Here is a 226538-nt window from a genome sequence, read left to right on the forward strand (position 1 = left end):
CGGGATGTCCCGCGCAGTCGTCGTATCCGAACGCGTCGATGTCGGCCGAGAAGATCTCGATGACACCGCTGGGGGTGCCGAGCCGGTGTGTGCGGGGATCGGCGCGGAAGTCCCCCAGCAGGGTCAAACCGGGCTCGGTCGGCAGCTCCAGCTGACCCGCCGCCCAGAACTCCTCGAACGGCGGAACATCGAAATCCAGTCCGGCGGCCCACTTCTCGTACATGTGCACGAGCCATTCCCGCGCAGTGCGGCCTTCGGTGAACTGGTCGCCGAACCCGAGTGCGGTTGCCAGCGCCGAGAACGTCGTGTAATCGTCGCGGGAGTTCTCATACGGTTGCGCGAGCGCCCGCATGGCGACCAGTAACGGATCGTTGCGGGATCCCGAGTAGTCCTCCCGCTCGAACGACGTGGTCGACGGCACCACGATGTCGGCGTGTTTGGCCATCGCGGTCCAGTACGGATCGTGCACGACGATGGTGTCCACCCGCGCCAACGCGCGGCGCAGCCGCGGAATGTTCTGGTGATGGTGAAACGGGTTGCCCCCGGCCCAGTACACGCATTTGATGTCCGGATAGGTCAGGCTCAGCCCGTTGTACTCGAACGGTTCGCCGGGGTTGAGCAGCATGTCGGTGATCGCGGCCACCGGGATGAAGGTCTGCACGGGGTTGAGGCCCTGCGGCAGCGCGGGCAACCGGCAGCGCAGCGGCGGCAGACCCGGCTCGTTCATCGAGCCGTAGCCGTGACCGAAACCGCCTCCGGGCAGGCCGATCTGACCGAGCATCGCCGCAAGCGTCAGGCCCATCCACGGGGCCTGCTCGCCGTGGCGGATCCGTTGCAGCGACCAGCTGACGGTGACCAGGGTCCGCGATCCGGCCATTCGGCGGGCCAGCGTGACGAGGTCGTCGGCCTCCAGACCGCTGATCCGGGCGGCCCACTGTGGGGTTTTCGCGACACCGTCGTCATGGCCCAGCAGATAGCGTTCAAAGCGGTCATAACCCGTGCAGTACTTCTGCAGGAACGCCCGGTCGGCCAGGCCTTCGGTGGCCAGCACATAGGCCAGGCCCAGCATGACCGCGACGTCGGTCCCCGGGATCGGCGCGTGCCACTCGCAGTCGCCCTCGACGTCGTCGCGCAGTGGGCTGAACGACACGATCCGCCCGCCGCGGTCACGCAGGCTGCGCAACGCCGAGCGGGCCGGATGCCCGGTCGTCCCACCGTGATTGATGCCGGTGTTCTTCAGCGCGATGCCGCCGAAGCACACCAGTAGATCGGTGTGTTCGACGATGACGTTCCAGTCGGTCGAGCGCTTGAACAGGTCGTCGTGGGTACCGACGACGCGGGGCATGATCACGCCGGTCGCGCCCAGGCTGTAGGAGTGCCGCGAGAAGGTATAGCCGCCTAGCATTTTCAAGAACCGGTGAACCTGGCTCTGGGCGTGGTGGAACCGGCCGGCGCTGGCCCAGCCGTATGAGCCGCCGTAGATCGCCTCGTTGCCGTAGGTGTCGACGATGCGCCGCAGTTCACCGGCCAGCAGTTCGGTGAGTTCGTCCCACGACACCTCGATGAACTCGTCGGCGCCGCGGGCATCGCTCGGGCCGGGGCCGTCGCGCAGCCAGCCGCGACGTACCGCGGGCGCCGCGATGCGCGACCGGTGCCGGATCGCTCCCGGCAGGTTGCCCAGCAGGGGCGAGGGATCGGCGTCGCCCGCGATCGGCGTGACGGTGGAGATGTCTCCGGCGGCAACCTCGGCGGTGAACGCCCCCCAGTGCGCGAGGCTGGTCGGGGAATGAGCCATGCCCGGATTCTACGGCGCGTTGCCTCGACCAATCTGGGCCCAACCATCCGGTTGGTATAGGTTGGCCACCGAGTCCGTAACCCAGTACCGGAGGTTCCACCATGAGCGGTGTCGTGAAGTACCAGCGCACTCTGTTCGAGCCGGAGCACGAATTGTTCCGCGAGTCCTACCGGGCGTTCTTGGAACGCCACGTCGCGCCGTACCACGAGCAGTGGGAGAAGGACAAGATCGTCGACCGCGGCGTCTGGTTGGAGGCCGGCAAGCAGGGCTTTCTCGGTATGGCGGTGCCCGAGGAGTACGGCGGTGGCGGCAACCCGGACTTCCGCTACAACACCATCGTGTGCGAGGAGACCGTCGCAGGCCGCTACAGCGGCATCGGCTTCAGCCTGCACAACGACGTCGTGGCCCCCTATCTCCTGCGGCTCGCCAACGAAGAGCAGAAGCAGCGCTGGCTGCCCAAGTTCTGTACCGGCGAATTGATCACCGCGATCGCAATGACCGAGCCCGGTACCGGAAGCGACCTGCAGGGCATCAAGACCCGCGCGGTGCGCGACGGCGACCACTACGTGCTCAACGGGTCCAAGACCTTCATCACCAACGGCATCAACTCCGATCTGGTGATCGTGGTGGCCCAGACCGACCCGGACAAGGGTGCGCTGGGCTTTTCGCTGCTCGTCGTCGAACGCGGCATGGAGGGCTTCGAGCGCGGCAGGCATCTCGACAAGATCGGCCTGGACGCCCAGGACACCGCGGAGCTGTCGTTCACCGACGTCAAGATTCCGGTCGAGAACCTGCTCGGGGAGGAAGGGCAGGGCTTCGTCTACCTCATGCAGAACCTGCCGCAGGAACGCATCTCGATCGCCATCATGGCCGCCGCGGCGATGGAGACGGTGTTGGAGCAGACGGTCCAGTACACCAAGGAGCGCAAGGCGTTCGGCAAGCCGATCGGCAGCTTCCAGAACAGCCGGTTCCTGCTCGCCGAACTCGCCACCGAGGCCACCGTGGTGCGGATGATGGTCGACGAGTTCATCCGGCTGCACCTGACCGAGGAGCTCACGGTCGAGCAGGCCGCGATGGCCAAGTGGTACTCCACCGAGAAGCAGGTCAGCCTGATCGACCGGTGCCTGCAACTGCACGGCGGGTACGGCTACATGCGGGAGTACCCGGTAGCCAGGGCCTATCTGGATGCGCGCGTGCAGACCATTTACGGTGGAACGACCGAGATCATGAAAGAGATCATCGGGCGAAGCCTGGGCGTCTAGACGGGACGATTTCCCTGAAATTTCCCCAGATCACCGGGTTGAGGGCCCACGAAGCAGATTATTCGTGGGTTTTTTGGTCAGGATCGGCCACGTTCCTTGGTTATCGTCGCCTGCTGAAGCAGAGTTGTCGGGCGGGATACTTTTGCGGGAACTTTGCCGAACAGCGGGGAGGGTGCATGACTACGCCGGCAATGAGGCTGAACACGGCCGCTTGGCGGATCATTGTCGGCCTGTTTGCGGTCGCCGTGGTCGCCCTGCTGGCGCCACCGTCGGCGTCGGCGTCACCGGAATCCGACGCCGACGCCGCGATCACCGCAGCGTGGGACGCCAGCGGCGGCGACGGCGGCCCTTTGGGCCCGCGTGAAGGTGGCGTCTATGCCGCGGGTGCCGGATTCGCCCAGAATCTGGCCAACGGCAAGATCTTCTTCACCCCCGACACCGGCGCGCACTACGTCCAGGGCGCGATCCTGGAGAAGTACGAATCGCTCGGAGGGCCTGACGGCGACCTCGGTTTCCCGACCATCGACGAAGGCGCCGGACGCGCACCGGACAGCCGGAACTCGACCTTCAGCGCGTCGGACAAGCCCGTGATCTTCTGGACGCCCGCCACGGGCGCCCGCGTCGTGCGTGGCGCGATCAACGCGGCGTGGGACAAGCTCGGCGGGTCGGCCGGCGTCCTTGGCGTGCCCACCGAGGACGAGGCGTACCGCGGCGACACGCTGTCGCAGAAGTTCACCGGCGGCGAGCTGACGTGGGATCGCAAGACCAACACCTTCACCACGACCCCGCCCGAGCTGGCCGACCAGCTCGCGGGCCTGGCCGTCCCGAACGACCCGGCGTCCGCGATCGCGGCCGCGCGACGCGCCGCAGGCGGTGACATGGGGCCGCTCGGGGCCAAGGACGGTGACATCTACCCGGTGGGCAACACCGACGGCGTTGCGCAGAACTTCGCTCGCGGCAAGATCTTCTACACGCCCGAAACCGGCGCCAACGCGATCACCGACCAGGTGCTGGAGAAGTACGAGAGTGTCGGCGGGCCCGAGGGGGACATGGGCTTCCCGACCAGCAGCGAGACCGAAGGCGGCCTGGGGCCCAACAGCCGGATCGCGACGTTCGCGGCCCCGGACAAGCCGGTGATCTTCTGGACACCGGACTTCGGCGCCGTGATCGTGCGCGGCGCGATGAACGCCGCGTGGGAGAAGCTCGGCGGCGCCAAGGGGGAGCTCGGTGCGCCGAAGGGCGACCAGACCGAGAACGGCAGCGTGGTCACCCAGCAGTTCAACGGCGGGTCGATCTCGTGGGACCGCTCGGACAACACGTTCACGACCGAGCCGCCGAAACTGGCCTCCGAGCTGTCCGGCCTGGAGATCCCCGGGCTGGAACAGGCGCCACAGCAGGGGAATCCGCCCGCGGCCAACACCGACAAGGACAAGCCGTTCTCGTGGCACTGGAGCTGGTGGTGGCTGCTCGCACTGATCCCGGTGTTGGTCGTCGCCGGCCTGATCGTGGGCGCTGCGGTGTGGCATCGCCGCCGCGGCCGCGGTGACGACGATTTCGACCACGATCGGTTCGACGACGACGAATACGACGACGACGGCGGCCATTACGGCGATGCGCGGTATCACGAAACGGACGGTTACGACGACGATCCGTATGCGCAGCCCCGATACGACGCGTCCCGTTACGGCGATGACGACCGGTCCGACGACCGGCCGAACCCCTACGAGCAGGCCGATCCGTTCCACGGTGACGAACCCACCACGGCCCACTTCACGGGCCAGTACCGCGAGCCGTCGGCGCAGTCGTCGCCGTCGCCGTTCGACGGCCCGACCGACATCGCCATGCCGGTGAGTCAGTGGGCCGCGCCCGGCGGCTTCAGTACGGCCGTCGACGAGGACGACGACGAGCAGCCCGAAGAAGCCGTCGAACTGTTCGGCGGCCACGAGGACGATCACGACGACGACTTCGACGAAGACGATTTCGAAGCCGACTACGAGAGCCTCGACCATGACGCGCACGACGAGGCGGTGCCGACCGGATCCGACGAGCGCGACGACCGTGACTACGACGACGGTCGGCACGACGACGCACTCGGCGCGGAGCCGGCGCACGACGACGAAGCGCAGTTCGAGAACTCCGACGACGTCGACACCGCGCCCACGCCGATCGTGACTCCTGCCGCGGTCGCGGCGGCCACGCCGTCTCGCGGCGACATCCACGCCGAGACGCCGAGCGGCAGGCATGCGGCGATCGAACTCGACGAGCCGGTCACCGCGACCGCGCTTCACATGCCACTCGACGATCCGCAGCGGGCCCCGCAGGGATATCCCATCAAGGCCGACACGAAGACCGGGATGTACTGGTCGCCGGACAGCCGCCAGTACGACGACGCGGTGGCCGAGATCTGGTTCGCCAGTGAGGAGTTCGCGCGGACGAACGGCTTCGTCCGCGCCGACTGAGCGCGCGGTCGGCGGTCAGATCTTGCGGATGACCGTGACCACTTTGCCCAGCACCGCGGCGTCATTGCCGGGGATGGGGTCGAACGCGGGGTTGTGCGGCATGAGCCACACCTGACCGCGGGTGCGCTTGAAGGTCTTGACGGTCGCCTCGCCGTCGATCATGGCCGCCACGATGTCACCGTTGTCGGCGACGTTCTGCTGGCGGACCACGACCCAGTCGCCATCGCAGATGGCCGCGTCGACCATCGACTCGCCGACGACCTTGAGCAGGAACAGCGAGCCTTCCCCGACGAGTTCGCGTGGGAGCGGGAAGACGTCCTCGACGGCTTCCTCGGCGAGGATCGGACCGCCTGCGGCGATCCGGCCCAGCACGGGCACGAACGTGGGCTCGGGCAGTGCGTCGGAGCCGGCCACGTCGGTGGTCACGGTCGCGGCGGCCGCCGGATCGTCGGCGGCCCTGACGTCGACCGCGCGCGGCCGGTTGGGGTCACGCCGTAGATAGCCCTTGCGCTCCAGGGTGCGCAGCTGATGGGCGACCGACGACGTCGACGTCAGGCCCACCGCATCGCCGATCTCCCGGATGCTTGGCGGATAGCCGCGACTGGTGACCGAGGCCCGGATCACCTCGAGGATGGTCCGTTGGCGCTCGGTGAGACCGGTGTCCTGGCGCTGCCGGCCAGTGGTGTCCGTGTCGCTGCTGTCGTCGCTCATGGCGCCGAATCTAGTCCCTGAAAGCTCGATGATCAAACATGTGTTCGAGGTGTGTCGCGGGCGGCGCTACTTGTCGGTGGCCCGTCCTACGCTGTGCAACAGTTCGATCACACGTTCTATTCATCGAACATGTGATCGACTATATTTCGAACACAGGAGCGAATACGCCGGACCGAAAGGCAGTCAGATGGCCATCCTCGACATCCCCGCCGACAGCCGCTTCCGCGCTGTCAAGACCACCCCGCACGCCGCGCACCAGCGCGCAGCGGCCCACATGCCTGCGCCGGTGCGTCGCCGCCGCCCGGTGCCCGGGCGCCCCGCGGGTGCCGCGTTGCGGTACCGCGGCACCGGCGTGCTGATGTCGCGCGCGTCGCATCGCCGCCGGCCGATCACGCCGGTCACCACGGTGCTGTTGGCGCTGGTCGCGGCCGCCATCACGGTGTGGCTGGGGCTGGTGGCGCAGCTGGGTGGAGTCGTCGGTACTCCCGCGCCCGCCCTTGGCGAACTGGCTGTGGTGCAGGTCCAGTCGGGGGAGACGCTGCAGCACGTAGCCCGACGCGTGGCACCCGACGCCCCCGTGGCCGACGTGGTTCAGCAGATCCGCGACCTCAACCAGCTCGATTCGTCGGCCATCGACGCCGGTCAGACCCTGATCGCCCCGGTCGGCTGAGACCGGTGCCGTGAGCGTCGAATCGTCCAGGTGCGCAATGCCACTCGCGAGTGGTCTGGCCGCCTATGCGTCATGGGGACCGGACGTGAGTCCGCCGATCCCGGCGCGGGTACGCTCAAGGGCGCTCGAACTAGTTGTCCTGCGGCGTGACGAAGGAGCGGTGATGCACTGTCCGTTCTGCCGTCATCCCGATTCGCGGGTGGTCGACTCCAGGGAGACCGACGAAGGGCAAGCGATCAGGCGGCGTCGATCGTGCCCGGAGTGTGGCCGCCGGTTCACCACGGTCGAAACCGCGGTGCTCGCAGTCGTCAAACGCAGCGGCGTGACCGAGCCGTTCAGCCGTGAGAAGGTTATCCGCGGCGTGCGCAGGGCCTGTCAGGGCAGGCAGGTCGACGATGATGCCCTCAACCTCCTGGCGCAGCAGGTCGAAGACGCGGTGCGGGGATTGGGTTCGCCCGAGATTCCCAGTCACGAGGTCGGCCTGGCGATTCTGGGGCCACTGCGCGAACTGGACGAAGTCGCTTACCTCCGATTCGCGTCGGTGTACCGGTCCTTTTCGTCGGCCGAAGATTTCGAACGCGAGATCGCGACGCTGCGGGCGCACCGCAGCTAACCCTCAATCGAGTTGCACGGTGCCGTCGTGGATGGCGCGGCCAGCGACGCGCACCCATCCCTCAGGGCTCCAACGGGTGTAGATTTCTGACCCTTTCCCTTGGATGATCGTCAGATCCCGGCTGAGGTAGTCGGTCATCCGGACGGCCGCCGCACCGGTCGCCTCGTCCTCGGGAATGCCGAGATGCGCGGCGAACGCACGGGACCGCAGCACTCCGCCCTCGGCGTCCACCCATGCCCAGAGATAGTGCTCGGTGTCGTCGTCGTAGTCGTCGGGATCGGCGGCCAGCACTTCGTCCACGGTGGCGAGGTCGTGGATCGCAAAGCCAGGTGCCCATTCCGATCGCGCGTTGACGGCGGCCAGCTCCCCGTCGTACTCGACCTGCACGATTCCGGCAGGCACCTGCAGGGTCTTTATCGGGCGTCCGGAGTCGCGCAGCCACCACGAGGCTCCGACGGTCGGATGTCCGGCGAACGGCAATTCGGCGGCCGGGGTGAAGATGCGGGCCCGCGCGGAGTTGCCGCCGGGTTCCGGCAGGTCGACGAAAATCGTTTCGCTGTAACCCAATTCGGTGGCGATTCGCTGTCGGTCGCCCGGATCGACCGTGCTGTTGTCGACCACGCCCAGCGGATTGCCGAAGCGCCCGTCGGAATCGGTGAACACGCGCAACACTGTCACGTCGATGGCCATAGCCCGATGCTACTGGTTCCGCCCCACGGTCAAAGGGCCACGACGGCGGTCAGGTCGCGCTGCGCTCGTCGGCGCCCATCGCGTCGAGCACCGCGACCTGGGTGTCCACCGGACCGGTGAGGGTCGATTCGCTGATGCCGGTGCGCAGGAGTTTGCGCAGCAACTCCTGGTCGTAGACCGCGGGTTGCGTGGAGTCGATGAACCGTTCGACCACCTCGACGAACCGGTCGGGATCGTCGTGGAACGGAAAATGCCCGGACCCCTCGAAGATCTCAAGTCGGGCACCGGGCATCGCTGCGTGTGCCATCCGGGCGTGGCTGACGGGGATCACCGAATCACAGTCGCCCCAAACCAGTTGCACCGGAACGGATTCTGTCAAGTAACAGCGGTCAAGCATGGTGACCACCTGGCCGCGCCAGTCCACCACGGCCCGAAGCGTGCGGGCGAAGGCCGACGACGCGGTGGGTTCGGGCAGATCGGCGAGGATGCGCAGCATGTCGGGGATGTCGCGCCCGGTGCCCGTGGAGCCGAAGAACATTCCGGCGGCCCGCCCGACGATCTGTAGTGCGGGCAGCATGAGTGGCAAGCGGAGCAGGGCCAGCGCCTCGCTGCCCATCGGCAGCGACGCGATGCGCAGTGCGATGTTGACGTCCTTCGTGACGCCGCCGGCGCCGACGAGAATCAGCCGGTCCACCAATTGCGGGAACTGGTAGGCGAACTGCATCGCGACGCCGCCGCCCAGGGAATGCCCGATCACCGTGACATGCTCGATGTCGAGAACGCTGAGCAGGTCGCGCATGCCGTTGGCGTAGGCGGCGACGGAGTAGTCGGCCCGCGGCTTGTCCGAGCGGCCGTGGCCCAGCAGGTCGGGCGCGATCACGGTGAACCGCTGTGCCAGCGCGTTTTGCACGGTGTGCCACGTCGTGGAGTTGTCGCCGATGCCGTGGATCAACAGGATCGCGGGTCCGGAACCCGCCACCCGGTAGGCGCGGCGATAACCGTGGATGGTGCGGAACTCCAGCGTTGGTGTGGCGTCCCGCACGGTGCGCAGATTGGGCTTGCGTTCGGTCATGGTCGCCAACCTCGCTGTCGTCCCGGCGTCGGGCGCTTACGGATAGGTGTCGCCGTCGCTTCCGTTCCCGTCCTTGTACTTGTCGTCCTTGAACTTCTCGCCGGTCTGCTGGGCCAGGAACCGCTCGAACTCGGCGCCCAGCTCATCGCCGCTGGGCAGTTCGTCGTCCCGTGCCAGCAGAGACCGATTCTCTTGTGCGGCAACGAACGCATCGTACTGGCGCTCGAGCGCGGTCACCACTTGGGCCACCTCGCTACTGGCCTCGACCTGCTCGTTGATCTTGCTGTAGACCTCGGCCCCTGCTTCGGACAGCGCGGCGAGCGGCAGTTGCAGCGAACCGGTCCTGGCCACCTCGGCCAGCAGCGCCTCGGCGGCCGGGGGATAGGCCGTCTGGGCCAGGTAGTGCGGGACGTGCACGGTGAAGCCGACGACCTCGTGGCCGTGCTGGGCCATCCGGAACTCCAGAAGGTTCGACACACTGGCGGGCACCTGCACTTCGCCGACCCACGGCGTGTGATCGGAGATGAGCTCCTTGTCGTTGGCGTGCGCGGTCAACGTGACCGGCCGGGTGTGCGGCACGGCCATCGGGATGGTGCCGAGGCCGATGATGCGGCGGACGCCGAGTTGTTCTGCGAGCAGCCGGACCGCGGTGATGAATCGCTCCCAGCGCAGGTCGGGTTCAAGACCGGCGAGCAACAGAAACGGAGTTCCGACGCTGTCGTGCAGCGCATAGAGGTTGAGTTCCGGATCCTCGTATGCGGTGAAGTGGTCGGTCTTGAACGTCATGAGCGGGCGTCGCGACCGGTAGTCGAGCAGTTCGTCGATGGCGAACGACGCCACGAGCTCGGTGTCCAGGGTGTTCTTGAGGTGCTCGGCGGCGAGCCGGATCGCGTGTCCCGCGTCGGAGAAGCCCTCCAACGCATGGATCAGCACCGGGCCGCGGCCATCGGACGACGACAGCTGCGGCGCGGGAAATTCGAGCTCGTACATACCGCTCTGGTCGGGCTGGTAGTGCTGCTCGGGGTTCTCGCTGCTATCGGCCATTCACTCAGTCTCCTCGCCATGCAGGCAGTCCGGCGGATCGCTCCTGCGCCGCGTGCCTTACTTCCTAGTGTCTCGCATTCACCCGCGGTGGGCTGGTTGCGCCCCGCATGTTCGTTCGAACGTAGTGCCACCCGGCCTGCATTCCTGCCAAGAGCGCGCAGGTGGGGCAAGATCGATGGGATGCGATCCAGGTTGGCCCGGGTGGGCGTGGTGTGTGCGAGCGTGCTCGCACTCTCGGCCTGCGGTCGCGCGGCATCGCCGCAAGCCACGAGTGCCACGGTTGCTGTACCCACCACGACCGTGCAGGTAACCCCGCAGGCCAACACGGTCGCGTCCGCGGGAGCGGTCGACCCGGACCCGCGGGTCGGCGCGGTGTTCCTCGGCGGGGATTCGTGGCACACCTGCAGCGCTGCGGTGCTCGACACTCCCGGCGGGGATCTGATCCTCACCGCGGCGCACTGCCTGACCGACGGCGTCGACACCACGTTCGTCCCGGGTTTCCACGACGATGCCGACAACCCGTGGCACGTTCGCGCGGTCTATCTGGATCCGCGATGGCTCACCGATCAGGATCCTCAGGCGGATTTCGCGATCGCACGGGTGAGCCGCGACGACGGGGTCACGGTGCAGTCCGACGCGGGTGGCGGGCTGCTGCTGGGCGCCGCGCCGCCGGCGGGCACGGCCGTGACGGTCACCGGCTACCCGATGGGTGAGGGTGGCGGACCGCTCGGTTGTCGCGGCGTGACCGGCACGGAACAGGGTTTCCCGTCGTTGCCGTGCGCCGGGCTCACCAACGGGTTCAGCGGGGCACCGTGGACCGTCGGGTCGACCGTGACGGGTCTGGTCGGCGGGCTCGACGGCGGCGGATGCGACGACGACGTGTCGTTCTCGCCCCGCTTCGACACCGCGATCGCCGCCGTGTTGGCCCGCGCGGAAGCCGGCGGCGACGGCGATGCGGCGCCCGCGGCGTTCGGCGACGACTGCTAGCTAGACCCGGAACTGGTTGAGCGCACGCAGTTTGTTCATCACGTCGAGTGCGGCGACCTTGTAGGCCTCGGAGAAAGTCGGGTAGTTGAACACCGCGTCGACGAGGTATTCGACGGTGCCGCCACAACCCATCACGGCCTGGCCGATGTGCACCATCTCGGTGGCACTCGTGCCGAAGATGTGCACGCCGAGGATCTTGAGATCCTCGGTCGAGACCAGCAGCTTGAGCATTCCGTAGGAGTCGCCGGCGATCTGACCGCGGGCCAGCTCCCGATACCGCGACACCCCGACTTCGTAGGGGATCGAGTTCTTGGTCAGATCCACTTCGGTCGCGCCGACGTAGGACACCTCGGGAATCGAGTAGATGCCGATCGGCTGCAGGTCGGTGATGTCCTTGGCGGGTTCACCGAACGCGTGATACGCGGCCAGCCGGCCTTGGTCCATCGACGTGGCGGCCAGCGCCGGGAAACCGATGACGTCGCCGACGGCGTAGATGTGGTCGACCTTGGTCTGGAAGTTGTCGTCGACGAAGATCCGGCCGCGGTTGTCGACCTCCAACCCGGCGTTCTCGACGTCGAGGTGCTCCGTCTGGCCCTGTCGGCCCGCCGAGTACATCACGGTCTCGGCGGGAATCTGCTTGCCGCTGGCCAGCGTCGTGACCGTGCCGGCCGACCCGACGTCGACGGCGGTCACCTCCTCACCGAACCGGAAGGTGACGGCCAGGTCGCGCAGGTGGAACTTGAGCGCTTCGACGATCTCGGGGTCGCAGAAATCGAGCATCGAGTCGCGCTTCTCGACCACGGTGACCTTGGTGCCGAGCGCGGCGAACATCGAGGCGTACTCGATGCCGATGACGCCGGCGCCGACCACGACCATCGACGTGGGAAGCGATTTGAGGTCGAGGATGCCGTCGGAGTCCAGCACCCGGTCTTCGTCGAACTCGACACCGGTGGGCCTGGCGGGCTTGGTGCCGGTGGCGATCACGATGTATTCGCCGCTGACAGTGGTCCGTTCACCGCGCGTCGGCTCTTCGACCAGCACGGTGTGGGCGTCGACGAATCTGCCGTGTCCGCTGATCAGGTCGATGCGGTTGCGCATCAGTTGATTGCGCACCACGTCCTGTTCCCGCCCGATCACATGCTGTGTGCGGGCCAGCAGGTCGGCCGGCGTGATCTTCTCCTTGACGCGGTAGCTGGCGCCGTACAGCTCGCGCTGGCTCATCCCGGTCAGATAGACGACGGCTTCCCGCAGCGTCTTGGAGGGAATGGTGCCGGTGTTGACGCAGACGCCGCCGAGCATCCGTCCCCGCTCCACCACGGCAACGGTCTTGCCGAGCTTCGCCGCCGCGATCGCGGCCTTCTGTCCGCCCGGACCTGAACCGATGACGACGAGGTCATACTCCAGCATCGAACCCATGGGTGAGTGTTTACGCCGGTTGCTCCGATCTCGCACGCGGACCACGCCAAACAACGTGTTAACAAATCCGCGGGCGGGTTATCCCCAGGTTGGAATTCATCCACAGGCCGACGCGTACAGGGTGCCACGGCGCGCGCCGGTGACGGTGCCCGTTGCCACGGTCAACCCATGACCACAGCACCCGACACCCCCGAATCTCCGCTCGACAATCCCGGTTCGCTGATCGCCGCGCTACCCGCGGTGCTCGGGTTCGTCCCCGAGCAATCGCTGGTTGTCGTGACCACCGATCACGGACAGCTGGGATGCGTCATGCGCATGGATCTTTCCGACGACATGGACGAACCGGTCGCGCACCTGGCCGAGGTCGCCGCGGCGGCCGAACCGCACGGCGTGGTCGCCGTCATCGTGGACGAGAACGGCGCCGACTGTCTGCAATGCGGCGACGCCCACCGGCACCTGGCCGACACCCTGGCGTACGAGCTCGCCGCTCACGGTGTCGAGCTGTTGGCCGTGCACGTCGTCGACCGCGTCGAGGTGGGTGGCCGCTGGCACTGCGTCGACTGGTGCGGTCGGGGCGGTGTGATCGAGGATCCGCTGTCGACGCCGATGGCTGCGGCAGCAGTGCTTGACGGCCGCAGGCTGTACCGGCGCCGCGCGGAGCTCGTGCAGACCGTCGAAGCCGACCCGGCCCGCGGGGATCGGCTGCGTGCGGTGATCGCAGGCATGCTGCCGGGCCCGCGCAGGCGCGCCCAGATCCGCGCGGAGGTCGAATCGGCCATCGCCGCCGCCGACGAGCTGTCGCAGGGCATCGTGCTGTCCGACGCCAGGATGGCGCGGTTGGCCGTGGCGTTGGGGCATCCGCACGTGCGCGACACCCTGTATGCACTCGCGGTCGGGGACAACGCCGGTGCTGCCGAGGCGTTGTGGGCCGAGTTGGCTCGTGCGCTTCCCGAACCGTGGCGGGCCGACGCGCTGGTGCTGCTGGCGTTTTCGGCGTATGTCCGCGGCGACGGCCCATTGGCCGGGGTGTCGCTGGACGCGGCGCTGCGGTGCAGCCCCGAGCACCGCATGGCGGGCATGCTCGACACGGCCCTGCAAACGGGCATGCGGCCCGAGCAGATCCGTGAACTGGCGCTCAGCGGCTACCGTCAGGCCGACCGGCTCGGCGTGCGGCTACCGGCGCGACGGACGTTCAGCGGCGGCACCTCGCGGACCGAGGCGTAGGTATGAGTGACCCGTCAGACCTTCTCGACCTTGACGGCATGCGCCATCTGATGCGGCAGCTCGACCTGTTCGTGGCCGGGGATCAGGATCATCACGCCGCCGTGGTCGTTGGCCTCGACGGTGACCCTGGCATTGGGCACCACCCCGGCGTCCTTGAGCCTGCCGATCAGCTCGGTGTCGCCCTGGACGTGCTCGGTCAACTGACGGACCACCACCGCGACGGGCAGCCCGACGGGCAATTCGGTGAGCCGCACGAGGCTGGCCGTGTCCGAACCGAAGCTGCCTGGACCGACGCCGAGTTCGGACAGCCCAGGGATGGGGTTGCCGAACGGGGACGTGGTGGGGTTGTTGAGCACCTGCACAAGCCGGCGCTCGACGTCTTCACTCATCACGTGTTCCCAGCGGCACGCCTCGGCGTGGACGTCCTCCCATGGCAGTCCGATGACATCGACGAGCAGCCGCTCGGCCAACCGGTGCTTGCGCATCACGGCGATGGCGAGCGCGCGGCCCTTGTCGGTCAGTTCCAGGTGCCGGTCGCCTGCCACGTGCAGCAGGCCGTCGCGTTCCATGCGCGACACGGTCTGGCTCACGGTGGGGCCGCTCTGGTCGAGCCGTTCGGCTATGCGTGCACGCAGCGGCACCACGCCCTCTTCCTCGAGGTCGTAGATGGTCCGCAGGTACATCTCGGTGGTATCGACAAGATCGTTCATTCGCGCCTTCCCAGCCCCATACGTCACCGCACAGTCTACCGTTTTCGCCGGTTGAACTGCGGTGCAACATCGCGCCGATCGTCAACGAGCACGAACAGGGTAGTCGGGGCCCCAGCCAGGCCAGAAATGCCCTGTGCCCGCCGGTACAACCGGCGGGCACAGGGCAGGATCGAGCTAGCTGGCGTAGGAGCGGAGCCGGTCGGCCCGTTCGCCGTTGCGCAGCTTGGCCATGACCTCGCGCTCGATCTGGCGGACCCGTTCGCGGGACAGGCCGAACAGCTTGCCGATCTGGTCGAGGGTGCGGGGCTGGCCGTCGTCGAGGCCGAACCGGAGGCGGATCACCTGCTGCTCGCGCTCGTCGAGGGTTGCCAGCACGTGCCGGATGTCGGTGTGCAGCAGTTCCGAGATGACGGCGTTCTCGGCCGACATGGCTTCGGAGTCCTCGATGAAGTCGCCCAGCGGAGCCTCTTCGTCGGTGCCGACCGGCATGTCCAAACTCACCGGATCCCGGCTGTGCTCGAGCAGATCGTTGATCTTCTCGACGGGGATGCCCGACTCTTCGGCGAGTTCCTCGTCGGTGGCCTCGCGGCCCAGGTTCTGGTGCATCTCGCGCTTGATGCGGGCCAGCTTGTTGACCTGCTCGACGAGATGGACGGGCAGCCGGATGGTGCGGCTCTGGTCGGCCATGCCGCGCGTGATGGCCTGACGGATCCACCAGGTGGCGTACGTCGAGAACTTGAAGCCCTTGGTGTAGTCGAACTTCTCCATCGCGCGGATCAAACCCAGGTTCCCCTCCTGGATCAGGTCCAGCAGCGGCATCCCGCGGCCCGTGTACCGCTTCGCCAGCGACACCACGAGGCGCAGGTTGGCCTCCAGCAGGTGGCGGCGGGCCGCCTCGCCGTCCCGGACCACGATCGCGAGGTCGCGTTTGCGGCTCTCGCCGAGACGCTTCTTGGTGTCCAGCAGGTGCTGCGCGTAAAGACCGGCCTCGATGCGCTTGGCGAGCTCGACCTCATCGGCGGCGTTGAGCAACGCTGTTTTGCCGATGCCGTTCAGATACACGCGCACGAGGTCGGCGGCCGGGCTCTGGGCGTCCAGATCGCTGTCGACGCGGCTTGTGGTGGCATTTGCCATGACGGCCTCCTGATCGGCTCGAACTGTCATGACGTACAACGCGTCATGCCACCAAAGAGTTCCCGCCGCGCATCGGATTCATGCGTGTTGACCAGCAGTTTTTCGCCGACGACCTGAGATTATCCTGAGAATAGCTAAAGAAGCGGCTCAGCTGGGAACGCGGACGCTTCAGTCGGCCGAGTCGGGTTGCGGTGGGGCGGCCGAATCCCGGCGTTGGCCGGCGTCGCCCGCACTCGGTTGCGTGCCGGAGAGGCTGGCCCACTCGGCCGGGGAGATCACCGGATGATGGCGTTCGCCGGCTTGGTAGCGCCTGGGTTCGTCGGCGCGCCGCGGCGGGCGGTCGTTGGCGATCAACACGGCCATCCACGGCAGCGGCACCGAGACCAGGATGATGGCCAGCGAGATGAGCCCGTTCTGCCAGATGTTGTATGCGACCGCCGCCAGGATGAGCGCGGGGATGCGGAACGCCATCAGCGTCAGGTACTTGCGGACCCGTTGACGGTGCTGTTCTTCGTAAGCCGGTGCGGCGCGAGTGATGAGGATGGGACGACCCTCACCGTCGAAATCGTCGTCGAAACTCAGCTCGTGGCTTTGTTTCATACCTCCACTGTTTCACATCCGGTCGGCGCAGGGACAGTTGGATTTCCCCGGCGGGAGTGTCCGGGCACAATGGAGGTCGCGGACGTGAGGAGCACAATAGAGATATGCAAACCCAGACCATCGAGCGCACTGACGCCGACGAGCGCGTCGACGACGGGACCGACGACGACGCCCCGAAGTTCTTCCACTATGTCAAGAAAGACAAGATCGCCGAGAGCGCGGTCATGGGAACGCACGTGGTCGCGCTGTGTGGCGAGGTGTTTCCGGTGACCAAATCACCCAAGCCGGGTTCGCCGGTGTGCGCCGACTGCAAGCGCATCTACGAAACCCTCAAGAAGTAGTCGGTTCGTCTGCCGCGGCCGCCGGCTGACCCTTGCCGTTGAGCGCCTTCTCCTCCAGCCAGCCGCGCAGCCGCCGGGCGTGAGTGTCGGACGCGGGCCATTCTTCCTGGATGGCCGCGTTCAGCTCGGCGCCCAGCATGATCGCGAATCCGAGGAAGAAGGCGAACAGCAGGAACGCGATCGGCGTCGCGAGCGCCCCGTAGGTGTAGCCGGTGCTGGTGATCCAGCCCAGATAGAGCCGCAGCCCGAAGGTCGCGACCAGGAACACCACGGTGGCCAGCACCGACCCCAGCAGCAGCCGGTGTGTCGGCAGAGGTTTGGGCAGCGAGACCCGGTAGAGCAGCGTCACCCCGACGATCACGGCGATGACCAGTGCCGGGTAGTAGCCGTAGTGCAGCACGTTGTCCCAGCTGTCGGGGATGTGCTCGCCGATGGTCCGGGGGCCGAGCGCAATGAACGGCGCCGCGGCGATCGCGCTGACCAGCATGATCACATACAGCCCCAGTGCATAGAACCGTTGCCGAACCGGATGGCGCAGCGGCGTCTGGTCGTGGGCCTCCACGATCGAGTCGACGAACGCCGACACGGCCGACGATCCTGCCCACAGTGAGATCACGAAGCCCACCGAGACCACCTCGCCGCGGGCACCTTTGACGATGTCGCGGATCGTGGGCTCGATGATCTCGTTGACCACGTTCGGTGAGAAGAAGCTGTTCGCCGCTGTGATCAGCTGATCCTGGATCGCCGGCAGGGTGTCGGGGCCGAACAACGGCGCGATGTAGGCCAGGCTGCCCAGCATCCCGAGCAGGAGCGGCGGCAGTGACAGCGCACACCAGAACGCCGCCTGGGCCGATTCGGAAAAGATCGAATCGTCCCAACTCTTCGACAACGTGCGTCGACCGATATGCCGGATGTGGTGGCGTGAGGGTGGTACTGGAAGCGGCTGGCCAGTCATGACCAGACCAGCATTACTGACGAAACGCGCTCCTGCCCAGGCGGGTGGTGTTTGGCTGCTGTTATGCCTGGACCGGGCTGACTTCGATCACCGCGGCCAGCTCGACGAGCTTGGCCTCGTGCTCGTTCGCATGGTGCTGGCAGAAGAGCAGCTCGGCGCCCGAGGGCAGCTTGGCGCGCACCCGTGCGGCCGCACCGCAACGATCGCAGCGATCGGCTCTGGTTAGCTCCGGGCTTGTCAGAGTTGCGTTCATGGCTCCTCCGTCTCCTGCTCTGCGCGACCTGGCAAAGTCGCCGGGTTCGCGTATCTCTACTGTGTCAGACGTTTTCGGTTCCGGCCTTGTTCCCTAGGGGTTTACCGGTGTGTCGTGTCTCACTTCGCCGGTGAGTTGCTCACGGGGCAAGCTGGCGGTATGTCCGCGTCGTCACCCGTGTTGGTTCACCTGTGCAGTGCCGAGGACTGGGCCCGCGCCCAGGCGACGGGCGAGCTTCGGCCCGAGTCGCTGCGCGCCCAGGGCTTCGTGCACCTCTCAGCCCCCTACCAGGTGCACCTGCCGGCCAACCGGCTCTACGGCGGGCGCCATGACCTGGTGCTGTTGCACGTCGACCCGGCGAAGTTGTCGGATCCACTGCGCTGGGAACCCGGTGTCCCAACGGATCCGGACGCGATGTTGTTCCCGCACCTCTACGGGCCGCTGCCGGTGAGTGCCGTGATCGACACCACGGCCTATGTGCCGGACGACGACGGCCGATTCGCCCCGCTGGTCGCGACGTAGGCGTCGGCTTCGATCTCCACGAGCAACTCGGGTGCGATCAGCGCCGACACCTCGACCATCGACGTCACCGGACGGATGTCGCCGAACACCTCGGCGTGGACGGCGCCGACCTCGCGCCACCGGGAGATGTCGGTCACGAACATCCGGGTGCGGACGACATCGGCCAGCGTCGCCCCGGCATCCTGCAGGGCGCGTTCGATGCGCGCGAGTGCGTCACGAGTCTGGGTGGTGAGGTCGTCACCCGACCCGGTGGTTCCGGCCACCGCGATGTGGTCACCCACGCGCACGGCGCGCGAGTATCCGACGACGTCTTCGAACTCGGATTCGGATGCGATGTTCCGGCGCTGCGACACGCCGTCATCGTAGAGCGCAGCCAGGCCGGCCCGACGGCGCATGACATGCTCGTCGGGTGTCCGGGGCAGCCCAGAATCGGCAGGGCGCGGCCACGCGGCTGCGCCTGGTGAAGGCGGCCGAGCGGCTGTTCGCCACGCACGGCGTCGACGCCGTTTCGGTGCGGGCGGTCAACGCGGCGGCGGGTCTGGGCGTCGCGTCCGTGCACTACCACTTCGGGTCGAAGGACGAGCTGCTGCGCGCGGTCCTGATGGACGTCGGCGCACCGGTGCGCGACGAGATCTCGGCCAACGTGGCGGCGCTGGCGGCCCAACCCCGCGTGCCGAGTTCCGAGGCGCTGGTCCGTGCGGTCACCGAGCCGTACCTCAAACTGCTGCTGCGCCATCGGGTCCGGGGTATGCGCTGGATCAAGATCATCGCGCAGATCTCGCAGGAGGACCACCCGGTGCTGTTGGCTGCCGAACAACGTCTGCCCGACGAGTTGTTCGCGCAGGTGCAGCGAGTGTTTCCCGATTCCGATCCGGTCCGGCTGGAATTGCGATGGGCCATCTCGATCATGAACTTCATCCAGGCGCTGAGCCGGGCCGACGAATGGAGCCGCTCCGGTTCGCGCCTGGCTGAACCGGAGCTGCGGGCGTTCTACGAAGACCTCGTGAGTTTCGTCGTCGGCGGGGTCGACCGACTGCTCGGTTCCTGACAGGAGCCGTCCGCGGGGCGGTTCGCGCACTGCCAAATTTATGGATCACTTGATCCAATCATCTGCTCCAGATACGGTGCCTTCATGTGGACTCCCGCCTCGATCAAGTTCGGCGCGTTCCTGGCGCCCTACCACCCGCTCACCGCCGACCCCGCGCTCCAGCTGCGCCGTGACATCGACCTGATGGAGCACCTGGACCACCTGGGTTTCGACGAGGCCTGGATGGGGGAGCACCACTCCACCGGAGCCGAGATCGTCCCGGCGCCAGACGTGTTCATCGCTGCGGCGGCCGAACGCACCCGACGCATCCGGTTCGGCACCGGCGTGCTGTCGCTGCCCTATCACCACCCGCTCGTCACGGCCGACCGCATCACGCAACTCGACCTGCAGACCCGGGGCCGGCTGATCGTCGGCACCGGTCCGGGAAAGATCCCGCTCGACGCGCACATGATGGGCATCGACCCGATCGACCAGCGCCGGATGCAGGGCGAGGCGCTCGAGGCGGTGCTGCGACTGCTGCGCGGCGAGGTCGTCACCATGCAGACCGACTGGTTCACGCTGCGTGACGCCCGGGCACAGCTGCCCACCTACGATCCGGCGGGCATCGAGGTCGCGACCGCGTCGACGATTTCGCCCAACGGTTCGGTGCTCGCGGGCACGCACGGGCTGTCGTTGCTGTCGCTCGCGGCGAGTTCGCCGAGCGGATTCGAGGTGCTCGACCGCAACTGGGGTGTGTACGAAAAGGTTTCGGCCGAACACGGACACCGCGCCGACCGGTCGATGTGGCGCGTGGTCAATCCGATGTTCCTCGCCGAGACGCGGGCCGACGCCGAGCGGGCGGTCAGCCGCCGGATCCACGCGATCGCCGAATACGTCAACCGGCAGCAGGGCATCGAACCGGACTGGGCGCAAACACCCGGCGGCATCATCGAGCAGTGGCGCACCGACACTCTCGGTGAGTTCGGCCAGGTCGTCATCGGCACGCCCGAGGACGCGATCGCCCAGATCGAGCGGCTCATCGAAAAGACCGGCGGATTCGGCACGCTGCTGATCCTGCACGTGGACATGGCCAACTGGGAGGACACGGTGCGCAGTTACGAGCTGTTCGCATCAGAAGTCATCCCGTACTTCAAGAACCGCAACGCGGGCCGCCGGGCCAGCCTGCAGTTCGCCGAGGACCACCGCGACCATCTCATCGGCGGGCTGGTCGGCGCGATCACCAAGGCCCACAACGACTACTACGGCCAACCGGTGGGGGCGTGATGCGCGCAGCGGAATACCTCGACGGCCGGTTCACCGTCACCGACGTCGCCGAGCCGCCCGCGACCGGCGCGGGCCAGCTGCGCATCGAGGTCGCCGCGTGCGGCATCTGCGGTAGCGACCTGAGCATGTCGAAGGATCCGTGCCGGTTCGTGTCGGTTGCGGCCGGCGCGGGATTCCCGCTCGCGGTGTTCGACCACACCCGGCCGGTCGTTCTCGGTCACGAGTACGCCGGCACCGTGGTCGAATGTGGCTCCGGGGTCACTGATTTCGCGGTAGGCGACCGGGTCGCCGGAATCGGGGTAGCGACCGAGGAGGCCACCGGGATCCCGACGATCATCGGCTACTCCAACGCATACCACGGTGCGTTCGGGGAATTCATCGTCGTCGACGCGTTCTGGGTGCGCAAGGTGCCCGACGGCCTGTCGCTGGAGCACGCGACCCTCGCCGAACCGCTGCACGTCGGTGAGATGCACGTGCAGCAGTCCGGGCTCACCGCGGCCGACACCGCACTCGTCATCGGTTGCGGTTCCATCGGATTGGGTACAGTCCTGGCGGCCAAGGCGCACGGTGCGCACACCGTCATCGCGGTGGAACCGTCGCCCAAGCGGCGTGAATTGGCCGCCAAGATGGGCGCCGACATCGTCGTCGACCCGGCCGAACAGGATCCGGTCGCGCTGTGGAACACGATGGGGGCCGAGGGGCGGATCGGCGGCGGAATCCTGATCGCCTACGAATGCAGCGGCCGGGTCGGCACGCTCAATTCGCTGACCCACACGCTGCCGTTCGGATCCCGGATCCAGGTCGTGGCATCACCGTTCGGGGAGGAGACGATCATCCCGGTGGTGGCGCAGTTCCGCCAGATCGCCATCAACTTCGGCCACGGCCCATATCACGAGGCCTACGAAACCGTGCTGCGGCGCCTCGCCGACGGCGAGATCGACGCCGAGGCCATCATCACCGGCCGGGTCGGATTGGACGGTCTGACAGCCGCATTCGAGGCGCTGCGCAATCCAGAGGAGCACGTCAAGATCCTGGTGCTGCCGGGGGCGTGAGGGCGATCGCGATGCGCGGAGCTGACCGGGTTCAGTTGGCCGATACCGGCGTCACCGGGATCCGGCCCGCACTCGCGCCACCGTCGACGGTCAGATCGGCGCCCGTGATGTACGACGAGGCATCCGAGGCCAGGAAGGCCACGACGTCGGCGACCTCTTCGGGCGTGCCGACCCGCGTCAGCGGAGCGCCCGGATGCCCGCCGGGGCCGCGGTGGACGTCGAGGTGGGCGATCATCGGTGTGTCGATCATGCCGGGATAGACGGTGTTGACGCGAATGCCGAACGGTCCCAGCTCGATTGCCGCGACCTTCGACATGCCGCGCAGCCCCCACTTGGAGGCGCCGTACGCGGTGTAACCCGCGAGCCCCTGCATGCCGGCCTGCGACGAGATGTTGACGATCGAGCCGCCACCGGTGCCCTTCATGGATTCGGCGACCGCCTTGATGCCGAGGAACGCGCCCACGAGATTGACCCGGAGCATGCGCTCGAACCCGTCGACGGTCTGTTCGCCGAGTGGCACCACGCTGCAGATCGCGGCATTGTTCACCAGCACGTCGATCCGGCCGAATTCGGCGATCGCGGTGTCCACGACCGACCGCCAGTGGTTCTCGTCGCCGACGTCGTGCCGGACGAAACGGGCCGCCGGACCGATCGATTCGGCCACGCGCTGTCCCTCCTCGACGAGGAGGTCGGTCAGCACCACCCGGGCGCCCAGCGCGGCGAACAACCGTGCCTCGGCTTCACCCTGCCCCCGTGCGGCGCCCGTCACGATCGCGACCTTGCCGGACAGGTCCATAAGCTTCGCGTCAGCCATGTCTACTTCTCGTTCTGGTCGATGCCGGTGAGCAGGATCTCCGACACGCGGCGGGGGAACTCGGTCACCTTGGCCATGGCCACGATCTGGCGTGGCATCACGACGTGGCGTTTGTTGCGTTCGATCGCGTCGGCGATCGCCAGCGCGACCTCTTCGTGCTCCAGCGCGGCCGACGGCAGCATGCGCAGGCGTTCGAACCGCTCGATGGTCTTGCGGGCGGGAGGGTATGCGCGGATGTGGTCGATCATGTCGGTTTTCACCTCACCGAGCTGTACGAGCGTGGTACCCACGGGCGTACCGCGCAGCTCGGCGCGGATGCCTGCCGTGAAGTGGCTCAGCCCGGCCTTCGACGTGGCGTACAGCGTGACGCCGGGGCCCTGTGCGATCGCGCCGTACGACGACACGTTGACGATGTGGCCGCGGCCGCGGGCCACGAGCCTGGGCATGGCCTGGCGGCACAGCTCCATGGGGGCGGCGAGGTTGACCTGCAAAAGGTTTCGCACGTCGGCAGCACTCGCATCGGGGAAGCGGCCCACACGATCGATGCCTGCGTTGTTGACCACGACGTCGACCGGCCCGTCTGCCTCGACGCGATCCAGCAGGGCTTCCACAGCGGCCGGGTCGGTCAGGTCGGTGGGGTAGGCCTTGCCGTCGATCTCCTTGGCCAGCAGGTTGAGCGACTCGGCGTCACGCGCCACCAGTGCCACGTCGGCGCCGCGGCGTGCGAGCACCTCGGCGATGCTCTTGCCCAATCCACGGCTCGCGCCGGTGACCAGCGCGCGCGTGTTCCTCAGCTCCATGGGATGCCTTTCAGTTCGAATCAGGTCTGGTTGTTCAGTTCTCGGCGAGGGCGCCGCGGACGACCGCGCACACGTCCTCGTTGGCTGCGGCGGCGGCAGGCAGATGGTCGGCGAGATTGAAGAAGCCATGGAATCCGCGCTCGTAGCGCCGGACGCTCACCTGGGCACCTCCCGCCGCCAGCAACCGGGCGTACTCCTCGCCCTCCTCGCACAGCGGATCCATCCCCCCGGTCAGGACATGGGCGTCCGGAAGTCCGGTGAGGTCGCCGAGGATGGGCGAGGCCAGCACACTGGCGCGGTCGCCGCCGGCCCCGAGGTACTGCTCGGTGAACCACTGCATGTGCGCGGCGGTGAGCACACCGCTGCTGGTGTGCGGGCTCGACAGCGACGCCTTACGGCGTTGGTCGACAACGGGATAGATCAGTACCTGGAATGCGATGGCCGGGCCGCCACGGTCGCGCGCCATCATGGCGATCACCGCGGTCAGGTTGCCACCCGCGCTGTCGCCCGCCACCACGAGCCGGCCGGGATCGCCGCCGAGTTCGGCCGCGTGCGCGGCGACCCATTCGGTGGCGGCCCAGGCATCGTCGACCGCGGCCGGGAACGGGTGCTCGGGTGCCAGCCGGTAGTCGACCGAAACCACCACCGCGCCAATCCCGTTGGCAAGCCGTCGGCAACACGAGTCATGTGAGTCGAGGTCGCACAGCACGAACCCGCCGCCGTGGAAGTACACCACGACCGGCAGCGCGTCGCCCGCATCGAGCGGATGGTAGATCCGTACCGGTATCTCGCCGGCCGGGCCCGCGACGGTCCGGTCTTCGACGTTGGCGACGGGCACGGGGACCGCAGGCCGACGGCTCGCTTTGAGCCGGGCCCTGACCTCGGCCGCGGCGGCGATGGGATCCATGCCACCTTCGGCGATCGGCGCGAACGCGTCGCCCATGCGATCGGCGACCTCGCGTTTCATGGTGTCTTCGCGGGTGCTCGAGTCGCTCACTTGACACTCAACTCGCCGCGCAGCACCTTGCCGGTGGCGTTCCGGGGCAATCTGGTGAGGAACTCGACATCCCGCGGCACCTTGTACCGGGCCAGGTTCGCGCGGACGTAGTCCTTGATCTCGTCGGCGCTGACCGTCGAACCGTCGACACGCACCACGTACGCCTTGAGCCGCTGACCGAAGTCGGCGTCGCTGACCCCGATCACCGCCACCTCGTCGACGTCGGCGTGCCCGTTGATCAAGTTCTCGACCTCCAGCGGGTAGACATTCTCACCGCCGCAGATCACCATGTCGTCATCGCGGCCGTCGATGTAGAGCCGCCCGGTGGAGTCGAAATGGCCGACGTCGCCGCTGCTTTGCAGGCCGCCGATGCATTCCTTGGTGCGGCCGTCGGTGTATCCGCCGAAGCTCACGTCGCTGCCGGCGAAGATCCGGCCGATGACGCCCGGCTCGGTGATCTCGATGCCGGCCGAATCATACAGCCGCACTGCGCAGCCCACGGGGGCCCTGCCCGCGGTGCGGGGGTCGTGGCGCAGATCTTCGGGCATGGCCACGGTCATGACCGCAAGTTCGGTCGAGCCGTACAAGTTGTACAGCACGGGGCCGAACTCCTCGAGCGTTCGTTCTACCAGGTCGGGTGGTATGGCCGAGCCGGACCCGAAGATGATCTTGAGTGACGTGGTGTCGTAGCGGTCCCGAACCTCCTTGGGCAGCGCCAGGATCCGTTGCAGCATCGTGGGTACCACGACCAGCACGTCGCACTTGTTGTCCTGCACGGCACGCAGTGTGGCTTCGGGGTCGAACCGGCGGCGCAGCACCAATCGGTTGCCCAGCGCCAAGGAGAGCACGGCCTGTCCCAACCCGGTGCCGTGGAACATCGGTGCGGCCAGCATGCAGGTCTGGTCGCGGCGCCGCGGCACGCGGTCGAGCAGCTGTGCGGAGAACAACGGTGAGGTCTTGCCGCGCGGCGCGCCCTTGGGGGTGCCGGTGGTGCCGCTGGTCAGCAAGGTCATGCCGCCGGGCTTCGCCGGAGCGGCCACCGGTGCCGGCGAAGTCGCGCGGATCAGCTGCTCCAGCGAGCGTTCGATGTCACCGCCCCCAGGGGCGTCGGTCCACGCTACGAATCGACGGACGTCGGGGGCGATCCCACTCACCAGGTCGGTGAACTCCTCGTCGTGCACGAGCACACCGACCTTTTCGCGGTTCGCGACGTCGGCGAGCTGAGGCTTGGCGAATCCCGTGTTCATCAGCAGCAGCTGGGCACCGACCTTGCCTGAGGCCGCGAGCACGGTCAGCAGCCCGCGGTGGTCACGGCACAGCGCGGCGATCACCGATCCCGAGCCGATTCCGCGCGAGTTCCAGGCCCGGGCAAGCGAGTTGACCCGGCCGTTGAGTTCGGCGAACGACACGTCGCCCAGCTCGTCGGTGATCGCGATGGCGTTGGGTGTGCGGGCGGCGGCGCTTTCGATGACCGCTGCGAAGCCGCCGAATTGGCGAACGAGCTTGGCTTGCCGAATGCCGTCCGCGGCACCCGTCGACAGCCCGGATTCGCGCAGCACGGCGAGGCTGCGGGCGATGACCCGGAACCGGTGGACCTTGGCTGTGAGAGCGGCGCTCCCGGGAAAAGCTCGCGTCATGGCGCAAACCGTACGGGTGGGTGCAGCGCTTACGGATCGCCAAGTCTCGCTGGCCGGGACAGCTTGTCTACTGCGACACAGAAGTGGGGAAGAGTGATCGCAACCACAGTGGCTGCTGTCGCCGGCGGCCGGATCAGCGAGGTGAGTATGCGACGTTTGAAGGGCGAGGACAACAGCTTCCTCGCGTGGGAGAGCGCGGTGCAGCCGCAGCACACGATCAAGGCCGTGGTGCTCGACCCGGGCAAGGCCGCCGAGCCGTTGACCTTCGACCGGGTCAAGCGTGCGGCACAGGGCTGGGTCGACCGCATCGAACCCATGCAGTGGCAGCTGCTGTCACCGCGGGTGGGCGCCGGCCGGCCGTGGTGGGTGTCGCGGCCGCAGATCGACATCGACCACCACGTGCAGCGCACCACCGTGCCGGCCCCGGGCGGGGACGCGGAGTTGGCCGCCACGATCGGTGAGATCTTCGAGGTCGGGCTCGACCGCGACCGGCCGGCGTGGCAGCTGTGGTACGTCGAAGGCCTCGCCGACGGAAAGATCGCGCTGGTGCTGAAGATCCACCACGCGGTGGCAGACGGCACCGCGTCGTTGCGGCTCCTGGAAACCCTGTACAGCACGGATCCGGACGCGCCGTTGCCGCAGCCGCGCCGGCTGCCGATGCCGAACGAGCGGCGCCCCGCACCCGCGGTGTGGTGGCCGCTGGTGCTGCGGCACCAGATCGCCGCGCTGGCCCGCTTCCCGAGCATCGTCGCACGCACGGCCAAGGTCACCGGGGTCATCCGGCGCCGCCAGAAGTCCGGAAAGCCCGGCTACGCAGAGGCTTTCACCGCGCCGCCGATGCCGTTCAACGAGCCTTTCTCCGCCGGCCGCAGATTCGCCTACCGGCGCTGCGATGTCACCGAGATCAAGCGCGTGGCAAAGACCTTCGGTGTCTCGGTCAACGACGTCTTCCTGACCGTATGCGGTGGCGCGCTGCGCGACTACCTGGATGAACGTGGGCAACTCAGTGACGAGAGCCTGACGGCCGTCGTGCCCGTTTCGATGCGACCGGCCGGCACCGGCGATCTGTGGGGCAACCAGGTGGCCCGGTGGAACGTCGAACTCGCCACGCACGTCGCCGACCCGGTCGAGCGGTTGGGCGCCATCGCGACCGCGACCGGCGTCGCACGCGAGGTGCAGGCTGAACGAGACGCGTGGTTACAGCACGACTGGATGGAGTACTGGCCGCTGTTCTGGCTGTACTCGCGGGTTTTGCCGATCCTCGGCGCGAAGGTCAAGCGCCGCCCGATGTTCAGCCTGATCGCCTCCAACATGCGAGGCCCGCAGCGGCCGCTGTACTTCGGCGGGGCGCCGATCGAGCAACTCATCTCGTCGGGGCCCGTGGTGTTCCCGATGGGGCTGAACTTCACGGGATGGAGCTATCGGGACGAGATGGCCATCTGCGTGCTGACCTGCGGCGACCACGTGCCTGATCCGTACGCGATCGCCGACCGCTTTCCCGGGGTGCTGGCCCAGCTGTCCGCGCGGGCCGATTCAGTCGCCGACACCCTGCAGCAGGCGGATCGTCAACCGGTATCCGGCTAGGACGTCGAGCCAGCCGCGGCTCACGGGGTCGGCACCGTCGAGCGCGTGGCGGTTGCCGCTGCTGAGAAGCCGGTCGGCGGCGGTGCGCGTCCGGGTGACAGCCTGTTGTTGCGCACGCGCCGCGGCCACGTGCGGTTCGTGCAGCGACGCGTCGAGTTGCAGCCGGGCCGCGTCGATCGCCGACGCGGCCCGCGCCACCGTCACGGCTGACGACGTGCGTTCGGTGGCATCCTCGCTGCCGAACGAGGTGGCCAGGCGATTGCGGACCTGCTCGACGTGTGCGCGCCAGATGCCGTGCGCCGCGCCGACCACCGCGGCGGCCGCACCAGCTCCGGCGATGGCCGTGAATGTGCCGCCGCGGCAAGGGTTCTCGTCGAACACCTGCTCGGGCTCCACGATCGCATCGGAGACGGTCGCATCGCTGATGCCTGCGGCACGCAGACCGCGCAGGTCAGGGCGCCGCAGCTCGACCCCGTCACGCGGGACCAGCACGAGCCGGGCGGTGCCGTCGAATTCGGCGCTCAGCAGCAGCCAGTCCGCGACCTCGGCGCCGGTGACCGAATCCCATCGGCCGGTCAGGTGCAGCAGTCCGCGGCGCGTGGTCAGGTGTCCGCGCCCCACACCGACGGTGACCAGGGCAGCCGGATCGGCGCCCCACACCTGCTCGGCCGCAGTCGCGCCCAGGCCGTCCACCTGATGCGCCGCCGCGTTGACCATCGCGGCCAGCCAACCCGCCGAGCCGTCGGTGGCCGCGAGATCGGCCACCGCCGAGACGAACTCGCGCGTGTCGACCGCCCGGCCGCCGAACCGTACCGGTTGCAGCAGCCGCGTGGCAGCCGAATCATGCAGGACGGCAAGCGATTCAGCCGTCAGGCCGGGCTGGTCGGCCATATCACCTCCTGAGGGGGCCGAGGAATGGTATCCACGATGGTGACACACCGGACGGGCGGAAGAGGCGGACTGATGACGCAGACTGTGCTGAGCGCGGTCCGGCGGTTGCTGCCGCGGATCGCCGAGGCCGCAGCCACCGTCGACCGCGACGGAGCTGTCGACCCGGCTGTCATCGAGAGCCTGCACACCGCCGGTCTCTTCGGGATGCTGCGGCCAAAGGAATTCGGCGGGCTGGAAGCCGACCCGGTCGAATATCTGACGGTGATCCGGGAGCTCTCAGCGGCCTGCACGTCCACGGGCTGGCTGGCCGGCTGGTTGGGTGTCAACACCTGGCACCTTTCGCTGTTCGACGCCCGCGCGCAGCACGACGTCTGGAGTTCCGATCCGCAGCCCCTGGTGTGTGAGTCGTACGCGCCGACGGGCCGATTGGAGCGTGCGGGGGACGGGTTCCGGTTGTCCGGGCGTTGGAGTCGGTGCACCGGTATCCGGCACGCCTCGTGGCTCATGGCCGCGGCGGTGCTGGTCGGTGAGGACGGCGCCGCACAGGACTTCCTGGTCGCGCTCGTGCCGAGCGACGACTACCGCGTGGACGCCACCTGGAACAGCGTGGGGCTGCGCGGAATCGGCGCCGACGACGTCGTGGTCTCGGGAGCCATGGTGCCCCGATACCGCACGTTCGGCTGGGTCAGCGGTGACCAGATCAGCACCCTCGCCCCGCTCTACCGGTTGCCGCAGCCGACCATGTACATCCACACCGGAACCGTTCCGCTGCTCGGCGCTGCCGACTGCGTGCGGGCGGCGCTGGACCCGGGCCGCGGCGATGCGCTGGGCGCGGTGGGCATGGCAGGCGCGGACATCGACCTTTCGGTACGCCAGATCGAACGCAACCTCGGCGATCTCATGGCGTGTGCGCGTGCCGCAGGCAGTCCGGACACCGAGCTGGTGCTGCGGTCGCGGCGCGACCAGGTGCTCGCGGCCGAACGCGCGGTCGAAGCGATCGAAACTTTCGTGGCACACTCGGCCGGCCACGATGCGGGCAACGCGGTCGTCGAGCGGGTCTGGCGGGACGTTCAGACCGCGCGCACGCATGTTGCCAGCAACGTGGAACAGGTGCTGGAACTGGTCGGCAGGCATGCCTTCGGCATGGAGGTCGACGACATCCTGTGGTGAGCCGTCACACCCAGGCGTCGGACGTGATGGTGCGCAGCACCCGCGACAGCAGGTCGTCGGTGTCCTGCGCACGCGTCGTGGGTTCCGCGCTCGCGTCCCGGTTCGCGCCGAGCTGACCGGAGATGTGCCGTGCGGCGCGAACGACGAACGGTGCCGTCCGCTGTAGCCGGTGCAGCGGCACCGCCCCGCTCAACGACAGGCCGGCGATCTCACCGTTGTCGGACCGCAGCGGCGCGGCCACACTCGTCAGACCGATCGCGAGTTCCTCGTTGTCGTAGGCGAGGCCCTGGCGCGAACGGATCCGCGCCAATTCCCGGTGCAGCGTCGGGAGATCCCCGATGGTTGCACGCGTGCAGCGGGTCAGGCGTGGCCCGACGATCGAATCCACGTCCTCGGCCGGAAGTTGAGCAAGCATCGATTTGCCCAGTGCGCTGGCATGGGCAGGGGTGTGCCCGGCGACGCGGGTCGGGACGACGGCGCTGTTGCGTCCGGCCACTTTGTCCAGGTAGACGACGTCGCCGCCGAACAACACCCCGAGATGGACCACCAGTCCCGTGTCGGCGTGCAGCCGGGACAGGGTCTGCGACGCGACGGCGCGCAGTTGGGAGTGGTCGACCATGCGGGTAACGGGCAGGGGAGACGCGGCCAGCGCGTAGCCGTCGCGGCGGTGTTGCAACAGGCCGGCACTGTGCAACTGCTTGAGGATCCGGTGGGTCGAGGACCGCGGTAGATCGGTGCGGCTCGCGATCTGGTCGAGTCGCAGGTGCTTGCCCGGCTCGTCGAATGCGTTCAGGATCAAGGCCACCCGGTCCACCATCGACACCGCGCTGTCCCGCTGGCCGGTCTTGTCGGTCGAACGCGTCACGTACGCTCCTTGATTACTCGAATCACCACGATCCCACTCACCGAGACCCTGCCGCAACGGTTTGGCCAAGTGTCCGACGATGGTCCACAGCACGCGATGCGGGCGACGAAGGAGCTGTGGATGCGCGGTGTGGAAATGACCAGGGACGTTCTCGACGGCATCGACGAACACGCCGATCGCTTGCAGGCGCTCGGCCCCGTCAACGAGGCGCTCGGTCGCCTCGACCTGCGCACCGCCGAGGTGCTTCGGCAATCCGGCGTGATGCACATGCTGCAGCCCGAGGAGTTCGGCGGGATCGAGACCCATCCGGGGGACTTCGCCGAAGCCGTGCTGGAGATCGCGCGCCTGGACGGTTCGGCCGGTTGGATCGCGGCGACGGCCGGCGTCCCGCCGTGGGTGCTGGCGGCCGCGGACCGGCGCCTGCGCGACGAGGTCTGGGAGGCTGCGCCCGACACCTGGATCACGTCGGCCTATCGCCCCGACGGTGTGCTGCTGCCCGTCGACGGCGGTTACCGGCTGTCCGGTGAGTGGCGTTTCGTGGCGGGCATCGACCAGTGCTGGTGGGCAGTGCTCGGCGCGCGCGTGGTCGACGGCGGAAGCGGCTCGCCGCAGGCCGTCGACCGGGTGCTCGTGTTCGTGCCGCAGCCGGATGTGCAGATCGTCGACGACTCGTGGGATGCCGTCGGATTGGCGGGGACCGGCAGCAAGACCGTTGCCGTCGATGACGCGTTCGTCCCCGCGCACCGCGTGCTCGACCACGGCTGGGTCGCCGACGGGTCCGCGGCCCAGCTTGCGGGCCTGCGCAACCCCATCTACCACATCCCGTTCGGCACCGTGATGCCGTTGGGGCTCACGGCCGCAGTGGTCGGAATGGCCGACGGGGCACTGTCGCACCACATCGCGTCCGCCGGCGCCGATCCCGTCGCGGAGCACGCGGCGGCGGAGATCCGCGCCTCGCGACTGGCCCTGCTCGACACCGTGACCGCATGCTTCCATCTCGTGCTGGACGGTCCGATCGACGCCGCGGTGCGTGACCGGGCGCGCCGCGACCAGGTGGCCGCGGCCCGCCGGGCCGTGACCGCCGTCGACGAGATCGTCTGCCGGTCGGCTGTCGATGCGTTGCGTCGCGGAAATCCGCTGCAGCGGTTCTGGCGCGACGCGCACGTCGGGCTCGCGGCGGTCGTCGCCGCGGCCGACGCCGATCACTGACGGGCGCGCCACTTACGCGTGCGTGCCGCCGTCGATCCGGATCTCGGTGCCACTGATGAACGCGCCGTCGTCGGACACCAGCATGGCGACCACGCCGGCCACCGCGGACGGGTCGCCCATCGCGGCGGTCCCGGATGTCAGCGTGGTCGGCACGACGGGCGACAGCTTGGCGAACAGCGACCAGTCGGCGTCGGCGGGAATGAATCCCGGTGTGGCATCGGTGATTCCGGACTTGATACTGCCGGGGGCCACGCATACCGCGCGGAGGCCCTGCTTGCCGTACTCGAGTGCCAGCGCGTGGGTCATGGCCTGGATCCCACCCTTGCTCGCGGCATAGGCCGCCATGTACGGGTGCGCGAACGCCGCCGACGTCGAGCTGAAGTTCACGATCACGCTCTGCGGGTTGGCCAGCAGTGCCGGCAGCGTCTCGCGGATCACCAGGAACGTTCCGGTCAGGTTGACGCCGATGATCTGGTTCCACGCCTGCAGGCTCATCTCGTGCGTGTGCACGGCCCGCAGCATGCCTGCGGCGTTGACCACCGCGTCGAGGCCACCAAGCGTTTCCGCGGCGGTCCGTGATCCGGCGGCGACCGAGGCCTCGTCGCCGATGTCCATGACCAGGGTGGTCAACCGCGCGCCGGTGCCGGCGTCCTGGGCCTGCCCGCGCGTCTTCTCCAGGCCCTCGGGGGAGATGTCGGCGCCGACGACGGCGGCGCCCTCGTCGAGCAGCCGCAATGCGGTTGCCTGACCGATCCCGGAGGCCGCGCCGGTCACCAGGATGCGGCGGTTGTCGAGTCGATTCATGTCACTGCCCCATCACGTATTTGACAGTAGGCCCGGCAGTCCAGCCGCCGTCAACCGCGATCTCGGCGCCCGTGACGTACGTCGAGGCGCCGGACAGCAGATAGCCCACCGCGCCGGAGATCTCGTCGGCCTCGCCGACGCGGCCCATCGGGGTGTTCGGGTAGTTGCCTTCTCCCTGAGTGATACCGATCTGTGCGGTCATCGGCGTGTAGGTCATACCCGGATGCACCGAGTTGACCCGGATGCGGTCGGGTGCCAGTTCGACGGCGGCGATCTTGCTCAGGCCGCGAACTGCCCATTTGGAGGCGCCGTACCCGGCGGTCAGGGCCAGGCCCATGAGGCCGGCGGCCGACGAGATGTTGACGATGGAGCCGCCGCCCGCGGCGCGCATGGGCGCGATGACGGCCTGCAGGCCGTTGAACACGCCCACCAGGTTGACCTCGAGCACTGTCCGGAAATGGTCGAGCGGCTCGTGCTCGACGAACTGACCGGTCGAGATCCCCGCGTTGTTGACCAGGCCGTTGAGGGTGCCGAACTCGGTGAGGGTCAGTGCGACGGCGGCATTCCACTGCGCCGGATCGGTGACGTCGAGGTGCGCGAAACGGGCATCGGAGCCGAGTTCGGTTGCCAGCGCGGCGCCTTCGTCATCAAGCACATCGGCGATCACCACCTTGCCGCCGCCCGCGACGATGTGCTGCGCGAATGCCGCACCGAGCCCTCTGGCACCGCCGGTCACGATCGCCACCACGTCCGACAGATTCGGATTCGTCTGCATCTCAAAAACTTCCCTTCATCTCTTGTTCGTAAGCGGGGCCGCCGGTCAGCCGGCGGCGGTCAGCAAGCGGTCCAGTTCGGCCTTTGCACCGTCGAGCAGTTCCCAGGGGTCGTCGACCAGGTTCGGATCGGCCTGTACGCCGACGTCCACGCATTCGCCGTAGCTGAACACGGTCACGTTGATGCCCATCCCCACGGTCAGCGGACCGACCGGGACGATGTGTTCGATGCGGGCGCCGGCCATGAAGAGCTGCAGCGGCGGACCCGGGACATTCGACACGATCAGGTTGCTGCCCAGCGGCAGCTTGTCTTCCAGCTTGGCGGCCCGGAATCCCTTGAACAGCAGGCTGAGCAGCAGCGGCGGGGCGAAGTCGGTCAAGCCGACCGACTGCTGCGACTGCAGATCCTCGGCCAGGGCCTTGGCGCTGTTCATGCCGGTGTGGATTGCCGAGAGCCGCTCGACCGGATCTTCGACGTCGGTGCACAGCGACGCGACCATGGCGTGTACGAAGTTGCCGAGCTCGTCGTCGCCCGCGTCACGTGTCGACATCGGCACGGTGGCCAGGACCGGACGCTCCGGAAGCGCGTCGCGCTTGGCCAGATAACGGCGCAGGGCGCCGGCGACCACGCACAGGATGACATCGTTGACCTTGACGTCGCAGCTGTTCTTGACGTGCTTGATCTCGGCAAGCGGCAGCGATGCGTAGGCGAAGGTGCGGTGTGAACTCAGCGCGCCGTTGAAGCTGGTCTTCGGTGCGCTCATGGGCCGCGGGGGCGGGTCGTCGCGACGGAGATGGCAGATCGTCGTGACCGCGTGCCGAACGGTCTGACCCAGATACCGGACGACCTTCGGTGGGGATGTGGCCGCCGCCAGCGCGCCCCTGGCGAACAACTCGACGTTCGAATGCCGCGACTGCTCACCGTCTTCCGGCAGGTCGATGACAGGCTCGTCGGCGTCGGGAATCACGTCGCACAGCACCGAGGACAGTCCGGCACCGGACACGCCGTCGACCATCGAGTGGTGGGTCTTGGCGATGTAGGCGACCCGGCCGCCTTGTAAACCCTCCACATACCAGCTTTCCCACAGTGGCTGGTTGCGGTCGAGTTGACGCGCGAGAATCTCGCCGACCGCGTCGGCGAGTTCGCGGGCGCCGCCCGGAGACGGCAGGGCGGCGCGGTGGATGTGGTAGTCGAGCTTGAACGCGGGATCGTCGACCCACACGGGCCGGTCGAGCTGCAGTGGCACCTGCTGAATCCGGCGGCGGAATTGCGGAAGGTAGGGCAACCGCCGGTTCAGATGGTCCTTGAGATGCTCATAGTCGAATCCCGGAGCGTCGCTGGGGTCGAGAATCATCAATCCCAGCGTGTGCTGGGGCCATTCGGTGCCCTCCATGGACAGGAACATCGCATCCATTCCGGACAAGCGCTTCACCGACGACTCCGTTCGAGACTCAACCTCAGAGCCTGAAACGTAGCCATAACCAGGCCAAACGCGATGGTCGATTCCCGGTCAGCGGGACATCCGTCGACGCGCGGCCACGGCGGTCCAGTTGTGCCGGTGAGTGGGACAACGCCTGGTTGCAGTGCGTGGCGGTTCGTAACGTCACGATCGAATCTGACGCGAAAGGCACCCACAGTGACAGCCCAACCAGCCCCGTCCGGTATCGCCCAAACCCCCGACGAGGTGGACGTCGCGGTGGTGGGAGCGGGCTTCGCAGGCTTGTATGCGCTGTACCGCCTTCGGCGTCAAGGGCTTTCGGTGCGGGTGTTCGAGGCCGCCGACGGCGTCGGCGGGGTGTGGTACTGGAATCGGTACCCAGGAGCGCGCTGCGATGTCGAGAGTGTGGACTACTCCTACTCGTTCGACGCCGATCTCCAACAGGAGTGGAACTGGACCGAGAAGTACGCCACCCAGCCGGAGATCCTGGCCTACCTCAACCATGTCGCGGACCGGTTCGACCTGCGCCGTGGCATCTCGTTCGGTACGCGGGTGACCGACTTGGTGCTCGACGAGAAGACGTTTCGTTGGGACGTCCGCACCGACCGCGGTGATGCGGTCTCCGCGCGCTTCTGCATCCTTGCCGTCGGCCCGTTGTCGAATGCGAACATCCCGGCGATCGAGGGACTCGACTCATTCGCGGGCGAGGTTTACCACACGGCTCACTGGCCGCATGAGGGTGTCGATTTCACCGGCAAGCGGGTCGGCGTGATCGGTACCGGATCCTCGGGTATCCAGGCCATCCCGTGCATCGCAAGGGAAGCCGAACAGCTCTACGTCTTCCAACGCACCCCGAATTACAGCGTCCCGGCAGGCAACGTGCCGCTCGATGACGAGACGCGAGCGGCGCAGAAGGCCGGCTACGCCGAGCGGCGCAGGCTCTCGATGCTCAGCGGCGGCGGCTCACCGCATAGGCCCCACCCCAAGTCGGCCCTGGAGGTTTCCGCGGACGAACTGCGGGAGGCGTACGAGCGGCGCTGGGAACTCGGCGGCGTGCTGTTCTCCAAGACGTTCCCCGATCAGCTGCTCACCATCGAGGCCAACGACACCGCGCGGCTGTTCTGGGAGCAGAAGGTGCGCGCGGTGATCGACGATCCGGCGGTTGCCGACGTGCTGATCCCCAAGGACCATCCGATCGGCGCGAAGCGAATCTGCACCGACGACAACTACTTCCAGACCTTCAACCGGGACAACGTCGCGTTGGTGAACCTGCGCGCGACGCCGATCGAGCGCATCGACGCGGCAGGGGTCCACACCACCGACGCGCATTACGACCTGGATGCTCTGGTCTTGGCCACCGGTTTCGATGCGATGACGGGATCGGTCCAGAAGCTCAACGTGGTCGGCCGCGACGGCCTGACCCTCAACGAGGCATGGGCCGAAGGGCCTGTGACCTACCTGGGCCTCGGAATCCCGGGCTTTCCGAACCTTTTCAACATCGCCGGACCGGGTAGCCCGTCGGTGCTGGCCAACATGGTGCTGCACTCGGAGTTGCACATCGATTGGGTGGCCGACGCGATCGCCCACCTCGACGCACGGGACGCCGTGGCGTTGGAGGCACGCGCGGACGCCGCCGCCGACTGGGTTCAGGAGTGCGGCAATCGCGCGGCCGGAACACTGATGCCCCAGGCGAATTCGTGGTATCTCGGGGCCAATATCCCGGGCAAGCCGCGGGTGTTCATGCCGTTCGTCGGAGGCTTCGGGGTGTACCGCGAGATCATCACTGACGTCGCGGCCGCCGGGTACAAGGGCTTCGACATCCACGACGATCTGACCGTGTAGCGGATCCCCGCGAATCAACGCGCGGGACGCAACGCGGTGGCGATGTCGGTGCCGGCCTGCCACCGGGCTTCGCCAGCCAGTGCCAGCCCCGACATGGTCATGAAGCCGTGGATGGCCCCCGGGTAGCATCGGTGCACTACGGGAACGCCTGCGGCAGAGAGTGACTCGGCGTAGCGGCCTCCTTCGGAGCGGAGTGGGTCGAGCCCCGCGGTCACCACGACGGCCGGTGGCAGGCCCGACAGATCGGCGTGCAGGGGCGAGGCGTAGGGATGCGTGCGCTCGGCCGGATCCGGCACGTACTGGTCCCAGTACCACTGCATCGCGGCCGCGGTGTTGTAGAAGCCAGTGCCGAACCTGCGATAGGACTCCGTGGTGAAATCGGCGGCGATCACCGGATAAAGCAGTGCCTGACACGCGATGTCGGGGCCGCCGCGGTCGCGGGCGAGCAGCGCCGTCACCGCGGCGAGGTTGCCGCCTGCGCTGTCCCCCGCGATCACGATCCGCGACGCGTCGCCGCCGAGCTCTTCGGCCTGTCCGGCGGTCCAGGACAGCGCGACGTAGACATCCTCGGCGGCCGTCGGCCAGCGCGACTCGGGGGCCAGCCGGTAATCGACCGACACCACGACCGCCCCGACGTCGTTGGCCAGTGACCGGCACAAGTCGTCGTGGGTGTCCAGATCGCAGAACACGAACCCGCCACCGTGAGCGAACACCAGCAGCGGTGGCGGTGCCGGACAACTCGCTGCGGGCCAGTAGATCCGGACTGGAATCCCGCCGGGGACGACGTCTTGGCGCACTGCGCCGATCGGTTGCGGTTCGGCGGGCGCGCGGTACCGGGCCCGCACGGCGGCCCTGGCCTCGGAGCCCGTCATCGTCTCCACCGCGGGAAACCCCGCGTTGAGGGCGGGCAGCAGCGCCGCGATCTCCGGATCGATGCTGACATCCATCACTCTGGCCGGCCGTACACCGCGACCACCACCGTGCGGTCCAGACTGTTCTCCGACCAGACGCCCATCACGGAGTTCGCGCAGTCGCGCATGATCGCCAGGTAAGCGGGATTGCCGAACCACTGGTTCATCAACTCGATCCCGCTCATCGCCAGGGCGGGGTTGATCCCGACGGTCTCGGTCACCGGGCCGGCGAAACCAGCTGCGGCGGCCCGGGTCTGGGGCGTCGACCCGTCGGAGCCGACATCGCCGTCCAGCTGCCGGTTATTGAGTACATCGTTGGTGTGCCACTGCGCGGCGAGGCGCAACCGGGTATCGACCTTGAAGTCATCGGTACAGCCGGCCTGACGCCTGATCGTGAAAACGTTCGACACCACACTGTTGTTGAACCGCGTGTTGTCGGCATGGGCGACGGGAGCGGCCGTGCTCAGCGCCACGCAGACCACCGTCGCGGTACCGAGTCGGCGCGCCCGAGTTCGGATCATGATGATTTTCTCCGTTTATCCCACCGGCGCCCGGTAGCCGACAGCCGAGTTGCGCAAGTGCCAGATCGCTGCCGGACACAGTTCGTTGACCGCCTGGTTGATCAGGTACGAGGCCTGATGCTCGTCACCGGTGCCGAAGTCGGCCTTCACCTCACCGATCACCTGGCCGTACGGCAGGCCCGAGGTGACCTTGTCGCAGATGCCGTGTCCATAGGCCAGCGCCTGGTCGGCACCGGCGAAGTTGTAGCCAGGCCGCACAGTCACATTGACCAGATAGGCGACGGCGTCGGCATGCGCTGCCGCGGGCACCGCGAGCCCTGACCCGGCCAGCGCGGCAGTGCTCAGCGCCAAGGTCGCGAGCCGTCGGCACCCGTCGAAAGCCGTTCTCACTCTCGGCTACCGCCTCTCATGCGGTGACATCCTGCGATCTTCACCACCCAAGCACATACCCGAACACCTCGCGATCCCGCTGTCCCGCGCAGCGGGATACACCGTCGCAGCTCAGTCGCCGCGCATGGGGTGAAGCGGGTGAGGTTCAGGGAGCGGGGTGAGAGCTCGCGCCGTCAAACAGTCTTCGCGTTGTCAATGAAGTTCTGGGATCGGCGATGTCGACGACACCGCGGCGGCGGCGTTCGAACGCAAGTTACGCACGGGTAGCTCTCCGCTCGCGAAAGTCGGGTAGTCCACTACTCGATTCCCACCGACGATCGCGGCCATATGATCGGCTCGAAACGAGGCGTCGGGACCATGAGCGGGGACGGCCAGCGAACATGAATTTCTATCCGGCAGATGATGACCGTCGTTCGGGCCGATCGATGGGCGGCCATGACTGATTGCGTTGTCCTGCGGGAAAAGCTACGGATCCCCGAGGTTTCGGGGCTGGCGCGGCCGCGTCTCGAACAGCCGCTGCTGGCCGGTCCGCAAACCATCGTCGACATGGTGGTCGCGCCGGCCGGGTGCGGCAAGACCACGCTGCTGTCGCGAGTGGCCGCGGCATCGGCGGTGCCCGTGGGCTGGTACCGGGTCACGGCGGACGATTCGACGGAGCATCGGCTGGTCGCGCATCTGGCCACGGCGCTGTCAGCGGTGGCCGATACCGCCGCCGTCGGCTCGCTGGCCGAGTTGGTGGAGACGCTCGACGTGCCGGGCGGTTCGGGCGGCATGCTGATCCTCGACGACGTACACGAAATCGCCGACACACCTGCCGAGCGGGCTTTGGAGCGGTTCATCTCGCTGCGGCCGCGCCGCCTGCAGCTGATCTGCGGGTCGCGCCGGCTTCCCGACATCAACGTGCCGCGGATCCGGGTTTCGGGTTCGATCCGCGAGACCGGCAGTGACGATCTGCGCTTCCGCTCGTGGGAGGTCGAGGAACTGTTCGCCTCGGTCTACCGCGAGCCGCTGCGCCCCGAGGCCGCGGCCGCGCTCACCCGCAGGACCGGTGGCTGGGCAGCGGGACTGCAGCTGTTCCACCTCGCGACGGTGGGCCGCTCCGCGGCAGAACGCCATCAGGCCGTCGCGGCGCTCGGTGGCCGGTCCAAGCTCGTGCGGTCCTATCTCACCCGTAATGTGCTGGCCGAGCTGCCCGCGCAGCGGCGGGCATTCCTGTTGCGGACCTGCGCGCTGGGCCGGTTGTCGGGTGAGGCGTGCGATGCACTGCTGGGCATCAACGGCAGCCATCGCATTCTCGAGGAGCTCGAAACCGCGCAACTGTTCACGTTCACCGATGACGGCGGCGTGTATTTCCGTTATCACGAAGTGCTGCAGGCGCATCTGGAGTTGGCACTGGTGGAGGAGTACGGCCCGGCCGAGGCCAAGGCGTGGTACCTCAAGAGTGCGCGCGTGCTGGAGGCGCTCGGCGAACAGCAGCAGGCCGCGCGCGCGTTCGCCAAGGCCGGCGATTGGGCATCGGTGTCGCGCCTGGTGCAGGATGCGGGCGGCGTACGCATCGACGCGACCGTGGTGGACGACGCGCACCTGCTGCCGGCCAGCACATGGCAGCACGATCCGTGGCTGGCCCTGGCCCATGCCCGGCGGCTGGTACGCGAAGGTGCGCTCGTGCGTGCCGCGGAGGCGTATCGCAATGCCCAAAAGCTCTATGACGACCCGAACTATCAGCAGATCTGCCGATTCGAGGCGCGCGTGGTCTCGACCTGGCTACCGCCGGGCGGACGGCAGATGACGGCAGCCGTCGCGCACTGGAGCAATGCGCTGCGAGATGCGCTGCACCGGGTACCCGATCTCACCGCGCGAGTGCCCGCCGACGATCTCCGCGGCCGGTTGGTCCAGGGTCTCGCCGCCGTGGCCGCAGGCGAGCTCCGCCGGGCCCGCGACGTTTTGGGACTGATCGGCGAAGACGAACCGGCCGACCCGCTGGCGAGAGTGGTGGCGGGCCTGGCCCTGGCCGCGGTGGATCTGATCGACGGCCGCGCCACCGATCCGGCGGCGCGGTTCAGCACCGTCGCCATCGACGCGGACAACGAAGGCCTGCCGTGGGTTTCGCGGCTCTGCCACGGTCTGGAGCAGATCGCGCTCGTCGTCGCGGCCGATGCCGTGTGGCGTCTGGACGGCTGCGCGCACCTCGTCGATGCCGCCGAGCAGATGGGGGATCAGTGGGGCGCAGGGCTGCTGCGCTGGGTCATCGGTGTCGTCAAACAGCGGGTGGGGCAGGACGGAAAAGCCGAATTAACCGCGGCCGAAACGGTATTCGCGGACCTCGGCGCTCCGGTGCTGCAGCTGTGGTGTCGGCTCGCGGCCACCCGGCCCGGGGACAGCGCGTATCCGAAGCTGGTCGAAACGTGCCGCACCCTGCACGCGCGCGGGGCTCAGGCCTTCGCGCTGGGCAGGCTGGGTGCAGACGGCGCAGCCGAACTGGCGCGGCAGTGTGGCATTCCGCTCGCGGCGACCACCTACCGCACGCCGGACGAACCGCGCAGCGCGTTCGCGGCGGCGAGCCAGGTGGTGGAGGCCAGCCTGCCGCCGGTGGCGATCACATGCTTCGGTGGTTACCGCATCGCGATCGATGGGGAGGTCGCGGAACTTTCGACGCTGCGCCCGCAGGCCCGGTCGGTGCTGCAGATCCTGTCGATGGCACCGGGCCGCGATCACCATCGTGAAACCCTTGAGGACATCTTGTGGCCGGGCGTCGACCACTCCGTGGCGTGTCACCGTCTGCAAGTGGCGGTTTCGAGTGTGCGGACGATGTTCGGTGACACGGGAATGTCGATCCGCCGCAGCGGAGAATCGTACCGGCTGTGCCTGCCCGAGCGGGCAACCGTCGACGTGCGCGATTTCACCGACGCACTGGCGCGGGCGGCCGCCGCATCGGCACGGGGAGATCTGCGGGGCCGGGTCGCCGCGCGGCAGGAAGCCCTCAATCTGTACACCGGCGATCTGCTGCCCGAGATCACCGGACAGCCCACGATCGACAGTGAACGTGAACGGCTGCGCCTCGCGGCGGCGGGCGCGGCGGCAGGGCTCGCGTCGGACTACCGCACGCTCGGTGAGTTCGAACAGGCGCTGATCGTCGCGCAGCGGTCCGTTCAGCTTGACCCGTACCAGGACTCGGCGTGGCTCGTGCTCGCCGACCTGCACGAGACGCTCGGCGACGAGAGCTCGGCCGAGTACGTCCGCCGCGAACATGCGCGCATGCAGGCCGATCTAGAGTTCTCCACCCTCTGAGGTCTTCGGCCGGTTCAGATCCTCGAGTCGCAGCATCTGAGTCTTGGCGTCGTCAGGTGGCTCGGCCGCCGGTGTCGCGGCCGGTATCTCAGGCTCGGGCGCCGTGGTGGTCGGCGGTGTGGCCAGTGGCGGAGGCGGTTCGGTGATGGCCGCGGCGACCGTGACCAGTTCCACGCGATGGGGAATGTGCGCGGGTTTGATCGCGTCGACGAAGGCGTACAGGCTGCGTTCGTCCACTCCACTGGCGGCGTCGTCGCCGTCCCCGTCACCGCCGGGACCGCTGACGGTCACCCGCACCACGAGACTGGGCACGGGCTGGCCTGCGGGGCGCGAATCAGGAGTCAATGACCATGTCGCGGAACCCGATTCGATGACCTCGGTGGGCCGATGGTAGGCCGCGACGACGGCATCGTGGATGCTCTGCGCGGTGCCTTGCGATGCGAGCGCAGCGGTGCCCGCCATGATCAGCTCGCGCTTGTGAGCCGGGTCGCGCCCGCCGACGGTCAGACCGATCCACCCGGCCAGCCAGTCGAGCATGTCGGCGGGTGTGGTGCGTGGGTCCAGGTAGGCAGGCAGGCAGTCCAGGGTCGTGAAGACCGGTGCCAGCACCTCGTCGAACGCGTCGCAGAGCTGTTCGGCCAACGGGTCACCCCAGTACACCGACGGCATCGTCGCGACGAACGGCCGTGGCGAACACAGGCCGGGGATTCCGGTTCTCATCGGTCAGCCACCCGGACGCTGTGCCGGCCGAACGAATACGCGAGTTCGTTGCGGGCCAGGGGGATCACGTCGGCCGGCTCGTTGGAACGTCGACCGGTCGCCGGGTCGACCCCGAACAGTTGAACGGTGACCTTCCTGGCCATGTCGACGCCGGGGATGTGCGCCAGCGCGGCCGTCACCTCGTGCACCTGGACGGCGCGGCCGATGGGCCAGCCGGCGCCGTCCGGACCGCCCGTCAGTGGGTGCAGGAGGCTGTTGAGTGCCCGCTGCACATCGGTCTTCACATGCTCGCGCGAGTATTCCGGCAGTACCGACAGCGTGACGACGACGGTGACTCCCCGATAGCTCGGCCGTTCGACGATCAGCCGGGTGCCGACCAGACGCCGCTGATTGAGGTGGTTCTTGATCCGCTGGATGGTCTCGGGCTCCGGATCGAGATCCTCGCGGCGCACCAGGTTCATGGCGTCGCTGGCCACGTGCGGCACGATCAGCACGCGTACCACACCGGCTTCGCGCTCGTCGGCCGCGGTCAAGCAGTGTGCCCGCGCCACTTCCGGCGCCACCTCAAGCGTGAGCTGTTCGAAATCGCGTGCCGTGACGGCTTTGCCGCGGGTCCGCAGCAACATAGGACCGCGCGCCTTCACCTCCTCGACGGTCTCGGCTTCCGCGCCGCCCACCGCGGCCCGCCGGTTCTCCACCCGCGACACGTACGGCACACTCGTCTTGAGCACCCGGATCTGTCCGACGCCGACGTTGCCTTTCCGGCCGCCGCCCGTGCGGTAGGCGGCCATCTGCAACGTGGCGGACTTGCGGGGGATCCGTCCGTACTGGCGTACAGTGCCGTCGGATTCGCGCACCATGGGCCCGAACACCACGTCACCGAACACCGGGTCGATGTGGAACGCCTGACTCGAATGATCTTGTTCTCCGAAGTGATCCACCGGGCGCCATTCGGTGGTCTCGCCGTCGGCGGTGACGGTGAGCACGCTTCCGGTCCACGGCAGCACCGGCCGGTGTTGCAGCACGAAGCGCTGCCCCGCAGTCCCGTCGGAGGTACCGATCGGCTCGTCGCGGATCACCCTGGCATTGATGATGCGTGCGGTGCCGCCGACCGTGCACGCGGAAATGGATGTGATGAACGGTGATTCGCTGTAGGTCGACTGCCCGGGCGCGGGTTCGACGAGCCGGCAGCGCAGCCAGCCGCGGGCTTCGCCACCGACTCGCGGTGGTGAGTCGAGCACGTGACCGCGGGGGACGTGCAGGATCACGTCCCCGGGCTTGTTGAACGCCTTCGTCTCGTCGGAACCCAGCTCGCACGGCACCCAGTCGGGCCCGCCGGTCCAGGCCTCCCAGACATACGGCGGGTTGGTTGGATCGACGCCGACACCCGACACCCGGCAGTCCACCCGCAGAAGCACCGCGCAGTTCGGCACAGCCTTGTCCAGGCCGATCAGCAGCACATCGCCGGGCTCTGGCCGGTCGGAGAAACACCGGAACTCCACGCCGCCCACTTCATTGCGCTGCGACACGGCCTCGCCCTGGGTGGTCGCGGTGGCCACCCGACCGCCTTCCAGCGAACACGGGATGATCTCGAGTTTCTCGGTGGTGGAGAACACGATCGGCTCGTCGAGGTCGGTGCGGTCGGTGCTCACCTCGGTCTCCGCGCGCACCGTGATGGCCTGGGCCTGTGGCGCGGACAACCAGAACGTGGCCTCGCCCTGCGCGGCTCCGGGCGGCCGCAGTTCCAGTCCGAGCAGTTCGAGAAACTTGATGTAGTTGCGGTCGGGTACCCGGTTGAGCCGGTAGATGAGCTGGTCGACCATCATCGCGAACGTCTCGATCAGCGTGATACCCGGATCGGAGATGTTGTGATCGGACCATTCGGGGCAGCGGCGATGCACCAGGCGGCGGGCGTCATCCACCAGGCTCTGAAACGTCCTGTCGTCGAGATTGGGTGCGGGCAACATGGTTTCAGGCCCCATTCGTCAGATACATCGGGGGAAGCTCGGCCGACGGCGGGGCGTCCGCTTCTTCGGGGATCACATAGAACGGGAACACCAGGTTGCGCTCGTCGTTGTACCCCCGCACGCGGTAGCCGACATCGATGTGGGCCGTACCGAGGTCACCCCGGTCGAACACCACCTTCACGTCCTCGACGTCGATGCGGGGCTCCCACCGTTCCAGGGCCCGGCGCACATCGTTGGCGATCGCCGCCAACGTCGCATCGTTCATCGGTGAGAACAGGTGATCCTGGATGCGGCAGCCGAATTCGGGCCGCATGGGCCGCTCGCCCGGGGCGGTCCTGATGATGATCTCGATGGCCTGCTCGATGTCGCGCACCTGGGTGGCCAGGCCGATCGCGTTGGTCGGGTCGACCTGCAGCGGGAAATTCCAGCCCGCCCCGATGAAGTCGTGCGCCATTGCTCAGCCTCCGATCAGCACGGTGGGACAGCCGGGGGGAAGGATCGGGGCACCGCAGGCCGTCATGTCGCCGACCCGGGCGGCAGGCATACCGCCGATCAGCACCGTCGGGCATCCCGGCGGAATGATCGCGTTCGGCGGGTGCGGAACGACGCCGGGGAACGCGCATGCGTGCGGGGTTCCGACGGTGGCCGCCGGGCTGCCGCCGATCAGCACCGTCGGAACGCCGGGAGGGCCGATCGTGCCGGGGTGAGCCGTCAGATCTCCGACACGCGCTGCGGGTGGCATGCTGCGACCTCTCTCAGTTGATCTTGACCGGGGTGCCGGTGATGACGTTGGGACCGCCGGCCTTGAACTCGCCCGCAGCTTTCGCCGCGACCTTGACCGTGGTGCCCTTGAGCGACAACGCCACCTGGGTCTCGACGTCCACGGGGCCGGACCCGCCCGCGACCGCGACGCCGTTGGTCGCCGTCAGCGAGATCTTCTTGCCCTTGAGATCGAGATTGGCCGGGCCGGCGTCGATGACGATTCCCTTGCGTCCTTCGATGAGGACCGTCCCGTCACTGTGCACGACGACGCGTGTGCCGACGGCATCCAGCGTGAGCTTGAGCTTGCCGTCCCCGGTTTCGGCAGTGATGCCCTCGGTCCGGCCGTTCTCGTCGAGCAGGTCGATGCGGTGGCCGTTGCGCGAGATGACCGAACGCCGGTTGACCGCACCGGAGCCGGAGTCGATCAGCTTGGTGCCCTTGGTGTTTGCGGTGTCGATTCCGTTGTGTAGACCGCCGAGGACATATGGCCGCAGCGGATCCTGTTGTTCGAACGCCACCAGCACCTCGTCGCCGACCTCGGGTACCACCATGGCGCCGCGGTCTTTTCCGGCTCCCGGTTGCACGGTGCGGGCCCAGTCGCTGACGTAGTCGTCCGACAGCCACGGGAACGTCAGCTTCACCCGGCCCTGGTTCGTCGGATCGTTGGCATCGCTGACCTGGGCGACGACAACGCCTGCCGTGCCGGAGGTCCGGCCGCCGCCCGCCGTAAGACCGTACAGGCTGCGCTCCTGTCTGCCGGTGACGGAGAACGCGGTCGTGTAGCCACCGTTGGCCGGATCGTAGCGATGCCGGGCCGCGGTCAGCGTGTACTTGCCGTCGAACGGGACACCGGCGTTCTCGATCGTGACACCGACGTTGGCGCGCAGTTTCGGGTTGCCGCGGGCGACCGCGTCGATCTCGGCGAACGAGCTGCCGATCTCCTCGGCCAGGGCAGCCGAGGCGGTGTCGGCCTCGGACTGGGTCCGGTAGGCGACGTCGGACGCGACATAGCGCGGATCGCCGAACGGCTTGGCCATGTCGGCCGGCTTCATCGTCGGCAGCTCAACGCTTTTCGTTCCGGCGGGGACGGTACTGACGATCTTGCGCTTCTGCGCGACGTCCCAACCGCGCACCTCGATCTCACTGACCTGTTCGGCCGCGGTGATCACCGACCGGAACCGCAGCAGGTCGATGCCGAGCCGTAGCACCAGGGGATCGGTGCCCTTCGCGTCGTCGGACGGGGCCTTGCTGGCGACCTCACGCGGACGGAAGTTGAGCTTGTTGTCCTTCACGGTGAGCTCGTAGCCGATGCGCCGCGCCATGCCGTCGAGGAACTCCCAGTCGGTCTGGCCGAACTGACCGAGGTGATCGAAAACCGTCTTGCTGGGCGTGATCTGGTCGGTGGGGATCTTGGCGCGCTGCGAGATCTGCGTGACCGCGTCGGATGCGGTGGTCTGGGTGTAGGACTTGGTGTGCCGGCCCCGGAACAGCCGGTGCGCCGGGTCGTAACCCCGCACGATCGTGAACGAACCGGGGCCGCCGATCTCGGCTTCCAGCGAGGTCACCTCGGCCTCGATGAGCTTCTCCGGCACGTCGGTCTGTGTGCTGCCGACGGTGATCTTGACCTTGCTGCCGATCTTGACCTTCGCCTTCTCGATCACGATCCGGTTCGGGTCGCGGAAGCGCAGCATGAACGCATCGGGCAGGCGCAGGCTCGAGTCGACGTAGGCCGAGACCAGCAGCGGGCCGATGTCGTCGGGTAGCGGGCTGCCGTCGACGTCGATGACAAAGCTTGCGGAAGTGGCCATTACGTCACCCCGCCGTCGCGAGCGCGTCGATCCTGGGCAGTTTGAGCCGGGTGCCGTTCGGGACGCGCATCGGGTCGTCGATGTCGTTGTAGGCGGCCAGGGGCCGCCACAGCTGCGGATCTCCGTACTCGCGGTAGGCGATCAGGGCGAGGGAATCACCCGTCACCATCGTGTGGACGTCGTCAGCCCACAGCGCACCCGACGTCGGGTTCTGCTTGGGGTCGGGCGTGACGTCGATCTCCTCCAGATTGACGGTGCACGTTGCCCTGATCGGAATGCCGTTGGCGGCGAACCGCGTGTACTTGGCCTGCACCTGGCTGATGTAGGCGGCGAAACTCTTGACCTGGCCCCAGTTGAACACGACCAGGAACGGCATCGGCGCCTCGCCCTTCTGCACCTCCTTGCACGGCACGCAGCAACTGAACAGTTTGTCCACGGATGCCACCACGTCGACGCCGTCCTTCGCGGCGGCATCGAAGTACAGTTCCAGGCTCAGCTTGCACGGCTCGGCACCGGAATACTCCGGCGGTCCGGCCTTCTTCTCCTTGGTGGGTTTGCGTTCCCACTTGGCGGACTTGGTGATCGACACTTCCTTGGGATTGAACTGGAAGGTGATCTTGTCCTTGAGGGAACCGAGTTCGGGCTTGCCACCCTTGACGTGCTTGGGTTCCCACATCTCCAGGAATGCGTACTGCGGCTGTGCCCAGGTGTCCGGCGCGGCGTCGCCCTTCTTCTCGGGTGGCGGCGCTTTGAGGGCGATCGACTTGTCAGCCATTGGGGGTGCCTTTTTCCGGAGTGAAACCGTGGTGTGCGATCTCCAGGGTCTCGGTGAAGACCTTGGGGGAGTCCAGGTTCAGGCTCGGCCCTGTCCACCGGACCGGTACCACGCCCTGCAGCTGCCAGGTCATCACCGGGTTTCCGGCGGCATCCATGGCCTTGATCTCGCCCGTGGTCGGTTTGAGGCCGTTGAGCGCCTTGACGATCCACTTCGTGAGTTTCTCGCTGTCGGGCCCGATCGGCCTGGTCAGCTTGATGTTGCTGTACTTCATCCGGGTCGGCAGCTGCCAGACCAGGCCGTTGTTGCCGCCCTCTTCGCGCTGCTCCATGACCACCTCAAGGCCGAATCCTTCGCAGCTGCTGAACTTTCCGACGTCGGTCTTGTCGAACTTGACGGCAAAGCAGACTCCGACGAAGACCTCGTCCTTGTCTTCCGGCGGCAGCTTCGGCGGGCTCATCGTCTTCCCCTATCGGCCTAGATCCATGAGCATTCCCGCACGTTCGCGGTCGAGCCACAGCTCGGCGCGTAGCCGTGCGACCAGCGGGTCGTAGAGCTTGTTGAGCAGTTCGTCGACATTGGTTCCGCCCGGCGCCGCTGCTCCCGCGGCAGCGGCGGCAGCAGGGGCAGCGGCGACGGCCGCGGCGGATTCCGGTGGGGGTGGCGGCGCGGCTTCGGCTGCAGGCGCAGGCGCGGTGTCGTCGGTGTCGCGCTGAATGTGCGCGGTGTCGAACGTGATGGTGTTGGTGTCGGCGTCGTAGTGGTGGCTGGGCTCGTCGAACGCGTAACCGCCGGCGGGCCCGGCGAGTTCGGGCGCATGGCCGTGCGGTGAACCGGTTTCGGTGTGCCGGACCTGAGCCGCTGCCGGCGGCGGCGTGGATGGCGAACCGGCCGCGGAGAACATCCGCTGCAGCCCTACCGGCCGCGGGCTGCTGCCAACGGCCGCTGTGTGTTCGACGCCGAGCGGGTGCGCACCTGTGTCGGTCCGGACCGGTGGCAGGACCACCAGCCTGCGGTTGTGCACGGCCCGTTGGACGACCGGGTGCACGGGCACGACCGGGTGCACCGGCGTGGCAGGACTGGGTGCGGCTGGGGAATCGACCACGGGGAGCGTGAGGCGCTGCCCGATCACAGGCTCGGCGGCTGTGCGCTGGACGTGCTGCCCTTCGGCGTGAACCGCGCTGGGTTCCGCGAGGGCGCCGGTGTGTGCGATCGTGGCGGCGGGGCCCGTCACCCCCGGTTCTGCCTCACGCTGCGCCGCGAAGGTGACCGACCGGGTCAGTTGGGCTGCGGGCCCGTGCTTTTCGGAACTCGCGGCGATCGGTGCCGGTACGTGGATCGGCGTCGAGGTGTCGAGCCGTTGGACTGGCACCGGGGCGCGAGAAGGCGCGGGGGCAGACGGCGATGCCTCGGTGCGCTGCACGCCGGGGGCAGAGTTGGTGGTTGTCGTGGTGTTCGGCCGGGCAGCGGACACCGGGAAGGGCTGCGATGTCGTCGGCGGCACAAGGGGTTCGACGCGAACGGTCGGAATCGACTCCGCCTTGGTGACCCTGTGGACATCGACGTCGACAGGTAGTGGTGCCGATGGCGATACCGCCCGTTGTATCGGAACGACGGGAGCGTCGTCGACGCGCGGCGACGGCGGTGAGGTTGTGGGAGCGGGTGTCGGCGATGACGGGGGAGCCGGTGTGGCGATCGTTTCGGGTGCGGATGGCTCACCTGGCAGACTGTCGGCCGCGACGTCGGGTAGCTCCGGTTCGGCAGGGGACGGCGCGACGAATTCCGGCGCGCCGGGCTCGCTCGTGGCGGCCGGCGCCGCGGTGGCGGTGTCGGTGGTTGGTGTGCTCGGCGCCGGTGGGTTCGGAGCCGCGGTGTCGACCGTGCGCAGGATCGGTAGTGGCGACGTGGTGGTGGTGCGTTGCACCGGTGCGAGCCGGCGAAACTCGGGAACCTTGCGTGGCTCGGGTGGCGTCGATCGGGACGAAACTGCCTGTACCACAGGAAGACTTGCCGTGGGTACGGTGTCGGCGCCGGAACGCTGCAGGGTCGGTGCGCCGGCGGGGCCGGACAAGGTGACCGGGCTGAGCGGCGCGGTATCCGCGCCGGCAGTCGACGGTCGATCGGTGGGTGTGTGGGTGTCGGAGAACACGACCGTTTCGACCGGTGCGACGCCCAGCGGCCGGCGCTCGTCGACGTCGGACGCCTGCACCATTTCACGCGGGGGTTCGATCTCAGGATCCTCGACGGGAAACACCTGGGGCACCGGCGAATCCTGCTCGGTGAGGCGTTGCACCGGTGCGCTCACGCCGACGTGGGCACGTTGCACGGACGGCAGCCGCGGGGCCCAGCTGCGGGTCCGTTCCGCGGGCGCGGCCGGGGGTGCGGCGGGAACGTCGGGATGCGCCGGAACGGCATCGAGAACGGGTAGGCCGGTGTGGTCAGCAGTCAGAAGCGATACGGGCCGGGTGAATCCGGGGTTCTGCGACGTGGTGAGCGAATCGGTGAATCCCTCGAACTGTGCGGTTGGTTCGATGTCTCCGACCGTGCGTTGGACAGGTGCCAGGCGTTGCCAGGCCGGCTGCCCACCACTCACCGGCGCGGACTGCGTCGCGGGTTCGACCGGTGCGGTCTGCCGTGCGGAGCGTCCCCATGGCCACCATTTCGGCATCGCTCATCTCCATCGGTTCAGCGCTGTGCGGCGAGATCTCGGGTCAACCGGACGAACCGGCGGCGGTCGGCGTGTTCGAGGTCGAGCACGGCGTCGAGTTGCCAGTGCAGGTGATACGCGAGATAGCTGACCTCTTGGTAGAGGACGTCGGGTCCGCACGTCACGATTCCCCCAGGCGGCTCCCGGCAACGTCGACCGCGAAGTCGTTGTTGCAGTGCGGGCACGTGACGCGGGCGTGTGTGTGACCGTCCTGGTTCACCCGCCGGTAGAGATCCTGCAGGAACGCGAGGTCCGATGCGAACAGGTTCTCGATGATTCCGCCGTGGATGTCCTCGATGTCGCCGATGCGGAGCACCACTCGGCTGATCAGCACCACCGCAAGGTAATTCGGGCTCTCGCGGACCCGGTCGTCGCGTTGCGACACCAGCTCGTCGCGGGCCGTGGCCAACCGCATGACGCCGTGGCGGTGCACGGTGCCCGCCGGGTCGACGTAGCCGCGCGGCAGCACGAACGGAAACTCGGTGCGCAGCTGGACATCGTCGGAAGGCGTCTGCCCCGGCGCGTCGGCCAGGGCAGAACTCCCGTGAACGTTTCCTCTGCGCATCAGGCGGGTTCACACTTCTCGTAGGTCAGCACCAGTTTCTCGGTCATCACACTGGTGTCACCGGCCTTCATGGAGCTGAGCTCGAGGCTCTTGGGCCAGGCCGCGGTGAGGTTGTAGCGCTTGACTTCCTCGCCCTCGTAGTCGAACACGATGATGGAGCCGCCCTTGCGGGCATCTTTCATCTTGCCCAGCTGTGAGTCCTTGACCCACTTCTCGAAGCCGTTGTCCTTGGTCAACGGACGGGTCAACGTGCACTCGCCGGCCTTCCAGCGGCCCGGCAACTTCTTGACGTTGTACTTGCCGTCCTTGGCCATGTTCGACTTGTACTCGATGACGTCCTGCTCCATCTTGAGCCCTGTCACCTCGGTGATGGCCTTGATCTGAATGCCGTCGAATTCCAGACCGAAAGAGTGGCCTACCGAGCTGTCGTCGTCCTGCAGTGCCATGGTTGTCGTCTCCTAGTGTCGGGTTGCTGTCGGCTTATTCGGCGACCAGGCTGGTGCCGCCGGAATACTGGGACAGACGGAAGATCACGAACTCGGCGGGTTTGACCGGGGCGACGCCGATTTCGCACACCACTTCGCCGGCGTCGATTCCTTCGGCAGGGTTGGTCTCACTGTCGCACTTGACGTAGAAGGCCTCGTCGGGCGTCAGGCCGAACAGCGCGCCTCTGCGCCATTCGTTGACCAGGAAGGCGCCGATGGTGCGGCGCAGCTTGGCCCACAGCGAGTAGTCGTTGGGTTCGAACACCACCCAGTCGGTGCTCGTGAGGATCGACTCTTCCAGGTAGTTGAACAGGCGGCGAATGTTGATGTAGCGCCAGGCCGGGTCAGACGACAGGGTGCGGGCACCCCAGACGCGGATGCCCCGGCCGGGGAAGGCCCTGATGCAGTTGATGCCGGCCGGGTTGAGCAGATCGTGCTCGCGGCGCGTGATCGTTGTCTCCACATCGATGGCGCCGCGCACGATTTCGTTGGCCGGAGCCTTGTGCACGCCACGCGTGTCGTCGTTGCGGCCCCAGATGCCCGCCACGAAACCCGAAGGCGGCAGGTACTTTCCGCCTCCCGTGGTGATCCACGGCCAGTACAGCGCCGCGTACTTGGAGTCGTAGCGCGCCTTGTCCACGCGCCATTCCTTGATCTGCTGGGCATTGAAACCCGGTGGGGGATCGAGGATCGCCATCCGGTCGCCCATCAGCTCGCAGTGCGCGATCATCGCCGTCTGCACCGACTGCACGGTGTCCAGGTCGATCGCGCCGCGCTGGTAGGCCGTGAGCAGATCCGGCATGCACACCATGGTGATCTCGTCGATGGTCTCCAAACCCGCGACGCCACTGCGCTCGTCGACATTGCCGACATAGTCGTCGCTGCTGAGCCGCTCTGGTGCGCTGGTCACCGCGACCTCGGCGGGTGCACTGAGAGCCACCTGCATGCCGGCTTGCAGTTCTTCGGTCGCCTTGCCGGAGATCTGCTCGAGTTTGACCGTCTGAGACGCTGCGTTCACGACCGTCGCGACGTTGTTCTTACCGCGTGCGGTGGACACGTTGGGGTACTCCTCGACGGTGGTGCCGTCGCGTTGCACCACCAGCTTGACACCGCTGGGTTGTTCTTCGCCTTCGTTGTGGTGCGGGGTGATCTCGACGCGTATCCGGTCGGGCGGCGTGCTCGGGTCGAGGGCCAGCACCCGGTAGTTGGCGAGGACGCCTTGCGGGGCGGCCTGCAGCTGCGGTTGCGTTCCGGCCGAGCCGTTCTCGCCTTCACCGTCACCGATGCGCACGACGTAGGAGTTGCCTCCGCCGTTCTGGAAGTAGGCCGCGACCGATTCGGCGAGGCACGCACCGTCGATCGCGCCACCGAACGTCTTGCGGTACTCGGTCCAGTTGCTGATCAGTGTCGGCTTGTTGAACGGTCCCCTTTCCGCAAGGCCGATGAATGCCGCCACGGCGGTTCCCACACCTTCGATAGGCCTTGAGCCGGAGTCGGTTTCCTCTACATAGACACCCGGCGACAGATACGTCGGCATTGCGCCTCCTTGTGAGCTGGATGGGCTGGCCACGATCATGCTGCGGCGCCTGGGGTGGTGGGAGGCGCGCGTGGACTACCGCGTGGGCACGGGTTTGTGCACTTTGAGGCAGCCACCGGTGAGCCGCCCGATCGGGCAACCTCCGCTGCCCGCGCAGGCACGCTTCTGCACCTTCCCTGGAACCCGTATGCGTCGGATCGTTGACGGCGTAGGCGAGGGAAGCGAGGCATCGATGCGAACCCACGATAGCGACCATGGCCGTGAATCAGAATTGCGCCCCAAGGCTTCTCGGCTGGAAGAGCCGGAGTCGGCGTTGGCGATGAAAGCGGCGTTGTCCGGCCGGCTCGACGTGGCGGGTCCAGCGGGCCTGGCCGGCCTGCAGCGCACCGCGGGCAACGCCGGCACGTCGGCCCTGATGGACGAGGACCGCTCGCCGGTCCACGATGTGGTGGCCTCCGGTGGGTCGCCGTTGCCTGCCGACCTCCGCACCGACATGGAGGGGCGGTTCGGCCACGACTTCGGTGATGTCCGGGTACACAACGACGCGGCCGCGCATCGGTCCGCGACGTCGGTGAACGCGCAGGCCTACACCGTGGGGTCCAACATCGTATTCCAAAGCGGCAAGTACGATCCCGCGTCCGATGCGGGCAAGCACATGATCGCTCACGAGCTGACCCACGTCGTACAACAGCGCAGCGGGCCGGTCGACGGCACCGACGCCGGTGGCGGGGTCAAGATCAGCGACCCGTCGGACCGGTTCGAACGCGAAGCCGTCGCCAACGCCGACCACGTCATGGCGGCCCCGGCCCCGGTATCGGCACCCGCGGCGGGGGTGCAACGGATCGCCGACACCGCTGCGGTGCAACGGGAAGAGGCGCCGGAAGAGGAAGAGACGGCCCAGACGTTCGTGCAGCGCCAGGACGAAGAGGCCGAGGAAGAATCGGCCTGAGCAGAATCGGCGCAGGGAGATGACGGAGCCGGCTCGGGCCGCGCGGTCGGTCACCGATGCGCTGGCGGAGGGCCGCCGGCAGACGACGCGTGCCCGGCCGCCCGCAGGCCCTGCCGGGTTGGCGGCGCTGCAGCGGGCCGCCGGGAACGCCGCCGTCAACGCCCTGCTCATGGGCAAGCTGCGGGCACCGGGCAAGAGCGAGATCGACTCGGCTCTGGGCGAGATGCGGCGCGACGAACCGGCGATCGACATCGTCGAGAAGGGGCTGAAAGCCGCCAAGGCGGTGGGTGTCCCGGTCGAACTGGAGGGCCCCAAGCCGCCGCCGTCGGCGCTCGCCGTGACGATGACCGGCTTCGGGCCCGGTGCGGTCGCCCCGAAAAAGCCCGTACCGCCAACCAAGCCCGTGCCGCCCAAGAGTCCGCTCGGCAAAGCAGCTGCCAAGCCCGCGAAGCGGGCGGGTGCCGGCGGTGCAAAGCCGCCCGGCGGGGCAGCGGCGCGCGGTGGGGGTGGGGCGCCCGGGCCCAAGGCGCTGACCGCCGATCAGCTGCTGCAGCCGCCGGTTCCGCCGCAGACGGTCAAACCCGGCCAGGATCCGGCGTTCACCGCCGTGACTGCCGGGGTGAAGGCCGTCGCCAAGGACAAGCGGGCGCACCCGCCGGCAGCGTCGAAAGCCAAAGAGGCCCAAGACGCCGCACTGGCGCCGACCGACGACATCGCCGGGCAGGCCAAGGCCGCCAAGGTCGACACGATGGACGCCCAGCAGGCAGGCACGTTCGACAAGAAGGCGTTCATCGCCGCGGTCAAGGCGGCGATCGAGGCCAAGTCGCCCAAGACGCTCAAGGAAGCCGACACCTATGCCAAGGACGGGAAGGCCGGCGAGGTCAAGGGCGACGTCAAGGGTTTGGTGACCCAGGGCAAAGACGGGCAGACCGCCGACATCAAGACAGCCACCGGTGCCGCACCGGACACGTCCAAGGCCGTGGCCAAACCGGTCACCCCGATGGGCCCCGAACAGCAGGGCCCCGCGCCTGCGATCCCCGCCGCCGGTGCGGTGCCCAAACCCGCACCGCCCGAACAACTCAACCTCGAAGCCGGCAAGCAGCAGGCCAACCAGGAGATGGCCGACGCGCAGGTCGACGAGAAGCAACTCGCCGAGTCCAACGAGCCCGAGTTCCAGCAGGCGCTCGCCGACAAGAAAGAGGCTGCGGCGCACGCCGACACCGCGCCAGGCGAGTTCCGCAAGCAAGAAGCCGACACCATTGCGCAATCCAAGACCGAGGCGGCCGCGGAGACCAAGGCCGGGGTGGCAGGCATGCAGGGTTCCAAGGCCGCGGCGCTGGCCAAGCTCGTCGCGGCCAAAGGGGCCACCAAATCCAAGGATGAGGCCAAACGTGCCGAGGTGACAGCCAAGGTCCAGTCGATCTTCGCCGCCACCGAAGCCGACGTGAAGAAGCTGCTCGACGGCATCGACCCGAAGGTCGAGAAGGCGTTCGACGAGGGTGAGGCCGCGGCCCGCAAGACGTTCGAAACCTACGTCGCGGCCAAGATGGCCGCCTACAAGAAGGACCGGTACAGCGGCTGGCTCGGTGGATTGCGTTGGGCCAAGGACAAATTGTTCGGCATGCCCGACAAGGTCAACCAGTTCTACGAGGCCGGCCGCGAGCTCTACCTCAAGCAGATGGACACCGTCATCTCCCGGGTGGCCGACATCGTCGGCAACGACCTGACCGCTGCCAAGAAACGCATCGCGGCCGGCAAAGCCGAGATCGCCGGCTACGTCAAGAGTCTGCCGACCAACCTGCAGAAGGTCGGGGCCGAGGCGTCGAAAGACATCAACGACAAGTTCGAGCAACTTGAGGACGACGTCAACTCCAAGCAAGAGGCCGTGGTCGACACCCTCGCCTCCAAGTACGTCGAAGCGCGCAAGGGCCTCGACGAGCGCATCGAGGAGCTCCAGGCCGAGAACAAGGGTTTGGTGGACAAGGCGATCGGCGCGATCAAGGCCGTCATCAACACGATCCGCAAGCTCGCGTCGATGCTGATGGACACCCTGGCCAGGGTCGCGCATGTGGTCGGTGACATCATCAAGCACCCGGTTCGGTTCCTCGGCAACCTGATCGAGGGCGTCAAGGGCGGCATCATGCGGTTCAAGGACAACATCCTTGAGCACCTGCGCAAGGGCCTGATGACGTGGCTGTTCGGTCAGCTCGCCGAAGGCGGCATCGAGCTGCCTGACAAGTTCGACATCCAGGGCATCGTCAAGCTACTGGCGTCGTTGTTCGGCTTGACGTGGACCAACATTCGCAACCGGCTGGTCAAACAGATCGGTGAGCCGGCGATGGCCGCGATCGAAAAGGGTGTGGAGATCTTCCGGACCATCGCGACCGCGGGCGTGGCCGGGTTGTGGCAGATGCTGGTGGACAAGCTCGGTGACATCAAGGAGATGATCCTCGAACAGGTCAAGGACTTCGTGATCACCCGGATCATCACGGCGGGCATCACCTGGCTGATCGGCCTGTTGAACCCGGCCGCGGCGTTCATCAAGGCCTGCAAGCTGATCTACGACATCATCATGTTCTTCGTCGACAACGCCGAGCGGATCCTCAAGTTCGTCAACACCGTGATCGACTCCGCCGTCGACATCGTCAAGGGCAACGTCGGTGGGGTCATGGCGAAGATCGAAGATGTGCTCGGGCAGATGGTGCCGATCCTGATCGGCTTCCTGGCCAGTGTCATCGGCATCGGTGGCATCGGCGAGAAGATCCGTGCGATCATCGCCAAGCTGCAGAAGCCCGTCATCAAGGCCATCGACTTCGTCATCAAGACCGGGCTCAAGCTCGCCGGCCCGATCATCCGCGGGCTCAAGGGGATTGGCAGCAAGGTCAAAGCCAAAGTGGCCGCGGGCAAGGCGTGGGTCAAGGGAAAGATCCACGGCGGTGACGACAGCCCGGCGGGCAAGCAGAAGCGGCTCGACGCGGGAATGCGAGCCGGTGTCGCACTGATGAATCGCTATGCCGGCAGAAAGGTGGCAGGGGCGTTGCTGACTCCTGGCCTGGCGGCGATTCGCATGCGCTACGGGATGACCGAACTGGTACCCCGGCAACAGGGCAACCGGTGGGTTCTGCACGGTGCAGTCAACCCGACCGCGGATACGAGCACAGAGGCACTTCCGCCGACGGCGGCGGAGGGCGGCCTTACCGCGCCCGAGGGAAAGGTCACAGGCGCGGTAGCGCTTTACCGCGGAATCCACTACGACCTGCAGATGACCGAGGACGAGTACAAAGCGGCCCGCACAAAGAAACTTTCCGAGCATGCCGACTTCAGTGCGGCGACGCGTGAGCTGGCAGGGAGTAAGAAGCCGGACGGTTCTGACGTACCCGAAGAACGATTGATCGAGGCCGCGAAGCTCGTCCAGATCTCCCTCGCCGCGGAGCGCAAACCCGAGGATTTCAAACCGCCATGGCCCCTCTCAGCCGGAGCACGGTCGAAGTTCGCCAGTCGATTCAACGGTCTGTTGCATCTCTTCATCGAAGATATCGCGAAGTTCCGCGATGCGTTGGCAGACAAAGATCCGCAACGTGCACTGAACCTCGGGTTCACCAAGATCCCGTTCATCTCGACCTCGCGGGAACCGCGTCCAGCGGTGAAATACGCTCTGGGCCTGATAGCCGGTGAGCATCAACGAACCAAGTCTGAACATTTCGTCGGCAAGGTCTATATCTACCTGTTCAAGGTGGCGGACCTGGCCCGCCAGCATGCAGTCGACCCGGCCAAGCTTGCCAAGGAAGGGAAGATCGGGTTGAACTTCATGCGGAAGTTCGAGGGCGAGGTGACCTTCATGGGTTCGATCCCCCGCGAGAACCTCGTGGATCACCTCGGGGTTTACGCCGACGGCAATGTCGAGCAGTATGCAAAAGGGGCTAAAGAAAAGGCCCAAAAGAAGGCAGCGCCGGATGGATTGGTGGAATGAGTGGCGTAGGAGCGGCACAGTACATTGCCCGCGTCCGGCGCGAGATCGACTCCTTGACCGTCCCTGTCGGCCCGCCGCGTCGAACGGTGACCTCGGATCTGGAGTACACCCTGAGAACGACGCGACACGGCATTGCCTGGGTCGACGATTCGGTGTCGGACGGCAGCTACTCGCTCACAGAGGGGATCAGCGCCGCATGCGAACGATCATGCGAGATCACATCGTTTCTGTATGCCTGCGGCGCGCCGCACAAACAGTGGCGGCACTGGGCCGCGCTGTCGGCGTTCGGCCTATTGCTGACGGCAGGCGAAGTCGCCACGGACCGCGATGATTTGGCCCGGGCGATCCAGTATGGAGTGCTCGCAGGTGAATGGCAGCTGGTAGCTGCATTGTCGGACGTGGAACCGCCCCGTTTTGAGCGGTACGCCGAGCATGTCGTGTGGACGCTGGCGGTCGGGCGCACCAGCATCGAGTCGCCTCCCACGATCGAGGACACGGCAGATGTGTGGTGGAGTTTCGGAAACGCAGTGATCGAACGACACTCCAGGGCGGCCGTCCTTGCCCTCGACACCATCGCCGACGTTCATATGGTCACTGTCGGCGCCGGATGGACGCGGTTCTTGCCGTGGACCCATCCGCTGTTTGATCTTGAGGCCGGAGCCGGCGCTGCGATTGCCCGTATCCGAGGCCTCGTAACCGAGAAGGACTTTCCCGAATCGATTCGGCATTACCTGGAACCGGGTTTGGCCCACGGTGAGCCGACGCGGCTCTATCCGGGCGAATGGCCCCAGCCTTCGGTGATTGCGCCCAGCCCGTCGTGAGGGGAACTGGTCGATGTTGACCGTTGCACTTCGAAGTCGCGCCCAAGCCAACCGGTGGCCGGCAGGCGTCGTGATTCACGACGTCACATCCCGCGGTCCCGAGCCGTGGGTGAAGTTCAGTCCGTTTTATCCCCATGGCGGGATCCCTGTGCCGTTCACACCAGGTCGCACAGCGATGTCGGTGGAAGGTATCTGGCAGGCCCTCAAGGTCTTCGCCGACGACGATGTTGACGAATCCAAGCTTGATGTCACAACGATGCGGGGCCTGAAGCGCACAGAACGGCGGTATGGCCGAACTCGGCGGCTAAGTCCCCTGGGGTGGTGGGAATTCGGGGACGGGGCTGAGGTGGGCGGAGATGTTCAGGCCGTGTCGGTGCCGGTGTTGGGGTGGGCCATCGCGTAGTGGTCAGTGAGTTACGTACCAAAGTGACTCACCGAAGGAAACCGCGCGATGACCCTTGACCATTCTGCCCTGCTCGCTCAGCTCGATGCACTGAAGTCCGCTGACTCGGGTGCGGTGTTCGCCGAGTTGATCCGTTCCGGGTTGCAGCAGCTCATCGAGGCCGAGGCCACCGCGGCGATCGGCGCGGGCCGTTACGAACGCAGCGACGGCCGCACGGTGCACCGCAACGGGCACCGCCCAAGACCGTCTCCACGACCGCCGGGGACATCGAGGTGCAGATCCCAAGCTACGGGCGGGATCGTTCTTCCCGTCGCTGCTGGAACCCCGCCGGCGTATCGACAAGGCGCTGCACGCGGTCATCATGGAGGCCTACGTGCACGGGGTGTCCACCCGCAGCGTCGATGACCTGGTGACGGCGATGGGCGTGCAGACCGGGGTGTCCAAGTCGGAGGTGTCGCGGATCTGCGCCGGCCTGGACCGCGAGATCACAGCGTTTCGGGAACGCTCGCTGACCCACACCAGCTTCCCCTACGTGTTCTGCGATGCCACCTTCTGCAAGGTCCGCGTGGGGGCGCACGTGGTCTCCCAGGCCCTGGTGGTCGCGACCGGCGTGTCGATCGACGGCACCCGTGAGGTGCTGGGCACCGCGGTCGGTGACAGCGAGTCGTTCGAGTTCTGGCGCGAGTTCCTCGCCTCGCTTAAGGCGCGCGGCCTATCGGGGGTGCACCTGGTCATCTCCGATGCGCACGCTGGGTTGAAAGTCGCTGTGGCACAGCAGTTCACGAACTCATCGTGGCAGCGGTGCCGGGTGCATTTCATGCGGAACCTGCATACCGCGGTATCGGCCAAACACGCCCCGGCGGTTACCGCGGCGGTCAAGACCATCTTCGCTCACACCGAACCCGACGAGGTCGCCGCGCAGTGGGACCGGGTCGCCGACACCCTGGCCGCGTCGTTCCCGAAGGTGGCCGCGATGATGGGCGAGGCCAAGACCGACGTGTTGGCGTTCACTGCGTTCCCGAAGGCGCATTGGCAGAAGATCTGGTCGAATAATCCGATAGAGCGTCTGAATAAAGAGATCAAGCGTCGGGCCGATGTCGTGGAGATCTTCCCCAATCCGGCGGCGTTCCTTCGCCTGGCCACCGCGGTGGTCATCGAATCCCACGACGAGTGGCAGGTCACCCGCCGCTACCTCTCCGATGTCTCCATGGACGAACTACGCGCCGTGATCGCCGCCAAACACGCCGCGGCAGCACTTGCCAAACAACACCAAATCGCCTAGCGTTCACCATGACTCGTTGATCACAACGCGTGAACCACGCCAGATCCGAAGTCCACCACTCCCCGGGACGCTATCCCGAACTCTCGGTCATCGGTGCGGACTCAACGACAGCGGCGAGTTACTCAGTTATGTTGAGGCTAGGCGAAAGATCTACCTCCCGTCTTATCGATGGGTACTCGACCATTGCATCGGCCGGCTCGTTGACAAGCTCCGGGCAGAGGCCAAGCGACATCCGGTCGTGCTGCTTGACTACACGACCAACGGCAATGTTGAGGACACACACCGGCCGTTATCTCATGCCGCGCTTGTTGTTCGCTACCTCGAAAACGACTGGCCTGGGGAGCGGTGAGCTGCCCCTGCAACCTGCCATGGGCAAACGACCGCTAAAGGCTGCAACACCCAACTGAGCACTCTCGACGCGCGACGCTTTCTCGAAACCTGATACCACCCGCGGTGCCAGGTTTCGAGAGATAGCTACGCTTCCGCTCTCCGACACGCCGAGAGCCGACACGCCAACGCGGCGCACCCGAAATCAAGCCTCTGCTGTCGGCGTCGTCTGAAAAATGACCCTGTGTCGTCGGGTGAGTTCTAAGGCTTGCCGCAACACTCCTGCTGTTTGAAGGGGTGTGGAGATGACGCGACGAGGCCGCAAGCGACGGCTGGTGTTGGAAGATGAGTACTGGAAGCTGATCCTCGACGGGGTGCCGACGGTGGAGGCCTGCCGGCAAATCGGGATCGGCCGCAAGACGGGGTATCGTTGGCGCGCCGAAGCGGGCGGCCTGCCGCGGGCCCAGAGTGCCGATCGCTGAACGACTGTGCTTACCGACGATCAAGTCGCCTTCCCAGTCACCGACCCGTGTGCGGGTCTCTACGATCGGCGGCCGGCGATGAATCAACATCGCCGGAGCCACAAACCGCGGAGTGCGCTCCGTGGCCTTTCGGCGCCGCTTGCGCAGCGGTCGGCGGGACCAGGGTTCGGAGATGGCATGCCACGATGTCCTCGCTGAGCACTTCGAGGACGGAGTATTTCTTCGCCGATCCGGGCAGCCCGTGGCAGCGCGGTACCAACGAGAACACCAATGGTCTTCTGCGCCAGTTCTTTCGGAAGGGCAAAGATCTATCGGTCTACTTGCCCGAGGATCTGGCGTGTGCCGAGGACCTCCTCAACAGCCGTCCGCGGAAGATTCTCGGGTGGCGCACACCTAACCTGGTCTTCGCGACCGGGCTACCCTGATTCGGTCCGGGTGTTGCGAGGACCCTACGAATTCACCTTAGAACTCACGCGTCGAGAAGGGGTCAATTTTCGACCGTCGTTGACATCTGCGATCTTTGCTCATCAACTGAACCGTCCTGGGGTGCTGTGGATTCCGAACATTGGGCCGTAGTGAACGGCTCGAAGGGTGTCTCAGCGAGCAATCCGATACATTTTGCGGCGCAGGAGTTGTACCCGCGTTGTCGTGCTCTGGCCGCACGAAAGGTCTGCTATCTGCCGTCGGCGAAATGGTCAGAACGGGTTCCCAGAACCGCCATCGCATCATCTAAAATCATTCGAAAGTTTGTTCGACAAATCGCGGTTTTGGGTGTAACGTGGAGCACAAGTTCGAAGAGAGGTTCTCCTACCCGGGAAGGGTGTGTGAGGGCTTCGCCCGCGCCGCGTTACTGCTTGGCTCGATGGGTTCTGGGGATGCTCGGGACTGTCGGCGCCGTTTGTTTGTCGTGCCGCACGCTGATGTGTGCGACTGTTGTTGAAAGCCTGGGTATCTGTGATGGACGCTCGGTATCTGGACACGGTCATCAATGAGCTGATTGATGAGCTCACGCCGTCGCCTGAACCTGAGGATGATGTGGATCGTCGGTTGTGTCATTTGTTGGATGGTCCGCGTCGGGTGGTGGATGACGGGCCGTTGTTGGCGGTGTTGGCCGCTGCGGTGACTGCCCGGAATCTGTTCGATTATGTGATCGCGCAGGCGGTCGCCGCCGCCGAGCGTGCCGGGATCCCGACACGCAAGCGTCTACATTCGGGGGCGCAGTTGTTGACCGATCTCGGGGTGTCCCCCGCCGCGGCGTACCAAGCCGCCCGAGTCGGGCGGGCCGCGCACACCCTGCCCACGCTCACCGCTCAACAACGCCTCGGGGCACTCGGTATCGACTTCGTCGACGCGGTCGGTAAAGGTGTCAAGCACATCAACCGCCGGGGCGAACTATCCGATCAGGAACGGGCGCAGGTGGTGCGCACGTTGATGATCCAGACCACGCCCACAGGGGTGGGCAAGAAGGCCCGCGAGATCGCGATCGCCCACACCGCCGCCCAACCATCCCCGGATGAGCAGGGGGTGCCGGTCGCGGAAAACACCGACCTCAACGAGATGACCCTGCACCAGAACGACGAAGGACGAGTCAACGCCACCCTGGATCTGGATGCACTCACCGGGGAAGAACTGTTCGCCGCACTGGACCCGTTGTGCCGGCCGGTCCCACTGCCCGACGGATCCCCCGATCCCCGCTCGACGCAGCAGCGTCGCGCCGATGCGTTCGGGCAGCTGGTGCGCACCTATCTGTCCGGTTCCGGGCGTCCCAGCTCCGGTGGGGTTCTGCCGCACGTCACCCTGATCCGGCCCGCGACCGCCACGACGGTGGCCGCAGGCGGAGGGATGTTCGGTGAGGAACGCGGTGTGGATATGCTCGGGTTCACCGGGCCGATCAGCACCGTCACCGCCGACCTCATTGCGTGTGACAGCACCACGGGAACCGTGCTCATCGACCACAACGGTGCACCGCTGGATGTGGGGCGCAGTGAGCGGTTGTTCCCGCCGCACATCCGTAAAGCGTTGGCGATACGCGACCGTGGATGCGCGTTTCCGGGCTGCGGCAGACCCGTGTCCTGGTGCGACGCGCACCATATAAACCCTTGGGGTGCAGGGGGAGTCACCTGTGTCGACAACGGCGTGCTGTTCTGCCGGTGTCACCACACCATGATTCACCACAGTGACTGGCAGGTCTATCTCGGCGCTGATCGCCACCCGTGGTTCATCCCGCCGTATGACCGGTCCGGGCCCGAACCGCCACACCTGCGCTCGCACGCACGACGCACCCTGACCTTGATGCCCGCCGCCGCATAACCACCAAACCTGTCACGCACCTTGACAACTCCACAGTGAAGCGCCGCGCACACGTGGCGGGTACCGGCGGAACCGAACCGCCGGACCCGCCACGGCAAACCACCGCAGGGCTCTACGCAGAGACGCACTCACCGAACGGGTTTGGCCGATCCACGTAGGTGAGATGCCCCAGTCGGCCGTCCACCGCCGGCAGAGGAACCAAAACCCGCGCTACGCCTCGGCAATCTTGCTGAGGAACTGAACAGTCCTGGGGTGTCGCGGATTTCCGAAGAGCTCCTCGGGTGTGCCCTGCTCGGCGATGACTCCGTCGGCCATGAACACCACCCGGTCGGCGGTGCGGCGGGCGAATCCCATCTCGTGGGTCACCACCACCATCGTCATCCCGTCGGCGGCCAGGCTGCGCATCACATTGGTGACCTCGCCGACCAGTTCGGGGTCGAGCGCGGAGGTCGCCTCGTCGAAGAAGATGATGCGCGGGTTGACGGCCAGCGCCCGCGCGATCGCCACGCGCTGTTGCTGCCCGCCGGACAGTTGGCTCGGAAAGTGGTGTGCCCGTTCGTCCATGCCGACCCGGGCCAGCACCTCCATGCCCTTGGCGTTGGCCTGTTCCTTCGACATCTTGTACACCTTGCGTAGGGCAAGGGTGACGTTGCCGATCGCGTCGAGATGGGGAAACAGATTGAACTGCTGGAAGACCATACCGACGTGGCCGCGGATCTCCGGGGCGCGTTTGGGGTCGTGCATGGGCACACCGCCGACCACCACCTCGCCGGTGGTCGCGGTTTCCAGGCCGCTCATGATGCGCAGCAGCGTGCTCTTGCCTGAACCGGACGCGCCGATGAGCACGACGACTTCGCCGTCGCCGACGTCGAGGCTGATGTCCCGCAGCACTTCGAGATCACCGAAACTCTTCGTCACACCAGACAACTGGATGTCGCGGCCGATACCGCTCTCGGTCAAGGTTGTCATGCTAGATGGCCTTTCGTTGGGTACGGGTGACCCACACCGACAGCGGGTAGCACACGACGAAGTACAGGCCGGCGACGGTCAGGTAGATCGACACCGGGTCACTGGTGCGGTCGACGATCGACTGGCCGACCTTCATCATCTCGGCGAGACCGATGATGGACGCGATCGACGTGTCCTTGATCAGCGAGATGTACTGGCCCACCATGGGCGGCAGCACGATCTTGACCGTCTGCGGCAGCACAACCCAGCGGAACGCCTGCGCGGGCTTGAGGCCGAGGATCTGTGCGGCCTCGTGCTGGCCAACCGGCACGGCTTCGATGCCGGACCGGATGATCTCGGCGACGAACGCGCTGTGGTAGACGCTGAGCCCTGCGGCGGCGGCGATGAACAGGTTCACGCTGTAGCCGAGATATAGTGCGGCCCCGAAATATACGAAGAGCAGGGTGATCGGGATCGGCGAGCCACGGAAGATCTCGACGTAGATGCGCGCCAGCGCGGGGAGCACCGGAACGCGTGAGGTACGCACCGCGGCCACGGCGAGGCCCAGCAAGGTGGAACCCGCGATCGACACCGCGGCCAGCGCCAACGTGACCACGAAGCCGGACCACAGGAACGGCAGGCTCTGCCAGATCAGGCCGAGATTCATGAGCGGATTCCCATCAGCCGCCGGGTCGTCGCGCGTTGCTTGCGCCTGGTGCCGGCCGCCGGTGCCTTGAACGCGAACCGTTCGATCAGCGACGCGGCCGCCGACAGGCCGTAGCTCAACACCAGATACAGCGCCACCGCGATGCCGAACACCTGCACGAACAGCAGTGTGCGGGCGTTGACCACCGTTGCGACGCCGGTGATCTCGGGCACCGCGATGGTCGACAGCAGGGATGTTCCCAACAGCACCTGGATGAGGTTGTTCACCAGCGAGGGATACACGTTGCGTAGTGCCTGCGGCGCAACCACATTCAACAGCACGGTCGAAGTTTTCAAACCGAGGATCTGCGCGGCCTCCAACTGTCCCTTGCCGACCGATGACATCCCGGCTCGCAGCACTTCTGTCAGGTACGCGCCGACGTTGACGCCCAGCGCGATGGTGCCCGCAGTGACCGCCGACAGCCGGATCCCGAAGCTCGGCATCGCGAAATAGACGATGAATATCTGCAGCAGCACCGGGGTGTTTCGGATCGCCTCCACGTAGCAGGTCGCCACACCCCGCAGGATCATCGACGCGGAGTTACGGGCCAGCGCCGCCACCGAGGCGATCACGAACGCCAGCAGGAACCCGACCAGGGTGATCTGCAGGGCCAGCACCGCGGCGTGCAGATAGTCCGGCCAGTAGGCCAGCACCGTCCGCCATTGGTATTCGAGCATTGTTCTCAGACCACCGTTCTCAGAACGCCGGCTGCAGTGGGAAACGCGGATCGGCGCCGAACCACTTGCGGTACAGCTCGAGATTCTTCCCCGAGGTGTTGAGCTCGAACAGGAACAGGTTGAGGTAGTCGACCCACACCTGGTCGCCCTGCTTCACGCCGAAAGCGTTGTATTCCAACGGGACGAGCTTGCTGGTCACCACCTCCAGGCCTGGGTTGAGCTTGGCCTGGTACTGCAGGAAGTTGGAGTCCTCGACCATCGCGTCGGCCTGGCCCTGCTTGACCGCGAGCACCGCGGCCTGCGAGCTGTCGAACTCTGCCACCTTGACGTCGATGCCGCGCTCGCGCAGTACGTCGGCGTTCGTGCTGCCCTTGACGACCGCGATGGTGTGGCCCTTCATGTCTTCGAGCGTCTTGACGCCGCTTCCGGTCCGCACCAGCAGGCCCTCGGTGGCCACCACATACGGATTGGTGAACGAGATCTCCTTGGCCCGCTCCAGCGTCCGGGTGAAGTTGCAGAACACGACGTCGACCTTGTTGGTCTGCAGGTTGGGGATGCGGTTGGACGAGGTGGTGTCGACGACCTCGAGTTCGACGCCCATCTCCTTGGCGAGTTCGTTGGCGATGTCGACGTCATAGCCGTCGGGCTTGCCGTCGGCATTGGTGAATCCGAACGGCGTGAAGGACAGGCAGGACGCCACTTTCAAGGTTCCTGCGGCCAGTACATGTTTGAGCGTCGAGTCGGCGGCCACGGCGCCGCCGCCTGCGGGCATCGGGGTACAAGCCGCTGCCGCGGGGATGATCGCCGCGGCGACGCATAACGCGACGACCTTGCGAAGTGAACGCGAGAGCTTCATGGATGTCTTTCTTTATGGTGTGCGAGGGGTGGGGAAGCGAGGGTGTTCAGGGGTTCCGGTCACCTCCTCGGTGGCCGAGCTGGGCCGAAATGCGCTGTGCACCTTCGACGACGAGGTCGGTGTACTTCTGCCGGTTGGCAGCGACGGCTTCGGCGGGGCCGGACACGCTGACTGCGCAGGCCACCGCGCCGGTGTGGTTGAACACCGGGGCCGCGACGCACCGGATCCCGTCTTCGTTCTCCAGGTCGTCATAGGCGTAGCCCCGTTCGCGCACGACCGCAAGGTGATCCCGCAACCGCTGCGCATCGGTGATGGTCGCCGGAGTCTTTGCGGGCATGCCCAGCGCGACGACGTTGCGCACCTCTTCCTCGCCGAGGAACGCCAGCATCGCCTTGCCGCTGGCGGTCGAGTAGGCGGTGCCGGTGTCGCCGATGCGCGACGCCATCTGGATGGGAGAGTTGCCGGTGACCTTGTCGACGTAGGTCACCCGGCCCTCGCTGTACACGAGCAGGTGTGCGGTTTGCCCTGTGGCGTCGGCCAATTCGCGGAGTACGGGCTGTGCCGCGGTTCGGATGTCGAGGTCGGCGAGGTACGCGCCTGCCAGCCCGAGGATGCCCATCCCCATGCGGTAGGTGCCGTCTGTGTCTTGGCGCACCAACTGCGCCTCCACGAGCGGCGCCAGCAGTCGCAGCACGGTGCTCTTCGTCGATTCGATGCCTGCGGCCAGTTCGCCGAGGTTGGCGCCCTGGTCGCGGCCTGCCGTGGCCGCGATCAGGTCGAGCAGGGTCAGTGCCCGGCGCAGTGATGAAGAGTTGTTGCGCATACCATCCGTTCTGCATTGCAAAATACGATTCTGTAATGCAAAATCGTAAGTCACGGTGGCACGTGTGCGCCAGAGCACAGACGAAAGTTTTTTGGTATGCGCTCACAGCGCGCACTGGACAGCCGGTCGCGCGGGGAGTCCACTGGAGCGATGAGGCGACGTCTGCGGGCCCCGGCGGCGAGCCGGTCGATGTTCACCCGGTCGGCGGTGAGGGAGCCGGCCACCCGGACCCCGGTCGCACTGCCTTTGCCGTACGGACTGCTCGCGCGGATGCCGGCGGGAACCCGAGCGCGGCTGGTGGCCGACCTGCAACGCACCGTCGGCAACGCCGCCGCGTGTGACCTGATAACCGAGCCGCACCGACCGTCTGTCACCGTGCACGGCGGCGGCCCCAGCGTCTCGCTGCACGGTGACACCACCGCGGCCTACGACGGCGGGAAATCGCAGTGGTCACCCAAGTCGATGAAGCGCGCGAAGGGTTGCACCGAGTGCCCCGACGACGATCCGTGTCTGCATGCCGTCGGCACGTTCAACGTCACCTACCACGCGGACGTCACCATTCGCATGCCCGATATGCCGGACGGTCTGACAGAGTGCCAGCAGCGCCGGGTACGGGCGTTCCTGCGGGACGTGCTGGGTCCACATGAGCGCGAACATTCCCGGCGCTTCCATACCTACGACGGCACCACGACACACCGCATCGACTTCACCGGCTGCGGAACCAGTGCACTGCAGGAGCATCTGCAGGCCATCCACGACAACGAGGAAGAGAAGCGGCACACCGCTGCCGACGCGTTGTCGGCCGCAATCGATCCGTTCAACAAGCCGATCGATCTCGACTGCCAGGACTGAATGCGCTGCTAGCGGCGCGGGCAGATGAACAGGCCGGGGGTGAGGCAGTCGGTCAGCCGGTCAGGTGGCCGAGCCAGCACCGCGATGGCCCTGGCGGCTCGGGACATGGGTGCTCCCGCGGACGGATGACCGGTGGGTGCGAAGTGCACGACCGGGCCGGGGCCCGTGGATTCGACGCACATGTTGCCGGACGACAGGTCGTAGCCCGGCGGGCATGTGCAGACCGGCCCGAAACCACCCGGCGTGCCTGCGGTGCACGATGCGCTGACCGGCGGCTTCTTCTGCAGGATGACCGGTGGGCAGGTTTGACCGTTGGGGACGGTGGTGCCGTTCGGGCATTGCACCGGTGGGCAGGTCTGTCCGTTGGGCACCGAGCTCCCGTCGGCGCACTGCACCGGCGGGCAGGTCTGTCCGTTGGGCACCGAGCTGCCGTCCGCGCAACTGACGGGCGGGCAGGTCTGGCCGTTCGGAACCGAGCTGCCGTCAGCGCATTTCACCGGCGGGCAGGTCTGCCCGTTGGGCACGGACGTGCCGTCGGGGCACGGCACCACGGGACACGTGTCGTCGCCGTACACGGTGGTCCCGTCGGGGCATGGGGTTCCGGTCGGGCAGGTGCCGTCACTCTTGCGGGTCTGGCCGTCCGGGCACGGCTGGGCCTTGCAGGTGCCGTCGGGGTTGCGGGTCTCGCCCGTGGCGCAGGGCTTCACGCACTGCTCGCCCTCTTTGACTGTGCCAGACGGGCATTCGCAGTTGCCGTCGGGATTGCGAGTCTGGCCCTCCGGGCACGGCGTGACGCACCGGTCGCCGTCCTTCACGGTTCCCGACGGGCATTGGCAGGTACCGCTGCTGTCGGGGGACTGTCCCTCGGGACAGGTCTTGCCTGCGGTCGGCGGGGTGGTCACCGGACCGGTTGCGGGGCAGGCCGCGCCGGCGGGAACGCTTGTGCCGTCCGGGCATTGCGTGACGTTTGGCCCGGTGACCGGGGGCGGGCACACCTGGTCGGCAGGCACGGTGCTGCCATCGGGGCATTGCTTCGGCGGCGGAGGCGGATTCGGGACGCACGGGCCGTCGGGCGCAGGCTGGTGTGACTGTCCGGGCGGGCACACCTTGGTCCGGAACTCGTTCTCCGGGAAGAAGTTGATCTCTTCGACCCGCCATCCCTGCGGACCCTTCTTGGCCACGACGCGGTCGATGCGCATGGTGGTGCTGTCGAGTTCCTCACCGTCGGCGGCCTTCACGGTCTGGGTGACGACGACCGCACGCTGTACGGTGTCGGGCTTGTCCTCGGGGTGCTCACCCGCGACCAGCAGCGCTTTGGCCGTGACTTCGGCCTTTTCGGCCTTCCAGCCCTGCCACCACACGCTGTTACCGCGTTCGAGCGTGTTGTCCTTGCCGTTCTGCAACTGGGAACCGAAGTAGGGCAACGCCCGGATGTAGGCGTCGCGCGGCGACGCATCCCGTGCCGGGAACCACGTGAACATCGTTTCGAGACCCTTGACGATGGCGTCCTGCGCCTCGGCCGGTGCGGGTTCGTCAGAGTCGGAGCCACTCGGCGCCGCGGGCGGGTTTCCGCCGCAGCCGGCGACGAACGCCACGAAGGCGGCCATGAGCACGACAAAGACGTTGAGGACGCGTCGTTGTCGGCGATGCCGCCGTTTCGGGTGCCGCCCCATGCCGTCTCCTCGGACCAGGTGTCGTGCGAGCGGGTTTCCTTCATTGTTCGATTCGGGCTCAAATGATGCGACGGCCGATCGTGCGGTCGTGGTCGGCCGGTCGGGCAGTCCTGCGGGGCCGAAGGGGCATATCGGTTCGGCAGCCCGTGACGAACGATCCGCCCGCGCGTGACACTTCACCTGTGGGCGCACGACCGGCGCCCCCGAACTTGTTGACATGACGAAAGATCGACCATGACGGCCGTGCTCAGGGTTCCCAGGCGGGTATTGCTGATCGCGCTGTGCGTGAGCGTCGTGGCAGTCCTGGTCACCCCGGCGAACCCGGCGTGGGCCGCGGGCGTCTGCGCCACGAGCGGAAAACCGGTGGCCGACGGCACCTATACCAAGACATCGGGTTTCGGGCCGCGGGGCAACTCGACCCACCAGGGCATCGACCTGGCGGGCAAGGAGAACACCGACATCTTCGCGGCCATGGACGGCACGGTGGTGGCGGCCGGGCCGGCCAGCGGGTTCGGGCAGTGGATCGTCATCGACTCGCAGACCCGCACAGGTCTGGTCTCGACGGTGTACGGCCACATGTTCCCCGACGGTGTCCTGGTGCGGCAGGGTGCCGCGGTGCGCGAGGGCGATCACATCGCCGAGATGGGCAACAACGGCCAATCCACCGGGACTCACCTGCATTTCGAGTATTGGGAGGGTGGCCGGCTCAACCACGGGCAGGCCGTCGACCCGTCGTTCATCCTCGACAGGACGCCGACACCGGCCAATCCGTCCGCGGCGCAGCAGGCCTCGGCCGCGGCGGACTGCCAGACGGGCGTGCTCAAGCCCGGACTCGTGCCACCCGAGTTCCTCCCGTGGCTGCTCAAGGCCGGCGCGATGTGCCAGGGCATCACCGCGCCGGTGCTCGCCGCACAACTGGAGGCGGAGAACGGTTTCCGGCACGGACCCAGCGCTCCGGTGTCGTCGACCGGAGCGCAAGGGCCGGCCCAGTTCATGCCCGGCACCTGGAAGACCTGGGGCAAGGACTACGACGGCAGCGGCCCGCCGCCGGACGTGAACAGCATCCCCGACGCGGTGATGTCCCAGGGCGCCCTGATGTGTGAGAACTACCGGCTGTGTTCCGCAGGCATCAGCAGCGGTGCGCTCACCGGCGACCCGGTGGCGCTTGCGCTGGCGTCCTACAACGCGGGCTTCGGCGCGGTGCAGAACGCGGGCGGTATGCCGTCGGGCGGTGACTACACCACCCAGACCCAGCCGTACGTGTACAAGATCATGCAGCGCGCCAAGGCTTTCGAGGCATCACCGGGGCTGGGCGGCATGCCGCCGCAGACTGTGCCGGTCACCGGTAAGCCGACCAGTGTCGTCGACGCGGCCGAGCAGTACAAGGGCCGCAAGTGGGTGTGGGGCGGCGGCGGTGTGGACGGCCCGACCAACGACGGTTTCGACAGCTCCGGGTTGACGTACTACGCGATCATCCGCGGTACGAGCGGCAAGAAGGTGTTGCCCCGCACGGCCGACGAACAGTGGAACGTGGGCAACGAGATCCCACTCGCCCAGGTGCAGCCCGGCGATCTGATCTTCAGCGGCTGGGACCGGCACAACCGCCCGTCCCATGTCGGCATCGCGATCGGCAACGGTCAGATGATCCATGCCGACCCCATGCGCGGCGTGGTGGTGGCCGACTACTACCCGGAGTCCAAGGCGCGGCGGGTGACATGAGAACGCTTGTTGCCCTGCTGGTCTGTGTCGCGGTCGTGGTGATCGGACCGATCACCGGGTGTGCGTCGGATCCGCTGCCGGTGGCCAGCACCAGGGACGTCGATCTGGGAGATCCCGACGAGGTCATCGCCAACGCGTTGACGACGATGTTCACCTGGCGCCCGACCCAGGATGCGTCACCCGATGCCGCCTACCAGCGGGCCGCCGTGTACCTGTCCGGAGACCTGGCGAAGCAGGGCAAGCAGATGCCTGCGCCCGGGCCGGGATCGCAGTGGGATCAGTGGCGTTCCGACGGCGCCGCCATCACGGCAAAGGTGTATTTCCTCGCCGACGAGACACCGCCCAACTCCGATGACGTCGCGCATCGCGTCGTCGTGGTCGTGCAGTCGGCCGCCACTGACGATCACCGCTTGATCGACGAGATCCGGCACACCGTATGGGTGACCGCGAACAAGTCGGACAACAGCTGGCGCGTCACCGATATCAAGTTCTGAGGAAGGTGTCACATGCTGTTCGGCGGTGGACGGATCCTGGTGGCAGCTGTCGGGGCGGTCGTCCTGGTGGTCGTGGCAATCTATGTCGTGCGGTCGGTGGGTTTGCCGTCGCCCAAATCTCACCAAGTGACCTCGGTGCCCACCGCCCAGACGGGTACCAGCGCGAGCGACGCCGCCAATCCGTCAGACGGTGGGATGCCGTCCGGACAGGGCGGAGACGGTGGCGACGGGTCGTCGTCCGGCGACGGCTCGGGCGGTTCCGGCGGTTCGACCGACGGATCGAGCACCGACGAATCGACGACAGACGAGTCGAAGACCGAAGAACCGTTCACCGCGACCACCGAGAAGGTCAGCGGGTTTCTGGGAACCGTTCTCGCCGACGTCGAGTTGCCTCAGGTCACCGGTGGAAACCCCGACGTAGCAGGGGTTTTCAACGACGAGATGAAGTCTGCCCTCAACACCCAGGCGGATTCCATCACCGGCGGCAAGCTGGAAGGCCGGCCGGGCAGCGGGGTCCGGATCGGTGAGCGTGTGCTCAGCGGCGTGTTGCGGACCTCGGCGGTCGACGTCACCAAGGCCACGTCGCGGGCGTTGGTGAGCACGGTCGTGATCGACGCCGAAAGCGGCAGTGTCATCACGCTGTCCTCGTTGTTCAACGACCTCACCGAAGGCCTGCAGCAGCTGGCCAAGGAGGCGAAGACCCTGGGCCCGAGCAGCTCAGCGGCCGAGAGCTTCGATACCACCAAGGTGCAGCCGACCGAGGAGATGTTCACCCACTGGTCTGCCGAAACAGACGGGATGCGCGTCTTTTTCGAGCAGGGCACGGTGGCGCCTAACGCGGCGGGAATCGTCGAGGTGACCGTCCCATGGGACAACCTCACCGATGTCATGAAATCGGGTGTGGCGCAGATCGTGTCGAGCTGACGGTGCTCACGAGGTGCCGCGTTTGACGCAGAACCCGCCGATGATCCCGATGACGGCCCCGGCCACCACGAGCGGGACGCCGTACGCGGGCGCATTCGAATGCAGTGTGCTCATCGCGAAAACGATGTAGAGCACCATGAGCGCGCCGGCGCAGAAGCCCGCCATGATGGTGTATTTACCACTGCTGCTGAGGATCCCGAGCAGCATGATGCCCGCCAACACCAGCAGGAGCGCCCGCACCGTGGGTTGGCTGACCGTCATCCACATGTCCTCACGGGCCAGCGCCTGACTGTCGATCAGGTCGACGACTTGGGTCAGATAGCTGATGCCGTAGCTCGGGCCGCCGAGGAACCACGGGCGGATCGCCCCGAACACCACGAGCAGCCCGCCCAGCAACGTGGCGATCAGCCGGATCAGCGGCAGGAACTCCGACATCGACTGCGTGAACTTGCCTTGTTCCTCGACCGCGCCCGCACCGTCGTCGGCCCGGACCGTGATCTCGCGGTCGAGAGTCTTGCCTGCGCCGGGCAGACTGCTCCACATCCGAAGGGCCGCGACGGCGACGCCTCCGGCAGGCACGTCGAGCCGGGGCGGACTGAACGTGAAACGCACTGCGCCCTCCGGGTCCGTGCCCGACAGCCATGCGCTCAAAGGCAGTGCGCCGCGGCTGTTGTCGAGGGTCACCCGCAGCCGGCCGCGGCGGCGGTTGCGCACCACGACGTGTTCGGGTTCCAGGCGCAGCTGCGCCGTCGTCATCGGTGAGGCGCTCGCGGTCTGAACCAGCGACCCGGTTGCCTCGCTCTCGTCGTTGCCGTCGTTGCACACCACGGTGATCGGGCGTTCGACCTCTGCGCCGGAATTCGGCAGCGGGGCCTGCAGGCTGACCTGAATGCGGGCTTGTTCACCGGCCCGCACGTACAACTGCGGTTGCGAGAAGCCGAAGCGCACCACGCCTTCCGGGTCGCGCCCGGAGAACACCAGTCGACGGTCCCTGCTGCCGCGGCGATTGTCGACCAGCACCGCGACCTCGGCCGAGGTGGCATCCCGCAGCCGCGTCACGGTGCGTTCCAGACGAAGCCGCACCGGGCTGTCCGACGGCGCCTGGGAGCGTTCCTGCATGACGTTGACGAGCGTTTCGATGGGCCCCTGATCGCTGGCCGCCGTGACTTTCAGCGTGCGCGGCACCTGCTGGCCGTATTCCAGTGGGGGAGCGTCGAATCGAACGTCGACATACGTCGAGCGCCGGGGCGGCACCTCGACGGTCTGGGGTTGGAACCGAAACCGGACAGCGCCTTCGGGGTCACTGCCGGACAGATGGTACCGCTGTGGGTAGTTGCTGCCGGAGTTGTCCAACCGCACCCGGAACCGGCCGCTGGTCTGGTCCCGCAGGCGCAGCATCTGCGGTTCGGCCGTCACCGTCACGGGCCCGCCGATGCGGGGCACCGTGACCACGAGTTCGGCGTCGGCGCGTTTGGCGGGATCCTCGACCGAGCAGATCTGGACGTGCAGGCGGAAGCGTTGCACGTAGACGTCGAACCCCGGCCGGATGCTGAACGACACTGTCGTGGTGCTTTCCTCGTCGGTCAACAACCTGATCTCGGGATGCTGGATCTGCAGCCATTCGGGGCCCCGGGGAGCGGTGATCGTGTACCCGTCGACGATCGCGGACCGGTTGCGAATGCAGACGTCGACGGTCCCGCCGCTGACGGGGTCCAATTCCACCTCGGGATGCTCGATGGTCACCGTGGGCGCGGACGCCGGTCGGCCCGCGGGCCGACCAGGGCGGTTGACCGGCGGCGGGGTTGTGACCCGAGGCCGGCCGACGGTCACGGCGGGGAACTTCTGGCTGTGGGTTTCCCGCACGACGGGCACGGATGCGGTCAACGGAGCTTTGTCGAGGGATCCGTCCCCGGTGTCCCAGCCGAGGTAGAAATCGCACTTGGTGCAGAACTGCGCGTTGGCGGCATTCTCGGCACCGCACTGTTCGCAAAGATGCTCTGTCATCTTCGGATCTCCTGACACTGGCCGTCGGTATCGGGTGTGGGCAGCAGCCGGCCGAGTTTGCGGTACTCCTGTTGGATCGCCGCGGTGACATGCTCGTTGTCGATCTCGGCACCGGTGCCCGCGGCCAGGTAGGCCGCGGTGATCGCAGCCGAGCGAATGTTGCCTCCCGACAACGGGAAAGCCCGGGCAACGGCGCCCAGGTCGAGTTCTCCGCGCGTGGGCACCGGTGGGGCCAGGCAGCGCCGCCATAGTGCGAGCCGGGCGGTCTCGTCGGGCACCGGGAAGTCCACCACCATGTCGAGGCGACGGGTGAACGCGTCGTCGAGGTTGGCCCGCAGATTGGTCGCCAGCACGGCCAGGCCGTCGAACGTCTCCATCCGCTGCAGCAGGTATGCGCTCTCGATGTTGGCGTACCGGTCGTGCGCATCGCGCACTTCGCTGCGCTTGCCGAAGATCGCGTCGGCCTCGTCGAACAGCAGCACCGCGCTGACCCGGGCGGCCTCGGTGAAGATCCGCTCCAGGTTCTTCTCGGTCTCGCCGATGTACTTGTCCACCACCGTCGCGAGATTGACGGTGTAGAGGTCGAGTCCGAGATCGGCCGCAATCACCTCGGCGGCCATGGTCTTTCCCGTGCCCGAATCACCGGCGAACAGCGCGGTCACCCCCGTGCCACGCCCACCACCCGGGCGCATCCGCCAGTCCGACAGCACCAGTTCGCGTTTGCGGGCCCGGGTGGTCAAGTCGCGCAACTGATTGAGTGCCTTGTCGGGCAGGACGAGGTCCGGCCACGAGACCGCGGGCTCGATGCGCCTCGCCAACTGCTCGAGGCCCGCGGCGTTCTGGGCCCGGGCGCCGCGGCGCAGATCGGTGTCGGCGGGCGAGCCGCCCGCCGACCGGGCGAGAGATTCGGCCGCGGCGATCGCCGCGGTGATCTGGCGGGGCCCGAACACGTACTGCGCCGCGATGTCCTCGACATCGATACCGTCGGCGAGGGATCCGAGTTCACGCTGCCACACCTCGATGCGTTCACCGACACTGAGCCGTGCGGCGTCGGCGACCAGCGGCACGCGGTCCGACCACGTGGGGTTCCACGCCGAAATCCCGGTGAGCGCAACCGGGACCGGCAGGTGTGACAGCCGGTGGACGACAGCGGCGGTGTCGGCTCCGAGTGCGTCGACCGGCGAGACCACCAGGCCGGCGTTGCACAGCAGCGCTTCCCGGCCGAGCATCGCGACCGTGCTCGCAAGGTCGGAAGATGTTGCCAACCGTGTTGCGTCACAACACAGTACGTTGTAGCCGGCGGTGCTGAAAGCGTCACCGGCGATGGCGGCGCCGGCGTCGCTGACCGACTCCCGCACATAGCAGAACCGCTCGCCGGCCTTGAACGCCTGGGCGAGCTCACGGGACTGTGGGCAGTGATGGCGACGTGGCTCGACGAGCAGCTCTGCCAGGGCGGCGTCGGGGCGGTCGTCACCCAAGAGGTAGGCGGTCACCCGGTCGGGAACCCGTAATGCCCTGGTGAGGAAGGGACGTTCGGTGTCGTCGATCGTCACGAGCGCGTTGTCCACCAGGGCCGAACCCGGGGCCAGCATCGCGCGCGCGGACGCGTCCAGCGGGGACAGGTCGGCCAGCTCCAACGCGAGCCCGACCGTAGCGCGCCGTCGGGTCACATCGTCGTTGAGGTAGCCGTAGAGCCGTTCGAACCGCGCGTCCAGGTCCGGCAGCTGGCAGGCGACGAGCAGCTCGACCTCGTGGGCGCACAGGCCCGCAGCCCGGGCCAGTGCGCGCAGGCGCAGCTCGGTGCCCTCGGACTCCGCGAGGTCCGCACGATCCTCGAACTCCCACCGGGCCTGCCGGGGCGGGTCGGGCGCGGGCGGGGTGGGGGACAGCAGCGCGTCGACCACGTCGTCGCTCAGGTACAGGCCCCGGAACGGATCGTCGGGGGCCGGGTCGTGGCTGCGCCGGTGCGCGACGAGCGTGCGGATGCGCTCCTCTACGAGCATCGCCCGGCCGAGTAGGTAACGGGTGCTGTCCAGGGGCGTCTCCATCCGCGGCGTCCTACTGCTTGCGCTGGCGCTTGCGGACACGCAGCGAGCCGGAGCTCTCCTGGCCGAATGCGGGGTCGCCGACCGTGCGCCGGCGCACGGTCTCGCGGGGCACCGCGCCGTCGAGGCCCGACGTCTGCAGCACGGGCGGCTTCGCCACCGGCGGCCCGGCCGGGAACGAGCGGCCGGTGTCGGTCGGCGCCGTCACCACGACGTCGAGCGACGGCTTGAGCTCGCCGCCCAGCGCGGTCCACACGTCGGCGAACGAGCGGTCCTCAGGCGGCGGCAGGGCAACCGTGACAGGGACCGGGAGGCCCAGTGCCGCAATGGAACCTGTCAGCACATCAGCCGGAAGGGCCTCGTAGCGCAGGAAACAGCCCATCAACGCGGCCAGCAACCGGTGCTCGTCCTCTGGGCGCTGAGTCCAGGCCGCCACCAGATAGGAGAGCTTGAAATACCGCGGCGGCAGGTGCCTGGCCCGCACCCGGTTGCCCTCGTATTCGTTGAGCAGGCCGCGCTCTCGGCGGCGAAGATCCTCGCGGATGTCGTACAGGTACACGCCGACGGTCGGCGCGTTGCGTCGGCTCGCCCAATCCTTGGTGGGCGCGTCGAACTCGACGTCGACCTCGCCTGCGTCGACGGCCTCGCGCTCGATGAGGGTGCGTAGTGCGTGGTCTACTTCAGGTATCACTGGCCCATCGTTCCGTGCGGTTGTGTTGTGGGGTACGAGCGTGAGTCCCGATGTGAAGGCACGGGATTGTGCCCGAACGGGCGACGGTCGGGCTCGTCGAGGCCCGCGCTCAGATGAGCCCTTCGCGCACCGCGTAGGCCACGGCATGGGACCGGTTGCGCAGCTGCAGCCGGGTCGTCACGTCGTGCAGCACGTTCTTGACGGTGCGCTGGCTGTAGCACAGCTGCCGGGCGATCTCGTTGGTGTCGTGGCCGTCGGCGATCAACCGCAAAACCTGGATCTCGCGTTCCGACAGCCCGGTGAAGGTCAGGCCGCGCGGTGAAAGTACCTGGCGCTGAAGCCGTCCGACCTGCCCCAGCAGATGGCCGAGCAGATCGGCGGGGATGAAGCCGTCACCCGCGGCCACCTTCTGGATCGTGCGGACCAGCAGATCCGGGGTGGCTTCGCCGCGACGCAGCAGCCCGCTGACGCCGACCTCGGCGGCGTTGACGACGGTGGTCTCGTCGATCGAGCTCATCACCAGGATGGTGTGCCCGACACCGGCCTTCTTGAGCGAGCGCAGGATCCGGATGGTCTCGTCGTCGAGCGTGTCGGCCACCGCGATGCCGACGTCGACACCGGCCAACTCGCCGGCTTCGACGACGTCGATCTCCGGGCGCATCCGGAGCTGGCTGACCACACCCGCCTGCAGGATCGGGTCGTCGGCATAAACGTAGGTGGACACTCGCGTCTGCATGGCATTCCCCTTCGGGCGACCGGTTAGTTGCCGACGAGTATCCGGACGGGCATCAACGCCGGCTCAACGCCGATCGCGGGATTTCTCAACAAACGCTCAACGGAACGGTCTATCGAGCAGGCCTGATGAAGATCTCGACGACAGCCGAATCGGGGCCGGGCGGCCGGTCGCAGCGGGCCGTGACGACGGCATCCTCGGTGGTGAACCACACATCGTGGACCTGACGGTGGCCGGAGCTGGCGGGGGTCTGGTAACCACCGAGGCGAGTGACGAGCTCGGACAGCGCGACGGGTTGGCTCAACCGCAGCACGATGTCGTCGATGCGGTCGTCGCCATCGCGATCGAGAATCTGGATCAGGTAGACGCCGGGGGCCGGTTGGGTGCCCAGGAAGCTCGTGCCGTCGTCGGCCGTGCCGACGTCCGCGCCCAGCACTTGCGCCGTCCGGGCGACCTCCGAGCCGCCGATGAGCTTGACGGCTTCGGTCACCAGGTCGAGCGGATTCGAGTGCTTCACGGCGTTGACCTGCCCGCCTTCTGGAGCGCGCGCTCGGCGGCCTGGGCCTGCCGCTCCTCGGGGAGGTCGAGGTAGGCCGCGAGCTTGACCTGATAGTCCTGGTCGGCCTTGGACAGATTGGTCTTGGCGGCGTTCCAGTCCAACTGTCGTGCGTCGAGTTCCAGATACGCGTCTTTGCGCGCGGTACTCGGCGGCTGTGACTTCTGAGCCTGCCATGCCGACTCGGCGGCCCGCAATTCGTTCTCGGCAGTGGTCAGCGCGGCCTCCGCGGCCTGTTTCCTGGCCGCTGCGGCGTGGAAACGATCCAGTACGCCTTCACGGTCGACAACCTTGGAATGCGAAATGCTGGTGTATATCTCACGATACGGTGCGGCCTCGGCAGACATCACCGGCAAGGGTCTGATTTTCGCCTCTTGCACTGCGAGGCTTGCGATCTTGGGATCCATGCCGAGCTTCGAGGCGATGGTCGCCGTCGGGACGTTGTCGGTGGCCATCATGCGTGCCACATGCCACCACTGGTCCGCATGGGTTCCTTCGTGAAAGTTCGCGTACTTGAGGAATTCCGCGTGACTGGGCGTCATATCCTGAGCCAGTGTCTCCCAGGAGAATTCGATGCGCCACGTCTTCATGTTGAAGTGGCCGCCCGCGCCTGCGCCGAGTTGGCTGGAAAAGCCGACGCCCACGGCCGGGACGCCGGAGGGTCCGATGGCTCCGTTCACGGTGGAGGCCAATTGTGCACACCGTTGGTCGACGAGTTTGACGGCCTGCGGATCAGTGGGCAGCTTACCGGCAGCTCCTGTGCCCCAGGTGGTTTCGCCCGCCTTCATCTTGTTCAGGTAGTCCTTCATCGCGGCGGGTTCCAGGTGCTGCATGCCCTCCATTCCGGCGGGTAGCGCGCCGTGGTGCGCGAGTGCGCGGCGCATCTCGTCCGGTGCCAGGGCCGGAGGCGGCGATACTTCCATGTACCGCTTGAGGGCTGCCGGATCCTCGATCGTGATTCCGGTCAGCTTGGCTGCTTCGTCCGGTTTGGCACCGACCGATCGCGCCAGGGTGGCGCGGGCCAGTTCGACGTCTTTTGCGTCCAGCTCGGGTAGCGGTGGCAGTGAAGCAGGTGCGGTGGCCGCACGCGGCGCCGGTAGGGGACCGGTCGGCTTGAGGCCCGCCGCACCGACGTCGACGCCCGCCGCTTTCGCGAGTTGGTGTTCCCCCACGGCAGCGGTCATCTCCGCAACAACACCGTTCTGCCAGGTGTTGATCTTCTTCAGGGACGGCGAATTCGACGGCAGCGCAGCGTGAATGGTGGCATACCCGCCGGCCTCTCGGACCGTCATCGCCTCACCGACCTTGCCGATGCTGGCGGCGACTTGTGCTTCGCGTTCGATGCTGGTCATCGCCATCAGGTCGGAGACACCGCTCGCGGTCGCACTCGCGGTCTTCAACTCTGCCGGCACCTTGCCTTCCTCGATGGCCTTCGCGGCGCCGCCCATCGACATGCCGAGGTTGACCGACTCGATCGCCAGCGCCGCAGTGGCCTCGCTGAGCTTCTTCTGGGCCTTGTCGGGATCCAGCATCGCCTGGTCGGGCGTCGCGGCAGCCTCTGCAACGGTCTTCTGGTCCAGCGCCTCACCGAGCCGCGCCGCCGCGACACCGAATGTCATGACCGAGCCCAGGAATTCGGCAGGTGGGAAGAAGAAGCCGATCAACTGCAGTGCCGTTCCGGCGACGTCGATGACTTCTTTGACGTCGACCTGTGAACCCGTCTGGACGCGGATGGTCTCCAGCTCGTGGGCCAGCATGGTGTTGCGCGCCTTGATGCGCGCGAAGTCCGCCTTGACGTTGTCGTACAGCCGCGGCATCGACACCAGGAACTTCAGGTCACCGGCGAGGGTCCGAGCCTTGACCTCGCGGATGGCTTTCACGACGGCATCGAGCTTCTTCTGCATCTCGGCCCGAACCTGCTCGTCCGTACCGGTGCGGAGTAGTCCGGCGTTTGCGGTGTTGTCCGGGCTGATGGCCTTGTAGGCCTCCCAACCGAGCTTGACCCCGGGGATGGCCCAGGCGACGTTGCTGTCGAGTGCTCGCTTGATATCGGTGCCGAGACCGGTGTCCGGTTCGCGTTTGCTCACCAGTTGTGCGACGACGGCGTTCTTGGCGAAGATGTCGTTCTTGCGCGCGGCGATGTCCTTCTGCCGGCCCTCGAGATCCGTTCGCCACTCTCGCAAAGTCTTGGTGACGCCTTCGGCAGTCCATTTCGTCTGCGACGTCCGGCTGATCGACTGAGCCCAATCCCGGTCGGACATCAGCTTTTCCAGGGCGATTTCCTGATCTTGGACCTTGGCGAGATCGGCGGCGACCTCACGGGCGTTGTCGATCATCTTCTTCGCGTTGGCCGACACGCCGGAACTCGCGGTGTTCGCATCACCGGCGTTGGTGGGCTTGAAGTCTTCGACCAGTTTGAGCGTCGCCGTCTCGTTCGCGTTGAGCATCGCCATGCCTCTCGCGACGAGGTATTGGCGGATGAACGCTTCCTGTTGGTCAGGCGCGATCTCGACGGCACCTTGACCGGCGGCCGCGGCATCACCCTCCTTCACTCCCGGTGGTGGGACACCCGCCATGGCGGCCAGCTCTGCCGGCGACGCGGTACCGGGCATGGATTTGGCGGGATCGTTGTGCAGCCGCACCAGATCCTCGGCCTTGAGCAGACCGGTGTCTGGTTGGTATCGCGTCACCGCGGGGTCGAAGACGAAGCCGTCGTTGCCGACTGCCGTGAGAATGCCCTGCGCCGACGTGTATGCGTACACCTTCTGCCGAAGGAAGTCGGGATTCGGGACGAATGTCACGACGAAATAGAACCGGCCACGTTTCACGACACCTGCGCCACACCCGCCCGCCCGTGCCACGGCGAACGCCACGGCCTCCGGTTGGCTGTCGAACCCTTTGCGCTGGCCGTCATTCTTGTTACGGACGGCAGTGGCGGCGATCTGCAGCGGTGCGATGTTGGGCTTCTCGTCGGGGTGCCCGGCATCGTGCAACGGGTCTGAAAGTCGCACGGTGCCACCGGATCCCGACGGCACTGTGGCGAGCTCGGCGGCTTCCAGCTTGAGGGTCTCGTCGTCTGGTTCTTCGCGCTGCACCGCACGGAGACGCTGCACCGCTTGGCGCCGTCCGACGACCCAGTTGACCACCGCCTGGTTGCCGGCCTGACGCTGCATGCCCAGAAGCTTCCCCGCCGCAGCGGACACCGCACTGGGCTTCGCACGCTGCGCGGGACCGGTAGGCAGATCCGCACCGTTCGTGGATCGCCGGCGATGGGTCGGCACAGTCCGACGCTAGGTCGGCGGAGCCGGTACGACTACGTGCGCCGGGGTGCCCTGACGGGCCGGTTTTCCTGCACCTTCGGCTTGCGGCTCTAGTCCAGGTAGTCCCGCAGCACCTGCGACCGGCTGGGGTGGCGCAGCTTGCTCATGGTCTTGGACTCGATCTGGCGGATGCGCTCGCGCGTCACGCCGTAGACCTGGCCGATCTCGTCGAGCGTGCGGGGCTGGCCGTCGGTCAGGCCGAAGCGCAACCGCACCACACCCGCCTCGCGCTCCGACAGCGTCTCCAGCACCGACTGCAGCTGGTCCTGCAGCAGCGTGAAGGACACCGCGTCGACGGCCACGACCGCCTCGGAGTCCTCGATGAAGTCACCGAGCTGGCTGTCACCCTCGTCGCCGATGGTCTGGTCCAGCGAGATGGGCTCACGCGCGTACTGCTGGATCTCCAGCACCTTCTCCGGCGTGATGTCCATCTCTTTGGCGAGCTCTTCGGGCGTGGGCTCGCGGCCCAGATCCTGCAGCAGCTCGCGCTGGATGCGGCCCAGCTTGTTGATCACCTCGACCATGTGCACCGGGATGCGGATGGTGCGGGCTTGGTCGGCCATGGCGCGGGTGATGGCCTGGCGGATCCACCAGGTGGCGTACGTGGAGAACTTGTAGCCCTTGGTGTAGTCGAACTTCTCGACTGCGCGGATCAGACCCAGGTTGCCTTCCTGGATCAGGTCGAGGAACGCCATGCCGCGGCCGGTGTAGCGCTTGGCCAGCGACACCACCAGACGCAGGTTCGCCTCCAGCAGATGGTTTTTCGCGCGGTCGCCGTCCCGGCAGATCCACTGCATGTCGCGGCGCAGCTGAACCGGCAGCTTCTCGCCCTTCTCGGCGAACTCCGCCATCTTCTGGGTGGCGAACAGGCCGGCCTCGATGCGCTTGGCGAGCTCGACTTCCTCTTCTGCGTTGAGGAGCGCGACCTTGCCGATCTGCTTGAGGTAGGCACGCACCGAGTCGGCCGACGCGGTGAGCTCGGCGTCCTTGCGGGCCTGCCGCAGCGCCTCGGATTCTTCCTCGTCCCAGACGAAGTCGCCCGATGCCTTGTCCTTCTCGGAGGGCTCCGCGATGTCGTCGTCTTCTGCTGCTCCCGCAGCCTTGGCCGGCTTCGCGGCCGCGTCGGGAGTGCCTTCGCCCTCGGCGACGGTCTCCTCGTCTTCCTCTTCGCCCTCTTCGTCGTCGGCGTCGTCGACCGCGTCATCGTCGCTGTCGAGCTCCTCGAGGTCGAGGTCCGCGTCGTCGACGTCGAGGTCGTCGCCGGGCTCGGCGTCGAGTTCGTCGGTGGTCTCGAGGTCGTCGGCGCCGAGATCCTCGGGTTTGGTCCCGGGGGCCTTGGCCGCCCGCTTGGCCGGAGCTTTCTTGGCGGGGGCCTTGGCCGGCTTCGCACCCGCGGTTTTCGCGGCCGTTGCCTTGGCTGCCCGCTTGGCCGGAGCCTTCTTGGCGGGGGTCTTGGTAGCGGTGCGCTTCACCGGCTCGTCGGTTGCCGGGCTTGCCTTTGTCGCTGCCACGTCACCCTTTCGGTCTTGCGTTCATCCGGTGGGCATGGGCATACACCACCGAAAGCGTCGGCTATCGAATGTTGGCGTTGTTATCGGCTGGGGATACTTGCCGCTATTTCGGTAGGCGGCCGCCGAAGACCATTGTAACGACAGTGTGTGCTTTCTCTGTGCCGAGCGGCAAATCCGACGCGTCGACCTGCCGTGTCGGCCCGGAAAAACAGAGAAGCTACTGCGCGGTAGCTTTGACGTCGGCGGCCATCGCGGCCCCGACGATGCCCGCGGTGTTCTGCAGTGCCGCGGCCACCACGGGGGTGCGATTCTCCAGCAGGGGCAGCCACTTGTCGGCCTTGCGGCTGATGCCGCCGCCCGCGATGAAGAGGTCCGGCCAGATCGCGTTCTCGATCGTCACGAGCACCTTGGTGACCTCCTTGGTCCACCGCTCGTAGCTCCATTCCTTGCGTTCCTTGACCGACGAGGCGGCGCGGTGTTCGGCCTCCTTGCCGCCGACCTCGAGATGGCCAAACTCGGTGTTGGGCAACAGCACCCCGTTCTGGATCACCGCCGACCCGATTCCGGTGCCGAAGGTCAGCAGCACGATGACACCCGTGTTGTCCCGCCCCGCGCCGAACCGTTCCTCGGCCAGGCCCGCGGCGTCGGCGTCGTTGAGCACCGTCACCGACTGACCGTCGAGTTCGGCGCCGATGACCTCGGCCGCGTTCACCCCGATCCAGCCGTGATCGACGTTGGCCGCGGTGCGCACGATGCCGTTGGTCACCACGCCCGGATAGGTCACCCCGAGCGGGCCGGTCCAGCCGAATTCCCGGACCACCGCGGCGACGGTTTTGGCGACGGCCTCGGGTGTGGACGGCTGCGGCGTGTCGAGCTTGAAGCGCTCGCCGATGAGCTGGCCCGTGCCGAGGTCGACGATTCCGCCCTTGACCCCACTGCCGCCCACGTCGACGCCGAAGCCGCGACGCTGGCCGCCGCTGTCGCCGGCGGAATCGGTGTTCGGCGTGTCGATTGCGGTCATCGGGCGCTCCTTTGCGGGGCAGGGTATGTCGCGACCTCACCCTAGTAGTTCACGAACGCTTGTGCCGGTGGTCTCACATCCCGGCGAGCGACTTTTCGGCGCGAACGTGTTGCGATGGTCGCGTGACGGAAAACAGCACAGATCTGGTCGGCCTGCGCACAGTGGCAGAGCAGTTGGCGACCGAAGCCGCCGAATTCGTCCGGGCCCGTCGCGTCGAGGTGTTCGGCGGCGGCGGTGCCGAGGCCCGCGAGGGGAACGACGGGGGCGCGGTCCGATCCAAGAGCACGCCCACCGATCCGGTCACGGTCGTGGACACCGAGACCGAACGGTGGCTGCGCGAGCGGCTGGCCGTGCTGCGGCCGGGGGAGCATGTGCTCGGCGAGGAGGAAGGCGGCCGCCGCGACGGGCGGGACGGGTTGAGCTGGGTGATCGATCCGATCGACGGCACGGTCAACTTCGTCTACGGCATCGCGGCGTACGCGGTGTCGGTGGCCGTCCAGCAGGACGGTGAGTCGGTCGCGGGCGCGGTCGCCAATGTGCCGGCGGGCGTGGTCTACTCCGCGGCCCGAGGGCACGGCGCGCACGCGCTCCAGGACGGGGTGAGCACGCCGTTGCGGTGCAACGCCGTCGACGACCTCGGCATGGCCTTGCTCGGCACCGGTTTCTCCTATGTTCCCGAGCGGCGGCAACAACAAGCCCAGATCCTGGCCCGGATCCTGCCCGAGGTCCGCGATGTGCGCCGGATCGGTTCGTGCGCACTCGACCTGTGCATGGTCGCGGCAGGCCAGCTCGACGCGTACTACGAGGACGGCGTGCATGTGTGGGACTGGGCCGCGGGTGCGTTGATCGCGGCCGAGGCGGGTGCGCGGCTGTGGCTGCCGGCCACCGGCGGTCCCGGGCGGATCGCGGCAGCGGCGCCGGGCATCGCGACCGCGCTCACCGGCGCGCTAGCAGGCGCCGGTATGGATCTTTGACAGCAGCGCCGAGTCCGCGGGCTGGGTGGCGTCGGGACGCAGGCTGGCCAGCACGGCGTTGATGTCGTCGCTGCTGGCGAGCTCGCTGAACTCCGTGCCGAGCGCCAGATCGACTGTGGCATCCGGTCTTTCGTCCTGGAAGAGCTCGGTGCACGGCGCCACGAGCCACACCGCGGCCGCGGCCGTGCGCCCCGTTGGGCCGAACCGGATCTGGCCCTGGCACTCCAGACGGGTGGTCGAGTAGATCGGGTCGTTGCTCGCTTCCGGCTGGGCGAAGCCGAGATCGCGCAGTGCGCCGGCCACCTCGCCGGCCTGGCCGCCCTGTCCGCTCGCGTTGAGCACGCGGATCTTGGTCTCGGCCAACGGGGCAGGGGTGATGTCGGTCATCGCCGAACGGGCGACCTGCTCGCCGAGCACCGGCGTTGCCGGGTCGGTGGGTGCGGGCGGCGCGTTGCACACCGTGGCCTCGTGCACGTCGGCCGGCCGGTTGAGCGCGACGACCCACACCGTCAGCGTCACCACCGCGAGTGCGACGAAGAGCACAATGCCCGGAACAAAGTTGCGCCGACGGAACGGGCGACCGTGTCGGTCGAAGGCGGTGCCATCGGTGATTTGCGCGACCACCCCTGCACTCTAAAGGCAAGGTCGTCCATTGCCGCGCCAGAGCTCAGAGAACAGTGTGATGTAAATCACACTGAAACGTGTGGCAATCCGGGCACGAATCATTTGGGGAATGCGTTCGACGCTGGTACAAAGCTCAGCTGCAAGGACAAGGGAGGGGACACAGACGATGGCTACCGACTACGACGCTCCGCGGCGCACCGAGACTGACGACGTTTCCGAGGATTCGCTCGAGGAGCTCAAGGCCCGGCGCAACGAGGCACAGTCCGCCGTGGTTGATGTCGACGAATCTGAATCCGCCGAGTCATTCGAGCTGCCGGGCGCGGATCTGTCGGGTGAAGAACTGTCAGTGCGAGTGGTCCCGAAGCAGGCGGACGAGTTCACCTGTTCGAGCTGCTTCCTGGTTCATCACCGCAGCCGTCTCGCCAGTGAGAAGAACGGCGTGATGATCTGCACCGATTGCGCCGCCTGAGCCTCAGGCGTCAGCCGCCGAGCGCGGCCAGCACGCGGTCCGGGTGACGGGTACTGACCAACCAGTACGGGGTGGGGTCATCCGGATCGTCGAGCACCACCAGCACCATGGGGCCGATCCAGGCCCGGTGCACCACATATGCGGCAGGGTCTAGTTGCCTGCCGAGCGCGGCGGACTTCGCCGAACGCGGCACCTCCGCGGTGCGCGATATGACACTGACCGGCAGGTGGGCCGAACCCACCCAAACTTCGGTCTCGCGGTCGGGCTGATCGACCACCTGAATCTCGGTCTTGCTGAACCACAGCAGCACTGCCACGGCCACCGGTATCAGCACGGCGTGCGGCACCCAGGCGGGTATCGCCGGGACACCCATGTTGACCTGCACGGCGATCAGGATCGCCAGGCCCACCGCGGGCAGGGTCCACCACCAGGGCACCCACAACCGCTCGTGATACCGCACGGTTCGGGTGGTTGCGCGCGTGTCTGACACGCGGCTCAGAGTAATCTGTGACGTCGTGTCCAACTCCCTGGCGGTCGTCCGATTGGACCGCGAACTACCGATGCCCGCTCGGGCCCACGAAGGTGACGCCGGCGTCGACCTCTACAGCGCACAGGACGTGGAACTGGCACCCGGTCAACGGGCGCTCGTTCCCACCGGTGTGGCGGTCGCGATTCCCCACGGCATGGTGGGTCTGGTGCATCCCCGCTCGGGTTTGGCTGCGCGCGTTGGTCTTTCGATCGTCAACAGCCCGGGCACGATCGATGCCGGCTACCGCGGTGAGATCAAGGTGTCACTGATCAACCTCGATCCCCACACGCCGATAGTGGTCAACCGCGGTGACCGGATTGCCCAGCTGCTGGTGCAGCGGGTAGAACTTCCCGAATTGGTCGAGGTCACCTCGTTCGACGAGGCCGGCCTGGCCGACACTTCCCGTGGCGACGGCGGCCACGGCTCCTCCGGCGGACATGCGAGTTTGTGATGGCATTCGGAAAACGCAGCAAGAAGGACGACAGCGCGGACAAGGGCAGCAGCACGCTGCGCGCGTCCGAGGAGTCGGCACCGGCCGACGACATCGACGCGGACGAGCCGCTGGAAGGCCCGTTCGACATCGACGACTTCGACGACGCGAGCGTCGCCGCGCAGGGCCGCCTCGACCTCGGTTCGGTGCTCATCCCGATGCCCGACGGGGGTCAGGTGCAGGTCGAGCTCAACGAGGCGGGTGCGCCGAGCGCGGTGTGGGTGGTGACGCCCAACGGCCGGTTCACGATCGCCGCGTACGCCGCGCCGAAGAGCCCGGGCCTGTGGCGCGAGGTGGCGACCGAACTCGCCGACTCGTTGCGCAAGGACGCCGAGTCGGTCAGCATCCAGGACGGCCCGTGGGGGCGTGAGGTGGTCGGCACCGGCAATGGCGGCGTGGTGCGGTTCATCGGCGCCGACGGCTATCGCTGGATGGTGCGCTGTGTGGTCAACGGCTCCGCGGAGACCATCGACGCGCTCGCCGAAGAGGCCCGGGCGTCATTGGCCGACTGTGTCGTCCGGCGCGGCGACACGCCGCTGCCGGTCCGAACCCCGCTGCAGGTGCAGTTGCCCGAACCCATGGCGGCGCAACTGCGCGCGGCAGCACAGGCCGCCGCCGAACAGGCCCAGCAGCAGGCGCCTCCTCAGGAGCAGCAGCAGCAGCCCGCGCCGGTTGCGCGCCGCAGTGCGCAGGGCTCGGCGATGCAGCAGCTGCGCACCATCACGGGCGGGTGATTCGTCGGCCCGGGACGGTCTCAGGCCTCCTGGAGCGCCGCGACGCACGCCGCGCCGAGGACACCGGTGTCGACACCCATGCGCTCGAGCGTGACCGCGCGTAGCGCCGCCCGCGGGACTGCCGAGACCCACTCATAACCGACCTCGGCCGGGTGGACCGGGTCGTCGGTGGCCACCGCGACCCCCATCGGCACCGCCAGTCGCTCCAGTTCGGCGCAACTGGGCGCCCGGCAGGCCGAGGCTTCGTCCATCGCATCCGGCAGGGCGGGCCATTGCCCCACCCACGACCGGGCCAGCTCGTCGGCCAGCCATGCGGGGCTCGACGCGCGCATCTGGGCCACCGCGGCGGCCAGCCCGTCGCGGCGCAGCAGTTCGGCGGACTGGCGCGCCAGCAATGCCGCGGGCGCATGCTGTGGCGAACCCGTCCAGGGCGGCAGTGCGGCCAGTACCGCGACCGCGCGGTTGGGGTGTGCCAAAGCCCACAATGTGGCCACGACCGCGCCGATCGAGACCCCGCCGACAGCGATCGGGCCGCCGCGCGCGGCATCGTCGAGGGCCTCGCGGTAGCCGTCGAGCAACCGGCCCGGGGTGGGCGCCGGCGTCACAACCACCGCGCCGACCTGGTGTAACGCGGCGGAAAACGCCCGGTAGACATAGTCGTCGTCGGATCCGGTGCCGGCCAGCAGGACCGTGGTGACACCACGCAGATGCACGCTCATCTGATGATCGTGCCCGCCCCGTCAAATCAGCGGCACGCCGAGTGGAACCCCACGTGGCATTCGTGTCGTAAGAGGTCTACCGTGGCGTTGGTTGGGCGGATCCAAGGTGGATCCGCGAGAGGTCAGGAGAGGCCATGGCTACGGCCGAAGGGTATCTGCGCCGGCTCACACGACGCCTGACAGAAGACCCAGAGCAACTCGACGTCGAAGAGCTCAGCGAGGAAGCCGCCAACACCGGCGCGCAGAAGGCGATCGACTGCCAGCGCGGCCAGGAGGTGACGATGGTCGGAACCCTGCGCAGTGTCGAATGCAATGGCAAGGGCTGTTCCGGCGGCGTCAAGGCCGAACTGTTCGACGGCACCGACACCGTGATGTTGGTGTGGTTGGGTCAGCGTCGCATTCCGGGTATCGAGTCGGGCCGCACCCTGCGGGTGCACGGACGGATCGGCAAACTGGACAACGGCGGTAAAGCGATTTACAACCCGCACTACGAAATTCAGAAGTGAGCCAGGCCGACAACAGCCCGCCCGAGGAGTCCGAGAGCGAGCCGGCGCTGCCGGCCACCCCGTCACATGGCGGCGCCAGGGCGGTGCTGGACCAGATGGGCGGGGTCAGCGGCCTCATCTACTCATCACTGCCCGTCGTGGTCTTCGTGCCGGTGTCGACTCTGTTCGGGCTCATGCCCGCGATCGGCGCGGCACTCGGCGTGGCCACCCTCATCCTGATCTGGCGCCTGGTCCGCCGTGAATCACTGCAGCCGGCGATCTCCGGCTTCTTCGCCGTGGGCGTCAGCGCGTTGATCGCGTATCTGGTGGGGGAGTCGAAAGGCTATTTCCTGCTGGGTATCTGGAGCTCGCTGCTGTACGCCGTGTTGTTCGGCGTCTCGGTGCTGATCCGCCGGCCCGTCGTCGGCTATATCTGGGGCTGGGTCAACTCGCACGACCGGGACTGGCGCGAGGTGCGCAGGGCCGTGACGGCTTTCGACATCGCGACCATCACCTGGGTGCTGGTGTTCGGGTCGCGGTTCCTGGTCCAGCAGTACCTGTACGACGCCGACGAGACCGGTTGGCTTGGCGTGGCGCGCATCGCGATGGGCTGGCCGCTCACCGCCGTCGCCGCGCTGGTGACCTATCTGGCGATCCGGACCGCTCAGCGCGCGCTACATGAGCACGACGCTGCCGAGCCCGCCGGAGAAGCCCGGAGCTAGGGCCGCGCCCCGGTCAGCGGGCGGAGGGGCGGAGCAGCAGTTCGCGCAGCTCGTCCTCGACTTCGGTGACGGCCACGAACAGCAGCTCATCGCCACCCTCAAGGGGCTCGTCGGATTCCGGCACTATCACCCGGGCGCCGCGCAGAATCGTCACCAGGGACGCGTCACGGGGCAGTTCGAGGCGTTTGACGGGCTTGCCGCCCCATGGCGTGTCGTCAGGCAGCGTGATCTCGACCAGGTTGGCCTGACCCTTGCGGAACTCCATCAGCCGCACGAGGTCTCCCACCGCGACGGCCTCCTCGACCAGTGAGGCGAGCATGCGGGGCGTCGACACCGCGACGTCGACACCCCAGTTCTCGTCGAACAGCCACTCGTTGCGCGGATCGTTGACCCGGGCGACCACGCGCGGCACCGCGAATTCGGTCTTGGCCAGCAGGCTGACCACCACATTGACCTTGTCGTCGCCCGTGGCGGCGATGACGACGTCGAAGTCCTCCAGGTGGACGGATTCCAGCATCGTGAGCTCGCACGCGTCGCCGAGACGCCAGTGCGCGGCGGGAATGGCGTCGACGTCGATGTGGTCGGGGCTGCGCTCGAGCAGCGTCACCTCGTGGTCGCTTTCCAGCAGTTCGCGCGCGATGGAACGGCCGACCGCGCCGGCACCGGCGATGGCGACTTTCATTCCGACTCCAGATCCTCGCTGGGCGGCAGTGCCGCGATGGCCAGGGCTTCGGCGATGTGGCCGGACACTGCGGCGATGTACACCTGGTCGCCGGCCTGGATGACGGTTTTCGCGTCGGGCAGGTGACCGCCGCCGAACCTGATCATGAAAGCCACCCGGCCTCCGGTCGCGGCTTCCAGGTCGGTCACCAGGTGCCCGGCCCAGTCCTCGTGCAGGGGCAGTTCGGCGACACCGACGTTGCCTGAGGGATCCCGCCATTTGGTGGTCTCCGCTTCCCGGGTCAGCACGTTGAGCAGCCGGTCGGTGGTCCACGGCACCGTCGCGACCGTCGGGATGCCAAGCCGCTCGTAGACGGCGGCACGTTTGGCGTCGTAGATGCGTGCGACGACGCGTTCGACACCGAACGTCTCGCGGGCCACGCGGGCCGAGATGATGTTGGAGTTGTCGCCCGAGGACACGGCCGCGAACGCGCCGGCCTCCTCGATGCCCGCCCGCAGTAGCACATCGCGGTCGAAGCCCATGCCGAGCACACGTTCACCCGGGAATTCCGGGGACAACCGGTGAAATGCCGTGCTGTCCCGATCGATCACCGCGACGTCGTGGCCGATGCGGGCCAGGCTGTCTGCGAGGGAGGCGCCCACACGGCCACATCCCATGACGACTACACGCACCCGACGCGTCCTTTCCGATGGCAGAAAGATGAAGCTATCTCAACCCGTGCACTGACGAACGCTACAGCTTTCGTACGGCCACCGGGGTTCGGGCTTACCCTTGGCACTCGTGTCCAAGCTTTCGACGGCGACGCGCCGGTTGGTCCTGGGGCGACCGTTCCGCAGTGACAAGCTCTCCCACACCCTGCTGCCCAAGCGGATCGCGCTGCCGGTCTTCGCCTCCGACGCGCTGTCCTCGGTCGCGTATGCGCCCGAGGAGATCTTCTTGGTGCTCTCGGTCGCCGGGCTCACCGCCTACTCGATGACGCCGTGGATCGGCCTGGCGGTCGCCGGGGTCATGCTCATCGTGATCGCCAGCTACCGGCAGAACGTGCACGCCTACCCTTCCGGTGGCGGCGACTACGAGGTGGTGACGACGAATCTGGGGCCGACGGCCGGTCTCACGGTGGCCAGCGCGCTCATGGTCGACTACGTGCTGACCGTCGCGGTGTCTATGTCGTCGGCGATGTCCAACATCGGCTCGGCGGTCCCGTTCGTCAACGACCACAAGGTGCTCTTCGCCGTGGTGGCGATCCTCTTGCTGGCCTCCATGAACCTGCGCGGGATCCGGGAGTCCGGCACGGCCTTCGCCATCCCCACCTACGCGTTCATGATCGGCATGTACATCATGCTGGGCTGGGGCCTTTTCCAGATCTACGTGCTGGGAAATCCGCTGCGGGCCGAATCGGCGGGTTTCGAGATGCATTCCGAGCACGGCGAGGTGCTCGGCTTCGCGTTGGTGTTCCTGGTGGCGCGGGCCTTCTCGTCGGGATCGGCCGCCCTGACCGGTGTCGAGGCCATCAGCAACGGTGTGCCGGCATTCCGGAAACCGAAGTCGCGCAACGCGGCCACCACGCTGCTGCTGCTGGGTGTGATCTCGGTGACGCTGTTCATGGGAATCATCATGTTGGCCAAGGCGACCGGCGTGCAGATGGCCGAGCGGCCCCACGAACAGCTGGTCGGCGCGCCACCGGACTACCACCAGAAGACGCTCATCGCCCAGCTGGCCGATGCAGTGTTCCACGATTTCCCGGTCGGGCTCTATCTCATCGCGGGCGTGACCGCACTGATCCTGGTGCTCGCGGCCAACACCGCGTTCAACGGGTTCCCGGTACTCGGCTCGATCCTGGCGCAGGACCGGTACCTGCCGCGGCAGCTGCACACGCGTGGCGACCGGCTGGCGTTCTCCAACGGCATCCTGTTCCTGGCCTTCGCCGCGATCGCGTTCGTCGTCGCGTTCCGCGCCGAGGTGACGGCCCTGATCCAGCTCTACATCGTCGGCGTGTTCGTGTCGTTCACGCTCAGCCAGATCGGCATGGTGCGGCACTGGACGCGGTTGTTGCGCACCGAGACCGATGCGGCGGCGCGGCGGCACATGATGCGTTCGCGGATCATCAACGCGGTCGGACTGACCGCGACCGGAACCGTGCTCGTGATCGTCGTCGTGACGAAGTTCCTGGCCGGCGCGTGGATCGCGATCCTGGCCATGAGCGCGCTGTTCGGGATCATGAAACTGATCCACAAGCACTACGACACCGTGGCGCGTGAGCTGGAGGCCCAGGACGACAGCGAGAAGGGCGACATCGTGCTGCCGAGCCGCAACCACGCGGTGGTGCTGGTGTCCAAACTGCACCTGCCGACCAAGCGGGCACTGGCCTACGCGCGTGCGACGCGCCCCGATGTGCTGGAGGCCATCACGGTCAGCGTCGACGACGCCGAGACTCGCGCTCTGGTGCACCAGTGGGAAGACAGCGAGATCAGCGTGCCGCTCAAGGTGATCGCCTCGCCCTACCGTGAAATCACGCGTCCCGTCCTGGATTACGTCAAACGCGTGACCAAGGAATCGCCGCGGACGGTGGTCACGGTGTTCATCCCGGAGTACGTGGTGGGCCACTGGTGGGAACAGGTGCTGCACAACCAGAGCGCGTTGCGGCTCAAGGGCAGGCTGCTGTTCATGCCGAACGTGATGGTGACATCGGTGCCATGGCAGCTCAGTTCGTCGGAGCGGCTCAAGGCGCTGCAGCCACAGTCGGCGCCGGGTGACGCCCGCCGGGGCTTCCTCGAATGACCGAACTGATCCTGACCGCGGGCGCGGCCGCCAACGGCGGCAGTTGCGTGGCCCGCCACGAGGGCCGCGTGGTGTTCGTGCGCTATGCGCTGCCCGGCGAGACGGTGCGCGCACGCGTGCTCGACGAACGCGGATCGTATTGGCACGCAGAGGCTGTCGAAATCTTGGAGCCGTCAAGCGGTCGTATCGATTCGCTGTGCCCGATTGCGGGGGTGAACGGCGCGGGTTGCTGCGACCTGGCGTTCGCCGAGCCGGATGCCGCGCGGGAAATCAAGGGCGCGGTGGTGGGCAATCAGCTGTCCCGGCTCGGGGGATTCGACTGGGCCGGGGTGGCCGAGCCGGTGGGCTCTGCCGGGGCCACCGGCTGGCGCACCAGGGTGCGGCTGGACACCACCGGTGCCGGACAGCCTGGATTTCATCGTTATCACAGCGCCGAACTGGTCACCGATCTGAACTGCGCGCAGCTGCCTGCCGGGCTGCTCGACGAGCTGGTCGGAACCCATTGGCCCGCGGGCGTGCAACTGCATGTGGCGCTGGACTCCGAAGGCAGCAGGCACGTCGTGCAGTCCGGCCCCAAGGACGGCCGCAAGAACCCGACCCGGGTGGTGTCGGGCGACTACGAGGCCGTGCAGCGCATCGGTGAGCGGGTCTGGCGGGTTCCGGTGACGGCGTTCTGGCAGGCCCACCGGGACGCGGCCGCGCTCTACAGTGAATTGGTCGCGGGCTGGGCGCAATTGGGCGCAGGCCAGACGGCGTGGGATCTGTACGGCGGCGCCGGGGTGTTCGCGGCGGCGCTGGCCGAGTCGGTGGGGGACAGCGGGCACGTGGTCACCGTGGACACGTCGCGGGGAGCGTCTCGCGCGGCTCGCACCGCGCTGGCCGACCTGTCGAGCGTCTCTGTGGTGACGGATTCGGTGCGGCGTGCGCTGTCCCACCAGAGTGCACGGGCCGATGTCGCGGTGCTGGATCCGCCGCGCACCGGCGCGGGCCGCGAGGTGATCGACCAGCTCGCCGCGGCCGAGGTGCCGAGGATCATCCACATCGGTTGTGAGGCAGCCTCGTTCGCCCGGGACGTCGGCCTGTATGTGCGGCACGGTTACGCCGTGGAGGAGCTGCGGGTGTTCGACTCGTTCCCGCTCACCCACCACGTGGAGTGCGTTGCGGTACTGACACGCTGACACCTGAATTTTCTCGGGCGTGGTCGGGGCCACGTCGGCGCTACCGCCGACGCCTCGGCACCGGGCTGTAGGGTGCCGGGTCGATGTCGGGGCGACGGCCTTCGATCAGATCGGCGAGCAGCTGGGCGGACCCACACGCCATGGTCCATCCGACGTGACCGTGTCCGGTGTTGTAGTACAGGTTGTCGTGCCGGCCGAGGCCGATCAGGGGCGGTCCGTCGGGGGTCATCGGGCGAAGCCCCGTGCGGTATCGCGCACTGTCCCAGTCGATCGCGCCCGGAAACAGCTCGTCGCCTGCGGCAACGATGCCCGCGAAGTCCGCAGCGCTGAAACCACGGTCGTAGCCCACGAATTCGGCGGTGGCCGACATGCGGATGTCACCCCCGAAGCGCGACCACGCCACCAGGGACCGTTCGTCGATCCCGCCCGTGCGCGGGGCGGTGTCGAGATCCTTGACAGCCGCCGTCAGGGTGTACCCCTTGGCCGGGTACACGGGGATGCGCAGGCCCATCGTGCGCGTGAGCAGTGGGCTGGCGGCACCCGCGGCAAGGACGATCGCGTCGGCGTGGATGTCGGCGCCCGTGGTGCAGACATCGGTCACCGTGGCGCCGTCGGTCGCGAAGCCGGTGACCGTGGTGCCGAGGTGGAACCGCACACCGCGGCGCCGGCACGCTTCGGCGAGGGCGGTGGCGAACAGGTGAGGATCCCCGGTGGCGTCCGACGTGTCGTGGATCGCGCCGGCGAACGTGACGCGGCTGTGCCGCAGCGCGGGCTCGACGGCCGCGATTTCGTCGCGCCCCAGCACCCGCTGGTGGCGGCCGTGCTCGCGCAGCAGAGTGGAATTGCGCTCGGCCACAGCCAGTTCGGCCTCTTCGCGGTACAGGTAGAGGACACCGCGGTCGGTGTGCCAGAACTGCAGCCCTTCCCGATGCGCCAACTCGCCGAGCAGTTGCTGGCTGTAGCGGGCCAGCCGCAACTTGGCCAGTGTGTTCGCTCGGGACCGCGACGGCGTGCATTCCCGCAGGAACCGTAGGCCCCATCGGATGAGATCGGCGTCGGCGCGGGGGCGCACCCGGATCGAGGTGTCGGCGCCGGCCAACGAACGTAACAACATTCGCGGCGCGGTGGGCGAGGCCCAGGCGTACGAGTGACCCGGTGCGATCAGGCCCGCGGTGCTTGCCGAGGTGTCAGTGGCCACCTCGGACCGCCGGTCGTAGACCTCGACCTCGTGGCCCCGGTCTGCCAGCGTGTATGCGGTTGCCACGCCGACCACACCGGCTCCTATGACGGCGATCCTCACGGGGTGCTCCTCGCGTCGCTGGTGTCGGAGTCGTTGTCGCGCACCACCTCTTGGAGGTAGAACCGCCAGCCGAGGAAGCCGACCCACAGGGTGACGGCGATGACGAGTGCGGGCACGCCATAGAACAACAGGTTGACGATCACGCGGGTTCTCCTTGCGGTACGAGGGGTGCCTGGCGTTGCCGCGGATAACGGTGCGCGGTGGCTGCCGCGACGGTGGTGTAGACCACGAGGTTGGCCAGCACGCCGGGGATGAGCCCGTCGTCGAGGCCGAAGGGGCCGTGCAGGCCCCACTGCCAGACGCCGGTGACGAGTGCGCCCGCGGCGATGGCCGACAGGGCGGCGGGGGTGGAGCGGACACCGAACAACACCGCGCCGAACAGCGGGATGATGATCGTCGGTGCCCACAGTGCGTAGCTGTAGAGCAGTGCGTCGACGATCGACGGCACGCTCAGCGCGAAAACCGTTGCGGCAGCGCCTGCTACGACGCTCGTGGTGCGCTCGAGCGTGAGTCGGCGTTTCGGGGCCACCGCGGCGGCCCGGATCGGTTGGTACAGATCTTTGGTCAACACCACGGCGGTGGAGTTGAGATAGGAACTTGCGGTGGACATCACGACTGCGAGCAGGGCGGCTATCACGAGTCCGAGGATCCCGATCGGCATGAGGTTCATCACGACGGTCGGCAGAGCCTCGTCGGTCTTGATGTCGGGATAGAGCACGAGCGCCACCAAACCGATTGAGGCGGAGGTGAAATAGAAGCAGAACGAGAAGAACCCGGCCATCGTGTAGCCGATCCGGGCATGGCGTGAGTCGGGCGTCGAGAAGGTCCGCTGCGCGTACGGCGGGACCAGGGTTTCGCCGAGCAGCAGGGCCACGAACAGCGTCAGGAACTTCAGCGGGGTGTAGTCGCCGAGCAGGCTGAGGTGGTCGGCGGGCACCTGGTCGAGCAACGCACCAGGGCCGCCGACGGCGTGCAGGCCGATGAGCAGTGCGACGGGCAGGAACACGCCGAGGAACACGAACTGGAGCAGGTCGGTCTGGATCACCGCCCACGCGCCTCCGAAGGACGAGTAGAGCACCACGATGCCCATTCCGATGATCACGGCGGGTACGGTCGGCACATCCAGGGTGGCGTTGACGACCGTCCCGATCGCCAGTGCCTGGGCGCCGAGGATGCCTGAGCACAGCGCAAGCGACAGCACTCCCGTGATCACGCGAGCCGATTTGCCGTAGTGCTCGGCCATGACGTCACCGAGAGTGTGGGCGCCGCGATAGTGCTTGAGTCGCGGGGCGATGAACAGGCCGACCAGAACGGTCTGAACACCGAACGCGCAGAACGCGAACATGTAGACGTAGCCGTCGCGCATCGTGGCCCCGGCAACGCCGATGGACGCGCCGCCGCCGAGGAATGCCGCGGCGAGGCTGCCGAAGAACACGGGCCACACGATGCGGTTGCCCGCGACGGCGAAGTCGTCGGGGTTCTTGATCCGTTTCATGGTTTGTAGGCCGATGACGATCAGCAGTACGAAATACCCTGCGAGCAGGGCCCAGTCGAGAGGTGTCATGCGTGCTCCTTGTCGAGGATCGCCCAATCGTAGGAGCGGAACGTGATCGACGTCACTGGGCAGAAGATCTAGAATTCGGGCGAAAAGTCGGCAGGAATTAGGCAATTTGCCTAATCAAGGTAGGGATTCATGCTTGGGCAGGCGCTGGCGCAGCAGATCGCCGAGGAGATCACCGATGTGATCGGACACAACGTGCTGATCACCGATGAGTCCGGGATCGTGGTCGGCAGCGGCGACCAATCGCGGGTCGGACAGTTCCACGAGGCTTCGGTCGAGGTGATCCGCAGCCGGCGCACCATCGCGCACAGCAGCGACGACGCGCGTCACCTCGTCGGTACGCTGCCCGGCGTCACCGTTCCGCTCATCATCGACGACGACGTGGTCGGCACGGTCGGGCTGTCCGGATCCCCGGACCAGGTCGAGCAGTTCGGCCTCGTGGTGAAGCGGCAGACCGAGATCCTCATGCAGGAGGCGGCCCGGATCGGAACGCGGATGACGCGGGAACGCGCTGTTGCCGAGCTGCTGAGGGAGGTCTGTGAATGGCACCATTCGCGCGTCCCGAAAGCCCAACTGCTGCGCCGAGCCCGCACGATGGGCTACGACCTGACCCAGCCGCGCCGCATAGTGTTGGTCCACTGGGAGGAATCGGACACCGGCCCGGATGAGCCGGATCCGGCCCAGATGATCCGCGACGTCGAGACCGTGTTCCATGCCGAGGGCGATCTGGTGGCGGCGCTCTCGCGAACGGTGATCGCCGTGGCCACGCCAGACGACGAGAAGTCCCGGCCGGTGGGGCAGCGCTGCGCCGAGTTGATGTCCGATCAGGTTGCCACCCAAGGATTCCGGATCGCGATCGGATCTCGCGCCTCGGGGGTTGCCGAACTCAACGTGTCGGCCAGGGACGCTTTCGATGCGCTTCAACTGGGACCGGCGGTGCATCCGGATCTGCGGGTGCACCGCATCGAACAGGTGCGGTTGCACCAGGCACTCTCGGTGGTGCCGATCGACTCCCGCAGACGTCTCGCGGACGGGCTCTTGGGACCGTTGCTCGCCGATCGCGAGTGGCCGGTGCTGCGCGAGACGTTGATCGCGTGGGGCGACAGCGCGTTCAACATCACCAAGGCGGCCGCCGCGCTACACGTGCACCGCAACACGCTGATCTACCGACTCGACAAGATCGCCCGGATGCTCGGGCGCCCGCTCGACGAATCCGGGTTGGCCGTGGCGGTGTACGTCACGTGTGTGCTCGACAGGCTCGGTAGGGGGCCCGAGCACCGATGACCCGAGTGCGCCGATCATTCCGGCGGGTTCGGACCGACGCTCGGCGTCGGGTACTGCGCGTAGGTGGTCTGGTTGCCACCCGCGGCGCGGGACTGCTCCATCGCGCTGATCGCGAGGTCGACCACCGCATCGATGACCTGCTCGGTGGGCAGCGCCGTCAACGGGCGCAGCGGGCCGCACGCGGTGCCGATGCTGGCGGTCAGTCGCATGGGCGTGGTGCTGATCGCGATGCGGATCCGGTTCACCAGCGGTGACGGATCATTGGTCTTGAACACATCGGCGATCAGGAATTCGCTGTCGGACACGTGTGCGAGTGGCACCCGGTGACGTACGGTCTCCCGCAACGCCTGCCCGACCGCGACCCGGGCGTGGATCGTGCTGTGCGAGCCGTCCATGTCGCTCAGCAACGACATGTCGTCGATCCCGACCGCGATGATCACCAGGAACTGGTCGTCGTGACGGCTGTGCGACCCCAGCATGGTGGCGGCATGGATGTTGAACGCGTCGCGGTTGAGCAGGCCCGTGAGCGGGTCGATCTCGTTCGGGTGCTGGAGATTGTCGTGGTCGAGCAGGCCGATCGCCATTCGGCACAGCGCCGACGTGGTCACGATCACGAGCATGGCCACGACGGCGCCGCAGAGGCCCAGCCAGAAGTCGATGAGCGCGACGCGGACCGCGAGGTAGGTGACGACGATGCCGGAGGTCAGCCAGGTCAGCGCCAGCACGCGGCGGCTGTGCAGGAATGCGGCGTAGGTCGTGACGAGGCTGAGGGCGGCCGAACCGAGCAGTCCGACCGCAGGGTTGGTTATCAGCACGCAGATCGCCCCGATGCCGACGGTGCCGATCGAGACCACCAACCAGGACTGCTTGCGGCTGGGCCACTGGCGGCGGCGCCACCACAACGCCATGAGGAGGCCGCATGCGCTGACGGCGATACCGACGTACCGGAAGACCCCCGGCGGACCGGACGGCGTGAAGGCCAGCAGCAGCGGCACTGCGGCCAGGCACGTGATCATCGCCGTCACGAGCCGGCGCATGCGGGCCTGCTGGCCCTGTGCCGCGAGCAGGGCGGTGCGCGCGTAGTAGTGATCGTAAGGACTCAATGCGCACTCCGGAAAATTTGCTTGCGTACTACACGCTACAAAATCATGCCGCCGATGGGTTGTCGCCCACTTTCGCAAGGGTCGACCGATTTCGTAGGGCCGGGGTCTCGAGGCTGCCTGGGCTAGCCGACCGACGCCGCGATTTCGTCGGGTTTTGGCTGGTCAGCCAGCAGTCGTTGGATCGGCTTGATGGCGACATCGACACTCGCGATCCGCATCGCGAGTTCCCGCAGAACCGCGAGTGCCCGGCTGCGCCGGAAGACCAGTCTGGCGAGCCCGCGCGAGTTGTCCTGCGCGGCCTCCACGCGGGGACGTTGGGTGCGCTCGTAGGCCGAGAGGACATCGGCGAGGTTCTCGCGGTGCGCGTGCCTCAGCAGTCGGCACAGCACCCAGGCCGACTCCATCGCCATGCCCGCGCCGATTCCGGCGGTGGGCAGGAATCCGGCTGCCGCGTCGCCCAGGAGCACGGTGCGTGACGTCGTCCACGCGGCGCTGCGGCAATCGGTCAACGACCAGTAGTACGGGTCGGGATCGTCGGCGACGGCAGACAGGGCGGCTTCGATCGGCGGATCCACCACCGTGAGCGTGCGCCGGAACTGTTCGACGAAGGCCGCAGCACCGGCGGCGGTGTCGGCCCGCGGGCCGCCGAGGAACACCCCGACCGCGCCGGCCACCGGGTACAGCCCTGCGAAACGTCCCACACCCCAGAGTTCCTCACCGCGCTGCGCGGGGACGGCGTGCGCGGGTGCCCACACGACCCACCCGCCCCACTGCGTGTCGACCACTTCGACGGGGCGCGCCGACGGTATCAGTTCCCTTGTGCTGGAGTTGATTCCGTCGGCGATGAGCACGAGGTCGAAGTCCAGTTCCCGGACGTGGTCGCGTTCGGACATGCGTATCCGGACCCCCTCGGCGGTCTCTGTGACGGCCCCGACGGTGGTACCGAGCGTCACGGCGCAGCCGCCGGACGTGAGAACTTCGATGAGGGCGCCACGGGAAATTCCTCGATAGTCGCCGTAGCGCTGGAGGATTCGCGTCATCGAGTCGACGCGGAGCAGGCGGCCGGTGTGTCCGCGCATGGCGTAGTCGTGGAACGGCACGCTGGCCGCCCGGTAGGCCTCGCGTACCCCGAGCTCGTCGAGCGCGCCGTCCGCCATGGGCATCAGGGCCAGCATGTAGCCGGGGTGCTTTCCGTCCTCGGCGCGTTCGATGAGCACGGGACGGTGGCCGGCCCGCCGCAGCAACTGGGCCGCGGTGATTCCGGCGATGCCTGCGCCGACCACGAGAATTCTGAGGTTGTCAGAGGCGGCCTGCTGGTATTGATCGGCGATTGTCGTGGGAATGAACATCGGCTTTCCTTCCACCTGCTGTGACTCGACGCTACCATTGTCTGTACCAGGTGGTCCACACTGCTATGCTGAGCGAATGCACGAGGGCCGGCTCAACCGGATGCCGGCGGCGCGCCGCAGGCGTTTGATGGAGGTCGCCGCCGATGAGTTCGCCTCCAGCGGTTATGTGAACGCGTCGCTGAACAGGATCATCGCGACCTGCGGTATGAGCAAGAGTTCGTTTTACTACGTGATCGACTCAAAGGGCGAGCTCTTTGATTTCGTCATGCGCGAGCTGATTCGCGATGTCTCCGACAAATTCGATATACCCGCACCACGTGAATTCGACGGTGACGATTTCTGGCAGCGCGTGGAGGCATTCTTTGCCGAGCTCACTGCGGTGTCGGCTCGTGAGGCGTCGGCGCTGACGCTCGGCCGGATGTTCTACGCGGGCGCACCCGACGATGAAGCCGGTGCCGCAGCCGAGTTGATCAACGCGGTCCGGGGCTGGGTCGAGGAATTGCTGCGCGTCGGCCGCCGGTGCGGTGCGGTGCGAGACGATCTGCCCGAAGCGCTGCAATACGAGGTGGCGGTGCGGCTGCTGCAGGTGTTCGACGAGTGGACGGTGGCCCACTACGAGGAGTTGACGGCCGGGGATCGTGAGCAGTTGGCGGTGGCCCAGTTCGCCACCGTCAAGCGGGTACTGGCGGCTGTCTAAGGTTCTGGCAGGTAAATACTTTCACTAATCTCTGAAACTTCAGTATAGTGTGATTCCTCGCGCTGCACGGCGTCGAGCCGGTGCACGTCCGAACGGGGAGGGCGCACGATATGAGCCAGCCGGTCACTGACGAGGTGATCTGTGTCCGCGGGCTGACGTACACGTACCCGGGTGCCACGGAACCTGCGGTGCGCGGTATGGATTTCACCGTCTGCCAGGGCGAGGTCTTCGGGTTTCTGGGGCCCAGCGGTGCGGGCAAGTCAACCACCCAGAAACTGCTCATCGGACTGCTGCGCGGCCACGGCGGCCAGGCCACGGTGTGGGGCCGCGATCCGCTCGACTGGGGCCATGACTACTACGAGCGCATCGGTGTCTCGTTCGAACTGCCCAATCACTACCAGAAGCTGACCGGCCTGGAGAACCTGCAGTTCTTCGCGTCGCTGTACGGCGTGCCGACCGCCGACCCGATGCAACTGCTGGAGGCGGTCGGTCTGGCCGACGACGTCCGTACCAGGGTCGGCCGGTACTCGAAGGGCATGCAGATGCGGTTGACCTTCGCCCGCTCGATGCTGAACAACCCGGAGTTGCTGTTCCTCGACGAGCCGACGTCGGGGCTCGATCCGGTCAATGCGCGCAAGGTTCGCGACATCGTGCTCGGTCTCAAAGCCCAGGGGCGCACTGTCTTTCTCACCACGCACAACATGGCCACCGCCAACGAACTGTGCGATCGGGTGGCGTTCGTCGTCGACGGGCGCATCGTGGCGATGGACACCCCGGCCGAGCTCAAGATTGCGCGCAGCAGGCGGTCGGTCCGGGTCGAATTCCGCGGTGCCGACGGCGCATTGGAGTCCGCCGAGTTCGCTCTCGACGGCCTCGCCGACGACCCCGCGTTTCATGCGGTGTTGCGCGAGCGGCAGGTCGAGACGATCCACAGCCTGGAGGCCAGCCTCGACGACGTGTTCGTCGAGGTCACCGGAAGGCAGCTGCTGTGAGGCGCTTTCGCAGCGCAGTGCGGCTCGAGCTGCTGTTGCAGATCCGCCAGCGGTTCCTGCACGCCGCGGTGTTCTCCGGATTGATCTGGCTGGCCGTGTTGCTGCCGATGCCGGCGGCGCTGCGTCCGGTGGCCGAGCCGTACGTGCTGCTGGGGGACACCTCGATCATCGGCTTCTTCTTCGTCGCAGGCACGGTGTTCTTCGAGAAGCAGGAACGCACTCTCGGTGCCGTGATCTCGACGCCTTTGCGATTTCACGAGTATCTGTCGGCCAAACTAGCTGTGCTGCTCGGGGTTTCGCTGTTCGTCGCGGTCACGGTGACGGCGTGCGTGCACGGCGCCACCCACCTTTCGGTCGTGCTGGTGGTCGGTGTGGTGCTCGCGACACTGCTGATGCTGCTCGTCGGGTTCACCAGCTCGCTGCCGTTCGCCTCGGTCAGCGACTGGTTCCTGGCGGCCACCGTCCCGCTCGCGGTGATGTGCCTGCCCATCCTGCTCTACTCGGGAATCTGGCCGAATCCCGTGCTGTATCTGATCCCCACCCACGGGCCGCTGCTGTTGTTCGGCGCGGCGTTCGACCAGGTGGACCTCGCCCCGTGGCAGCTCGGCTATGCGATCGGCTACCCGGTGCTGTGCATCGCCGGACTGGTCTTGGCCGCGCGAGTGCTCTTCGACCGTTGCATCGTCTCGAAATCAGGTGGTGGGTGATGTCGGTTTCCGGCGGTACGACAGTCAGGGCGCTGCTTGCCTTCGGCCGCAACGACCTTCGCGGGACGTACCGCGACCCGCTGTTGGTCATGATCATCGTCGCGCCGGTGATCTGGACCACGGGTGTCGCGGTCCTGACACCGCGGGTGACCGACATGTTGGCCCGGCGCAACGGTTTCGACCTGGTTCCGTACTACCCGCTGATCCTCACGGCCTTCCTGTTGCTCACCAGCATCATCATCGCCGGCGCGCTGGCCGCGTTCCTGGTGCTCGACGAGGTCGACGCGGGAACGCTCACGGCCCTGCGGGTGACCCCGGTGCCGCTTGCGGCCTTCTTCGGCTACCGCGCCGCGACGGTGATGGTCGTGACCACCGTCTACGTCGTCGTCACGCTGTCGCTGAGCGGCATCTTGCAGCCCGGTCTCATCCCGGCGCTCATCCCGATCAGCCTGCTGGCGGGGATGTCGGCCGTGGTCACGCTGTTGTTGATCTTGGCCATGGCCGGCAACAAGATTCAGGGGCTTGCCGCGGTGCGCGGGCTGGGCATGCTGATCGCTGGCCTGCCGTGCGTGCCGTGGTTCATCGACACCGGCTGGGGTCTGCTGTTCGGCGTGCTGCCCCCGTTCTGGGCGGCCAAGGCCTTCTGGGTGGCCTGCGCACACGGTGTGTGGTGGCCGTATGTGCTCGCCGGTGTGGCATACAACGGCGCCGTCGCATGGCCACTGTTCCGGCGGTTTCTGGCGAAGAACTCCGCAGCCGGACGGTAAGTTTGGCAGTGGGTGTGCCGGGAAGCCTGGTCGGCGCCGTCGAACGCTGTCCCGGGAGCACTCATGAGCAATCGCCACGACCGAATCCGCCGTCGTCTGCTGAGCCGCGGATCCTGGTCAGAAGCCAGCCGTTTCGCCGAGATCCTGCGCAAGGAGACGGTCGGCGGTGCGCTTTTGCTCGCGGCCGCGGGCGCCGCGCTGGTGTGGGCGAACTCGCCGTGGTCGGCGGCCTATCACAGCATGTCGGCGTTCGTCGTCGGTCCCGAATCGTTGCACCTGAACCTGAGCATCGCGGCCTGGGCAGCCGACGGCCTGCTGGCGATCTTCTTCTTCGTGGTCGGGGTCGAGCTCAAGCGCGAGTTCGTCGCGGGTGACCTTCGCGATCCGGCGCGGGCCGCCCTGCCCATCGCTGCCGCGGTCGGCGGCATGATCGTCCCGGCCGCGATCTTCATCGGGATCAATCTGTACACGGGGCATCCCGAGAACCTCGACGGCTGGGCCGTGCCCATCGCGACCGACATCGCCTTCGCGCTGGCCGTGCTGGCGGTGTTGTCGAGTCACCTGCCCTCGGCGCTGCGCATCTTCCTGCTCACGTTGGCCGTCGTGGACGATCTGTTGGCGATCATCGTCATCGCGGGCTTCTTCACCGATCACCTGTCACCGGGACCGTTGGCCGCCGCGCTGATCCCCATCGCGCTGTTCGGCGTCGCCGTGCACCGCGGCATGCGGCAGTGGTGGATCCTGCTTCCGCTCGCCGTGGTGGCGTGGGCGCTGGTCCATGCCAGCGGCGTGCACGCCACCGTCGCGGGCGTGCTGCTGGGCTTCACCGTGCCCGTGCTGGGCGCCAACGCCGCTGCCGAGTCGTTCGAACACCGGCTGCGACCCGTGTCCGCAGGTTTCGCGGTACCGGTGTTCGCGTTCTTCGCGGCCGGGGTGACCGTCGGCGGCTGGACGGGGTTCGCCGATGCGCTGAGCCACCCGGTCACATTGGGCGTCATCTGCGGGCTGGTGCTCGGCAAACCCATCGGCGTGCTGGGCACCACTTATCTGCTGGCCCGATTCACGCGTGCGAGCCTCGACGAGGATCTGGCCTGGCGCGACGTGCTCGGCGTGGCGCTGCTCGCCGGGATCGGCTTCACGGTTTCGCTGCTGATCGGTGAGCTCGCCTTCGGCTACGGCACGGTGGCAGGCGCAGACGTCAAGATCGCGGTGCTCACGGGGTCGGTTGTCGCAGGTCTGCTGGCTTCGGCGGTACTGGTCAGTCGCAATGCCGCCTACCGCCGCATCCACGTGCTGGAAACCACCGACGCCGACCACGACGGTGTGCCCGACATCTATCAGCCTCGACAGGACTGAGCCCGGTGTGCGTGCGTACACTGGCGGAATGCTTGAACAGGTCCGCGGTCCCGCAGATCTGCAGCACCTGTCACAGTCTCAGCTAAGTGATTTGGCCCAGGAAATCCGTCAGTTCCTGATCCACAAGGTCGCTGCAACCGGTGGGCATCTAGGCCCGAATCTGGGTGTCGTCGAACTCACCCTGGCGCTGCACAGGGTCTTCGATTCACCGCACGATCCGATCATCTTCGACACGGGGCATCAGGCCTACGTGCACAAGATGCTGACCGGACGCTGCCCGGATTTCGACACGCTGCGGTGCAAGGACGGGTTGTCGGGATATCCGTCGCGCGCCGAGAGTGAGCACGACTGGGTCGAGTCCAGCCACGCGAGCGCGGCGCTGTCCTACGCCGACGGGCTGGCCAAGGCCTTCGAGCTCAACGGACATCGCAACCGGCACGTGGTGGCCGTCGTCGGCGACGGCGCACTGACCGGTGGCATGTGCTGGGAAGCGCTCAACAACATCGCCGCCGCGGGGCGGCCCGTGGTCATCGTCGTCAACGACAACGGCCGCAGCTACGCACCCACCATCGGCGGCTTCGCCGATCATCTCGCCGGTCTGCGGCTGCAGCCGGCGTACGAACGGCTGCTGGAGGAGGGGCGCAAGGCGGTCCGGGGCCTGCCCGTCGTCGGCGAGTTCTGCTACCAGTGCATGCACAGCATCAAGGCAGGCATCAAGGACGCCGTCGCTCCGCAGGTGATGTTCACCGACCTCGGCCTCAAATACGTCGGGCCCATCGACGGCCACGACGAGCACGCCGTCGAGAACGCCCTGCGGCACGCGCGCGGATTCAACGCGCCGGTGATCGTCCACGTGGTCACCCGCAAGGGCATGGGCTATCCGCCCGCCGAGAACGACGAAGCCGATCAGATGCACGCCTGCGGCATCATCGATCCCGAGACCGGGCTGCCCACCAAGGAGTCCGGCCTCGGCTGGACGTCGGTGTTCTCCGATGAGCTGATCAAGTCCGCGGCCAAGCGCCGCGATGTCGTCGCCATCACCGCGGCCATGCCGGGGCCGACGGGCCTTAGCGCGTTCCGCGAGCGCTACCCGGACCGGTTCTTCGACGTGGGTATCGCCGAGCAGCACGCGATGACCTCGGCGGCCGGGCTTGCGATGGGCGGCCTGCACCCCGTGGTGGCGATCTACTCGACATTCCTCAACCGGGCCTTCGACCAGCTGCTGATGGACGTCGCGCTGCACAAGCTGCCCGTCACGCTGGTGCTCGACCGCTCGGGCGTCACCGGTCCGGACGGCGCGAGCCACAACGGCATGTGGGATCTGTCGATCCTCGGGGTGGTGCCGGGTATGCGGGTGGCCGCCCCGCGCGACGAGTCGCGGCTGCGCGAGGAGCTCCGCGAGGCGCTCGCGGTCGGCGACGGGCCGACCGCCATCCGGTTCCCGAAAGGCGATGTCGGCGAAGACATTCCGGCCGTCGACCGGCGCGGAGGAGTCGACGTGCTGGCCGTCCCGGCGGCCGAGCTGACCGACGACGTGCTGCTGGTGGCCGTGGGGTCGTTCGCCAAGATGGCGCTCGCGGTGGCTGATCGGCTGCGCAATCAGGGCATCGGCGTCACGGTGGTGGACCCGCGCTGGGTGCTCCCGGTTCCCGCCGAACTCGGCGAGCTCGCCCGCGGGCACAAGCTGGTGGTCACGGTCGAGGACAACGGCGTGCAGGGCGGTGTCGGTTCGTCGGTGTCGGCCGCGTTGCGCCGCGCCGAGATCGATGTGCCATGCCGCGATGTCGGGGTGCCGCAGGAATTCCTGGCCCACGCGTCCCGCGGCGAGGTGCTCGCCGAGGTCGGCCTGACCGAGCAGCACATCGCGCGGCAGATCACCGGCTGGGTCGCCGCGATCGGGAACCACGTGAGCGAGCACCAGGTGAGCCACCAGGTCGACTAGTTCACCCATGGACGTCGAACTGGAGAGCTGGAAGGCCGCCGGTCAGTACTTCGATTACCTGGGCTTCCCGATCTTCTACCGGAAGTCCGGCAGCGGGCCGAACCTGCTGCTGATCCACGGCTATCCGTTCAATTCGTGGGACTGGTCGCTGATCTGGCCGTCGTTGACGCAACGGTTCACGGTCATCGCGCCGGACATGATCGGGATGGGATTCTCGGCCAAGCCGGTCGCCTACGGGTACGCCGTGAGCGATCACGCCGACATGCACGAGGCACTGCTGGAGCACCTCGGCGTGCAGTCCGCGCACATCCTGGCCCATGACGTCGGGGACTCCGTAGGCCAGGAGTTGCTGGCGCGCCACGAGACCGGCGACCGGTCCTACGGCGCCCTGCGGATCGACTCGATCACGTGGCTCAACGGCGGGCTGTTCAACGAGGCCTATACGCCCCGGCTGATGCAGAAGGTGATGTCGCGAACACCGTTGGGCGACATCATGAGTCCGCTGCAGGGCAGCTCGCTGTCGCGACGGCTGCTGGAACCGACGATCAACGAGATGTTCGGGGCCAACACCAAGCCGTCGCCGCAGTTGATGGCGAGGTTCCACCAGATCCTGGAGTACAACGACGGCAAACGGGTGCTGCACAAGGTGGGACGGTTCGTCAACGACCGCTACGTGCACCGCAACCGCTGGGTCCGTGCCATGCGCGAGACTGCGGTGCCCATGCGGCTGATCGACGGACCGTCGGATCCCAACTCGGGCCGGCACATGGCGCAGCGCTATCTGGAGGTCATCCCGAACCCGGATGTGGTGATGCTCGACGACGACATCGCGCACTGGCCGCAGATCGAGGCGCCCGATGCGGTGCTGACGCACTTCCTGGCGCACGTCGACCGGGTGGGCTGACAGGTCGCCGCCCCCGGGACGGCCAGTGATGTGGATCACATTCTGCTGCGTACTGTCACATTCCGCGTGCGGGCGGGGTCTCAAGGGCTGGAGCCGCGAGTGAACAGGAGACCCACATGACCGCCCAGCACCCGCACGGCGAACATGCCGAGCGGTTCACCTTGTTGCGCCCGTTGCTGTTCACGATCGCCTACGAAATCCTCGGCACCGCAACCGAAGCCGACGACGTACTGCAGGACAGTTATCTGCGCTGGGCCACCGTGGACCTTGCCACGGTGCGCGATACCAAGGCGTATCTGGCGCAGCTGGTGACCCGCCAGGCGCTCACGGCGCTGCGGGCCGGCGCGCGCCGGCGTGAGGACTACGTCGGTCCGTGGTTGCCCGAACCGCTGTTGCTCGACGATCGCGACGCCTCGGCGGACGTGGTGCTCGCCGAGTCGGTGTCGATGGCGATGCTGGTGCTGCTCGAGACGCTCACGCCCGACGAGCGGGCGGTGTTCGTGCTGCGCGAGGTGTTCGGCTTCGGTTACGACGAGATCGCGGCGGCGGTCGACAAATCCGCCGTCGCGGTGCGACAGATGGCCCATCGCGCCCGCGGGCACGTGCAGGCGCGGCGCAAACGGTTCGAACCCGCCGACGATGCGCAGACCGCCGAGATCACCGAGCAGTTCCTGGCCGCGGCGTCCACCGGCGACGTCGAAGGCCTGTTGTCGGTGCTGGCGCCGGACGTGACGTTCACGACCGACCACGGCGGTAAGGCGACCGCGGTGCTCCGCCCGGTCACCGGCGCAAAGAAGGTGGCCAACCTGCTGATGGGCTTCTTCCGGGCCCGCGAGCGGATGCCGGAGCTCCGCTTCGAGACGGCCATCTACAACAGCGCCCCGGCGTTCGTCGTCTATCTCGGCGATCATCCCGAGGCGGTGTTCCTGCTCGAGACCACCGACGGCAGGATCACCAACTTCTACGCAATGCGCAATCCGGACAAACTGACCGCCATCGCGGTGACCCGAAGCCTCAGCCGGTGACTACTCGTCGGGTGCGCCGCGCAGCGCCTCGGTGAGCACCGGCACTGCCAGCTCCCGCTGCCAGGGCCGGGCGCCCGCCTCGGCCAGGAACTCCTCGATGGCCGTGGCGACATCGCTCACCGGCTGCCAGTCCCAGCACAGCCGCCGCACCAGCTCCGGGGTGAGCAGGTTCTCCGTAGGTACCGAAACCCGTTGCGACAGTTCGACCAGAGCGCCCTTGGCGGCCTCAAGCCGAGCCGCGGCCTCGGGCTTGCGCCGCGCCCAGCGCGCCGCGGGCGGCGGCCCGTTCAGCGGCTCGGCCGACTCCGGCGGATCGGGGTTGTCCCGCGCCCGCTTCAGCGCGTCCAGCCACACCTGCGCACTGCGCCGTTGCTTGGACCCGCCGAAGATCGGCAGCGCGGTCAGTTCCTCGACCGTTTTCGGATCGACGGACGCGGCGTTGACGATTGCGGCGTCCGGCAGGATGCGGCCCGGCGCGATGTCGCGGCTACGTGCGATGTTGTCCCTCGTGGTCCACAGTTCGCGGACCGCGGCAAGGGCCCGGGGGTTGCGGACCTTGTGGATTCCGGACGTCCTGCGCCAGCGATCCCGCCGTGTCGGTTGCGCGACGTACGTGCGCAGATATTCGAATTCCTGTGCGGCCCAGTCGGTCTTACCCTGCTCTTCGAGCACCGCGGCGATCGCGTCGCGCAGTTCGAGCAGCACCTCGACATCCAGCGCGGCGTAGTTGAGCCAGTCGTGGGGGAGCGGTCGCTTGGACCAGTCGGCGGCGCCGTGGCCCTTCATCAACTGCAGGCCCAGCAGCCGCTGCACCATGGCGGCCAGGTTGACACGCTCGAATCCGGCCAGCCTGCCTGCCAATTCGGTGTCGTAGAGCTTCGTCGGCCGCAATCCGATCTCGGCCAGGCACGGCAGATCCTGGTCGGCCGCGTGCAGCACCCACTCGTCGGTGGCGAGTGCCTCGGCCACCGGGGCCATCGCGTCGATCGGCGAGCCGCCGTGGTTGACGGGGTCGATCAACGCGGTGCCCGACCCGCTGCGCCGGATCTGCACGAGATAGGCCCGGTTCGAGTAGCGGAAACCTGACGCGCGCTCGGCGTCGATCGCGAACGGCCCGGTGCCGGCGGCCAGAAGTGTTGCCGCAGAGGATATTTCCTCCGAGCTCACGCACACCTCGGGTACCCCGTCCGCCGGTGTCAGGAGCGGGGTCGCCTCCACGTCGGGAAGGTCGGTATGTTCTGGGTCTCCGTCGGTCATCTCACGCGCGACTGCGGGACGACAGGTCGGTGACGCCGGCCGGTGGCAAACCGGCCGCGTGCTCGAGGACTTCGCAGAACGCCTCGACATGGGGGCCGAGGTCGAGATTGGTGGCCGTCCACGACGCGCGCAACTCGAGTTGATGGGCCCGCGGGGGCCCGGAGATGTCGCCGTAGCGCACCGACGTGGTTGCGGTGACCGTTCCGCCCAGCGCGGTGACGTGCTCGGCGCGGGTCTCCAGGGCATCCACCAGCCAGCTCCACGCCACCTCCGGCAGCAGCGGGTCGACGGCTTCGGTGGGGTCAAGGTCGGCCTGGATGTAGGCGACCAACCGCATCGTGCCGTCCCAGGCCTCGGCGCCGTCGGGATCGTGCAGCAGGATCAGCCGACCGAATGCGTCGCCCTCGGACCGCTCGGGCACGATCGCGGTCTCGGGATGACGGACTTCGGCGCCCAGCGCGTAGCTGTAGGGCGCCAGCCGCTGCGGCGGACGGATCGGGCCCAGCTCAATTTCCGGGCGCACGGTGGTGGCGTTCATCGCCTCCACCGCCGTCCGGAACTGGGCCGGTTCGGCAGACGTCACATCACCTGACGCTAGCCCTATCCAGCCACGACCGGGAGCAGGCGCGCCGAACTGATGGCCGCGGGGCAGCGTGGCGCTCCCGCAGCGGTGTCCGTGGCACGATAGGAGCCGATGAATACCCGCCGTGAGCTGCCCGAGTCGCCGTATCTGGCCGCCGCCGGCGGCCGCACCCCGCACCGTGTCCCGGTGTGGTTCATGCGGCAGGCCGGCCGTTCCCTGCCCGAGTACCGGGCCCTGCGCGCGCAACACCGGATGTTGCCTGCGTGCTTCCAGCCGGACCTGGTCTGCGAGATCACGCTGCAGCCCGTGCGCCGCCACGGCGTGGACGCGGCCATCCTGTTCTCCGACATCGTCGTGCCGCTCAAAGCCGCGGGCATCGAATTGGACATCGTGCCTGATGTGGGCCCGGTGATCGACCATCCGATTCGCACCATCGGCGATGTCGAGGCCATGAAACCGCTTGATCCCGCGCAGGTTTCACCCATCGCCCAGGCCGTGGCGATGTTGGTGTCCGAGCTGGGTGACGTGCCGCTCATCGGCTTCGCGGGCGCCCCGTTCACGCTGGCCTCCTACCTGGTCGAAGGCGGTCCGAGCCGCCAGCACGAGCGCACCAAGGCGATGATGCTGGGCGAGCCTGCCACCTGGCACGCGCTGATGACCGCGCTCGCCGATCTCACCATCACGTTCCTGCAGGCCCAGGTCGACGCGGGGGTCGACGCGCTGCAGGTGTTCGATTCGTGGGCCGGAACCCTTTCGCTGGCCGATTACCGCAGCTATGTGCTTCCGCACAGCAGCCGCGTGTTCGCCACCATGGCCGCCGCGGGCGTGCCGATGACCCATTTCGGGGTCGGCACCGCCGAGCTGCTCGGCGCCATGTCGGAAGCCGGGGCCTCGGTGGTCGGTGTCGACTGGCGCACGGCGTTGCCCGACGCGGCGACCAGGGTGCGCCCCGGCACGGCGCTGCAGGGCAATCTCGACCCGGTCGTGCTGCTGGCCGGGTGGCCCGTGACCGAACAGGCGGTTCGCCGCGTGGTGGAGGACGGCCGGCGCGCGGTGGCCGCCGGCGCGGCGGGCCACATCTTCAACCTGGGCCATGGCGTGTTGCCCTCGACCGACCCCGGCATCATCACCGAGGCGGTGACGTTGGTGCACTCGCTGTGAGTGCGGCGTTCTGCGTCGTCGGCGGCGGCATCTCGGGCCTGGTTGCGGCGTACCGGCTGAGGATGGCGGTGGGACCGCACGCCGACATCACCTTGCTGGACCCGGCCGACCGGCTCGGCGGGATCCTGCGCACCGAGCGGGTGGGCGGACAGCCGCTCGACGTCGGTGCCGAGGCGTTCGTGGCCCGGCGGCCCGAAGTCCCGGCTCTGCTGGCCGAGCTGGGCCTGGCCGGACGGCGCATCGAGACCACGGGCGTGCGTCCGCTCATCTACAGCGGCGCGCGGCTGCACCCGATGCCGCAGGGCACGCTGCAGGGCATCCCCGCGCAGGCGTCGTCGCTGCTCGGCCTCGTCGACGACGCCACGGTCGCGCGCATCTTCGACGAGCGGGCCCGGCCGTTCAGTTGGCGCCCCGGCGCCGATCCGAGTGTCGCCGAGCTGGTCGGCGACCGGTTCGGCATCCAGGTCGTGCAGCGGTCGGTCGATCCGTTGCTCGCCGGCGTCTACGCCGGATCCGCCGCGACCATCGGGCTGCGGTCGGCTGCCCCGACACTGGCGGCCGCACTCGACCGCGGCGCCCGCAACCTCACCGATGCGGTCCGGGCAGCGCTGCCCCCACCGGCGCCGGGTTCGGTGTTCGGCGCGCTCGACGGCGGTTACGCGGTGCTGCTCGACGAACTGCACCGCCGCGCCGGCGTCAACTGGGTTCAGGTGGCCGCCGAGCGTGTCGACCGCAGCGGCCGCGGCTGGGAGGTGCTCGACGACGAGGGCACGCGCTGGCCGGCGGACGCGGTGGTGCTGGCCGTTCCCGCGCCCCGGCTGCCGAAACTCGTCGAGCACGTCGCCCCGCGCACCGCGGCCGCCGCCCGTCGCATCCCGGTCGCGTCGGCGGCCGTGGTGGCGCTCGCGCTGCCCGGCGGCACACCTCTTCCGCAACAGTCGGGCGTCCTGGTGGCTTCGGGTGAACCGCGAAACCTGTTGAACGCCAAGGCGGTAACCCTGTCATCGCGGAAATGGGGGCGACGTGGCAACGTCGAGCTGGTGCGGTTGTCGTTCGGCCGATTCGGTGACGATCTGGCTCGCCAGACCGGCGATGACGACCTGCTGGCGTGGGCGGGCCGCGATCTGCACACGCTGTTCGGCGTCACGGTCGACCCCGTCGACTGCCACGTGCAGCGGTGGATCGACGCCATGCCGCAGTACGGGCCCGGGCACGCCGAACTGGTCGCGGAACTGCGGGCCGGGCTGCCGCCGACGCTCGCCGTGGCGGGCGGCTATCTCGACGGCATCGGGGTGCCGGCATGCGTGGGTGCGGCCGGACGCGCGGCCGCGGCAGTGCTGAATCCCGGTCGCCCACACTGAGGTGGCACGATAGGCGCATGGCCAAGCTCGACTTCGACGCACTCAACTCCACCATCCGCTACCTGATGTTCTCGGTGTTCTCGGTGAGCCCCGGCGAACTGGGGGACGAGCGCGCCGACGTGATCGACGAGGCCGCGACGTTCCTCAAGCAGCAGGAGGAGCGCGGAGTCGTGGTCCGCGGTCTCTACGACGTCGCGGGCCTGCGTGCCGACGCCGACTTCATGATCTGGACGCACGCCGAGACCATCGAGGCACTGCAGGCCACGTACTCCGACTTCCGGCGCACCACCGCGCTGGGCCGGGCGAGCGACCCGGTGTGGAGCAGCGTGGCGCTGCACCGGCCCGCGGAGTTCAACAAGAGCCACATCCCGGCGTTCCTGGCCGGTGAGGAGCCCGGCAACTACATCTGTGTCTACCCGTTCGTCCGGTCGTACGAGTGGTACCTGCTGCCCGACGAGGAGCGCCGCCGCATGCTCTCCGAGCACGGCATGGCCGCGCGCGGGTACAAGGATGTGCGGGCCAACACCGTGCCGGCGTTCGCGCTCGGCGACTACGAGTGGATCCTCGCGTTCGAGGCGCCCGAGCTGCACCGCATCGTCGACCTCATGCGCGACCTGCGCGCGACCGACGCGCGCAGGCACACCCGTGAGGAGACCCCGTTCTTCACCGGTCCGCGCGTCAGCATCGAGAACCTCGTCGCCAAGCTGCCGTAGCGCTTTCCCCCCGAGCAGACGTGCAGGTACCCCGAATCGCGCGTTTTGGGGTACCTACACGTCTGCTCGGCATGGGGTTGACCAGGGAATTTAGTTAGCGGGTCTACCCTCGCGGACATGACTGCTCCGCAAGAATCCGATCGCTTCGAAGAGATGTACCGCGACGAGCGGACGGCACACGGATTGCCTGCCGCCACACCGTGGGACATCGGTGGCCCGCAACCCGTCGTGCAGCAGCTCGTCGCGCTCGGCGCCGTCAAGGGCGAAGTCCTCGACCCCGGCACCGGACCCGGCCACCATGCCATCCACTACGCGTCAAAAGGGTTGTCGGCCACCGGGATCGACGCATCGCCCGCAGCCATCGAACGTGCGACGCAGAATGCGCGGAAGGCCGGAGTGACGGTCGACTTCCAGGTGGCCGACGCGACCAGGCTGGACGGGCTGGAGGACCGGTTCGACACCGTGGTCGACACCGCGTTCTACCACGTCTTCACTGATGAGCCCGAGCTGCAGAAGTCGTACGTACGGGCCCTGCACCGCGCGACCAAACCCGGTGCGCGGCTGTACATGTACGAGTTCGGCGCGCACAACGTCAACGGGTTCAAGATGCCGCGATCGCTCAGCGCCGACGACTTCCGCCAGGTGCTTCCCGACGCCGGGTGGGAGATCACCTATCTCGGCACGACCACCTACCAGGGCAACATCAGTGTCGAGGTGTTCGAGATGATGGCCGCGCGCAACCCCGACATGGCCGAGGACATGGGTCCGCTGCTCGAGCGGCTGCGCGTGATCGAACCGTGGCTGGTCGACGGCCGGGTGCACATGCCGTTCTGGGAGGTGCACGCCACCCGTGTCGACTGACGCCCGGCATCAGGCGGTCTTGGGCACCAGCTTCAGCGATATGGAGTTGATGCAGTACCGCTGGTCGGTTGGGGTGGGGTAGCCCTCACCTTCGAACACGTGGCCCAGGTGGCTGTGGCAGTTGGCGCACAGCACCTCGACGCGGCGCATGCCCAGCGAGTTGTCGGACCGCAGGATCACCGCGTCGGAGTTGGCCGGGTCGAAGAAGGACGGCCAGCCGCAGTGTGATTCGAACTTCTCGGTGCTGCGGAACAATTCGGCGCCGCAGGCCCGGCACTCGTACACGCCTTCGGTCTTGGTGTCGGTGTACTCACCGGTGAAGGGCCGTTCGGTGCCGGCCCGCCGCAGTACCGCGAATTCCTCGGGGGTCAGCTTCTCGCGCCACTGGTCATCGGTCAGTTGCAGCTTGGGACCGTCGGTCGTCATGTCTCCAAATTACGTGCCGGCGCACGGTGGGCGCCAGGCTTGATCCCGGCAAGGTTGCATCCGCCACGGGCCCGGAACGGCTCGGCCAGTTGGTCCAGGTAGCCGGTGGGATAGTGCGGTTTGGCCGCCATTCCCAGGTCGTCGCTGCTGAACCTGCGTCGCGGGTCATACGAGTAGGTGCGATACAGGTGGTCCCAGATCAGGGTGAACAGCCCGAAGTTCACGTCGCCGATGCCGGCCCACTTGAGGTGGTGGAAACGGTGGCCTTCGTTGAGCGCAAGCACCGATCGCAGCGGGCCGACGTGATAGTCGACGTTGGCGTGCTGCAACAGCAGCTGGACCGCGACGCAGACCGACAGCGCCGCAGCCACCTCGACCGGTATGCCGAGAACGATCAGCGGCAGCACGCCGCCGGCCATCTCGATGGTCTGGTGTAGCGGATGCTTCATGAGGCCGTTGAAGCCGTAGAACCGGCGGACGCTGTGGTGAACGGCATGCAGGCGCCAGAGCCAGCCGACCTTGTGGCTGGCCAAATGGATGGTGGTGATGCCGAAATCAGCTACCAATACTGCGATCAACAGCTGGATCACGAACGGCAGGGATTCAGGCCACCAACTCGGAAACGGCGTCACCGCGGCGAGCAGCGGGATGACCGCCACACTCGAAAGCACGAGGGTTTCATTGACGAGTGCATGGGCGGTGTCGCGTCCGGCATCGTCCAGTGGGGTGTTCCAGTCGGTCCGGTAGGGCAACACCCGTTCGGCGGCGAACGAACAGCCGACGGCGATTGCGATGAGTACCACCAGCCATAGTTTCGAGGCGCCGTGGGCTGCCAGATACGCGGCCAGACCGTTGATCCCGAGCAGCATGAACGGTATGTAGCCGTAACGGACGGCGTTTCGTATTGCGATAGTCACCGCAATACCGTCGCGCACGGTGGTGCGCATGCACTTGTACGGATCGATCGTCTTTCCCGGGTACCTCGCTACGCCCACACCAGGTCTCGGCTCGCGGCACTCGGAGAAAGGCCGAACATCTCGTGGCAGACGCGGTTGGCGTGTGCGCTGTCGGTGAACCCCGCCGCGTGGGCGGCATCGGTGAGGGACGCGCCGTCCCGCACGGCTTCCACCGCACAGCGCAGTCGGGCCCACCGCACATACGTCGGGAACGACTGCCCCACTTGTTCGTTGAACAGCCGCCCGAGCCGGCTCGGGGACAGTGCCACGCGCTCGGCGATGTCGGTGAGGCGGACCGGGGCGGGCAGTACGTAGGGGATCAGTTCGACGGCCGCGAGCACGCTCGGGTGCCACGTGTCCGCAGTCGGCCGGGTGTATCCGGCCGGTGGTGCCGCCAACAGCTCGTCGAGCAGCCGGGCAGGCGGCAGCGGGGTTGTCCAGCAGGGCAGTTCGTCGCCTGCCGCCACCCAGTCGGCGACGTCGTCGCTGCCGGCCCCGGTTCTGCTGAACGCGCTCGGGTCGAGAAAGATCAGCACACCCGTGGTGGGGGCGAGGATGCGGATGGCATGGTCATGTCCCGACGGGATGATCGCGGCCGACGTGACGGCGCGGCGCCCGCGCGCGTCGGTCAGTTCGAACGAACCGGTCCATGCCCGCACCGCCTGGGTGGCCACGTGGTGATGTGGTTGTGCGTCGGACAGCGTGCCGGTGTAACACAGTGCGCCTGCGACGACCGCCAGTGCGCCCGACCACGGGGCGCTGCGATTCTCGGTCACCCGCACAACCTCTCATACGACCGATCTGTACAAGCCGGGCTCGCCGCCGACCGGCGATGTCCCAGATCGAGCGCGCGGTCCACCGGCTCGACCGATCCCCGTTCCGGCTGATCGATCCCGACGAACTCGTCGATGTGTGCAGGCAGTACGGACTGGCGGTGCAGACCCGGACCCGGCTGGCCGGCCAGGTCATGCAGTTCAGCTCACGCTGACGCGGTTTCGCGTGGGCGGCTCAGCCACACCGGATCGATGCCGTCGGCGAGCCGGTCCTCGGACTTGGCCTCGAGATAGCGGAAGTACAGCACGCAGAACACCACCACGAGCATGAGCGACCAACCGTAGGTGATCTTCATGTACTCCAGGAACCGCCCCGTGGTGGGCCAGTGCCCGAGCAGCCAGCGGTCCATGGTCATGAACCCGTAGATCGCCAACCAGGCCGGCCAGTTGCGGATCACCGAGTTGGGCAGCACCACCGTCATCAGAAACGGGAACAGCATCATCGAGTAGTAACCCTGGCCGAGCGACAGCACCAGGAACGACGCGATCAGCAGCACGCCCGACGACGTCAGCATCCAGAACAGCGGGTCGCGCACCCGGTAGTACCGGTACAGCAGCCACAGGCTGGCGACGGCCAACGCCAGGAACACGATGCGCAGCAACAGGATCAGCCACATCGGCAGGCCGTAGTAGATGCCGTTGCCCAGGATCGAGCTGTTGAAGTAGTCCCGCGTGGAGAAGATGTAGGGCACGGTGTTGCGGATGAAGCCCATCGGGTCGGCGACCAGGAACCAGCCGACCCCGTTGAACGCCAGCGGCACGCCGAAGGCGGTGATGAACGTGTAGTACTGCCGGTTGAGCAGCGGCAGCAGCAACAGCGGCGCCAGTGACGGTTTGATCACCAGCGTCAGGCCGATCGCCACGCCTGCGAGCAGTTCGTTGCGGGCACCGCCGGCCAGGGCCCACCGGAAGAACAGCACACCGCACAGCAGGATGCAGCCGTTGATGTTGGTGAACACCAGGGTGTTGGTCACCGATTCGGTGCAGAACATCGCCAGCAGCAACGCGGGCATGGCCACCGAGGCGAACGAGAACTTGAACAGCCGTACCAGGAAATAGGCCGCCAGGATGATCGCGACGGTGTTGAAGAAGATGAACCAGTACCGCGACGCGTCGACCGGCAGGTAGCCGAACGGCGCGAGCAGCAGGGTGCCGCCCGGCGAGTACAGGTAGTGCGGGTCGACGTAGTCGAAGTGCTCGTTGTAGATGTCGAGGCCGAGCTTGAAGTTGATGACCGCGCGGTACACCGGCCCGAAGTCGTCGGTGATGTAGCCGTTGGTGGCCAGTACGTAGCTGCGGTGAATGACCGACAAGATCGCGACCGGCCACAGCACCGACCGCAGCACCGTGGCGGTGCTGGGCGCAGAGGTGCGTGGACGGAATGCGTTCATGAGAGCACTACTGAGGGATCCTGCTGCCGCCACCAGCGAACCGTACACCGACGCGACTGTGGCACCGCGTCAGGCAGGACAGAACGTGTCGGTCTCCGGCGGCTTGCCGCTGTCGATGTAGGAGGTCATGGGCGGCAACGCGCACGGCGTGTAGATGCTGGCGCCGTGGCCGATGCCCTGCCACATGACCCGCCGGTTGGCCGCGCCGGCGTTGATGATGGTCGCGGCGACCGCGCCGGTGCCCTCGTTGCCCACGATCGGATCGTTCTGCACGCCGAGCAGCAGCACCGGAACCTTGAGATCCTTGGGATCCTCGGGGGCCTTGCCGCTGGGCCAGTTGAGGCATTTGACCAGGTCGAGCGCACCGACGGCGCCGAACTGGGGATAGAGCTTGCCCCACTCCACCACGAGCTGGCGGACCCGGTCGGGGGTCGGCCGGTTCAACGCGTCACTGCAGCTGTTGACGAACTGGCCGTCGGTCTGGCGCAGCGAGTCCGCCTGGGTGATCAGGGTGTTGATCGGCGTGGCATCGCCGGACCGGGCTGCGGCGAGCGCGGCCGCCAGGTCGTTGGTCGCGCCGATGCGGTCGCCGCGCGGGAAGCCCAGGGCGGTGACGATCGCATTGGTCAACGTCGCGACCGACGCGCCACCGGGGCCGCGGCCGGCCCGGGCGTCGGACAGCAGCGAATCGACGGCTCCCTTCGGGTCGGGTGCCAGCGGGCAGTTGATGGCGATGCACTGCGCGGCGAACGCGTCCAGCGAGGCCTGCTGACCCTTGATGCGCTGTTCGGCGGCGGCCTCGGCGCCGATCGCCAGGGGTAGTGGGGAATCGAGGATCAGCCGCGAGACCTTGTTCGGATGCGAACCGGCGTACGCCAGCGCCACCTGGGCGCCGTTCCCGACGCCGAGGAGTGCCAGCGCGGGGACGTCCCATGTGCTGCGCAGGCGCTCGAGATCCTCGGCGGCGTGCGCGTTGTCATAGGCCGAATCGCCGGGCGCGATGGTGTCGGTGCAGCTCGTCGTGGCGGTCATGGTGACGGCGCCGAGATTGGCGACCGGATCGTCGCCGGCCTGGAACTGCGCTTGTTCCAGCATTTCCTGGCGGTCGTAGATGTCGCGGCAGTCCAGGGCGTCCGACAGGCCGATGCCGCGGCGGTCGACCGCGACGACCGGATGTGTCTTGAGGATGTCGGTGCCGGACCGGGACAGCCATTCGGGCAGCTGTACCGACGACGGCAGGTCCGAGCCGGTGGTCATCACGAGCGGACCGGCGTCGGCGGGGGTCTGCGGGGACCGGGCCCGCACCACGCCGATGTTGAGTGTTCCGTTGGCGCCGTCGATGGGGTCGAGGTCGGCGTCGTAGGTCGCGCAGTCCAGGGTGATGCCCGGCACGGGTGTCACCGAGGCTTCGCCGAACAGCCGTGCCGTGCAGTCCGACCAGGACAGGTCGTTCTTGGGCGCTTCGATGGGCGGGGGACCGGCAGGCGCCGCGGACGTGGTCTCGGGCTGGCCCTGCGGACGTGCGCCCGAATCGGTGGCGTACTTGGGGTCTGCGGCGAAGATGGGTGCGCACGCGGTGACGAGTGCCAGTGACATCACAGGCACGACAGTCCACGCTCTGAGAGCCCTCACCGGCTGACGACGCATGCAGACCACAGTAGCGACAGCGTCACGACTGGCCGCGAACGTAACGTGTGTACAGGTAGCCCTCGTGGTCGGTGAGCAGATGCGCCGGCCGCATCTGGGCGTGCACCTGGCCGGGTCCGGTCGCGATGCGGCGCGCGACGCCGCCGATGAGCATCGGTGCGACCGTAAGGCACAACTCATCGAGCAGGTTGTCTTCGATCAGCGTGCTCAGCAGCTGCGGGCCGCCCTCGGTGAGAACCCGAAACATCTTGCGTTCAGCCAGGATTCGCAGCGCAACCGCGGGCTCGACCCGGCTCGGGTCGGAGCCTGAGGCGTCGATCACCTCTGCGACGGCGCCCAGCCGGTGCCGCGCGTCGGCGACCGTGTTGGTGCACGTCAGGATCAGCGGGGCCACCTCGGTGCGGGTGAAGAACTTGGCGTCGTGGTCGAGGTTGGCCGACGCGGTGATCACGGCGATCGGCGGCACCTCGGCCTGGCCGCGCCGTTGCCGCGCCTGCCGTTGCGCGATGGAGAACTGGGCGCCCGAATAGTTCTCGATGCGGACCGTGGCCGCGCCCATCAGGATCACATCGGCGGCCTCGCGCATGAGGTGGAACAGGGCGCGGTCGCCCGGTCCGGCCAGCCCGCCGGACTTGCCGTCGGACGTGGCGCCGCCGTCGAGGCTCGCGATCATGTTGCCGCGGACCCAGCAGCGCTGCAGGTTCTCGGGGTAGGCGTAGAGCTCGCGCATGCGGCTGTCGTCGGCGGTGTCGACCGGTCCCAACACTGTGAGCTGTGTCCCAGCGGAGTCATCGGGCATAAAGAAAATTTGAGCACGTCGCTACGCTGCCTGCATGAACGGGTCCAGCGGAGTCGCCCATCTCGCCGATCGTCATCCCACGGTCACGCCGGAGCGGTTGGTTGCCCAGTTGATCCCACCTCCGACGTTTGCCGACGTCAGCTTCGACAGTTACCGGCCCGATCCGGCCGAGCCGTCGCAGGCTGCCGCGGTGCAGTCGTGCCGGCAGTTCTGCGAGCAGGCCGCGACCCGGCGCGCGGGCAAGAAGAAGTTGTTCGGCAAGCGCGAGGTGCTGCCCGGGGTGGGGCTGTATCTCGACGGCGGGTTCGGCGTCGGCAAGACCCACCTGCTCGCGTCGACGTATTACACGCTCTCCGAAAGCGATTATCCGACCGCCTTCGCGACGTTCGGTGAGCTGACCCAGTTGGCCGGGGTGTTCGGTTACAACGAGTGCATCGACCTGCTGGCCGACTACGTCGTGGTGTGTATCGACGAGTTCGAGCTCGACGATCCGGGCAACACCACGCTGATCTCGCGCCTGCTCTCGGCGCTCGTCGAGCGCGGCGTGTCGATCGCGGCGACCTCCAACACGCTGCCCGAACAACTCGGCGAGGGCCGGTTCGCCGCGCAGGACTTCCTGCGGGAGATCAACACGCTCGCGCAGATCTTCACCACGGTGCGGATCGAGGGGCCCGATTACCGGCACCGTGATCTGCCGCCCGCTCCCGAGCCGCTGTCCGACGAGGAGGTCGCGCAGCGCGCCGAGGGCGTCAGCGGCGCGACGCTCGACGGGTTCGACGAACTGTGCGCGCACCTGGCCACCATGCATCCGTCGCGCTACCACGCCCTGATCGAGGGTGTCACCGAGGTTTTCATCACGGGCGTGCACCCGATCGACGACCAGAGCGTCGCGCTGCGGTTGGTGGCGCTGACCGACCGGCTCTACGACGCAGGCATCCCGGTGCTGGCCTCGGGTACCAAGCTGGACACGATCTTCAGTGCTGAGATGCTCGCCGGTGGGTTCCGCAAGAAGTACCTGCGCGCGACGTCGCGGCTGCTGGCCCTGACCGCGGCCGCCCAAACCTCGCTCGGCGAGCAGACCTGACCTATGGCGTGGCTTCTGCCCGGACCATCACGTAGTCGTGTTCGATTCCGGCGCCGAGCTGAAATGTCTTGGTGCCGTTGACGACGAAGCCGTGCTTGCGGTAAAAGCGTTGCGCGCGTTGGTTTTGTTGGTTGACGCCGAGCCACACCGCGCGGAAACCCAGTTCGTCGGCCTTTTGGAGTGCGGCACTCATCAGCGCGGCCGCCGCGCCCGCGCCGTGCTGATCGGGCAGCACGTAGATCTTCGACAGTTCGATCGCGGGGCGCACCGTCACGGCGCGCTGCACGTCGTCGATGTCCGGTACACCGTGAATCAGCATGGCATAACCGGCGATTCGAGTGGCGGCGTCCCGGGCCACCAGCACCAGCCGCCGAGGATCGGTCAGGTACTCACCGAAGCGTTGCTCGGAGAGGTTCTCGGCGATGAACGCCGCGACGTTGTCCGGTGCCGCCGACTGGGGACAGGCGAGGGGAAAGGTCGCGGCCGCGACGGCGGCCAGCTCGGGTAGGTCGGCGGGCCGGGCGAGCTGGACGGTTGTCGTCGGCTCCTCGCGCAAGCGCTCGTCGGTCATGCGCCTCAGGGTAGCGGTGCACCCGGCTGCCACAGGTTCCACTGCGCCAGGTGCTTGCCGGTCTGCGGGTTGAGCAACACGACGTTGGTGACCAGCGCGCGGTAGACGTCCCAGTACACGTCACCGTTGACGGTTGCCCCGGGCGGTGCGTTGCGCAGCGCGTTCTCCAGCGCATTGGGTGCGTCGGTGTGCTTGGACGCGTACGCGTCGGCGTACGGGGTCACGCCGCTGAACGTGAACGCCAACGCCATCGCGTACGGGTTGGGCGCGGAGATCGTCGTGACGGTCACGGGGGCGCGCCACGGGCTGCCCTGCGCGCGCCAGCGCGGCGAGCCGTTCCAGCCCCAGCCCGGTGGGACTTCGCTGGCCAGCACGTCGTGCACGGTGACGTCGGCGACGATGCCGTTGAAGTCGACCCGCAGCGTCTGCCCGATCTGCCCGATCGGCGTCCCCTCGGCCGAGGCCGCCGGTGGGACCACGAAGGCGGCGACCGCAACCAGGACCGAGAGCATGAGCGCAAACCGGCGAAGCATGCCAGGCATGATCGCACAGACTGAAACGTGTTACAGCAGGATCGTGGTCAGGACACCCACGGCCCGACGCCGCCGACCTTGTCGATGCGGATGCGGGTGAGCCAGCCGGGCGGCGCGTCCTGCGGCGGGAACGGCACATCCGGAGCTGCCAGGATCTGCGCCAGATCCTTGAGCAGTTCGGGCGCGCCGCCCTCGACGACGCGCGCGGTTCCGGTGATCGCCAGGTACGGGCGCATCACCTGACCGACACGGCCGGGGTCGAGGATCGTCAGCGCCACCCGGGGATCGCGACGGACGTTGCGCACCTTCTTGTGCTCGGCGAGGTGCGCCGTGACGAGCTCGTCGCCGTCCGGAGTGGACTGCAGCGCCACCCAGACCAGCGTGACCTGGGGGCTTCCGTCCGGGTTGAGCGTGACGAGGGTGGCGTCCGCACCTGCGCCGATGAGTTCGCGCGCGGCATCGTTGAGTTTCACGTCTGGTTCTACCGTGCCGCCGGGTTATTCATTCCCGGTCTTCTTCATGAACGGTTCGAGCGCTTTGGCGAGATCGGCCTCGAACCGGTCCCGGTCTGCGCCGAGCCGCTGCAGCGGGCCGTCGCTCGGTTCGGCTTCGAACAGGGCCAGCAGGATGTGTTCGGTGCCGATGTAGTTGTGGCCCAGCCGAAGTGCCTGCCGGAAGGTCAATTCGAGGGCCTTCTTGGCGCCGCTGTTGAAGGGGATGAGGGCGGGTACTTCGCCTGCGGCCGGGGGCAGCGTCACGGCCTTGCGCACGGTTTCGGCGTCGATGCCCTGGGCCGCGAGGAGCTTGGCAGCCAAACCGTCGGGTTCGGAGAACAGCGCGAGCAGCAGGTGTTCGGGTGTGATCTCGTTGTTGCCTGCGGCGTGGGCGGTGTTCTGCGCGACCACCACGACGTTGCGGGCGCGGGGCGTGAAACGGCCGAACCCGGCGTTGGGGTCGAGCGCCGACGGGTCGAAATCGGGCACCTTGGGCACGAAGCGTTTCTGCGCGGCCTGCTTGGTGACGCCCATGCACTTGCCGATGTCGGTCCACGACGCGCCCGACCGGCGGGCCTGATCGACGAAATGCCCGATGAGGTGATCGGAGATCTCGCCGAGGGCGTCGGCGGCGATCACGGCGTCGGTGAGTTGTTCGAGTGGCTCGGAGTGCACCTTCTTGATCGCGCTGATGAGGTCGTCGAGCCGGATTGGCGTGGTGATCTGTGCGGGTTCGGTCATGCCGTCAACTCTAGGTTGACGATTCTCGATCGTCAACCTTTGGTTGACGCATTGGGTGTGGCGGCATTGGGTGTGGCGGCGATCAGGCAAGATAATCGCCGATGAACTTCGAAGAGCGCGTGATCCAGCTGCTCCGGCCGGTGCTCCGGCCCGTGATGCGCGTGCTTTCGCTGCGCACGATCGTCATCGTGGCCGCGCTGTCGGTGGTGATCCTCGTGCTGACGCTGGGCACGTGGGTGTGGATCGGCGTGACCCATGACCAGTACAGCCAGCTCGACCGCAGGCTCGACTCGCTGAGCAGCCTGGGCGATGTCAGCACGCTGCTCAACAACACCAGGCAGGCCGATGCCGACAGGTCGCTGCCCGACAACGGCGGGCTCGTGCGCACGGCCCGCATCGGCGGTGTCACGGTGTCGGTACCTAGTGACGTGGTGTTGCCTGCCCTGGAAAACGGCTACGACAACACGACGATCGACGGTGTCGAGTACCGGGTGCGGACCTTCACGGCGGGCCCGGCCACCATCGCCCTCGGCGCGCCGCTGGCCGAGACCCAGCGCCACATCGACGAACTGCACCTGCGGGTCGTGCTGATCTGCGCCGGCGTGATCGGCGGCACCGTGGTGGTGGGCTGGGTGATCTCGCTGGTCATGATCAACCCGTTCCGGCTGCTGGCGCAGCAGGCGCGGGCCATCAACGCCCAGTCCAACCCCGAGGAAGTGCAGGTGCGCGGCGTGCGCGAGGCGGTCGAGATCGCCGAGGCCGTCGAAGGCATGCTCAACCGCATCGGCGACGAGCAGGAGCGCACCAAGGCGGCGCTGGAATCGGCGAGGGATTTCGCCGCGGTGGCCTCGCACGAATTGCGCACCCCGCTCACCGCGATGCGCACCAATCTCGAGGTGCTGTCCACGCTCGACATGACCGCCGAGCAGCGCCAGGAGGTGATCAGCGACGTGATGCGGACCCAGAGCCGCATCGAGGCCACGCTGACCGCGCTGGAACGCCTGGCGCAGGGCGAGCTCACCACGGTCGAGGATTTCGTGCCCGTCGACGTCACCGAGCTGCTCGACCGCGCCGCGCACGACGCACTGCACACCTATCCGGGGCTGCGGGCAACTCTCATGCCGTCACCGACGGTGCTCATGCTGGGGATGCCCGCGGGGTTGAGGCTCGTGATCGACAACGCGATCGCCAACGCCGTCAAGCACGGCGGTGCGACCGAGATCAGGCTCAGCGCGGTGAGTTCCGCCAATGACGTGGAGATCGTCGTCGACGACAACGGCAGCGGGGTGCCCGAGGCCGAGCGCGCCGAGGTGTTCGAGCGGTTCGCGCGCGGATCGACGGCCTCGCGTTCGGGGTCCGGCCTTGGCTTGGCCTTGGTCGCCCAACAAGCCGAATTGCACGGTGGCACTGCGTCATTGGAGTCCAGCCCGATGGGCGGCGCCCGGCTGCTGCTGCGGCTGCCGATCATGCGGTCCCGCCTGGACGAGACCGGCTTCTGAGTTCAGGGGTGTGCCGGCTCGCCGGTCACCTGATGATCGGCGTGGTTGAGACCCTCCTGCACGACGCGGCTGAGGTGGCCGTCGCGCAGCCGGTAGAAGACCCGCCGACCGTCCTTGCGGGTCTCGACCATGCGCGCGAAGCGCAGTTTGGCCAGGTGCTGACTGATCGATGTGCGTGACGCGCCGGTGGCCTCGGCGAGCGCCGTGACATCGGCCTCCCCCTGGGCCAGTAGCCACAGCAGGTGCAGGCGCGTGCGGTCGGCGAGCATGCGGAAGGTTTCACTGGCCACGTCGAGGCGTTCCTGGTCGGGTGCCGCGTCATGGATCAGGCTGACCGGCCGCGGCGAGGATGGCCTCCCGGGTCGTGGTGCCATGGCAATCCCTCCCGCGCCGCCGCCACACGGCGTTTGCCGCCAGTGTCGCGAGTGTAGCCAGTACTGCCAGTGACAGGGCGGCAACGACCTGGCCGAGTGCGGCGCCCACCCAGCCGGCGATCGGATACGTCAGCAGGAATGCCGCGTGCGACAGCGAGAACTGGGCCGTGAACACCATGCTGCGGTTGCCCTCCGTCGAATGCCGCCGCAGCAGGCGGGCTGACGGCGTGTTGATCATCGAGGCACCCGCACCGATGACCGTCCACAGCGTGCACAACGCGATCCAGCCGGCGGCGCCTGCCGGGGTGACGACAAGGAAAATAGTTGTGGCGCTGAGCCCGCCGGTGCAAACAGCGCCTCCGGTGAGCATCACCGCACGATCGGAGATCAGCCGGAGCAGGCGGGGCAACGCCAGTGCTGCGAGCATCGAACCGCCGCCGAAACACGCCAGGGTCAACGCCAGACCGCGGTCGTCGCCGTCGAGCAGGGTGCGGACGTAGATCACGGTGTTGACCACCACGAGGGCCGTCGCCGACGCCACGACCACGTTGAGGGCCAGCAGGGCCCGCAGTTCGGTCGATGTCCACATGATGTGGGCACCGCCGAGGGCCCGGTCGCGGAACCGCGTTCGATGCCCGTTTGGGGCTGCTGCCGCGGGCAGTCGGGTCAGCGAGATCGCGGTCGCCGAGGAGAGGAATCCCGCGACGGTCCCGACGAACAGCGCGGGATAGCTCACCACCGTCAGCAGCGCGGCGGCCAACATCGGGCTGACGAGGGATTCCAAGTCGTAGGCGAGCCGGGACAGCGACAGTGCTGCCGTGTAGGTGTCCTCGTCGGTCAAGACCGACGCGATGACGGCCTGGTATGCGGGCGTGAAGGTCGCGGACGCGGCCTGCAGCAGGAACACCAGAACGTAGATCTGCCAAACGGATTCGACGAACGGGAGGGCCAGCGCGATGGTCGCGCGTACTGCGTCGGTCGCAATCAGCAGTGTGCGGGGCCGCAACCGTGTGGTGGCGGCGGCCATCACCGGCGACACGCCGACGTAGGCCACCATCTTGATGGCCAACGCGGTCCCCAGCACCGCCCCGGCGCTGCCGCCCGCCAGGTGATAGGCCAGCAGGCCGAGGGCCACCGTGAGCAGGCCCGTGCCCAGCAGCGCCACGATCTGAGCCGTGAACAACCGGCGGAACGTCTGGTTGCGCAGGGCTCGGGTGGTCGTCACGCCACCAGTATGTCAATAAGTGCGCAATTGCGCACATATAGGATCTGGCGTCAGCCGGTCGCGGCGGCGACGTAGTCGGCACCACCGACGTACACCGTGTCGGTCGACCGCGTCGGATCGAGCGCGGCGGTGACGATGGCCCGCGCGAACTCCTCGATGGTGGGTAGCTCGCCATGAATCGTCCTGGCGGACACCGCCTCTGGATCACGCCGGGCCAGCAGGCGCACGATGATGGTGCCGTCGATCATGTCGCCCGAGACCACGACGAACGAGATGCCGAGCTCGTCGAACCGGGGTTGCATGGCCCGCAGGGCATCCTCGCCCGCACGCTTGCTCGCCGCGATGGGCAGGTAATCCTGGGGCACGGGTTGTTGTCCGTGGAAGTGCGCCTGGTGGCTCGTGACGAACACGATCCGGCCACCACGCGAGAGCAGTGGCAGCGCGAGTTCGACCAGGCGCACCTGCGCATCGCGATTGATGCGCATCGGGTAGTCGGCGTCGGCGCCGCGTTCCAGGCCGCCGGAAGCGTTGAGCACCAACACATCCAACCGGCCGAAACTGTCCCGGAGCTGGTCGATCAGGCCGGCCGTCGCGACGGGATCGCTGAGGTCGGCCCCGGCGACTGAGCCCTGGCCGCCTGCTGCCGTGATGGCATCGACGATGGCGTTGGCGCGTTTGACCTTCTCGCGGTAGTTGACGACGACGTGGACGCCGGCCGCGCCGAGCTGGGCGGCCACCTCGGCGCCGATCCCGCGTGATGCGCCGGTCACCAGTGCTACCTGCATGACTGTGCCTCCATGCTTCTGATTTAGAATCACTATGATAGTTCTAAATGAGAAGTGCAAGCGGACCCGAGTTCATCCGCCGCGGCGAAGCCCCGGCGAACGCGCCCATGTTGGCGGCCATGGAACTGCTCGGCCAGCGCTGGGTGCTGCGGGTCGTCTGGGAGCTCGAGCCGGGCTCGCTGGGCTTTCTCGAACTGCGCCGCCGCATGGGAAACTGCTCGTCGAGCATGTTGTCCGAGCGGCTGCAGCAGCTCACCGCTGCGGGTCTGGTGATCAAGAACGACGCCGGCGCATGGGAACTCACGCCTGCCGGGATCGCACTCGGCCGGGCGCTGTCCGACGTGTGGGATTGGTCGGAATCCTGGAAAAGTCAGCAGTCCTGATTCGGTAGCCGCGCCAGCAACTCGTCGAGGAATCCGCCGGCCTCCGCGCCTGCGCGTTCGACGTCACGCTCGGCGATGGCGTCGACCAGTCCGTCGTGGGGGAACATGGCGCCCTGCGGTGTCGAGCTGGAGGTCGCGACGCTGGCCATGACCACCTCGGTGAGCCCGCGGTAGAGCTCGATCAGCACGCTGTTGTGTGAGGCCAGGACCACTGCCAGGTGGAATTCGGTGTCTGCGCGGGCGAACTCGGTGGGATCGGCGAGGCCGCGCGTGTCGAGGAAGCTGCGCAGCGTGGCCACGTCCTCGTCGGTGCGAGCCGTGGCGGCCAGCCGGGCGCCCTCGACTTCGAGGCACCGCCGGACCTGGAGCACCTCACGCAGTTCCGAACCGCACAGCCTGCGCAGCGCGCCGGAGACCTCGCTGGTGGCCCGGACGTAGGTGCCGTCGCCCTGCCGGACTTCGAGGATCCCGCTGTGCGCGAGGGCGCGGACAGCTTCGCGCACGGTGTTGCGGCCGACGCCGAGGGCCTCCACCAGTTCGGGCTCGGTGGGGATGCGGGTGTTGACCGGCCATTCGCCGGCGGTGACGGAGGCGCGGAGCTGCGCGATGACCTGGTCGACCAGGCCGGTGCGCCGCGTTGTGGCGAGCGGCACTCAAAAATCCTTTCATCCAATCATGGGATGTATGGCATCATAACCGAGTGAGTCGGACCCTGCGCAGTGAATCTCTGAACAACTACGAGCACGATCTGGAACTCGAGCTCGACGGTGCGGTAGAGGTCCGACCTGGCGCGATGGCCGCAGGCGGTGCCCTGTTGATCATTGCGGTGATCTTGACCGCGTTGAACCTGCGGCCCGCCATCACGAGCATCGGCCCGGTCCTGGGGGAGATGCGCGAGTCACTCGGTGCCTCGGCGATCTGGGCAGGCGCGCTGACCACGCTGCCCGGGCTGTGCTTCGCGGCGGCGGGTCTGGCCGCGCCGTGGCTGGCCCGGCGGATCGGGCTGGGCCGGGCCATCGCACTCGCGCTCGCGGTCCTCAGCATCGGCCTTGTGGTCCGGGTGCTCGACGGTCAGTACGTCGTGATCGGCGGCACGCTCGTGGCCACCGCGGGCATAGCGCTGGTCAACGTGCTCATCCCGGTGGTGATCAAGGGCTCGTTCCCCGCTCAGATCGGCCTGATGACCGGCATCTACACCGCCGCGTTGCAGGGCGGCGGCGCGCTCGGATCCGCGGTCACCCCGCCGCTGGAGCCACTGCTGGGCGGCTGGCGCGGCGCGCTGGGTGCGTGGGCCTTGGTGGCCGTGGTCGCGCTGGTGTTCTGGGCGGTCGGCGCACGCGGCATCGGTCAGGCCCGCGCGGAGGAGTCGAGCGCGTCGGGGACGGCCGGCCGGTCCCTGCTGCGCAGCCCACTGGCGTGGACCGTGACGTTGTTCTTCGGCTGCCAGGCGTTCCTGGCCTACGTCGTCATGGGCTGGCTGCCCGAGGTGTTCATCGACAGCGGCGTGAGCAAGACCAACGCCGGGCTGCTGCTGGGTCTCGTGTCGATTCTCGCGGTGCCGATCAGCCTGTTCGTCGCGCCGATGGCGGCCCGCCAGAAGCATCAGAGTGGCTGGATCGTGGCCCTGGGGCTGGTCGGGATCGTCGGCATGATCGGCCTACTGGTCGATCCGGGTGCCGCACCGCTGTTGTGGAGCGTGTTCGTGGGCCTCGGTATGAGCGTGTTCTCGTTGGCGCTCACGGTGATCGCGCTGCGCGCCCGCAACGCCGAGGACACCGCACGGCTGTCCGGGATGGCGCAGGGCTTCGGCTATCTGCTGGCCGGTGTCGGCCCGTTCCTGTTCGGCCTGTTGCACGACGTGACCGGCGGCTGGACCGCGCCGTGGGCCATGGCGCTCGTGGTCTATGTGGTGCAGATGGTGGCGGGCGCCTTCGCGGGCCGCAGCCGTTACGTCTGACTCACAAGCCAGAGTTGTGGCGCCACAACATTGTGACGCCTACCGGTGAGTGCCCGCGACCAGCAGCATTGGTGACGTGACCACTTACGTTGCACCGCGCCCGTTCCACACGGCGTTGCTGAACGAACTCGACGGCGCCACATCGGTTTTCCGGCACATCACGCCGAACTGGTTTGCCTCGGTGATGGGCACGGGCATCGTGGCCACCGCGGCCGCCACGCTGCCGGTGCATGCGCCGGTTCTGCGGGAATTCGCCACGGCGGTCTGGGTTCTCGCCGGGCTGGTGCTCGTGGTCCTGACGGCGGCCTTTGCCACGCACTGGATCCGGCACCGGGATCAGGCGAAAGCCTATGCGGCGCACCAGGTGATGGGCCAGTTCTACGGAGCGCCCGCCATGGCACTGCTGACCGTCGGCGCCGGAGCCCTGTTGCTCGGGCCAGCCCTGATCGGCGAGTCGGCGGCGCTGGCGCTCGATGTCGTGCTCTGGACGGCCGGCACACTGCTGGGCCTGGTCGTCAGCGTGTGGCTGCCGTTCGCGATGATCACCCGCACCGACCGCGACGACATCGCCGCGGTTCCGGCGTGGATGATGCCCGTGGTCTCGCCCATGGTGTCCGCATCGACCGGCGCACTGCTGCTGTCCCACGTCGGCGCAGGCCAGGCCGGGATGACGCTGCTGGTGGCCTGTTACGCGATGTTCGGTCTGAGTCTGCTGGCCGGCCTCATCACCATCACCATGGTGTACTCGCGGCTCATGCACGGCGGATTCAGCGAGGTGCAGGCCATCCCCACGGTGTGGATCGCCCTCGGCGTCGTCGGTCAGTCGATCACCGCCGCCAATCTGCTTGCCGCGCATGCCGGCTCGGTGCTCACCGATGCCGCGACGGTATCGGCGCTGCACGCCTTCGGCGTCGTGTACGGCATGGTGATGGGCGGTTTCGGCGCGTTCGTGTTCTGCCTGGCGGCGGCGCTGACCGTGCACGGCGCCCGGCGCGGGCTGTCGTTCACGCTGACCTGGTGGAGCTTCACGTTCCCGGTCGGCACGTGCGTGACGGGCGCGTCGGCGCTCGGGGCGGCGACCGGTGTGACGGTGATCTCGTGGCTGGCCGTGGCACTGTACGTGTTGCTGCTGGGTGCGTGGGTGACCGTGGCCACCAACACGTTTCGCGGCGTGCTGTCGGGGCGGCTGCTGCGCCGTTAACGCGCAGCGGCGATGTGACCCAGCAGGTCGCGTACGGCGCCGGCCGGTGGTGTGCGTCCGCTCAGCCAGATCGCGCGAAGCTGGCGCCGCAGATCCAGGCCCGCGATCTTCACCTCGCGCAGCCTGCCCAGGGTGAGGTCGTCGGTGACCGCGAGTCGGCTCATCACCGCAGGGCCCGCGCCTGCCAGTACGGCGGCCCGCATTGCCGCGGCCGACGACAGCTCGATCGCCGGCGCGGCCTGCGCGACCCCATCACCGAGCGCGTCGCGCAGCGCCGTGCTGAGCGCATCCCTGGTGCCGGAACCGATTTCGCGTGACACCAGCGGTGTCTCGTTGAGCTCGGCCGGGCTGACCGGAGCCGACCGGCGCGCCCAGCTGTGGTCCGGCGTCACGACCGTCACGAGCTCGTCGTGCGCGATCACCCTGCTGTGCAGCCCTTTCGGCACACCGGGGGATTCGATGAAGCCCAGTTCGGCCGAGCCGTCGCGGACCGCGGCGATCACCTGGTCGCTGTTGGCGGCCGTCAGGATCACCTCCGGTGCGGGCGCACCCCGCCGCTGGGCCTCGGCCTGCAGGGATACCAGCCAGCGCGGCATGAGCTGTTCGGCGATCGTGAGGCTGGCCGTGACCGTGATGCGCTTGTGGCTTTCGGTGCGCATGGCGGTCAGCCCGGCGTCGACGCGTCGGGCGACATCGAGCAACTGGTCGGCCCACTCCGCGACCACCACACCCGCCGGGGTGAGCCGAGACCCGCGGGTACTGCGCTGCACCAGACGCACTCCGGTCTGGGATTCGAGCGAGGCCAGCCGTGACGACACGGCCTGCTGGGTCAGGCCCAGCTCGCGGCCTGCCGCGCCGAGGCTGCCAGTTCGCGCGATCGCGAGCAGCACCTCGAACGCCGCCAACTCGGGCATCCGGGGACTCAGCGGCATGGACGGGATCGTAACCCTGGTCACACGGCAGTTTGCCTCACCCGGGCGGTCGTGTAGCCTGGCCGTCGTGAACATCGGTGTGCGTGCCAGCTATTGGCGCTTTATCAAGGCTCCGGGCGGAGCCGATAACGCGCAGCGGTAACGCACGCATCCACCCGGAGCCCAGGCAGTGACCAGCAGGTCGCTGCCTTTCGTCATTCAAGGGCGCCGGATGTGCACAGGTGCCCACCACCAGGAAGGCACCTCGACGATGAATCTGGCGCAGATCGCCACTCCCGCCACCACCTCGGACCGGCGGATCCGAAGTTTCACCGCGATTCCCAGTCCGCACGACGTGCTCAGCGAGTTCCCGCTGGGTGCGCGCCGGTCGGAGCGGGTGGCACGGGACCGCGACGAGATCGCCGACATCCTGGCCGGGCGCGACGACCGGCTGCTGGTCGTGGTCGGGCCGTGCTCGGTGCATGACCCGGCTGCCGCGCTGGAATACGCCAGCCGCCTGGTGAAGGTGGCCGACGAGCTGCGCGACCGGCTCAAGATCGTGATGCGCGTGTACTTCGAGAAGCCGCGCACCACGGTCGGCTGGAAGGGCCTGATCAACGACCCCGACATGGACGGGACGTTCGATGTCGCGCGTGGTCTGCGGGTCGCCCGCCAGTTGCTGCTGGACGTCATCGACATCGGCCTGCCGGTCGGCTGCGAGTTCCTCGAACCGACCAGCCCGCAGTACATCGCCGACGCCGTGGCGTGGGGTGCGATCGGCGCCCGCACCACCGAATCCCAGGTACACCGGCAGCTGGCGTCGGGCCTTTCGATGCCAGTCGGATTCAAGAACGGGACCGACGGCAACATCCAGGTCGCCGTAGACGGTGTGAAAGCCGCTGCCGCACAGCATGTCTTCTTCGGCATGGACGACATGGGCCGTGGCGCCGTGGTCAGCACCGAGGGCAACGAGGACTGCCACGTCATTCTGCGCGGTGGCACCGACGGACCCAACTACGACGCGGACTCGGTGTCCGCCGCGGCGGCCAAGCTGACCGCGGCGGGGCTGCCCGGCAGTGTCGTGATCGATTGCAGCCACGCCAATTCCGGCAAGGACCACGTTCGGCAGGCGGCCGTGGCCGGCGAGGTCGCGCAACTGGTCCGCGACGGGCTGCCGATCAGCGGCGTCATGCTGGAGAGCTTCCTCGTCGGTGGGGCGCAGGCGCCCGAAGCGCGCCCGCTGACCTACGGCCAGTCGGTCACCGACAAGTGCATGGATTGGGGCACAACCGATCTGGTGCTGCGCGAGCTCGCGACACGGGGTTAGTCGGCCGGCCCGTCCCAACTGCCCGGCATCATCGGCAGCGTGGGCCCTTCGCCGAATGAGTCGCCGGTCAGCGTCGCCAGCCCGGCCGGGCCGGTGACTGTGGCCTTCGAGGCGGTTCCGGTGAAGCCGATGTCGCCTGCGCCGTGGTCGGATGCCATGGCCGTCATCGTGCGCTCGCCGGGCGGTGGCGGCGTGGAGTCGGTGCCGTCCATGGTCATGAACTCGTAGCGGTAGCCGCGGTCGGCGGCGCCCGCGCCGCGGCGTCTGCGCGATTTCGATTTGTTCCGGCTCGATGCCGCGGCGGCGGCCGCCGCGGCGGCGGGGGCGCTGGCCGACGAGGACGCCTGCGAGACCGCGCTCGTGCGCATCGACGGGCCGAAGCCGAACCCGGGACCGTCACCGCGCACTGCGTATGCCGCGCCTTCGGCTCCCGCAGGGGGCGGCGGCGTGGTGGCGGTGGTGGCCGGTGCGGTACCCGTCGGCGCGGGCGCTGATGTCACCGTGGTGCCCGCCGCGGTGGTCGGACTCCCGCTCATCGCGACCGCATTCGGTTGCTCGGCGGATGGGCGGACGGCCTGTGCGCCCGGATTGTCGAGCGGGACGTCGTAGTTCTGCGTGATTCCCACGAGCCCAAGCAGACCCAGTGCCCCGAAGCCTGCGCCGGCACCCATGGCTGCCGCGTACAGCGGCGTCCCCATCAAGGCGAATGTCGCCGCGTAAGCGCCGACGAAGAACAGGTTCTGGTAGGTGGTGAACAACAGCGACGGGTCGGCGATGATGTCGGCGACGATCTTGGGAATGGTCTCGGGATGCAGCAACAGATCACGCAGCGCCACGTACATGCCCTGGAAGTGTTCCGAGCGCTCGCCGAGCCATTTCTCGATCGGATCCTCGAATGTCAACGCGGTGCCCGATTCTGTGGCCAGCAGTTGCGCCTTGGCCTGCATCAGCGTCGCCGATGCCGCACCGGTCTCGCCGACGCCTGCCGCCAACACGAGTGGGGCCGGCGCCGTCGTCGGTGACGAGGCCAGCGCCACTTCGGAGCTGGCCTGGTACACCGTCATGGTGGTCGCGGCCTGAATCCACATGCGGATGTAGTCGGCCTCGGCGACCGCGATGGGAATGGTGTTGATGCCGAAGAAATTGGTTGCCACCAGCACACCCAGTGTCGTCCGGTTCGCGGTGATCTCGGCCAGTGTCGGCATCGCGGCCAGGGCCGCGGAGTAGGACGCGGCGGCCGTCTCCATCTGCGTGGCCACTCCCGCGCTGTTGGCGCTGGCCTCGGCCAGCCACGCCAGGTAGGGGGAATGTGCGGCGAGGTACCGGTCGGCGCTGGGGCCCTCCCACGCTCCGGTGCGCACCGCACCGAGCAGTGTGGTGAGTTCCGTTGCGGCCGAGGAATATTCGGTGCTCAGCGAGCTCCATGCACCCGCCGCCGCGAGCATCGGCCCGACACCGGGGCCGGTGCTGATCAGCGCCGAGTGCACTTCGGGCGGCAGTGCCATCCAGACGGGCGTGGTCATCGCCGCCGCCGGGAGTTAGCTGGGATTGCCAGGTGAGTGATTGTTCGCGTAGTCATCGACGTGTGTCCGGGAAGCAGAATGCCCAGCGGTAACCCGGCGTCTCCTCTCGATACATTCGTGACAGAAGCGTTAAATATGGTTAGCATAACCTAACTTAGGAAAATTGGCGGCGCCGTCGTTTTTGCGTTGTCCGGCATAGTGGTTCAGTGGTGCACGCTGGGTAAACGCGTTCTCCGATGGTGCCGCCCACCGCCGCGCGGCGCAGTGAGTGGCCGGGTAGAGCTCCATGCTGTTTCGAGACAGATTGTCAACACGATGCCGACAATCTGTCAGGAACCTAGCATCACAAGATCAGTTCTGGGGGGCTACGTGGGTGCTCGACGCGCATCTCGGAAACGTTGCTGCTCAGCGTGAGTTGCTGATCCGGTCCGCCAGTATGGCGGTCCACTCGGCGAGATAGCGGTCGTCGGGCGCCTCGGCGGCCTCGGCGTGGAAGAACATCGCCGTCGCGCGCTTGCCGAGCAGGGCGTTGATGCCGAGGGTCGCGATGGTGCGGCTCTCGGCCGAATCCATGGTGGGTGCCCAGCCGTGGATCCAGTCGTCGAGTTCGGTGTAGAGGCCGTCGATCAGCGCCGCGTAGGCATCGTTGAGCCGCGCCGCGCGGTCGGTCGGGGTGCGGGCAGCGATCTGCAACAGTTGGCTTTCGTCGTCGATCACGTTGAGCAGATACCGCCCGAGCAGGGTCAGTTCGGTGCGCAGGTCGCCGAGCCCGGCGAACATCGCACGGATGTCGTGCATGGCGCGGCGGCGGTCCAGCTGTCGGTCGATGCCCGCTTCCAGCAGCGATTCCTTGGATTTGAAGTGGTGGTACAGCGCGCCGGAGCCGGCCGCGAGTCCTGCGGCGGCTTCGATCTGCGCGACGCTCGTGGCCCGGTAGCCCTGCTCGCTGAAGAGTCGCATCGCCTCGGTGACCAGCCGATCCCGGGTCGTCGTCTCCGTCATTGACCGCTCCAAAGTGTTCACTTAGCATCAACAAGTAGATACTTTAGCAGCGTGGAGGGGGCGCCATGGCGGATCGACCGGTACCTCGGGGTCGGGTGCGTCGCACGATGCCGCTCGCAGGCTTCACTGCGCGGGCGGCCGGCGGACGCGTAGTCGCGGCGCTCCGCAAGCAGGCCGGCGACGCCGATGCCGTCGACCGGTTCCATGAGCGCACCGCCGAGCGCTACGCCGAACTGCTCGGGCACTCCAAAGGGGTGCTGATGAAAGCCGGTCAGATGGTGTCGATGGTCGACGCGACCGCTGTCGGGTTCGGCGAGCTTTCGCCGTACCAGCGGGCGCTCACGCGGCTGCAGGGCGACGCGCCGCCCATGGACGCCCGACTGGCGCGCGAGGTGGTCGAGGCCGAACTCGGTTGCACCATCGGCGAGGTGTTCACCGGGTTCTCCGACGAACCGATGGCCGCGGCCTCCATCGGCCAGGTGCATCGCGCCACGCTGGCCGATGGTCGCGATGTCGTCGTCAAGGTGCAGTATCCCGGTGTGGCCGAGGCGATTCGGGACGACCTCGCCAACACCGAACTGCTGACGACCTTTGTGCGGTTCATGAATTCGACGGTGCCGGGGTCGATGCCGGATCTGCGCCGGGCCAGCCAGGAGCTCACCGAACGGATCTCCGAGGAACTCGATTACCGGCACGAGGCCGCCAACATCACCGCGTTCGCCGAGCTCTACCGCGACCATCCGTTCATCCGGATTCCCGACGTGGTGCCGGAGGGATCCGCCGACCGGGTGCTGACCATGACATACCTGGACGGTTTGGGCTGGTCCGACGCGCTGACCGCCGACCAGGATCTGAAAAACTGTTGGGCCGAGGTCATTTCGCGGATGCTGACCGGTTCCTACCGGCACGCCAACCTGTTTCACGCCGACCCGCATCCCGGCAATTACCGATTCGGCCCGGACGGTACCGTCGGTTTCGTCGACTTCGGCTGTGTCAAGGTGTTTTCGGAGCTTCGGCGCTGGCAGGTCGTGCGGACCGCACGGGCCGTCGTGGAGGGGCGCAAGGACGACCTGTTCGATGTGATGGCCGAATCGGGGTTTTTCCCCGACGGTTCCACCCTGTCACCCGATGACGTCCACGAGTGGTACTCGACCCTGATGTACGAGCTGTTGAGGCCGCAACCGGTGACCTACAGCCAGGAAGCCGCCGAACGAACCGTCCGGTCGATGATCGACGTGCGGGCGACCGATCATCCCGTGCGGCGGATGTCGGTGCCGCCGGATTTCGTGTTCCTGTCGCGGCTGAACCTGTCGATGAACGCGATCTTCACCGCATTGGGAGCCACCTTCCACGCACGCGCGTCGCTCGACGACATGGACGGCGTCATCGGACCCGTCTCGGATCTGGGTAAGCAACACGTCGCGTGGGTTCGCCGCCGCGGCTTGCCGTTCGGAATGGATCGCCGATGACCCGCAGTGACGTCGAGGTGCCGCGCTTGCCGTGGGATGCGGCCGATCCCTATCCGTTCTACGAGGAACGTCGGCGCGGCGGGGATGTGGTGTGGGACGACACAGCGCAGGGCTGGCTCGTGCTCGGCTACGAGGCGGCCCGCCAGGTGCTCGGCGGCGCCGAATGGACCAGCGACCCGATGGCCAACCCCATCGCGCTGGCCGGCCTCGATCCCATCAGCCTGCAGTTCTCCGGGCGGTCCATGTTGGTCTCCGATGGTCCGACACATCAGCGTCTGCGCGGCTCGGTCCGTGACGTGTTCACCCGGACCTTCGTCACGGGTCTGGCCGAGGGCGTGGAAGCGATCGCGTCGGCGGTCATCGATGCGCCCGAGCCTGACACCGAATTCGATTTCATGTCCCACATCGCGCTGCCGATCCCGGTGTGCGTGATCGCCGAATGGCTCGGTCTCGACGCTGACACCACCGAACTGCTGGCGGAACGCTCACCCGCGATCATCCGGATGCTGGGCACCCTTGCCGACACCGAGGAGACGCGGGCCGGTACGGCCGCGGCCGCCGAACTGATGGGGGAGTTCCTGCCGCTGGCGGCCGACCGCAGGCGTAATCCCCGCGACGACCTGCTGAGCTTCATCGCGGGCGATCCCGAGCTGGAGTTGGAAGACGTCGTGATCACGGCGATTCTGATCGCCGTCGCCGGGCATGAGACCACCGCGAACCTGTTGGGCGCCGGATTGATTCGGCTTCTTCAGGCGCGACCCGACGGGAGTCGCCTGGCCGACTGCATCGATCCCGCCGACCCGGCGGTGGTGACCGAACTGCTGCGGCTGGACAGCCCCGTGCAAGCGGCGCTGCGGACTGCGACGCGTGACACCCGAGTGGGCGAGGTGGACGTCGCGGCCGGGTCGACGGCACTCGTGGTGCTCGCCGCGGCCAACCGCGACCCCGCGGTGTTCTGCGACCCCAGCGCGTTCCGGCTCGATCGGACCGGGCCCGCGCCACTGACCTTCGGTTACGGTGCGCATCACTGCCTGGGAGCCAGCCTGGCCCGCCTCGAGATCACCAGTGCACTTCCGAGGATCCTCGCGCGCAAGCCCCAACTCGCAGGCGCGCCGGTGTGGCGCGACGCCCCCGCCATCCGGGGTGCCCTCACCGTGCCCGTGGTCTTCAGGGCGCGACGATGAGCTCGAGCTGAATATTGTCGGGGTCGCGGAACACCACGGTCGAGTAGACGATGGGGTCCGTTTCGTCGACCACGCCGGTGTGGTCGATGCCGAGCGAGTCAAGCCACACCGTCCAGGCCACGAGGTCGTCGCGGCTGGCCACCGAAAACGACACGTGGTCGAGTCCGGTGCGGGCTTCGTCGAATGGCTCGCCGCGATTGCCGGTGTTGGTGTGGAGACCGAAGATCAGCCCGGAGCGGGGCTCGGGCAACAGCACGCTGTAGCCGGTCTCTTCCCGGCCGTAGTGCGGGATCTTCACGTCGAGGCGCTCGGTGCGGAACACCCGCTGATACCAGGCGACGCTGGCTTCGAGATCGGTGACGGTCAACGAGAGATGGTGAACCCCGCTGAAGCCCACGTCGGGTGTATCACTCACAGCGCCTCCCGGTGTATAAGGAAGATCGAAGTGCATAGTAGCGGTAGCGCATGCCTGCATGGTTCTCGCGAACGCCTTTTCCGTTCACGATGATTGAGGATGCCGATGAGCGAGCAATGTCAGGTTGACGAGTTGCGCACCCTGTTCCTGTTCGAGCACCTCGGGGACGCGCAACTCGAAACGCTGTGCGCCGAGGGCCGTGTCGAGACTCTTCCGCCCGGGCCGCTGTTCAGTGAGGGCGATCCGGCGACGTGCTTCTACGTATTGATCGACGGCGAACTGGTGATGTCGGGCCGCACCGCGGGCGTCGATGTGCAGACGCATCGCACCACCCAGCGCGGCGCGTACTGCGGGGCGTGGTCGGCGTACGTGCCGAACGCGGAACAGACCTACACAGTCTCGGTACGGCTCGTTCGCCCGTCCCGGTTCTTCGTGCTCGATGCCGAGAAGTTCGCGCGGTTCATGCAAAACGAGTTCCCGATGGCGGTGCATCTGCTGGCCGGCCACACGCTCGGCAGCCTGCGCCAGCAACAGATCCTCGGCCAGCGGGCCCGGCTGTTGGGCCTGGGCACCATCACCGCGGGCCTGACACATCAGCTCAACAACCCGGCCGCGGCGATCAGCCGTGCCGTCAGCGGCTTGTGGGACAGCGGCGCCAAGCTGCAGCGCAAGTTGGCCATGTTCACCGACGGCGGTTTCACCGCCGAGTCGGTGCGGGCATTGGTGACCATCCAGGATGACGCGACCAAGCACGTCCGCACATCCCCGGGACACGAGCTCAGCGCGCTCGAATCGGCTGATCGCGAGGAACAACTCAGCGACTGGTTCGACGATCATGGCATCACTCATGGTTGGGATTACGCGCCGACGTTCGTGGACGCCGGCCTCGGCGTCGACTGGCTCGATCGCGTGGCGCAGTCGGTGGGGGCCAGGCAGCTGGTCGGGGCTGTCGAATGGCTCAAACACACCATCGACACCCAACTGCACACCCGTGAGATTGCCGAGGCCAGCCGGCGCATCTCGGCGCTACTGGCCGACGCCAAGCAGTACTCGCAGATGGATCGCGGTGACTACCGGTATGTCGACCTCCACGAACTCCTGCGCAGCACGCTCATGGTGTTCAACACCAGTGTCGGTGCCGACGGGCCCATCGGCCTGGTCACCGAATGGGATCCGGAGCTCCCCGAAATATTGTGTTACGCAGGTGATCTCAATCAGGTGTGGACCAACATCATCGAGAACGCGGTCGAGGCCATGGCCGGCCACGGCACGCTGACCATCCGGACCGGCTACGAGTGCGAGAACATGATCCGCGTCGAGATCATCGACGATGGTCCTGGTATCGATGACGACATCATCGATCGCATCTTCACCCCGTTCTTCTCGACCAAGCCCGTCGGCGAGGGCACGGGGCTAGGCCTGGACCTGGCGTGGCGGATCGTGGAGAAGCACGCGGGCTCCGTGTCGGTGCAATCCAAGCCCGGCGACACGCGGTTCATCGTGTGCCTGCCGTTGGAGGCGCCCGGACCCGAGAACGCGGCCGCCGAGGTGCCCGTGGTCCGGCCGACGAGCGCATGATCGACGCGGCCCGAGCCTGGGCTTCCACCGAGGACGAGGCGGACACGTTGGAGGTGGGAGCGGCACCGCGAGTCGACAGCTTCGCGGCGTTCGCCCGGGTGTTCCGCGATGACGAAGGGGCCGCGTGGTGGGTTCCCGCGATCGCCTGGCCCTTCCTGACCGGTTGCGCGGCCGTGGCGGGATACGCGCTCGTGTCAGCCGGCCTGCCGTGGCAGCAGGGAGCTGCCGCACCGTTCATCTACGCGCTGTGGTTTGTCGTCGGACTTCCCGGGGCGATCGGCTGGATCTGGTACACGCTGAGCATCGTTCACGATCTGCGCGCCCGGCCGCGCGAACGCGACGAGAGCTACGCCGCGTGGCAACGGTCCGGCGTGCTGGCCCGCAGTTGCCCGACGGGGCGCAGTTACCGCCACGACCGTGACGAAAACCCGACGCACGTGCACCTCCTGATCCGGCCGGACACCAATCCGCAGGTCGCCCATCGGTTGCGAGCGAGTGTCCGAAAGTGGCTCGGCGACATGGCCGATGACGCGGCGTATGAGGTGTTCAAAGGCCGCCATGTCATCCCCACCGAAGACATCTTTGGGTCCGACGCCGCGGGCGGGTATCTCACCGACAAGGCGACGTGGAACAACTGGGTGTTGCTCCTGCCGCCGCGGCGCCCCGATGAGGCGTGGACCCTGTACGGGATGAGCGATGAAACGGCCCGCGAGCTCAGCCGTCGGTGACCACGGCAGCGGCCCGCAAATCTGTGGCGTCGCCGCGTCACGAGCTGTTACGTTGCGGCCGTGGACCTCTTCACGCAGTCATGGTCGGCGTTACGGGCCGCGGTGGCCGATCTCCGCGACGAGGACTTCGCCCAGCCGTCCGGCTGCACCGGCTGGCTGGTGCGAGATCTGGTGTGCCACTTCATCATCGACGCGCAGGACGTGCTGATCACCCTCGTGACTCCCACCACGGCTCAGCCCACCCACAACGCGGTCACGTACTGGGAGATCTCGGAGACTCCGCCCACGGGTGACGATCCGCTCGATGCGCTGACCGTCCGGCTGGCCGCGGCCTACCAAGACCCGGCGCTGCTCAAGTTCCACCTCGACGATGTCGGCGCGGCGGCGGGGCGAGCCGCCGCACTCGCCGACCGCGGCGTGCCGGTGGTGACGCGAGATGTGGTCCTCACCGCGGGTGATTATCTCGACGCATACGTGTGGGAGTGGACGCTGCACCACCTCGATCTGATCGCACACCTGCCACATGTGGCGGGGCCGCCCGCCGAGGGGCTGCGACGGGCCCGCGAGATGTTGGAGGCGATCGCCGGTGGCGTGTTCCCGGCGTCCTTCACGGACACTGACGCGCTATCGATCGGGACGGGACGCCGGGTACCTACCGATGTCGAAAAAGCTGAACTGGGGGAGCTGGCGGGCAGAGTGCCGTTCGTCGTCGGATGACGTGTGTCAGGCCTTGTTTCCCGTCAACGCCAGGCTGCCGCCGAGGCCCACCATCATGACCCCGCCGGCCGCGCGCACCGATTCCAACCGCTTGTCGGACGACGCGAACCATTCGCGCGCTGCACCGGCGAGTACCGCCCAGATGCTGTCGCAAACGAAGGCGATGACGGTGAAGGCCAAGCCCAGCACCATCATTTGGGTCGCGACGTTGCCGGCGTGGAAGTCGACGAACTGCGGCAGCGCGGCGACGAAGAACACGATGGTCTTCGGGTTGGTGGCCCCGACGATGAAACCCTGCCGCAGCGTGACCCATCCGGATGGCGGCCGTTGCTCGGTCGCATTCGTGCCGCCGGAATGGTCACGACGGTGCCGGATCGCCTGGATTCCCAGATAGATGAGATAACTCGCGCCGACGATCTTCACGATGGTGAAGAGCAAGATCGACTGTGCCACGATCGACCCGACCCCGAACGCGACAGCTGTCATCGGCAGCAGCGAGCCGAGTTCGTTTCCCAACACGCTGAGCAGCCCGCTGCGCCTGCCGCGCGCCAACGATCGCCCGATCACGAACAGCACGCTCGGACCCGGGATGGCGATCAGGATCAACGACGCGAATGAAAAGGTGAGTAAGGCTTCCCAGGACGGCATAACGCCGAATTCTAAGGGATCTGACCTGCAAAAACTCTGGTGCGCGATACTGGGATTGAACCAGTGACCTCTTCCGTGTCAGGGAAGCGCTCTCCCGCTGAGCTAATCGCGCCGGTTGAAACTCTTGGAGGTGGAGACGGGAATCGAACCCGTGTGCACGGCTTTGCAGGCCGTTGCCTCACCACTCGGCCACTCCACCGCTGGGGTTGATGCCACTGCACCTTCGAGCGGATGACGGGATTCGAACCCGCGACCCTCACCTTGGCAAGGTGATGCGCTACCAACTGCGCTACATCCGCGCGCCACGGGCGAGATCGTCGCCCGTCGCGAAGCAGAACATTAGTGCACTGAGGCGCGCAGACACAAATCCCCATTACGGGAGGGGAACGGGCGCCCTAAATCAGTGTTTCAGAACAGGTGGTACGCCTCGCGGGAAATCGCAAATCCGTGGCCGGTCACGGTGTCCCGGCAGGAGATTCCCGAACCGGTGCTCTCGCAGCGCAGCACACCCGCGGTGATCGAGTCGCCGTACGCGAGTTCCCCGCCTCCGCCGAGTGCGGTGTCACCCGCGCACACGAACTCGGCGGTGCCTCCGGTGGCCAGGGTGATGCCGTGCCCGTAGGCGAGCTGGCAGTCGGCGGGCCGCTTCGGTGGAGCCCAGTCGCGCTCTGAGATGTCGCACCGCGCGGTGTCTGCGTCGAGGTAGCAACCGATGTTGCCCGACGGCGAGGTGAACGGTGTGAGTTTGTTCACGCGGTGATCTGCCAGCACCGTGACTGCATCGGCGCTCGGTACGGGCGCGGCGGGCATCGGTGCGGCGGCCATCTGACCCGCGCTGTGGCAGCCTGCCGAGAGCAGTCCAGCAACGATCGCGCCGCCGGCTACGAACCAACGGATGCCCTGGTAAACCATGACGGGTGAATTTACGTCAGCGGTGATGTGCGTGTTTGGCAAATGGTTGAACACGCAAGCGACGATGGCGATTCTGGTTGCGTCGGGAACCCGTGCTAGTCTTCCTCCTCGTCCCCGGTCTCGTAGCTCAGTGGGAGAGCGTCCGCCTCACACGCGGAAGGTCGCTGGTTCGAACCCAGCCGGGACCACCACCTGTTTGCGCAGGTCAACGGCACTTTTTGCTGATTCGCATCGCCCGTTGGGCTATCCACGGGCGATTTCTCTCACGGATGCGGGTTTGCTGGCGTTGCCCGCACCGATCCGCCTTGGCGGGGAGATCCGTGCCCGACTCAATTCGGCTCACCGAATGCCATTGGTGGTATTTAGAGGTCAATACGGCTACCATAGACGCAACAACGGAGTACCGGGACGCGCTCGGCGGCGTACGGCGAATACGGACGACAAATCTGACCTTCCGAAAGGTATGTTCCGTGTCTCGCACCCAACCATCCCACGGTTCCGTTTCTCGCTATTTGTCGACTAAAGAAGCCTGCGAATACCTTGGTGTTTCCAAAAACACGCTTCGCAAGTATTACGAAGACGGCAGGATCAAAGTTCATCGGGCCGGTGAGCGACTACTGAAATTCGATCCCGCCGACTTGGACAAATTTCTGGACGGCAAGTACACGAAAAACCCGAAAATCGGCGGCAAGCGATGAGCTACGACCGGCGAATGAGCGACTACGAACGTCGCGACGTGCCGGGTTATCCTGGCTGGCAGGCAGATTCGGACGGCGAAGTGTGGTTTGACGGCCAGCACATGCCGATGAAACCGGACCTTCACCCTTCCCAATATGTGAGTTTCACCCCTTCCAATTCCGCGATTTTCACCCTGCCGACTCGGCGGCGAGTCAATCGGTCAAAATTGGTTTGTCTCGCGTTTCACGGAGAATGCCCGCCAGACAAAACGCTGGTCGCGCATTGGAATGATGTCAAACACGACGACCGACCCGAAAATCTACGTTGGGCGACGCGCAGCGAGAACGCACAAGACAGAATGCGAAACGCACGAGCCCGCGCGCAAGCGGCGCGACAACTGTTCGAAATCGGCATTCCGCTAGACGCGATTCCAGGAATCATGTGGAAACACTTCGGCGGACTGTGCTCTATAGCTGATTTCGAACGCGAAATCGGTTACGACGAAGTACGTCGGTTTTTGGATAGGAAGAAACGCGCGCATGATCGCGAATCAGCGTTGCCCATCTAGCCAGCCCGACACCGTTTCGGCGATTTCGTGCGGCATGTCAGCGTCCCCGGCGACTGTTTGTCACAGCCGGTGACGTACACGATCAACGTTCGCGGCTAGCCGGGACGAGTCGGCGTGACCGGGCGGTTTTGGCCGTTTCGGGGATTGCGCCACGGGCGCACGGCCTGCCCGCCACGGATCGGGCCGGGTTGCAGCGGATACGGCGTTTCTGGCGGGCTGTACGGATTCACCGGCGAATGCGGCGCGGTGTCGAGCGCAGAACCGCCCGCGCTTCGGAACGCGCCGCCTTGGCGTTGAACGGTCGCGCTGACATCACCGAAGTTGGGAACGCCGACGCGCGCAAACTCGACAGCTTGGCGTGATCGGCGCGAGCGCGGGCGACGTGCGTGCGTTCGATCCGGCGTCGCGGCCCACCCGTCGCCACATGAACGCGGTTGCGCGCCAGAAGCGCGTTTCGGTGCGCTGCCATCGCGCCGCGCGCCGGGTACTGCGAGCGCGACGCACCCACGACGGCGGCAACCGCTACGGCAGCCGTGGTCACCTTCGCGGCCTTGGCGGCGCGCTGACGGCGCAAAGCGGCGCGTTTGGCCGCATGTGCCGCCTTATCGGTTTGGGCGGTCTGCGGTGCGGCTGGCGCGCCGGGAACCGACGCAAAGCGACCGTGAGAGTCGCGAACGTATCGGCGTCGGCGGGCCATCAGTTGATCCTGTCGTTTGGTGGTTTCAGCGCAGAACTTCAATCGGCGCGGCACGGAACACGGTCACGGTCGGCGCGTCGGCGAATTCGAGCGTGACGCGTGAACCGGGGAGATCCGACCACGGCGTCAGCGGCGCATTCGGATGCTCCGCAGTCGGCCCCGGCGCGACGCTGGTAACGGTGCCGTGGCGGGTTTGGTCGCCGGTCACGATGCGGTCAGCGCTGACGTACTGCCAGAGCCGACCGTCTGATTCCGGTTCGGCAAATTGACCCTTGCGGTTGCGCTTGTAGGTGCGTCGTTTCGCCATCGTCAGCGCTTCTTGGTGAATCGGCCAGACTTGCCGCGCGGTCGGCGCTTGCCTTTGCCCTTTTTCGCCATGTCGTCGTTCCTCCCAGATCGTCGGTTCGTGGGGCCGATGTCAGTCGGCCAGGCGGGGCCGAGGTCGGCCAGCGTGCGGACGCGCCGAGGAGACTTCGACCGGTGGCGGGGCCGAGTTGCGCCGATGGTCGCGATTGACCAGGGGCGCTACGTCGTCCCGATTGCGCGCCGGTCCCGGCCCGTACTCGGATGCGCCGAAACGGTCACCGTGCGCCTTGGCGTCGTGCATCGCGTCGGTGAGTTCTTGCGTCATGTTGGCGCGTGCATTGTCGAAAACCATTGCGGTTACCTACTTTCGCCGATTCGCAGACCGCGACCGTTGCGCCGGATCGCCGGTTACAGGGCGATGCTCGGCGGGGTGTAAGTGGTTCCGCTGCCGATCTGGATCGCGACCGCTGCGCCGCGTTGGCGCACGCCGACGCCGAACGACCGAATGTATTGGCTGTCCTGAATCGGGTAACCGGTACTGCCGGGAGCTGCCAGCAAGCCGCGATACGACGAAACCGGATGCTCACGAACGCCGATCACGTTGTTCTGACTGTTCGGCCCACCAGTCGCCACAACGGCGATGTAGCCAGCGGGGATGAACTCGGTTTGGACCAACCACGCGGGTCCGTAGGAACCAAGGCATTCGATGCCGTGGAACTCGCCCGAAATCGCTTCACCGACGATGTTGTCGGGAGTCAGGTAAGCCGGAGCTTTCTTCGACGGGATGAACGAGTGCTTCGCAATCGGCCCACCACTGCGCGATTCCTCCCCTTGCCGGAACGTCTGGATATTCTCGCTTTCGAGCTGCGACGCCAGGATGAGGATCTGCGAACCCGCTTCCCGACCGTAGCCCTTGGCACGGATCGTCCTCACGGCGTCTTCGATATCGCCGGAATCAACCTGTGTCGCATCGGACTTCCAGTAATGCGTGGTGGTTGCTGGGTCGAACTCGTTGCCGAGGTACGGCGGCACGAACTGACCATCGGCGTTCCACAGACCCCGGCACGTATAGCCCTCGTTGTTCGTCTTCGACGACGGGTCGAACAGTCGCTTCAGGATTGTGCCCGTGACCAGACGATTGTCCGAATGCATGATTCCGTTGATGGACGCGTAGACCTGTTCGGCGGTCATCGCACGAAGTGCGCGCCACGTGAACGATGACCGCAGTCCGTAGTCCCCGAAGTCGTATCCGAGGATCAACGCTTCTGCGGGCAAACCGGCAGCGTTGGTCACGCCGTATTCCGTCAACTGTTCGAAGCTCGGAGACGAAATATTCTGTGGCACAGCCTCACCAGGAACGGTTGTGCGGAACGACAACAGATCGGAAATGCCGGTGCGGTGAGCGTTCCACGTGTCGAACGCTTCGACCAGATCGGCCCAAATCGTGTTCAGGTCAACGCCGTCAGCGGTGTGCGTCGCCAGCGCATCGCCTGCCGGGATGATGCCCATCTGGCCCGACTGTTCGCCGCCGAAAATCGGCGAAACGGGAATGCCGTCAATCATCGGGAAATCGGCGAAATCGAGAATCGCGGTCATTATCAGAACCTCACATTTTCAGGCGCGTTTATCGCGCGTGGTGCTCCGATTTTACTCGGCGGAATGGCGCGAACGGGGCCGCACATAGACGCCACGCCGACAATTAACACGCCACGCGCGCCATTCGTGACATAGCGCCCGCAATGCACTATCCTTGACACCACAACGGAGCACCTGGGCGCGTTCGGCGGCGCAAGGCAAATACAGCCATCACATCTGATCAGTAGTGAAAGGTGCCCGTTTCTCATGTCTCAGGATCGCGTGCGGCTCGATGTGGTGGGCGACATGCTCACCACAGCGCAGGCCGCGAAACTCCTTGGTGTAAGCCAGAATTCGATACGCCGCTACGCCCGTGACGGGTTGATCCCGGCGCATAAGGTCGGCAAGCGACTGCTTCGATTTCGTCGCGAGGACTTGATTCGTGTCATTTCGAAATCGGACAAATCCGCATGAGTCGTGAAATCGAAAGACGCCGAAAGTCTGTAATTGTCGAACCGATCAAACTGTCTGTTTATGACTTGCTATTTTCGTTGGTCACGCGGTCTGGCGTGGAAATCGCGCTAAGCGCCGGTGAAGTGAAAATAGGCGGAAAGGATAAATCATGACAATTGACTTTGGCAGACGAGTCATAGGTCCGCGCGTCGCAGCGTTCCGCAACGACCGATCCCGCTGGAACCTGGCGAACCTGTTCGCCGGTGAGCGTCGCCGTTTGACCGAACTCGACCGCGAGATCGACCGGCGCGCTTACGCATTCGCGCCCGCCGACCGCAACCTACAGGAACGCGCACGACGCGCGATGACACAAGCCGCAGAAATCGCACTGACGGGAAGCTACGCGAAATGAACCATGACAACAGACGACCGATCAGCGCAGCGACGCGCGCCGACCTCACCGCTCGGTTCTCCGCGTTGGACGAAAGGCGAGATCCGTTCGGGCGCGACGATCCAGCGCTAGACGCCGAAGTCGAACAGATCTTCGCTGGCCTGTTGCACGCCGATGGTTTGGCCGCACAGCACTACGAACGGAAATCGCCGGGGTTTCTAGCCGCGTATCAAGCGGTTTCGTTCCTGCCCGAGCTGGCGCGGATCGCAGAAACCGCCGCCGAAGCTGACCGGCTGTTGTGCGACGACGAGTTCAGCGGGCCGTTCGTCATTCTGACAACGCGGCCAGGAGATCGGTTCGTTCTGGACGATGCCAACGTGCTTGACGCGGCAATCTCGATGGCCGATCAGTACGGCGCGGTCTGCGATCTGCAATGCAGCTATGGCGGTAGTGGCTACTGCATCGAAGATATGCAGTTTTCCCAAAGGCATAAGTTGGACGGTTCCGCCTATATGGACAAGCACGGGCGGATGATCAATCGACCATTTACGTTTCCGTTCGCACATGGCGAATATCTCGTTTTGTCGAGAATCTGCATCGACTGTTGGATCGATTTCGTCAAGCGCTACGAAATCGCTGATGTGAGAATTCAGAATCCTTGGGAAACGCTCGGATGACCGAAGCGCATCACACCCTTCACGGGTCAGTGTCGATGCTCGAAATACGCTCTCCCACAGTGCATTCAGGCCGGATACGAACGAACCCCGACCGGGGAAACGAGGAAAGCCGGTCGGGGTTCGATCACGGTGTTCGGTCACCGCAGAACAAGCACTTTCGAGAATACCGCGTCGGTCCCTGAATTTCACAGCCCCGTAGGTAAATTGAGGCAAAGAATTGGCGGGCCGATCATTCCCACAAGATCGGCCCGCCGCAGCCACCCCGCAACCACCCCGCAACAAAGGTAACTGATGACCATTACACCACAGGTCAATGACAAACGCGGCAATCAAACGTGCGTTTTGCGATTTCCCCCGATTGGTCGAATTGATCCGCGCGACATCATCGCGACCGGCTCGATTCCACTCGACGCCGACGATCTCGCGTTCGACTTCGAGACGGCGCAACGCTGGGCGACGCGTCGCGCGGACCTGGCCGCAACGCTGGCCGCTCTGCCGATCTTCGGCGGCAGCATGCCCGCCGACGACCAGGCTGACGCCGTGACCACGATCCCCGACGTGGCCGGACAGGACACGCCAACCGCCGCACTGGCCTACGCGAACGCGGGTATGTACCTGATACCGACCAGCGCCGATGACATCAAGAACCCCGGCTCGATTCTCGGCAAAGGCTGGCAGGACAAGACAAGTCGAAACCGAGCGCAGATCCGGAGGTGGTTTTCCGACTATCCCGGCGCGGGCATCGCGTGGGACGTTGGCCGATCCGGCGCAATCGCTTTCGATCTCGATTGCGACGACAAGCCCGCTGACATGAGCGACGCCGTTTGGACGGCGCTGCAAACCGGCGCGATTCATACAACCCGCCAAGGCGGTTCGGCGCGGGCACACTACGTTTTCGCGTGCAAGCCAGACGAGTACGGCAACGGCGCGGGCGCGTTTGGGCGATGGGGCGAAGTCCGATGCAGCAACGGCGTGATCGTTCTCGCGCCGACACCGCACCCCGACGCCGACACGAAAGGCGGTTCCTACCGCTGGCGCAAGTGCGGCGAGTTGCCGCCGTTGCCCGATGTGCTGCGCGGCCTGTTGTCCAGCGCTGCGCAAAACGACGATCCCAAAACGCCGGCCGAACTGACCAAGTTTCTCGGTGCGCACGTTCGCGACGATCAGCCGCGCGGACTACAAGGCCACCTGACGAGTTTCGCCGCAGCGGTCGAACGCGGAGAGTCCCGCCACGATTCGATGACCAAAATCATGGCGTGGGCTTTCCGCGAATCGTTGATTGGGCGATTCGGTGCCCAAACCGCTTATGACGCGCTCAAACTCGCGTTCTACCGTGCCAAACCGGAGACCAGAGGAACCGGCGAGTTCGACCGGATCGCTCGGTGGGCGGCAGCGCAAGCCGAAATCGCCGATCCCAACGAAACGCGCCAGCGTGTCAGCCGCGACACCTACGCCGATCCGTTCGAATCGATCCGTTCGGATCTGGCCGCTTTCTGGTCGTCGTCGCCGCAACTGTCGGACTTGCGCCAGTTCGCGCAAGCGCGGCTGGTCGGCCCGATGTCTATGTTGGGCAACTCGCTGGCGCGTGTCGTTGCGTCGATTCCGCCGAACGTCGTCTTGCCGCCCATCGTCGGCGGCGTCGCCAGTCTCAATCTGTTCGTCGCGCTGGTCGGCAAAAGCGGTGAAAGCAAGTCGGCGTCCATGCGCGCCAGCGCCGATTGGTTGCGGATCGAACCGAACTACCAACCGTCCAAACCCGGCAGCGGCGAAGGGCTGGCGAAATGCTTCGCCTACAAGTCGAAACTCGCGGGCGGTAGCGGATGGGTACAAGTCGGCAAGCAATGGTCAGTGCTGGCGCAGATCCCCGAAGTGGACACATTGGCCGCGACCGGCAACCGCAGCGGTTCGACCATCATGAGCACCCTTCGCGAAGGCTGGTCGGGCGAACGTCTCGGTCAGGACTACGCGGGCGATGACAAGCGGATCATTCTGCAAGACAACCGATACCGGCTGTGTTTGAGTCTCGGCGTTCAGCCGTTGCGAGCCGCGCCGATCTTCGATGATGCGGACGGCGGCACGCCGCAGCGGTTCGTGTGGTTTTCGGCGGTCGATCACGACTTGCCCGATGTCGAACCCGCCGCGCCGCCAGTGCTTGATTTGGGCCGTTGGGAAGACGGCACTTCGAGCACTTCCGGCACCAACTCGGCGGCGTTGGTCGATCCCGATATCGACCGTAACGCCAATCTTGCGGTTCCCGCCGATCCGGCAGAGTTCGACATTCTGACGGTCCCCGCCATTGCCGAGCGCGAGATCAAAGACGTTCAGCGCGCGATCCGGCGCGGTCTGGGCGGCGTCGATCCGCTCGACGGGCATCGGTTGCTTGTTCAGTTGAAAGTGGCTGCCGCACTCATGGCGCTGGAAGGCCGACGCCACGAGATCACCGAATCCGATTGGCAGCGTGCCGCCGTCGTGATGGCAATGTCAAACATCACGCGCAAAGCGGTGCGCGATGAACTGGCGTCGAAGTCGCGAGAGCTGAACCTGGCGCGTGGTCGCGCCGAAGGCGAACGCGAGATCATCAAGTCCGACGTGATCGCCGAAGACCGGCAACGGGTGTTCCGGATGGCCGAACGTCTTCGGGACAAGCTCAAGACCGACGACGGACAAACGTTGTCGAAGTTGCGTAAGAATCTTGCGGCAGGAAATGCCAACAGAGACATTTTCGACAAAGCCGTTGTGTTCGCTGCCGACAACGGGATGGTTCGACGCGAAGATTTCACCGCGACCAACGGCCAAGAAAGCACGCGGATATGGTTGGCGTAACGGCGCACAGCAAACACCAGTGGTCGGTGCCCTCGTTGTGCGTCGGAAGGGTGGAAGGGTGGAAGGGTTCCACCCTTCGCGCGAAAAACTGGCTCCGACCGATTTCTAAAACCCCAGGTCACATAGATTCATTCATCGCCTATATAGAGCATTGGGACGGGGTTTCACACGGCAAGGGTGGAAGGTTCCACCCTTCCACCCTTCGCGGCCAGACCGGTGCAGATGTGGCGCGGAGCAAGCAAACAATGACAGGCGCAGAAAGGGACACGCAATGGAGCTGATCACGACGGAAATCGAACCAATGGTCGAAACTGAACCGGCACGGTTCCGGAGATCACCAAGCACGCTGAAAGCGCCAAAAGCGCCGAAAGGGATGAAACCGTGTTCGGCGGACGGTTGCGCATACCCACCGGAGCGCGTTGGTCTGTGTGCTCAACATCGGCGAACGCTGCGACTGACGGCGAAGATCTCCGACGCGGTGCGCGAGTTTCTGAATTCTGCCGAAATCCTTGCGGAGGGCGGAAACGGATTGATCGAAAACAGACTGATCGAAGATCAGGTGATAGAAGCGGGCGAATGCTTGGCGCAGGGATTGGGATTGCTCGCAAGCACACAGTTTGACGATCCATTGTTTTGGAATCCTTCGGCGATCCACATCGAAGATCGAAATTGGCGCGAGAAACTGCCCGAAAGATGGCGGGTTGAGTTTGTGTGGCGGATTGCCGAAACCGACGACATCGGCGAACTTGACGAAACCGGAACCGACAACATCGGCGAAATCGAAAATGATGAGATTGGAGTAATGGCGCTATGAGCAGCAAGGCGTACAAGGCGAACGCGAAAAACAAGGCGAGTTCGAAGGCGATGCGCGCGGGCACCTATGGAGCGGGCAACCCATCGGGAGCGACCAAACCGCAGGTCGGGAAACCGACGAAAGTCGCGCCGGTCAAATGCAGTGCGCGAAGCTCCCGCACCGGCATGCCGTGCCAGAAATGGCCGGTGGCGGGCGCAACCGTTTGCCGCACGCATGGCGGATCTGCCCCGCAGGTCCAAAAAGCCGCGCGTAGACGGCTAGAGCAAGCCGCTGACGTGCTCGTTCAGCGTTTGCTAGGCATCGCACTGGACGGCACCGCACCCGAAAAGGTCGCGCTGTCGGCAGTGCTGGCCGCGCTCGACCGCGCCGGTTTCAGCGTGAAATCCACTGTCGGCCTTGAGGTTTCGGCGAAACCGTGGGAACAGGTGATGGATTCGGCGTTTATGCCGCTGGAAACCACGTCGCGCGACGCGTACCGAGCGGCCCGAGACGGACACCCACCCGCCCTGGCGGAATCCCCCGCGCTCGACGGCGCTGCCGCTGCCGACGCCGATTCCGACGCCGATTCCGACGATGACAGCGTGATCGACGCCGAGATCTTGACCGAACACGAATACGCCGCGAGAGTCGCCACACGCCGTGTTAATCGAATCGACCACACGGAGACACCAGACGACGACGAACGCGGCGCAGGTGCCCGCACAGCAGGCGAATCGGGGCCATCTGGCGGGTTCGGTGCCATCGATCCGCTGACGGGCGAACCGCTGACCGACCCATCACGGATGGATCAGGCGATGACCACCGTGGAGGCGAACGAGATCGTTGCCGAGATCAACCGGCGCAACGCCGAGCGCATGCAGCGTGAGCGTGCCGACACGGGCCGTGCCGTCGTTCACCCGGTACGCCGAGCGCTGCCGCGCGGTCGTTCGTGACGTGTCGCAGAAGTAAAGAATTGCGACGCATGCGTGAGGGTTGCGAGCGTGCAGGTTTCAAATCGGTCTCTCGCAGTGATAGCCAACGGATAGCCCAACGTGACCGTTTGGACGGTGCAAAATCGCGTCTACCTGCGCAGATTGGCCGATTTCCCGGCTGGTACGTAGCCAGCGGAACGCCGAGGTATTCATTTTGCGTTATCGGCGAATTCGGATTCGAGCTCGTCTATTTTGCGTTGATACCACTTATGAGTCCGGATCGGCTCGTCGTGGAGATTCAGCAAGACGATCGCGACAAAAATGACGCCGCCGCCGATCAGCATCAGGATGCCGATCATGTACGAAAGAATGGGAGTGTCGAAAATGTATGACAACCCAAGGCAGACGTACGAACCGACCAGGCACAGGGCGGCCAGTACGTGAACTCGCTTGTCCCACTTGTATTTTGGCATAGTGGCCAGGTCGATGGCTCTAAGTTCGCGCAGCATGATTATTTCTAGTGTGTGATTTGGAACGATCGAATCAGGTATTTTTGTGTATATCTCGGTGAGATTCTTTAGACGCTCAACCCGACGATTAATCGTATTTTTGAGTGCGAAGAAACCGGCAACAATTGCGGCGAATAGCGGAACTGCTGCAATGCAGATCTGTAGCCAGGTAGGTGCGTCTTTCATGCCGTGCATTGTTGCGTAGCGCGGTGCGGTTGCGAAGTTAGAAACGCCGACAACTATGCCGATTCGTCGGTTTCGGCGGGTTCGTCGGTCTGGCCGTCGTCGGCAATCCGCGCGTCGGCAACTTCGGCCAGCTTCGGCGTTTCGACCAACGCCGAGAGTGCTTCGGCGACCTCAACCGCACGGCCCGACACTTGGCCCTGATAGCGCAGGCTGGCCGTTTGGGTGCTGTGCCCAAGGCGGGCCATCGTTTCGGGCAGGTTCGCCACGCGTGCGGTCTGGTGACCGGCGAAATGGCGCATGTCGTGAAGGCGCATGCCGGTCACACCCGCCGACGCGCACGCTTCGCGGAACGCATCGCGCACCACACGATCCGAAATGTGGCATCCGCCGCGTACCGGCGCGAACAACTGCGCATCGGGGCCGGGGCCGACGAACTCGGCCAAATGGCGTGCGATGTCATCGCGGATATGTGGCGGAACGACGACGTTGCGGCCCTTGCCCGATTTCGGCGTGCTGACGTTGCACCGTGGATTGCCGGTGGCCGCTGCCTGCTTTTCGGTCAAGTGAGTGACACCGCGCGTAAGGGCGATCAGCTCGCAGTTGACACCGATGTCTTTGCGTCGCAGTTCGATCACTTCGCCGAATCGCAGACCGCACCACGCCGAGATCAGTACCAGCGCGCGAAACTTCGCTTCGATCTTGTCAGCGATGGCAGCCATTTCGGCGATGCTTGGCACGACGGACTCATGGTTGCGTTTGGTCGAAGTCGCGCCGTTGATCATCGCCGGGTTTCGGTCCAACAGTTCATCTTTGACCGCTGTGTCACAAATCGCGTGCAACAGTTGGTAGGCGTGTGCGCGCATTGTGGGTTTGTCGGTCAGCGTGCGCGCGTGCCAGTCGCGAATCAGCGCCGGTTTCAGATTCGACACGACGACGTTCCCGAGCTTCGGCGCGATGTGCTTTTCGAGCAAGTTCGTGTAGTGCGCAATCGTCTTCGGCTTAAGGTTGCGCTGTTCGATCCATCGTTTTCCGTACTGTTCCAGCGTTTCGCGGTTTACCTCAACCGCCAGGCCGACACGTTCGGCGGGGGAGAGCCATTGCAGTTGTGGACCGTTCCCGCCAACCGGCGCAAGCGCCGAAATCGCGTTCTGGATCGCACGGCGTTCCTGTGTCAACCATTCTTCGGCGTCGATCTTGAGTTCGAACGTCGTCGGCGCGAAGTGCCGAACGTTGTCAGGGCCGATGTATGACGCTTGAAAGCGTCCCGACGAACGTTTGCGAATCCAGCCCCAACCACGATGGCCTGTTCTGCCCGACATGTGTTTCTCCTCGTTGTCCGGTTTCGACGATTCCGCATCCGTGCCGATGAATCGATTTCGTCGGTTCCAGCCGGTTAGGCTAGTGACCAGCAGGTTTGCTAGATCGGGCTATCCGTGGGCTGTGCCTGTCAAGTCTACTCCCATGTGATCCGCGCTGACCGACAATGACCCGAAATGAACGAATCATGTTGCGGTGCAATCGGTACCGTGCCAGAACAGATTAGGTCAGTACGGGTCAGCGTGGGTCATAACGCCTGGTTCGAACCCAGCCGGGACCACCACGGAAGGCCCCTCGTGCGAGGGGCTTCTCTATTTGGGCGGCAACAGCAGTCGGTCCTCCGGCGGATGTGCCGCCCGATGACGGTAGAGCCTTGTTGAAGATCTCTCTGCCGACGACGAATTCGCCATTCGCCATCGAAGTAGTCACGCAGTATTCGGACGTGTGTGCCTGCGGGAACCTCAATCACCCATCACAAGGTCGAGGTGGGTGTTGATCACGGCTTCGGTCTCGTGCAGGCAATGCCGCAGTGCGGCGGCCTGGGCCGCAGCCTCGTCGCCGTCCACGATGGCCGCGAGGATCGCGGCGTGGTCGGCTTCGGCCTGCTCGAATTCGAAGAGCTGACCGGCCGGGTCCGACGCCCACAGCAGCGGCGCCAGCTCGCCCTGCACCTGCACGGTGACGGTGGTGAGGCGGTTGGACTGGGCGGCGACTGCCAGTCCGATGTGGAAGCGGCTGTCGGCCTTACGGCGGTCCTGTGGGCTCGTCGCGGACCGGAAATCGTCGGCCAGGTTCTGGAGCCGGGTCTGATCGGCGTGATCGGAGCGGGCCGCGGCGAGCCGCGCCGCCGCGGCCCCGATGCTGCCCGACAGGTCGCCGAGGTCGCGTAGATCCTCGGTGCTGCGCTCGCGCAGCCGGCGCCGTCGCTCCTTCTCGGTGACCACGCCGGCGTCGCACACCACACTGCCGCCGCCGCGGCCGCGTTTGGTCTGGATGAAGCCGCGGTCACGCAGGGATGCCAGTGCGGCACGCAACGTGAGCACCGCCACGCCGAACTGCGCTGCGAGTTCCCGCTCTGCGGGCAGCATTTCGCCGTAGCCGATCAGGCCCACCGCGATGGCGGTCTCGAGTTGGTGGGCGATCTGGTCGGCCCGGTCGGGTCCGTTTGCTTCATTGGTGCGCAGATGCGCGACAAGCGAGAACGAACTGCCGTGCGGACTGGCGGTCTGCGTCATGACAGCCCCACAACCCGCCACGGCAGCCGCTGTGGATCCTGCGAGCGCACCGGTACGGAGTGCTCGACACGTTCCGAATCGGCAAGTCGCAGCCGCGATCCCGTGACGTGGCGAGCACTGTTGGACACCACGACGCGTTCGTTGGCGGCCAGCAGCACCACCTCATGACGACGTGTCCGTAATGTGCGGAGCAACAGTGCTTCCAGGCCCGGGATCGACAGGTCGGCGCCGATGACCGCTGTACCGCCGGAAGCCGCCTTCAGTGGAATGCCCAAAGTGATTGTGCAGACGTCGATCCCGCCCACGTCGATGTAGGGCCCGGTGGTGACCGCGTGCCCCGCGGCGATCGGCGCGGTGAACCAGTCGTGAGATTGGTAGTCGTAGAAGCCGACCGACTCGGGGTTGAGAATGTGTTTGACGAAGTACGAGTTGCCGTCGGCGTCGTGTCGCCAACATTCCAGCCAGCGCGTCGTGTCGCTCAGGGTGTCGGAACCGAACGCCATGTCGAAGCCCTCGAGCAGGGGTTCGTCGGCGGCGAGCAGTTCATGCAGCAGCGGTCTGACGGCTGCCAGCGCGGCCCGGTCGGGTGTCCGATGGCGCTCGGCGAACTCTTCGAGGATGTCGCTCACCCGGCGATGCACGATCTCGACGAGCCCGAAGAGCTCGTCCATGCGGCTACCGACCGTTTCCGCGACGCGATCCAGCAGCGCGGGCAGATCGTCTTCTGCTACATCCATGGTCGACACTCACCGTCCTCGTAGCCGCAGGCTAGCACCAGCGACCCCGCCGGAACGGCGCCCGGCGGGGTGTGGCTGAGGGGGTCGGCGTCAATCCCACGGTCCGGCGGCAGGTGTCGGGGCCGGCACGTGTGGGGCGGGTCCGTGATGGCCGTGATGATGCTCCTCGTATTCGAGTTCCAGCTCGTCGGCCGACTGCACACCGTCGGGCAGGTTGATGGTGCTGCGCGGACCTGTGTAGGTGTGCTTGACCCGGACCTGCCACGCGAGCCACAGCGCGAGCAGGGTGCCGCCGACGACCAGCGGCGTGTAATTGACGTACTTCCATTCGAAGCTCTCGCCCCACGGCACGCCGCCCGAGGACGTGGGCAGCATCGCGATGACGGTGGTGATCCCGATCTCGACGAACGCAATCACGCACAGCCACTTGTACTTCCGGCCCAGATTCCAGCTGCCTGCCTTGAATGCCGAACCTTTGCGCCAGCGCTGGTAGATCGGAATGGCGAACGCGAGGTAGAGCCCCACGACGCCGATCGAGACCACGGCGTTGAAGGCCACCGGCACGGGAGCGCCGTTGACGTCGACTTCGACCAGCGCGGGCAGGGTCAGGACGATGGCGAGCACGGCGACCAGGGCAACGCTGTACAGCGGCACGCCCTTGGAATTCAGCCTGGTCCAGAACCGGGCACCGGGCACCGCGCCATCGCGGCTGAACGCGAACAGCATGCGGGTGGTGGAGGTCATGCAGGCCATGGCGCAGAAGCATTGGCCGACAGTGGAAACCACGAGCACGATGCTGATCCAGGGGGCGCCGAGCGCCTGGTTCAGCACGGTCACCACGGACCCGCCGCCCGCGCTGACCGCGTCGGCGTCCTGGACCGCGAACAGGAAGCTCAGCAGCAGGATCCAGCCGCCGATCGCCGAGAACAGGATGGCCTGCCAGATGCCCTTGGCCGCCGATCCCGCGGCGCCGACGGTTTCCTCCGACATGTGGCACGACGCGTCGTACCCGGTCACGGTGAACTGGGGCAGGATCACCGACAGCGGCAGCACGAGAAGCAGGAAGCCGATGCCGGAAGTACTGCCGCCGAACATTCCGGTGTTGTTGATGCGCTGGGTGAACACCTCGGACACGCTGGCGTGGTGGTCCGGGACGATGATCAGGATCGCGATGATGGCCGCGACACCGACGACGTGCCACCACACCGAGATGCTGTTGAAAATGGCGAGCAGGTGGCTGGAGAAGATCGACAGCAGGGTGACGATGACGAGCACTCCGATGAAGATCAGGAACACGCGGGTCAGCGAGTAGCCCGCGGCCCACGTCTCGCTGAAGGCCGACAGCGTGATGTCGATGAAACTGGCTGCGCCGTAGGACACTGCGGCCACGATGGCCAGCAGGCCGAGAAAGTCGAGCCAGCCGGTGAAGTAACTGGAGCGCAGTGAGCCGAGTTTGGCGGCCCAGAAGTACATTCCGCCGGACGTGGGCATCGCCGAGACCAGCTCACCCATGCACAGCCCGACCACCAGGATCAGCGCGCTGACGATGGGCCAGCCCCAGCTGATGGCCATCGGGCCGCCGTTGTTCCAGCCGATGAAGAAGCTGATGAACGGGCCGCTGAGAATCGAGATGACGGAGAAGGAGATGGCGAAGTTGTGAAAGCCTGACCACGACCGTTCGAGCTCGGCTTTGTAGCCGAGCTCGGCGAGCATTTCGTCGTCGGAGTTCGGATGTGTGGTGGACACAGGTGGTATTCCTTGGTTTTCGACGAGGGGGGGAGTCGGTCAGCCGACGAGTTGGCGCAGGCTGTCGTTGAGGAAGACGCCGTTGGGATCGAATTCGCGGCGCACGGCGACGAACTTGTCGTACTCGGGATACTGCTTCTCGATGCGTTCGCGGGTCAGGAAATGGAGCTTGCCCCAATGCTGGCGGGCATCGAAGTCTTCCAGCAGCGCGTCGACGTCGCGCAGGTAGGGCCAGTAGTCGGTGCCCGGATGTCCCGACACCGACAGCACATTGGTGGCACGCTTGTAGAACGGCGACAGGTAGCCGTCTTCGGGCCCGACCCAACGAACTTCGATGGGGTACAGCTCGTTCGGGTACTTGGTCAGGATCAGTTGCTGCAGCGCCTCGATCGCTTCGAGGCTGTGTTCGGCTGGGACGTAGTACTCCAACTCGTGGAACGGCAGCGTCATGCCGCCCATGTCGTAGATCCGGTAGGACCGATCGATCCGCGCGCCCGGCGTGGTGCTGATGCCGTCGGGCTCGGTGATCTCCACCTCGCGGTAGATCTTCTGGTAGGCCCGGTTGGTCATGGGAAGGCCTTCGGGGCATGGCAATTCGTAGAGGGCCGGGGATTCCTCGGTCTGGCACCACAGGAACGAGTAGTGCCGCAGGTTGGCGACGTTGTCGGCGAGGTTTGCCTTGATCTCGTCCCAGTGCGGGTAGCTGACCTCTTCTGCGAGGTGGTAGCGCGGCGAGGCTTCCAGCTCGACTTCGGTCATGATGCCCAGCGTGCCGATGGCCACCTGCGCGGCCCGCAGCTTGTCCATGTCATCTTCGCCGACTTCGACGATCTCGCCGTGGCCGTTGACTATTCGCGCCCACCGCAGCCGGCCCGAGAAGCTGGTCTGGTGAATGCCGGAGCCGTGCGTCGCGGTCGCGAGTGCACCGGAGATCGACTGCTGGATGATGTCGCCCTGGTTGGTCAGGGACAGGCCGCGGTCCCACAGCGGATCGCCGATGTCCTTGAGCCTGGTGCCGCCGCGCAACCGGACCCGGTTGCGAGCGACGTCGACTCCGGTCAAACCGGTCAGCGCGTCGGTGTTGATCAGCATGCCGCCGGTCGTGACGATCGGGGTGAACGAATGGCCGGCCCCGACGGCCCGTACCGAGAGGTTCTGTTTGATCGCGAACCGGACGGCGTCGACAACCTCTTGCTCGTCGCGCGGTGCGACCGTGAAAGCCGGTGTGCAGGTTTGGTTTCCGCCCCAATTGGTCCACGGCTCATACGTGCTGTAGCTGATCGGCGGGACGGCGTAGTTGTGTGTGGGCATGGTGTGTGGACCTTCCGAATCAGCGGCCGTGGTTGTGCATGACGTGTTTGGTGCGGGAATAGTCGTCGAGCGCGTAGATGGACAGGTCGCGGCCGTATCCCGAGCCCTTGAATCCACCCCAGGGGGCTTCGGTGGCCAACACCAGATGCGAGTTGACCCACACGGTGCCCGCGTCGAGCCGGGCGGCGATGTCGTGACTGCGGCGCGCATTCTCGGTGAAGACGGAGGCCGACAGTCCGTAAGAGGTGGCGTTGGCCCGGGTGACGGCTTCGTCCTCGTCGGCGAAGGTCTCGACGGTCACCACCGGCCCGAAGATCTCTTCGCGGGCTGTCTCCGCGTCGCTGTCGAGGCCGACGAGCACGGTGGGTGCGATGAAGAAGCCGGGGCCTTCGAGGGCCGAACCGCCCACTGCTGCACGGACTCCGGCTTCCCTGGCCCGGTCGAGGTAACCGCGGACCCGGTCGAAGTGGGGGCGCGATACCAGCGGGCCGATCTCGACGTCGTCGCCGGCACCGGGCTCTCCGATCGTGAGCGAGCCGACTTCTTTGACCAAATGCTCGACGAACGCGTCGGCGACCGATTCGTGAACCAGCACGCGGCATCCGGCGCCGCACTCCTGGCCCGAGTTCCAGTAGCCGGCCGCGCGGATCGACGATGCCGCCGCGGGCAGGTCGGCGTCGTCGAAGATGACGACGGGCGCCTTGCCGCCGAGCTCGAGGTGAACGCGCTTGAGGGACTGCGCGGCTGCCCGGGCCACCGCCCGTCCGCTGTTGACCGATCCGGTGAGCGCGATCATGTCGATGTCGGGGTGCTCGGCCAGTGCCGCCCCGACCACCGGGCCGGTGCCGGTCACGATGTTGAGCACGCCGGCGGGCAGCAGGTCGGCGACCAGCTCGGCGAATTTCAGGGAGGTCAGCGGGGTCATCTCGGATGGCTTGAGCACCAGGGTGTTTCCGGCGGCCAGGATCGGGGCGATCTTCCACGCGGCCATCAGCAGCGGGTAGTTCCACGGCGTGACCACGCCGACGACGCCCAGCGGTTCGCGGACGATCACCGACAGGTGGTCGGCGGCGTAGTTGCCCGCGGCCTGTGACGTGGTGGCGCGGGTGGCGCCCGCGAAGAAGCGGAACGTGTCGATGGTGCTGGCCACGTCGTCGCGCGACACCGCGAACGGCTTGCCGGTGTTGGCCGATTCCAGGTTGACCAGCAGGTCGTGGTTCTCGGTGACGCGGTCGGCGATCTGCAGCAGGATCAGTGAGCGCTCCTTGGGGGTCAGCTTCGCCCACGCCGGCTGAGCCGTCCTGGCCGCCGTCACGGCGACGTCGACATCGTTGACGGTGCCTTCGGCGATCTGCGCCAGCACGGTTTCGCGGCACGGGTCGACCACGTCGATGGTGGCGTCCGCACTGCTCGGCCGGAACGCCCCGTCGATGAAGTGCCCGGCCGGGGGCAGGTCGCTCGGAGCGATCAACGCGGCCGGCTCGGCGGTGCGGCGGACGGTCACGGGCGGGGTGTCGTTGAGGACGGTCATCTGTCTGCCTTCGGTGAGCGATTGATTCATTTCTAAAGCTTTAATTGTGAATCTTTACGCTGTGGCGTGGCTCACGTCAAGAGGTGGAGGGCCCTTTAACCGGCTCGAAACACGCAGCCGCTTCGCCGGGGCTTGTCGGCGAGATTCGGTAGGGTGCTCCGACGTGACTCAGAGCCTTCCTCCGGCCGACCCTGCTCCACGCGTCGGCGCCGTGAAATCGGTTACCGCCCGCATCGCCGAAGAACTCAGCGTCGGCGAACGTCAGGTGGCCGCGGCCGTCGCACTGCTCGACGAGGGCGCGACCGTTCCGTTCATCGCGCGTTACCGCAAGGAAGTCACCGGCAGCCTCGACGACAGCCAGCTACGCACACTGGAGGAGCGCCTCACGTATCTGCGGGAGCTCGATCAGCGCCGCGACGCCGTGATCGCGTCCATCGAGGAACAGGGCAAGCTGACCGACGAGCTGCGCAATGCGCTGCTGGCCGCCGACACCAAGGCCCGCGTCGAAGACATCTACCTGCCCTACAAGCCCAAGCGGCGCACCAAGGCCCAGATCGCCAAGGAGGCCGGTCTTGAGCCGCTGGCCGACCGGCTGCTGGCCGACCCGACCCTGGTGCCCGACGAGGTGGCGAGCGAGTTTCTCAACGAAAACGTCGCCGACGCGGCCGCGGCGCTCGACGGTGCGCGGCACATCCTCATCGAGCGGGTCTCCGAGGACGCCGAACTGGTTGGAGCGACGCGCGAGAAGTTCTGGGCCGACGGTGCACTGCGCACCGCGCCGTGGTCCGAGGAAGCCGCGAAAAGCGCTGCCGCGCAGAAGTTCCGCGACTACTTCGAATTCTCCGAGCCACTCGAGAAGATGCCGTCGCACCGCGTGCTCGCGGTCCTGCGCGGCGAGAAGGAGCAGGCGCTGGCGTTGACGTTCGACGGTGGTGATGACGAGGCCTACCAGGCGATGATCGCCCAGACCCTCGGCGTCGACCTGACCGCGTCGACACCGGCGACGCCGTGGCTGGCCGGTACGGTCCGGCTGGCGTGGCGCACCAAACTCATGATCTCCGCGTCGGTGGACGCCCGGATCCGGTTGCGACAGCGCGCGGAAGAGGACGCTGTGGCGGTGTTCGCCACCAACCTCAAAGACCTGCTGCTGGCGGCTCCGGCGGGCACCCGCACGACGCTCGGCCTGGATCCGGGTTTCCGCACCGGCGTCAAGGTTGCCGTCGTCGACGCCACCGGCAAGGTCGTCGACACCTGCGCGATCTACCCGCACCAGCCGCAGAAGCAGTGGGATCAGGCCAAGGCGACGCTGGCCGCGCTCGTCGCGCGCCACGGCGTCGAGCTGATCGCGGTCGGCAATGGCACCGCGTCGCGCGAAACCGATGCGCTGGCAGCCGAACTCATTGCCGACATCCGCGCGGCCGGCGCCCCGGCACCCACCAAAGCGATGGTCAGTGAGGCCGGCGCGTCGGTGTACTCGGCGTCGGCCTATGCCGCGCAGGAGTTGCCCGAGCTCGACGTGACCCTGCGCGGGGCCGTCTCGATCGCCCGGCGCCTGCAGGATCCGCTGGCCGAGTTGGTCAAGATCGATCCGAAGTCGATCGGCGTCGGCCAGTACCAGCACGACGTGACGCCCGGCTCGCTGGCCCGCAGCCTCGACGCCGTCGTCGAGGACGCCGTGAACGCGGTCGGGGTGGATCTGAACACCGCGTCGGTGCCGCTGCTGGCCCGGGTGTCCGGGGTGACGGAATCGCTGGCCGCCGCGATCGTCGCGCACCGCGAGAAGTCCGGTGCGTTCCGCAGCCGCAGCGCGCTGCTGGAGGTTCCGCGGCTGGGCCCCAAGGCATTCGAGCAGTGCGCGGGCTTCCTGCGCATCCGCGACGGCGAGGATCCGCTGGACGCGTCGGGGGTACACCCCGAGGCCTACCCGGTGGTGCGGCGCATCCTGGACCGGTCCGGGGTCACCCTCGCGGAGCTGATCGGCAACGAGCGTTCACTGCGTGCACTCAAGCCCGCCGACTTCGCCGACGACCGCTTCGGCATCCCGACGGTCACCGACATCCTCGCCGAGCTGGAGAAGCCGGGGCGTGACCCGCGCCCGGCGTTCACGACCGCGACGTTCGCGTCGGGTGTCGAGAAGGTGGCCGACCTGAAAGTCGGCATGGTGCTCGAAGGCGTCGTCACGAACGTCGCCGCGTTCGGCGCGTTCGTCGACGTCGGTGTGCACCAGGATGGCCTCGTGCACGTTTCGGCCATGGCCGACCGGTTCGTGTCCGACCCGCACGAGGTGGTCAAGTCCGGCCAGGTGGTGCGGGTCAAGGTCGTCGACGTCGACGTCGACCGCCAGCGCATCGGGTTGAGCTTGCGGCTCAAGGACGAGCCGCAGCAGAAGGGCAAGCGTCCTGAGCGCAGCGATCGCGGCGGCAACCAGGGACGCGGCGGGGACCGGCGAAACCAGAACCGCGGCAAGGGCTCTGGCCGTCGGGAGTCGAATCAGCCGATGGGCTCGATGGCCGAGGCGTTGCGCAACGCTGGATTCGGGCGCTAACCGCTCACGTCGCGTTCGGTGTCGTGCGTGCGCCACGACCGGTAGCCGCGGTGTGCGGCGAACGCACCGATGACGGCTGTCACGCACCACACGGCGATCGCCGTGTACGCCAGCGGCGCCGACAGGTCGCCGATCGACGCGCCGAGAGCGGTGTATACGAACGCGCGCGGCACCGAACCGATGAACGCGCCGACCGCCATCTGCCACAACGGGACTCCGAATGCGCCGAAGGCGTAGGACGCCAGCGCATCGGAGATACCCGGAACGAAACGTTGCCCGACGACGGCCCACAAGCCGCCGCGCTCGATCTGGCGGTCCAGCCGGTCGGCGCGTTGCGCGCCCAGCAGCGCCCATGCGCTGTGCCGACCGGCCCGCCGACCGACCAGGCTCGCGACGGTCGCGGTACCGACCGTCGAGCCCAGGGTGACGAACGTGCCCAGCACCGGCCCGAACAGCACGCCGCTGCCCGCCGCCAGGATCGGGCCCGGCACGAACACCGCGCCCAGCACGGCCGACACCACGACGTACGCCAACGGCGCCGCCGGGCCGGTTGCGGCGACCGCGGCCCGGATTTCGTCGATCTCGACCACCCGGGACACCAGGACGAACAGCGCGAGCAGGAATCCGACGAACAGCGCGAGCCGAATGATGTGGCGGCGCCGGGAAACGGGAAGGTCCGGTTCGGTCATGTTGGCGTCGATTCTCCCGTAGCGCGTGGGAGATCGCTTCACCGCCAGTCGCGGAACGCCGTGAGCAGCCGGTCGCGGAATGCGGGATCCAGGTTGTCGTCGGGGATCCGGCCGAGGGTCTCGACGGTGACCCGCAGTTGCTGGACGTAGTTCTCGCAGCCGTCGCATTCCAGCAGATGGGTGTCGAACCGCGCCCTGGTCTCCAGATCGAGGGTGCCTTCGAGGTAGGCCGTGACCAGCTCGACGAGTTCGTTGCAGTTCATCGCCATCACGCCTTCTCCTTCAGATAGTCCTCGAGCGCCTGCCGTACAGCCGCCCGTCCCCGGTGCAGCAGCACGCGTTGATTGGCGGCGCTGATCTCGAGCAGGTCGCAGACCTCCGCGGATTCGAGGCCCAGCACATCCCGCATCATGACCACCTCGCGTTGCCGCGGGGGCAGCTTGTCGAGTTCCCGACGGGCCACAGTCATCAGTTCCTCACCGAGAACCGAGCCTTCCGGGGTGTCCGGAAACGGGACGGGCGCCTCGTGTTCCTTCCAGTGTCCGGGCCATCGGTCGCCGGCTTCCCGGAACCGTGCCGGGTCGACGGTGCCACCGCTGGCCGCGAGTACCTGCAGGTCCGCGTGCCGTCGCTCTTTCACGCCGCGCGCCTTGGCGATGTTGACCATGATCGTGAAAAGCCAGGTGCGCAAAGCGGATCGGCCCTCGAACCGGTCGATGCCGCGCAACACGGCGATCCAGGTTTCCTGGACGACCTCCTCGGCGAGCTCATGGGTCGACACATAACCCCGTGCCACGCGCAGCATGGTCGGCGTGTGGAGATCGACGAGCGCAGTGAAGGCCGACTCATCGCCCGCGCGGAGGGCGGCGATGAGACCGGTTTCGCCTTCCACCGCGCTGCTCGCCACGGTGGGATCGTAACGACTCAACGGTGTTCGGCATGCCCCGTCGACAGTGCATCCAGCAAGGTCCACACCGATATCCCGAGCAGGGCGACGTCCTTGATGAGGAACTGACCGGTCGTCGACAGCATCGGGAAGCCGCCGGCCGCGGCCTCGCTGACACCGGGCGTGGTGAACATGAAGCTGATGGTCGCGACGAACAGCCCGGTCGCCAGCACGCTGCCGAGCGCCGACACCCGCGGCAACCACGGTTTGACGGCCAGCAGTGCCGCGGTCGCGAGTTCGAGGACGCCGAGCAGCGCTGAGAACGTCGTCACCGAGAAGATGTCGTACATCCAGCTCATCAGGGGGCTGTTCGCGACGAGTGATTCGATCCCGTGGGCTTCGTACGAGGTGAACTTCATGGCCCCGATCCAGGCGATCACCACCACCAGGCCGTAGCGCGGCAGCAGCGTGCCTGCGGTGGTGAGGGCTGACGGGGTGCGCCCGGCGGTTGGGCTGAGTGGACGGTGAATGACGCTCATGGTCGGTCCCTTCGAGTTCGGATGGTTACCGAACTCAGTGCCCGCCGGACCGCCGAGCGTTACACGCGGGCCGGCACATTCAGGCCGAGGTGGTCGCGCAGCGTCGTGCCCTCGTAGTCGGCGCGGAACACCCCGCGCTCCTGCAGCAGCGGAACCACCTGCGCCACGAACGGGTCGAGCCCGCCCGGCGTGACGTGGGGGACCAGGATGAACCCGTCGCTGGCATCGGATTGCACGAGGTGGTTGATCGACTCGGCGATGGTGGTGGCCGAGCCGATGAAGCTCTGCCTGCCCGTCACCTCGACGATGAGCTCGCGGGTGGTCAGCTTCTCGGCCTCGGCCTTGGCGCGCCATTCGTTGGCGACCGCGATGGGGTCGCGGTGCATGCGCACACTGGCCCGGCCACGCGAGATGGTGTTCTCGCCGACGACGGGATCGACGGTGGGCAGCGGCCCGTCCGGGTCGTGGTCGGACAGGTCGCGGTTCCACAGTTGTTCGAGGAACTTGATCGCGGTGGCCGGCGAGACCTGCGCCAGCCGGACCTCGTGCGCGATGTCGGCGGCCTCGGCGTCGGTGTCGCCGAGGACGAATGTCGCGGCGGGCAGGATCAGCAACTGATCGTGGCGCCGCCCGTACTTCGTGAGCCGGCCCTTGACGTCGGCATAGAACGCCTGCCCCTCGGTGAGCGTTCCGTGGCGCGAGAAGATCGCGTCGGCGGCGCGCGCGGCGAACTCCCGGCCGCGGTCGGAGTCGCCGGCCTGGAAGATCACCGGTCGGCCCTGCGGGCTGCGCGGCACGTTGAAGCGCCCGCTGATGTCGAAATGGTCGTCCGCGTAGGCGAATGCGCCTGCGTCCGGATCGGAGAGGAACACCCCGCTGTCCTTGTCGGCGACGATCTCGTCGCCCGTCCAGGAATCGAACAGGGTGTGCGCGGCGGCCAGGAAGCTCTCGGCCCGCTCGTAGCGCTGGTCTTCGGCCAGGAACCCGCCGCGCCGGAAGTTCTCTCCGGTGAAGGCATCCCACGACGTTACGACGTTCCAGGCCGCGCGGCCTTCGGACAGGTGATCGAGCGACGCGAACTGCCGTGCCACCTCATAGGGTTCGTTGAACGTCGAGTTGATGGTCCCGGTCAGGCCGAGTCGTTCGGTCACGGCGGCCAGCGCCGCGAGCACCGTGAACGTGTCGGGCCGGCCGACGACATCGAGATCATAGATCTGTCCGTTCTGCTCGCGCAGGCGCAGGCCCTCCGCGAGGAACAGGAAGTCGAACTTGCCGCGCTCGGCGGTTTCGGCGAAGTGTACGAACGAGCTGAAGTCGATGTGGCTGCCCGATGCCGGATCACTCCACACCGTGGTGTTGTTGACGCCCGGGAAATGGGCGGCCAGATGAATCTGTTTGATGGGCTTGGTCATTGCGGTTCCTAGCTGGTGGCGTAGCGGTTCGCGGGACGGGGCAGGCCGAGCAGCCCGCGCAGCGTACCGCCTTCGTAGGCAGTGCGAAATGCGTTGCGGCGTTGCAGTTCGGGGACCAGACCATCGGCGATCTGGCGCAGATCGTGCGGCAAAACCGCTGGGCGCAGCCGGAATCCCGCCGCGCCTGCCGCGTGCCAGTCCTGCAGCAGGTCGGCCAGTTGCGCGGGAGTGCCCACGAATACCTCGGCATCGCTGCGGTATTCGTGTCCGAGCCGGTCGTCGAGGTGCTCCTTGCGGGCCTTGGCTGCGCTGACCGTGCCGTCGAGAAAGACCACGACGTCGGCGAACACCTGCACCGGCGCGGCGATCTCGGCGATGATCGACGACGTCTCGGTCGCGCTGTGCGGCGTGACGAAGCCGATGTCGGTGCTGTCGGCGATCAGGCGATAGGCCGGCGCGCCATGGCCGAGCGCGGTGACGATCGGCTGGCCCTGCGGCGGCCGCGGCGTGATCGACGGCCCCTTGACCGAGAACCACTTGCCGGCGAAGTCGATGTAGTGCAACTTTTCCCGGTCGATGAATCGCCCGGTGGCCACATCGCGGATCTCGGCGTCGTCCTCCCAGCTGTCCCACAGCCGGCGCAGCACCTCGACGTAGTCGGCGGCCTCGGCCATCAAGTCGTCCGCGCCCTCGGCGATCTCGCGGCGACCGAAGTGGGCGGCGGCGTCGCGTCGGCCGGTGACCTGGACGCGGATCCCCGCCCGTCCCGAACTGACGTAGTCCAGGGTGGCGATGGCCTTCGACAGATGAAACGGCTCGGTGTGGGTGGCGACCGCGGTCGGCACCAGCCCGATGTGGTGCGTTCGGGGGGCCACCCTGGCGGCGATCAACACCGCGTCGAGACGTCCGCGAACCCGGTCGGTGCGGTCATCGGGACGGAACGGGTGGTCGGACTGCAGCGTGAGCCCGTCTTCGAACGTGACGAAGTCCAAAAGGCCCCGCTCGGCCTCGAGTACCAGGTCGGTCCAGTACCGCGGCGTCAGCAGCTCGGTGGGGCGGGCCTCGGGCTCGCGCCATGCGGCCGGGTGCCAGCCCGTCCCGTCCAGCGCGACCGCCAGGTGCAGGTGGTCATTCGAGGAATCTGACACAGCGATCAGCCCTTCCGTACGTGGTTTCACCGACAACGTGTGCCACGACGTACTCATTCCAGCGCCACACCCGCGCCGCGTCCAGTGCCCGGCCCTGGGCAGGGCGTTCAAGAGATCAGCGCACGGTGATTCAGTCCGGTGACACCTGCCGAGAGGCGGCGGCGATCACGCCGTCCAGAACGTCGCGCGAGGTCGCCAGCTCGCGGATAGCCCGGTCGAGCCGCGCCCGTTCGGCGGTGAGTTCGGTGACCAGCCGCGGCGTGGCATCCGGCGCGGGCCCGCCGTCGCTGTCGCGCATACACGGCAGGAGGGAGGCGATGGTGCGGCTGTTCAGCCCGGCCGCGTAGAGCTCCTGGATGTGGACCACGCGATCGACCGCGCGTTCGGTGTAGTGCCGCTGGCCACTCGCCGTCCGGTCCGACGCCAGCAGGCCCTGCTGCTCGTAGTACCGCAGTGAGCGCTCGCTGACCCCGGTGCGACGCGCCAGTTCCCCAATCCGCATACGCCCGTTATACCGCCGCGGGTTGCCCCTGACACCGGTGTCAGCTCGTACGGTGCCGCCATGACACTCCCGTTCACCTACCAACCCATCATCGAACGCCCGCCGTTGTCCTGGCCTGGTGGCGCCCGCGTGGCGGTGTACATCGGCCTGAACGTCGAACACTTCCTGGTCGACCGGCCCTCGACCAGCATCTGGCCGGGAACTGCGGACCTGGTGCCGGATGCGCTCAACTACGGTTGGCGCGATTACGGTGCCCGCGTGGGGATCTGGCGGACCATCGAGAGCCTGGACCGGTACGGGGTGCGGCCCAGCGTGCTGCTCAACTCCCAGGTGATCGACCACCACCCCCAGATCGTGGCCGCGGGGCTGGAACGTGACTGGGTGTGGCTCGCGCACGGGCAGACCAACTCGATCCTGCACGCCGGCCTGACCGTCGAACAGGAGCGCAAGGTGCTCGCCGAGATCACCGAGCGCATCGGCGATGCCACCGGGCGGCGGCCCCGCGGCTGGATGGGCCCGGGTCTCACCGAGACCGGTAACACGCCGGAACTGTTGGCCGAGCTGGGCTTCGAGTACCTACTCGACTGGACCAACGACGATCAGCCATATCCGCTGACCGTCCCCGGCATGCTCAGCGTGCCCTACTCGGTGGAGCTCAACGATCTGTTGCTCTTCGGAAAGGGTTTCACCGGAGCGGAATTCGTGCAGATAGTGAAGGACCAGTACGAGCAACTGCACGCCGACTCGGCGACCGGCGGCCGGGTGCTGGCATTGGCGTTGCATCCGTTCGTGATCGGGCAGCCGTTCCGGCACAAGTACTTCGACGAGGCGCTGCGGTTTCTCACGAGTCAGCCCGATGTGTGGGTGACCACAAGTGACGAGATCGCCGCGCACTACCGCACGTTGCGGTAGTGGTTCGCCTGTGGGTTGTGCAACAAGATTATTCGAAAGTTTGTTCGACAAGTCGTGGTTGAGGGTGTAACGTAGGGCACAAGTTCGAAGAGAGGTTCTCCCGCCCGGGAAGGGTGTGTGAGGGCTTCGCCCGCGCCACGTTACTGCTGGCTCGATGGGTTCTGGGGATGCTCGGGACTGTCGGCGCCGTTTGTTTGTCGAACCGCACTGTGTGCGACTTTTGTTGAAAGCCTGGGTATCTGTGATGGACGCTCGGTATCTGGACACCGTCATCAATGAGCTGATTGATGAGCTCACCCCGTCGCCTGAACCTGAGGATGGCGCGGATCGTCGGTTGTGTCATTTGTTGGATGGTCCGCGTCGGGTGGTGGATGACGGGCCGTTGTTGGCGGTGCTGGCCGCCGCGGTGACGTTGGGCAACCTGTGTGACTATGTGATCGCCCAGGCGGTCGGGGCTGCTGAGCGTGCCGGGGTTCCGACGCGTAGGCGGTTGCGGTCGGGGGCGCAGGTGTTGACTGCGTTGGGGGTGGCTCCCGCGGCGGCGTATCGGGCCGCTCGGGTGGGTCGGGCTGCGTACGCTCTGCCGGCGTTGACCGGGCAGCAGCGTCTCGGGGCTCTCGGGATTGAGCTCGTGGATGCGGTCGGTAAGGGTGTCACCCACATCGACGGCCGGGGCGAACTATCCGATCAGGAGCGGGCGCAGGTGGTGCGCACGTTGATGCTTCAGACCACACCGGCGGGGGTGGGTAAGAAGGCCCGCGAGATCGCGATCGCCCACACCGCGGCCCAAGGCGAGGGGGCAGAGCCGGGGGTGGCGGTCGCGGAAAACGCTGACCTCAACGAGATGACCTTGCACCAGAACGAGGACGGACGGGTCAACGCCACCTTGGATCTGGATGCGCTGACCGGGGAAGAACTGTTCGCCGCACTGGATCCGCTGTGCCGGCCGGTGCCGCTGCCCGACGGGTCACCGGATCCCCGCTCGACGGAGCATCGTCGCGCAGATGCGTTCGGGCAACTGGTGCGCAGCTATCTGTCCGGTTCCGGGCGTCCCGCCTCTGGTGGGGTTCTGCCGCACGTCACCCTGATCCGGCCCGCGACCGCCGCGACGGTGGCCGCAGGCGGAGGGATGTTCGGTGAGGAACGCGGTGTGGATATGCTCGGGTTCACCGGGCCGATCAGCGGTGTCACCGCCGAGCTGGTCGCGTGTGACAGCACCACGGGGACCGTGTTGGTTGATCCCGACGGTGCACCGCTGGATGTGGGGCGCAGTGAGCGGTTGTTCCCGCCGCACATCCGTAAAGCGTTAGCGATCCGTGATCAGGGATGCGCGTTTCCGGGCTGCGGCAGACCCGTGTCCTGGTGCGATGCCCACCACATAAAACCTTGGGGCACAGGGGGAGTCACCTGTGTCGACAACGGCGTGCTGTTCTGCCGGTGTCACCACACGATGATTCACCACAGTGACTGGCAGGTCTATCTCGGCGCTGATCGTCACCCGTGGTTCATCCCGCCGTATGACCGGGCTGGGCCCGAGCCGCCGCACCTGCGCTCGCATGCCCGACGCACCCTGACCTCGATGCCCACCGCCGCATAACCACCAACCCACTAACGCACCTTGACAACTCCACAGCGAAAAGCCGCCGCACACGTGGCGGGTATCGGCGGACACCGAGCCGCCGGACCTGCCACGGTCGAAAAGCCCCGATGTTCTAGGGGAAAGCTGTAGCGGCATAGCGTTGATCGCGAGTGCGGCACAATACCGGTGTCGGTCGCCGATGATCACGACGCGACGCCGAGCGGTTCGGAGGGCGCCTCGGGAAGCGCCTGGTCCGCGATCGCGCGCAAGGTGCGCAGGATCAGTGCGATGTTCGGGTCGCGCTGCCGGCCGGCGCGGACGACGGCGCTGATGGTGCGCCCGCCGAGATCCAGCCCACCGACGATGAGCCCCTCGAGGGCTGCCGGAACCGAGAGCCGCGGCACGATCGCCGAGGCGACCTCGGTGGCCGCCAGATCGCAGATGTTCTGCGCACCGATCAACCGGTGCTTGACCTGAGGTGTGAATCCGGCACTTTCACCGGCTCGCATGACGGCGGCCCCGAGGCCCGAATTCTGCGGGCCGGTCACCCAGGGACCGTCGGCCAGGGCGGCCAGCCCCTGCTTGCGGATCCTCAGATGGGAATGGGTGGGTGCGAGCAGCACGAGCGGTTCGAACAGCAGAGGCACGGTGTTGAGGCCGCCCGGCGAATCTTGCCCGATGAAGTCGTAATGGCAGGTGATCGCGATGTCGATCTCGCCCTGGCGGAGCAGCCGGATGGACGCCGAACTGGTCTCCTGCTGGACCTGTACCCGCAACTCAGGTGCATCGGTGCTGAGCCGCTGCATCAAAGGCACGGCCAGAGTGGGGATTCCCATGTTGAACGTGGCGATCGCGACTTGTCCGGACACCCGGTCGGTGGTCTCGGCGACGGCGCTCATGGCCTCGTCGACCGCGACCAGTACGCGGCGCACGTGCTCGGCGAGAACCTGACCACTGCGGGTCAAGCCCAGCGTGCGGCCCTCCCGCCGGAACAGGATTGCGCCCACTTCTTCTTCGAGCACGCGAAGTTGTTGGGAAACAGCAGAACTGGTGATGCTCCGGCGTTCGGCCACGGCGGTCACCGAACCGAGGTCGGCCAGATCGGACAGCAGCATCATGCGACGCAGATCCAGCATCAGACACCTCCCGCACTGGCTGCCAACCGGGGACGGACGATGTAGTGCATGGTGGACCTCATCAGCTCGGAGTCAAGGGTCGTCGCGCTCGAAGCAGGTTCAGCGACAACAGTTCGTGATGAGGTCCATCGATGTCACAAGTCGAAATCATGGCAGAAGGACGACGGCGCGCGCAGTGACAGCGCGCGCACCGTCGCCCCTCGGATGCCCCTGAACTGGCGTTATGAGTTGATACCCGCAGGAATCACCGCGGTTGTAATTCCAGCGTCATCCAGGCGGCGTTAAGCGGTTCTGAACGGTTCCGGTAGCCAGAGATGATTGTTCGTAGCGGTCTCCGGCCTGACGCTGACCATGCCATCACGCGTCGTCAAAGGAGTCAGCCCATGACCGAACTCACCGAACGTACCGACACCGGTCTCGATGTCGTGCCGCTCGCCGGTTACATCGGCGCCGAGGTACGCGGCGTCGACCTGAGCAGTGAGTTGGACGCAGGCGTTGTCGAGGAGATCCGTAACGCGCTGCACACCCACAAGGTGATCTTCTTCCGCGATCAGGAGATCGGTCACGCCGAGCAGATCGCGTTCGCCCGCCGGTTCGGCAAGGTGACGCCGGCCCACCCGCACGAGGAGGAACCGCCGGAGGGGTTTCCCGAGATCCTGCCGATCGACAGCAGGCGCTACGAGCGGAACCTCGGCCGCAAGCGCACGTCCTACGACAACAGCTGGCACACCGACGTCACAGCGCTGGTCAACCCGCCCGCGGCATCGATCCTTCGAGCGCACCTCCTGCCGCCCTACGGCGGGGACACCGCATGGACCAATCTCGTTGCGGCCTACGAGAACCTGCCGAAGGAACTCCGTGAGTTCGCCGACAAGCTCGATATCAAGCATCAGTTCAACACCAGGGCGGTCGAAGGCAGTCAGCGCGACCGCAAGGTGCGCGAGGCGAATCTGGTGGCCTATCACCCCGCGGTCCGGGTGCACCCGGTGACCGGCGAGCGGGCGTTGTTCGTGAGCCCCGGGTTCACCCGGGGTGCCCGCGAGATCCGCGGCTACACACCGTCGCAGAGCGAGGCGATCCTGAAGTTGTTGTGGGAGGAGGCGACGCGCACCGAGTACACCGTCCGATTCCGGTGGGCCCCGGGTAGTGTCGCGTTCTGGGACAACCGGGCGACCTCACACCTGGCCATCGCCGATGCCGGTCACCTCGATTACGACCGGGTGCTCTACCGCGTCACGCTCGAAGGTGACGTGCCCAAGGGCGTCGACGGTCGCGAGTCCGAACTGGTCTCGGGCGAACCCTTCTACGGCTCCTGACAAGAAGAAACGGATCACCGATGACAGCAACACCAACCCGCCGGCTGGGGATCGACGGCCCCGAGGTTTCGGCAATCGGACTGGGCTTCATGAGCTTTCGTACGGGAGCAGGCCTGGATGACGAGAAGCAGGCCAAGGACATCGTCGATGCCGCGATCGACCTCGGTATCACGCTGTTCGACACCGCCGACATCTACGGCCCGGAGTTCAGCGAGACTCTGCTCGGCAAGGCCATCGAGGGGCGGCGGGACGCCCTGACCATTGCGACCAAGTTCGGTAACCGGCTCGACCGCGACAGCAACCCGGACGGCCGCGCGCTCGACGGGCGCCCGGAATACGTGCGCAGCGCGATCGAGGGTTCCCTTCGGCGCCTGGGCGTCGACCACGTCGACCTGTACTACCAGCACCGGGTCGATCCGCAGGTGCCGATCGAAGATACGGTCGGGGCGTTGAAAGAGCTTGTGGAGGCCGGAAAGATCCGCCATGTCGGGCTGTCCGAGCCTGGTCCGCAAACACTGCGGCGCGCGCACGCGGTACATCCGATCGCGGCGGTCCAGAACGAATGGTCGTTGTTCACCAGGGACATCGAGAACGACACGGTCCCCGTGGCACGCGAGCTCGGCATTGGAATCGTGCCGTATTCACCGTTGGGCCGGGGCTGGCTGACCGGACGCGTGCGGACGGCCGCCGACGTGACCGGTGTGCAGGCCCGGCATCCGCGGTTCGGTGCCGATGTCTTCGACCGCAACCTGGCCCTTGCGGACAACGTGGCCGAGATCGCCACGGAGATCGGCGTCAAGCCCAGCCAGGTGGCGCTGGCCTGGGTGTTGTCCCGGGGTCAGGACGTGGTGCCTATCCCGGGCACACGGCACGTCGAGTACCTGCGGGAGAACATCGGTGCGCTCGATGTGGCGCTCACCGATGAGCACCTGCGGCGGCTCGAGACGATCGCGGAGCAGGTTGCCGGCCACCGGTCGATCCGGCCCGAACACCTTGGTGTCGAAGCTCCGGTCGGGGCGGCGTCGTGACGGTCATCGCGCGATACGGCGACGCCGAGGCAACCCTGGGGATCCACAACGAGACTCTCGCCGTGCAGCTTGCGCACCGTTCGGTGCGCAAGTTCACGCCGGAGCCCGTGACCGACGAGCAGCTTTCGGCGATCGTCGCGGCCGCCCAGTCGGCCGCGACGTCGTCGAACCTGCAGCCGTGGAGTGTGATCGCGGTCCGCGATCGGCAACACAAGGCCCGGTTGGCCGAACTGGCGAACAGGCAGCAGTTCATCGACGAGGCACCGTTGTTCCTGGTGTGGATCGCCGATCTGGGCCGGGCCCGGCGCATCGCCGCGCAGACGAGTGCTCCGCTGGACGGTGCGGACTATCTGGAAACCGCCATCATCGGGTTCGTCGACACGGCACTGGCCGCGCAGAACGCTGTGGTCGCGGCTGAATCACAAGGCCTGGGGACTGTTTTCGTAGGGGCTGTCCGCAATCATCCCGAAGAGGTGGCGGCCGAACTGGGCTTGCCGCCGCATACGGTGGCCACGTTCGGGCTGGCGGTGGGACACCCAGATCCGACCGAGAACGCCGGGATCAAGCCGAGGCTGCCGCGGGACGCGGTGCTGCACCGCGAACGCTATGACGCGCAGACCGCCGACGCGTACATTCCGGGGTACGACGAGCGGCTTGCCGCGTACAACTCCCGATATGGCCTGCCGGGCAACTGGAGTCAGCGCGTGCTCGCGAGGCTGGCAGGCCCGCAGTCGCTGTCGGGCCGGCATCGGTTGCGCGAGCAGCTCGAGCGGTTGGGCCTGCCGTCGCGCTGACGCGCCACCCGCCGAAAGTGCAGAAGATGGCGAGATTTCCGAGAAATCTCGCCATCTCCTTCACTTTGGGCGAATGACAGCTCAGTAGAAGCCGCTGTCTGGCAGTGCGGCTCCGTTGACCGCGACGTCTCCGAGCACCCTGGCCTTGTAGACAGTCGGGTTGTGCGAGAACAGGGTCCGCAGGTTGCGCCAGTGCCGGTCCAGATGCGTGGAGGCGCGGACCGACGAGGCGCCGCCGACGTCGAAGATCCGCGACGCCGCGCGCAGCGCCGGATCTTCGATGGCGACCTTGACCCGGGCGGCCGCGATCGAGGCCCGGGTCTCCAGACCGGCGTCGACACCGCTGACCCGGGCGGCGTCCAACGCGGACGCCAGTTCGGTGGCCGCCCGCAGCACCACGGCTTCCGCAGCGTAGGCGACCGCGTCGATCTCGCCGACAACCGCGAGCAGCTGGGGATCGCCGGACGGCGTCTCGGCCGTCGCGAACGTGTAGGTGCGGTGCCGGTCGCGCACCAGGGCAGCGGCTTCGCCGGCAGCGGTGCGCAGGATTCCGGCGGCGATCGCGTGCAGGTACAGCTGGACCAGGGCACCGCGGGCCCGGTCGACGCCGATTCTCGTGCCCAGCGCGAGCACCTCGTCGTCGGCCACCTCCACATCGGTGAAAATCGTGGTGCCGCTTCCGGTGTGGCGCTGGCCGACCCCGTCCCAATCGTCGGCGTGAGACACCCCGTGGCGATCCGCCGGCACCACGGCCGCGAGCGGTTCTCCGTTCTCGTTCTCCGCGGTCACCCGCAGATAGTCCGAGAACTGCGCGCCCGTGCTGTAGAACTTCCGTCCGGTCAGTCGCAGCCCGTCGGCCGCGCGCACCAATTTGGTGTCGTAGCTCTGTCCGCCCACGCGTTTGGTGCTCTGCTCCGAACTCACGCCGCCGATCAGGCGCCCTTCGGCGACCACCGCGAGCCACCGCTGCTTTGCGGGGGTCACCGGAACGCGCTGCAGTTCTTCGGCATTGGCGAAGTGCACGCGCAGGATGTGGGCCAGGTCCGGATCGGCGGCCGCGAGCGCGATCAGGAATTCGAAGAACTCGACGGCGCTGTAGCCGCCACCGCCCAGTTCAGTGGCCAACCGCACTGCGCCGAGCCGATGTTCGCGGACGAGCTGTAAGCCCAGGTTCGGCGGCTCGTGCCCGCCCTCGTCGAGCCGGCGGCGGTAATCCGTCGCGATCGCGTCGAGCACGTCCTGCAGGTCCGCTCCGCGGGGCGCGGCGATCTGCACGTCTTCAACAGTCATCGGTCGGTCGATCCTTTCTGCGGGCCAGCGGTCGCTGACTCGTCGATCCAGGTGTCGTAGAACCACGGCACCGAGTTGGCCGCGTTGGCGAAGCCCCGCACTCGGGGCGCCACCGCGAAGATCTGGGTGTCCTCCAACAACGGGATGGAGTAGGCGTTGTCGATGACGTAGTTGTTGTATTCCTCAAGCACTTTCAAACGCTGCGCCGGATCGGTCGCGCTGATCTGGGCGTGCAGCAGCCGGTCGATGTTCGGGTCGGCGCCGTCGAGCGCGTAGAGATCGCCGCCCTTGCTGTCGTAGTTCTGCCACAGCCGGACCGGGTCGGCGGTCGGCCAGCCGTTGCGGCGCAAGCCCACCGAGTCCTCGATACTGGCCGTCGGGTAGTTGGCGAAGTCGGTCTGGCGGATCACCAGTCGGATTCCGATGCGCCGGAGTTGGCGCTGGATCAGCTCGTACATGGGTTTGGCGGTGTGGTCGTAGACGTCGACGTAGATCTTCACCGCGAGTTCGTGGCCGTCCTTGATGCGGTAGCCGTCGCCGTTGAGGTGAGTCCACCCGGATGCCTCGAGCCGGCGGACCGCCTCGTCCGGGTCGTAGCGCACCGCGTCGCTGCGATCCGTGTAGCCGGGGAAGTTCTTGGTGACGATGTTCTGGGCGGGTTTCCAGTTGTCGGTGTAGAGGGTGTGCAGGATCTCGTTGCGGTCGATCCCGAATCCGATCGCCTTGCGGACGTTGATGTCTTTCATGAACGGAGCGGTCTGTCGGACGTCGAGCACGTTGGCCAGCCCGGGCGTCCGCAGCCCACGCACATCGAAACCTTCACGCGCGAGCAGACGTTCGTCGGGCGGCTGAGAGTAGCGGATCGCGTCGGCCTGCCCGGCGCGCAGAGCCCCGACCCGCACGCTGTCCTCGGTCACCGGGATGACGGTGATGCTGTCCAGATACGCCTCACCCTGATGCGGTGCGGTCGCCGGAGCCCAGTCGTAGCCGCGGCGCTTGGCGAGCACGACCTTCTTGTCCGGAATCTCGGAGACCGCGACGAACGGCCCGGAGCCGATCAGGTTGGTGACGACGGACTGCTTCTCCTTGCTCGCGTCGATCGTGGCGTCGGCGACCAGGCCCGAGGTGTTCAGCGACAGCACGGCGATGAACGGCGCGTAGGGTTCGGTCAGGGTGACGCGCACGGTGCGCCGCGGATTGTCGGCGGTGATCGAGTCGACCTTGGGGAAGTAGGTGTTGCGGGTTATGCCTTTGGCCTTGTCCCCGTTGGCTTCCCAGTCGAGGTTGCGCCGCACCGATTCGGCGTCGAGCGGTTGACCGTTGCTGTACGTGACGCCGTCGCGGATGGTGAATTCGTAGACGCGCTTCGAGCTGTCCACGGTCCAGCGCTCGGCGATCCACGGGACGAATTCGAAGGTCTTCGGATCCTGGTAGACGAGCCGGTCCAGCAGCTGGTCTTTGAGGAGGCTGTTCTGCCAGTAGCCGACCTGGATCTGCAGCGACGCGGGCGCTTCGGCGTCCAGATAGGTCAGGTCGCCGCCGCGATGACGGCTCGCGTCGTGCTGTTCCGGTGAACCGCAGCCGGCCAGGCCTGCCGTGAGCACCACCGCTGCCACGAGGGCCGCCGCCCGGCGCTGCACGCTCATGCCGCGCGGGCCGGTGCGCCGGGGATGGCGTCGAGCAGACGCCGGGTGTACGCAGCCGTCGGCGCAGTGAAAACGTCCACGGTCGGTCCGGTTTCCACCAGCCGCCCGTGTTCGAGCACGCTGACGTTGTCGGCGACCTGGCGGACCAGGCTGAGGTCGTGGGAGATGAACAGGTAGGTCAACGTCAGCTCGCGCTGCAGTTCGACCAGGAGCTCGACCACCTGCGCCTGCACGGTGACATCGAGTGCCGAGGTCGGTTCGTCGAGCACCAGGATGGGCGGATGCAGCACGAGAGCCCGCGCGAGAACGACCCGCTGCCGCTGTCCGCCCGATATCTCGCGCGGTTTGCGGTCGGCCAGACTGCCCGGAAGACCGACGCGGTCAAGCGCTTCGGCGACATCATGTCGTCTTTGCGCGCGTGACCCGATCCGGTTGATCCGCAACGGTTCGGCGATGGCGTCACCGATCGTGAACCGGGGATCCAGTGCCGCAAGCGGGTTCTGGTGGACCAACTGCAACGTCCGCGCCTGCGCGCGTTGCCGCGCCGGGTCGAACGGTGTGCGCGGGCCGCGACCGACACCGTCGACGACCACCTCGCCGGCATCGAAATCGGTCAGGCCTGCCAGCACCCGGGCCACCGTGGTCTTGCCGGAACCCGATTCACCGACGAGCGCATGGATCGATCCGGTACCGACGTCGAACGTCACCCGGTCCAGTGCCCGGGTCTCGCCGTACTGCTTCACCAGGTCACGGATCTCGAGGATCGGTTCGGCAGCGGGCTGCGGTGAATCCCACGACCGGGCGTACTTGTCCGGGGACAGGGCGGGCGCGTCGGCGATGAGCTGGCGGGTATAGGTGTCCTGCGGTGCCACCAAGACGTTTGCGGTCGAACCGGTCTCGCGCACCACGCCGTCGCGCAGCACGACCACCTGGTCGCTGTGCTGTTCGGCGAGGGCCAGATCGTGTGTGATGAACAGGACACCCAGCTGTCGTTCGCGCCGCAGCTCGTCGAGCAGTTCGAGAATGCGCTGCTGCACGGTGACATCGAGCGCCGACGTGGGTTCGTCGGCGATCAGCAATCGGGGCTCGCCGGCGACGGCGATCGCGATGAGCACCCGTTGCAGCTGGCCGCCCGAGAGTTGGTGCGGGTAGCTGCGGGCCCGCTTGCGCGGTTCGGGGATGCCGACACGGTCGAGCAGCTCGACGGCGCGTGCGTGGGCATCGCGGCGGTCCGCGATCCTGTGCACGACGAGCACTTCGGCGATCTGGTCGCCGATGCGCTTCATCGGATCCAGCGAGCCGAGCGGATCCTGCGGGACGAAACCGATGGTGGCACCGCGCAGCTCACGCCACTGGCGTTGCGGCAAGCCTGTCACCACTCGGTCGGCGACGTGGATCTCGCCTGCGGCCACCCGCCCGTTGTCGGGAAGCAGGCCTTGCGCGGCGCGCGCGATGGTCGACTTGCCCGAACCGGACTGCCCGACCAGCGCGACGACCTCACCGGCATTCACACCGAACGTGACGTCCCGCACCACCGAGCGTGTCCCGTAGTCGATGGTCAGCCCGGAGACTGTAAGCAACGCAGAAGAACTCATGTCAGCCGACCTTCTTTCTGATGATCTGGGCGAGGCGGGACAGGCTCATCACGGTCAGCACGATCGCGACGGACGGGAAGAACACCAAGCCCGGGGCGGAATTGATGTAGTTGCGCCCCTCCGAGATGAGCAATCCCCACTCCGGCTCCGGAGGTTGCGCCCCGTAGCCCAGGAAGCTCAACGAGGCGATGGCCAGTATCGCGGTGCCGAACTGCAGGGCAGCCAACGACAACACCGCCGAGTAGGAGTTGGGCAGCACATGGCGGAACAGCAGTGTCAGGTGACCGGCCCCGAGATGCTCGCTGGCCTCGACGAACGGCAGGTTGCGCGTGGCCAGTACCTCGGAACGGGCCAGCCGGGCGAACACCGCGATCGACGACACGCCGACCGCGATCGCCGCGTTCACCGTGCCGAAGCCGAGCGCCACGATGATCGTGATGGACAGCAGCAGGGTGGGAATCGACAGCAGCACATCGACGATCCGGCTGATGATGCTGTCGGTGGCGCGCCCGAAGTACGCGGCGAACAGACCCAGCGCGGTGCCGACGACCAGACCGATCACCACGGCGATGAACGACCCTGCGATGGTGGCCGCTGTGCCGGCAACGACCCGGCTCAGCAGGTCACGCCCGATGTAGTCGGTGCCGAACGGATGGGCGAGGCTCGGGCCCGCCAGCGGCAGCGCGGGATTCTCCTGCAGCGGATCGTAGGGGGCGATCACATCCGGCGCTGCGATCATCGCCGCGACGAGTACCAGGAATGCCAGCGGCACGGCATCCCACGCGCTGATCCCGCGCAGCCGGCCGATCCGGGGGATCTGCACCGAGGACGGCAGTACGCCCGTCGTGCTCATGCGCTCACCGCCGCGGCCCGGGGCGCCGACCGTTCGATCCGGGGGTCGATCAGCGGATAGAGCAGATCCACAGCGAGATTGACGATCACAAAGGTGGCCGAGACCGTGATCACGACCGCCTGGATGATCGGGGTGTCCTGGTTGCGCACCGCGGTCTCCGTGAGATAGCCGATGCCGGTGCGGTTGAAGATGGTTTCGGTGATGACGGAGCCGGCGAGCAGTTCGCCGACGGTGATCGCGACGATGGTCACGGTGGGGATGGATCCGTTCTTGAGGAGGTGGCCGAAAATTATCCGCTGGTCGCCAAGGCCTTTGGCGCGTAACACCTCGACGTAGGGTTGCCCGGCGGCGTTGCTCAACCCCTGGATCAACACTTGCGCGATCGGTGCGGCAACGGGCAGTGCGAGCGGCAACGCTGCCAGCACAGTCGATCGAAGACCCTCGTCACGCACTGCCGACACCCAGCCAAGCTGGAACGAGAAAAGCTGTAGTGCAACAAGACCCGTGACGAACACCGGGATGGACAGGAATGCCGGCGGCAGCGCCCGAGCGGCTTCCCGCACAGTCGGCCACGGTGCGAACACCGCGGCCAGCGCGATCGCGAAACCCAGCAGTGCGGCCAGGACGAACGCCACGCCGGCAAGGGCCAGCGTGGAGGGCAGTGCGTGGGCCAGCAGACGCGACACCGACTGGCCGCTGTTGAGCGAGAATCCGAGATCGCCTGTGAACAGCCGCTGTACCGAGACGCCGAACTGCACGACTGCCGGGTCGCTGAGGCGGTAGTAGTCCCGCAACACCTGGGCGTCCTGGTCGGAGATGGGGTTCTCGGGATTGGAGATCTGCTGCTCGATCGGATCGCCCGGCAGTACGTTGAGCACGAAAAATACTGCGGTGTAGGCCAGTACGATCACCACCGCTGACTGGGCGATACGCCGCAGCGTGAAACTCAACACGACTGCGAAGCTATTGCCCACTCGGGCGGACGACGAGAATTCGCACCTTTAGGAACTTTAAGCCGACAGTTCACTTGTACTTAAGCGTTACCGGCACCGGCATTTGGACTTCGGCTGATCGCAATAATTGTCTGATCCGGCGGTCGACGTAGCGTCGAATTCATGGCTGTCACATTGTCGGTCGGGGTGGAGGTGATCGGTGACGGGCTCACCGGGATTCCGGCACGGGGTATCGCAGATCTGGCCCGGCGGCTCGAAAGAGCGGGGGTGGCCTACTGGGTGATCGGCGCCGAGCGGGGCGAGGCCGGTGAGGAGCCCGCGACAAGCCTCGATGCGTCGCTCATCGCCACGATCGCGGCCCGGCACAGCTCCACCCTGGGCCTGGTCGTGGCCGCGGCCGGGCACCGAGACCACCCCTACAACCTGGCGCGCCGGCTGGTATCGGTCGACCACGCCGCACAGGGCCGGGTCGGCTGGCTCGCCCTCGACTTCGATCATCGCATCGCGCTCAATGCCGCGACCGACACCTGGACCGGCGCTGAACTCGACCCGGTGCACACCGCACACGCCATCACCGCGGTACGGACGCTGTGGCGCACGTGGCCGCTCGATTCGGTGGTGGGTGACCTGACCACCGGGGTCTTCGCCGACACGGCCCGCATCCGCCGAGCCGACGTGCATGAGGGTTACGCCATCTCGGGACCGCTGAACGTGCCCGGTTCGGTGCAGGGCGATCTTCCGGTGTGGCAGCAGGTGCCGCCGGGCACACCCGCACCGGGCGCGGACCTGGTGATTGTCGAGGACGGCGATCCCATCCCGGCAGACAGTGCCGCGGTGGTGCGACTGCGTGCGGCCGAGGGAATCGGTGCCGCACTCGACAGGATCGCCCGGTCCGGCGCGGCCTCCGGTGTGGTGTTGCGGCTGAAACCTTCTGCGCTGCAGGACGTGCTGGAGAAGGTCCTGCCCGATGCGCGCCGCCTCGGGGTCGTGGCGAGCCCCGGCGCGGGAACGCTGCGCGACCGGCTGGGCCTGCCGGTGCCGGCCTACCCGGACCTGTCCGATCACCCCGTTGTCTTCGATACTGCCCCGACCCCGGGAGGGCGACTGTGACCGAGCGTCAATTGATCCTCAACGTCAATGTGCTCAACGTCGGCATCCATACCGGTTCCTGGCAACGGAGCACAGAACCGCCCACGTCGTTCACCGATCCGGGCTACTACGCGCGTATGGGGCGGATCGCCGAACGGGGCAGGCTCGACGCGCTGTTCCTCGCCGACGGCCCGGCCCTGCGTGAGCATCCGGCGCTGCGGCCTTCGCAGGCGCTGGAACCCAGCGTCATCCTGGCGTCGGTCGCGGCCGAGACTGAGCACCTCGGCCTGATCGGGACGCTGTCCTCGACCTTCAACGACCCGGTCGAACTGGCTCACCGGATGCTGGCGCTCGACGAGCTCTCGGGTGGCCGGTCGGCCTGGAACGTCGTCACGACGTATTCACTGCCCGCGGGTGGCAATTTCGGCCTGGCCGATTACCCGGACCGCTCGACGCGTTACCGGCGCGCCGCCGAGTTCGTGGATGTGGTGCGGGCCCTGTGGCGCGACGCGGCCGACGCCAGCGGGCGCGGCATCGACCATCACGGCGAGTTCTTCACGGTCGTCGGGTCGCTGCCGCAGGGCCCGTCGCCGCAGGGCTATCCGCTGCTGGTGCAGGCGGGCGGGTCACCGCAGGGTAGGGAGCTGGCCGGGCGCATCGCCGACGCGGTCTTCAGCGCCGAGCTCGATCTCGGTGCGGGCATCGACCACTACCGGTACGTCAAGGATGTCGCCGTGGCCCACGGCCGCCGCCGGGGCGACGTCAAGATCCTGCCCGGGTTGATCACCACGATCGGCAGCGACCGGGCCGAAGCCGAGCGGCGCTACGAGGAGCAGAACGCCCTGCTGCCGACCGGCCACGATCTGGAACGGTTGTCGCAGGTGCTCGGCGAGGATCTGTCGGGGCTTCCGCTCGACGCGCCGGTGCCCGCGCGGCTGCTCGGCGAGGTCGCCGATCCGGCGAAATTCGGTGCATCGCTGGGCTTCCGGGAATCCATCGTCAGGCTCATCGAAACCGGACGGCTCACGCTGCGGCAGGCGGTGCGCGAGTTCAGCGGGGCCGGACACCGCGTGATCGTCGGGTCACCGGTGGACGTGGCCGACACGATCGAACACTGGTTCCTGGCCGGCGCGGCCGACGGGTTCAACCTCATGCCCGACGTGTTCCCCGACGGCCTGGAGGTCTTCGTCGACGAGGTGGTGCCGCTGCTGCAGGAACGCGGGATTTTCCGCACCCAGTACGCCGAATCGACACTGCGGGAGCGGTTCACGGGGCTGCCGTACCCGGTCGGTGCGTTGAGCCTGGTGCCCCGGCGCCTGGCGTAACAGCCGCGGGTACCTTGTTAGCGTGGACACCCCGGTAGCCGTCGTCACAGGAGCCAGCCGTGGCGCGGGGCGCGGAATCGCCGCGGCCCTGCTCTCCGACGGCTGGCGCGTCTACGGAACCGGCCGCACCGTGACCGACCTGGGGGAGCGCGGCATCGCGGTGCAACTCGACCATTCCGACGACGCGGCAGTCGGGGCGCTGTTCGAGCGGGTCGGCACCGAGGCCGGTCGGCTCGATCTGCTGGTCAACAACGCCGCCGCGATCCACGACGACCTGGTCAACCCGAAGCCGTTCTGGGAGAAGCCCATCGAGCTGGCCGATGTGCTCGACGTCGGCTTGCGGTCGGCGTACGTCGCATCGTGGTACGCCGCTCCGCTGCTGGTGGCGGGCGGGAAGGGGTTGATCGCGTTCACGTCGTCGCCCGGCTCGGTGTGCTACCTGCACGGCCCGGCGTACGGGGCCCAGAAGGCCGGTGTGGACAAGCTGGCCGCCGACATGGCGGTCGATTTCCGCGGCACCGGCGTCGCCACGGTGTCGATCTGGATGGGGATTCTGTTGACCGACAAGCTGCGGGCCGCGTTCGCTGGGCAACCCGATGCCTTGGCCAAGACCGCCGATCACGCCGAAACCCCGGAATTCACCGGGCATCTGATCAACGCGCTCTATCGCGACCCACAGCTCGCGGAGCTGTCCGGGCACACGGTGATCGGTGCCGAGCTCGCGGCGCGCTACGGCATCACCGATGCGGAGGGCCGGGTTCCGCCCTCGCACCGCGAGATGCTCGGAGCACCGCGCGAGCCCAGTGCGGTCGTGGTGCGCTGAGAGCTCCCACCGGCGTGTTGCCGATGCGAATTCTGCGTCGCTGACGCCGCCGAGAAACAGCACGTGACCTGCGACACAGTCGCAGCGTGTGGCGTTCGCTGCCGGATCGGCTCGCCGAAATGTGCCCGACTTCGCGGTGTCGCGCGCGGACAATGCCCCTATGCGCGAGAAAGGATTACTTCGACTCATGGCCATTGCCGGTGTAGTGGGCCTGGCGGCGTGCGGTAGCGCAACCGACACCGGCGACGAGCCGGTAGGGGCGCCGTCGATCACCGACGAGGCGTTCGGCCAGGTGGGCGGAACCCCGGTGACCCGCTACACGCTCGACAACGGGCGCGGCATGCGGGTACGAATCCTCAACTACGGCGGAATCATTCAGTCGATCGACGTGCCCGACCGCGACGGGACGGCCGGCAACGTAGTGCTCGGCTTCCCGGACCTGGACGGCTATCTCAACAACACCGGCGACGCCAAGACCTACTTCGGTGCGATCATCGGCCGCTACGGCAATCGAATCGCCAAGGGCGCCTTCTCGCTCAATGGTGCCAGACACCAGATACCCGTCAACAACAACGGCAACAGCCTGCACGGCGGCACGGCCGGCTTCGACTCGAAGGTATGGCGGGCAACGCCCGCGAACGCGAGCGACAGCGTCGGCCTCAAACTCGAATACGTCAGCCCCGCAGGTGAAATGGGCTATCCCGGAGCGCTGACCACGACCGTCACCTACACCGTGGATCGGGAAAACCAGCTGCGCATCGACTATCACGCGACCACCGATGCACCCACCGTCGTCAACCTGACCAACCACAGCTACTTCAACCTGGCCGGCGAGGATGCGCTGAACATCTACGACCAGAAGCTCACCATCAACGCCGACAGCTACACGCCGACCGATTCCACCCAGATCCCGACCGGTCAGATCACGCCCGTGAAAGACACCCCGTTCGACTTCACGTCCCCGACTCCGATCGGGGCCCGCATCACCGCAAACGACCCGCAGCTGCTGCTCGCCCACGGTTACGACCACAACTGGGTGATCAACCGCGGCAACGAAACCGGCCTGGTGCAGGCGGCCAAGGCCGAGGATCCACAGACCGGTCGTACCCTGACCGTGTCCACCACCGAACCCGGCGTGCAGGTCTACACATCCAACTTCCTCGAAGGGGCGTTCACCGGCACGAGCGGCCACAGTTACCGGCAAGGTGCGGGGTTCACGATGGAAACCCAGCACTTCCCGGACTCACCGAACCAGCCGAGTTTCCCGTCCACGACCCTCAACCCGGGGCAAAGCTACGATTCGACAACTGTTTTCGCCTTCGGCGTAGCCGTGTCGTGACTTACACGGTGACCGGGCCGACACCCCAGATGTCGTCGCAGTACTCGGTGATCGCCCGGTCGGAGGAGAACTTGCCGCTGCGCGCGGTGTTCCGGATCGACATCCGGGTCCACGCCGGGATGTCCTGCCACGCCACGCTCACCCGGTCCTGGCAGGCGACATAGGACTGGTAATCCGCCAGCACCAGGAACGGGTCGTCGTGGCGCAGGTTGTCGGCCAGGGGACGGAACACCTCGGTGTCACCGTGTGAGAAGGCGCCCGAGGCAATGAGATCCAGCACCGTCGCGAGTTCGGCGTCGGTGTAATCAGACGGGCGGTAGCCGCCGCGCTTGATCTCCTCGACCTCGTCGACGGTCAGGCCGAACAGGAAGAAGTTCTCGGCGCCTGCCTCGGTACGCATCTCGACATTGGCGCCGTCGAGGGTTCCGATGGTCAGTGCGCCGTTCATCATGAACTTCATGTTGCCGGTGCCCGACGCTTCCTTGCCCGCGGTCGAGATCTGCTCGGACAGGTCGGCAGCCGGGTAGATCAGATGCGCGTTCTGCACGTTGAAGTTCGGCACGAACGCCACCTTGAGGAACCGGTTGACATCGGGATCGTTGTTCACCGTCTCGCCGACGGCGTTGATCAGCTTGATGATTCGCTTCGCCAGGAAATAGCCGGGTGCGGCCTTCCCGCCGAAGATGAAGGCCCGCGGCGGGATCTCAAGGCCGGGATTCTGCTTGAGCCGGTGGTACAACGTGGCGATGTGCAGCACGTTGAGGTGCTGGCGCTTGTACTCGTGGATGCGCTTGACCTGAATGTCGAAGAGCCAGTCGGGATTCAGGTCCACGCCTGCCGAAGCCAGGATGTACTCGGCGAGCCTGGCCTTGTTGGCCCGCTTGACCGCACGCCAACGGTCCCCGAACGCGGGATCGTCGACGAACGACTCCAGGCCGCGCAACCTGACCGGATCCGACAGCCAGCCCTCGCCGATGGTGTCGTCGAGCAGTTCGCGCAAGCCCGGGTTGGCCAGCGCCAGGAACCGCCGCGGCGTCACACCGTTGGTCTTGTTGGAGAAGCGCTCCGGCCACATCTCGTAGAAGTCCTTGAGCACACTGGATTTCAGCAGCTCGGAGTGCAGCGCGGCGACGCCGTTGACGGCATGGCTGCCGACGGTGGCCAGGTGCGCCATCCGCACGCTCTTGCCGTTGTCCTCGCCGATCAGCGACATGCGCCGCAACCGGTCGGGGTCGCCGGGGAATTTCTCGGCCACCTCGTCGAGGAAACGTCGGTTGATCTCGTAGATGATCTCCAGATGCCGCGGCAAGGATTCGCCGAACATCGCCAGCGGCCAGGTCTCCAACGCCTCCGGGAGCAGGGTGTGGTTGGTGTACCCGAACGTCGCCACGGTGATGTCCCAGGCTTCGTCCCAGCCCAGTTGGCGCTCGTCGACCAGCAACCGCATCAGCTCGGCCACTCCGATGGACGGGTGAGTGTCGTTGAGCTGCAACGCGAACCGCTCGGGCAGCTCATGCACGGACACGTCGGCCAGGTCATCCATGATGTGCAGCACATGCTGCAGCGAGCACGACACGAAGAAGTACTGCTGGAGCAGGCGCAGGCGCTTGCCGACCTCGGGCTCGTCGTTGGGGTAGAGCACCTTGGTCACTGTCTCGGAGTTGACCTCGTCCTCGACGGCCTTGTAGTAGTCGCCGGTGTTGAACGCGTCCAACGCGAACGACTTGACGGCCCGGGCGCTCCACAGCGTCAGCACGTTGCACGTCTTCACGCCGTAGCCCTGGATCGGGGTGTCGTAGGCGACGCCTTTGAGCACCCGGCCTGGAACCCACCGGACCCGGTCGTGGCCGGCGTCATCGGTGTAGTGCTCGGCGTAGCCGCCCCAGTTGACCAGATAGCTCACATCGGGTTTGGCGATCTCCCAGGGGTTTCCGTTGTCGAGCCAGTTGTCGGTCTTCTCGACCTGCCAGCCGTCATGGATCTCCTGGTCGAAGATGCCGAATTCGTATCGGATGCCGTAGCCGATCGCGGGCCGCTCCAGCGTCGCAAGCGAATCGAGGTAGCACGCGGCGAGCCTGCCGAGGCCGCCATTGCCCAGCCCCGGTTCCTCTTCACAGGCCAGTACCTGGTCGAGATCCTGGCCCAACTCGGCCAGTGCGGCCCGGGCGGCCGACTCGATCTGCAGGTTCAGCAGATTGGCGCCCAGCTGCGGCCCCATCAGGAATTCGGCGGACAGGTAGCACGTGACCTTGCGGCCCAGGTCCAGGGACGTCTGCGTGGACGCCACGCGGTTGTTCTGCATCCGGTCGCGCACCGCAAGGGCGAGGGCCCGGTAGTAGTGCTCGGGCCGCAACGCCGCCGCGGGGCGCCCGATCGAGTAGCGCAGATGGTCCACGATGCCCCGGCGCAGCGCGTCGGCGGACAGTCCCGTGCGGCTGTGTTCGTGGGCGGGGGCGGGGCTGGCGGCGGCCGGGGCGACATCGGTCATGACGCGAAGCATGACAGGGTTGCGTGCACGCTTGGCGGGAGATTGGCGTCAGACAGGTGAACGACGGCTATATCGCCCTCAGATATCTGCCGGTCACGACGCGTTGCACGAGTCGGGTCGCCGGTCCGCCCAGCCGGCTCCACCACGTCGCGGGCCGGGAGAACGCGACCACCTCGGCGTGCACCGCGTCTGTTGCCGGGTCGTAACGGACCGAGAACAACTCTTCGCCCGATTCCGGATGACCGGGCAGCGTGCCGTACGCGAAGCCGCGACGGTCGGATTCCGCGTCGGACTCGCCGAGCACGTACACCACCCGGCACGGCACCCAGATCGGTCCGAGCCGGGCCAGCAGATCCGTGCCGACCGCGGCCGTTTCCGTCGTGGCCTGAATCCGCAGACCCGCGCCGCGCTGCATACCCCACCGCATGACGGCGTCGCCCGCGCGCTCGAACCGGTCCCGGCCGCTGCCGATGATCGCGGTGACGCGGGTGTGGTGATAACCGTCCGGAAGCTGTCCGGCAGTTGCCCCCACGTCCGGATAGGTCAACGGCAGCCCCGCGAGATCGTCGAGTTTCACCCTGCCAGCCTGTCATCGCCGGCTTAGAGTTCAAGGGACTCGGGTAATACCGTTGCCGGGTGGCCACGGACAGCAAGCATCCCGGCGGCGGGTTCAACCCGCCGGTTCCCACCGATCGCGGTGGGCCCGACTACGGCCGGTTCGTCGAGGCGGTGCGTGCGCTGCAGGACCACGCGAGGGCAGCCGATGCACCTGACGACGTGATCTCCGAGGCCGCCGACCTGATCGAGAAGGTCTCTGCGCTGCTGGCGCCGTACGACGCCGACGAGTGGAATTCGCCGTCGGGTCGGCGCATGGACCTGCCCAACCGTGGCAACGTCCTCGCGGTGCCGGTACACCTGGAAGTGACGGCCGCGGGCCGGATTGCCGGGACAGCGATCTTCCGGCGCTTCCACCTCGGTCGCAATGGTGCGGTGCACGGCGGCGCGTTGGCCTTGCTGTTCGATTCGTTGCTGGGCTTCACTGCGGCGAAACTGACCGGCAGCCCGTACCAGCGGACGGGCTATCTGCACGTCGACTACCGCAAGATCGCATTGATCGAGAAGGAACTACAGGTGGAAGCCGGGATAGACCGCATAGAGGGGCGCAAGATCTTCGTCACCGGGCGCCTGTGCGACGGGGACGACGTGCTCACCGAGGGCGAGGCACTGTTCGTCCGGCTCAAGCCGGGGCAGCCGTGAACCTCTCCGCCGCCAAGCGCGGCTGGGCCCGGTGGCGCGACGGGCTCCGGGAACGGCCGTTCGCGAATCTGGTGTACCGCGCCGTCGTCGGCGGCGTCGGCACGGTCATCCTGTTGGTCGGCATCGTGACGATCCCGTACCCGGGGCCCGGCTGGGCCATCGTGTTCCTCGGTCTGGCCATCCTGGCCAGCGAATTCGAATTCGCCAAGCACGCCCTGCGCTACATCCGGACGAGGTACGACAAGGTCATGGCCTGGTTCGACCGGCAGCACATCGCGGTGAAAGGCCTCAGCGCGGCGTTCACCGGCGCTGTCGTGGTGGCGACGCTGTGGTTGCTCGGAGCGGTCGGTTGGAGCGCCGACCTGGTGGGCCTGGAGCAGCCCTGGTTGGACAGCCCCATCGGCCTGGGGTCCTGAGCAATAACACCGATGGCGGCCACAGATAGCATGGTCGCGATCGTGTTCACCCCCGCACCGTAGGAGATTCCTCGATGAGCGCCGCCGTTAGCTCCGTCCCCGTCGCCCCGATCCGGGTCGCGGCCGGGACCACCGCCGGCGCCGCCGTCCGGGAGGCGGGACTGCCGGGCCGCGGTGAGCCCGGCGCCATCGTGGTGGTGCGCGACGCCGACGGCCGGTTGCGGGATCTGTCCTGGGCACCCGAGGTCGACGCTGAGGTGACCCCGGTGGCCGCCGACACCGAGGACGGCCGCAGCGTCATCCGGCACTCGGCCGCCCATGTGCTGGCCCAGGCCGTGCAGGAGCTCTTCCCGCAGGCCAAGCTCGGCATCGGGCCGCCGATCACCGACGGCTTCTACTACGACTTCGACGTCACCGAGCCGTTCACGCCCGAGGATCTCGAAAAGCTCGAGAAGCGCATGAAGCAGATCGTCAAAGACGGGCAGCTGTTCTCGCGCCGGGTCTACGCCTCGAAGGACGAGGCCCGCGAAGAGCTCGCCAACGAGCCGTACAAGCTCGAGCTGGTCGACGACAAGTCCGGCGCCGACGATCCCGAGGTCATGGAGGTGGGCGGTGACGAGCTGACCGCCTACGACAACCTCAACGCGCGCACCAAGGAGCGCATCTGGGGTGACCTGTGCCGTGGTCCGCACATCCCGACCACCAAGTACATTCCGGCGTTCAAGCTGACGCGCAGCTCGGCCGCGTACTGGCGCGGCAACCAGAACAACGCGAGCCTGCAGCGCATCTACGGCACGGCCTGGGAGTCGCAGGAGGCGCTGGACCGCCATCTCGAGCTCATCGAGGAGGCGCAGCGTCGCGACCACCGCAAGCTGGGCGTCGAGCTCGACCTGTTCAGCTTCCCCGACGAATTGGGTTCGGGCTTGCCGGTGTTCCACCCCAAGGGCGGTGTGGTGCGCCGCGAACTCGAGGACTATTCGCGGCGCAAGCACCTCGAGGCGGGCTACGAGTTCGTCAACACCCCACACATCACCAAGGAAAACCTGTACATCACGTCGGGCCACCTGGAGTGGTACGCCGACGGCATGTTCCCGCCCATGCACATCGACGCCGAGTACGACGCCGACGGCGAGGTGCGCAAGCCCGGGCAGGACTACTACCTCAAGCCCATGAATTGCCCCATGCACCACCTGATCTTCCGGTCGCGGGGCCGGTCGTATCGCGAATTGCCGTTGCGGCTCTTCGAATTCGGCTCGGTGTACCGCTACGAGAAGTCCGGCGTGGTGCACGGGCTCACCCGGGTGCGCGGCATGACGCAGGACGACGCGCACATCTACACCACGCGCGAGCAGATGCGCGGCGAGCTGACGTCGCTGCTGCAGTTCGTGCTGGACCTGCTGTCCGACTACGGGCTGGACGACTACTACCTGGAGCTGTCCACCAAGGATCCGGAGAAGTACGTCGGCTCCGACGAGATCTGGGAGGAGGCCACCGACACGCTGCGCGAGGTCGCCGAGGCCTCGGGCCTGGACCTGGTGCCCGATCCGGGCGGCGCGGCGTTCTACGGGCCGAAGATCTCGGTGCAGGTCAAGGACGCGCTGGGCCGCAGCTGGCAGATGTCCACCATCCAGCTGGACTTCAACATGCCCGACCGGTTCGAGCTCGAGTACACCGCCGCCGACGGCAGCCGCCAGCGCCCGGTGCTGATCCACCGAGCGCTGTTCGGGTCGATCGAGCGGTTCTTCGGGGTGCTCACCGAGCATTACGCGGGCGCGTTCCCGGCCTGGCTTGCGCCGGTGCAGGTGGCGGGCATCCCGGTGGCCGACGCGCACATCCCGTATCTGGAAGAGGTTGCCGCCCAACTGAAGTCGCACGGCGTTCGGGTCGAGGTCGACACCAGCGACGACCGGATGGCGAAGAAGATCGTCAACCACACCAACCAGAAGGTGCCGTTCATGCTGCTGGCGGGGGACAAGGATGTTGACGCGGGCGCGGTGAGCTTCCGGTTCGGTGACCGCACGCAGATCAACGGGGTGCCCCGTGACGAAGCCGTCGCGGCCATCGTGGATTGGATCGCGCGCCGCGACAACGCTGCCCCCACTGCCGAACTGGTGAAGGTGGGCGCCGGGAAGTGACCGACTCTGCCGACGACCGGACCATCGTCGACCACGGTGTGGGCGAGCCCGACCACCTGCAGCGGTTGTGGACGCCACACCGGATGAGCTACATCGCCGAGACGCCCGTGTTCAAGGGCGGCTCGGCGGGGTCGTCCGAACCGTTCACCGACATCCCGGAGATGTCCGACGAGGACGGTCTGATGGTCGCGCGCGGCAATCAGGTCTACGCGGTACTCAACCTGTACCCGTACAACCCCGGGCATCTCATGGTGGTGCCGTACCGGCGGGTGTCCGAGCTGGAGGATCTCACCGCGGCTGAGAGCGCCGAGCTGATGTCGTTCACACAGCAGGCGATTCGCGTCATCAAGGCGGTGTCGCGGCCGCACGGTTTCAACGTCGGCCTGAACCTCGGCACGTCGGCGGGCGGCTCGCTGGCCGAGCATCTGCACATGCACGTGGTGCCACGGTGGGGCGGTGACGCGAACTTCATCACGATCATCGGTGGCGCCAAGGTGATTCCGCAGCTGCTCCGGGAGACCCGCGAGCTTTTGGCCACCGAGTGGGCACGGCAGAGCGAGCGCAGCGAGGCCCCATGAGCAACCTGTTCCTGATGAGCCGGGCCGCCTACGTGAAGTTGTCCCGGCCCGTGGCCAAGGCGGCGTTGCGGGCCGGACTGACGCCCGACATCGTCACCATCGTCGGCACAGCGGGCACCGTGGTCTCGGCGCTCACGCTGTTCCCGGTCGGGCAGCTGTGGTGGGGCGCTTTCGCGGTCTGGATGTTCGTTCTCGCGGACATGCTCGACGGGGCGATGGCCAGGGAACGCGGCGGTGGCACCCGGTTCGGCGCCGTGCTCGACGCGACGTGCGACCGGATCGCCGACGGTGCGGTGTTCGCCGGGTTGCTGTGGTGGGCCGTGTTCGGCATGCACAGCGCGACGCTCGCGGTCGCGCTGCTGATCTGCCTGGTCACGTCACAGGTCATCTCGTACATCAAGGCCCGCGCAGAGGCCAGCGGGCTGCGCGGTGACGGCGGCATCATCGAACGCCCGGAGCGACTGGTGATCGTGCTGGTGGGTGCGGGCCTTTCCGGGGTGCCGTTCCTGCACGTGCCGTGGTTGCTGCACGTTGCGGCGTGGGTGCTCGCGGTGGCCAGCGTGGTCACCGTGGCCCAGCGGTTGCATTCGGTCCGGGTCTCGCCTGGCGCGATGGACCCACTGGAGAAATCGGAGTCCAGCGAGCCGTGACGATCCTCGACCGCATTCCGTTCAGCGCGCATGCGACCGACCTCGGGTATGCGACCGGTTGGCGTCTGGTGCGGGCGATGCCGGAATTCTTGGCGCGCAACGTGTTCGACGCGGGCGCCTGGTACGCGTCGGTCAACGGCGGCCCCGAGCAACTTCGCAAGAATCTGGCCCGCGTGCTCGGCGTCGCGCCTGCCGAGGTACCGGGCAGCCTCATGCGGGCCTCGCTGGAGTCCTATGCCCGGTACTGGCGCGAGGCGTTCCGGTTGCCGTCGATGGACCTGCCCGCCGTCGCGCGCCGCCTCGACGAGGTGTTCGTCGGCGCGGACAAGCTGCACGCGGCCCACCAGGCCGGCCGGGGCGGTGTGCTCGCGCTCCCGCACAGTGGAAACTGGGATATGGCAGGCGTGTGGCTGGCGCAGGAATTCGGCACCTTTGCGACGGTCGCCGAACGGCTCAAGCCCGAGTCGCTGTTCCGCCGGTTCATCGAATACCGGGAAAGCCTCGGTTTCGAGGTCTTTCCGCTCTCGGGCGGCGAGCGGCCGCCGTTCGAATTGCTCTCCGAGCGGCTGCGGGACAACAAGTTCGTGTGCCTCATGGCCGAGCGGGATCTGACCCGCAACGGCGTCGAGGTCGACTTCTTCGGTGAGCCCACCCGCATGCCCGCGGGGTCCGCGAAGCTGGCCATCGAGACCGGCGCGCCGCTGCATCCGGTGCACGTCCACTACGACGGTGACGACTGCGTGGTCGAGGTCTTCGATGCGCTCGACACGTCGTCGGGTGACGTTCGGGTGATCACCCAGCTGTTGGCGGATCGGTTCGCCGCGAACATCGCGGCCCATCCGGCCGACTGGCACATGCTGCAGCCGCAATGGCTTGCCGATCTGTCCGACGAACGCCGCGCCCGACTGGGCCCCTGATGAGCGCTCGCGCGAAGAAGCGACGGACCTGACATGCGCATCGGGATGGTGTGCCCGTACTCGTTCGACGTGCCCGGCGGCGTGCAGGCCCACGTGCTGCAACTGGCCGAGGTGATGCACGACGCCGGACACGAGGTCAGCGTGCTGGCACCGTCGTCGCCACATGTCAAACTGCCCGACTACGTGGTGTCCGGGGGCAAGGCGGTGCCGATCCCGTACAACGGCTCGGTCGCGCGCCTGCGCTTCGGCCCGGCCACCCATCGCATGGTCAAGCAGTGGCTCGTCAAGGGAGACTTCGACGTGCTGCACCTGCACGAGCCCAACGCCCCGAGCCTGTCGATGCTCGCGCTCAACATCGCCGAGGGCCCGATCGTGGCGACCTTCCACACCTCGACCACCAAGTCGTTGACGCTGTCGGTGTTCCAGGGAATCCTGCGGCCGATGCACGAGAAGATCGTGGGCCGGATCGCGGTGTCCGACCTGGCGCGGCGCTGGCAGATGGAAGCGCTCGGCTCCGACGCCGTGGAGATCCCCAACGGAGTGGACGTGGCGTCGTTCGCGCAGGCCCCGCTGTTGGAAGGCTATCCGCGGCCCGGTCGGTCGGTGCTGTTCCTTGGCCGCTTCGACGAATCGCGCAAGGGGATGACCGTGCTGCTGGGGGCGTTGCCGAAGCTCGTCGAGCGGTTCGGCGACATCGAGGTTCTCATCGTGGGCCGCGGCGACGAGGACGAGCTGCGGGAGCAGGCCGGCGAACTGGCCGGCCATCTGCGGTTCCTCGGTCAGGTCGACGATGCCACCAAGGCTGCCGCGATGCGCAGCGCCGACGTGTACTGCGCGCCGAACCTCGGTGGGGAGAGCTTCGGCATCGTGCTGGTCGAGGCGATGGCGGCCGGCACCGCGGTGGTCGCGAGCGACCTGGACGCGTTCCGGCGTGTGCTCGACAACGGCAGGGTCGGCCGGCTGGTGCCGGTCGACGACGCCGAGGCACTCGCCGACGGTCTCATCGACCTGCTGGCCGACGATGCGCTGCGGGCGCGTTACGTCGCGGCGGCTGACGAGTACGTGTGGCGTTTCGACTGGTCGGTGGTCGCGGGCGAGATCATGCGGGTGTACGAGACGGTCGCGGGGTCGGGCACGAAGGTGCGGGTGGGTGGTTCGGCGGGCAAAAGCGCAGCGACCGGGGGTTGTGAATGACCGGTGAGATCGTGATCGGCCTGCTGATCCTGCTGGTCGTCGCGCTGCTACTGCTCGGGATGTGGGCTTTCCAGACCGCCAACCGGCTGGACCGCCTCCACGTCCGGTACGACCTGTCGTGGCAGGCGCTCGACGGTGCGCTGGCACGCCGGGCGGTGGTGGCCCGCGCGGTCGCGGTCGACGCGTACGGCGTCGGGCCCCAGGCCAAGCGGTTGGCCGCGCTGGCCGACGCGGCCGAGCGGGCTCCGCGGTCCGCGCGCGAGGCCGCCGAGAACGATCTGTCCGCGGCGCTGGCCGCGGTCGACCCCGGGTCGTTGCCGGTGGCTCTGGTGGCCGAGCTCGCCGACGCCGAGGCCAGGGTGCTGTTGGCGCGCCGGTTCCACAACGACGCCGTCCGCGACACCCTGGCGTTGCGTGAACGTCCCGCGGTGCGCACCTTGCGGCTCGGTGGAACCGCAGCGCTGCCAACGTACTTCGAGATCGCCGAGCGTGCCGAGTCGCCGGCGTCGGCCGCGGCGAGCGGTGCCGAGCGCAGCCCGGTGAGCCGCCGGATCTCGGCGCGGGTTGTGCTGCTCGACGAGTCGGGCGCGGTTTTGCTGCTGTGCGGTAGTGATCCGGCCGTCGAGGCCGCGGGCCGACCCGCGCCGCGGTGGTGGTTCACCGTCGGCGGCGCGGTCCAGGACGGCGAAGACCTGCCCGCCGCGGCGGCGCGCGAGCTGTTCGAAGAGACCGGGCTGCGGATCGATCCGCAAGATTTGGTCGGCCCGGTCTGGCGCCGGGACGCCGTCATCGACTTCAATGCTTCGGTGATCCGCAGCGAGGAGTTCTTCTTCATTCATCGCACCAGCCGGTTCGAACCCGCCACCACGGGTCGCACCGCACTGGAGCGGCACTACATCCATGGGCACCGTTGGTGCGATGCGACAATGATCGGCGAGCTGGTCGCCGGCGGAGAAACCGTGTATCCGCTGCAGCTGGGCGATCTGCTGGAGACAGCCACAGACCTGGTCGACGCGCAGGAACCGGTGCACCGAGAACCGCAAGCCATCCGCTGAATGCGGATTCAATGGATTTGCCGGGCCCATTAGACTGAATCAGTAGCAATTTGGAGGAGATAGCAGTGGAAACCGCGGCGCAGAACGGTTCAAGCAACCAGACCGGTACCGCGCGCGTGAAGCGCGGGATGGCTGAGATGCTCAAGGGCGGCGTGATCATGGACGTGGTCACGCCTGAGCAGGCCCGCATCGCCGAAGGGGCGGGTGCGGTGGCGGTGATGGCCCTGGAGCGGGTTCCTGCCGACATCCGCGCCCAGGGCGGGGTGTCGCGCATGAGCGATCCCGACATGATCGAGGGCATCATCGATGCGGTGACCATCCCGGTGATGGCCAAGGCCCGAATCGGGCATTTCGTCGAGGCGCAGATCCTGCAGAGCCTGGGCGTGGACTACATCGACGAGTCGGAGGTGCTGACCCCGGCCGACTACACCAACCACATCGACAAGTGGCGCTTCACGGTGCCGTTCGTGTGCGGCGCGACCAACCTGGGGGAGGCGCTGCGCCGGATCACCGAAGGCGCGGCGATGATCCGTTCCAAGGGTGAGGCCGGCACCGGCGACGTCTCCAATGCGACCACCCACATGCGCAAGATCGGTGGCGAGATCCGCCGGTTGACCTCGATGAGCGAGGACGAGCTCTACGTGGCGGCCAAGGAACTGCAGGCCCCGTATGACCTGGTGGTGGAGGTGGCGCGGGCCGGAAAGCTGCCCGTCACGCTGTTCACCGCCGGTGGTATCGCGACGCCCGCCGACGCGGCGATGATGATGCAGCTCGGCGCCGAGGGCGTGTTCGTCGGATCCGGGATCTTCAAGTCGGGCAACCCGGCCGAGCGGGCCGCGGCGATCGTCAAGGCCACCACGTTCTACGACGACGCCGACGTGCTGGCCAAGGTGTCCCGCGGCCTCGGCGAAGCCATGGTCGGCATCAACGTCGAGGAGATCGCCCAGCCGCATCGGCTCGCCGAGCGCGGCTGGTGATGAGCCGTTTGCGCGAAGAACAAAGTTGATTGCATGGCGATTGAAGAGATCCTTGATCTGGAACAGCTCGAGGTCAACATCTATCGCGGTGGCGTGTTCAGCCCGGAATCGGGTTTCCTGCAGCGCACGTTCGGCGGTCACGTAGCGGGCCAGTCCCTGGTTTCGGCCGTGCGCACGGTCGATCCGCACTTCCAGGTGCACTCGCTGCACGGGTACTTCCTGCGGCCGGGCGACGCCCGCGCGCCGTCGGTGTACCTCGTGGAACGCATCCGTGACGGCGGCTCGTTCTGTACTCGTCGCGTCAGCGCCATCCAGCACGGCGAGACGATCTTCACGATGTCGGCGTCGTTCCAGACCGACCAGACCGGCATCGAACATCAGGACGCGATGCCCGAGGCGCCGGGGCCCGACGACCTGCCCGGATTTCGGTCCGGGGGAGCGTTCGACGATGCGGGGTTCGCCCAGTTCGCCGAGTGGGACGTGCGGATCGTGCCGCGCGACCAGGTCAACAAGCTGCCCGGCAAGGCCTCCCAGCAGCAGGTGTGGTTCCGGCATCGTGACCCCCTGCCCGACGACCACGTGCTGCACATCTGCGCGCTGGCCTACATGAGCGACCTCACGCTGCTCGGCTCGGCCCAGGTCAACCACCTGGATGTGCGCAAGCACCTGATGGTGGCGTCGCTGGATCACGCGATGTGGTTCATGCGGCCGTTCCGGGCCGACGAATGGCTGCTCTACGACCAGTCCTCACCGTCGGCGTGCGGCGGCCGGTCGCTGACCCAGGGCAAGATCTTCAATCGGTACGGCGAGATGGTGGCGGCCGTAATGCAGGAGGGGTTGACCCGCTACCAGCGGAACTTCACTCCGCCAGAGGGCTCGTGAGTCCCCACGTCGGGGTGCTCGCCCTGCAGGGCGACACCCGTGAGCATCTGGCTGCCCTGCGTGAGGCCGGGGCCGAGGCGTCGACCGTCCGCAGGCTGTCCGAGCTCGAGGCCGTCGACGCGCTGGTGATCCCGGGCGGCGAATCCACCGCGATGAGCCACCTGCTGCGGGAGTTCGACATGCTCGAACCGCTGCGGGCCCGTATCGCCGACGGCCTGCCGTGCTACGGATCATGCGCGGGGATGATCCTGCTGGCCACCGAGATCGCCGACGCGGGCGTCCCCGGGCGCGCCGCCCTGCCGCTCGCCGGCATCGATATGACGGTGCGCCGCAACGCTTTCGGTCGCCAAGTGGATTCGTTCGAGGGCGACATCGACTTCGAGGGCCTCGACACCCCGGTGCACGCGGTGTTCATCCGGGCGCCCTGGGTCGAACGGGTCGGACCCGACGTGCAGGTACTGGCCCGCGCGGCCGACCACATCGTGGCGGTGCGGCACGGCTCGACCATCGCGACATCGTTCCACCCGGAGATGACCGGCGACCGCCGCATTCACAAGCTGTTCGTGGAATCCCTGTAGCACCGCATCACAGCAAAGCTGCGGCGGCCACATAGCTCGGTCATAGCCAGTGCCGACTTAATGGTCGTGTGACGACGACGCTTGACGACGCCTCCGCCGAGCCTGTGCAGGACATCCGGCCCGCGCGGATCACGCGGGAACGTGTCGCGCTGCCTGCCCTGCTGGTCGCCACCGCGGTGGCCTACCTGTGGCACATCACCGTCAACGGCATGGGCAACCAGTTCTACGCGGCCGCGGTGCAGGCCGGCTCGACGAACTGGGAGGCGCTGCTGTTCGGTTCGCTGGATCCCAACAACTTCATCACGGTCGACAAACCGCCCGTGTCGCAGTGGGTGATGGGGCTTTCGGGGCAGCTGTTCGGATTCAGCAGCGCCAGCATGCTGGTCCCCGAGGCACTCATGGCGGTGGCCTCGGTCGGGGTGCTGTATGCGACCGTGCGGTGGATCAGCGGGCCGAACGCCGCACTGCTGGCCGGTGCGGCTTTGGCGCTGACGCCCGTGGCGGCGTTGATGTTCCGGTTCAACAACCCCGACGCCGTGATGGTGCTGCTGATGACGGCCGCCGCGTACTGCACAGTGCGGGCACTCGACCGGGCCGGCGCCCGCTGGCTTGCGCTGGCCGGTGTCGCGCTGGGCTTCGCGTTCCTGGCCAAGATGCTGGAAGGCCTCATGGTGATGCCCGCGATCGGGCTCGCGTACCTGGCCGCCGCGCCCGTCCCGGTGCGGCGCCGGGTGCTGCACATGCTGGGCTCGCTCGCGGCGTTCGTGGTGTCGGCCGGCTGGTTCGTGCTGCTCACGCTCGTCTGGCCGGCCTCGTCGCGGCCATACCTGGCCGGCTCGACCGACAACAACTTCATGAACCTCGTGCTCGGCTACAACGGATTCGGCCGGGTGCTCGGCCACAACGACTACGGCTTCGATCGCGGCGATCAGACCCGGGGGCTGCCGCGGCTCTTCACGGGCGAGTTCGGTTTCGAGATCGGCTGGCTGCTGCCCGCCGCGTTGCTGGCCGTGGTGCTCGTGCTGATCTCGCGGGGCCAGGCAGCGCGCACCGACATCGTGCGGGCAGGCGCCATCCTCTTCGGCACCTGGATGGTGCTCGACGGTTTGGTGCTGAGCTTCATGAAGTCGATGGTGCATCCGTACTACTGCCTGTCGCTGGCGCCGGCCGTGGCGGCGATGTTCGCGCTCGGGGTCACCGAGATGTGGCGTATACGCGACGGACGGCTCGGTCAGTTCGGCTTGGCGGCAATGCTTCTCGTCACCGGCGCGTGGAGCTGGTGGATCCTGGGCCGCAGCGCGTCGTGGTTGCCGCCGCTGCGGTGGACGGTGCTCGTGGTCGCCGTCCCGGCCACCGCGCTGCTGCTGTGGGCACTGCGGGCGGGTCGGCGGGGGATCGCGGTGGCGGCGCTGGCCGTCGCATTGGCCGGCGGCCTCGGCGGCACGACCGCGTACACGGTCGCCACGCTCGGACAGCCACACACCGGGGGCGGCCCCAGCGCCGGACCGCGTGCGCCGGACGGCGGGCACGGCCACGGCTGGTTCACCGACAACCCCGACCTCGACACGATGCTGCGGGCTACCACCACCAGATGGTCCGCGGCCGTCAACCGGTCGTCGGCCGCGGCCGGTCTCGAATTGGCCACCGGCACACCGGTGATGGCGATCGGCGGGTTCACGGGCAGTGACCCGGTGCCGACTCTCGCGCAGTTCCAGAACTACGTCGCGGACCGGCAGATCGCCTACTACGTGCTGCCCGAGCCCAAGGACAAGGACCACGGCGGCTTCTTCGGCCGCAGTGTCCACACCGAGATCACCGACTGGGTCAAGGCCAACTTCACCGCCACCAAGGTGGGCTCCGACCTGGTCTACGATTTGGCGACGCCGACGTAGAAGACCTGCGCCACCCGGTGTTTCGTCAGCGGCCCGGCGGCCGGGCCCACCATCACCGACCATTCGCCGCGGCTTCTCATGATGCCGTCTGATGTTCGGCCGTCGCCGTTCGGCGGTGCCCACACCGCGTCGGTGGTACCGCACCAGTAGTAGCCGACCCAGTCTGGTTGCTCGACCGGGCTGGCCCACGCGCCGCCGATGCGGGCCCGGCATCTGGTGCCGTCGTCGAGGATCAAGGCAAAGGGCCGGTAGGGGCGCTCCGCCGGTTTCCGGGGTGTGGTGAGACCGTCGGCGGGCAGCAGATCGACGACCCTGGCGAACGGGTCGCGCACACACAACACGTGCCTGCTGTCCGCCGCGGGCCAGCACGCATCCCCGGATTCCGCCGTCGCGCCGCATGACCGCACCGAGGAGTCCACGTCATAGGGCGACGCCGCGCCGAATGTGCAGTCGATCGGGGTGGTGGTGCTGTGGTCGGCGGCCTGTTGCCAGCCGTTCTGAACGTTTCCCTGCATGTCGATGGGGCGCAGGACGATCACCTGCGGACCACGATCGCGGGTGAGGTACGTGATCACGACGGCGCCGCCGATGACAGCCGCGATCGCCGTGACCGCACCGAGCGCCCACCACAGCCCGCGGCGCGGTGGCCGCGACGGATCCGGCATGCGCGTACCGTAGCGCCGCACGCACGATCCAAGCCAGCGCACAGCGCCTCGACCGTCCACGTAAACTGGACAGCCGGAGTTTCACCAGAAAGAGGGCGTACCTGCATGAGCGGCCATTCCAAGTGGGCCACCACCAAGCACAAGAAGGCCGTCATCGATGCCAAGCGCGGCAAGATGTTCGCCAAGTTGATCAAGAACATCGAGGTTGCGGCCCGCGTCGGCGGCGGTGACCCGGCAGGCAACCCGACACTCTACGACGCCATCCAGAAGGCCAAGAAGAGCTCGGTGCCCAACGACAACATCGAGCGGGCCCGCAAGCGTGGTGGCGGCGAAGAGGCCGGCGGTGCCGACTGGCAGAACATCACGTACGAGGGCTACGGCCCCAACGGTGTCGCGGTGCTCATCGAATGCCTGACCGACAACCGCAACCGCGCCGCGGGTGAAGTCCGGGTTGCGATGACCCGTAACGGCGGCAACATGGCCGACCCGGGCTCGGTCTCCTACCTGTTTTCCCGCAAGGGCGTGGTGACGCTGGAGAAGAACGGTCTGACCGAGGACGACGTGCTGATGGCCGTGCTGGAAGCCGGCGCCGAGGAGGTCAACGACCTCGACGACTCGTTCGAGATCATCTGTGAGCCGACCGACCTGGTGGCGGTGCGAACCGCGCTGCAGGACGCGGGCATCGACTACGACTCCGCGGAGGCCAGCTTCCAGCCCTCGGTCACAGTGCCCGTGGATCTCGAAGGCGCTCGCAAGGTGCTCAAGCTCGTCGATGCGCTGGAGGACAGCGACGACGTCCAGGACGTCTACACCAACATCGACATTCCGGACGACGTCGCGGCCGCACTCGACGAGGAGTAGTGGCAAGCGTCCTCGACCCGGACGGCGCCAAATGGACCGTGCGCCGGCGCTGGCTGCCGTGGCGTCCGCGCCGAAAAATGCCCGATGACTGGGATTTGGGCGACGCGTCCTTCGACGGGGACGACATCTTCAGCATCGTCATGAACATCTTGTTGCTGGTGCTGCTCATCCCGGTGTTGATTCTGGCGCTGCTGGTGGCCGCGGAATTCCTGTTGCTGCTGATCCTGCTGCCGCTGTGGGTGCTGGCGCGCTCGCTGTTCGGGACACCGTGGATCATCGTGGTGCGTCGCGACCGCAAGATCGTCGCGGAAGAGGCCGTGCGGGGCTGGGGCGCGTCCGGTGCCCGGATCGATCAGCTCAAGGCGGTCATTGCGGCGGGTGAAGCGCCGCGTCAATCGGCGTCTCACCCGTGATGAGCTCGAAGGTACGGCCGGCGGTTTCTGGCTCGTGCAGGACCGCCAGCAACACGCGGGCGACATCGGCGCGGGGGATGGTGCCGCGACCCGTCGACTCCGCGACGGTCACGTTCCCGGTCCCCGGTTCGTCGGTGAGCCCGCCGGGACGCACGATCGTGGTGCGCAGCCCGGCGCGGGCCCGCACATTGGCGTCGGCCTCGGACTTGGCCCGCATATAGGCCCGGAACACGTCGTCGTAGGAATCGTCGAGGGACCGGTCGTCGGCCGAGATCGCCGAAACCATGACGTAGCGGTCGACGCCGGCGGCCTCGGCCGCGTCGGCCAGCAGGATCGCGGCGTCGCGGTCCACGGTCTGTTTGCGGGCGGCGCCGCTGCCCGGCCCTGCGCCCGCGGCGAACACCACTGCGTCGGCGCCGCGCAGCGCGGCGGCGACCTCGTCGACCGACGCCTGTTCCAGATCGAGCACGACGGCCTCGGCGCCCGCGGCCTCGAGATCGGCGACCTGCTCCGGATTGCGGATAAGACCCACCGCCGAGTCGCCGCGCTCGGCGAGCAACTGCTCCAGGATGAGGGCGATCTTGCCGTGGCCGCCGGCGATGACAACGCGCATTGAGTCGACGTTACCCGCTTGTCAGAAACGCACCGATCTCGCGCGCCGTCCGCTCGGGCTGGTCGAGCATGAGCAGGACGTACGCGTCGTCGACGTGCCGCAACTGCGCGTTCGGTAGCACGTCGGCCAGCCGTCGGCCGTGCTCGGCGGGCATCACCGGATTGTCGGTCCACAACACCAGCGCGGGCCCGGTGAACTCCGCAAGGGCATTGGTGGCCTCGATGAGCTCGGCCTTGTCGAACTTGGTGCGGCAATAGCCGATGAGGTCGCGGCGAATCCGCTTGTCGGCCAGGCCCGCATCCGTCCAGGCCTCGACAATGTGCTGGGGCACCGGCTTTTTCGCCATCTGCCCGAACATCAACCACTGGCGGCGCAGCCAGCCGATCCGCAGCAGGCGCATGGTGAGCGCCACCGTTGCGGTGGTGCGGCTGGCCAGCCAGGTGACCTTTCCCGGGAAGCCCGGCGGGAAGTTGTCGAACGCCTCTGACGGGCACACGACCAACCGCGCGACGCGTTTGTCGCGCCCGGCGTGGGTGAGGAACAGCGGACCGCCCCAGTCGGTGACGACGAGCGTGACGTCGGTCAGCTCCAGCGCATCGAGGAAATCCGCGACGATCCCGACCATCCCGTCCATCGTCAGGTCGGTGTCGGAGCGCATCGGGATGCGGTGTCCGCCCAGCGGCAGGACCGGCAGCAGATAGCGAAACCCCGCGGGCAGGTGCGGCAGCGCCAGCTCCCACTGGGTGTCGTTGAACAGCAACCCGTGCAGCAGCACGACGGGTGGCCCGGCCGGGTCACCGACCTCGCCGTACTCGATGGTTCCCGCACCGACTTCGACTCGCTTCATGGTTGGCCCCTCGATTAGAACAATGATTCTAGAATGTATGCTCTAGTCTGTCCTCGGGAGGTGCGGATGGCAAGGTCCACGCGTGAGGCGATCCTGACCGCCACGGCCGAGCTCATGCGGCAGAAGGGCTATGCCGCGGTCGGGATGAAGGACATCGTCGCGGCCTCGGGCGCCCCGATCGGCTCGCTGTACCACCACTTCCGCGGTGGCAAGGTGCAGATCGCGCGCGAGGCGCTCGTGAACGCCGGGGTGGCCTACGGGTTGCTCCTCCCGACGCTCATGAGCGATTACCGCGATCTGGGCGAGGCGATCGAGGGCGTGTTCGCGCAGGCGGCCGAGGACATGACGACGGCGGGCTTCGCCAACATGTGCCCGGTCGGGACCGTGGCGGCCGAGACCGCCGACACCGTCGAGGAACTCCGAGTGACCGCGGCTGGGGTCTTCAGCAGCTGGCTCGACGGCGGTGCGGCGTACTTCGAAGGGCGTGGCTTGCCGGCCGAGTTGGCGCGCGAGGTGACGGTCGCGATCATCGGGGCGCTGGAGGGGGCGTTCATCCTTGCGCGCACCTTGCGTGACGTCGAACCCCTGCTGGTGGCCGGGCGGACGCTGGGCCGGCCGTACCGGGGTGTGTCCCTGCGGGATCCTGCCGCCGTCGCGCGCTAACCTATCGAACAGATGTTCTGGCGAAGGGGTTTGCGTGCGGGTGATGGGAGTCGATCCCGGTTTGACGCGCTGCGGCCTGTCGGTGATCGAGAGCGGTCGCGGCAGGCAGGTCATTGCGCTCGACGTCGACGTGGTGCGCACGTCCGCCGACCAGCCGCTGCAGAAGCGCCTGCTCGCCATCAGTGACAGCGTGGAGCACTGGATGGACACCCACCGGCCCGACGTCATCGCGATCGAGCGCGTGTTCGCCAACGCCAACGCCAACACCGCGATGGGTACCGCCCAGGCAGGTGGGGTGATCGCCATGCAGGCCGCCAAGCGCGACATCGAGGTCCACTTCCACACGCCGTCCGAGGTCAAGGCCGCGGTCACCGGCAACGGTCGTGCCGACAAAGCGCAGGTCACCGCGATGGTGACGAAAATCCTTGCGCTGCAACAGAAGCCGACACCCGCCGACGCTGCCGATGCACTGGCGCTCGCCATCTGTCACTGTTGGCGAGCGCCGATGATCGCCCGGATGGCCGCTGCCGAGACGCTGGCGGCCGAGCAGCGGCGCAAGTATCAGGCACGGTTGAAGGCGGTGCGCGGATGATCGCGTCGGTACGTGGTGAGGTCATCGACATCGCGCTGGATCACGCCGTGATCGAAGCGGCCGGGGTCGGCTACAAAGTCATGGCCACGCCGTCGACGCTCGCGACATTGCGCCGCGGCGACGATACACGGTTGATCACGGCGATGATTGTGCGCGAGGACTCGATGACGCTGTACGGCTTCGCCGACGGCGAGGCGCGGGATCTGTTCCTGACGCTGCTCGGGGTTTCCGGCGTCGGGCCGAAGATCGCGCTGGCCACCCTCGCCGTGTACGACGCCCAGGCGCTGCGCCAGGCACTGGCCGACGGCGACGTCACGGCGCTGACCCGCGTGCCCGGCATCGGCAAACGCGGCGCTGAGCGCATGGTGCTGGAACTGCGCGACAAGATCGGGCCCGTCACGCCGAGCGCGGCCACCGGCTTCACGGGCCACGCCGTGCGGGCCCCGGTGGTGGAAGCCCTTATCGGCCTTGGCTTTGCGGCCAAACAGGCCGAAGAGGCCACCGACAAGGTGCTGGCCAACGATCCCGAAGCCACCACGTCGGATGCGCTGCGGGCCGCGTTGTCGATGCTTGGTAAGAAATAGGCATGGGCCGCTTCGACGACACTCCTGACGAGCCCGACGAGCGCGAGATGTCGCCGGCGCTGACAGTCGGCGAGGGCGATATCGACGCGAGCCTGCGGCCGCGTTCGCTCGGTGAGTTCATCGGTCAGCCGCGGGTGCGCGAGCAGCTGCAGCTGGTGATCGAGGGTGCCAAGAATCGCGGCGGAACACCGGACCACATCCTGCTGTCCGGGCCGCCCGGGCTGGGCAAGACATCATTGGCGATGATCATCGCGGCAGAGCTGGGCACGTCGTTGCGGGTCACGTCCGGCCCCGCCCTGGAGCGGGCCGGCGACCTCGCCGCGATGCTGTCCAATCTGGTCGAGCACGACGTGCTGTTCATCGACGAGATCCACCGCATCGCGCGTCCGGCCGAGGAGATGCTCTACCTGGCGATGGAGGATTTCCGGGTCGACGTCGTCGTCGGGAAAGGCCCTGGCGCCACGTCGATTCCGCTCGAAGTGGCGCCGTTCACGCTCGTCGGCGCGACCACCCGGTCAGGTGCGCTCACCGGGCCGCTGCGGGACCGGTTCGGGTTCACCGCACACATGGACTTCTACGAGCCCGCCGAGCTGGAACGGGTGCTAGCCCGCTCGGCGGGCATTCTGGGCATCGAGTTGGGCGCCGAGGCGGGAGCCGAGATCGCCCGGCGGTCCCGCGGCACACCGCGTATCGCCAACCGGCTGTTGCGCCGTGTCCGCGACTACGCCGAGGTGCGCGCGGACGGGGTCATCACACGTGACATCGCGAAGGCCGCTCTCGAGGTGTACGACGTCGACGAGCTCGGCCTCGACCGGCTCGACCGCGCGGTGCTCTCGGCGCTGACCCGCAGCTTCAACGGCGGGCCGGTCGGCGTGTCGACACTGGCGGTGGCGGTCGGGGAGGAGGCCACGACCGTCGAAGAGGTCTGCGAGCCGTTTCTGGTGCGCGCCGGCATGATCGCCCGGACCCCCCGCGGACGGGTCGCCACGCCGCAGGCCTGGACGCACCTGGGCATGCGGCCTCCGGTTACCGGGCTGGGCCAGGCCGGGCTGTTTGAATAGTCCTCATGCTCATCGCCGGTTTGGTGTTCGCCGCCCTGGCGGCTGTCCTGCACGTCTACATCTTCACGATGGAATCGTTGACCTGGACGTCGCCGCGCACGCGCGCCACGTTCGGCATCGGTGCCGAAGAGGCTGAGGCGACCAAGGAGCTGGCCTTCAACCAGGGCTTCTACAACCTCTTCCTCGCGGTGGTGGCCGCTGCCGGCATTGTGGCGGTTGCGTTGGGCCACAACGCTGTCGGGGTGGCGCTGATCTTCGCCGGGGTGGGATCGATGCTTGCCGCGGCAGCAGTGCTGTTGCTCTCGTCGCCCGACAAGGCGCGCGCCGCGATCACCCAGGGCGTGTTCCCGCTGATCGCCCTCGTGCTCGTGATCGCCGCGCTGACGGTCTAGGCCGCGCGTCTGTTCACCACGACGTGGACGTCGCGAGTGAGAACCCGTGGGTGGCCGGGTGCGGGCGGGGCGGTGGATCGGTAGGTGGCGCCCGTCGGGGTGACGACGATGGTGGTGTGCTGGCCGTTGTGGTCGGTGCCGGCGAAGGTCTGCCAGCCGGGAGTCTCTTTGACCTGGTTGCAATGTGCGCACATCCCTTGCCCGTTGCCCGCGGCGGTCGGACCGCCGCGGTGATGGGGCCTGACGTGGTCGCTGTGGCGGATGGGCGCGTTGCAGTAAGGGGTGCGGCAGGTTTGGTCGCGGGCGGCGATGAACCGGGCGAGACCTTTCGGGAACCGTCGGGACCGGGATTCCATTGCCACCAGCACACCGGTCTCCGGCCTCGCGTACAGGCGTCGCAGCGTCGCGCGTGACTCGTCGTCGAGGGCCGCACGGCGCACCATCTCTCGTGCCACCGAAGCGGGCACGGGACCATGGCCTTGCAGCACCGCCGGAGCGGAATCCGCACCGAGCAGCGTGCGGTCGGACAAGATCAGCGACACCGCCACCGGTGCCGGTGTGCGCATGGGATCGCGTCCGGTGACCCTCGCGACGAGCGTGTCGGCCATGGCCTGGCCGCGATTTCGGCCGTCGGTGCATGTGTCGGCGCTCTGCTGGAGAGCGTCGAAGGTCTGAATCCCTTCCGCTGCAGGCAAGTACGCCGTGAGATGCACCATGGCGTTCGGTGCGGGACGCAGCGTGACGGTGCGATCCATCGGTGCCTGGTCAGCGCGGTCGGCGGCCCCTTGGGGGTCGAGGCGATAGGAGATGGTCTTGGCTTCGTCGCGGATGCGGGTGTCGCCCATCCCGGCGAGAGTGCCGTGGTCCCCGCACAATTCGACGTCCAAGCGGCGCCGGTCGGCGGCCGAGAGGTGCGCGGCTTCGCGCACGATGATGGCCGCGCGCTGTTCGGACAGCGCCCCGCACTCCAGCGCGGCCAGGGTGTTAGGCATGTCGTACACCAGCACTTTGGCCATCGCGAGATGGGCGCGGCCCTGGTCGGGCGAGTCGTGGCGGGCCAAGCCGATCTCGGAGCCGAGGCCGCGCCCCTGCCGGGCGGCGGGCACACCTATGGCGGCGTCGGCGGCGCGGCGCTTGGCGTCCATCAATGCCGCGCAGCGGGCCTGGCCCGCCGCGGCGGCTGACTTGGCGCGTTCCAGTTCCTCCATGCGCCGATGCAGCGCCACCTCGTCAGCATCAGCGCTGACCTGCGACAACTCTGCCAGTTCGAACATATGAGCGATGGTACTCCGGCGGTCTGACACGTTGCCGGAAAACTGATTGGCCGCGGTCCTGGGTAAGGACCGCGGCCGCTCAGGGGTTTCCTCCCTCGTGAGGAAGTTCGGTTACAGCAGGCCCAGCAGTTCCAGGTCGCTGATGTACTTGACGATGACCTCCCGCGTGACGTGCGGGATGTCCTTGTCGGGCCCGATCTTGGCTTCCTGCACCGCCGCGCGGAACACGTCTGTCGGTGCCATCGCGCCGTTCACCGGCATGCCGGGCTGCTGGTAGTTGTGCAGCAGTGGCAGCAGCGAGGCCTGACGTTGCTTGTCGGGCAATGCCCGCAGCGTGGTCTCGAAGCGGGACAACCACTCGTGGTAGTCGGCGATGCGCTGGATCGGGTAGCCCGCCTCGATGAGCCAGTCGACGAACTCGTCCATACCGATGCCGTCGTCGTGCGGGTTCATCACGTGGTACGTCTCGAAGCCGTCCTGGACATGGGCGCCCAAGGTGGAGATGGCCTCGGCGATGAACTCGACGGGCAGACCGTCGTAGTGGGCCCGCTGCCGTTTGCCGTCGGCGTCGAGCTGGTTGAACGAGCCGGGGGCGACACCGGTGGCGACGAGGCTGAACATCATGCGGGTGAACATGTCCGGCAGGTTCAGCTGTCCGGCATAGGTGGTGTCGGCCAGGATCATGTCGCAGCGGAACACCGTCACCGGCAGGCCCGCCAGGTCATGTGCCTCACGCAGCAGCACCTCGCCGGCCCACTTGCTGTTGCCGTAGCCGTTGGCGTACGAGTCGTCGACGCGACGAACTGGACTCATAGCTCGAATGTCCTCGGACTCCACGAACTTTCCGGGCTCGATTCCGCCCCCGACGCCGATCGTCGAGACGTAGGCGAACGGCTTGATCCGCGTGGTGAGCGCGACGCGGATGAGTTCGGCGGTGCCGAGTGCGTTGGGGCCGAACAGCTCGCTGTAGGGCAGCACGTGGTTCACCAGGGCGGCCGGATCGACGATGAAATCGACCGTGTCGGCCAGCCGTTGCCAGGTCTCGCGGTCCAGGCCCAGGTCGGCCTCGCCCTTGTCGCCCGCGAGCACTTCGAGGTGGTCGGCGGCCAGCTCACGGTAGTGCGCAAGCAGTTTCGGGTCACCACTGTCGAAGGTCTTGTCTAGCCGCGCCCGGGCTTCCTCGTCGGACTTGGCGCGAACCAGGCAGATCACCTTGCCGTCCACCAGATCCATGCGCTCCAGCCACTCCAGGGCAAGGTAGCGGCCCAGGAATCCCGTTGCGCCCGTGAGCAATACGGTCCGGATCTCGCTGGCCGGGCCCGGCAGGTCCGGTGCGGCCGCCAGGGTCGCGGCATCGATGAACTTGTCGAGGGTCAGGTCGGCCGCGCGCACCTCGGTGGCGTTGCGTCCGTGCACCGAAGCATAGGTCGGCCGCAGGTTGGCGCCGGACCGCTGCGCCTCGATGTGCTCGGCGATGGTCCGAAGATCCGATGCCGGGCTGACGATCACCGACACCGGCACGTCGACGTCGAAGATCTCCTGCAGCAGGTTCCCGAACGTCAACGCCGACAACGAGTCTCCACCCAGGTCGGTGAAGTGTGCATCGGGCGCGACGTCAGAGCTGGCGGCCCCGAGCAGCGCGGTGGCGGCACGGCTCACGGTTTCCAGCACGGGGGCTTGCGCGCCCGTGGTCCGCAGCGCCTGGAGTTCGTTGGCCTGGCCTTCGGCCAGTTCGGTGTACAGCTGCTCTAGTTCGGCGCCGTAGCGTTCCTTCAGCTTGGGCCAGGCCAGCTTGCGGATACCCGTCAGCAGCCCGTTCTCCAGCGTGAAAGGCGTTGTCTCGATGATGAAATCGCGGGGGATCTCGTAGGATTGCAGGTCCGCGACGCGGGCAGCATCCTTGAGCGATTCGGCGATCTCCGCCTTCGTCGCATCCGGATCGGTGGGCACGACCACGGCCAGCAGATAGGGCCGAGCGCTGTTGCCGTAGATGTAGATCTGGCGCACGAGAGACGCGTTGTTGAACGCGGCTTCCAGCTTGGACACCGTGACGAACTCGCCCTGCGACAGCTTGAGCACGTTGTTGCGCCGGTCGACGTAGGCGACGTGGTCGGGTCCGAGCTCGGCGACGATGTCACCGGTCTTGTAGAAGCCGTCCTCGTCGAACATCGCGGCGGTGACCTCGGGACGCTTGTAGTACCCGGGGAACAGCTGCTCCGAGCGGATCAGCAGTTCGCCGCGCGGGTGCGGCACGTCGGTCAGGTGGTAGCCCAGTTCGGGCACGTCGACGAGCTTGTATTCGAGCACCGGCGGACGGCTGATCTTGCCGTCGACGAACACCGCGCCGGCCTCTGTCGAGCCGTAGCCTTCCAGCAGGTGCATGTCGAGCAGCTTCTCCACCCAAGCCTTGAGTTCGGGGGAGATCGGCGCCGAACCCGTCAGAGCCGTCACGTAGCGCCCGCCGAGCAGGTTCTGCCGCATGTCTTCCAACACGTCAGCTTCGTTGGCGCCGTGGGTCATGCGGCTCTGGTACTCCTGGAACAACATGTCCCAGATGCGCGGCACGAAGTTCAGCTGGGTGGGGCGCGTCAGCGCCAGATCCTCCAGGAACGTCGAGAGGTCGGCACGCGCCGCGAAGTTCACCGTGCCGCCGCTGGCCAGCGCGCCGTACAGAATGCCACGGCCCATCACGTGGCTCATCGGCATGAAGCTCAGCGCGATCGACGGGACCACACCCTGGCTCTCGTCCCAGTGGGCGTTGGCGGCGGGCCGCCAGATGTTGGCGACCTTGCTCTCGGGGTACATGGCGCCCTTCGGAGCTCCCGTGCTGCCCGACGTGTAGATCAACAAGGCAAGCGGATCCCCGTCTGTTTCTGACCCGTCGGCCACCACGCCCTCGACGTTCGGCATGACGGCGCCACGGCCGAGCACGTGGGCGAAGTTCTCGACCTCGACACGTCCGGCGAGGCGCTGCTGCGCGGTCTCGAAAGCCTCCCGCTGGTCGTCGACCTCGGGACGGTAGTCGAAGACCGTAAGCCGCGCTGCGGTCGAATTCAGGGCCAGGTCCACGGCGTCATCGAGGTAGTCGATGCTCGACGCGATGAGTACGGGTTCGGTCTCGGCCACGATGGGCTCCAGTGCTGCGGCCGGAGCGCTGGTCTGCAGCGGCACCGAAACCGCGCCGAGCTGGGTCAGTGCCGTATCGATCGTGGTGTAGTCGACGCTCGTGAACCCGAGGATCGCGACGCGGTCACCGGCGTGCACCGGGTTGTCGTGCCACGCGTTGGTGACGGCCTGGATGCGCTCCCACAGCTGACCGTGGGTGATGGTTTCGAAGCGCGGCTGCAACTGCGCGGTGGTGCGCCCGGTCGCCGGGTCGGTGACGAACTCGACGGCACGCTGACCCAGTGCGGGCCGGTCGCCGTAGCCCGTCAGGACGGTCTTGACCACTGCGGGCAGGCGGAGTCCGGGCTGGAGGACAGCCTCGTTGACGGCCTGGCTGGGGCGCGCATTGGCGAACTCTTCATCGGTTGCATATAAGTCTGCGAGGCGCTGTTCGGAGCGCTCTTCGCGTGTTTCATTCGACATAATCGGTCCCCTGAGCAAATCAAATCTTGTTCCGGCGCTCAATCGCGCCTACTAGATACTACGTTAGTGAAACTAAATATATTCTCCTGGTCGCGTGCGATATGCGTCACTTGGGCCTTCCGAAACGAGAACGGCCACGGCTCCGGGGGAGCCGTGGCCGCATCTCGGTTGCGATCAGAGCAGTCCGAGCTGCTCAAGGTTGGTGATGTATTGGACGATGACCTCCCGCGTGACGTGCGGGATGTCTTTGTCGGGGCCGATCTTGGCTTCCTGCACCGCCGCGCGGAACACGTCGGTCGGTGCCATCGCGCCGTTGAGCGGGACCGCGGGCTGCTGGTAGTTGTGCAGCAGCGGCAGCAGTGAGGCCTGGCGTTGCCGGTCGGGCAGGGCTCGCAGAGTGCTCTCGAAGCGCTGCACCCACTCGCGATAGTCGGCGATGCGCTGGATCGGATAGCCGGCCTCGACGAGCCAGTCGACGAACTCGTCCATACCGATGCCGTCGTCGTACGGGTTCATCACGTGGTACGTCTCGAAGCTGTCGACCGATTGCGCCCCCAGCGTCGAAATCGCCTCGGCGATGAACTCCACCGGCAGGCCGTCGTAGTGGGCCCGCTGCCGCTTGCCGTCGGCACCGAGCTGGTAGAACGAACCCGGTGCGATACCGCTTGCGACGAGGCTGAACATCATGCGGGTGAACATGTCCGGCAGGTTGAGCTGACCCGAGTACGTCGTGTCGGCCAGGATCATGTCGCAGCGGAACACCGCGACGGGGAGCCCGCAGAGATCGTTGGCCTCGCGCAGGAGCACCTCACCGGCCCACTTGCTGTTGCCGTACCCGTTGGCATACGAGTCGTCGATGCGGCGAATCGGGCTGATGGCTCGAATGTCCCCGGATTCGACGAACGTGCCCGGCGAAACCTGGTCGCCCACACCGATTGTCGACACGTAGGTGTAAGGCTTGATCTTGGTGGTCAACGCTATCCGCAGCAGTTCGGCGGTGCCGAGTGCGTTGGGCCCGAACAGCTCGCCGTAGGGCAGCACGTGGTTCACCAGGGCGGCCGGGTCGACGATCAGGTCGACGGTGTCGGCCAGGCGCTGCCAGGTCTCGCGGTCCAGGCCCAGGTCGGCCTCGCCCTTGTCGCCCGCGAGCACTTCGAGGTGGTCGGCGGCCAGTTCCCGATAGTGCGCAAGCAGTTTCGGGTCACCACTGTCGAACGTGGCGTCGAGCCGGGCCCGCGCATCGGCGTCCGACTTGGCGCGCACGAGCGTGATCACCTTGCCGTCGACGAGATCCATGCGCTCCAGCCACTCCAGAGCCAGATACCGCCCCAGGAATCCGGTGGCGCCCGTCAGCAGAACCGTGCGAACCTCGGAGCCGGCCTTGGGCAACGACGGTGCGGCGGCCAGGGTTTCGGCGTCGATGAACTTGTCGAGGGTCAGATCGGCCGCACTGACCTCGGCGGCGTGCCGGCCGTGTACCGACGCGAACGTCGGCCGCTTCGACCCGTGTCGGGCCGACTCGATGTGTGCGGCGATGGCCGCCAGGTCGTTGGCCGGGCTCACGATGACGCCCACGGGCACCTCGACGTCGAAGATCTCCTGCAACAGATTGCCGAACGTTAACGCCGACAACGAATCTCCGCCCAGATCGGTGAAGTGTGCGTCGGGCTGCACGTCGCCCGCCGACGCGCCGAGCAGTGCGCCCGCGGCGCGGCTCACGGTCTCGAGCACCGGTGCGTCGGCGCCGTTGGCGCGCAGCGCCCGCAGTTCGTTGGCCTGGACGTCGGCGAGCTCGGCGTAGAGCTGTTCGAGGCGATCGCCGTAGTGCGCCTTGAGCTTCGGCCAGGCCAGTTTGCGGATCCCGGTCAGCAAGCCGTTCTCGAGCGTGAAAGGCGTTGTCTCCACCAGGAAGTCCCGCGGGATCTCGTACGACTGCAGGTCGGCCGCCTTGGCCACGTCTTGCAGTGACTCGGCGATCAAGGCCTTGAGCTCGGACGGTTCGTGGCGGTCGAGGGCGTCCTCGGTGGGGACGACCACGGCCAGCAGGTAAGGCCGGGCGCTGTTGCCGTAGATGTAGATCTGGCGCACCAGCGGGCTGTTGCCGAACACCGCCTCAAGTTTGGCGACCGTGACGAACTCGCCCTGAGCGAGTTTGAGCACGTTGTTGCGGCGGTCGACGTACTTCAGGTGATCGGGCGCCACTTCGGCGACGATGTCCCCGGTCTTGTAGAAGCCGTCCTCGTCGAACACCCCGGCGGTGACTTCGGGGCGCTTGTAGTAACCCGGGAACATGTTGTCGGTCTTGACCAGCAACTCGCCCCGCGGGTGCGGCTTGTCGGTGCCGAAGTAGCCGAGGTCGGGAACATCGACCAGCTTGTAGTCGATCACCGGCGGGCGCTGGATCTGGTCGTCGAACAACACCATGCCGGCCTCGGTGGATCCGTAGCCCTCGAGCAGGTGGATGTCGAGCGATTGCTCCACCCACGCCTTGAGCTCGGCGGAGATCGGTGCGGAGCCGGTCATCGCCGAGATGTACCGCCCGCCGAGGAGGTGATCGCGGACGTCGGCGATCACCGCGGCCTCGACGTCGGCGCGGTCGGCCGCGCCGTCGGCGGCCTGGCGGTCCACCCGGCTCTGGAACTCGCCGTAGATCATTTCCCACACGCGCGGAACGAAGTTGAGCTCGGTCGGCCGGGCCAGCGCGAGATCCTCCAGGAGCGTTGACAGGTCGCTGCGGGCGGCGAAGTATGCGGTGCCGCCCGCGGCGAGCGAGGCATAGAGGATGCCGCGGCCCATCACATGGCTCATCGGCATGAAGCTGAGATTGATCGACGCGGCCGTCGGGCCGAACCAGGCTTTGCTGTTGCGGCGCCAGAACTTGGCGACCGCGCTCTGCTGATACATCGCCCCCTTGGGGGCGCCGGTGCTGCCGGACGTGTAGATCAGCAAAGCCAGCGGGTCGGACTCGTCGACCTGCGGCGCGGGCGCCTGCGGCAGTTCGCGGCCCTGCTCGACGAGTTCGGCCAGTGTGACGAGCGGTACAACCAGGCCCGCGGCGTCCAATCGCTCGCGAGCCGCGACCAGGGCATCGCGATGGTCGTCGACCTCGGGGTGGTGGTCGAACACCACCAGCTGGGCCGGGGCATGCGCGGTGAGCGCGAGTTCGACGGCGTCGGGCAGATGGTCGACGCTCGCGGCGATGACCCGGGGCTGGGTCTCGACCACGATCGGGGCCAGCGCGGCAGGCGACGAGCTGGTCTGCAGGGGCACGGAGACGGCGCCGAGCTGGCCGAGCGCGGTGTCGAGCGCGGTGTAGTCGGCGCTGGTGAAGCCGAGGATGGCCACGCGGTCGCCTGCCGTCACGCCGGCTTCGTGCCACGCGGCGGCGGTGGCGCGCACCCGATCCCACAGCTGGCCGTACGTGATGGTGTCGAAACGGGGCAGCAGCCGCGCCATGGTCCTGCCGGTCGCGGGGTCGGCGACGAACTCGACGGCACGCTCACCGAGCGCGGGCCGATCGGAATAGCCCTGCAGAACGGTCTGGACGATCTGCGGCAGCGGCAGTCCGGGTTCGTCGACCGCGGCGGTCACGGCCTCGTCGGGTATGGCGGCGGCGAACTGCGGGTCGGTGGCGGACAGTTCCGTGATGCGGCGCGCAAGCCGCTCTTCGCGCGTTTCGGTCGACATAGACGTTCCCCTTGGAGATAGCTAAGCAATCAGTGGCGCGACGCTGCGCCCAAAGCGGTACTACGTTAGTAAAACTAAACTTATTTCCCGTTTTCCCGCCGTGGGGCTGTCAATGTCCTGTGAATCGCGCGGAAACCCCGCAAGCCTCGCAAAGCGGCTGTAGTGCAATGTGATTCGCGTCGCATTCGGCTCGCTCACCGAATGGCGGGGATCGCCGCGTTCGGGGGTGTGCGCCCCGGCCAGAACCTCGACTGCGGTACATCGCGCACAGCGCTGTGATCAAGGCGCATCGGTTCAGCCTACGAGCGGCCGCTCGGTTACCCGGAGACCCAACTGGGTACCCAGTGCACCGACAAAGGAGGCAGCATGTCCGAATTCGATACCCGAGGTGGTCGACTGCGGATGCGGCGCAGCCGCGGCGCGGCCAGTGGGATTCTGCTGGTACTGCTGGGGGCATGGGGTGCGCTGGTCCCGTTCATCGGGCCGTACCTCGACTTCGCGATCACCCCGGACCAGCCGTGGGTGTGGACAGACGCGCGCGGCTGGCTGGAAGTGCTGCCGGGCGCCGCGACCGTGCTCGGCGGGTTGTTGTTGATCGGCTCAGGCAACCGCGCCACCGCGATGCTGGGTGGCTGGCTCGCCGTGGTGGGCGGGGCCTGGTTCGTGGTCGGCAGGGCCGTGGCCGGGACGCTCACGATCGGTGACCCGGGCGTGCCGATCGCCGTCACCGACGCCAAGCGGGTCGCGATCGAACTCGTCTACTTCTCGGGCCTCGGCGCCCTCATCGTGCTGCTGGCGGCGATCGCGCTGGGCCGTTTGTCGGTGCGCAGCGTGCGCGACATGGAGTTCGCCCAGGTCGCACCGCCGCCGGCGCCGGTCGCCGAGCCCGCGGTCACCGAACCGGTTCCTGCCCGGCATAGAGGGTGGGGCGGCCTGTTCGGCCGTCGCCACACCCCGGCGCACTAGAGATCCCGCAGGATCAGCTCCAGCACGTCGAGCCCCTCGATGAGCAGCTCGTCGGTGATGGCCAGCGGAGGCAGGAAGCGCAGCACGTTGCCGTAGGTGCCGCACGACAGCACGATCACCCCGGCAGCGTGCGCTCCTGCGCACAGGGCCTTCGTCAGGTCGGCGTCCGGATCGGTGGTGCCCGGTTTCACGAGCTCCATCGCGATCATCGCGCCGCGACCGCGGACGTCGCCGATCCGGTCGTCCTCGGCCTGCAATCGGCCCAGCCGGTCCTTCATGATGTGCTCGATCTGCTGGGCGCGGGCCACCAGGCCGTCGGCCTCGATGGTTTCGATGGTGGCCAGGGCCGAGGCGCACGACAGCGGATTGCCGCCGTAGGTGCCGCCGAGGCCAGACACGTGCGGTGAGTCCATGATCTCGGCGCGGCCCGTGACCGCCGAGAGCGGCAGGCCGTCGGCGATGCCCTTCGCGGTGACGATCAGATCGGGGTCTATGCCCTCGTGTTCACACGCGAACATCGCGCCGGTGCGAGCGAAACCGGTCTGCACCTCGTCGGCGATGAACACCACGTCGTTCGCGCGGCACCACTCCAGCAATGCGGGCAGGAATCCGTCGGCCGGGACGATGAACCCGCCTTCGCCCTGGATCGGTTCGATGATGACCGCGGCCAGATTGTCGGCGCCGATCTGCTTGTCGATCACATTGATGGCGCGCTTGGCGGCCAGTTCGCCGTCGGTGGCCATTTCCTTACCGAACTCGGCGTCGCGGAACGGATAGGACAGGGGAGCGCGGTAGATCTCGGGGGCGAACGGGCCGAAGCCGTGCTTGTACGGCATGACCTTGGCGGTCAGGGCCATGGTCAGGTTGGTGCGGCCGTGGTAGGCGTGGTCGAACGCCACGACAGCGGGTTTGTGGGTATACGAGCGGGCGATCTTGATCGCGTTCTCGACGGCCTCGGAGCCGGAGTTGAAGAGTGCCGACCGCTTCTCGCCGGCAACCGGCGTCAGGCGGTTGAGCTGTTCGCAGACCGCGACGTACCCCTCGTACGGCGTCACCATGAAGCACGTGTGCGTGAATTCGCCGACCTGGGTGCGGACCGCGTCGACGACGCGCGGCGACGAGTTGCCGATGGTCGTGACGGCAATGCCCGAGCCGAGGTCGATCAAGCGGTTGCCGTCGACATCCTCGACGATTCCGCCGCCGGCTTTCGCGGCGTACACCGGCATGGTGGTTCCGACGCCACGGGCCACGGCCGCCGATTTCCGCTCGATCAGGGCCGCGGACTTCGGGCCAGGGATGACGGTCGCGAGATGACGGCTCTGCTCGGGGTGACTCAACACTGACTCCTGGGAACGGACGTGGGTGCACAGATGAACGCAGCACCGAGCGTAGTCGCCCCGTCCGGACCGGGATTCGGTTTTGGCAGCGTCGGCCCGACGCCCGCTCAGCGCCAAATTTAGCCCCGCTAACTGCTGCGTTGGGTGACCGGGCCCTCGGCCGCAGGCTGCCGCAATGGCAGACTGGGGGTACCTACGCGGCGCCGATGGCCTGTTCGGTCTGGATGGCGCGACGACACGACTCGATACGAAAGACAGCTGCTGCCATGGACTTGGTCATCTTCCTGCCCCTACTGATCATCATGGGCGCGTTCATGTTCTTCGCGTCCCGCCGGCAGCGGAAGGCCATGCAGGCCACCATTGACCTGCACAACTCGCTGCAGATCGGCGACCGGATCCACACCACCTCGGGCCTGCAGGGCACCATCACGGGCATCACCGACGACAACATCGACCTGGAGATCGCTCCGGGCGTCGTCACCACCTGGATGAAGCTGGCCGTGCGGGACCGCATCGAGGCCGACACCGACGACACCGATGACGACACGCCGTCGACGACGGCCACCGAGCTGACCGAGAGCACCGGAATCACCGATTCCGAGGGCCTCAAGAAAGACTGACGGCCGATCACTCAGCTGATTACCAAGGACAAGCACGTACCCTTTGCGGTGCTGACGAACTGATCTCGAGGAGACCCGAACAACGTGGCATCGTCTTCGGCGCCGGTGCACCCTGCCCGCTACCTGACGCTCTTCCTGGTGCTGCTTGTCGGCGTCTACCTGCTGGTGTTCCTGACCGGCGACAAGCAGCCCGACCCGAAACTCGGCATCGACCTGCAGGGCGGTACCCGGGTCACGCTGACCGCACGCACCCCGGACGGCTCCGCGCCCACCCGCGAAGCGCTCAACCAGGCCCAGCAGATCATCAGTGCCCGCGTCGACGGGCTCGGCGTCTCGGGCTCTGAGGTCGTCATCGACGGCAACAACCTGGTGATCACCGTGCCCGGGAACGACGGCAGCGAGGCCCGCAACCTCGGGCAGACCGCTCGGCTGTACATCCGGCCCGTCATCCACGCGATGGCCGCCAAGCCGCGCGCGGAGAACGGCCAGCAGCAGCCGCCCGCCGCGCCGCCGGGAGCTCCGCCTGCCGGACTGCCGGGCGGCCTTCCCGGCGAGCTGGGACTGCCGGGCGGCGCGCCCGGCGAGGCGCCGGCGGCGCCACCCGCCGAGGCGCCTGCGGTGCCGCCGGCCGAGCAGCCGGCTCCGCAGCCCCGGCCGTTCCCGCAGGATCCGGCTCCCACGCCCGGCGAGCCGACGCCGGCTCCCGCGCCGGCACCGGCGCCCGCGCCTGCCAAACCGGGTGATCCGAAAGCCGATCTGGCGCAACGGATTGCCGACGAGAAGCAGTTGCGGCAGAGCACCGACCAGACCGTGCAGATCCTCGCGCTGCAGTTCCAGGCCACGCGCTGTGGTGAGGATGACGTGCTCGCGGGCAACGACGATCCGAACCTGCCATTGGTGACGTGTTCGACCGACGGCCAGACCGTCTACCTGCTCAACAAGTCGATCATGAGCGGCGAAGAGATCAAGAACGCCACGTCGGGCCTGGATTCCCAGCAGGGCCAGTACGTCGTCGACGTCGAGTTCAAGAGTGGCGGCGCCACCACGTGGGCGGACTTCACGGCCGCCAACGTCGGCACCCAGACCGCGTTCACCCTGGACTCCCGGGTGGTCAGCGCGCCGGAGATCCGCGAGGCCATCCCGGGCGGGAACACCCAGATCACCGGCCAGTTCACCGCCGACTCGGCCAAAGAACTGGCCAACGTCCTGAAGTACGGGTCACTGCCGCTGTCCTTCGAATCCTCTGAGGCGGAAACGGTTTCGGCCACCCTGGGGCTGTCGTCACTGCGGGCCGGCCTGATCGCCGGTGCCATCGGACTGGCTGCGGTGCTGATCTACTCGCTGCTGTACTACCGCGTGCTCGGACTGCTCGTGGCGCTGTCACTGGTCGCGTCGGGCGCAGCCGTCTTCGCGATCCTCGTGCTGCTGGGCAGATACATCGGCTACACGCTCGACCTGGCCGGCATCGCGGGTCTGATCATCGGTATAGGCACGACAGCCGACTCGTTCGTGGTGTTCTTCGAACGCATCAAGGACGAGATCCGCGAGGGCCGGAGTTTCCGGTCCGCGGTACCGCGCGGTTGGGCGCGGGCCCGCAAGACCATCGTGTCCGGTAACGCGGTCACCTTCCTGGCCGCCGCGGTGCTCTATTTCCTGGCCGTCGGCCAGGTCAAGGGCTTCGCGTTCACCCTCGGCCTGACCACGATCCTCGACCTCGTCGTGGTGTTCCTGGTGACCTGGCCGCTGGTGTACCTGGCATCGAAGTCTCCGACCATGGCCAAACCGGCACTCAACGGACTTGGTGCGGTGCAGCAGATCGCGCGGGAACGGCGCGAAGCTGCACATGCGACGGCGGGACGGGGATAGGCGAATGGCCGCGAAACACTCAAACGACATCGAATCCACCGCGGAGGAGGCCGAGAGCATCGAGAAGAGCACCGATACGGTCGCTTCGGCGCAGGCCCCGCGTCATGGCTTCTTCGTCAGGCTCTACACCGGTACCGGCGCCTTCGAGGTGGTCGGCCGCCGCAAGCTCTGGTACACCGTCAGCGGACTGATGGTCGCCATCGCGATCGTCAGCATGGTGGTGCGCGGATTCACCTTCGGCATCGACTTCGAGGGCGGCACCAAGGTGTCGTTGCCCGCGGCAGGCGCCGACGGTGTGGTGAGCACGCAGCAGGTCGAAGACGTCTTCAGCAAGACGCTCGGCCGCAGCCCGGAATCGGTGGTCCAGGTCGGCAACGGCGCTTCTGCCACGGTCCAGATCCGCTCGGAAACGCTGACCAACGACGACACCGAGAAGCTGCGGACGGCGCTGTTCGACGCGTTCCATCCCAAAGGCAGTGACGGCCAGCCGAGCAAGCAGGCCATCAGTGATTCCGCGGTCTCCGAGACCTGGGGTGGCCAGATCACCCAGAAGGCGCTGATCGCGCTGGTGGTGTTCCTCGTGCTGGCGGCCATCTACATCACCGTGCGCTACGAGCGCTACATGGCCATCTCGGCGTTGCTGACGCTCGTGTTCGACCTCGTGGTCACGGCGGGCATCTACTCACTGGTCGGTTTCGAGGTCACGCCCGCGACCGTCATCGGCCTGCTGACCATCCTGGGCTTCTCGCTCTACGACACGGTCATCGTGTTCGACAAGGTCGAGGAGAACACTCACGGGTTCGAACACACGACGCGGCGCACGTTCGCCGAGCAGGCCAACCTCGCCGTCAACCAGACGTTCATGCGGTCGATCAACACGAGCCTCATCTCGGTGCTGCCGATCGTCGCGCTGATCGTGGTGGCGGTCTGGCTGCTCGGGGTCGGCACTCTGATGGACCTCGCGCTCGTGCAGCTCGTCGGCGTGATCGTCGGCACCTATTCGTCGATCTACTTCGCGACCCCGCTGCTGGTATCGCTGCGTGAGCGCACCGACCTGGTGCGCAGGCACACCAAGCGCGTGCTCAACCGCCGCAATCCGGCCGCAGGCAAGTCGTCCAAGAAGACGGCGGCAAAGCAGGCTGCCGACAAGCCTGACAAGGCCGACGAGGACTCCGTGGACACCGAGGAAGCCGAAACCGTTTCGGCCGCGGTGTCCAGCCGGCCCGCTCCCGAGAAGCCGGCACCGGGTGCTCGGCCGTCGCGTCCGTCGGCCTCGAAGACCGGTCGGCCGTCGGGCAAGCGGAACACCCGGCGGTAAGTCTGATGCCTCAACGGGGGGCCACAGCCCGGATCAAGGCCGCGGCGACCGTCGCGACGCTGTCGCTGCTGGCCGGGATCGGGCTTTCCGGCTGCATGGGCGGCTCGGCCGATGAGATCGACTATGCCGTCGACGGCACGCTCAGCACCTACAACACCAACACGGTGGCCGGTGCGGCGTCGGCGGGGCCGCAGGCGTTCGCGCGGACGCTGACCGGCTTCACCTACCACGGGCCGGACGGCCAGATCGTCGCCGACCACGATTTCGGGGCGGTGTCGGTCGTCGGGCGCGCCCCGCTCGTGCTCGACTACGTGATCAACGACAGCGCGGTGTACTCCGACGGCAAGCCCGTCACGTGCGACGATCTGGTGCTCACCTGGGCCTCCCAGTCCGGTCGGTATCCCGCGTTCGACGCAGCCAGCCAGGCCGGCTACCGCGACATCGCCACCGTGGACTGTGCACCCGGGCAGAAGAAGGCCAGGGTTTCGTTCGTCCAGGACCGGGCGTTC

The 226538-nt window shown here is 67.1% G+C and carries 217 protein-coding genes, 4 tRNA genes and 4 pseudogenes (2 of these 225 cut by a window edge); 107 read left to right on the forward strand and 118 right to left on the reverse strand.

Going from position 1 to position 226538, the window contains the following annotated elements; translation table 11 throughout:
- A protein-coding gene (locus G6N67_RS28205) for a molybdopterin guanine dinucleotide-containing S/N-oxide reductase (RefSeq protein ID WP_036437136.1) crosses the window boundary here: on the reverse strand, positions 1-1795 show its 5' portion. 494 nt of this gene lie to the left of the window's left edge; 1795 of the gene's 2289 nt are visible here — the first part of the coding sequence; it begins with the start codon at positions 1793-1795; the stop codon falls past the left edge of the window.
- A gap of 101 nt (positions 1796-1896) precedes the next feature.
- On the opposite strand from G6N67_RS28205, the gene G6N67_RS28210 reads away from it, so the two are divergent.
- Both G6N67_RS28210 and G6N67_RS28215 read left to right on the forward strand, forming a co-directional pair.
- Positions 1897-3057: an acyl-CoA dehydrogenase family protein gene (locus G6N67_RS28210; RefSeq protein ID WP_036437138.1), complete on the forward strand. Its 1161-nt coding sequence runs from the start codon at positions 1897-1899 to the stop codon at positions 3055-3057.
- Between the two features lie 176 nt (positions 3058-3233).
- Complete coding sequence (locus tag G6N67_RS28215; protein WP_036437141.1) at positions 3234-5516, forward strand: LGFP repeat-containing protein; 2283 nt, start codon at positions 3234-3236, stop codon at positions 5514-5516.
- Positions 5517-5531: 15 nt separating this feature from the next.
- Here the strand turns inward: G6N67_RS28215 and lexA are convergent, their stop codons facing one another.
- On the reverse strand, positions 5532-6227 hold the full coding sequence (lexA, locus tag G6N67_RS28220; protein ID WP_036437143.1) for a transcriptional repressor LexA: 696 nt from the start codon (positions 6225-6227) through the stop codon (positions 5532-5534).
- A 187-nt stretch (positions 6228-6414) separates the two neighbouring features.
- Here lexA and G6N67_RS28225 point away from each other — a divergent pair, with 187 nt between their 5' ends.
- Complete coding sequence (locus G6N67_RS28225) at positions 6415-6897, forward strand: LysM peptidoglycan-binding domain-containing protein (protein WP_081812692.1); 483 nt, start codon at positions 6415-6417, stop codon at positions 6895-6897.
- A 163-nt stretch (positions 6898-7060) separates the two neighbouring features.
- Positions 7061-7510: a transcriptional regulator NrdR gene (gene nrdR, locus G6N67_RS28230; protein WP_036437146.1), complete on the forward strand. Its 450-nt coding sequence runs from the start codon at positions 7061-7063 to the stop codon at positions 7508-7510.
- 3 nt (positions 7511-7513) lie between these two features.
- Here nrdR and G6N67_RS28235 read toward each other — a convergent pair whose 3' ends face one another.
- From G6N67_RS28235 to G6N67_RS28245, 3 genes are read right to left on the reverse strand one after another with little or no spacing between them, the layout of a single operon-like run.
- Complete coding sequence (locus G6N67_RS28235) at positions 7514-8200, reverse strand: PhzF family protein (protein ID WP_036437150.1); 687 nt, start codon at positions 8198-8200, stop codon at positions 7514-7516.
- 49 nt (positions 8201-8249) lie between these two features.
- Positions 8250-9272 (reverse strand): alpha/beta fold hydrolase, encoded by a 1023-nt coding sequence (locus tag G6N67_RS28240; RefSeq protein ID WP_036437152.1) that lies wholly within the window; start codon positions 9270-9272, stop codon positions 8250-8252.
- 36 nt (positions 9273-9308) lie between these two features.
- A complete protein-coding gene (locus G6N67_RS28245) occupies positions 9309-10316 on the reverse strand; it encodes a proteasome assembly chaperone family protein (protein WP_036437156.1) in 1008 nt (335 codons plus the stop codon).
- 180 nt (positions 10317-10496) lie between these two features.
- Here G6N67_RS28245 and G6N67_RS28250 point away from each other — a divergent pair, with 180 nt between their 5' ends.
- Positions 10497-11303: a trypsin-like peptidase domain-containing protein gene (locus G6N67_RS28250; RefSeq protein WP_036437161.1), complete on the forward strand. Its 807-nt coding sequence runs from the start codon at positions 10497-10499 to the stop codon at positions 11301-11303.
- On the opposite strand, the gene sthA is transcribed toward G6N67_RS28250, so the two are convergent.
- Positions 11304-12710, reverse strand: a complete 1407-nt coding sequence (sthA, locus tag G6N67_RS28255; RefSeq protein WP_179976881.1) for a Si-specific NAD(P)(+) transhydrogenase — start codon at positions 12708-12710, stop codon at positions 11304-11306.
- A gap of 177 nt (positions 12711-12887) precedes the next feature.
- Here sthA and G6N67_RS28260 point away from each other — a divergent pair, with 177 nt between their 5' ends.
- On the forward strand, positions 12888-13943 hold the full coding sequence (locus tag G6N67_RS28260; protein ID WP_036437165.1) for a DUF4192 domain-containing protein: 1056 nt from the start codon (positions 12888-12890) through the stop codon (positions 13941-13943).
- Between the two features lie 14 nt (positions 13944-13957).
- Here G6N67_RS28260 and G6N67_RS28265 read toward each other — a convergent pair whose 3' ends face one another.
- From G6N67_RS28265 to G6N67_RS28275, 3 genes are all read right to left on the reverse strand, one after another.
- Positions 13958-14653: an iron-dependent transcriptional repressor DtxR gene (locus G6N67_RS28265; RefSeq protein ID WP_073909946.1), complete on the reverse strand. Its 696-nt coding sequence runs from the start codon at positions 14651-14653 to the stop codon at positions 13958-13960.
- 174 nt (positions 14654-14827) lie between these two features.
- Positions 14828-15817 (reverse strand): sigma-70 family RNA polymerase sigma factor, encoded by a 990-nt coding sequence (locus tag G6N67_RS28270; protein WP_268951224.1) that lies wholly within the window; start codon positions 15815-15817, stop codon positions 14828-14830.
- 138 nt (positions 15818-15955) lie between these two features.
- On the reverse strand, positions 15956-16387 hold the full coding sequence (locus tag G6N67_RS28275; protein ID WP_229481299.1) for a DUF3099 domain-containing protein: 432 nt from the start codon (positions 16385-16387) through the stop codon (positions 15956-15958).
- A 104-nt stretch (positions 16388-16491) separates the two neighbouring features.
- Between G6N67_RS28275 and G6N67_RS28280 the strand changes: the two genes are divergently transcribed.
- Entirely contained in the window at positions 16492-16728 is a 237-nt protein-coding gene (locus tag G6N67_RS28280; protein ID WP_036437169.1) for a DUF3039 domain-containing protein, read from the forward strand.
- On the opposite strand, the gene G6N67_RS28285 is transcribed toward G6N67_RS28280, so the two are convergent.
- Both G6N67_RS28285 and G6N67_RS28290 read right to left on the reverse strand, forming a co-directional pair.
- Positions 16718-17683, reverse strand: a complete 966-nt coding sequence (locus tag G6N67_RS28285; RefSeq protein ID WP_036437172.1) for a YihY/virulence factor BrkB family protein — start codon at positions 17681-17683, stop codon at positions 16718-16720. The two genes, G6N67_RS28280 and G6N67_RS28285, sit on opposite strands and share 11 nt — an antisense overlap.
- Positions 17684-17744: 61 nt before the next feature.
- Positions 17745-17936 (reverse strand): DUF7455 domain-containing protein, encoded by a 192-nt coding sequence (locus G6N67_RS28290; protein WP_036437174.1) that lies wholly within the window; start codon positions 17934-17936, stop codon positions 17745-17747.
- Between the two features lie 159 nt (positions 17937-18095).
- Between G6N67_RS28290 and G6N67_RS28295 the strand changes: the two genes are divergently transcribed.
- The gene (locus G6N67_RS28295) at positions 18096-18458 is read left to right on the forward strand and encodes a DUF952 domain-containing protein (protein WP_036437176.1); all 363 of its coding nucleotides are present in this window, start codon (positions 18096-18098) and stop codon (positions 18456-18458) included.
- On the opposite strand, the gene G6N67_RS28300 is transcribed toward G6N67_RS28295, so the two are convergent.
- A complete protein-coding gene (locus G6N67_RS28300; RefSeq protein WP_036438428.1) occupies positions 18410-18811 on the reverse strand; it encodes a RidA family protein in 402 nt (133 codons plus the stop codon). The genes G6N67_RS28295 and G6N67_RS28300 overlap by 49 nt on opposite strands.
- Before the next feature lie 56 nt (positions 18812-18867).
- On the opposite strand from G6N67_RS28300, the gene G6N67_RS28305 reads away from it, so the two are divergent.
- From G6N67_RS28305 to G6N67_RS28315, 3 genes are all read left to right on the forward strand, one after another.
- Complete coding sequence (locus G6N67_RS28305) at positions 18868-19506, forward strand: TetR/AcrR family transcriptional regulator (protein WP_036437177.1); 639 nt, start codon at positions 18868-18870, stop codon at positions 19504-19506.
- Between the two features lie 84 nt (positions 19507-19590).
- The gene (locus G6N67_RS28310) at positions 19591-20769 is read left to right on the forward strand and encodes an LLM class flavin-dependent oxidoreductase (RefSeq protein ID WP_036437179.1); all 1179 of its coding nucleotides are present in this window, start codon (positions 19591-19593) and stop codon (positions 20767-20769) included.
- The gene (locus G6N67_RS28315; protein ID WP_036437181.1) at positions 20769-21821 is read left to right on the forward strand and encodes an alcohol dehydrogenase catalytic domain-containing protein; all 1053 of its coding nucleotides are present in this window, start codon (positions 20769-20771) and stop codon (positions 21819-21821) included. Before G6N67_RS28310 ends, G6N67_RS28315 begins: the two co-directional genes overlap by 1 nt.
- Positions 21822-21852: 31 nt before the next feature.
- On the opposite strand, the gene G6N67_RS28320 is transcribed toward G6N67_RS28315, so the two are convergent.
- Genes G6N67_RS28320 through G6N67_RS28335 form a run of 4 tightly spaced genes read right to left on the reverse strand, consistent with a single transcriptional unit; the run spans position 21853 to position 26069 of the window.
- On the reverse strand, positions 21853-22635 hold the full coding sequence (locus G6N67_RS28320; RefSeq protein WP_081812693.1) for a glucose 1-dehydrogenase: 783 nt from the start codon (positions 22633-22635) through the stop codon (positions 21853-21855).
- A 2-nt stretch (positions 22636-22637) separates the two neighbouring features.
- Positions 22638-23435 (reverse strand): SDR family NAD(P)-dependent oxidoreductase, encoded by a 798-nt coding sequence (locus G6N67_RS28325; protein WP_036437183.1) that lies wholly within the window; start codon positions 23433-23435, stop codon positions 22638-22640.
- A 34-nt stretch (positions 23436-23469) separates the two neighbouring features.
- The gene (locus G6N67_RS28330; RefSeq protein ID WP_235684065.1) at positions 23470-24432 is read right to left on the reverse strand and encodes a LipP1 family hormone-sensitive lipase; all 963 of its coding nucleotides are present in this window, start codon (positions 24430-24432) and stop codon (positions 23470-23472) included.
- Positions 24429-26069 carry an AMP-binding protein gene (locus G6N67_RS28335; RefSeq protein ID WP_081812694.1) on the reverse strand — a complete coding sequence of 547 codons (1641 nt, stop codon included), beginning with the start codon at positions 26067-26069 and terminating at the stop codon, positions 24429-24431. Before G6N67_RS28335 ends, G6N67_RS28330 begins: the two co-directional genes overlap by 4 nt.
- A 147-nt stretch (positions 26070-26216) precedes the next feature.
- Between G6N67_RS28335 and G6N67_RS28340 the strand changes: the two genes are divergently transcribed.
- Positions 26217-27653: a wax ester/triacylglycerol synthase family O-acyltransferase gene (locus G6N67_RS28340; RefSeq protein ID WP_036438436.1), complete on the forward strand. Its 1437-nt coding sequence runs from the start codon at positions 26217-26219 to the stop codon at positions 27651-27653.
- Here G6N67_RS28340 and G6N67_RS28345 read toward each other — a convergent pair.
- Complete coding sequence (locus G6N67_RS28345) at positions 27603-28544, reverse strand: acyl-CoA dehydrogenase family protein (protein ID WP_036437185.1); 942 nt, start codon at positions 28542-28544, stop codon at positions 27603-27605. The two genes, G6N67_RS28340 and G6N67_RS28345, sit on opposite strands and share 51 nt — an antisense overlap.
- A 72-nt stretch (positions 28545-28616) precedes the next feature.
- Here G6N67_RS28345 and G6N67_RS28350 point away from each other — a divergent pair, with 72 nt between their 5' ends.
- Positions 28617-29714: an acyl-CoA dehydrogenase family protein gene (locus G6N67_RS28350; RefSeq protein WP_036437187.1), complete on the forward strand. Its 1098-nt coding sequence runs from the start codon at positions 28617-28619 to the stop codon at positions 29712-29714.
- A 4-nt stretch (positions 29715-29718) separates the two neighbouring features.
- Here the strand turns inward: G6N67_RS28350 and G6N67_RS28355 are convergent, their stop codons facing one another.
- Complete coding sequence (locus tag G6N67_RS28355; protein ID WP_036438438.1) at positions 29719-30579, reverse strand: IclR family transcriptional regulator; 861 nt, start codon at positions 30577-30579, stop codon at positions 29719-29721.
- Between the two features lie 120 nt (positions 30580-30699).
- On the opposite strand from G6N67_RS28355, the gene G6N67_RS28360 reads away from it, so the two are divergent.
- The gene (locus G6N67_RS28360; RefSeq protein WP_131524780.1) at positions 30700-31788 is read left to right on the forward strand and encodes an acyl-CoA dehydrogenase family protein; all 1089 of its coding nucleotides are present in this window, start codon (positions 30700-30702) and stop codon (positions 31786-31788) included.
- A 12-nt stretch (positions 31789-31800) separates the two neighbouring features.
- Here the strand turns inward: G6N67_RS28360 and G6N67_RS28365 are convergent, their stop codons facing one another.
- From G6N67_RS28365 to G6N67_RS28375, 3 genes are read right to left on the reverse strand one after another with little or no spacing between them, the layout of a single operon-like run.
- Positions 31801-32592: an SDR family NAD(P)-dependent oxidoreductase gene (locus tag G6N67_RS28365; RefSeq protein WP_036437189.1), complete on the reverse strand. Its 792-nt coding sequence runs from the start codon at positions 32590-32592 to the stop codon at positions 31801-31803.
- 1 nt (position 32593) lies between these two features.
- A complete protein-coding gene (locus G6N67_RS28370) occupies positions 32594-33367 on the reverse strand; it encodes a glucose 1-dehydrogenase (protein ID WP_036437190.1) in 774 nt (257 codons plus the stop codon).
- A gap of 45 nt (positions 33368-33412) precedes the next feature.
- Positions 33413-34798, reverse strand: a complete 1386-nt coding sequence (locus G6N67_RS28375; RefSeq protein WP_036437191.1) for a WS/DGAT/MGAT family O-acyltransferase — start codon at positions 34796-34798, stop codon at positions 33413-33415.
- Between the two features lie 204 nt (positions 34799-35002).
- On the opposite strand from G6N67_RS28375, the gene G6N67_RS28380 reads away from it, so the two are divergent.
- Positions 35003-36646: a flavin-containing monooxygenase gene (locus G6N67_RS28380; RefSeq protein WP_051578997.1), complete on the forward strand. Its 1644-nt coding sequence runs from the start codon at positions 35003-35005 to the stop codon at positions 36644-36646.
- A 14-nt stretch (positions 36647-36660) separates the two neighbouring features.
- Here G6N67_RS28380 and G6N67_RS28385 read toward each other — a convergent pair whose 3' ends face one another.
- The 3 genes and pseudogenes from G6N67_RS28385 to G6N67_RS28395 form a co-directional block, all read right to left on the reverse strand.
- Positions 36661-37593 carry a LipP1 family hormone-sensitive lipase gene (locus G6N67_RS28385; protein ID WP_036437192.1) on the reverse strand — a complete coding sequence of 311 codons (933 nt, stop codon included), beginning with the start codon at positions 37591-37593 and terminating at the stop codon, positions 36661-36663.
- 2 nt (positions 37594-37595) lie between these two features.
- Positions 37596-38078 (reverse strand): annotated as a pseudogene (locus tag G6N67_RS28390) (CAP domain-containing protein); the annotation flags it as partial.
- A gap of 15 nt (positions 38079-38093) precedes the next feature.
- Positions 38094-38429 (reverse strand): DUF732 domain-containing protein, encoded by a 336-nt coding sequence (locus G6N67_RS28395; protein WP_051578998.1) that lies wholly within the window; start codon positions 38427-38429, stop codon positions 38094-38096.
- A 474-nt stretch (positions 38430-38903) separates the two neighbouring features.
- Between G6N67_RS28395 and G6N67_RS28400 the strand changes: the two genes are divergently transcribed.
- Positions 38904-41756, forward strand: coding sequence for an AfsR/SARP family transcriptional regulator (locus tag G6N67_RS28400; RefSeq protein ID WP_036438447.1), 2853 nt, complete (start codon positions 38904-38906; stop codon positions 41754-41756).
- Here the strand turns inward: G6N67_RS28400 and G6N67_RS28405 are convergent.
- Genes G6N67_RS28405 through G6N67_RS28455 form a run of 12 tightly spaced genes read right to left on the reverse strand, consistent with a single transcriptional unit; the run spans position 41736 to position 53082 of the window.
- The gene (locus tag G6N67_RS28405) at positions 41736-42476 is read right to left on the reverse strand and encodes a phage tail protein (protein WP_063835161.1); all 741 of its coding nucleotides are present in this window, start codon (positions 42474-42476) and stop codon (positions 41736-41738) included. The genes G6N67_RS28400 and G6N67_RS28405 overlap by 21 nt on opposite strands.
- Entirely contained in the window at positions 42473-44443 is a 1971-nt protein-coding gene (locus G6N67_RS28410) for a putative baseplate assembly protein (RefSeq protein ID WP_036438450.1), read from the reverse strand. Before G6N67_RS28410 ends, G6N67_RS28405 begins: the two co-directional genes overlap by 4 nt.
- Before the next feature lie 4 nt (positions 44444-44447).
- Positions 44448-44897, reverse strand: a complete 450-nt coding sequence (locus G6N67_RS28415; protein ID WP_036437193.1) for a gp25 family contractile injection system sheath assembly initiator — start codon at positions 44895-44897, stop codon at positions 44448-44450.
- A gap of 3 nt (positions 44898-44900) precedes the next feature.
- Complete coding sequence (locus tag G6N67_RS28420; protein ID WP_036437194.1) at positions 44901-45185, reverse strand: PAAR domain-containing contractile injection system baseplate protein; 285 nt, start codon at positions 45183-45185, stop codon at positions 44901-44903.
- Positions 45186-45198: 13 nt separating this feature from the next.
- Positions 45199-47013, reverse strand: a complete 1815-nt coding sequence (locus tag G6N67_RS28425) for a VgrG-related protein (RefSeq protein WP_036437195.1) — start codon at positions 47011-47013, stop codon at positions 45199-45201.
- A gap of 4 nt (positions 47014-47017) precedes the next feature.
- On the reverse strand, positions 47018-47788 hold the full coding sequence (locus G6N67_RS28430) for a CIS tube protein (protein ID WP_036437196.1): 771 nt from the start codon (positions 47786-47788) through the stop codon (positions 47018-47020).
- Positions 47781-48248 (reverse strand): phage tail protein, encoded by a 468-nt coding sequence (locus G6N67_RS28435; RefSeq protein WP_036437197.1) that lies wholly within the window; start codon positions 48246-48248, stop codon positions 47781-47783. The genes G6N67_RS28430 and G6N67_RS28435 overlap by 8 nt, the downstream gene beginning before the upstream one ends.
- A gap of 9 nt (positions 48249-48257) precedes the next feature.
- Positions 48258-50456, reverse strand: a complete 2199-nt coding sequence (locus tag G6N67_RS28440) for a hypothetical protein (RefSeq protein ID WP_036437198.1) — start codon at positions 50454-50456, stop codon at positions 48258-48260.
- A 17-nt stretch (positions 50457-50473) separates the two neighbouring features.
- Entirely contained in the window at positions 50474-50620 is a 147-nt protein-coding gene (locus G6N67_RS38840) for a DUF6760 family protein (RefSeq protein WP_165572177.1), read from the reverse strand.
- A complete protein-coding gene (locus G6N67_RS28445; RefSeq protein ID WP_036437199.1) occupies positions 50617-51060 on the reverse strand; it encodes a hypothetical protein in 444 nt (147 codons plus the stop codon). Before G6N67_RS28445 ends, G6N67_RS38840 begins: the two co-directional genes overlap by 4 nt.
- Positions 51060-51506, reverse strand: a complete 447-nt coding sequence (locus G6N67_RS28450; protein WP_036437200.1) for a phage tail protein — start codon at positions 51504-51506, stop codon at positions 51060-51062. Before G6N67_RS28450 ends, G6N67_RS28445 begins: the two co-directional genes overlap by 1 nt.
- 34 nt (positions 51507-51540) lie before the next feature.
- A complete protein-coding gene (locus G6N67_RS28455; RefSeq protein ID WP_036437202.1) occupies positions 51541-53082 on the reverse strand; it encodes a phage tail sheath family protein in 1542 nt (513 codons plus the stop codon).
- Between the two features lie 232 nt (positions 53083-53314).
- Here G6N67_RS28455 and G6N67_RS28460 point away from each other — a divergent pair, with 232 nt between their 5' ends.
- From G6N67_RS28460 to G6N67_RS28495, 9 genes and pseudogenes are all read left to right on the forward strand, one after another.
- Positions 53315-54031 carry an eCIS core domain-containing protein gene (locus G6N67_RS28460; protein ID WP_036437204.1) on the forward strand — a complete coding sequence of 239 codons (717 nt, stop codon included), beginning with the start codon at positions 53315-53317 and terminating at the stop codon, positions 54029-54031.
- Between the two features lie 19 nt (positions 54032-54050).
- Positions 54051-58001 (forward strand): phage tail protein, encoded by a 3951-nt coding sequence (locus tag G6N67_RS28465; protein WP_230021320.1) that lies wholly within the window; start codon positions 54051-54053, stop codon positions 57999-58001.
- Positions 57998-58822: a hypothetical protein gene (locus tag G6N67_RS28470; RefSeq protein WP_163642323.1), complete on the forward strand. Its 825-nt coding sequence runs from the start codon at positions 57998-58000 to the stop codon at positions 58820-58822. Before G6N67_RS28465 ends, G6N67_RS28470 begins: the two co-directional genes overlap by 4 nt.
- A 13-nt stretch (positions 58823-58835) precedes the next feature.
- Positions 58836-59225, forward strand: a complete 390-nt coding sequence (locus G6N67_RS39730) for a DUF6939 family protein (RefSeq protein WP_407663294.1) — start codon at positions 58836-58838, stop codon at positions 59223-59225.
- A 48-nt stretch (positions 59226-59273) separates the two neighbouring features.
- Positions 59274-60507: pseudogene (locus G6N67_RS28480) on the forward strand (IS256 family transposase).
- Positions 60508-60523: 16 nt separating this feature from the next.
- A complete protein-coding gene (locus G6N67_RS39735; protein ID WP_407663295.1) occupies positions 60524-60856 on the forward strand; it encodes a DUF6939 family protein in 333 nt (110 codons plus the stop codon).
- Positions 60857-61139: 283 nt separating this feature from the next.
- The gene (locus G6N67_RS28485) at positions 61140-61316 is read left to right on the forward strand and encodes a helix-turn-helix domain-containing protein (protein ID WP_179976758.1); all 177 of its coding nucleotides are present in this window, start codon (positions 61140-61142) and stop codon (positions 61314-61316) included.
- A gap of 203 nt (positions 61317-61519) precedes the next feature.
- Positions 61520-61741 (forward strand): annotated as a pseudogene (locus G6N67_RS28490) (transposase); the annotation flags it as partial.
- A 655-nt stretch (positions 61742-62396) separates the two neighbouring features.
- Positions 62397-63626 carry an HNH endonuclease signature motif containing protein gene (locus G6N67_RS28495; protein WP_235684066.1) on the forward strand — a complete coding sequence of 410 codons (1230 nt, stop codon included), beginning with the start codon at positions 62397-62399 and terminating at the stop codon, positions 63624-63626.
- Between the two features lie 210 nt (positions 63627-63836).
- Here the strand turns inward: G6N67_RS28495 and G6N67_RS28500 are convergent, their stop codons facing one another.
- The 5 genes from G6N67_RS28500 to G6N67_RS28520 are packed head-to-tail and all read right to left on the reverse strand — an operon-like array spanning position 63837 to position 67636.
- Entirely contained in the window at positions 63837-64595 is a 759-nt protein-coding gene (locus G6N67_RS28500; RefSeq protein ID WP_051578999.1) for an amino acid ABC transporter ATP-binding protein, read from the reverse strand.
- A gap of 1 nt (position 64596) precedes the next feature.
- Positions 64597-65241 (reverse strand): amino acid ABC transporter permease, encoded by a 645-nt coding sequence (locus G6N67_RS28505; RefSeq protein WP_036437214.1) that lies wholly within the window; start codon positions 65239-65241, stop codon positions 64597-64599.
- Positions 65238-65957, reverse strand: coding sequence for an amino acid ABC transporter permease (locus G6N67_RS28510; RefSeq protein WP_036437216.1), 720 nt, complete (start codon positions 65955-65957; stop codon positions 65238-65240). Before G6N67_RS28510 ends, G6N67_RS28505 begins: the two co-directional genes overlap by 4 nt.
- 19 nt (positions 65958-65976) lie before the next feature.
- Positions 65977-66813 (reverse strand): ABC transporter substrate-binding protein, encoded by an 837-nt coding sequence (locus tag G6N67_RS28515; protein WP_036437217.1) that lies wholly within the window; start codon positions 66811-66813, stop codon positions 65977-65979.
- Positions 66814-66859: 46 nt separating this feature from the next.
- The gene (locus G6N67_RS28520; protein WP_036437219.1) at positions 66860-67636 is read right to left on the reverse strand and encodes an IclR family transcriptional regulator; all 777 of its coding nucleotides are present in this window, start codon (positions 67634-67636) and stop codon (positions 66860-66862) included.
- Between the two features lie 150 nt (positions 67637-67786).
- Here G6N67_RS28520 and G6N67_RS28525 point away from each other — a divergent pair, with 150 nt between their 5' ends.
- The gene (locus tag G6N67_RS28525) at positions 67787-68488 is read left to right on the forward strand and encodes a hypothetical protein (protein WP_131524782.1); all 702 of its coding nucleotides are present in this window, start codon (positions 67787-67789) and stop codon (positions 68486-68488) included.
- A gap of 8 nt (positions 68489-68496) precedes the next feature.
- Here the strand turns inward: G6N67_RS28525 and G6N67_RS28530 are convergent, their stop codons facing one another.
- Positions 68497-70161: a hypothetical protein gene (locus tag G6N67_RS28530; protein WP_131524783.1), complete on the reverse strand. Its 1665-nt coding sequence runs from the start codon at positions 70159-70161 to the stop codon at positions 68497-68499.
- Positions 70162-70395: 234 nt separating this feature from the next.
- Between G6N67_RS28530 and G6N67_RS28535 the strand changes: the two genes are divergently transcribed.
- Genes G6N67_RS28535 through G6N67_RS28545 form a run of 3 tightly spaced genes read left to right on the forward strand, consistent with a single transcriptional unit; the run spans position 70396 to position 73298 of the window.
- Positions 70396-71880 carry a peptidoglycan DD-metalloendopeptidase family protein gene (locus G6N67_RS28535; protein WP_036437222.1) on the forward strand — a complete coding sequence of 495 codons (1485 nt, stop codon included), beginning with the start codon at positions 70396-70398 and terminating at the stop codon, positions 71878-71880.
- Entirely contained in the window at positions 71877-72374 is a 498-nt protein-coding gene (locus G6N67_RS28540; protein ID WP_051579001.1) for a hypothetical protein, read from the forward strand. Before G6N67_RS28535 ends, G6N67_RS28540 begins: the two co-directional genes overlap by 4 nt.
- 12 nt (positions 72375-72386) lie before the next feature.
- On the forward strand, positions 72387-73298 hold the full coding sequence (locus tag G6N67_RS28545; protein ID WP_051579002.1) for an RsiV family protein: 912 nt from the start codon (positions 72387-72389) through the stop codon (positions 73296-73298).
- Positions 73299-73304: 6 nt separating this feature from the next.
- Here the strand turns inward: G6N67_RS28545 and G6N67_RS28550 are convergent, their stop codons facing one another.
- The 8 genes from G6N67_RS28550 to ppgK form a co-directional block, all read right to left on the reverse strand.
- The gene (locus G6N67_RS28550) at positions 73305-75302 is read right to left on the reverse strand and encodes a zinc ribbon domain-containing protein (RefSeq protein ID WP_036437224.1); all 1998 of its coding nucleotides are present in this window, start codon (positions 75300-75302) and stop codon (positions 73305-73307) included.
- Positions 75299-77350: an ATP-binding protein gene (locus tag G6N67_RS28555; protein WP_051579003.1), complete on the reverse strand. Its 2052-nt coding sequence runs from the start codon at positions 77348-77350 to the stop codon at positions 75299-75301. Before G6N67_RS28555 ends, G6N67_RS28550 begins: the two co-directional genes overlap by 4 nt.
- Before the next feature lie 10 nt (positions 77351-77360).
- Positions 77361-78038 carry a Pvc16 family protein gene (locus G6N67_RS28560; RefSeq protein ID WP_081812697.1) on the reverse strand — a complete coding sequence of 226 codons (678 nt, stop codon included), beginning with the start codon at positions 78036-78038 and terminating at the stop codon, positions 77361-77363.
- A 109-nt stretch (positions 78039-78147) separates the two neighbouring features.
- Positions 78148-78774: a LuxR C-terminal-related transcriptional regulator gene (locus G6N67_RS28565; protein WP_036437225.1), complete on the reverse strand. Its 627-nt coding sequence runs from the start codon at positions 78772-78774 to the stop codon at positions 78148-78150.
- A gap of 109 nt (positions 78775-78883) precedes the next feature.
- Positions 78884-79288: a hypothetical protein gene (locus G6N67_RS28570; RefSeq protein WP_036437227.1), complete on the reverse strand. Its 405-nt coding sequence runs from the start codon at positions 79286-79288 to the stop codon at positions 78884-78886.
- Positions 79285-82500 carry a hypothetical protein gene (locus G6N67_RS28575; RefSeq protein ID WP_131524784.1) on the reverse strand — a complete coding sequence of 1072 codons (3216 nt, stop codon included), beginning with the start codon at positions 82498-82500 and terminating at the stop codon, positions 79285-79287. Before G6N67_RS28575 ends, G6N67_RS28570 begins: the two co-directional genes overlap by 4 nt.
- 197 nt (positions 82501-82697) lie before the next feature.
- Positions 82698-84158, reverse strand: coding sequence for an RNA polymerase sigma factor (locus tag G6N67_RS28580; protein WP_036437230.1), 1461 nt, complete (start codon positions 84156-84158; stop codon positions 82698-82700).
- A 217-nt stretch (positions 84159-84375) separates the two neighbouring features.
- The gene (ppgK, locus tag G6N67_RS28585) at positions 84376-85179 is read right to left on the reverse strand and encodes a polyphosphate--glucose phosphotransferase (protein ID WP_036437233.1); all 804 of its coding nucleotides are present in this window, start codon (positions 85177-85179) and stop codon (positions 84376-84378) included.
- Positions 85180-85301: 122 nt separating this feature from the next.
- Between ppgK and G6N67_RS28590 the strand changes: the two genes are divergently transcribed.
- Complete coding sequence (locus tag G6N67_RS28590; protein WP_036437235.1) at positions 85302-86153, forward strand: inositol monophosphatase family protein; 852 nt, start codon at positions 85302-85304, stop codon at positions 86151-86153.
- On the opposite strand, the gene cei is transcribed toward G6N67_RS28590, so the two are convergent.
- Positions 86127-86777, reverse strand: coding sequence for an envelope integrity protein Cei (gene cei / locus G6N67_RS28595; RefSeq protein WP_036437237.1), 651 nt, complete (start codon positions 86775-86777; stop codon positions 86127-86129). The two genes, G6N67_RS28590 and cei, sit on opposite strands and share 27 nt — an antisense overlap.
- Positions 86778-86943: 166 nt before the next feature.
- On the opposite strand from cei, the gene G6N67_RS28600 reads away from it, so the two are divergent.
- A complete protein-coding gene (locus G6N67_RS28600) occupies positions 86944-87246 on the forward strand; it encodes a DUF4193 domain-containing protein (protein WP_015306517.1) in 303 nt (100 codons plus the stop codon).
- A gap of 10 nt (positions 87247-87256) precedes the next feature.
- Here the strand turns inward: G6N67_RS28600 and G6N67_RS28605 are convergent, their stop codons facing one another.
- A complete protein-coding gene (locus G6N67_RS28605) occupies positions 87257-87736 on the reverse strand; it encodes a DUF3093 domain-containing protein (RefSeq protein WP_036437240.1) in 480 nt (159 codons plus the stop codon).
- A gap of 25 nt (positions 87737-87761) precedes the next feature.
- Between G6N67_RS28605 and dut the strand changes: the two genes are divergently transcribed.
- Positions 87762-88226: a dUTP diphosphatase gene (dut, locus tag G6N67_RS28610; RefSeq protein ID WP_036437242.1), complete on the forward strand. Its 465-nt coding sequence runs from the start codon at positions 87762-87764 to the stop codon at positions 88224-88226.
- Positions 88223-88999: a DUF3710 domain-containing protein gene (locus tag G6N67_RS28615; protein WP_110798574.1), complete on the forward strand. Its 777-nt coding sequence runs from the start codon at positions 88223-88225 to the stop codon at positions 88997-88999. The genes dut and G6N67_RS28615 overlap by 4 nt, the downstream gene beginning before the upstream one ends.
- A gap of 20 nt (positions 89000-89019) precedes the next feature.
- Here the strand turns inward: G6N67_RS28615 and G6N67_RS28620 are convergent, their stop codons facing one another.
- A complete protein-coding gene (locus G6N67_RS28620; protein WP_036437246.1) occupies positions 89020-89718 on the reverse strand; it encodes an alpha/beta hydrolase family protein in 699 nt (232 codons plus the stop codon).
- Positions 89719-89852: 134 nt separating this feature from the next.
- On the opposite strand from G6N67_RS28620, the gene G6N67_RS28625 reads away from it, so the two are divergent.
- Positions 89853-90224: an OB-fold nucleic acid binding domain-containing protein gene (locus G6N67_RS28625; protein ID WP_036437247.1), complete on the forward strand. Its 372-nt coding sequence runs from the start codon at positions 89853-89855 to the stop codon at positions 90222-90224.
- Positions 90221-90925, forward strand: coding sequence for a DUF3159 domain-containing protein (locus G6N67_RS28630; RefSeq protein ID WP_036437250.1), 705 nt, complete (start codon positions 90221-90223; stop codon positions 90923-90925). The genes G6N67_RS28625 and G6N67_RS28630 overlap by 4 nt, the downstream gene beginning before the upstream one ends.
- Positions 90926-90938: 13 nt before the next feature.
- Here G6N67_RS28630 and G6N67_RS28635 read toward each other — a convergent pair whose 3' ends face one another.
- Positions 90939-91607: a potassium channel family protein gene (locus G6N67_RS28635; RefSeq protein ID WP_036437252.1), complete on the reverse strand. Its 669-nt coding sequence runs from the start codon at positions 91605-91607 to the stop codon at positions 90939-90941.
- A complete protein-coding gene (locus G6N67_RS28640) occupies positions 91604-92278 on the reverse strand; it encodes a potassium channel family protein (protein ID WP_179976759.1) in 675 nt (224 codons plus the stop codon). The genes G6N67_RS28635 and G6N67_RS28640 overlap by 4 nt, the downstream gene beginning before the upstream one ends.
- Positions 92279-92378: 100 nt before the next feature.
- Here G6N67_RS28640 and G6N67_RS28645 point away from each other — a divergent pair, with 100 nt between their 5' ends.
- Positions 92379-94385, forward strand: a complete 2007-nt coding sequence (locus G6N67_RS28645; RefSeq protein WP_197747938.1) for an APC family permease — start codon at positions 92379-92381, stop codon at positions 94383-94385.
- Positions 94382-95563: a class I SAM-dependent RNA methyltransferase gene (locus tag G6N67_RS28650; protein ID WP_036437257.1), complete on the forward strand. Its 1182-nt coding sequence runs from the start codon at positions 94382-94384 to the stop codon at positions 95561-95563. Before G6N67_RS28645 ends, G6N67_RS28650 begins: the two co-directional genes overlap by 4 nt.
- Before the next feature lie 40 nt (positions 95564-95603).
- On the opposite strand, the gene G6N67_RS28655 is transcribed toward G6N67_RS28650, so the two are convergent.
- From G6N67_RS28655 to G6N67_RS28660, 3 genes are read right to left on the reverse strand one after another with little or no spacing between them, the layout of a single operon-like run.
- Complete coding sequence (locus G6N67_RS28655; protein WP_036437259.1) at positions 95604-96863, reverse strand: D-amino acid dehydrogenase; 1260 nt, start codon at positions 96861-96863, stop codon at positions 95604-95606.
- The gene (locus tag G6N67_RS38845) at positions 96860-97006 is read right to left on the reverse strand and encodes a hypothetical protein (RefSeq protein WP_165572178.1); all 147 of its coding nucleotides are present in this window, start codon (positions 97004-97006) and stop codon (positions 96860-96862) included. Before G6N67_RS38845 ends, G6N67_RS28655 begins: the two co-directional genes overlap by 4 nt.
- Positions 97003-98427 carry a sodium:solute symporter family protein gene (locus tag G6N67_RS28660; RefSeq protein WP_036437261.1) on the reverse strand — a complete coding sequence of 475 codons (1425 nt, stop codon included), beginning with the start codon at positions 98425-98427 and terminating at the stop codon, positions 97003-97005. Before G6N67_RS28660 ends, G6N67_RS38845 begins: the two co-directional genes overlap by 4 nt.
- A gap of 129 nt (positions 98428-98556) precedes the next feature.
- Between G6N67_RS28660 and G6N67_RS28665 the strand changes: the two genes are divergently transcribed.
- On the forward strand, positions 98557-99708 hold the full coding sequence (locus G6N67_RS28665) for a CdaR family transcriptional regulator (RefSeq protein WP_036437263.1): 1152 nt from the start codon (positions 98557-98559) through the stop codon (positions 99706-99708).
- Between the two features lie 14 nt (positions 99709-99722).
- On the opposite strand, the gene G6N67_RS28670 is transcribed toward G6N67_RS28665, so the two are convergent.
- Entirely contained in the window at positions 99723-100811 is a 1089-nt protein-coding gene (locus G6N67_RS28670) for a GGDEF domain-containing protein (protein ID WP_036437265.1), read from the reverse strand.
- Between the two features lie 122 nt (positions 100812-100933).
- Positions 100934-102160 (reverse strand): FAD-dependent oxidoreductase, encoded by a 1227-nt coding sequence (locus G6N67_RS28675; RefSeq protein ID WP_036437267.1) that lies wholly within the window; start codon positions 102158-102160, stop codon positions 100934-100936.
- Here G6N67_RS28675 and G6N67_RS28680 point away from each other — a divergent pair.
- From G6N67_RS28680 to G6N67_RS28715, 8 genes are all read left to right on the forward strand, one after another.
- Positions 102153-102857, forward strand: coding sequence for a TetR/AcrR family transcriptional regulator (locus tag G6N67_RS28680; RefSeq protein ID WP_081812699.1), 705 nt, complete (start codon positions 102153-102155; stop codon positions 102855-102857). The genes G6N67_RS28675 and G6N67_RS28680 overlap by 8 nt on opposite strands.
- Positions 102858-102967: 110 nt before the next feature.
- Positions 102968-103849 (forward strand): ABC transporter ATP-binding protein, encoded by an 882-nt coding sequence (locus tag G6N67_RS28685; RefSeq protein WP_036437268.1) that lies wholly within the window; start codon positions 102968-102970, stop codon positions 103847-103849.
- Positions 103846-104556, forward strand: coding sequence for a fluoroquinolone export ABC transporter permease subunit (locus tag G6N67_RS28690; protein ID WP_036437270.1), 711 nt, complete (start codon positions 103846-103848; stop codon positions 104554-104556). Before G6N67_RS28685 ends, G6N67_RS28690 begins: the two co-directional genes overlap by 4 nt.
- The gene (locus tag G6N67_RS28695) at positions 104556-105323 is read left to right on the forward strand and encodes an Rv2686c family ABC transporter permease subunit (protein WP_036437272.1); all 768 of its coding nucleotides are present in this window, start codon (positions 104556-104558) and stop codon (positions 105321-105323) included. The genes G6N67_RS28690 and G6N67_RS28695 overlap by 1 nt, the downstream gene beginning before the upstream one ends.
- A gap of 63 nt (positions 105324-105386) precedes the next feature.
- Positions 105387-106679, forward strand: coding sequence for a Na+/H+ antiporter NhaA (nhaA, locus tag G6N67_RS28700; protein WP_036437273.1), 1293 nt, complete (start codon positions 105387-105389; stop codon positions 106677-106679).
- A gap of 28 nt (positions 106680-106707) precedes the next feature.
- Positions 106708-108621 (forward strand): 1-deoxy-D-xylulose-5-phosphate synthase, encoded by a 1914-nt coding sequence (dxs, locus tag G6N67_RS28705; protein WP_036437275.1) that lies wholly within the window; start codon positions 106708-106710, stop codon positions 108619-108621.
- 7 nt (positions 108622-108628) lie between these two features.
- A complete protein-coding gene (locus tag G6N67_RS28710) occupies positions 108629-109525 on the forward strand; it encodes an alpha/beta fold hydrolase (RefSeq protein ID WP_036437277.1) in 897 nt (298 codons plus the stop codon).
- 116 nt (positions 109526-109641) lie between these two features.
- The gene (locus tag G6N67_RS28715) at positions 109642-110550 is read left to right on the forward strand and encodes an RNA polymerase sigma-70 factor (RefSeq protein ID WP_036437279.1); all 909 of its coding nucleotides are present in this window, start codon (positions 109642-109644) and stop codon (positions 110548-110550) included.
- Here G6N67_RS28715 and G6N67_RS28720 read toward each other — a convergent pair whose 3' ends face one another.
- Together G6N67_RS28720 and G6N67_RS28725 are read right to left on the reverse strand one after the other, a co-directional pair.
- Positions 110551-111807, reverse strand: coding sequence for an HRDC domain-containing protein (locus tag G6N67_RS28720; protein ID WP_036437281.1), 1257 nt, complete (start codon positions 111805-111807; stop codon positions 110551-110553). It abuts the gene before it with no gap.
- Position 111808: 1 nt separating this feature from the next.
- The gene (locus G6N67_RS28725; RefSeq protein WP_036437283.1) at positions 111809-112390 is read right to left on the reverse strand and encodes a DUF3000 domain-containing protein; all 582 of its coding nucleotides are present in this window, start codon (positions 112388-112390) and stop codon (positions 111809-111811) included.
- A gap of 111 nt (positions 112391-112501) precedes the next feature.
- Here G6N67_RS28725 and hemE point away from each other — a divergent pair, with 111 nt between their 5' ends.
- The 4 genes from hemE to G6N67_RS28745 all read left to right on the forward strand — a co-directional run bounded on the left by hemE (position 112502) and on the right by G6N67_RS28745 (position 116486).
- Positions 112502-113551 carry a uroporphyrinogen decarboxylase gene (hemE, locus tag G6N67_RS28730; protein ID WP_036437285.1) on the forward strand — a complete coding sequence of 350 codons (1050 nt, stop codon included), beginning with the start codon at positions 112502-112504 and terminating at the stop codon, positions 113549-113551.
- Complete coding sequence (locus G6N67_RS28735; RefSeq protein WP_036437287.1) at positions 113548-114912, forward strand: protoporphyrinogen oxidase; 1365 nt, start codon at positions 113548-113550, stop codon at positions 114910-114912. The genes hemE and G6N67_RS28735 overlap by 4 nt, the downstream gene beginning before the upstream one ends.
- Positions 114913-114929: 17 nt before the next feature.
- Positions 114930-115625, forward strand: coding sequence for a hydrogen peroxide-dependent heme synthase (gene hemQ / locus G6N67_RS28740; protein WP_036437289.1), 696 nt, complete (start codon positions 114930-114932; stop codon positions 115623-115625).
- A gap of 117 nt (positions 115626-115742) precedes the next feature.
- The gene (locus G6N67_RS28745; RefSeq protein WP_036437291.1) at positions 115743-116486 is read left to right on the forward strand and encodes a class I SAM-dependent methyltransferase; all 744 of its coding nucleotides are present in this window, start codon (positions 115743-115745) and stop codon (positions 116484-116486) included.
- A 9-nt stretch (positions 116487-116495) separates the two neighbouring features.
- Here the strand turns inward: G6N67_RS28745 and msrB are convergent, their stop codons facing one another.
- The 3 genes from msrB to G6N67_RS28760 are packed head-to-tail and all read right to left on the reverse strand — an operon-like array spanning position 116496 to position 118644.
- Complete coding sequence (gene msrB / locus G6N67_RS28750; RefSeq protein ID WP_036437293.1) at positions 116496-116912, reverse strand: peptide-methionine (R)-S-oxide reductase MsrB; 417 nt, start codon at positions 116910-116912, stop codon at positions 116496-116498.
- Positions 116909-117859 carry a sterol desaturase family protein gene (locus G6N67_RS28755; RefSeq protein WP_179976760.1) on the reverse strand — a complete coding sequence of 317 codons (951 nt, stop codon included), beginning with the start codon at positions 117857-117859 and terminating at the stop codon, positions 116909-116911. Before G6N67_RS28755 ends, msrB begins: the two co-directional genes overlap by 4 nt.
- Before the next feature lie 38 nt (positions 117860-117897).
- A complete protein-coding gene (locus tag G6N67_RS28760; RefSeq protein WP_051579114.1) occupies positions 117898-118644 on the reverse strand; it encodes a helix-turn-helix transcriptional regulator in 747 nt (248 codons plus the stop codon).
- Positions 118645-118700: 56 nt separating this feature from the next.
- On the opposite strand from G6N67_RS28760, the gene G6N67_RS28765 reads away from it, so the two are divergent.
- Positions 118701-118856, forward strand: coding sequence for a hypothetical protein (locus G6N67_RS28765; RefSeq protein WP_230023689.1), 156 nt, complete (start codon positions 118701-118703; stop codon positions 118854-118856).
- Here the strand turns inward: G6N67_RS28765 and aftC are convergent.
- Genes aftC through G6N67_RS28780 form a run of 3 tightly spaced genes read right to left on the reverse strand, consistent with a single transcriptional unit; the run spans position 118848 to position 122538 of the window.
- Positions 118848-120140 (reverse strand): arabinofuranan 3-O-arabinosyltransferase, encoded by a 1293-nt coding sequence (aftC, locus tag G6N67_RS28770; RefSeq protein WP_036437295.1) that lies wholly within the window; start codon positions 120138-120140, stop codon positions 118848-118850. The genes G6N67_RS28765 and aftC overlap by 9 nt on opposite strands.
- Positions 120141-120161: 21 nt before the next feature.
- Complete coding sequence (locus G6N67_RS28775; protein WP_036437296.1) at positions 120162-121739, reverse strand: alpha/beta hydrolase; 1578 nt, start codon at positions 121737-121739, stop codon at positions 120162-120164.
- A 22-nt stretch (positions 121740-121761) separates the two neighbouring features.
- A complete protein-coding gene (locus tag G6N67_RS28780; RefSeq protein WP_036437297.1) occupies positions 121762-122538 on the reverse strand; it encodes a pyrimidine reductase family protein in 777 nt (258 codons plus the stop codon).
- A gap of 34 nt (positions 122539-122572) precedes the next feature.
- Here G6N67_RS28780 and zapE point away from each other — a divergent pair, with 34 nt between their 5' ends.
- Positions 122573-123622: a cell division protein ZapE gene (gene zapE, locus G6N67_RS28785; RefSeq protein WP_036437298.1), complete on the forward strand. Its 1050-nt coding sequence runs from the start codon at positions 122573-122575 to the stop codon at positions 123620-123622.
- A 1-nt stretch (position 123623) separates the two neighbouring features.
- Here the strand turns inward: zapE and G6N67_RS28790 are convergent, their stop codons facing one another.
- From G6N67_RS28790 to G6N67_RS28805, 4 genes are read right to left on the reverse strand one after another with little or no spacing between them, the layout of a single operon-like run.
- Positions 123624-124193, reverse strand: a complete 570-nt coding sequence (locus G6N67_RS28790) for a GNAT family N-acetyltransferase (RefSeq protein WP_051579004.1) — start codon at positions 124191-124193, stop codon at positions 123624-123626.
- A gap of 5 nt (positions 124194-124198) precedes the next feature.
- Positions 124199-124726 (reverse strand): hypothetical protein, encoded by a 528-nt coding sequence (locus G6N67_RS28795; RefSeq protein WP_036437299.1) that lies wholly within the window; start codon positions 124724-124726, stop codon positions 124199-124201.
- Between the two features lie 47 nt (positions 124727-124773).
- On the reverse strand, positions 124774-125199 hold the full coding sequence (locus G6N67_RS28800; protein ID WP_036437301.1) for a PPOX class F420-dependent oxidoreductase: 426 nt from the start codon (positions 125197-125199) through the stop codon (positions 124774-124776).
- 24 nt (positions 125200-125223) lie between these two features.
- A complete protein-coding gene (locus G6N67_RS28805) occupies positions 125224-125961 on the reverse strand; it encodes a Clp protease N-terminal domain-containing protein (protein ID WP_036437302.1) in 738 nt (245 codons plus the stop codon).
- Between the two features lie 155 nt (positions 125962-126116).
- Between G6N67_RS28805 and G6N67_RS28810 the strand changes: the two genes are divergently transcribed.
- On the forward strand, positions 126117-127460 hold the full coding sequence (locus tag G6N67_RS28810) for a sensor histidine kinase (RefSeq protein WP_036438468.1): 1344 nt from the start codon (positions 126117-126119) through the stop codon (positions 127458-127460).
- Positions 127461-127462: 2 nt separating this feature from the next.
- Here the strand turns inward: G6N67_RS28810 and G6N67_RS28815 are convergent, their stop codons facing one another.
- The 3 genes from G6N67_RS28815 to G6N67_RS28825 are packed head-to-tail and all read right to left on the reverse strand — an operon-like array spanning position 127463 to position 129844.
- The gene (locus G6N67_RS28815) at positions 127463-127834 is read right to left on the reverse strand and encodes an ArsR/SmtB family transcription factor (protein WP_036437303.1); all 372 of its coding nucleotides are present in this window, start codon (positions 127832-127834) and stop codon (positions 127463-127465) included.
- Positions 127779-129059, reverse strand: a complete 1281-nt coding sequence (locus tag G6N67_RS28820; protein ID WP_229480578.1) for an MFS transporter — start codon at positions 129057-129059, stop codon at positions 127779-127781. The genes G6N67_RS28815 and G6N67_RS28820 overlap by 56 nt, the downstream gene beginning before the upstream one ends.
- 50 nt (positions 129060-129109) lie before the next feature.
- Positions 129110-129844 (reverse strand): SDR family oxidoreductase, encoded by a 735-nt coding sequence (locus G6N67_RS28825; protein ID WP_036437306.1) that lies wholly within the window; start codon positions 129842-129844, stop codon positions 129110-129112.
- A gap of 47 nt (positions 129845-129891) precedes the next feature.
- Here G6N67_RS28825 and G6N67_RS28830 point away from each other — a divergent pair, with 47 nt between their 5' ends.
- A complete protein-coding gene (locus G6N67_RS28830) occupies positions 129892-130227 on the forward strand; it encodes a winged helix-turn-helix transcriptional regulator (RefSeq protein ID WP_036437308.1) in 336 nt (111 codons plus the stop codon).
- Here G6N67_RS28830 and G6N67_RS28835 read toward each other — a convergent pair.
- A complete protein-coding gene (locus tag G6N67_RS28835) occupies positions 130215-130880 on the reverse strand; it encodes a FadR/GntR family transcriptional regulator (protein ID WP_036437310.1) in 666 nt (221 codons plus the stop codon). The two genes, G6N67_RS28830 and G6N67_RS28835, sit on opposite strands and share 13 nt — an antisense overlap.
- Positions 130881-130927: 47 nt before the next feature.
- On the opposite strand from G6N67_RS28835, the gene G6N67_RS28840 reads away from it, so the two are divergent.
- Both G6N67_RS28840 and G6N67_RS28845 read left to right on the forward strand, forming a co-directional pair.
- Entirely contained in the window at positions 130928-132184 is a 1257-nt protein-coding gene (locus tag G6N67_RS28840) for a CynX/NimT family MFS transporter (RefSeq protein ID WP_036437312.1), read from the forward strand.
- Positions 132185-132260: 76 nt separating this feature from the next.
- Positions 132261-133385, forward strand: a complete 1125-nt coding sequence (locus tag G6N67_RS28845) for a TDT family transporter (RefSeq protein WP_051579005.1) — start codon at positions 132261-132263, stop codon at positions 133383-133385.
- Here G6N67_RS28845 and G6N67_RS28850 read toward each other — a convergent pair.
- Entirely contained in the window at positions 133382-134317 is a 936-nt protein-coding gene (locus G6N67_RS28850; protein ID WP_036437314.1) for a LysR family transcriptional regulator, read from the reverse strand. The genes G6N67_RS28845 and G6N67_RS28850 overlap by 4 nt on opposite strands.
- Positions 134318-134567: 250 nt before the next feature.
- On the opposite strand from G6N67_RS28850, the gene G6N67_RS28855 reads away from it, so the two are divergent.
- Positions 134568-135623, forward strand: a complete 1056-nt coding sequence (locus G6N67_RS28855) for a 3-deoxy-7-phosphoheptulonate synthase (RefSeq protein ID WP_036438474.1) — start codon at positions 134568-134570, stop codon at positions 135621-135623.
- Here G6N67_RS28855 and G6N67_RS28860 read toward each other — a convergent pair.
- Complete coding sequence (locus tag G6N67_RS28860) at positions 135620-137146, reverse strand: PPE family protein (protein WP_036437315.1); 1527 nt, start codon at positions 137144-137146, stop codon at positions 135620-135622. The two genes, G6N67_RS28855 and G6N67_RS28860, sit on opposite strands and share 4 nt — an antisense overlap.
- A gap of 405 nt (positions 137147-137551) precedes the next feature.
- Positions 137552-138148, reverse strand: a complete 597-nt coding sequence (locus tag G6N67_RS28865) for a TetR/AcrR family transcriptional regulator (protein WP_036437317.1) — start codon at positions 138146-138148, stop codon at positions 137552-137554.
- A 65-nt stretch (positions 138149-138213) separates the two neighbouring features.
- Here G6N67_RS28865 and G6N67_RS28870 point away from each other — a divergent pair, with 65 nt between their 5' ends.
- Both G6N67_RS28870 and G6N67_RS28875 read left to right on the forward strand, forming a co-directional pair.
- Positions 138214-139617 (forward strand): ABC1 kinase family protein, encoded by a 1404-nt coding sequence (locus G6N67_RS28870; protein ID WP_036437318.1) that lies wholly within the window; start codon positions 138214-138216, stop codon positions 139615-139617.
- On the forward strand, positions 139614-140801 hold the full coding sequence (locus tag G6N67_RS28875; protein ID WP_036437321.1) for a cytochrome P450: 1188 nt from the start codon (positions 139614-139616) through the stop codon (positions 140799-140801). Before G6N67_RS28870 ends, G6N67_RS28875 begins: the two co-directional genes overlap by 4 nt.
- On the opposite strand, the gene G6N67_RS28880 is transcribed toward G6N67_RS28875, so the two are convergent.
- A complete protein-coding gene (locus G6N67_RS28880; RefSeq protein ID WP_051579006.1) occupies positions 140785-141216 on the reverse strand; it encodes a VOC family protein in 432 nt (143 codons plus the stop codon). The genes G6N67_RS28875 and G6N67_RS28880 overlap by 17 nt on opposite strands.
- 105 nt (positions 141217-141321) lie before the next feature.
- Between G6N67_RS28880 and G6N67_RS28885 the strand changes: the two genes are divergently transcribed.
- The 3 genes from G6N67_RS28885 to G6N67_RS28895 are packed head-to-tail and all read left to right on the forward strand — an operon-like array spanning position 141322 to position 144239.
- A complete protein-coding gene (locus tag G6N67_RS28885; protein WP_036437324.1) occupies positions 141322-142794 on the forward strand; it encodes an ATP-binding protein in 1473 nt (490 codons plus the stop codon).
- A complete protein-coding gene (locus G6N67_RS28890; RefSeq protein WP_036437325.1) occupies positions 142791-143522 on the forward strand; it encodes a hypothetical protein in 732 nt (243 codons plus the stop codon). Before G6N67_RS28885 ends, G6N67_RS28890 begins: the two co-directional genes overlap by 4 nt.
- A gap of 60 nt (positions 143523-143582) precedes the next feature.
- The gene (locus tag G6N67_RS28895) at positions 143583-144239 is read left to right on the forward strand and encodes a maleylpyruvate isomerase N-terminal domain-containing protein (protein WP_036437328.1); all 657 of its coding nucleotides are present in this window, start codon (positions 143583-143585) and stop codon (positions 144237-144239) included.
- 6 nt (positions 144240-144245) lie between these two features.
- On the opposite strand, the gene G6N67_RS28900 is transcribed toward G6N67_RS28895, so the two are convergent.
- From G6N67_RS28900 to G6N67_RS28920, 5 genes are all read right to left on the reverse strand, one after another.
- Entirely contained in the window at positions 144246-144887 is a 642-nt protein-coding gene (locus G6N67_RS28900; protein ID WP_036437330.1) for a LysE family translocator, read from the reverse strand.
- Between the two features lie 37 nt (positions 144888-144924).
- Positions 144925-144999: transfer RNA gene (locus tag G6N67_RS28905), tRNA-Val, on the reverse strand.
- A gap of 13 nt (positions 145000-145012) precedes the next feature.
- Positions 145013-145086 (reverse strand) — tRNA-Cys (locus G6N67_RS28910).
- 27 nt (positions 145087-145113) lie between these two features.
- A tRNA-Gly gene (locus G6N67_RS28915) sits at positions 145114-145186 on the reverse strand.
- Positions 145187-145295: 109 nt separating this feature from the next.
- Positions 145296-145799 (reverse strand): DUF6636 domain-containing protein, encoded by a 504-nt coding sequence (locus tag G6N67_RS28920; protein ID WP_308289874.1) that lies wholly within the window; start codon positions 145797-145799, stop codon positions 145296-145298.
- Between the two features lie 116 nt (positions 145800-145915).
- Here G6N67_RS28920 and G6N67_RS28925 point away from each other — a divergent pair.
- The 3 genes from G6N67_RS28925 to G6N67_RS28935 all read left to right on the forward strand — a co-directional run bounded on the left by G6N67_RS28925 (position 145916) and on the right by G6N67_RS28935 (position 147045).
- Positions 145916-145990 (forward strand) — tRNA-Val (locus G6N67_RS28925).
- A gap of 279 nt (positions 145991-146269) precedes the next feature.
- Positions 146270-146497, forward strand: coding sequence for a helix-turn-helix domain-containing protein (locus G6N67_RS39000; RefSeq protein ID WP_197747939.1), 228 nt, complete (start codon positions 146270-146272; stop codon positions 146495-146497).
- 14 nt (positions 146498-146511) lie between these two features.
- Positions 146512-147045, forward strand: a complete 534-nt coding sequence (locus tag G6N67_RS28935) for an HNH endonuclease (protein WP_163642325.1) — start codon at positions 146512-146514, stop codon at positions 147043-147045.
- A gap of 226 nt (positions 147046-147271) precedes the next feature.
- Here the strand turns inward: G6N67_RS28935 and G6N67_RS28940 are convergent, their stop codons facing one another.
- The 4 genes from G6N67_RS28940 to G6N67_RS28955 all read right to left on the reverse strand — a co-directional run bounded on the left by G6N67_RS28940 (position 147272) and on the right by G6N67_RS28955 (position 149239).
- Positions 147272-147586: a hypothetical protein gene (locus tag G6N67_RS28940; RefSeq protein WP_131524785.1), complete on the reverse strand. Its 315-nt coding sequence runs from the start codon at positions 147584-147586 to the stop codon at positions 147272-147274.
- Between the two features lie 181 nt (positions 147587-147767).
- The gene (locus tag G6N67_RS28945; protein WP_036437337.1) at positions 147768-148049 is read right to left on the reverse strand and encodes a hypothetical protein; all 282 of its coding nucleotides are present in this window, start codon (positions 148047-148049) and stop codon (positions 147768-147770) included.
- A gap of 111 nt (positions 148050-148160) precedes the next feature.
- A complete protein-coding gene (locus tag G6N67_RS28950) occupies positions 148161-148400 on the reverse strand; it encodes a hypothetical protein (protein WP_036437340.1) in 240 nt (79 codons plus the stop codon).
- 56 nt (positions 148401-148456) lie between these two features.
- Positions 148457-149239 carry a hypothetical protein gene (locus G6N67_RS28955; RefSeq protein ID WP_235684067.1) on the reverse strand — a complete coding sequence of 261 codons (783 nt, stop codon included), beginning with the start codon at positions 149237-149239 and terminating at the stop codon, positions 148457-148459.
- 207 nt (positions 149240-149446) lie between these two features.
- Here G6N67_RS28955 and G6N67_RS28960 point away from each other — a divergent pair, with 207 nt between their 5' ends.
- From G6N67_RS28960 to G6N67_RS28990, 8 genes and pseudogenes are all read left to right on the forward strand, one after another.
- Positions 149447-149779 (forward strand): hypothetical protein, encoded by a 333-nt coding sequence (locus tag G6N67_RS28960; protein WP_163642044.1) that lies wholly within the window; start codon positions 149447-149449, stop codon positions 149777-149779.
- A 111-nt stretch (positions 149780-149890) separates the two neighbouring features.
- The gene (locus G6N67_RS28965) at positions 149891-150097 is read left to right on the forward strand and encodes a helix-turn-helix domain-containing protein (RefSeq protein WP_036437341.1); all 207 of its coding nucleotides are present in this window, start codon (positions 149891-149893) and stop codon (positions 150095-150097) included.
- 148 nt (positions 150098-150245) lie between these two features.
- Positions 150246-150488, forward strand: coding sequence for a hypothetical protein (locus tag G6N67_RS28970; protein WP_036437343.1), 243 nt, complete (start codon positions 150246-150248; stop codon positions 150486-150488).
- Positions 150485-151144: a hypothetical protein gene (locus G6N67_RS28975; protein WP_036437345.1), complete on the forward strand. Its 660-nt coding sequence runs from the start codon at positions 150485-150487 to the stop codon at positions 151142-151144. Before G6N67_RS28970 ends, G6N67_RS28975 begins: the two co-directional genes overlap by 4 nt.
- A gap of 291 nt (positions 151145-151435) precedes the next feature.
- Positions 151436-153967, forward strand: a complete 2532-nt coding sequence (locus tag G6N67_RS28980; protein WP_163642327.1) for a bifunctional DNA primase/polymerase — start codon at positions 151436-151438, stop codon at positions 153965-153967.
- 271 nt (positions 153968-154238) lie between these two features.
- Positions 154239-154781, forward strand: a complete 543-nt coding sequence (locus G6N67_RS28985; RefSeq protein WP_131524848.1) for a hypothetical protein — start codon at positions 154239-154241, stop codon at positions 154779-154781.
- A 50-nt stretch (positions 154782-154831) separates the two neighbouring features.
- Positions 154832-154993, forward strand: a pseudogene (locus G6N67_RS39740) (hypothetical protein); the annotation flags it as partial.
- A 63-nt stretch (positions 154994-155056) separates the two neighbouring features.
- Positions 155057-155713, forward strand: coding sequence for a hypothetical protein (locus tag G6N67_RS28990; protein WP_131524850.1), 657 nt, complete (start codon positions 155057-155059; stop codon positions 155711-155713).
- A 188-nt stretch (positions 155714-155901) separates the two neighbouring features.
- On the opposite strand, the gene G6N67_RS28995 is transcribed toward G6N67_RS28990, so the two are convergent.
- The 7 genes from G6N67_RS28995 to G6N67_RS29025 all read right to left on the reverse strand — a co-directional run bounded on the left by G6N67_RS28995 (position 155902) and on the right by G6N67_RS29025 (position 164294).
- Positions 155902-156387, reverse strand: a complete 486-nt coding sequence (locus tag G6N67_RS28995) for a hypothetical protein (RefSeq protein WP_131524852.1) — start codon at positions 156385-156387, stop codon at positions 155902-155904.
- Positions 156388-156440: 53 nt separating this feature from the next.
- The gene (locus G6N67_RS29000; RefSeq protein ID WP_063835197.1) at positions 156441-157706 is read right to left on the reverse strand and encodes a tyrosine-type recombinase/integrase; all 1266 of its coding nucleotides are present in this window, start codon (positions 157704-157706) and stop codon (positions 156441-156443) included.
- A 459-nt stretch (positions 157707-158165) separates the two neighbouring features.
- Positions 158166-158939, reverse strand: coding sequence for a FadR/GntR family transcriptional regulator (locus G6N67_RS29005; protein WP_051579236.1), 774 nt, complete (start codon positions 158937-158939; stop codon positions 158166-158168).
- Positions 158936-159676, reverse strand: a complete 741-nt coding sequence (locus G6N67_RS29010) for a cache domain-containing protein (protein WP_036441030.1) — start codon at positions 159674-159676, stop codon at positions 158936-158938. Before G6N67_RS29010 ends, G6N67_RS29005 begins: the two co-directional genes overlap by 4 nt.
- Positions 159677-159766: 90 nt before the next feature.
- Positions 159767-161389, reverse strand: coding sequence for an amino acid permease (locus G6N67_RS29015; protein ID WP_081812849.1), 1623 nt, complete (start codon positions 161387-161389; stop codon positions 159767-159769).
- A gap of 72 nt (positions 161390-161461) precedes the next feature.
- The gene (locus G6N67_RS29020; RefSeq protein ID WP_081812818.1) at positions 161462-162733 is read right to left on the reverse strand and encodes a D-arabinono-1,4-lactone oxidase; all 1272 of its coding nucleotides are present in this window, start codon (positions 162731-162733) and stop codon (positions 161462-161464) included.
- Positions 162734-162752: 19 nt separating this feature from the next.
- A complete protein-coding gene (locus tag G6N67_RS29025; protein ID WP_235684068.1) occupies positions 162753-164294 on the reverse strand; it encodes an aminobutyraldehyde dehydrogenase in 1542 nt (513 codons plus the stop codon).
- 181 nt (positions 164295-164475) lie between these two features.
- On the opposite strand from G6N67_RS29025, the gene G6N67_RS29030 reads away from it, so the two are divergent.
- On the forward strand, positions 164476-166809 hold the full coding sequence (locus G6N67_RS29030) for a Tex family protein (RefSeq protein WP_051579237.1): 2334 nt from the start codon (positions 164476-164478) through the stop codon (positions 166807-166809).
- Here G6N67_RS29030 and G6N67_RS29035 read toward each other — a convergent pair.
- From G6N67_RS29035 to G6N67_RS29065, 7 genes are all read right to left on the reverse strand, one after another.
- Complete coding sequence (locus G6N67_RS29035; RefSeq protein ID WP_036441033.1) at positions 166806-167498, reverse strand: TVP38/TMEM64 family protein; 693 nt, start codon at positions 167496-167498, stop codon at positions 166806-166808. The genes G6N67_RS29030 and G6N67_RS29035 overlap by 4 nt on opposite strands.
- Before the next feature lie 38 nt (positions 167499-167536).
- Positions 167537-167761 carry an anti-sigma factor family protein gene (locus tag G6N67_RS29040; RefSeq protein WP_036442169.1) on the reverse strand — a complete coding sequence of 75 codons (225 nt, stop codon included), beginning with the start codon at positions 167759-167761 and terminating at the stop codon, positions 167537-167539.
- Between the two features lie 5 nt (positions 167762-167766).
- A complete protein-coding gene (locus G6N67_RS29045) occupies positions 167767-168405 on the reverse strand; it encodes an RNA polymerase sigma factor (RefSeq protein ID WP_036441036.1) in 639 nt (212 codons plus the stop codon).
- A 17-nt stretch (positions 168406-168422) separates the two neighbouring features.
- A complete protein-coding gene (locus G6N67_RS29050) occupies positions 168423-168923 on the reverse strand; it encodes a YkgB family protein (protein WP_036441039.1) in 501 nt (166 codons plus the stop codon).
- Positions 168924-168982: 59 nt separating this feature from the next.
- Positions 168983-170335: an NtaA/DmoA family FMN-dependent monooxygenase gene (locus tag G6N67_RS29055; protein WP_036441043.1), complete on the reverse strand. Its 1353-nt coding sequence runs from the start codon at positions 170333-170335 to the stop codon at positions 168983-168985.
- 8 nt (positions 170336-170343) lie between these two features.
- Complete coding sequence (locus G6N67_RS29060) at positions 170344-171483, reverse strand: LLM class flavin-dependent oxidoreductase (protein WP_051579283.1); 1140 nt, start codon at positions 171481-171483, stop codon at positions 170344-170346.
- A 130-nt stretch (positions 171484-171613) separates the two neighbouring features.
- The gene (locus tag G6N67_RS29065; protein WP_036441046.1) at positions 171614-171985 is read right to left on the reverse strand and encodes a MerR family transcriptional regulator; all 372 of its coding nucleotides are present in this window, start codon (positions 171983-171985) and stop codon (positions 171614-171616) included.
- Between the two features lie 60 nt (positions 171986-172045).
- On the opposite strand from G6N67_RS29065, the gene G6N67_RS29070 reads away from it, so the two are divergent.
- Both G6N67_RS29070 and G6N67_RS29075 read left to right on the forward strand, forming a co-directional pair.
- A complete protein-coding gene (locus G6N67_RS29070; protein WP_036441049.1) occupies positions 172046-172897 on the forward strand; it encodes a polysaccharide deacetylase family protein in 852 nt (283 codons plus the stop codon).
- Between the two features lie 367 nt (positions 172898-173264).
- The gene (locus G6N67_RS29075) at positions 173265-174494 is read left to right on the forward strand and encodes an HNH endonuclease signature motif containing protein (RefSeq protein ID WP_235684069.1); all 1230 of its coding nucleotides are present in this window, start codon (positions 173265-173267) and stop codon (positions 174492-174494) included.
- A 185-nt stretch (positions 174495-174679) separates the two neighbouring features.
- On the opposite strand, the gene G6N67_RS29080 is transcribed toward G6N67_RS29075, so the two are convergent.
- Positions 174680-175612 carry a LysR family transcriptional regulator gene (locus G6N67_RS29080; RefSeq protein WP_036441056.1) on the reverse strand — a complete coding sequence of 311 codons (933 nt, stop codon included), beginning with the start codon at positions 175610-175612 and terminating at the stop codon, positions 174680-174682.
- A gap of 383 nt (positions 175613-175995) precedes the next feature.
- Here G6N67_RS29080 and G6N67_RS29085 point away from each other — a divergent pair, with 383 nt between their 5' ends.
- From G6N67_RS29085 to G6N67_RS29095, 3 genes are read left to right on the forward strand one after another with little or no spacing between them, the layout of a single operon-like run.
- Positions 175996-176928, forward strand: a complete 933-nt coding sequence (locus G6N67_RS29085; protein ID WP_036441059.1) for a TauD/TfdA dioxygenase family protein — start codon at positions 175996-175998, stop codon at positions 176926-176928.
- 20 nt (positions 176929-176948) lie between these two features.
- Complete coding sequence (locus tag G6N67_RS29090) at positions 176949-177956, forward strand: aldo/keto reductase (RefSeq protein WP_036441062.1); 1008 nt, start codon at positions 176949-176951, stop codon at positions 177954-177956.
- Positions 177953-178750, forward strand: coding sequence for an NADPH-dependent oxidoreductase (locus G6N67_RS29095; protein ID WP_036441065.1), 798 nt, complete (start codon positions 177953-177955; stop codon positions 178748-178750). The genes G6N67_RS29090 and G6N67_RS29095 overlap by 4 nt, the downstream gene beginning before the upstream one ends.
- Before the next feature lie 81 nt (positions 178751-178831).
- On the opposite strand, the gene G6N67_RS29100 is transcribed toward G6N67_RS29095, so the two are convergent.
- From G6N67_RS29100 to G6N67_RS29120, 5 genes are read right to left on the reverse strand one after another with little or no spacing between them, the layout of a single operon-like run.
- Positions 178832-180040, reverse strand: coding sequence for an acyl-CoA dehydrogenase family protein (locus G6N67_RS29100; RefSeq protein WP_036441068.1), 1209 nt, complete (start codon positions 180038-180040; stop codon positions 178832-178834).
- The gene (locus G6N67_RS29105; RefSeq protein ID WP_051579238.1) at positions 180037-181686 is read right to left on the reverse strand and encodes an ABC transporter substrate-binding protein; all 1650 of its coding nucleotides are present in this window, start codon (positions 181684-181686) and stop codon (positions 180037-180039) included. The genes G6N67_RS29100 and G6N67_RS29105 overlap by 4 nt, the downstream gene beginning before the upstream one ends.
- Positions 181683-183281, reverse strand: coding sequence for a dipeptide ABC transporter ATP-binding protein (locus tag G6N67_RS29110; RefSeq protein ID WP_036441071.1), 1599 nt, complete (start codon positions 183279-183281; stop codon positions 181683-181685). Before G6N67_RS29110 ends, G6N67_RS29105 begins: the two co-directional genes overlap by 4 nt.
- Before the next feature lies 1 nt (position 183282).
- Positions 183283-184134, reverse strand: coding sequence for an ABC transporter permease (locus G6N67_RS29115; protein WP_051579239.1), 852 nt, complete (start codon positions 184132-184134; stop codon positions 183283-183285).
- On the reverse strand, positions 184131-185087 hold the full coding sequence (locus G6N67_RS29120) for an ABC transporter permease (RefSeq protein ID WP_229480556.1): 957 nt from the start codon (positions 185085-185087) through the stop codon (positions 184131-184133). Before G6N67_RS29120 ends, G6N67_RS29115 begins: the two co-directional genes overlap by 4 nt.
- A 162-nt stretch (positions 185088-185249) precedes the next feature.
- Between G6N67_RS29120 and G6N67_RS29125 the strand changes: the two genes are divergently transcribed.
- The 4 genes from G6N67_RS29125 (at position 185250) to G6N67_RS29140 (ending at position 189663) form a co-directional block, all read left to right on the forward strand.
- Positions 185250-186197 carry an LLM class oxidoreductase gene (locus G6N67_RS29125; RefSeq protein ID WP_036441074.1) on the forward strand — a complete coding sequence of 316 codons (948 nt, stop codon included), beginning with the start codon at positions 185250-185252 and terminating at the stop codon, positions 186195-186197.
- A 29-nt stretch (positions 186198-186226) separates the two neighbouring features.
- Positions 186227-187501 (forward strand): NtaA/DmoA family FMN-dependent monooxygenase, encoded by a 1275-nt coding sequence (locus G6N67_RS29130; protein ID WP_081812850.1) that lies wholly within the window; start codon positions 186227-186229, stop codon positions 187499-187501.
- Positions 187502-187523: 22 nt separating this feature from the next.
- Positions 187524-188324 carry an SDR family NAD(P)-dependent oxidoreductase gene (locus G6N67_RS29135; protein ID WP_036441079.1) on the forward strand — a complete coding sequence of 267 codons (801 nt, stop codon included), beginning with the start codon at positions 187524-187526 and terminating at the stop codon, positions 188322-188324.
- Between the two features lie 187 nt (positions 188325-188511).
- Positions 188512-189663, forward strand: coding sequence for an aldose epimerase family protein (locus tag G6N67_RS29140; protein WP_230023265.1), 1152 nt, complete (start codon positions 188512-188514; stop codon positions 189661-189663).
- Position 189664: 1 nt separating this feature from the next.
- Here G6N67_RS29140 and G6N67_RS29145 read toward each other — a convergent pair whose 3' ends face one another.
- Both G6N67_RS29145 and G6N67_RS29150 read right to left on the reverse strand, forming a co-directional pair.
- Positions 189665-192151 (reverse strand): glycogen/starch/alpha-glucan phosphorylase, encoded by a 2487-nt coding sequence (locus tag G6N67_RS29145; protein WP_163642331.1) that lies wholly within the window; start codon positions 192149-192151, stop codon positions 189665-189667.
- Positions 192152-192218: 67 nt separating this feature from the next.
- Positions 192219-192728 carry a DUF1990 domain-containing protein gene (locus G6N67_RS29150; RefSeq protein ID WP_036441083.1) on the reverse strand — a complete coding sequence of 170 codons (510 nt, stop codon included), beginning with the start codon at positions 192726-192728 and terminating at the stop codon, positions 192219-192221.
- Positions 192729-192787: 59 nt separating this feature from the next.
- Here G6N67_RS29150 and G6N67_RS29155 point away from each other — a divergent pair, with 59 nt between their 5' ends.
- From G6N67_RS29155 to G6N67_RS29210, 12 genes are all read left to right on the forward strand, one after another.
- Positions 192788-193408, forward strand: coding sequence for a PaaI family thioesterase (locus G6N67_RS29155; protein ID WP_036441086.1), 621 nt, complete (start codon positions 192788-192790; stop codon positions 193406-193408).
- The gene (locus G6N67_RS29160) at positions 193405-193824 is read left to right on the forward strand and encodes a TIGR02611 family protein (RefSeq protein ID WP_036441089.1); all 420 of its coding nucleotides are present in this window, start codon (positions 193405-193407) and stop codon (positions 193822-193824) included. The genes G6N67_RS29155 and G6N67_RS29160 overlap by 4 nt, the downstream gene beginning before the upstream one ends.
- 74 nt (positions 193825-193898) lie before the next feature.
- A complete protein-coding gene (gene thrS / locus G6N67_RS29165) occupies positions 193899-195959 on the forward strand; it encodes a threonine--tRNA ligase (RefSeq protein WP_036441092.1) in 2061 nt (686 codons plus the stop codon).
- On the forward strand, positions 195956-196537 hold the full coding sequence (locus G6N67_RS29170) for an ATP adenylyltransferase (RefSeq protein WP_036441094.1): 582 nt from the start codon (positions 195956-195958) through the stop codon (positions 196535-196537). Before thrS ends, G6N67_RS29170 begins: the two co-directional genes overlap by 4 nt.
- Positions 196534-197187 (forward strand): phosphatidylinositol phosphate synthase, encoded by a 654-nt coding sequence (gene pgsA, locus G6N67_RS29175; protein ID WP_036441097.1) that lies wholly within the window; start codon positions 196534-196536, stop codon positions 197185-197187. The genes G6N67_RS29170 and pgsA overlap by 4 nt, the downstream gene beginning before the upstream one ends.
- A complete protein-coding gene (locus tag G6N67_RS29180; protein WP_036441109.1) occupies positions 197184-198104 on the forward strand; it encodes a phosphatidylinositol mannoside acyltransferase in 921 nt (306 codons plus the stop codon). The genes pgsA and G6N67_RS29180 overlap by 4 nt, the downstream gene beginning before the upstream one ends.
- Before the next feature lie 33 nt (positions 198105-198137).
- Entirely contained in the window at positions 198138-199298 is a 1161-nt protein-coding gene (locus G6N67_RS29185; RefSeq protein ID WP_036441112.1) for a glycosyltransferase family 4 protein, read from the forward strand.
- Positions 199295-200353: an NUDIX hydrolase gene (locus G6N67_RS29190; protein ID WP_036441114.1), complete on the forward strand. Its 1059-nt coding sequence runs from the start codon at positions 199295-199297 to the stop codon at positions 200351-200353. The genes G6N67_RS29185 and G6N67_RS29190 overlap by 4 nt, the downstream gene beginning before the upstream one ends.
- Positions 200354-200418: 65 nt before the next feature.
- Complete coding sequence (pdxS, locus tag G6N67_RS29195) at positions 200419-201330, forward strand: pyridoxal 5'-phosphate synthase lyase subunit PdxS (protein ID WP_036441117.1); 912 nt, start codon at positions 200419-200421, stop codon at positions 201328-201330.
- Positions 201331-201363: 33 nt separating this feature from the next.
- A complete protein-coding gene (gene tesB, locus G6N67_RS29200; protein WP_036441120.1) occupies positions 201364-202212 on the forward strand; it encodes an acyl-CoA thioesterase II in 849 nt (282 codons plus the stop codon).
- A complete protein-coding gene (pdxT, locus tag G6N67_RS29205) occupies positions 202209-202790 on the forward strand; it encodes a pyridoxal 5'-phosphate synthase glutaminase subunit PdxT (RefSeq protein WP_036441123.1) in 582 nt (193 codons plus the stop codon). The genes tesB and pdxT overlap by 4 nt, the downstream gene beginning before the upstream one ends.
- Positions 202791-202858: 68 nt before the next feature.
- The gene (locus G6N67_RS29210) at positions 202859-204682 is read left to right on the forward strand and encodes an ArnT family glycosyltransferase (protein ID WP_036441126.1); all 1824 of its coding nucleotides are present in this window, start codon (positions 202859-202861) and stop codon (positions 204680-204682) included.
- On the opposite strand, the gene G6N67_RS29215 is transcribed toward G6N67_RS29210, so the two are convergent.
- Entirely contained in the window at positions 204658-205347 is a 690-nt protein-coding gene (locus G6N67_RS29215) for a hypothetical protein (RefSeq protein WP_110798689.1), read from the reverse strand. The genes G6N67_RS29210 and G6N67_RS29215 overlap by 25 nt on opposite strands.
- A gap of 105 nt (positions 205348-205452) precedes the next feature.
- On the opposite strand from G6N67_RS29215, the gene G6N67_RS29220 reads away from it, so the two are divergent.
- Complete coding sequence (locus tag G6N67_RS29220) at positions 205453-206208, forward strand: YebC/PmpR family DNA-binding transcriptional regulator (RefSeq protein ID WP_036441128.1); 756 nt, start codon at positions 205453-205455, stop codon at positions 206206-206208.
- Positions 206208-206621, forward strand: a complete 414-nt coding sequence (locus G6N67_RS29225) for a hypothetical protein (RefSeq protein ID WP_036441130.1) — start codon at positions 206208-206210, stop codon at positions 206619-206621. The genes G6N67_RS29220 and G6N67_RS29225 overlap by 1 nt, the downstream gene beginning before the upstream one ends.
- Here the strand turns inward: G6N67_RS29225 and G6N67_RS29230 are convergent.
- A complete protein-coding gene (locus G6N67_RS29230) occupies positions 206575-207234 on the reverse strand; it encodes an SDR family oxidoreductase (protein WP_036441132.1) in 660 nt (219 codons plus the stop codon). The two genes, G6N67_RS29225 and G6N67_RS29230, sit on opposite strands and share 47 nt — an antisense overlap.
- Positions 207235-207244: 10 nt before the next feature.
- Positions 207245-208081, reverse strand: a complete 837-nt coding sequence (locus G6N67_RS29235) for an alpha/beta fold hydrolase (RefSeq protein WP_036441134.1) — start codon at positions 208079-208081, stop codon at positions 207245-207247.
- Positions 208082-208147: 66 nt separating this feature from the next.
- Between G6N67_RS29235 and G6N67_RS29240 the strand changes: the two genes are divergently transcribed.
- From G6N67_RS29240 to G6N67_RS29260, 5 genes are read left to right on the forward strand one after another with little or no spacing between them, the layout of a single operon-like run.
- Positions 208148-208744, forward strand: a complete 597-nt coding sequence (locus G6N67_RS29240) for a TetR/AcrR family transcriptional regulator (protein WP_081812820.1) — start codon at positions 208148-208150, stop codon at positions 208742-208744.
- A 34-nt stretch (positions 208745-208778) separates the two neighbouring features.
- Positions 208779-209336, forward strand: a complete 558-nt coding sequence (ruvC, locus tag G6N67_RS29245; protein ID WP_073912113.1) for a crossover junction endodeoxyribonuclease RuvC — start codon at positions 208779-208781, stop codon at positions 209334-209336.
- A complete protein-coding gene (ruvA, locus tag G6N67_RS29250) occupies positions 209333-209920 on the forward strand; it encodes a Holliday junction branch migration protein RuvA (protein ID WP_036441137.1) in 588 nt (195 codons plus the stop codon). Before ruvC ends, ruvA begins: the two co-directional genes overlap by 4 nt.
- 2 nt (positions 209921-209922) lie before the next feature.
- Positions 209923-210981, forward strand: a complete 1059-nt coding sequence (gene ruvB, locus G6N67_RS29255; protein ID WP_036441138.1) for a Holliday junction branch migration DNA helicase RuvB — start codon at positions 209923-209925, stop codon at positions 210979-210981.
- A 5-nt stretch (positions 210982-210986) separates the two neighbouring features.
- The gene (locus G6N67_RS29260; protein WP_036441141.1) at positions 210987-211373 is read left to right on the forward strand and encodes a DUF1304 domain-containing protein; all 387 of its coding nucleotides are present in this window, start codon (positions 210987-210989) and stop codon (positions 211371-211373) included.
- Here G6N67_RS29260 and G6N67_RS29265 read toward each other — a convergent pair.
- The 3 genes from G6N67_RS29265 to car (G6N67_RS29275) form a co-directional block, all read right to left on the reverse strand.
- Positions 211370-212647, reverse strand: a complete 1278-nt coding sequence (locus G6N67_RS29265; protein ID WP_036441142.1) for an HNH endonuclease — start codon at positions 212645-212647, stop codon at positions 211370-211372. The two genes, G6N67_RS29260 and G6N67_RS29265, sit on opposite strands and share 4 nt — an antisense overlap.
- A gap of 111 nt (positions 212648-212758) precedes the next feature.
- Complete coding sequence (gene car, locus G6N67_RS29270; RefSeq protein WP_036441153.1) at positions 212759-216235, reverse strand: carboxylic acid reductase; 3477 nt, start codon at positions 216233-216235, stop codon at positions 212759-212761.
- 174 nt (positions 216236-216409) lie between these two features.
- Positions 216410-219922 carry a carboxylic acid reductase gene (gene car / locus G6N67_RS29275; RefSeq protein WP_036441155.1) on the reverse strand — a complete coding sequence of 1171 codons (3513 nt, stop codon included), beginning with the start codon at positions 219920-219922 and terminating at the stop codon, positions 216410-216412.
- Positions 219923-220288: 366 nt separating this feature from the next.
- Here car (G6N67_RS29275) and G6N67_RS29280 point away from each other — a divergent pair, with 366 nt between their 5' ends.
- Positions 220289-220888: a hypothetical protein gene (locus G6N67_RS29280; protein WP_036441156.1), complete on the forward strand. Its 600-nt coding sequence runs from the start codon at positions 220289-220291 to the stop codon at positions 220886-220888.
- Here the strand turns inward: G6N67_RS29280 and gabT are convergent.
- Entirely contained in the window at positions 220885-222225 is a 1341-nt protein-coding gene (gene gabT / locus G6N67_RS29285) for a 4-aminobutyrate--2-oxoglutarate transaminase (RefSeq protein WP_036442187.1), read from the reverse strand. The genes G6N67_RS29280 and gabT overlap by 4 nt on opposite strands.
- A 266-nt stretch (positions 222226-222491) precedes the next feature.
- Between gabT and yajC the strand changes: the two genes are divergently transcribed.
- The 4 genes from yajC to G6N67_RS29305 all read left to right on the forward strand — a co-directional run.
- Positions 222492-222845 carry a preprotein translocase subunit YajC gene (gene yajC, locus G6N67_RS29290; RefSeq protein WP_036441157.1) on the forward strand — a complete coding sequence of 118 codons (354 nt, stop codon included), beginning with the start codon at positions 222492-222494 and terminating at the stop codon, positions 222843-222845.
- 84 nt (positions 222846-222929) lie between these two features.
- Positions 222930-224711, forward strand: a complete 1782-nt coding sequence (secD, locus tag G6N67_RS29295) for a protein translocase subunit SecD (RefSeq protein WP_036441159.1) — start codon at positions 222930-222932, stop codon at positions 224709-224711.
- A gap of 4 nt (positions 224712-224715) precedes the next feature.
- A complete protein-coding gene (gene secF, locus G6N67_RS29300; RefSeq protein ID WP_036441163.1) occupies positions 224716-226029 on the forward strand; it encodes a protein translocase subunit SecF in 1314 nt (437 codons plus the stop codon).
- A 5-nt stretch (positions 226030-226034) separates the two neighbouring features.
- A protein-coding gene (locus G6N67_RS29305) for an ABC transporter substrate-binding protein (protein WP_036441165.1) crosses the window boundary here: on the forward strand, positions 226035-226538 show its 5' portion. It continues 1164 nt past the right edge of the window; only the first 504 of its 1668 coding nucleotides appear in the window; its start codon is at positions 226035-226037; its stop codon lies beyond the right edge, outside the window.

It is taken from the genome of Mycolicibacterium mageritense, from assembly GCF_010727475.1.
Taxonomy (GTDB): Bacteria; Actinomycetota; Actinomycetes; order Mycobacteriales; family Mycobacteriaceae; genus Mycobacterium; species Mycobacterium mageritense.

What these genes read in the sequence shown, in the direction of transcription:
- G6N67_RS28210 (WP_036437138.1), top strand. Translation starts at nt 1,897, where the DNA reads ATGAGCGGTGTCGTGAAGTACCAGCGCACTCTGTTCGAGCCGGAGCAC.
- G6N67_RS28215 (WP_036437141.1), top strand. Translation starts at nt 3,234, where the DNA reads ATGACTACGCCGGCAATGAGGCTGAACACGGCCGCTTGGCGGATCATT.
- lexA (WP_036437143.1), bottom strand. Translation starts at nt 6,227, where the DNA reads ATGAGCGACGACAGCAGCGACACGGACACCACTGGCCGGCAGCGCCAG.
- G6N67_RS28225 (WP_081812692.1), top strand. Translation starts at nt 6,415, where the DNA reads ATGGCCATCCTCGACATCCCCGCCGACAGCCGCTTCCGCGCTGTCAAG.
- nrdR (WP_036437146.1), top strand. Translation starts at nt 7,061, where the DNA reads ATGCACTGTCCGTTCTGCCGTCATCCCGATTCGCGGGTGGTCGACTCC.
- G6N67_RS28235 (WP_036437150.1), bottom strand. Translation starts at nt 8,200, where the DNA reads ATGGCCATCGACGTGACAGTGTTGCGCGTGTTCACCGATTCCGACGGG.
- G6N67_RS28240 (WP_036437152.1), bottom strand. Translation starts at nt 9,272, where the DNA reads ATGACCGAACGCAAGCCCAATCTGCGCACCGTGCGGGACGCCACACCA.
- G6N67_RS28245 (WP_036437156.1), bottom strand. Translation starts at nt 10,316, where the DNA reads ATGGCCGATAGCAGCGAGAACCCCGAGCAGCACTACCAGCCCGACCAG.
- G6N67_RS28250 (WP_036437161.1), top strand. Translation starts at nt 10,497, where the DNA reads ATGCGATCCAGGTTGGCCCGGGTGGGCGTGGTGTGTGCGAGCGTGCTC.
- sthA (WP_179976881.1), bottom strand. Translation starts at nt 12,710, where the DNA reads ATGCTGGAGTATGACCTCGTCGTCATCGGTTCAGGTCCGGGCGGACAG.
- G6N67_RS28260 (WP_036437165.1), top strand. Translation starts at nt 12,888, where the DNA reads ATGACCACAGCACCCGACACCCCCGAATCTCCGCTCGACAATCCCGGT.
- G6N67_RS28265 (WP_073909946.1), bottom strand. Translation starts at nt 14,653, where the DNA reads ATGAACGATCTTGTCGATACCACCGAGATGTACCTGCGGACCATCTAC.
- G6N67_RS28270 (WP_268951224.1), bottom strand. Translation starts at nt 15,817, where the DNA reads ATGACAGTTCGAGCCGATCAGGAGGCCGTCATGGCAAATGCCACCACA.
- G6N67_RS28275 (WP_229481299.1), bottom strand. Translation starts at nt 16,387, where the DNA reads ATGAAACAAAGCCACGAGCTGAGTTTCGACGACGATTTCGACGGTGAG.
- G6N67_RS28280 (WP_036437169.1), top strand. Translation starts at nt 16,492, where the DNA reads ATGCAAACCCAGACCATCGAGCGCACTGACGCCGACGAGCGCGTCGAC.
- G6N67_RS28285 (WP_036437172.1), bottom strand. Translation starts at nt 17,683, where the DNA reads ATGACTGGCCAGCCGCTTCCAGTACCACCCTCACGCCACCACATCCGG.
- G6N67_RS28290 (WP_036437174.1), bottom strand. Translation starts at nt 17,936, where the DNA reads ATGAACGCAACTCTGACAAGCCCGGAGCTAACCAGAGCCGATCGCTGC.
- G6N67_RS28295 (WP_036437176.1), top strand. Translation starts at nt 18,096, where the DNA reads ATGTCCGCGTCGTCACCCGTGTTGGTTCACCTGTGCAGTGCCGAGGAC.
- G6N67_RS28310 (WP_036437179.1), top strand. Translation starts at nt 19,591, where the DNA reads ATGTGGACTCCCGCCTCGATCAAGTTCGGCGCGTTCCTGGCGCCCTAC.
- G6N67_RS28315 (WP_036437181.1), top strand. Translation starts at nt 20,769, where the DNA reads ATGCGCGCAGCGGAATACCTCGACGGCCGGTTCACCGTCACCGACGTC.
- G6N67_RS28320 (WP_081812693.1), bottom strand. Translation starts at nt 22,635, where the DNA reads ATGGCTGACGCGAAGCTTATGGACCTGTCCGGCAAGGTCGCGATCGTG.
- G6N67_RS28325 (WP_036437183.1), bottom strand. Translation starts at nt 23,435, where the DNA reads ATGGAGCTGAGGAACACGCGCGCGCTGGTCACCGGCGCGAGCCGTGGA.
- G6N67_RS28335 (WP_081812694.1), bottom strand. Translation starts at nt 26,069, where the DNA reads ATGACGCGAGCTTTTCCCGGGAGCGCCGCTCTCACAGCCAAGGTCCAC.
- G6N67_RS28340 (WP_036438436.1), top strand. Translation starts at nt 26,217, where the DNA reads ATGCGACGTTTGAAGGGCGAGGACAACAGCTTCCTCGCGTGGGAGAGC.
- G6N67_RS28345 (WP_036437185.1), bottom strand. Translation starts at nt 28,544, where the DNA reads ATGGCCGACCAGCCCGGCCTGACGGCTGAATCGCTTGCCGTCCTGCAT.
- G6N67_RS28350 (WP_036437187.1), top strand. Translation starts at nt 28,617, where the DNA reads ATGACGCAGACTGTGCTGAGCGCGGTCCGGCGGTTGCTGCCGCGGATC.
- G6N67_RS28360 (WP_131524780.1), top strand. Translation starts at nt 30,700, where the DNA reads ATGCGCGGTGTGGAAATGACCAGGGACGTTCTCGACGGCATCGACGAA.
- G6N67_RS28365 (WP_036437189.1), bottom strand. Translation starts at nt 32,592, where the DNA reads ATGAATCGACTCGACAACCGCCGCATCCTGGTGACCGGCGCGGCCTCC.
- G6N67_RS28370 (WP_036437190.1), bottom strand. Translation starts at nt 33,367, where the DNA reads ATGCAGACGAATCCGAATCTGTCGGACGTGGTGGCGATCGTGACCGGC.
- G6N67_RS28385 (WP_036437192.1), bottom strand. Translation starts at nt 37,593, where the DNA reads ATGGATGTCAGCATCGATCCGGAGATCGCGGCGCTGCTGCCCGCCCTC.
- G6N67_RS28400 (WP_036438447.1), top strand. Translation starts at nt 38,904, where the DNA reads ATGACTGATTGCGTTGTCCTGCGGGAAAAGCTACGGATCCCCGAGGTT.
- G6N67_RS28405 (WP_063835161.1), bottom strand. Translation starts at nt 42,476, where the DNA reads ATGAGAACCGGAATCCCCGGCCTGTGTTCGCCACGGCCGTTCGTCGCG.
- G6N67_RS28410 (WP_036438450.1), bottom strand. Translation starts at nt 44,443, where the DNA reads ATGTTGCCCGCACCCAATCTCGACGACAGGACGTTTCAGAGCCTGGTG.
- G6N67_RS28415 (WP_036437193.1), bottom strand. Translation starts at nt 44,897, where the DNA reads ATGGCGCACGACTTCATCGGGGCGGGCTGGAATTTCCCGCTGCAGGTC.
- G6N67_RS28420 (WP_036437194.1), bottom strand. Translation starts at nt 45,185, where the DNA reads ATGCCACCCGCAGCGCGTGTCGGAGATCTGACGGCTCACCCCGGCACG.
- G6N67_RS28425 (WP_036437195.1), bottom strand. Translation starts at nt 47,013, where the DNA reads ATGGCCACTTCCGCAAGCTTTGTCATCGACGTCGACGGCAGCCCGCTA.
- G6N67_RS28430 (WP_036437196.1), bottom strand. Translation starts at nt 47,788, where the DNA reads ATGGCTGACAAGTCGATCGCCCTCAAAGCGCCGCCACCCGAGAAGAAG.
- G6N67_RS28435 (WP_036437197.1), bottom strand. Translation starts at nt 48,248, where the DNA reads ATGAGCCCGCCGAAGCTGCCGCCGGAAGACAAGGACGAGGTCTTCGTC.
- G6N67_RS28440 (WP_036437198.1), bottom strand. Translation starts at nt 50,456, where the DNA reads ATGCCGAAATGGTGGCCATGGGGACGCTCCGCACGGCAGACCGCACCG.
- G6N67_RS28445 (WP_036437199.1), bottom strand. Translation starts at nt 51,060, where the DNA reads ATGCGCAGAGGAAACGTTCACGGGAGTTCTGCCCTGGCCGACGCGCCG.
- G6N67_RS28450 (WP_036437200.1), bottom strand. Translation starts at nt 51,506, where the DNA reads ATGGCACTGCAGGACGACGACAGCTCGGTAGGCCACTCTTTCGGTCTG.
- G6N67_RS28455 (WP_036437202.1), bottom strand. Translation starts at nt 53,082, where the DNA reads ATGCCGACGTATCTGTCGCCGGGTGTCTATGTAGAGGAAACCGACTCC.
- G6N67_RS28460 (WP_036437204.1), top strand. Translation starts at nt 53,315, where the DNA reads ATGCGAACCCACGATAGCGACCATGGCCGTGAATCAGAATTGCGCCCC.
- G6N67_RS28465 (WP_230021320.1), top strand. Translation starts at nt 54,051, where the DNA reads ATGACGGAGCCGGCTCGGGCCGCGCGGTCGGTCACCGATGCGCTGGCG.
- G6N67_RS28470 (WP_163642323.1), top strand. Translation starts at nt 57,998, where the DNA reads ATGAGTGGCGTAGGAGCGGCACAGTACATTGCCCGCGTCCGGCGCGAG.
- G6N67_RS39730 (WP_407663294.1), top strand. Translation starts at nt 58,836, where the DNA reads ATGTTGACCGTTGCACTTCGAAGTCGCGCCCAAGCCAACCGGTGGCCG.
- G6N67_RS28485 (WP_179976758.1), top strand. Translation starts at nt 61,140, where the DNA reads ATGACGCGACGAGGCCGCAAGCGACGGCTGGTGTTGGAAGATGAGTAC.
- G6N67_RS28500 (WP_051578999.1), bottom strand. Translation starts at nt 64,595, where the DNA reads ATGACAACCTTGACCGAGAGCGGTATCGGCCGCGACATCCAGTTGTCT.
- G6N67_RS28505 (WP_036437214.1), bottom strand. Translation starts at nt 65,241, where the DNA reads ATGAATCTCGGCCTGATCTGGCAGAGCCTGCCGTTCCTGTGGTCCGGC.
- G6N67_RS28510 (WP_036437216.1), bottom strand. Translation starts at nt 65,957, where the DNA reads ATGCTCGAATACCAATGGCGGACGGTGCTGGCCTACTGGCCGGACTAT.
- G6N67_RS28515 (WP_036437217.1), bottom strand. Translation starts at nt 66,813, where the DNA reads ATGAAGCTCTCGCGTTCACTTCGCAAGGTCGTCGCGTTATGCGTCGCC.
- G6N67_RS28520 (WP_036437219.1), bottom strand. Translation starts at nt 67,636, where the DNA reads ATGCGCAACAACTCTTCATCACTGCGCCGGGCACTGACCCTGCTCGAC.
- G6N67_RS28525 (WP_131524782.1), top strand. Translation starts at nt 67,787, where the DNA reads ATGAGGCGACGTCTGCGGGCCCCGGCGGCGAGCCGGTCGATGTTCACC.
- G6N67_RS28530 (WP_131524783.1), bottom strand. Translation starts at nt 70,161, where the DNA reads ATGGGGCGGCACCCGAAACGGCGGCATCGCCGACAACGACGCGTCCTC.
- G6N67_RS28535 (WP_036437222.1), top strand. Translation starts at nt 70,396, where the DNA reads ATGACGGCCGTGCTCAGGGTTCCCAGGCGGGTATTGCTGATCGCGCTG.
- G6N67_RS28540 (WP_051579001.1), top strand. Translation starts at nt 71,877, where the DNA reads ATGAGAACGCTTGTTGCCCTGCTGGTCTGTGTCGCGGTCGTGGTGATC.
- G6N67_RS28545 (WP_051579002.1), top strand. Translation starts at nt 72,387, where the DNA reads ATGCTGTTCGGCGGTGGACGGATCCTGGTGGCAGCTGTCGGGGCGGTC.
- G6N67_RS28550 (WP_036437224.1), bottom strand. Translation starts at nt 75,302, where the DNA reads ATGACAGAGCATCTTTGCGAACAGTGCGGTGCCGAGAATGCCGCCAAC.
- G6N67_RS28555 (WP_051579003.1), bottom strand. Translation starts at nt 77,350, where the DNA reads ATGGAGACGCCCCTGGACAGCACCCGTTACCTACTCGGCCGGGCGATG.
- G6N67_RS28565 (WP_036437225.1), bottom strand. Translation starts at nt 78,774, where the DNA reads ATGCAGACGCGAGTGTCCACCTACGTTTATGCCGACGACCCGATCCTG.
- G6N67_RS28575 (WP_131524784.1), bottom strand. Translation starts at nt 82,500, where the DNA reads ATGCAGCGTCAGGCCGGCAACCAGGCGGTGGTCAACTGGGTCGTCGGA.
- ppgK (WP_036437233.1), bottom strand. Translation starts at nt 85,179, where the DNA reads ATGACCGCAATCGACACGCCGAACACCGATTCCGCCGGCGACAGCGGC.
- G6N67_RS28600 (WP_015306517.1), top strand. Translation starts at nt 86,944, where the DNA reads ATGGCTACCGACTACGACGCTCCGCGGCGCACCGAGACTGACGACGTT.
- G6N67_RS28620 (WP_036437246.1), bottom strand. Translation starts at nt 89,718, where the DNA reads ATGAGCGTGCATCTGCGTGGTGTCACCACGGTCCTGCTGGCCGGCACC.
- G6N67_RS28625 (WP_036437247.1), top strand. Translation starts at nt 89,853, where the DNA reads ATGGCTACGGCCGAAGGGTATCTGCGCCGGCTCACACGACGCCTGACA.
- G6N67_RS28635 (WP_036437252.1), bottom strand. Translation starts at nt 91,607, where the DNA reads ATGAAAGTCGCCATCGCCGGTGCCGGCGCGGTCGGCCGTTCCATCGCG.
- G6N67_RS28650 (WP_036437257.1), top strand. Translation starts at nt 94,382, where the DNA reads ATGACCGAACTGATCCTGACCGCGGGCGCGGCCGCCAACGGCGGCAGT.
- G6N67_RS28660 (WP_036437261.1), bottom strand. Translation starts at nt 98,427, where the DNA reads ATGACACCTCTCGACTGGGCCCTGCTCGCAGGGTATTTCGTACTGCTG.
- G6N67_RS28665 (WP_036437263.1), top strand. Translation starts at nt 98,557, where the DNA reads ATGCTTGGGCAGGCGCTGGCGCAGCAGATCGCCGAGGAGATCACCGAT.
- G6N67_RS28680 (WP_081812699.1), top strand. Translation starts at nt 102,153, where the DNA reads ATGAACATCGGCTTTCCTTCCACCTGCTGTGACTCGACGCTACCATTG.
- G6N67_RS28675 (WP_036437267.1), bottom strand. Translation starts at nt 102,160, where the DNA reads ATGTTCATTCCCACGACAATCGCCGATCAATACCAGCAGGCCGCCTCT.
- G6N67_RS28685 (WP_036437268.1), top strand. Translation starts at nt 102,968, where the DNA reads ATGAGCCAGCCGGTCACTGACGAGGTGATCTGTGTCCGCGGGCTGACG.
- G6N67_RS28695 (WP_036437272.1), top strand. Translation starts at nt 104,556, where the DNA reads ATGTCGGTTTCCGGCGGTACGACAGTCAGGGCGCTGCTTGCCTTCGGC.
- nhaA (WP_036437273.1), top strand. Translation starts at nt 105,387, where the DNA reads ATGAGCAATCGCCACGACCGAATCCGCCGTCGTCTGCTGAGCCGCGGA.
- dxs (WP_036437275.1), top strand. Translation starts at nt 106,708, where the DNA reads ATGCTTGAACAGGTCCGCGGTCCCGCAGATCTGCAGCACCTGTCACAG.
- G6N67_RS28710 (WP_036437277.1), top strand. Translation starts at nt 108,629, where the DNA reads ATGGACGTCGAACTGGAGAGCTGGAAGGCCGCCGGTCAGTACTTCGAT.
- G6N67_RS28715 (WP_036437279.1), top strand. Translation starts at nt 109,642, where the DNA reads ATGACCGCCCAGCACCCGCACGGCGAACATGCCGAGCGGTTCACCTTG.
- G6N67_RS28720 (WP_036437281.1), bottom strand. Translation starts at nt 111,807, where the DNA reads ATGACCGACGGAGACCCAGAACATACCGACCTTCCCGACGTGGAGGCG.
- hemE (WP_036437285.1), top strand. Translation starts at nt 112,502, where the DNA reads ATGAATACCCGCCGTGAGCTGCCCGAGTCGCCGTATCTGGCCGCCGCC.
- hemQ (WP_036437289.1), top strand. Translation starts at nt 114,930, where the DNA reads ATGGCCAAGCTCGACTTCGACGCACTCAACTCCACCATCCGCTACCTG.
- G6N67_RS28745 (WP_036437291.1), top strand. Translation starts at nt 115,743, where the DNA reads ATGACTGCTCCGCAAGAATCCGATCGCTTCGAAGAGATGTACCGCGAC.
- msrB (WP_036437293.1), bottom strand. Translation starts at nt 116,912, where the DNA reads ATGACGACCGACGGTCCCAAGCTGCAACTGACCGATGACCAGTGGCGC.
- G6N67_RS28755 (WP_179976760.1), bottom strand. Translation starts at nt 117,859, where the DNA reads ATGCGCACCACCGTGCGCGACGGTATTGCGGTGACTATCGCAATACGA.
- G6N67_RS28765 (WP_230023689.1), top strand. Translation starts at nt 118,701, where the DNA reads ATGTCCCAGATCGAGCGCGCGGTCCACCGGCTCGACCGATCCCCGTTC.
- G6N67_RS28775 (WP_036437296.1), bottom strand. Translation starts at nt 121,739, where the DNA reads ATGCGTCGTCAGCCGGTGAGGGCTCTCAGAGCGTGGACTGTCGTGCCT.
- G6N67_RS28780 (WP_036437297.1), bottom strand. Translation starts at nt 122,538, where the DNA reads ATGCCCGATGACTCCGCTGGGACACAGCTCACAGTGTTGGGACCGGTC.
- zapE (WP_036437298.1), top strand. Translation starts at nt 122,573, where the DNA reads ATGAACGGGTCCAGCGGAGTCGCCCATCTCGCCGATCGTCATCCCACG.
- G6N67_RS28790 (WP_051579004.1), bottom strand. Translation starts at nt 124,193, where the DNA reads ATGACCGACGAGCGCTTGCGCGAGGAGCCGACGACAACCGTCCAGCTC.
- G6N67_RS28795 (WP_036437299.1), bottom strand. Translation starts at nt 124,726, where the DNA reads ATGCTTCGCCGGTTTGCGCTCATGCTCTCGGTCCTGGTTGCGGTCGCC.
- G6N67_RS28805 (WP_036437302.1), bottom strand. Translation starts at nt 125,961, where the DNA reads ATGACCGAACCCGCACAGATCACCACGCCAATCCGGCTCGACGACCTC.
- G6N67_RS28810 (WP_036438468.1), top strand. Translation starts at nt 126,117, where the DNA reads ATGCGCGTGCTTTCGCTGCGCACGATCGTCATCGTGGCCGCGCTGTCG.
- G6N67_RS28815 (WP_036437303.1), bottom strand. Translation starts at nt 127,834, where the DNA reads ATGGCACCACGACCCGGGAGGCCATCCTCGCCGCGGCCGGTCAGCCTG.
- G6N67_RS28825 (WP_036437306.1), bottom strand. Translation starts at nt 129,844, where the DNA reads ATGCAGGTAGCACTGGTGACCGGCGCATCACGCGGGATCGGCGCCGAG.
- G6N67_RS28830 (WP_036437308.1), top strand. Translation starts at nt 129,892, where the DNA reads ATGAGAAGTGCAAGCGGACCCGAGTTCATCCGCCGCGGCGAAGCCCCG.
- G6N67_RS28850 (WP_036437314.1), bottom strand. Translation starts at nt 134,317, where the DNA reads ATGCCGCTGAGTCCCCGGATGCCCGAGTTGGCGGCGTTCGAGGTGCTG.
- G6N67_RS28855 (WP_036438474.1), top strand. Translation starts at nt 134,568, where the DNA reads ATGAATCTGGCGCAGATCGCCACTCCCGCCACCACCTCGGACCGGCGG.
- G6N67_RS28860 (WP_036437315.1), bottom strand. Translation starts at nt 137,146, where the DNA reads ATGACCACGCCCGTCTGGATGGCACTGCCGCCCGAAGTGCACTCGGCG.
- G6N67_RS28865 (WP_036437317.1), bottom strand. Translation starts at nt 138,148, where the DNA reads ATGACGGAGACGACGACCCGGGATCGGCTGGTCACCGAGGCGATGCGA.
- G6N67_RS28870 (WP_036437318.1), top strand. Translation starts at nt 138,214, where the DNA reads ATGGCGGATCGACCGGTACCTCGGGGTCGGGTGCGTCGCACGATGCCG.
- G6N67_RS28875 (WP_036437321.1), top strand. Translation starts at nt 139,614, where the DNA reads ATGACCCGCAGTGACGTCGAGGTGCCGCGCTTGCCGTGGGATGCGGCC.
- G6N67_RS28885 (WP_036437324.1), top strand. Translation starts at nt 141,322, where the DNA reads ATGAGCGAGCAATGTCAGGTTGACGAGTTGCGCACCCTGTTCCTGTTC.
- G6N67_RS28890 (WP_036437325.1), top strand. Translation starts at nt 142,791, where the DNA reads ATGATCGACGCGGCCCGAGCCTGGGCTTCCACCGAGGACGAGGCGGAC.
- G6N67_RS28900 (WP_036437330.1), bottom strand. Translation starts at nt 144,887, where the DNA reads ATGCCGTCCTGGGAAGCCTTACTCACCTTTTCATTCGCGTCGTTGATC.
- G6N67_RS28920 (WP_308289874.1), bottom strand. Translation starts at nt 145,799, where the DNA reads ATGGTTTACCAGGGCATCCGTTGGTTCGTAGCCGGCGGCGCGATCGTT.
- G6N67_RS28935 (WP_163642325.1), top strand. Translation starts at nt 146,512, where the DNA reads ATGAGCGACTACGAACGTCGCGACGTGCCGGGTTATCCTGGCTGGCAG.
- G6N67_RS28945 (WP_036437337.1), bottom strand. Translation starts at nt 148,049, where the DNA reads ATGGCGAAACGACGCACCTACAAGCGCAACCGCAAGGGTCAATTTGCC.
- G6N67_RS28950 (WP_036437340.1), bottom strand. Translation starts at nt 148,400, where the DNA reads ATGGTTTTCGACAATGCACGCGCCAACATGACGCAAGAACTCACCGAC.
- G6N67_RS28955 (WP_235684067.1), bottom strand. Translation starts at nt 149,239, where the DNA reads ATGACCGCCGAACAGGTCTACGCGTCCATCAACGGAATCATGCATTCG.
- G6N67_RS28965 (WP_036437341.1), top strand. Translation starts at nt 149,891, where the DNA reads ATGTCTCAGGATCGCGTGCGGCTCGATGTGGTGGGCGACATGCTCACC.
- G6N67_RS28970 (WP_036437343.1), top strand. Translation starts at nt 150,246, where the DNA reads ATGACAATTGACTTTGGCAGACGAGTCATAGGTCCGCGCGTCGCAGCG.
- G6N67_RS28975 (WP_036437345.1), top strand. Translation starts at nt 150,485, where the DNA reads ATGAACCATGACAACAGACGACCGATCAGCGCAGCGACGCGCGCCGAC.
- G6N67_RS28980 (WP_163642327.1), top strand. Translation starts at nt 151,436, where the DNA reads ATGACCATTACACCACAGGTCAATGACAAACGCGGCAATCAAACGTGC.
- G6N67_RS28985 (WP_131524848.1), top strand. Translation starts at nt 154,239, where the DNA reads ATGGAGCTGATCACGACGGAAATCGAACCAATGGTCGAAACTGAACCG.
- G6N67_RS28995 (WP_131524852.1), bottom strand. Translation starts at nt 156,387, where the DNA reads ATGAAAGACGCACCTACCTGGCTACAGATCTGCATTGCAGCAGTTCCG.
- G6N67_RS29000 (WP_063835197.1), bottom strand. Translation starts at nt 157,706, where the DNA reads ATGTCGGGCAGAACAGGCCATCGTGGTTGGGGCTGGATTCGCAAACGT.
- G6N67_RS29005 (WP_051579236.1), bottom strand. Translation starts at nt 158,939, where the DNA reads ATGACGCAGACCGCCAGTCCGCACGGCAGTTCGTTCTCGCTTGTCGCG.
- G6N67_RS29010 (WP_036441030.1), bottom strand. Translation starts at nt 159,676, where the DNA reads ATGGATGTAGCAGAAGACGATCTGCCCGCGCTGCTGGATCGCGTCGCG.
- G6N67_RS29015 (WP_081812849.1), bottom strand. Translation starts at nt 161,389, where the DNA reads ATGCTCGCCGAGCTCGGCTACAAAGCCGAGCTCGAACGGTCGTGGTCA.
- G6N67_RS29020 (WP_081812818.1), bottom strand. Translation starts at nt 162,733, where the DNA reads ATGCCCACACACAACTACGCCGTCCCGCCGATCAGCTACAGCACGTAT.
- G6N67_RS29025 (WP_235684068.1), bottom strand. Translation starts at nt 164,294, where the DNA reads ATGAATCAATCGCTCACCGAAGGCAGACAGATGACCGTCCTCAACGAC.
- G6N67_RS29035 (WP_036441033.1), bottom strand. Translation starts at nt 167,498, where the DNA reads ATGACCGAACCGGACCTTCCCGTTTCCCGGCGCCGCCACATCATTCGG.
- G6N67_RS29040 (WP_036442169.1), bottom strand. Translation starts at nt 167,761, where the DNA reads ATGAACTGCAACGAACTCGTCGAGCTGGTCACGGCCTACCTCGAAGGC.
- G6N67_RS29050 (WP_036441039.1), bottom strand. Translation starts at nt 168,923, where the DNA reads ATGAGCGTCATTCACCGTCCACTCAGCCCAACCGCCGGGCGCACCCCG.
- G6N67_RS29055 (WP_036441043.1), bottom strand. Translation starts at nt 170,335, where the DNA reads ATGACCAAGCCCATCAAACAGATTCATCTGGCCGCCCATTTCCCGGGC.
- G6N67_RS29065 (WP_036441046.1), bottom strand. Translation starts at nt 171,985, where the DNA reads ATGCGGATTGGGGAACTGGCGCGTCGCACCGGGGTCAGCGAGCGCTCA.
- G6N67_RS29070 (WP_036441049.1), top strand. Translation starts at nt 172,046, where the DNA reads ATGACACTCCCGTTCACCTACCAACCCATCATCGAACGCCCGCCGTTG.
- G6N67_RS29080 (WP_036441056.1), bottom strand. Translation starts at nt 175,612, where the DNA reads ATGCTGGATCTGCGTCGCATGATGCTGCTGTCCGATCTGGCCGACCTC.
- G6N67_RS29085 (WP_036441059.1), top strand. Translation starts at nt 175,996, where the DNA reads ATGACCGAACTCACCGAACGTACCGACACCGGTCTCGATGTCGTGCCG.
- G6N67_RS29090 (WP_036441062.1), top strand. Translation starts at nt 176,949, where the DNA reads ATGACAGCAACACCAACCCGCCGGCTGGGGATCGACGGCCCCGAGGTT.
- G6N67_RS29100 (WP_036441068.1), bottom strand. Translation starts at nt 180,040, where the DNA reads ATGACTGTTGAAGACGTGCAGATCGCCGCGCCCCGCGGAGCGGACCTG.
- G6N67_RS29105 (WP_051579238.1), bottom strand. Translation starts at nt 181,686, where the DNA reads ATGAGCGTGCAGCGCCGGGCGGCGGCCCTCGTGGCAGCGGTGGTGCTC.
- G6N67_RS29110 (WP_036441071.1), bottom strand. Translation starts at nt 183,281, where the DNA reads ATGAGTTCTTCTGCGTTGCTTACAGTCTCCGGGCTGACCATCGACTAC.
- G6N67_RS29115 (WP_051579239.1), bottom strand. Translation starts at nt 184,134, where the DNA reads ATGAGCACGACGGGCGTACTGCCGTCCTCGGTGCAGATCCCCCGGATC.
- G6N67_RS29125 (WP_036441074.1), top strand. Translation starts at nt 185,250, where the DNA reads ATGGCTGTCACATTGTCGGTCGGGGTGGAGGTGATCGGTGACGGGCTC.
- G6N67_RS29140 (WP_230023265.1), top strand. Translation starts at nt 188,512, where the DNA reads ATGGCCATTGCCGGTGTAGTGGGCCTGGCGGCGTGCGGTAGCGCAACC.
- G6N67_RS29145 (WP_163642331.1), bottom strand. Translation starts at nt 192,151, where the DNA reads ATGACCGATGTCGCCCCGGCCGCCGCCAGCCCCGCCCCCGCCCACGAA.
- thrS (WP_036441092.1), top strand. Translation starts at nt 193,899, where the DNA reads ATGAGCGCCGCCGTTAGCTCCGTCCCCGTCGCCCCGATCCGGGTCGCG.
- pgsA (WP_036441097.1), top strand. Translation starts at nt 196,534, where the DNA reads ATGAGCAACCTGTTCCTGATGAGCCGGGCCGCCTACGTGAAGTTGTCC.
- G6N67_RS29185 (WP_036441112.1), top strand. Translation starts at nt 198,138, where the DNA reads ATGCGCATCGGGATGGTGTGCCCGTACTCGTTCGACGTGCCCGGCGGC.
- G6N67_RS29190 (WP_036441114.1), top strand. Translation starts at nt 199,295, where the DNA reads ATGACCGGTGAGATCGTGATCGGCCTGCTGATCCTGCTGGTCGTCGCG.
- tesB (WP_036441120.1), top strand. Translation starts at nt 201,364, where the DNA reads ATGGCGATTGAAGAGATCCTTGATCTGGAACAGCTCGAGGTCAACATC.
- G6N67_RS29215 (WP_110798689.1), bottom strand. Translation starts at nt 205,347, where the DNA reads ATGCCGGATCCGTCGCGGCCACCGCGCCGCGGGCTGTGGTGGGCGCTC.
- G6N67_RS29220 (WP_036441128.1), top strand. Translation starts at nt 205,453, where the DNA reads ATGAGCGGCCATTCCAAGTGGGCCACCACCAAGCACAAGAAGGCCGTC.
- G6N67_RS29230 (WP_036441132.1), bottom strand. Translation starts at nt 207,234, where the DNA reads ATGCGCGTTGTCATCGCCGGCGGCCACGGCAAGATCGCCCTCATCCTG.
- G6N67_RS29235 (WP_036441134.1), bottom strand. Translation starts at nt 208,081, where the DNA reads ATGAAGCGAGTCGAAGTCGGTGCGGGAACCATCGAGTACGGCGAGGTC.
- G6N67_RS29240 (WP_081812820.1), top strand. Translation starts at nt 208,148, where the DNA reads ATGGCAAGGTCCACGCGTGAGGCGATCCTGACCGCCACGGCCGAGCTC.
- ruvA (WP_036441137.1), top strand. Translation starts at nt 209,333, where the DNA reads ATGATCGCGTCGGTACGTGGTGAGGTCATCGACATCGCGCTGGATCAC.
- ruvB (WP_036441138.1), top strand. Translation starts at nt 209,923, where the DNA reads ATGGGCCGCTTCGACGACACTCCTGACGAGCCCGACGAGCGCGAGATG.
- G6N67_RS29260 (WP_036441141.1), top strand. Translation starts at nt 210,987, where the DNA reads ATGCTCATCGCCGGTTTGGTGTTCGCCGCCCTGGCGGCTGTCCTGCAC.
- G6N67_RS29265 (WP_036441142.1), bottom strand. Translation starts at nt 212,647, where the DNA reads ATGTTCGAACTGGCAGAGTTGTCGCAGGTCAGCGCTGATGCTGACGAG.
- car (WP_036441153.1), bottom strand. Translation starts at nt 216,235, where the DNA reads ATGTCGAATGAAACACGCGAAGAGCGCTCCGAACAGCGCCTCGCAGAC.
- car (WP_036441155.1), bottom strand. Translation starts at nt 219,922, where the DNA reads ATGTCGACCGAAACGCGCGAAGAGCGGCTTGCGCGCCGCATCACGGAA.
- G6N67_RS29280 (WP_036441156.1), top strand. Translation starts at nt 220,289, where the DNA reads ATGTCCGAATTCGATACCCGAGGTGGTCGACTGCGGATGCGGCGCAGC.
- yajC (WP_036441157.1), top strand. Translation starts at nt 222,492, where the DNA reads ATGGACTTGGTCATCTTCCTGCCCCTACTGATCATCATGGGCGCGTTC.
- secF (WP_036441163.1), top strand. Translation starts at nt 224,716, where the DNA reads ATGGCCGCGAAACACTCAAACGACATCGAATCCACCGCGGAGGAGGCC.